Raw genomic sequence first — 226,937 nt, 5'->3', positions numbered from 1 at the left:
TTTGCTCTACCCGGTACGTTTTTAGAGGTGCCCTTGTACCCACGCGCATCGCCGGGCATGTCCCCAGGCGACTTTCTATTCACCGGAGAGTAACGAGGAATCCATGAAGGTTCTTGTAGCTGTCAAACGAGTGGTCGACTACAACGTCAAGGTTCGCGTCAAAGCGGACAACTCCGGCGTCGACCTTGCAAACGTCAAGATGTCCATGAACCCCTTCTGCGAAATCGCCGTTGAGGAAGCCGTACGCCTGAAAGAAAAGGGTATTGCGACCGAGATCGTCGTGGTTTCCGTCGGCCCGACCACCGCCCAGGAGCAACTGCGTACCGCCCTGGCCCTGGGTGCCGATCGCGCCATCCTGGTAGAAGCCGCTGACGAACTGAACTCCCTGGCCGTGGCCAAGGCGCTCAAGGCTATCGTCGACAAAGAGCAGCCACAGCTGGTCATCCTCGGCAAGCAGGCCATCGACAGCGACAACAACCAGACCGGCCAGATGCTGGCCGCGCTGACCGGTTACGCCCAGGGTACCTTCGCCTCCAAGGTGGAAGTCGCTGGCGACAAGCTGAACGTCACCCGTGAAATCGATGGCGGCCTGCAGACCGTATCGCTGAACCTGCCAGCGATCGTCACCACCGACCTGCGCCTGAACGAGCCGCGCTACGCGTCGCTGCCGAACATCATGAAGGCCAAGAAAAAGCCGCTGGAAACCGTCACGCCAGACGCGCTGGGCGTTTCCCTGGCCTCCACCAACAAGACCCTCAAGGTCGAAGCGCCTGCTGCACGCAGCGCGGGTATCAAGGTCAAGTCGGTGGCAGAACTGGTCGAGAAACTGAAGAACGAGGCGAAGGTAATCTAAATGACTATCCTGGTTATCGCTGAATACGAAAACGGCGCCGTGGCCCCGGCCACCCTGAACACTGTCGCCGCTGCCGCCAAAATCGGTGGTGATGTGCACGTGCTGGTCGCAGGCCAGAACGTCGGTGGTGTCGCCGAAGCCGCTGCCAAGATCGCCGGTGTTGCCAAGGTGCTGGTTGCTGACAACGCCGCCTATGCCCATCTGCTGCCTGAAAACGCAGCGCCGCTGATCGTCGAGCTGGCCAAGGGCTATAGCCACGTGCTGGCCCCGGCCACCACCAACGGCAAGAACATCCTGCCGCGCGTTGCCGCACTGCTGGACGTCGACCAGATCTCCGAGATCATCGCGGTCGAATCGGCCGACACCTTCAAGCGCCCGATCTACGCCGGTAACGCCATTGCCACTGTGCAATCCAGCGCTGCGGTCAAGGTCATCACCGTGCGTACCACCGGTTTCGACGCAGTCGCGGCCGAAGGCGGTTCTGCCTCGGTTGAAACCGTCGCTGCCGCCCATGACGCTGGCAAGTCGTCCTTCGTGGGTGAAGAGCTGGCCAAGTCCGACCGCCCAGAGCTGACTGCAGCCAAGATCGTCGTTTCCGGCGGCCGTGGCATGGGCAACGGCGACAACTTCAAGCACCTGTACAGCCTCGCCGACAAGCTCGGCGCTGCTGTGGGCGCCTCGCGCGCTGCGGTCGACGCAGGTTTTGTGCCCAACGACATGCAGGTCGGCCAGACCGGCAAGATCGTCGCACCGCAGCTGTACATCGCCGTCGGTATCTCCGGCGCGATCCAGCACCTGGCGGGCATGAAAGACTCCAAAGTGATCGTTGCGATCAACAAGGACGAAGAAGCGCCGATCTTCCAGGTTGCCGATTACGGCCTGGTCGCTGACCTGTTCGAAGCGGTTCCGGAGCTGGAAAAGCTGGTCTGATCCGCCTGCTTCACTTATAAAGAAGCCCGGCCCTCGTACTGAGGGCCGGGTTTTTTTATGGATTTCAGTGTCACAGCCAGGAGTGAGCATGAGGTTTGGCAAAGCAGGCGGGGTGCTGGCGTGCATGGCGGCGTTGCTGTCGTCGGCGACAATGGCAGCAGGCAAGTGCGAGCGCCTGGTGGCGACCGGCAGCCCTGATGCGCCTCCCTACTCCTGGCAGGACCCGAAGGACCCAAAGCACCTGATTGGCGCCAATGTCGAGCTGTTGCAGCAGGTGGCCAGCGAGCTGGGGGTCAAGGTGGACGTGCTGAGTGCCGGTCGGCGCGACCAGGCCCTTGAGGAGGTTCGCAGCGGGCGTATGGACCTGCTGCTCGATACCCCGCTGCAGGTCGGGCAACTGACGGCGCTGGACTATATCCACCCACCTTTGCAGTTGAACGAATACCTGGTCTGGACCCGTCATGACGCTGAGCTGGCCTTCAATGGCCCGGCGGATCTGGCCAACTACCAGGGCAGCTTGTCCGAGCGTGCACGTCTGACCCCCGCCTTTGAAGCCTTTGCCAAAGCGCACCTGAAGTTGCAGCCGGCGCAGAACCTGACCCAGGCGTTCCAGAAGCTAGTGCTGGGGCAGGTGGACTATGTGCTTGCCGGGCGCTACTCCGGCATGGCCATGATCCAGAGCCTGGGCATGAGCAACGACCTGATTGCCCGCGGCCTGCCGGTAGATCGCCCTGGGTTGTACCTGGCCGTGTCACACAACTCGGCATGCAATGACAGCTGGCTGCGTGGGCAATTGGCGAAAAAACTGACAGAATTGCCGATCTCCGGTGCGTCCGAGGCTGTGCTGCAACGTAATGTCGAGCGCTGGAAGGCGCAGATGCAGGTGCCGCTGGACGCCCCCAAACACTAGGAAGATTGCGTGAGAATCCAACCACTGATCCTTGCTCTGGCCGTGCTCGGCCTGGCGGGTTGCGCCAACGACCCGGCGCCGAACGAGCAACTGCGCATTTCCGAGCAGGCGCTGGAACAGGCCAAGGCTGTCGGCGCCACCGACCAGGTCGAAGCGCTGAAGCTGGCCGAAGACAAGCTTGCCCGGGCCAAGACCAACATGCTCACCGAAGACTTTCGCGATGCGCGCATGCGTGCCGAGCAGGCTGAGCTGGATGCGCGCCTTGCCGAGGCGCAGGTGTTGAACCAGAAGAGTGAAGAGCAGCTGCAACTGCTGCAGTCGCGGGTCAAGCGCCTGCGCAAACAGCTGGAGGTGCAGCCATGATGCGTTCTACACCCATGGCCGCGCTGGTGTTGCTGGCGTTGACCGCAGGCTTGCAGGGTTGCGCCAGCCAGCGCAGCGAGGCGGCACTGGATGAGGCCAGTGCAACCTTCCAGAAGGTCAAGGACGATTCCGACGTGCTGCGCAGCGCACCCCGCGACGTGATCCGCGCAGGTGAATCACTGGCGCGGGCCGAGCGCCTTTCCAGTTATATCGGCACCGGCACCGATGTACGCCATTACGCCTACCTGAGTCAGCGCTACAGCGAAATCGCCAGCGAGCACGCCAAGCTCGCGCTGAACCAGGAGCGCCTGGCCAAGCTCGACCTTGAGCGTCAGCGTCTGCAGCTGGCGCTGCGTGAGGCGAAGCTGGCCAGCGTCCAGCAGCAAGGCAAGTGGGTCGAATCGCAGATTGCCGCGCTGGCTTCGGAGCAGACGGACCGTGGCCTGGTGATGACCCTGGGTGACGTGCTGTTCGACACCGGGCGTGCCGACCTTAAAAACTCGGCCAGCCGCACCGTGCTCAAGCTGGTGCAGTTCCTTCAACTCAATCCGCGCCGGGTGGTGCGAATCGAGGGGTATACCGACAGCACCGGTGCGCCGGAAGACAACCTGAAGCTTTCGCGTGATCGCGCGCAGGCAGTGGCCGACATGCTGGCGGACCTGGGTATCGACGAGAAGCGTCTGCAGGTTGAAGGCTACGGTGACCAGTACCCGATCGAGGCCAACGCGTCGGAGCGGGGCAGGGCGCAGAATCGCCGGGTCGAGATCGTCTTCTCTGATGACAAGGGCAAGCTCGCGCCGGCGCGTTGATCCCTTCAACGATCGACGAACAGTTGTAGGCGCGGCCTTGCGTCGCGAAAAGGGGGGGGCGAAGCAGGCTCCGGATTTTGCGCTGACACATAAAGCGCTGGGGCCGCGCTGCGGCCCTTTCGCGACGCAAGGCCGCTCCTACAACCAAGCACGCAATCCTGGGAAATTGGCCGGGTGCTGTCACGCAACTGTATTGTTGGCTATTCTGCAATCTGTCCCCGTACACTTCGCAACTGTTACGGTATTCTCTGCCGTCAGTGTGTCGCACAAGAATAACGAGCCCGTCCGCGCGTCGAGATATCGCCATGACTAACCTGCTGCTATATCAGCGTATCGCCCAGCAACTGGCCGATGACATCCGTCGCGGTGTCTACCAGCCAGGCGAGCGCGTGCCGTCGGTGCGCAAGATGAGCGCCCAGCTCAATGTCAGCCACGCCACGGTGCTGCAGGCCTATGCCAATCTCGAAGACCAGGGGCTGATCCGCGCGCGCCCGCAGTCGGGTTATTACGTTCACCAGACCCCGGCCCTCACTGCGCAAACGCCGGATATCGCCCGGGTGGAGCGCCCGGGCCTAGTGACCCGGGCAAGTATCATCCAGCAGGTATTGACCGAGGCGCGCCGCGATGGCGTATTTCCGTTCGGCGCAGCGGTGCCCCATGTGGACTACCTGCCGGTGCGCGCCCTGCATCAGCAGATTGCCAAGGTGACTCGCTTTCACAGCCCGCGCGCGTTCAGTTACATGTTCAGCCCGGGCTTTGAGCCGTTGCGCCGGCAGATTGCCATTCGCATGCGCGATGCCGGCGTGTTGGTAGACCCGCGTGAAGTCATCGTGACCCATGGCTGTGTCGATGCGCTGCAGATGTCGCTGCGGGTGCTGACTCGTCCAGGCGACCTGATCGCCGCCGAGTCCCCGACCTACTACGGCCTGCTGCAGTTGGCCGATTTGCTTGGCCTGAAGGTGATCGAGATCCCCAGCGACCCGTCTACGGGCATCAGCCTCGAGGCCTTGCAGTTGGCCGCCAACCAGTGGTCGATCAAGGCGCTGGTACTGACCTCGCGCCTGAGCAACCCGTTGGGTGGCACCATCCCTGAAGAACGCCAGAAGCAGTTGCTACGCCTGGCCTCGGACTTCGATATCCAGATCGTCGAAGACGACATCTATGGCGAGCTGATGTTCGAGCAGGGCAAGACCAAGGCGCTCAAGGCATTCGATCGGCTCGACCGGGTGATCTACTGCTCGAGTTTTTCCAAGACGTTGTCACCGGGTGTGCGGGTCGGCTGGATGGTGGCGGGGCGCTACCAGGATGAAATCCAGCGGCTGCAGACGTTCACCACCCATTCGGCGTGCAGCGTGACGCAGATGGGGGTGGCCGCCTATCTGGAGAACGGCGGCTATGACCGCCATCTGCGCTACATCCGCCAGGAGTACCGCAAGAACCTCAGTGCCTACCAGTTGGCGGTGCAACAGCACTTCCCTGAAGGCACCCAGATGACCCGGCCTACCGGTGGCTTCATCCTTTGGGTGAGCCTGCCGGGGCGGGTCAATACCCAGGACTTGCATGTGCGGGCGCTGGAGCAGGGTATCAGTATCGCGCCCGGGTTGATCTTCAGTAACACTGAGCAGTTCAACCACTGCATCCGGCTTAACTGCGGGATTCCGTGGAATAAAGAGGCCGAGCGGGCGGTGATCACCCTTGGCCTTTTGGCTCAGCAATTGTGCAGAGAGCCTACGGGTTCACTTTTGTAGGCTTGCCAGGCGCAGGCGGAACAGGGAGCATATGCATTTTTCCAGCCTGACTGTCGATGTCCATGAAACTGTTGCGCTGTATCGCCCTTAGTTTTTGCCTCGTGCCGCTCTGCCACTTTGGCGCAGTGGCGCAGGCTGCTCAGCCTGCCGCCGAGGCACAGGCTCGCCAGGCCAAGCCTGCGCAGAAGGCCCCTGCCAAGCCTGTGTCGAAGCAGGCTGTCAGCAAGGCCAAGCCCAAGCCAAAGCCAAAGCCAAAGCCAAAGTCTGCGCGCAAGCCGGTCAGCAAGGCGGTGGCCAAGCCGCTGCCCCAGCCCAAGCTCGACCTGAGCCTGCCTGTCGAAATGGTCAATGACCTTGAGCCGAATGTCGGCAGTTCGGCCACACGGCGCAAACCTTTGCTGCCCGCAATGTTTACCGAAAAACCCCAGGGCGATGAAAGCCCGTTCCAGCTCAATGGCCGATTGATCAGCAATGAAATGCAACTGCAGTTGCGCAATGAAAGCCGCCGCGATGTTGAAGGGGCAGCGATCGAATTCGAGTACCGCCAGTAGCCAGTGAACTGACTGCCGGGTCACGGCAGATTTCATCGGGCCAGCAATTTCAAACGCACGTTTGAGCGGTTACTATCCGGGGACGTTCGTCCCATTTTGCTCCACAGAGACCTGATTTTGATGAGTAGCCATGAATTGCCGTGAGGGGTGTGGTGCCTGCTGCATCGCCCCGTCCATAAGCTCTGCCATGCCGCGCATGCCGCATGGCAAGCCGGCCGGTGAACGCTGCCTGCACCTGACTGTCGACAACCTCTGCGACCTGTTCGGCAAGCCCGAACGCCCGGCGGTGTGCGGCGGTTTCAAGGCGGATGTCGAGGTGTGCGGCAGTGATCGCGATGAGGCAATCAGGATTCTCGGCTGGTGGGAGCAGATGACGGCGGCGTGACAGGCTGGATCTTCGACAACAAGGATAAAGATGATGAGATCGTTCAAGCGTATTGCACTGCTGTGTGGCATGGGTGTGTTGCTGGCGCCCGCCGCCTGGGCCGAGAACTGGCAGGTGGCCAAGGACGAGGAGGGCATCAAGGTCTCCCTCAGTGAAGTGGCGGGCTCCAAGTACAAGGCCTATCGCGGTGTCACCGTGATCAAGGCGCCACTGGCCAAGGTCCAGGCGCTGCAAGAAGACGTGGTCGGGGCTTGTGCCTGGATTCACGAGTGCAAGTCGCAGAAGCTGCTCAAGCACGAAGGCGACCAGAGCTGGACCTACACCCAGTTCAATACGCCCTGGCCGGTGACGCCGCGCGATTCGGTGCTGCATGTCACCACGGTCAAGGGTGCGGATGGCAGTCTGACGCGCAACCTGAAGGAAGAGCCGACCTATATCCCGGAAGAGAAGGGCTTTGTGCGAGTGGCGAAGGTCGAGGGCTTCTGGAAGTTGGTACCCAAGGGGGACAGCACGGAAGTGACCTATCAGGTGCACACCGAGCCGGGTGGCAGTGTGCCGGCGATGGTGGCCAACAAATTCGTGGTCGATGCGCCGTTCAATACCCTGAAAGGGTTGCGTGAGCGGGCCGAGAAAAACTGAATGAGTCGGGTTGCCTGCTAGGCAATAAAAAAGGCTGCCCGAGGGCAGCCTTTTTGCGTTCGGCTCGATGAGCTTACTTGCGGTCTTTCAGTGCAGCGATGTCGCGCTTCTGCTCGCCGGTGTACAGCTGGCGCGGGCGGCCAATCTTGTACGGGCTGGAGAGCATTTCTTTCCAGTGCGAGATCCAGCCTACAGTACGTGCCAGGGCGAAGATCACGGTGAACATGCTGGTCGGAATGCCGATCGCCTTGAGGATGATCCCCGAGTAGAAGTCGACGTTCGGGTACAGCGAGCGCTCGATGAAGTACGGATCGGTCAGGGCGATCTCTTCCAGGCGCATGGCCAGTTCCAGCTGCGGGTCGTTCTTGATGCCCAGCTCGCGCAGGACTTCGTCGCAGGTCTGCTTCATCACGGTGGCGCGCGGGTCGCGGTTCTTGTACACGCGGTGACCGAAGCCCATGAGCTTGAACGGGTCGTTCTTGTCCTTGGCCTTGGCGATGAAGGTGTCGATGTTCGAGACATCGCCGATTTCATCGAGCATGGTCAGTACGGCTTCGTTCGCACCGCCGTGGGCAGGGCCCCACAGTGCAGCGATACCGGCGGCGATACAGGCGAACGGGTTGGCGCCCGACGAGCCGGCCAGGCGCACGGTGGAGGTGGAGGCGTTCTGCTCGTGGTCGGCGTGGAGGATGAAGATCCGGTCCATTGCCTTGGCCAGCACCGGGCTGATCGGTTTGATCTCGCACGGGGTGTTGAACATCATGTGCAGGAAGTTTTCCGCGTACGACAGGTCGTTGCGCGGGTACATCATCGGCTGGCCCATGGAGTACTTGTAAACCATCGCGGCCAGGGTCGGCATTTTGGCGACCAGGCGCACCGCGGAGATTTCGCGGTGTTGCGGGTTATTGATGTCCAGGGAGTCGTGGTAGAACGCCGACAGGGCGCCGACCACGCCGCACATCACCGCCATCGGGTGAGCGTCGCGGCGGAAACCGTTGAAGAAGGACTTCAGCTGCTCGTGAACCATGGTGTGGTTCTTCACGGTGCTGACGAACTGAGCCTTCTGCTCGGCATTCGGCAATTCGCCGTTGAGCAGCAGGTAGCAGGTTTCGAGGTAGTCCGACTGCTCGGCGAGCTGTTCGATCGGGTAGCCGCGGTGCAGCAGAATACCCTTGTCGCCGTCGATGTAGGTGATCTTCGACTCGCACGAGGCGGTCGCCATGAAACCAGGGTCGAAGGTGAAGTGACCTGTGGCCCCCAACCCGCGGACGTCGATTACATCAGGACCAACGGTGCCGGTTAAAATGGGCAGCTCGACGGGGGCAGCGCCCTCGATGACCAACTGCGCTTTTTTGTCAGCCATGTGGCCTCCTATTAATGCTTGAAATCATCAGACAGACCCCCCACGCAGGGCCCGCACCACTATAGAGGGATAAATTCAGATGTCAATTTGCCTAAAGGCTGGTTGAAACGGGCTTCGAGGCCTGATTTTTCTCGAAATTGTCGCCCATTTACGCCTTTTGCTGGCTAAAGGCAATGCGCTATTTGGGCTACCCCATCACGTTGTCATAAGCAGCCTAACTGTCTATACTCGGCACCCGACCGCCAGGGGCTTGCAAGCCCGAACTGCTGGGGGTCGCCGTTCCCTGGGTGGTGGGTACCTGACCAGTACACTTACCAACAACTTTGCCCTGTTCGCTAGGGGCTCTTCAGTGTGAAAAAAGCCGTGAAAAGCCAACGACCTGTAAACCTAGACCTAAGGACCATCAAGCTCCCGATCACCGCGTACACGTCCATTCTGCACCGTATCTCCGGCGTCATCCTGTTCCTCGGCCTGGCCATCATGCTTTATGCATTGGGCAAGTCCCTGGGTTCCGAGGAAGGCTTCGGTGAGGTGAAGGCGTGTCTGACCAGTCCGCTGGCCAAACTGGTGACCTGGGCCCTGCTGTCCGCCCTGCTGTATCACCTGGTGGCAGGTGTACGCCACCTGATCATGGACATGGGCATCGGTGAGACGCTGGAAGGCGGCAAGCTGGGCTCGAAAATCGTGATTGTCATCTCCGTGGTGGTGATCGTTCTGGTGGGAGTTTGGGTATGGTAACCAATGTCACGAACCTGTCGCGTTCGGGCCTCTATGACTGGATGGCACAGCGCGTCTCTGCGGTCGTTCTCGCGGCTTACTTCCTCTTCCTGATCGGTTACGTCGTAGCCCACCCAGGTATCGACTATGCCCAGTGGCACGGTCTGTTCTCCAACAACGCGATGCGGATCTTCAGTCTGCTGGCCCTCGTTGCCCTGGGCGCTCACGCCTGGGTCGGCATGTGGACCATTGCCACCGACTACCTGACGCCGATGGCGTTCGGCAAGTCGGCAACTGCGATTCGTTTCCTGTTCCAGGCGGTATGCGGCGTTGCGATGTTCGCTTACTTCGTCTGGGGTGTGCAGATTCTCTGGGGTATCTGATCCATGGCTAGCATTCCTACTATTTCCTTCGACGCCATCATCATTGGCGGCGGCGGCGCCGGCATGCGCGCAGCGCTGCAGCTGGCACAGGGCGGTCACAAGACTGCCGTGGTCACCAAGGTCTTCCCGACCCGTTCGCACACTGTATCCGCCCAGGGCGGCATCACCTGCGCCATCGCTTCGGCCGACCCGAACGACGACTGGCGCTGGCACATGTACGATACCGTCAAAGGTTCCGACTACATCGGTGACCAGGACGCTATCGAATACATGTGTCAGGAGGGCCCGGCTGCGGTCTTCGAGCTGGACCACATGGGCCTGCCGTTCTCGCGCACCGAAACCGGCCGTATCTACCAGCGTCCGTTCGGTGGCCAGTCCAAGGACTTCGGCAAAGGCGGCCAGGCTGCTCGTACCTGCGCAGCGTCCGACCGTACCGGTCACGCACTGCTGCACACCCTCTATCAGGGCAACCTGAAAGCGGGCACCACCTTCCTGAACGAGTACTACGCGGTTGACCTGGTGAAGAACCAGGACGGCGCGTTCGTCGGTGTGATCGCGATCTGCATCGAAACCGGCGAAACCCTGTACATCAAGTCCAAGGCCACCGTTCTGGCTACTGGCGGTGCGGGCCGTATCTACGCCTCGACCACCAACGCCCTGATCAACACCGGTGACGGTGTCGGCATGGCCCTGCGTGCCGGCGTGCCGGTGCAGGACATCGAAATGTGGCAGTTCCACCCAACCGGCATCGCCGGCGCCGGTGTACTGGTCACCGAGGGTTGCCGCGGTGAAGGTGGCTACCTGATCAACGCCCACGGCGAGCGCTTCATGGAGCGTTACGCGCCGAACGCGAAAGACCTGGCCGGCCGCGACGTGGTTGCCCGTTCCATGGTCAAAGAGATCATCGCCGGCAACGGCGTGGGCCCGAACAAGGACCACGTACTGCTGAAGCTGGACCACCTGGGCGAGGAAGTGCTGCACAGCCGTCTGCCAGGTATCTGCGAACTGTCCAAGACCTTCGCCCACGTCGACCCGGTTGTCGCGCCGGTGCCGGTCGTACCGACCTGCCACTACATGATGGGTGGTGTTGCCACCAACATTCATGGCCAGGCCATCACCATGGACGCCGAAGGCAAGGACCACATCATCCCGGGCCTGTTCGCCGTAGGTGAAGTGGCGTGCGTATCGGTCCACGGTGCCAACCGCCTGGGCGGCAACTCGCTGCTCGACCTGGTAGTGTTTGGCCGTGCTGCCGGCCTGCACCTGGAGAAGGCGCTGACCGAAGGCGTCGAGTACCGCGATGCCAGCGATACCGATGTCGACGTTGCCCTGAACCGCCTGAACAAGCTCAACGAGCGCACCACTGGCGAAGACGTGGCAAGCCTCAAGCGCGAGCTGCAAAGCTGCATGCAGAACTACTTCGGTGTATTCCGTACTGGCGAATACATGCAGAAGGGTATCGAGCAGCTGGCGGGCCTGCGTGACCGCATCGCCAACGTGAAGATCAACGACAAGTCCCAGGCCTTCAACACCGCGCGTATCGAAGCGCTGGAGCTGCAGAACCTGCTGGAAGTTGCCGAAGCTACCGCCATTGCGGCCGAAGCCCGTAAAGAGTCGCGCGGCGCTCACGCCCGTGAAGACTTCGAAGACCGTGACGACGAGAACTGGCTGTGCCACACCCTGTACTACCCGGGTGAGAAGCGCGTTGCCAAGCGTGGCGTCAACTTTGCGCCGAAGACCGTACCGGCCTTCGAGCCAAAAATCCGGACTTACTAAGGGTGGCTGCTATGTTGAAAGTCGAAGTTTACCGTTACAACCCCGACACCGACTCGGCGCCCAAGATGGAGTCGTTCGACGTCGATACCGGCGGCAAGGACCTGATGGTTCTGGACGTGCTGGCACTGATCAAGGAAAAGGACGAGGGTTTCTCGTACCGTCGCTCGTGCCGTGAAGGCGTGTGCGGTTCCGATGGCATGAACATGAACGGCAAGAATGGCCTGGCCTGCATCACCCCGCTGTCGGGCGTGGTCAAGGGCAACAAGCTGGTGCTGCGCCCGCTGCCGGGCCTGCCGGTCATTCGTGACCTGGTCGTCGACATGAGCATCTTCTACAAGCAGTACGAGAAGGTGAAGCCATTCCTGCAGAACGATACGCCGCCTCCGGCCATCGAGCGTCTGCAGTCGCCAGAAGAGCGTGACAAGCTGGACGGTCTGTACGAGTGCATTCTGTGCGCTTGCTGCTCGACTTCCTGCCCATCGTTCTGGTGGAACCCGGACAAGTTCCTGGGCCCCGCTGCTTTGCTGCAGGCCTATCGCTTCCTGGCCGACAGCCGTGACACCAAGACTCAGGAGCGCCTGGCGTCCCTGGATGACCCGTTCAGCGTATTCCGCTGCCGCGGGATCATGAACTGCGTAAACGTTTGCCCGAAAGGTCTGAACCCGACCAAGGCAATCGGTCACGTACGTAACATGCTGCTGCAAAGCGGCACCTGATTCATCGAGTTGTACCTGCAGTAAGCCGAGGTGCGGGTGGTGAGCCCGCACTGAGGTAAAACTCGAGCAAGGGCCCACAAAGCCCGCGCTCATTACCTATGAAGATATGAGACCAGCAGGGGCTTTCCGGGCTGGTACCCGGAAAATCAGCAGGATCCAAGTGGCGTGGTTCAGTCGCTGTGTTCGGACTTTTCCAGGTTTGCTGTGGCTCTCGCCGATCGTCCCCTAACCGAGGGTGACCAAGCATGCAAGAAAGCGTGATGCAGCGCATGTGGGAAAGCGCCCACCTTTCAGGTGGTAACGCTGCATATGTGGAAGAGCTCTACGAACTCTACCTGCACGACCCTAACGCTGTGCCAGAAGAGTGGCGCACTTACTTCCAGAAGTTGCCAGCCGACGGCAGCACCGCTACCGATGTATCGCACTCTACAATCCGCGACCATTTCGTACTGCTGGCAAAGAACCAGCGCCGCGCCCAACCGGTATCCGCCGGGAGCGTGAGCAGTGAACACGAGAAGAAGCAGGTTGAAGTTCTGCGACTGATCCAGGCCTATCGTATGCGCGGTCATCAGGCTGCCAAGCTCGACCCGTTGGGGTTGTGGCAGCGCCCTGCGCCCGTAGACCTGTCGATCAATCACTACGGCTTGACCAATGCCGATCTTGATACGACCTTCCGTGCCGGCGACCTGTTCATCGGCAAAGAGGAAGCGAGCCTACGCGAGATCTTCGAGGCGCTCCAGAAGACATATTGTCGCACCATTGGCGCCGAGTTCACCCATATCGTCGATTCCGAGCAGCGCAGCTGGTTCCAGCAGCGTCTCGAAAGCGTGCGCGGCCGTCCGGAGTTTTCCGCTGACGTGCAGGCCCACCTGCTCGAGCGCGTGACCGCCGGTGAAGGGCTTGAGAAGTACCTGGGCACCAAGTATCCGGGCACCAAGCGTTTCGGCCTGGAGGGTGGCGAAAGCCTGATCCCGATGCTGGACGAGATGATCCAGCGCTCCGGCTCCTACGGCACCAAGGAAGTCGTGATCGGCATGGCCCACCGTGGCCGTCTGAACGTGCTGGTCAACACCTTCGGCAAGAACCCGCGCGAGCTGTTCGACGAGTTCGAAGGCAAGAAGATGAACGAGCTGGGCTCCGGTGACGTCAAGTATCACCAGGGCTTCTCTTCGAACGTGATGACCACCGGTGGCGAAGTTCACCTGGCCATGGCGTTCAACCCGTCCCACCTGGAAATCGTCTCGCCAGTGGTCGAGGGTTCGGTGCGCGCCCGTCAGGACCGTCGCAACGACACCGTTGGCGACAAGGTACTGCCGATCTCGATTCACGGTGATGCGGCATTCGCCGGCCAGGGCGTGGTCCTGGAAACCTTCCAGATGTCGCAGACCCGCGGTTTCAAGACCGGCGGTACCGTGCACATCGTGATCAACAACCAGGTCGGTTTCACCATCAGCAACCCGCTGGATGCGCGCTCCACCGAGTACGCCACCGACGTTGCCAAGATGATTCAGGCGCCGATCCTGCACGTCAACGGGGATGACCCGGAAGCCGTGCTGTTCGTGACCCAGCTGGCCATTGATTACCGCATGCAGTTCAAGCGTGACGTGGTCGTCGACCTGGTCTGCTACCGCCGTCGCGGCCACAACGAGGCCGACGAGCCGAACGGTACCCAGCCGCTGATGTATCAGCAGATCAGCAAACAGCGCACCACCCGTGAGCTGTATGCCGAGGCACTGATCCAGGCCGGTCGCATCGACGCCGAGCGTGCTCAGGCCAAGATCGACGAGTACCGCAACGCCCTGGACAACGGCCTGCACGTGGTCAAGAGCCTGGTCAAGGAGCCGAACCGCGAGCTGTTCGTCGACTGGCGTCCGTACCTGGGCCACGCCTGGACCGCGCGTCACGACACCCGTTTCGACCTCAAGACCCTGCAGGACCTGTCGGCCAAGCTGCTCGAGCTGCCGGAAGGCTTCGTCGTCCAGCGTCAGGTGTCGAAGATCTACGAAGATCGCCAGAAGATGCAGGCCGGTGGCTTGCCGATCAACTGGGGTTACGCAGAGACCATGGCTTACGCCACCCTGCAATTCGAAGGTCACCCGATCCGCATGACCGGCCAGGACATCGGCCGCGGCACCTTCTCGCACCGCCACGCGGTGTTGCACAACCAGAAGGACGCCAGCACCTACGTACCGCTGCAGAACCTGTTCCCGGGCCAGCCGCGCTTCGACCTGTACGACTCCTTCCTTTCGGAAGAAGCGGTACTGGCCTTCGAATACGGCTACTCGACCACCACGCCGAACGCGCTGGTGATCTGGGAAGCCCAGTTCGGCGACTTCGCCAACGGTGCGCAAGTGGTGATCGACCAGTTCATCACCAGCGGTGAGCACAAGTGGGGCCGCCTGTGCGGTCTGACCATGCTGCTGCCACACGGCTACGAAGGGCAGGGGCCGGAGCACTCGTCCGCGCGTCTGGAGCGTTACCTGCAGCTGTGCGCCGAGCACAACATCCAGGTGTGCGTACCGACTACCCCGGCACAGATCTACCACCTGCTGCGTCGCCAGGTCATCCGTCCGCTGCGCAAGCCGCTGATCGTCCTGACGCCGAAGTCGCTGCTGCGCCACAAGCTGGCCATCTCGACCCTGGAAGACCTGGCAGAAGGTTCGTTCCAGACCGTGATCCCGGAAATCGACAACCTCGATCCGGCCAAGGTCGAACGCCTGGTCCTGTGCAGCGGCAAGGTCTACTACGACCTGCTGGAAAAACGCCGTGCCGAAGGCCGTGAAGACATCGCGATCGTGCGTATCGAGCAGTTGTATCCGTTCCCGGAAGACGACCTGGTCGAAATCCTGGCGCCATACACCAACCTCAAGCATGCCGTCTGGTGTCAGGAAGAACCGATGAACCAGGGCGCCTGGTACAGCAGCCAGCACCACATGCGCCGTATCCTGGGCCGCCACAACAAGGCACTGGTCCTGGAATACGCCGGCCGCGACGCTTCTGCCGCGCCAGCCTGTGGTTACGCTTCGAAGCACGCCGAACAGCAGGAAAAACTGCTGCAAGACGCCTTCACTGTCTAACGCCTTCGCGCACCTGAAACCGAATTTAAGGAAACACAGATAATGGCTATCGAGATCAAAGCCCCAACCTTCCCGGAATCGGTTGCCGATGGCACCGTTGCCACCTGGCACAAGAAGCCGGGCGAAGCCGTCAAACGTGACGAGCTGATCGTCGACATCGAGACCGACAAAGTCGTCCTGGAAGTCCTGGCCACCGCCGATGGCGTGATGGGTGACATCGTCAAGGGCGAGGGCGACACCGTCCTGTCCGACGAAGTGCTGGGTTCGATCGTTGAAGGTGGCGCTGCTGCCGCGCCTGCCGCTGCCCCAGCCGCTGCTGCCCCGGCTGCCGCTGCCGCCGATGCTGGCGAAGACGACCCGGTTGCCGCGCCTGCCGCGCGCAAGCTGGCCGAAGAAAACGGTATCGACCTGGCTACCGTTGCCGGCACCGGCAAAGGCGGTCGCGTTACCAAGGAAGACGTGGTTGCTGCAGTCGCCAACAAGAAGTCGGCCCCTGCCGCAGCACCGGCTGCCAAGCCTGCCGCTGCTGCCCCGGTTGTGACCGCCGCTGGTGATCGCACCGAGAAGCGCGTGCCGATGACCCGTCTGCGTGCCAAGATTGCCGAGCGCCTGGTCGAAGCCCAGTCCAACATGGCGATGCTGACCACCTTCAACGAAGTCGACATGACCGAAGTCATGGCCCTGCGTTCGAAGTACAAGGACCTGTTCGAGAAGACCCACAACGGCGTACGCCTGGGCTTCATGTCGTTCTTCGTCAAGGCCGCCACCGAAGCCCTGAAGCGCTTCCCGGCTGTCAACGCCTCGATCGACGGCAACGACATCGTCTACCACGGCTTCGCCGACGTCGGCGTTGCCGTCTCCAGCGACCGTGGCCTGGTGGTTCCAGTACTGCGTAACGCCGAGTCGATGAGCCTGGCTGAAATCGAGAACGGCATCGCCACCTTTGGCAAGAAGGCCCGTGACGGCAAGCTGTCGATCGAAGAGATGACCGGCGGCACCTTCACCATCACCAACGGTGGCACCTTCGGTTCGATGATGTCGACCCCGATCGTCAACCCGCCACAGGCTGCCATTCTCGGCATGCACAACATCATCCAGCGCCCGATGGCCATCAACGGCCAAGTGGTCATCCGCCCAATGATGTACCTGGCGCTGTCGTACGATCACCGCCTGATCGACGGCAAGGAAGCGGTAACCTTCCTGGTCACCATCAAGAACCTGCTGGAAGATCCGTCTCGCCTGCTGCTGGACATCTAATCGCGCAGCTGTAAGCTGCAAGCCGCACGCTTCAAGCCGAAGCCTGCTGGTCTTGCGGCTTGCAGCTTGCCGCTTGAAGCTAAAAAGGAATCTTTTATGACCCAGAAATTCGACGTAGTGGTGATTGGTGCAGGTCCTGGCGGCTATGTGGCTGCCATCAAGGCTGCCCAACTTGGTCTGAAGACTGCCTGTATCGAGAAATACACCGACGCCGAGGGCAAACTGGCCCTGGGCGGCACCTGCCTGAACGTAGGTTGCATTCCGTCCAAGGCGCTGCTGGACAGCTCCTGGAAGTACAAGGAAGCCAAAGAGAGCTTCAACGTCCACGGTATCTCCACTGGCGAAGTGAAGATGGACGTTGCCGCGATGGTCGGCCGCAAGGCGGGTATCGTCAAGAACCTGACCGGCGGCGTTGCCACCCTGTTCAAGGCCAATGGCGTTACTTCGATCCAGGGCCACGGCAAACTGCTGGCTGGCAAGAAAGTCGAAGTCACCAAGGCTGACGGCACCACCGAAATCATCGAAGCCGAGAACGTGATCCTGGCCTCCGGTTCGCGTCCGATCGACATTCCGCCGGCTCCGGTCGACCAGAACGTCATCGTCGACTCCACCGGCGCCCTGGAATTCCAGACCGTGCCACAGCGTCTGGGCGTGATCGGCGCCGGCGTCATCGGCCTGGAGCTGGGTTCGGTATGGTCGCGCCTGGGTGCCCAGGTCACCGTCCTGGAAGCCCTGGACACCTTCCTGATGGCTGCCGACACCGCAGTGTCGAAAGAAGCCCAGAAGACCCTGACCAAGCAAGGCCTGGACATCAAGCTGGGCGCGCGCGTCACTGGCTCGAAAGTCAATGGCAACGAAGTCGAAGTCACCTACACCGATGCCAACGGCGAGCAGAAGATCACCTTCGACAAGCTGATCGTCGCGGTCGGCCGTCGTCCAGTGACCACTGATCTGCTGGCTTCGGACAGCGGCGTGACCATCGACGAGCGTGGCTACATCTTCGTTGACGATCACTGCGCTACCAGCGTTCCGGGCGTGTTCGCCATCGGTGACGTGGTTCGCGGCATGATGCTGGCGCACAAGGCCTCGGAAGAGGGCATCATGGTTGTCGAGCGCATCAAAGGCCACAAGGCCCAGATGAACTACGACCTGATCCCATCGGTTATCTACACCCATCCGGAAATCGCGTGGGTCGGCAAGACCGAACAGTCCTTGAAGGCCGAGGGTGTTGAGGTTAACGTAGGCACCTTCCCGTTCGCGGCCAGCGGCCGTGCGATGGCGGCCAACGACACCGGTGGTTTCGTCAAGGTCATCGCCGATGCCAAGACCGACCGCGTACTGGGTGTGCACGTGATTGGCCCATCCGCTGCCGAGCTGGTACAGCAGGGCGCAATCGCAATGGAATTCGGCACCAGTGCCGAGGATCTGGGCATGATGGTCTTCAGCCATCCAACCCTGTCCGAAGCGTTGCATGAAGCAGCGCTGGCAGTGAATGGCGGCGCCATTCACGTAGCCAACCGTAAGAAGCGTTAATTATAAGAAACCACGGCGGGCTGCCCGTCGTGAGTCTTGCGTGCATGACTCACCGCGGAAAGTTCGCCGGATCGGACTACACGGGATAACCCGGGGTCAACGGTCACAGGTGGTGCGGCGCCAGTAATGGCGCAGCGCCGAAGCGCAGTACCTAACGAAGACGGTAAAAAGCATGAATCTTCACGAGTATCAGGGTAAGCAGCTGTTCGCTGAATACGGCCTGCCAGTATCCAAGGGTTTCGCTGTCGATACCCCTGAAGCTGCAGCAGAAGCTTGCGACAAGATCGGCGGTTCCGAGTGGGTTGTAAAAGCCCAGGTTCACGCAGGTGGTCGCGGTAAAGCGGGCGGCGTCAAGCTGGTTCGCAGCAAGGAAGACGCCAAGGCGTTCGCTGCGCAATGGTTGGGCAAGCGCCTGGTAACCTACCAGACCGACGCCAACGGTCAGCCAGTGACCAAGATCCTGGTCGAGTCCTGCACTGACATCGCCAAAGAGCTGTACCTGGGCGCTGTAGTCGATCGCTCGAGCCGCCGCATCGTGTTCATGGCCTCCACCGAAGGTGGCGTGGACATCGAGAAAGTTGCTCACGAAACTCCTGAGAAGATCATCAAGGCTACTATCGATCCACTGGTCGGCGCACAGCCGTTCCAGGGTCGTGAACTGGCATTCCAGCTGGGTCTGGAAGGCAAGCAAGTTGCACAGTTCGCCAAGATTTTCGTAGGCCTGGCCAAGCTGTTCAAAGAACACGACCTGGCCCTGCTGGAAGTCAACCCGCTGGTCATCAAGGCCGACGGCGACCTGCACTGCCTGGATGCGAAGATCAACATCGACGCAAACGCCATGTACCGCCAGCCTAAGCTGAAAACCTTCCACGACCCGTCGCAGGACGATCCTCGTGAAGCCCACGCTGCCAGCTTCGAGCTGAACTACGTGGCCCTGGAAGGCAACATCGGCTGCATGGTCAACGGTGCTGGCCTGGCCATGGGTACCATGGACATCGTCAACCTGCATGGTGGCAAGCCAGCCAACTTCCTCGACGTTGGCGGCGGTGCTACCAAAGAGCGCGTTACCGAAGCGTTCAAGATCATTCTGTCCGACAGCAATGTCGCGGCCGTTCTGGTCAACATCTTCGGCGGCATCGTTCGCTGCGACATGATTGCCGAAGGCATCATCGGTGCAGTGAAAGAAGTCGGCGTTAAAGTTCCGGTTGTCGTTCGCCTCGAAGGCAACAACGCCGAACTGGGCGCTAAAGTACTGGCAGAAAGCGGTTTGAACATCATTGCGGCAACCAGCCTGACCGACGCTGCTCAACAAGTTGTCAAAGCTGCGGAGGGCAAGTAATGAGCGTCCTGATCAATAAAGACACCAAAGTCATCTGCCAGGGCTTCACCGGCTCGCAGGGTACTTTCCACTCCGAACAAGCCATCGCCTACGGCACCAAGATGGTCGGCGGCGTTACTCCAGGCAAGGGTGGCACCACCCACCTGGGCCTGCCGGTGTTCAACACCGTCAAGGAAGCCGTGGAAGCGACCGGCGCTGATGCTTCGGTCATCTACGTTCCGGCTCCGTTCTGCAAAGACTCGATCCTGGAAGCTGCCTTCGGCGGCATCAAGCTGATCGTCTGCATCACCGAAGGCATTCCTACCCTGGACATGCTGGATGCCAAGGTCAAGTGCGACGAACTGGGCGTTACCCTGATCGGCCCTAACTGCCCAGGTGTCATCACCCCGGGCGAGTGCAAGATCGGCATCATGCCAGGCCACATCCACCTGCCAGGCAAAGTCGGTATCGTTTCGCGTTCCGGCACCCTGACCTATGAAGCGGTCAAGCAGACCACCGACGCCGGCTTCGGCCAGTCGACCTGCGTCGGCATCGGCGGTGACCCGATCCCAGGCTCCAACTTCATCGACATCCTGAAGCTGTTCCAGGAAGACCCGAAGACCGAAGCGATCGTCATGATCGGCGAGATCGGCGGTTCGGCTGAAGAAGAAGCCGCGGCCTACATCAAGGCCCACGTCACCAAGCCTGTCGTTTCCTACATCGCCGGTGTTACCGCACCTGCGGGCAAGCGCATGGGCCATGCTGGCGCCATCATCTCTGGCGGCAAAGGCACTGCGGACGAGAAGTTCGCTGCGCTGCAGGACGCAGGTGTTAAAACCGTGCGTTCGCTGGCCGACATCGGCAAGGCCCTGGCCGAGCTGACTGGCTGGGAAGCCAAGAAGTAATACGCTTTACCCCCCACGCGCACAGAGGCCACCTTCGGGTGGCCTTTGTCGTTATCAACATTGTGTTTTTTTGCCCCGCGAAGAGGCCGGAACAGACAACTAGGAATTTTCGATGGGTATGATAGGAATTTTCACAAAGACGTTTTTCCGATCCCTGAGATAATTGCACCGTCCCCGGTCGCACAGACGACAAACACATACGCACATCGGACAAGCAGCACTGTGCCAGTGCGTTTGACTGTCAAAACAGTTAATCTACGCGTTCACTCTGTGCCCGTCCCCCAAAAGGGAACGACACGCTAAACGGGTCTGGCTCATCAAGCCGGGCAGCATTTCCCTCATCCATGGGGAAATCCCTTCTCGAATCCCGATTTCAGCAGTGTGGTACTACCTCAAATGAAAGTTTTAAAAGGCCAGGATATCCTGGCGCTTGGCTTTATGACGTTTGCGCTTTTCGTAGGCGCCGGCAATATCATCTTCCCGCCTATCGTCGGTCTGCAGTCTGGCCCGCACGTGTGGATGGCTGCCTTGGGCTTCCTGGTGACCGCCGTGGGCCTACCGGTCATCACCGTGGTCGCGCTGGCCAAGGTCGGTGGCGGCATGGATGCCCTGAGCAGCCCGATCGGCAAGTTCTTCGGTGGCCTGTTGGCGGCCGTGTGCTACTTGTCGGTCGGCCCGCTGTTCGCGACGCCGCGTACCGCGACCGTGTCGTTCGAGGTCGGTGTGGCACCGTTGACCGGCGAAAGCCCGTTGGCGCTGTTCCTCTACAGCCTGGTGTACTTCATCGTGGTGCTGGCGGTGTCCATGTATCCGGGCAAGCTGCTCGATACCGTTGGGCGCTTCCTCGCGCCGCTGAAGATCATCGCCTTGGCGGTGCTGGGTATCGCCGCGTTCGCGCTGCCGGCCGGCACCATCGGTGAAGCGCAACCTGCTTATGCGGCTGCGGCGTTCTCCAAGGGCTTCTCCGATGGTTACCTGACCATGGATACCCTGGGCGCGCTGGTGTTCGGTATCGTCATCGTCAATGCCATCCGCTCGCGAGGCGTCGAATCGCCGAAGCTGATTACCCGCTATGCCATCATCGCCGGCTTGATCGCCGGTGTCGGCCTGGCCCTGGTGTACATCAGCCTGTTCCGCCTGGGGGCGGGCAGCCACGATATCGCGGCTGACGCCACCAACGGTGCGGCCGTATTGCATGCCTATGTGCAGCATACCTTTGGCTCGCTCGGCAGTGGCTTCCTGGCCGTGCTGATCGCGTTGGCGTGCCTGGTGACCGCGGTCGGCCTGACCTGCGCCTGTGCCGAGTACTTCAGCCAGATCCTGCCGCTGTCATATCGCGCACTGGTGGTGATCTTGGCGGGCTTCTCGTTGCTGATCTCCAACCTGGGCCTGACCAAGCTGATCATGTTCTCGATCCCGGTACTGACGGCGATCTACCCGCCGTGCATCGTGGTGGTGGGCTTGAGCTTCGTCAAAGACCTGTGGAACTCGCCAACGCGCATTCTCGCACCGGTCATGCTGGTGTCGCTGGTGTTCGGCGTCGTCGATGCGATCAAAGGCAGCAGCCTGGCGCATGTACTGCCGGACGCCGTCGCTCACCTGCCGCTGAGTGATCAGGGCCTGGCCTGGCTGGTGCCGTCGGTGGTGACCCTGGCCGCAGCCGTGATCTACGACCGCATGCTGGGCAAGCCGCGCGAGGCGCTGGCCTGATAGGTTGAAGCCTGAGGGCTGCACCGGCCACAAGCCACAGGGTGCCAGCCAGCGGTTTACACCTGAAACCCCGTCTCCGAATGGATGCGGGGTTTTTTGTTGTTTGCCTGGGGCGTTTTTGCAGACGGTTGCGCGAAGCGGCATTATTCGTTGCGGTGGTGTGCCTTTTGCTGCTTGCGGGCGTCGAAACCCGGTCTCTATTCTTTGTGCACCTGGCTTTCGGGAAACCTGCATGAACTTCATTCAAAGCAACTTCAACAACCTGCTGGCAATCTGCTGGTTCGCAGCCTGCTGGGGCGGCTACACCCGTTATGCCATCTGGAAGGGCCGCGACACCGCTTGCCTGGCCAGCGTGCTGCACCTGTACCGCGAAGACTGGATGCGGCGCATGTTGATGCGCGACAACCGCATCGCCGATGCCAGCGTGATCGGCAACCTGGAGCGCAACGCTTCGTTTTTCGCCTCAAGTACCTTGATCATTCTTGCGGGTATTCTCACCGTACTCGGTGCCTCGGACAGGGCGCTGTCGCTGCTGGCCGACCTGCCCTTGGTGCAGCAGACGTCCCAAGGCATGTCGGAAATCAAGTTGCTGTGCCTGGCGACGGTCTTCGTTTATGCCTTCTTCACCTTCAGCTGGTGCATGCGTCAGTACAACTTCGCGGCGGTGCTGGTAGGGTCGGCGCCGATGATTGGCGAGCGCCTGGTCAATGAGCTGGAGCGCAAGGCATTTGCCTCGCGCGCCGCGCGGGTGTTGTCGCTGGCGGCCAACCAGTTCAACTTGGGGTTGCGCGCGTATTACTTTGGCATGGCCATGTTGAGCTGGTTTATCAGCCCCTGGTTGTTCATGGTGATGAGTGTCGGGGTTGTATTGATTCTCTACCGCCGTGAGTTCCATTCCGATGTGCTGGATGTGATGGTGTTCACACCCACGGAAAGTGCGCCGGTGGACGTCGCCAAGGAGAGCTCGGCTTCCGGAAACTGAAACGTTTAATCGTTAAACTTCAGGCATAAAAAAACCCGACAGTGTCGGGTTTTTTTGTACAAGCCGATTACTGCTTGGCAGGTTCGGTTGGAGTAGCAGGCGCGGTTTCTGGCGCTGGAGTGGCCGGGGCGGCTTCCGGAGCCGGAGTTGCCGGAGCGGCTTCTTCGGCGGCCTTCTGCTGCGCTTCGGCCTGATCTTTGGCAGCTTCAGCGTTTTCCTTGGCGGCTTCGTTCATCTTATCCTGAGCTTCGCCCATTTTTTCCTGGGCTTGCTCGGCGTGTTGCTGTGCGTCTTGGGCTTTGTCTTCGCTCGCTTTATCGCAAGCGGCCAGGCCCATGGCAGCAGCCAGCATCAGAGCAAAAGCAAAAGGTTTACGCATGGGGGTGTATCTCCTTGGTGGAATAAGTGACTTGTTCCTTCGAGTACAACTACGCGGAATAAGTTCCGCGCAGGTTACAGATATATAACGCCCCGTTCTACATAGATTTTTTAACGGTTTTATGCCGTTGCGTCCGCAGCCCTGGAACTTGCCGATGAGCGATTCAACCTTGATGGCCATGGCCGAGCGTTTTCTGTCGGCCTTGAAGCATTGTCAGTTGTTGCAGATGCGCGTGGCGCATGCCGATACGCAGGGCATGACGTTGATCTTGCCGTGGTCGCCGGCAATCGTTGGCAACCCGCAAACCGGCGCGGTGCATGGTGGGGCGCTGACCACGCTGATGGACACTACCTGCGGCATGGCCACCCTGTGTGCGCTGCCACAGTTTGAAGTGTGCCCGACCCTGGACCTGCGCATCGACTACATGCACACAGCCGAGGCCGGCAAGGACATCTATGGCCATGCCCAGTGCTACCGGGTGACGCGTGATGTGATCTTCACCCGCGGCAGCGCCTACCAGGACGACCCCAGCCAGCCCATCTGCCAGGTGGTGGGAACGTTCATGCGCCTGGGGCCGCAGATCAAGGGCGGTATTCGCTTCGGCAACAGCCTCAAGGAGGGTGGCGCATGATCCCGCCAGACGTACGCCAGCAACTCAATGCCGCCCACGCGGTGGGCGACTACCGGCCGTTGCTGGCATTGATCCCCTATGCCGGTCTGATCGGCATCGAATGCGAGCGCCAGGGCGAGGACCTGCTTTTCCGCCTGCCAGCCAACCCGGACAACATTGGTAACCCTTTGCTGCCAGCGATTCATGGTGGCGTGATCGCAGGGTTCATGGAGTTGTCTGCGGCGTTGTACCTGCTGATCTACAGCGAGAGTGCGAGCATTCCCAAGGTCATCGACTTCTCCATCGACTACCTGCGCGCCGGGCACTTTCGCGACACCTACGCCCAGTGCCAGCTGTGGCGCCAAGGGCGACGGGTGACCAACGTTGCCATCACCGCCTGGCAAGGTGATCGGCAGTCGCCCATCGCCACCGCCCGGGCACATTTCAAGATCGAACCGGAAAAGCCCTTGAAATCGCCTGGGCAGCCCCCATCTGCATGACATCCGCCATTAACGCAGGCCGAATCGGCTGCAGGCGCCCACTGCCATCAGATCGGAGTTTTGAAGACCATGAGTGTGGAAACACAAAAGGAAACCCTGGGCTTCCAGACCGAGGTAAAGCAGCTGCTGCACCTCATGATTCATTCGCTGTACTCGAACAAGGAAATCTTCCTGCGTGAGCTGGTTTCCAACGCCTCTGACGCGGCTGACAAGCTGCGTTTCGAAGCCCTGGCCAAGCCAGAGCTGCTCGAAGGCGACGCGGATCTGCGCATTCGTCTGAGCTTCGACAAGGACGCCGGCACCATCACGCTCGACGACAACGGCATTGGCATGAGCCGCGAAGACGTCATCACCCACCTGGGTACCATCGCCAAGTCCGGTACTGCCGACTTCATGAAGAACCTCACCGGTGACCAGAAGAAGGACTCGCACCTGATCGGTCAGTTCGGCGTGGGCTTCTATTCGGCCTTCATCGTTGCCGACAAGGTCGACGTCTACAGCCGTCGCGCAGGCCAGCCGGCCGCCGAGGGCGTGCACTGGTCGTCCAAAGGCGAGGGCGAGTTCGAAGTCGCTACCGTAGACAAGCCAGAGCGCGGCACCCGCATCGTGCTGCACCTGAAGAAGGATGAGCAGGAGTTCGCCGATGGCTGGCGCCTGCGCAACCTGGTCAAGAAGTACTCCGATCACATTGCCCTGCCGATCCAACTGCCTAAAGAGCAGGAAGCTGCAGAAGGCGAGGAGCAGCCAGCCGTTGAGTGGGAAACCGTCAACCGTGCCAGTGCCCTGTGGACCCGTCCGCGTACCGAGATCAAGGACGAGGAATACCAGGAGTTCTACAAGCACATCGGCCATGACTTCGAAAACCCGCTGGCCTGGAGCCACAACAAGGTCGAAGGCAAGCTTGAATACAACTCGCTGCTGTACGTCCCGGCCCGCGCGCCGTTCGACCTGTACCAGCGTGAAGCACCGCGTGGCCTGAAGCTGTATGTGCAGCGCGTGTTCATCATGGACCAGGCCGAGTCGTTCCTGCCGCTGTACCTGCGCTTCATCAAGGGCGTGGTCGATTCCAACGACCTGTCGCTGAACGTTTCTCGCGAAATCCTGCAAAAAGACCCGATCATCGATTCGATGAAGACCGCGCTGACCAAGCGCGTGCTGGACATGCTGGAGAAGCTGGCGAAAAACGAGCCAGAGCAGTACAAGGGCTTCTGGAAAAACTTCGGCCAAGTGCTGAAGGAGGGCCCGGCCGAGGACTTCGCCAACAAAGAGAAGATCGCAGGCCTGCTGCGCTTCGCTTCCACCCATGACGACAGCGGTGAGCAGAGCGTCGCCCTGGCCGATTACCTGGCCCGCGCCAAGGAAGGCCAGGACAAGATCTACTACCTCACCGGCGAAACCTATGCGCAGGTCAAGAACAGCCCGCACCTGGAAGTCTTCCGCAAGAAGGGCATCGAGGTCCTGCTGCTGACCGACCGTATCGATGAGTGGCTGATGAGCTACCTCAACGAGTTCGACGGCAAGAGCTTCGTCGACGTCGCCCGTGGCGACCTGGACTTGGGCAAGCTGGATTCCGAGGAAGACAAGAAGGCCCAGGAAGAAGTCGCCAAAGACAAAGAAGGCCTGGTCGAGCGCCTGAAAGGCGCGCTGGGTGACAGCGTTGCCGAGGTACGCGTTTCCCACCGCCTGACCGACTCGCCGGCGATTCTCGCCATCGGCGAACAGGATCTGGGCCTGCAGATGCGCCAGATCCTCGAAGCCAGCGGGCAGAAGGTGCCGGATTCCAAGCCGATCTTCGAATTCAACCCGAGCCACCCGCTGATCGAGAAGCTGGACCACGAACAGAGCGAAGACCGCTTCGCCGAGCTGTCGCACATCCTCTTCGATCAGGCTGCCCTGGCGGCGGGCGACAGCCTGAAGGACCCGGCGGCTTACGTCCGTCGCCTGAATAAGCTTCTGGTCGAGCTGTCTGCTTGAGTTAGAGGTTAGGAAAGCCCGCTTCGGCGGGCTTTTTTCATGGGGGCAAGGAGGAGTTTGATGAGCAAGGTAATCGTTGAATCGCTGGTCTATCACCTTTCCGGCAAGACCTATGAGAGCCGCCTGGTGTACGAGCCAGGGGCGCTCGGTCGCCCTGCGCTGGTGATGGCGCCGAACTGGATGGGCATTGGCGAAGGCGCTGAGCGCATCGCCCGGGAAGTCGCCGAACAGGGCTATGTGGTGTTGATCGCCGACCTGTATGGGCAGTCGGTGCGTCCGTCCAACGCTGACGAAGCGGGGGCGGCGATGATGCCGCTGAAAAATGACCGTGGCGAGCTGCGCAAGCGCATGAAAGAGGCGCTGGATCAGTTGCTCGGGCAGTCCAAGGCGCTGTTGGCGCCCGGCAAGGTGGCGACCTTCGGGTTCTGCTTCGGCGGTTGCTGTGCGCTGGAGCTGGCCCGCGCCGGTGCCGACCTGAAGGCGGCAGTGTCGTTCCACGGCACCCTGGATACGCCGAATGCCGAAGACGCCAAGCGCATCAAGGGTGCTGTGCTGGTGCTGCATGGTGCGTCCGATCCGCTGGTGCCACGCGAGCAGTTGCCAGCGTTCGAGGAAGAGATGAATGCGGCCAGCGTCGACTGGCAGTTGCTCAGCTACGGCGGGGCGGTGCATTCGTTCACCGATCCGGCGGCCAACGTGCCAGGCAAGATGCAGTACGACCGCAAGACCTCTGAACGGGCGTTCAAGGCGATGCACAACCTGCTGACTGAAGTGTTCAAGGGTTGAGATTGCCGGGGCTGCTGCGCAGCCCTTTCCGGCCGGTCCGGCATGGCCGCTACCACAGGCATCGGTTCGCCCTTCACTGTGGCAGCGGCCCCACTAGCGCGGCAATTCGATCCGTTCGCTTTCCCCCGGCACCCCCGGCCAATCGCCTGCGGCCCAGCGTCCCCGAGCCTGTTCGATCAACGCCGGGTCACTCGCGACGAAGTTCCAGTTCATCCGCCGCGGCCCATCCAGGGGCGCGCCACCCAGCAACACCAGCTGGCATTCGCCCTCGGCATACAGCGTCACCTCTTCGCCCTCGGGCAGCACCAGCAGGCTGCACGGCTCGACCTCCTGATCATCCAGCAGCAACTCACCCTCCAGCAGGTACAGCGCCCGCTGCGCGTGCTCGGTCGGCACCCGCAGGGTCGTGGCCGGCTGCATTCGAACGTGCGCGTAGAGGGTGGGGGAGAGCACCGGCACCGGTGACTTCAGGCAAAACCCCTGGCCGGCAATCATGCAGATCCGCACCCCCAAGCTGTCGCTGACCGGCAGGCTCGCCGCAGTATGGTGGCTGTAGCTGGCGTTGCCCTGCTCGTGCTCGCGCGGCGACGCCAGCCAGACCTGCAGGCCATGCAGCCGTGACCCGCGAGCAACGCTTTCTGCGGGCGTGCGCTCGACGTGGGCGACACCCGCCCCTGCGGTCATCCAGCTGACCTCCCCGGGCAGCACCAGCTGCGTCGAGCCGAGGCTGTCCTTGTGCAGTATCGCGCCCTCGAACAGGTAGGTCAGGGTCGACAGGCCAATGTGCGGATGCTGGCGGATGTCCATGCCGCTGCCAGGCGGATAGTCGGTCTCGAGCATGTGGTCGAAGAACACGAATGGGCCGACGCTGCGGCACTGGGCCGAGGGCAGTGGGCGCAGGATCGGCTGGCCCTCTACCGATTCGGCGCGCGGGCGGATGATCAACGGGCGGCTCATGCGGGGCTCCATTCGAGGGCGCTCGAGCCTCCAGCATAGCGGGTTGTCCGCCATTGCTGAACCGCCGCCTTAAGGCGAGGGTCTACTCTGTTCGAATCAGGATAAGGATGCTGCCATGATCGCCAGAGCACTGGCTGGCGTGTTGCTCTCGGGCCTGCTGTGCCACGCAGCCCAGGCGCGCGAGTACCGCTACAGCGATGCCCATCTGCACTACGTCGACTTCTTTCAGGAAACCGAGGGCATGCCAGCCCTGCTCAAGGCCATGGACCAGGCGGGTATCGACCAGTCGATGATTTCCGGGGTCTCGGTGGCCAAGAAATGGCACGAGGATGAACCGAAGCGGCCGCGCTATTACGCCGGTGACGATGCCGACGCCTATTGGTACAGTGCCACCGATATCTACGTCGCTGCGGCCCTGGAGAAACTCCCGCCCGAGCAGCGCAAGCGTTTCCATCCGTTTCTCACTGGCTTCAATCCGGTGGACAAGAATGCCCTGAGCCACATCGAGCGCATGCTCGAGCTGTATCCCGGGCTGTGGCAGGGCATTGGCGAAGTGTTCACGCGTCACGATGACTTGACCGCCCTGACCAGTGGTGACACGCCCCGGGCCAACAACGAAGCGATGACGCGCATCTACCACCTGGCGGCCGAGCGCGACCTGCCGGTGCTGGTTCACTCCAACATCACCTCCAAGCGCGAGCGCAACCCGTTGTACCTGGCCGAGATCGAGGAGCCGCTGCGCAACCATCCGCATACCCGCTTCATCTGGGCGCATGCGGGGGCGAGCAAGGAGATCCATCGCCATCAGACACAAATGGATTTTCTTCTGCCGGTGCTTGAGCGACTGCTCAGCGACTACCCCAACCTGTACATCGACCTGTCGTGGAGCGTGCTCGAGCCGTATCTGCTGGATGAAGCCGGCAAGCCGCGCAAGGCGTGGGTCGCGTTGGTCGAGCGCTACCCGGAGCGCTTCATGCTGGGCTCGGATGTGGTCGGGCGATTTGGCAGCTTGGGGGAGGAAATGCGCGGCTTTGATCCATTCCTGGATGCCTTGCCGGAAGAGGTGGCGCGCAAGGTGGCGCGGGAGAATTTTCTTGCAGTGCTGCCCAAGGGGCATTGAACACATTCAATACCGCACCCAAAAACAAAAACGCCCCGAACCAGTCGGGGCGTTTTCATTATTGCGTCACGGCCTTACTTGCCAGCCCAGCGCTTGAGCACCAGGGTGGCGTTGGTGCCGCCGAAGCCGAAGCTGTTGCTCATGACCGTATCGATCTTGGCGTTTTCTTCGGTCTTGCGCAGGATCGGCAGGTCAGCGACTTCCGGGTCCAGCTCGTCGATGTTGGCGGAGCCGGCGATGAAGTTGTTTTCCATCATCAGCAGGCAGTAGATCGCCTCGTGCACACCTGCGGCGCCCAGCGAGTGGCCCGACAGGCTCTTGGTCGAGCTGATCTTCGGTGCCTTGTCGCCGAACACTGCGCGAACACCCTTCATCTCGGCAACGTCACCGACCGGGGTCGAGGTGCCGTGGGTGTTCAGGTAGTCGATCGGGGTGTCGACGGTGGCCAGCGCCTGCTGCATGCAGCGGATGGCGCCTTCGCCGCTTGGGGCGACCATGTCGTAGCCATCGGAGGTCGCGCCGTAGCCGACGATTTCGGCGTAGATCTTGGCGCCACGGGCCAGTGCGTGCTCCAGTTCCTCGACCACCACCATGCCGCCACCGCCGGCGATGACGAAGCCATCACGGTCGTTGTCGTAGGCGCGCGAGGCCAGTTCAGGGGTTTCGTTGCGCTTGGTCGACAGGGCGCCCATGGCATCGAACAGGAACGATTGGCTCCAGTGCTCTTCTTCACCGCCGCCGGCGAAGACGATGTCTTGCTTGCCCCACTGGATCTGCTCCAGCGCGGTGCCGATGCAGTGTGCCGAGGTGGCGCAGGCCGACGAGATCGAGTAGTTCAGGCCCTTGATCTTGAACGGGGTGGCCAGGCACGCCGAAACGGTGCTGCCCATGGTGCGGGTGACGCGGTACGGGCCGACGCGCTTGACGCCTTTCTCGCGCAGGGTATCCAGCGCTTCCATCTGATTCAAGGTCGAGGCGCCGCCGGAACCGGCAACCAGGCCGGTGCGCGGGTTGGAAACCTGCTCTTCGGTCAGGCCGGCGTCCTTGATTGCGTCCTGCATCGCCAGGTAGGCGTAGGCCGCGGCGTGGCCGACAAAGCGATAGACCTTGCGGTCGATCAGTTCTTCGAGGTTGAGGTCGATGGACCCGGAAACCTGGCTGCGCAGCCCCATTTCCTTGTATTCCGGGTTGAAACGGATACCCGGACGGCTGTTACGCAGGTTTTCGGTGACGGTCTCTTTGTCATTGCCCAGGCACGATACGATGCCCAGACCAGTGATAACGACGCGGCGCATGCGAATAACCCTTAGAAATTGTCAGTGGAGGTGAACACGCCGACCCGCAGGCCTTCGGCGGTGTAGATCTCGCGGCCGTCGACGCTGACCGAGCCATCGGCGATGGCCATGTTCAGCTTGCCCTTCAGGACGCGCTTGATTTGAATGTTGTAGGTGACTTTCTTGGCGGTAGGCAATACCTGGCCGAAGAATTTCACTTCGCCCGAACCCAGCGCGCGGCCGCGGCCCGGCAGGCCTTGCCAGCCGAGGAAGAAGCCGACCAGCTGCCACATGGCGTCCAGGCCCAGGCAGCCCGGCATGACCGGATCGCCTTCGAAGTGGCAAGCGAAGAACCACAGGTCCGGATTGATATCCAGCTCGGCGACCAATTCACCTTTGCCGTACTTGCCGCCTTCTTCGCTGATATGGGTGATGCGATCGACCATCAGCATGTTCGGCGCGGGCAGTTGCGCATTACCTGGGCCGAACAGCTCACCGCGACTGCAGCGCAGCAGGTCTTCCCGAGTAAAGGCGTGTTGTTTGGTCATGCGAGCTCCTCAATAACCCCCTGCGGCAGGGGATGAATCTTCCCGGCCGGCCCGAAAAGCGATGACTCCGGGGCGGCAGCCTACAGGTAGACTATTGCGTTGTGGTGAAAGTCACAGTGCACCAGACGAAAGAAGTACAGGTGTGCACTGAAACGTCTATTTTCAGGCCCGAAGAAGGTCCTGTCCAGTCCTTAAGACTGCCGCACTTTAGCATTTATCGCCAGTCGCGGTTGTCTGACCGGGTAACCAGCGTTGCAGCACGCGTTGCAGTTCGGTGCGGCGCAAGGGTTTGCTCAGGTAATCGTCCATGCCGGCGGCCATGCAGCGCTCACGATCACCCTCCAAGGCGTTGGCGGTCAAGGCGATGATCGGCAGGTGCATGCCGTTGGGCAGCAGGCGGATGCGCTGGGTGGCTTCATAGCCATCCAGGTTCGGCAGGCGGCAGTCCATCAAAATGGCGTCGAAGCGTTGCTGGCTGACCTGCTCGACTGCCTGGAGGCCGTCTGCCGCCACGCTGACTTCAAGCCCCAGGCTGCGCAACATGGCTTCTATGACATTCTGATTGACCAGGTTGTCCTCCACCAGCAGCACCCGCTCGCTACCGGCCAGCGGCCGCTGCTCGCGCACCGCTGCGGGCAGTTGCACCGGGGCAGGTGCGGCCAGGGCCAAGGGCATTTCCAGGGTGAAGGTCGAGCCCAGGCCCTCGCGGCTTTCACCGCGCAGCTTGCCGCCCATGCGTTCGGCCAGGGTACGTGCGATCGACAGGCCCAGGCCGGTGCCGCCATAGCGCCGGGAAATCGAACTGTCGGCCTGCTGGAAGGCGACGAACATCATTTCCAGGCGCTCGCTGTCGATGCCGATGCCGGTGTCGCGCACGCTGCAGGTGAACCAGAGCAGTTGTCGGTCCAGTACCTGGCAACGCGCCTCGACCTGCACCTGGCCCCGCTCGGTGAACTTCAGGGCATTGCCGACCAGGTTCAGCAAAATCTGCCGGATCCGCGTCGGGTCGCCGTTCACCCTCAAGTGTTCGATGCCTTCGGGCATGTGCAGATGCAGGCCGAGGCCGCGTTGCTGGGCGCTGTGCTGGAACGACTGGACGCTGCTGGCGATCAGGTCGCCGAGGTTGAAGTCGATGCGCTCCAGCTCCAGCGCCGTGCGCTCGATGCGCGAGAAGTCGAGAATGTCGTTGATGACCTTGAGCAAATGCCCGGTGGACTCGGTGGCAACGGCGGTGTAGTCGGCCTGTTCGCTAGTCAGTGGGGTGGTTTCGAGCAGCTGCAGCATGCCCAGCACGCCATTCATGGGGGTGCGCAGCTCATGGCTCATCATCGCCAGGAAGTCCGACTTGGCGCGGTTGGCCTGCTCGGCCTCTTCACGCGCCTGGGTCAACTGGGCGATGGCTTGCTTCTGCTCGTCACTGGCTTGCTCAAGGGCGCTGGCCAGGTTGTTGATGTGGCGCGCCAGATGGCCCAGCTCGCTGTCATCGACCACCGGCAGCGGGGTGTTGTATTCGCCTTGCTGAATAGCCTTGACCGCATGGCCCATGTCGCTGATGGGCTTGGCCAGGCTGACGGCCAGCCGCCGCGCCAGCAGGAAGGTGAACAGCAGGGCAAACAGGGCCAGGATGCCCGCCTTGATGACGATTTCCTGCTGGCGTTGGCTGAAGGCATCGTCGGACATGCCCACGATCACCCGCCCCAGGTAGTCGTCACCGATGGCCGGGGAAGAAACCTTGCCCGGCTGCAGGAAATCGGTGTCCAGGCGGATCTGCTGGAGGCGGATCGGGGCCTGGAACACTTCCACTCGCTGCGCCCGGTTGGCGCTTTCGTCAGACTGCTCGACGTAGACCAGGATGTGGTTACGGCTGTCCTGCACCTCCAGAAATCGTACGTGCGGAATGCTTAAGGTGGCGCGCATGAGCCCTTCGAGCACTTCGTTGTTGCCCGAGATCACCCCGTATTCGGAGGCCGGCGCCAACTGGTTGGCGATCAGCTGGCCGGTGTGGTTGAGCTCCTGGCGCAAGTCCTGGATTCGCACGAAGGTGAAGAAGCTGATCAGCAGCAAGGTCAGCAGCAAGGCGGGGCCGAGGCTGATGATCTGGGTGCGGGTGTGGATGTCCCAGCTCAGGCGTCTGCTCATGGGGTGGATTCTCCTTCGGCCAGGGCCTTGGCGGCGGCGTTCGGATCGATGGGTTCAAGGCCCAGGGCGCGTGCCACTTGCTGGTTGCCACTGACGCCGTAGCGCGCGGGGTAAAGGCTGCGCGGCCAGCGTGCCGGCGGCTGGTCGAGCAAGTGGTCGAGCACCGCCAACCAGTCGTCCTGGTCGCTGTAGGTGCTGGCCAGGGCGCCTGCGCGGACGAAGCCTGCGTTCGGGCCGATCAACGCCATTTGCCGCCCATAGCTGCTGAGCAGCAGGTTTTTTGCGGTCTTGGGGTTGTACAGGGCGGGGTCGTCCAGGCCTAGCAGCACGTCGCTGTTGCCCAGCAGGTATTGCAGGGGCCGGCTGTCACGCGGGTCGGGCCAGTCCTGGGCAATGATCTCCAGGCCCAGGGGGCGGGCGGCATGGCGAAGCTCATCGAGCAGAAAGGCACTGTGCTTACCGTAAAGCACGCCGATGCGTTGTGCTTGTGGCAGCAGGTAGCGCGCCAGGCGCAGTTGGCGGGCCAGCGGCGGGTCGCTCCACAGCAGGGTAAGGAAGGCGGGGCGTGACTTTCCCAGGCGCTGTTCAGCCTGTACCCGGCTTACCCGCATGGCCAGTGCCGGCGGCCCGGCGCTTTCACTCAGGCGCCACTCCAGTGCGGCACTGTCGAGCAGCACCAGACGCTGATCAGCCTTTAGCCGACCTGGGCGCGGCAAATCGGCCGTGGTCTGGAAGCGCACCCGATCCTGCGGGCGATGGTTTTCGACTGCCGCGACGAAGCTGCGAATGCCGGGCTGGTCTTCGCCACCGACCAGCAGAATATCACTGGCCCACAGCGGCCCCAGGGGCCATAGGCAAAGCAGCAGCAGGCGCAGCAGGCGGGCCATCAGAATTCCAGCTCCGCACTGACGCTCAGGCGATGGCGGCTGTCGTAACGGTTTTGCAGTGCGGTAGTCGGCTCATCGTCCAGGCGTTGCTGCCACAGCGCTGCCAGTTCCAGGTTGCTGCCCTGTACCCGGAAACGCTTGGCCACGCGCAGGTCCAAACGCTCGTAGCGGTACTGGTTGAGGGCATCGTCACCGTAGTAGAAAAGCGCGCTCGACCAACCATCGCCCCATTCGCGCATCCAGCCAGCCGAGCCGCTGTTGCGGGCGCTGAGGCGTCGGTCGTCGGGGTTGCTGGCCCAGGCATCGACGTAGGCGTAGGTCACGCGCAGGCGGTCGCGCAGGGTGGGGCGCCAGTCCAGTTGCGCCTCGCTGCCGGTGAAGCGGGCCTTGTTGGCGTTGCTGGCGATGTACTGGTTGTTCTTCAGCGGCTCGCTGATCATGCCGGTGATTTCGTCGTAGAACACCTTCACATCCATGCTCAGGTCGAGGTCGCTGAAGTAGCCGTTGTAGCCCAGCTCGCGCGAGCGCATGCGCTCCTGGTCGAGGTCGCCCGGGCCGCGCGTCTTGACGAAATACTCACCGTGTTGCTGGCCAAACGCATTGGGGCTGAGGTTTTTGACCGTGTAGCTCCAGTTGACGTTGTTCTCGAACATGTCGGGTGAACGCACTGCCTCGGAATACACCGCACGCAGGCCATGGCGTGGGGTGATCAGGTAGTTGACCGCCACGCGTGGGGTCAGCGAGCTGCCAGACAGGCGCGAGTCCTCGAACATCGCGCCGCCCTGGATGATCCAGTGCTCATCGGCGCGCCATTCCAACTGCCCGAACAGGCGCCAGGTCTGGTCGTCCAGGCTGCCATTGAAATAGGTCTGCGAGTCGGCGCGGTCATAGCGCAAGTTCATGCCGCTGAGCAGGCGCAGGCTGTCGGTCAGGCTCAGGGTGTCCTGGATTTCCAGGTCGTAGCGGGTTTCGCGGGTGCTCTGGTCGACATCGCCGCAGACCACGTTGCGCCCGCCCTCGCTGTTCCACTGGGCCTGGATGGCTTCGACCAGGGCCTGTTCTTCGGGGTTGCTGCTGCGCGGGGGGTTGTTGGCGCCGCGCGCCACCAGCTCGGCAAAGTTCGGGTTGAGCTGCCACAGCCGGGTCAGCTCCGGGCTGAACGACAGCGCCGCGTCGCAGGCACGCCAGACCTGCTGGCGGTCGAAGTGCTGGGCCGAGCCCTGCACGTACAGGCTGTGATCGGGGTTGAAGTCGATGTTCCAGCGTACCGAGCCTGCGTAGTCCTTGGCATTGACGTCGGCGTTGTCGCCCCGCTCGGTCACATAGGGGAACACCGGCTGGTAGGTGTAGGGCCGCTGGTTGCTGCCTTCCTTGGCCGCCAGTTGCCATTCCAGGGTCTGGTCGGGGGCCAGGCTGTGGCTGGCACTGAGGTTGAAGCGGGTGAGGCGGCGGCTGTCGCGGTAGTCCTGGCCGTACTGGTCCTTGTCGAAACCATCGTCCTGCTGACCCGACACCGACAGGCGCATGTCGCCGCCGTCCCAGCCGAAGCCGTGGCTGGCGTAGAAATCGTTGATGCCGTCCTGGCCACGGGTGACCTTGAGGCGCGTGCCATGGCTGTCGGCGGGGTTGCGGGTGAGAATATTGACCACGGCCATCAGCGCGTTGGCGCCATAGCTGACCGTGTTAGGGCCACGGAATACCTCGATGCGCTCGATGTCATCCATGGCCAGCGGGATGTCGCTCCAGTCCACCGTCGCCAGGCCTGCGCGGTACACCGAGCGGCCGTCGATCAACACCTGCATGCGCCGGGCGTCATTGACGTTGCTGCCATGGTAGTTGACGGTCGGCTGGTTGCCGGCGCCGTAGCCGATCATCATGCCGGGTACCAGGCGCAGCAGTTCGGGGATGTCGCGGGCACCGCTGGCGCGGATCAGCTCGCTGTCGAGCACGGTCATGCTGCCGGGCACCGCCGCCGGGGATTGTTTGAGCCGGGTGGCGGTCAGAACCTGCGGCAGGTCGGCGTTGTCGATGAACAGATCGTCGGCCATGGCCGGGCCGCCGAGCAAGGCGGTAAATAGTAGAAGACGCGGGTAGGGGGGCGTGCCAGGCAACACGGTACGACCTTGTTTCAGAGATGAAACAGGCATGTTAACCGACCGTGGGGCTTTTGCCAGTGATCTGGCTGGGATCTGGTTGCCCTGTCTGTGCAATCTGCGTTGCTAGCCTTGGCGCATGGCAGGCGAGCCGTATAATGCCCTGGTCGCCACTTAACTTTTGGCTTTAACGGATTGGATATGACTGAACAGCAACCTGTTGCAGTTCTGGGCGGCGGCAGCTTCGGCACCGCCGTGGCGAACCTGCTGGCGGAAAACGGTGTGCCGGTGCGCCAGTGGATGCGCGACCCGGAGCAGGCCGAGGCCATGCGCGTGAACCGCGAGAATCCACGCTACCTCAAAGGCATCCGCGTGCACGATGGGGTCGAGCCGGTCAATGACCTGCTGGCAACCTTGCAGGCCTGCGACCTGGTCTTCGTCGCCTTGCCGTCCAGCGCTTTGCGCAGCGTGCTGGCGCCGCATGCTGCGTTGCTGCGTGGCAAGTGCCTGGTTAGCCTGACCAAGGGCATCGAGGCGCAAAGCTTCAAGCTGATGAGCCAGATCCTCGAAGAAATCGCCCCCGAGGCCCGCATCGGCGTGCTGTCGGGGCCAAACCTGGCCCGCGAGATCGCCGAGCACGCACTCACCGCCACGGTGGTCGCGAGCGAAGACGAAGCGCTCTGCCAGCGGGTGCAGGCCGTGCTGCATGGGCGCACCTTCCGCGTCTACGCAAGTGCCGACCGCTTCGGCGTCGAGCTGGGTGGCGCGCTGAAGAACGTCTACGCCATCATTGCCGGCATGGCCGTGGCGCTGGGCATGGGCGAGAACACCAAGAGCATGCTGATCACCCGTGCCCTGGCCGAAATGACCCGCTTTGCCGTGAGCCAGGGGGCCAACCCGATGACCTTCCTTGGCCTGGCCGGGGTCGGTGACCTGATCGTCACCTGTTCATCGCCCAAGAGCCGCAACTACCAGGTAGGTCACGCGCTGGGGCAAGGCTTGAGCCTGGAGCAGGCCGTCAATCGGCTGGGCGAGGTCGCCGAAGGGGTGAACACCCTCAAGGTGCTCAAGGCCAAGGCCCAGGAAGTTCAGGTGTACATGCCGCTGGTGGCAGGCCTGCATGCCATCCTGTTCGAGGGCCGTACCTTGAACCAGGTGATCGAGCACCTGATGCGCGCCGAGCCGAAGACCGACGTCGATTTCATTTCCATCAGCGGTTTCAATTGAGCCGTCCGCGGCCCTCATAAAGCAAGGAGCGAGTCATGAACGATACGCCCGAACGCGCCCAGCGCGAGTCGATCATCCTGCGGGTACTGTGGATGCTGGTGTTCCTGGTGGTCTGGCAATTGGCCGAACTACTGCTGGGCGGCCTGGTGCTGGTGCAGTTGATCTACCGCCTGGTGTACGGCGCGCCCAGCGCCAGCCTGATGAACTTCGGCGACAGCGTTAGCCAGTACCTGGCGCAGATCGGCCGCTTCGGCAGCTTCCACAGCGACCAGAAGCCTTGGCCATTCGCCGACTGGCCAGCGCCCCGTGCGCCAGAAGGCGAAGCACCGCATGCCGTGGCACCGGCGCCGCACCCGGTGCGTGACGAAGAGCCCAAGCTGTGAAGCTGTGGGTGCTGCGCCACGGTGAGGCGGAGCCGCGGGCCAACACCGACGCCGAGCGGCGCCTGACCAGCCATGGCCGCGAGCAGGTCCTGCACAGTGCCGCGCGCCTGCTCGGGCAGCCGTTGCAGGCGATCATCGCCAGCCCCTACGTGCGTGCTCAGCAGACGGCTGCCCTGGTGCACGACACCTTGGGTTTTGCCGAACCTGTGCGCACCGTGCCCTGGCTGACGCCGGAAAGCGACGTGCAGCAGGTGATCGGTGAAATCGAACGGCTGGGCCTGGAACACGTGCTGCTGGTCAGCCACCAACCGCTAGTGGGGACGCTGGTCGGTGCCCTTGAACATGGTCATCTACAGCAACCGGCGGCCATGAGTACCGCCAGCCTGGCGGAGCTGGAGGGGGACTGGCCACTGGCCGGCCTGATGAGCTTGCGCGCGCTTAACGCGCCGTCCTGATGCCTGGCAACTGGCATTATTGTCAGTTGCCGCTGCACTTGGCAGCTTGCTAGCGTTGCCCCTATCCGACGAGTGGATGGCAGGGAGCGATTGATGAAAGGGCAGATGCAGGCGTTGTTACGCTCCGCGGACTTGCAGCCCACCGTGGACAAGGTGGAGGAAGGCGAGTTGCTCGACTTTGCCCAGTACAGCCTGCTGCGCGATTCGGCCGACGCCAAGCTCTATCATCTGATGGGCAAGGTGCGTGGCCATCACGGGCTGGAAGCCAGCGCCAGGCAACAGGGCGAGGAAGACCTGCGTGCCCTGCAAGAGGCCTGCCTGCGGGTTTCCCACTTGCTGCAGACCAGTTGCCTGGCATTGCGCAGGCTGCAGCTCGACTACCATGACCAGCGTCTGGCCCGCGAAGTGCTCGAGAGCCAGTTGGCCTACATGCAGGCCTGCCTGCAACGTTCACTGGTCAGTCTGGATCGCAGCAGATGACCTGATAGCCCTCGCCGATGACCTTTCCAAACATTGCCGAGCGGCCTTGCGATGCACACAATGGGCCATCATCCCCCGTCCGGACCAGGCGCCATGTCGCAGCACATCTTCTTCGCCCACGCCAATGGTTTCCCGTCTGCCACCTACGGCAAGCTGTTCGCCGCCCTGGCGCCGGACTATCAGGTCCGCCACCTGGCCCAGCATGCCCACGACCCGCGCTTCCCGGTGAATGAAAACTGGCAAAACCTGGTCGATGAGCTGCTGCACCATCTGGCGCAACAAGACGCGCCGGTTTGGGGGGTGGGTCATTCGCTGGGCGGGGTGCTGCACCTGCATGCCGCCTTGCGTTGCCCCGAGTACTACCGCGGGCTGGTCATGCTCGACTCGCCGGTGCTGACCCGCGCCGATCAATGGGTGCTGCGCACCGCCAAGCGTTTTGGCTTCATCGACCGCATCACCCCGGCAGGCCGCACCCTGGGGCGTCGCGAGGCGTTCGCCGATCGCGACAGCGCACGGGACTACTTCGCCAGCAAGCGCTTGTTTCGGCACTTTGACCCCGATTGCCTCGAAGCCTATCTGGAGCACGGCCTGGAGCCTGCCCAGGATGGCTTGCGCCTGCGTTTCGACCCGGCTACCGAGATCAGTATCTACCGCAGCATCCCCCACGCAAGCCCTGCGCCTGCCCGGCAATTGCAGGTGCCACTGGCGATGGTCTGCGGTGAGCGCAGCAACGTGATCCGCCGTCATCACGCGCTGGCGGTGCGCGGCATGGCACAGGGTGAGTACCACAGCGTGCCGGGCGGGCACATGTTCCCGCTGGAGCGCCCGACCGACACCGCCAGCTTGATCAAGGGTCTGTTCGACCGCTGGAGCCAGGCATGAGCGCGCACATGCAGGAAATCCGCCTGAGCCTGGGCCATATCGAGCTGGCTGCTCACCTGTTCGGCCCCGAGGACGGCCTGCCGGTGATCGCCCTGCACGGCTGGCTGGACAACGCCAACAGCTTCGCCCGCCTGGCGCCGCGGCTGCAGGGCCTGCGCATCGTCGCCCTGGACCTGGCCGGGCATGGTTACTCGGAGCATCGCCCGCCTGGGGCGAGTTATGCCCTGGCCGACTATGCCCACGATGTGCTGCGGGTTGCCGAGCAGTTGGGGTGGCAGCGGTTTGCCCTGCTGGGCCATTCGCTGGGGGCAATCATTTCGGTGCAACTGGCGGGCGCCTTGCCGGAGCGCATCAGCCACCTGGCGTTGATCGACGGGGTCATCCCTCCCACGGGCGCCGAGCAGGACGCAGGTGAGCGCCTGGGCATGGCATTGCAGGCGCAGTTGCGCCTGGACGGCAAGCGCAAGTCTGTCTACCCGGCGCTGGAGGAGGGCGTGCAGGCGCGCATGAAGGGCATGGTCGCGGTCAGTCGCGAAGCGGCCGAGCTGTTGGCCCAGCGTGGGCTGATGCCCGTGCCGGGTGGTTACAGCTGGCGCAGTGACAGCCGCCTGACCTTGCCATCCCCTACACGCCTGAGCCACGTCCAGGCCATGGCCTATGTCAGGCGGGTGAGTTGCCCTGCCTGCCTGGTGGTGGCTGCCGATGGCATGCTGGCGCGCCACACCGAGTTGCTGCAGCAGCTACCCTTTGAGCAGGTGACGCTGCCTGGTGGCCATCATCTGCACCTGAACGATGAACAGGGCGCGGCCCTTGTCGCAGACTGTATCAATCGCTTCTTTGGCTTTGCTTGACTTGCACCGGACAAGTGCCGAGGCTTGGCGGGTTGAACAGGGAGACAACCATGCAAATGCCAGACACGCTGGACCATAACTTCGGTGCCAAGCACCGACTGGGCTGCCGATGAGCGCGCCCGTAACCCTCCGCACCACCTTCGCCGCCTGCCTGATGCTCGCCAGCCCGTTGCTGTGGGCCGACAACCTGCCCGTCCCCGTGGACGCCAAGGTGGTCGATCAACGCCCTGCAGTGGAGCAGGAGCGCGTCTACCCCATGGGGCCCCTGCGCAAGATCAGCGGCCGCCTGCGGGTCGATGACAAGGTCGAAAGCCGTGGCCAGGTCAGTTCGGTCACCTATGAACTGCCGGTCGAGCGCAGCGCCCGCGAAGCGTTCACCAGTGCTCGTGAAGCGCTGCAGCACGACGGCGGCTACCCGCTGTTCTGGTGCCAGGGCCGTGATTGCGGCGAGGCCAGCCTGTGGGCCAACGATGTATTCGCCAATGCCCGTTTGAACGGCGGTGACGAGCAGCAAGCGTTCATTCTGTTGCGTCGCTCGGCCGAACAGGCCGACACCCTGGTCGCACTTTACAGCGTCACCCGTGGCAACCGCCGCGCCTACCTGCATGTCGAGGAGTTCGTCGCCGCCAGTCCGCTTGGCGAGTTGCTGCCGACCGCCGGCACGGTGCTGCGCGAAATGCGCGACACCGGCAAACTCGACTACCCTGACCTGAGTACGCCGCAACCGGCCTGGGTGGCCCTGCTTGGGCGCAGCTTGAACCTGGACAGCACCCTGCGGGCCAGCCTCAGTGGCGCCAACGCCGAGGCCTGGCGCGAGGCCTTGGTCAATGCAGGCGTGCGCAGCAGCCGCCTTGAAGTCGGTACCGCAGCTACCGAAGGCCTGCACCTGGAACTGATCCGTTGAATGAGCGTCACCATGGCCAATAATGATCGCCTGCTGGTCCAGATCGTGCTGCTGGCGCTACTGGGTGCTGCCCTGTGGGTCATGGCACCGTTTATCTCGGCACTGCTGTGGGGCGCCATTCTGGCCTTTGCCAGCTGGCCGCTGATGCGCTTGCTGACGCGCGTGCTGGGTGGGCGCGAAACCCTGGCGGCGAGCCTGCTGACCACGGCCTGGATCCTCATCGTGGCCTTGCCGCTGGTGTGGCTGGGGTTCAACCTGGCCGACCATATCCGTGATGCCACGGCGTTTGTCCGTGATGTGCAAGTCGATGGCCTGCCCGATGCACCGGCCTGGCTCGGCAGCGTCCCCTTGGTGGGGGAGCGCATGGTCAACTGGTGGCAGTCGCTCGACCAGCAAGGCGCGGCACTGATCGCGTCGATCAAGCCCTACCTGGGCCAGGTGGGCAACTGGTTGCTGGCACGTAGCGCGCAGATCGGCAGCGGCGTGCTGGAGCTCACCCTGAGCCTGGTCTTCGTGTTCTTCTTCTACCGTGACGGCCCGCGTTTGTCGGCGTTCGTGCTGCGCCTGCTGCAGCGCTTGACGGGTGACCGCGCCGATTATTACCTGGAGCTGGTCGCCGGCACCGTGCAGCGGGTAGTCAACGGTGTGATCGGCACCGCAGCGGCCCAGGCCCTGCTGGCGCTGATCGGCTTCCTGATCGCTGGCGTGCCGGGGGCGATCGTGCTTGGCCTGGTGACCTTCATGCTCAGCCTGATCCCGATGGGGCCGCCGCTCGCGTGGATCCCGGCGACGGCCTGGCTGGTGTGGAAGGGGGATTACGGCATGGCGATCTTCCTGGGCATCTGGGGCACCTTCGTCATCAGCGGCGTGGACAACGTGCTCAAGCCCTACCTGATCAGCCGAGGGGGCAATCTGCCGCTGGTGATCGTGCTGCTCGGGGTGTTCGGCGGGTTGATCGCCTTTGGCTTCATTGGCCTGTTCATCGGGCCGACCTTGCTGGCGGTAGGATACAGCCTGCTGCTGGACTGGAGCCGCAACGCCGAGCAGCAGACGCCGTAGGCGCGGCCTTGCGAGGGGCCGCGCCTGCAGCAGTTGCTAGTACTTCCACGTCACCGAAGCCGTCAGGTTGCGTGGTGCGCCAAAGTTGGTGGACCCCGCCGACTGGTACAGCGACAACAGGTACTTCCTGTCGAAGACGTTGTTCAGGTTCAGCGAAGCGCTCCAGTTTTCGTCAAACGTGTAGCTGCCCATCACATCGACCAAGGCGTACGCGCTTTGCCGAACGCGGCTGTTACCATCGGCCTCGGTCGCGCTTTGCCACTGCACCCGGCTACCAACGCGCGCTTGCGGCATGCCGGGCAGGCGGTAGGTGACACTGCCGCGCAGCGTATGGCTTGGCACGTATCGACGGGTTTTCTCGCCGTCGTCATCCTCGATGTGCACGTAGGTGTAGCCTGCGGCCAGTTCCACACCTGGCATCGCCTCACCGGAAGCTTCCAGCTCCACACCCCGGCTGTTGTTGTCTTCGCCACGGTAAGCGTACTGGCCGTTGATGATCTCTCCAGTGGTCACCGCCACGTTTTGCTGCTCGGTCTTGAACACTGCTGCAGTGACGGTGAGCCGATGATCGAGCAGGCTGCCCTTCACGCCTACTTCAGTGCTTTTGCCTTCCAGCGGTTCGATCACGCCCCCGGCCGAGCTGCGCAGGTACTGGGGTTTGAAGATCTCGGCCCAGCTTGCATACAGGCTCCACTGATCATTCAAGTCGTAGACCAGCCCGGTATAGGGCGTCACTTTGCCGTGCACCCGGGTGTCGTGCGCCGCACCATAGCCCATACCCTCACCGTCGGCGCTGAGCATTCGGGTACCGGTGATCCAGTGCAGGTCGTCGGTCAGGCTGAAGCGCGCGCCGGCATAGAGGCTTTTCTGGCGGTCGGTGAAATGCTGGGTATTGAGCTCGTCGGTGTACGTCAAAGGCGGTTTTACGATTGCCCCGGCAAGTGCGTCGGCAAGGCTGACGATCTCATTGCCGGAGGCGTTGCGGTAGTAGCCACGCTCATCATGGCGGCTGCGGCCATAGTTGGCGCCCAAGGTCAGTTCATGCTGGCGACCCAGCAGCGCGAAAGGCCCAGACAACTGTGCTTCGCCGGTGAGCTGATGCTCGGTGCTGGTGGTTCGGTTGATGTAGGCAAACACATCGTCGGCGGTGGCGGGGATGGCATAGAGCATCTGGGTGTCCTGATGCTGATTGGTCCCGGTCACGGTGACCTTGCCTTTCCACCCCGCGCCAAAATCGTGTGCCAGCTCGGCAAACGCCCGTTGTGTGTGGATGTTCCAGTAGGTCCAGGGTTGGCCGATGCTGGCGCTTCGGCTGCTGTAGTGGATGGGATTGCCCGCGTAGTCGGCCATCGGCAGGGCACCCCAGGTGCTGCCGTTGGAATCGCTCTTCTGTTCGGAAAAACCGACGGTCAGGGTATCGGCGTCTGACAGGTCGAAGGCCAGTAGGCCTGCTGTTACATTGATTTCGTGGCTGTAGCGATCAAGGTACGAATTGCCCTTGTCATGGGCGTAGATGAAGCGCCCGCGCACCTTGCCGCTGTCACTCAGCGGGCCGCTGACATCGACGTCCACCCGGCGGTTGTCCCATGACCCGGCACTGGTGTTGAGCCTGGCCTGGAAGCTGTCGGTCGGGCGCTTGCGCACGAAGTTGACCGTGGCAGACGGGTTGCCTGCGCCGCTCATCAGGCCGTTGGCGCCATGCAGTACATCGATCTGCTCGAATTCGGCCAAGTCCTGGTCACCCAGCAGCACACCGGATGAGAAGGGCATGCCCATGCCGTCGTACTCGAAGTTGTCGATGGTGAAACCGCGCGAGGTGAAGGCGGTGCGGTCGGTCTCGAACTGTTCGACGGTGACCGTGGGGGCGTTGCGCAGTGCATCTTTCACACTGTTGAGCTTGAAATCGTCGATCTGCTCGCGGGTAACGGTCGACACCGCCTGTGGGGTTTCCCGGTTGCTCAAGCCCAGGCGTGTGGTGCTGGAGGCGGGTTTGCCCTGATAGCCACGGCGCTGCTCATCAGCCTGGGCCAGTTGATACTGGACCTGGGTGGGCGCCAGCAGCACTTCGTTGCCCTGGCCCTGCGTCTCGCTGGGCACCAGGTAGAGCGTCGCTGCGTCGGTGCGGGCGAAGTTGTAGCCACTGCCTTGCAGCAACCTGGCCAGGCCCTCTTCGGCCGAGAAACGGCCTACCACGGCGGGGCTGCGCAGCGTTGCATCGACGTTGCCGTCGAGCAGCACGTTCTGCCCGGATTGTTGGCTGAACACCAGCAACGCCTGGCGCAACGGCTGTGCCGGGATGTTCAGTGACAGTTGCTGCATCGACCTCGCAGGGGCCTGCCCAGGTGCGGCCTGCGCCGGGAGGTTACCGACCAGCAGCGTGCAGGCCAGTGCTGCGCCCAGCGCTTTGCGCTGCCAGTGAGGATGAAGTGTGGTGTGCAGTTTGTGTCGGTTGGCCATTCAGGCGTGCCCCATGCAGTGCAGATATGCGAATAAATCTCAGTGCCGTTAAGACGCATGGGGCATCGGAATGTCTGATGGCGCTTTGAAATTTTTCAGGCGGGGTAGATCAGCGTGACCAGGTCGGTGTAGCGCGTGGTACGTACGGCAAGGGCCCGGGACAGCACATCGAGCATCTGGTCGGGGTGGTCGAGGTTGAGAATCAGGCTCACGCGTCGGGCGGCCAGTTGCTTGTCCATGATGAAAATCCGGCCCTTGCGCCAACGCTGCAGTGCATCGACCACGGTCAGCAGCGGCTCATTGAAAAACACCAGCCGGCCATTGCGCCAGGCCAGCATCTGCGCCAGCTCCGCACGCTGTATGTCACCCGTCGCACGTGCGCTGAAACTGAGCGAAAGGCCTTCTTCCAGCTCTGTCTGCTGCCCGGCCGTCAGCACTTGCACACGCCCTTGGCTAACCGCCACCAGCCCCGCGTCGTTTTCGCACGACACGCAAAACTCGCCTTCACGGGTGTGCAGTCGCCCAGCTTGGGTGTTGATACTGAACTCACCCGCAGCACTCGGCCGAACCCTGAAAAACGCTTGGCCGTGAAGCAGTTCGACTGCCCGGCGGGTCGCTGAAAAGTCCAGGTTCATCGCCGTGTGGCCGGCCATTTCGACCGTCGAGCCGTCGGGCAGGTACGCGATGCGGCGCTCGCCCACGGCGGTGCGCAGGTCGGCGAACGGTGAGTCCACGCCGTTCAGCCACAACGTGCCGGCGCCTGCAGTCACTGCTGCAGCACTGGCGGCCAGCCCCAGGCCGACGAAGCGGCGCCGGGAAAGCCGCGCCGGGGCCACAGGGGCGGCGGCGGGCGAGGGCTGCAGCAGCAGCGCCGAAGCGGCCCACAGGTTTTCAAGTTCGGCATAGGCCTGGGCATGGCGCACATCAGCGGCCATCCACGCCGACCATGCCGCCCGTTGCTCAGGTGTGGGCGCACCGCCGTGGAACAGCGCAAACCAGGCGTTGGCCTGGTGGCTGATGTCATCGGCAGCGGTGTGATCCATCGGCTCCGGCTTCACTGGGACATGCCCTGTTTCAACAATTCCAGTGCCTTCACCATACGGCTGTACGCCGTCTTGGGGGAGATGCCAAGCCGTGTACCGATGTCGGCATAGGTCATGCCTTCGACCCGTACCATCAGGAACACCTCGCGGCACGGTGCAGGCATGTTCTGGATCACGGTGTTCAGCGCGGCCAGTTGCTGATTGGCAATGGCGGCCTGTTCCAGCGTTGCGCTCGGCTGGGCCGTCGCGTGCGCTTCCTGCGAGTCGAGCGGCTCGCTCTTGCGGTGTTGCTGACGGCGGGTGTGGTCGATGAACAGGTTGCGTGCGCTGGAAAACAGGTAAGCGCGAAAGTTCTCGATGCGGCTGCGGCCCATCTGCTCGGAAAGCCGGATGAATGCGTCCTGGGTCAGGTCGGCGGCGGTTTCCTTGCAACGCAGGCGGCGGTCCAGGTACTCCTGAATCTCCTCGCGATGGGCAAGGTAGAGGGCCTTGAGATCTGAACCGGACATGGGGCCACCTTAGCGGGCGTGTGAACGAGGGCGGCAAAATAGCACAAATGAGAATTGTTTTGATTGGTGTTTTTCGCGCGTCACCTCGCGTTTTTACGCATTCTTTATGCCTTACCTCACCCCTCGATCTCGCCCCTTTACGCCCCTCCCTCGGACAATTCCCTCAAAGCGGCCCAAGCCGCACCACGGGGAGCTTCACACATGAACATGCTCGACGGGCTGTCACTGCTGCTGGCAGTGGCATTGGCTATTTACCTGCTGGTGGCGCTGCTGCGCGCCGATCGCAGCTAGGGAGTGGCCATGCACAGTTACGACTTTGCCTTGTTATTGGCGTTTTTCCTCATCGTGCTACTACCGGCACCTTGGCTCGGGCGGTTCTACTACAAAGTGATGGAAGGCCAGCGCACCTGGCTGTCACCGGTATTGGGCCCGGTGGAGCAGGGCTGCTATCGGTTGGCGGGCGTTCGCGCCGACCAGGAGCAGAACTGGAAGCAATACACCCTGGCCTTGCTGGCCTTCAACCTGGTCGGGTTCCTGCTGTTGTTTGCCGTGCTGTTGCTGCAGGGGTATCTGCCGCTCAACCCACAGCACCTTCCCGGCCAGGAATGGTCGCTGGCGTTCAACACCGCCGTGAGCTTCGTTACCAACACCAACTGGCAGGGCTACAGCGGCGAGGCGTCGGTCAGCTACCTGAGCCAGATGCTCGGCCTGACCGTGCAGAACTTCGTCAGCGCCGCCACTGGCCTGGCGGTACTCGTGGCGCTGTGCCGCGGTATTGCCCGTCGTTCGACCGCCACCCTGGGCAATTTCTGGGTCGACATGACCCGCGCCACCCTCTACGGCCTGCTACCGCTGTGCCTGGTGCTGGCGCTGCTGCTGGTCTGGCAGGGCGTGCCGCAGACTTTTGCCGACTACGCCCACGCGCTGACCTTGCAAGGCAGCGAGCAGACCATCCCGCTCGGCCCGGCGGCCAGCCAAATTGCGATCAAGCAACTGGGCACCAACGGTGGTGGCTTCTTCGGCGTCAACTCGGCGCACCCGTTCGAAAACCCCAGCGCCTGGAGCAACCTGTTCGAGGTGGCCTCGATCATCCTCATCCCGGTGGCGCTGGTGTTCACCTTCGGCCACTACGTGAAGGACCTGCGCCAGAGCCGTGCGATTCTGGCCTGCATGCTGAGCCTGTTCCTCATCGGTGGGGCTACCGCGCTGTGGTCCGAACACCAGCCCAACCCGGCACTTGAAAGCCCACAGGTTCAACAGAGCGCCCCCATGGAGGGCAAGGAAAGCCGCTTCGGTACCACCGGCTCGGTGTTGTGGACAGTAACCACCACCGCCGCCTCCAATGGCTCGGTCAATGCCATGCACGACAGCCTCAACCCGCTGACCGGCATGGTCGCGATGGTCAACATGATGGTGGGAGAGGTGATCTTCGGCGGTGTGGGCGCGGGGCTCTACGGCATGCTGTTGTTCGTGCTGATCGCCGTGTTCCTGGCCGGCCTGATGATAGGCCGCACGCCGGAGTACCTGGGCAAGAAGCTGCAGGCGCGTGAAGTGCAGTTGCTGGTGGCGACCTTGCTGGTGATGCCGGTCGGTGTGCTGGTGCTGGGTGCCGTCGCCGCCAGCCTGCCGGGGCCGGCGGCTGCGGTGAGCAACCCGGGTGCCCATGGCTTCAGCCAACTGCTGTACGCCTACACCTCGGGCACCGCCAATAACGGCTCGGCGTTTGCCGGTTTCGGTGCCAACACGGTGTACCACAACCTGATGATCGGCCTGGCCATGCTTATCGGCCGCTTCGGTTACATCCTGCCGATACTGGCCCTGGCTGGCAGCCTGGCGGCGAAAAAGAGCGCGCCCCAGGGGCTGAACAGCTTCCCCACCCACGGCCCGCTGTTCACCGGCCTGTTGCTGGTGACCATCTTGCTGGTGGGGGGCCTGACCTTCCTGCCGACCTTGGCCCTTGGGCCAATCGCCGAATACCTGAGCCTGGGCTTCTGAGGAGCCGACCATGAACATGCCCATTGCTGATGTAAAAGCCCCTCGCAACGCCAAGGACCAGACCCGCTTCGCCGCGCTCTGGCGCCCGGCCCTGGTCCAGGCCTTCGTCAAGTTGGACCCGCGCCAGCTCAAGCGCTCACCGGTCATGCTGGTGGTTGCCCTGACCGCTGTGCTCACTACCGTATTGTGCGTTGCCCCTGGTAGTGGCGTGAGCACGGCTGTTGCGGTGCAGATCGCCCTGTGGCTGTGGTTCACCGTACTGTTCGCCAACTTCGCCGAAGCCCTGGCCGAAGGCCGAGGCAAGGCCCGCGCCGACAGCCTCAAGGCGGGGAGCCAGGGGCTCACCGCCCAGCGTCGCGACAGCGCGGGTGTATTCCAGACGGTCGCCGCCAACGCGTTGCGCAAGGACGATGTGGTCAAGGTGGTCGCCGGTGAGCTGATCCCCGGCGACGGCGAAGTGCTCGAAGGCATCGCCGCCGTCAACGAGGCGGCCATCACCGGCGAGTCTGCCCCGGTAATTCGCGAGTCCGGCGGCGACCGCTCGGCGGTGACCGGCAACACGCGGCTGGTGTCCGACTGGCTGCTGATCCGCATCACCAGCAACCCGGGCGAGTCGACCCTGGACCGCATGATCGCCTTGGTCGAGGGGGCCAAGCGGCAGAAGACGCCTAACGAGATTGCCCTGGATATCCTGCTGATCGGCCTGACCCTGATCTTCCTGGTCGTGGTGGTGACCTTGCAGCCGTTCGCCCACTTCGCCGGCGGTAGCCTGCCGTTGATCTTCCTCGCCGCGCTGCTGGTGACGTTGATCCCCACCACCATTGGCGGCCTGCTGTCGGCCATCGGCATTGCCGGCATGGACCGCCTGGTCCGGCTCAATGTCATCGCCCGCTCCGGCCGTGCGGTGGAAGCCGCTGGCGACGTGCATACACTGATGCTCGACAAGACCGGCACCATCACCTTCGGCAACCGCCGTTGCAGTGCCCTGCATGCCGCCACCGGGGTAACCGCCAAAGAGTTGGGCGAGGGCGCCTTGCTCGCTTCGCTGGCCGATGACACCGCCGAAGGCAAGTCGATCGTCGAATACCTGCGTCAGTTGCACGACTTTGTCGAACCGGTCACCGGGCAGTTCGAGGCCATTGCCTTCAGCGCCGAGACGCGCCTGTCAGGCATCGATTTCCAGCAGCATCGCTACCGCAAGGGCGCGGTCGATGCGGTGCTGGCCTTTGTCGGCATGCAGCGCCTGGAAATGCCCGCCGCGCTGGCCCGCGAGGTCGAGCGGATTGCCCAGAGTGGCGGCACACCGCTGCTGGTGTGTGTCGACAAACGCCTGCTTGGGGTAATCCATCTCAAGGACGTGGTCAAACCGGGTATTCGCGAGCGCTTTGCCGAGCTGCGCAAGCTGGGCATCCGCACCGTGATGGTGACCGGTGACAACCCGCTGACCGCCGCTGCCATTGCCGCCGAGGCGGGGGTCGACGACGTCCTGGCCGAGGCCACCCCAGAGAAGAAACTGGCGCGGATCCGCCAGGAGCAGAACGACGGCCGCCTGGTCGCCATGTGCGGCGACGGCGCCAACGACGCCCCGGCGCTGGCCCAGGCCGACGTCGGCATGGCCATGAACGATGGCACCCAGGCGGCCCGCGAGGCAGCCAACATGGTCGACCTGGACAGCGACCCGACCAAGTTGCTGGATGTGGTTCAGGTCGGCAAGGAACTGCTGGTGACCCGCGGCGCCTTGACCACCTTCTCGATTGCCAACGACGTGGCCAAGTACTTCGCCATCCTGCCGGCCTTGTTCGCCGCCATCTACCCGCAGCTGGGCGTGCTCAACCTGATGCACCTGGCCAGCCCGCAGAGCGCGATCTTGTCGGCGATCGTGTTCAACGCGCTGATCATCATCGCGCTGATTCCGTTGGCCTTGCGCGGTGTGCGGGTGCAGGCGGCGAGCGCGGCCCACCTGTTGCGGCGCAACCTGCTCATCTACGGCTTGGGCGGCATCATCGTGCCGTTTGCCGGGATCAAGCTGATCGACATGCTGCTCAATGCCCTGCACCTGGTCTGAGGAGGCCGCCATGAACACTTATGTACGCCCGGCCCTGAGCCTGGCCTTGCTGATGACGTTGCTTACTGGCGCACTGTATCCGTTGGCGGTGACCGGTATCGCCCAGGTCGCCTTCCCTGAACAGGCCAACGGCAGCCTGGTGCGCGACGCCCAGGGCCAGGTGCGCGGTTCGGCCCTGATCGCCCAGGATTTCCAAGGCGATGGCTGGTTCCATTCGCGGCCTTCGGCAGGGGCCTATGCCACGGTTGCCAGCAGTGCCAGCAACCTGTCGCCGAGCAATCCGGCCTTGGCCGAGCGGGTGGCCAGTGATGCTGGCGCGCTGTATCGAACGCAACAAGGCCCGGTGCCTCAAGCCTTGCTGACGACCTCGGGCAGCGGCCTGGACCCGCATTTGCCGCCGCAGGCCGTGGCCTACCAGATTCCGCGTGTGGCTGCGGCCCGCAAGGTGCCGGAGGAGCGCTTGCAAGCCTTGCTTGAAGAGGCCACCCTCCACCCATTGATCGGGCCGCCTGTGGTCAACGTCCTGGCACTGAACCAGGCCTTGGAGACGTTGGGGCATTGAGACGGGGGCCTGCAACGCAGGCCCAACGATCGCCGCATTATTGAAGGATGACACATGAGTGATTCCGCCCGCGCAGACGCGCTGTTGGCCAACCTGCCGCGCGCTGGGCGCGGCAGGCTGAAGGTGTTTCTCGGCGCCGCACCCGGGGTGGGCAAGACCTACGCCATGCTGCAAGCCGCCCACACCCAGCAACGCCAGGGCGTGCAGGTGCTGGCCGGGGTGGTCGAGACCCACGGCCGCGCCGAAACCGAAGCGCTGCTCGGCGGCATGCCCCAGCAGCCACTGCTGCGCAGCGATTACCGCGGCGTCACGCTTGAAGAAATGGACCTGGACGGCCTGCTCAGCGCGGCGCCAGCCCTGGCCCTGGTTGACGAGCTGGCGCACACCAACGCACCCGGCAGCCGCCATGCCAAGCGCTGGCAGGACGTGCAGGAACTGCTCGCCGCCGGCATCGACGTCTACACCACCGTCAACGTGCAACACCTGGAGAGCCTCAACGACAAGGTCCGCGACATCACCGGCGTGCAGGTGCGTGAAACCCTGCCGGACTGGGTGCTGCAGGAAGCTTTCGAACTGGTACTGATCGACCTGCCGCCCCGCGAGCTGCTCGAACGCCTGCGCGAAGGCAAGGTGTACGTGCCGGAGCAGGCGCGGGCGGCCATCGATGCGTACTTCTCGCAGACCAACCTGACCGCCCTGCGTGAACTGGCCATGCAGACGGCCGCCGCCCAGGTCGATGCCGACCTGGCCCACGGCTATCGCCAGCGCGGCCAGGAAGCCCCTGCCTTGCGCGGGCGGCTGTTGGTTGGCGTCGATGGCGACGACCAGGCCGAACGCCTGGTGCGCCATGCCAGCCGGGTGGCTCAGCGCCGTCACTTACCCTGGAGCCTGGTGCACGTGGACAACGGTCGCCTGCGTGACGAGGCGGCGCGTCAGCGCTTGCAGGCTGCGCAGCAACTGGCCGAGCGCCTGGGGGGCGAAGTGGTGCTGTTGCGGGCCGGCGAAGTGGCGCGCACGTTGATTCAGCATGCGCTCGAACGCCGGGCCAGCCTGGTGCTGGTGGGGCAGTCGCGCGATCGCCTGCGTCGACGCCTGTTGGGGGCGGGGGTTGCGGCGCGGCTATTGCGCGAAAGCCATGGGCTGGAAATCAACGTGCTCGACCGCGATGCCCAGCCGCAACCGGCCCGCTCGGCGGTCAAGCGTGTGTGGGTGTGGCGGCATTATCTGCTGGCCCTGCTAGCCACCGTCATGGCGGCCGGCCTGGCTTGGGCGGTGTCGAGCGTGCTGGCGCTGCCTAATATCTCCTTGGTGTTTCTTGCTGCAGTGTTGCTGGTGGCGGTGCGCAGCAGCCTGGGGCCGGCGCTGGCGTGTGCGGCGTTGTCGTTCCTGACGTACGACTTCTTGTTCATCCCGCCGAATTTCTCCTTCAGCATCCAGCGCGAAGAAGACGTGCTAACCCTGGTGTTCTTTCTGCTCATGGCCGCCCTCACGGGTAACCTGGCAGCCCGTCAGCGCCGCCAACTGCAGGCACTGCGCGAAACCCAGGCACAAACCAGCCAGCTGCTCGACCTGTCGCGTCGGCTGACCGTCGCCACCGACCGCCAGGCAGTGTTCAAGGCCGCCGGCCAGCACCTGGACGGCTGGCAGGACCTGCACGTGTGCTTGCTCGAACGTGATGCCGAGGGCCTGTTGCGCGTGGCCAGTGGCGAAGCCCACGCCCTGAGCGACAACGAACGGGCCGCTGCCGACTGGGCCTGGCAACACGGTCAGGCAGCGGGCCAGGGCAGCGATACCTTGCCCAATGGCCGCTGGTGGTGGTGGCCCTTGGCGGTGGAGGATCAGCCGCTAGCCCTGCTCGGCGTGCGCTCGCGCACTGGCGACCCGCTCAGCGACCCGCGCCGGCGCCTGCTCACGGCCCTGGGCCAGCCGCTGGCCCAGGCGCTGGCCCGCGCGCGGCTGGCCGAACAGCTGGAGGCCGCGCGCCTGCACGGCGAAACCGAACAGCTGCGCAGCGCCTTGCTTGCGTCGGTGTCCCACGACCTGCGCACGCCGCTGACCGCCATGCGCGGCAGTATCGACAGCTTGCTGGCGCTGGGCGAGGCGATCCCCGAACAAGACCGGCGCGAACTGCTGGAAGGCACGCGCGACGAGGCCGAGCGCCTGGACCGCTACATCCAGAACTTGCTCGACATGACCCGCCTGGGCCACGGCGGCCTCAAGCTTGCCCGTGACTGGGTAGCCCCCGTAGACATCGTCGGCAGCGCGCTCAACCGCCTGCGTGTGGTGCTGGCGCCATTGCGCGTGCACACCTTGGTGCCGACCGAGTTGCCGTTGCTGTTTGTCCATGCGGCATTGATCGAGCAGGCGCTGGTCAATGTGCTGGAGAACGCCGCACGCTTCTCCCCGGCCAACGGTCGGCTGGAGCTGCAGGTGTCGGTGGTGGACGCACAATTGCACATGGCCGTGCGCGACCAGGGCCCCGGCATCCCCCTGGCGGAGCGGGAGAAGATTTTCGACATGTTCTACACCGCCGCCCGTGGAGATCGAGGCGGGCAGGGCACCGGCCTGGGCCTGGCCATCTGCCAGGGCATGATTGGCGCCCATGGTGGGCAGATCCTGGTGGGTGACGGCATCGATGGCCAGGGCACCGGCATCACTCTATGCTTGCCGCTGCCCCCTCAACCCGAAGCCGAAAGCGAAACCCCATGAGCCAGCCCGCCACCCTTTTGGTCATCGACGACGAGCCGCAGATCCGCAAGTTCTTGCGTATCAGCCTGACGTCCCAAGGCTACAAGGTGCTCGAGGCTGCCACCGGCGGCGAGGGCCTGGCGCAAGCCGCATTGGGTAAACCCGACCTGGTGGTGCTCGACCTCGGCCTGCCGGACATGGACGGCCAGCAGGTGCTGAGTGAGTTGCGCGAATGGAGCGCGGTGCCGGTGCTGGTGCTGTCGGTGCGTGCCAGCGAGGTGCAGAAGGTCGATGCACTGGACGGCGGGGCCAATGACTATGTGACCAAACCGTTTGGCATTCAGGAGTTTCTGGCGCGGGTGCGTGCCCTGTTGCGCCAGGTGCCGCAGGCCGGTGGCGGTGAGGTGGCCGCCAGTTTCGGGCCGTTGACCGTGGACTTCGCCTTCCGCCGGGTGACCTTGGAGGGCGTGGAGGTCGCGTTGACGCGCAAGGAGTATGCGCTGCTGGCCCAGTTGGCCGGGCACCCGGGCCGGGTGATTACCCAGCAGCAGTTGCTCAAGGACATCTGGGGGCCGACTCATGTCGACGATACCCACTACCTGCGCATCGTGGTCGGGCATCTGCGCCAGAAGCTCGGGGATGACCCAATGGCGCCGCGGTTCATCATCACCGAGGCGGGGGTAGGCTACAGGCTGGTAGCGCCAGGCTCGTGAGCGGGCGAGGTGGCATCAGGCCCTGGGCGGCTCTTTTTCGAACAGTTGGCGCATGACCTCCAGATAGCGCCGCGCGCCCAGGCCCAAGGGCCGCGGTTTGACCCAGATGATGTCGACCCACAAGCGTAACCGGCTGGCCATGTTGTCGAAGCGCACCTCGGCCAATGCGCCCGAGGCAATCAACGGCTCAACCAGCGGCTGCGGCAGGTAGGCCCAACCCAGGCCGGATTGCACCAGGTCCAGCGTCGCCAGGTAGCTGTCGGTCAGCCAGATCCGCCGCGACAGCACCATGCGCGGGTCGGAGCCGGTGGCTTTGCCGGAGGCCACGATGATTTGCCGTTGCTCGGCGAATGCCTCTTCCGGCAGCGGCGTGCCGTTGTTGCGCCCGGCGGGGTGGCGCGGTGAAGCAACGGCCACCAGCAGTTGGCTGCCGGCTTCAAGAAACGACTCGCGCTCATCGATCCCGGGCCGTTCGAATACCAGGGCCAACTGCACGCTGCCGTCGTGCAGCAAGCGTATGGCTTCGGCTTGGGTGGCCGAACGTACTTCGATCTCAAGGCTGGGGAATTCCTGCGCGAGGGTTTCCAGGGGCTGGCTCCAGCGGCCGGTTTGCAGCTCGGGCGCCATGGCGATGGTCAGGCGTTTTTCCAGCCCCTTGTGCAGTTGCAGGGCCTGGGCGTCCAACAAGTTGAGCTGGCAGATCACCTGCCTGGCCTGCGGTTCGAGCGCCAGTGCTGCGCTGGTCGGCAAGGCTTTGCGTGTGGCACGGTCGAACAGGGCCAGGTCAAGTTCTGCTTCCAGCTGGGCGATGGCCATGCTCACGGCCGAAGGCACGCGCCCCAGCTTGCGTGCGGCTGCAGAAAACGACCCTGCCTCCAGTACCGCCAGAAAGACTGCAAGAGAGTCGCTGGTAAAGGCCATCGTCAGACCCCTCCTTGGCGGGCTACAAGTCTTCCGACAGGATACGGTCAACGCTGTCGACAAAGTAGTCCACACTCGCCTGAGTGGTACACATCGGCGGTTTGATCTTGAGGATGTTCAGGTAGTCGCCGGTCGGTTGCATGAAGATGCCCAGCTCACGCAGGCGATCGCACAGCAGCAGGGTCTCCTCGGTCGCCGGCTCCAGCGTCTGCCGGTCGCGCACCAGCTCCAGGCCCAGGTAGAAGCCCGAGCCATGCGCTGCGCCGGCGAGCGGGTGCTTGTCGACCAATGCCTGCAAGCGTGCCTTGAAATAGCGCCCGGTGTCGCGGGCGTTGTCCCACAGCCCTTCCTCCTGCATCACGTCCAGCACCGCCATGCCGATGCGGCAACTGACCGGGCTACCCCCCGCCGACGAGAAGAAGTAGCCCTGCGCCTCCAGCGCCTCGGCTATCTCACGCCGGGTGATCACCACGCCCAGCGGCTGGCCGTTGCCCATGCCCTTGGCCATGGTGATGATGTCGGGCACCACGCCTTGTTCCTCAAAGCCCCAGAAGTACTCGCCCAGCCGGCCATAACCGACCTGCACTTCGTCGGCGATGCACACGCCGCCCCGGGCGCGCACCTTGGCATAGGCGTCGGCCAGATAGCCCGCAGGCAGCGAGATGCCGCCGGCATTGCCGTACACCGGCTCGCAAATGATGCCAGCCAGCTGACGGCCACGGCCATCGAGGTCGGCCAGCTTGGCATCGACGTCACGCAGGTAGTCGGCGGCGCTGTCGGCACCGCGAAAACGCCCACGGAAGGTGTTCGGCGCCTCGACCGGGTGCACCCAGTCTGGCCGGGTCTCCAGTGCCTGCGGGTTATCGGCGATGGACGTTGATATGGCATCGGTGGCCACCGACCAGCCGTGGTAGGCCTCCAGCACGCTGAGCAGGTCGCGCCCGCCGCTGTAGGCCCAGGCCAGACGGATGGCCAGGTCGTTGGCCTCGGTGCCGCTGTTGACCAGAAACACCCGGTCGAAGCCTTCCGGCGCCAGTTTGAGCAGGCGTTCGGAAAACTCGGCGATGGCGGCGTAATGGAAGCGCGAGTTGGTGTTGAGCAGCGACCATTGCCGCGCTGACTCGGCCACCATGCGTGGGTGGCCATGGCCAAGCACGGCAACGTTGTTGAGCATGTCCAGGTACGAACGGCCCTGCATGTCGATCAGGTAATTGCGCCAGCCGCGTTCGACATGCGGCGGTTGCGCGTAGTAGTGCTTCTGCGAGCGGGCGAAGCTTGCGTCGCGGCGTGCCAGCAGCGCCTGCGGGTCGGGCAGCGCTTCGGCGTCGCAGTCAACGCCCAGCAGCGCGGCAGGCGACGGGCATAGCGCCAGCCAGGCTGCGGCCTGGGAGGGCGTGGCGAAGAAGGGAGGGCGGGTAGCGTTATCCAGGCACAGCTGAACGCTGAGCACGCCATGGCTGCTACCCAGTGGTTGACCTTTTGCTACGGCTTGGCCATCCACCGGGGCATCTTCCAGACCCGTGAGCCACAAGGCCCAATGCGGCGTGTGCAGGCAGCCGCGGCCATCGCCATGACGCTGCCAAGTGCCGGCCTCGGGTGCCTGCAGCAGGGTGCCGTTCGGCACCTGCAACTCCACACCCAGCGCGCAGGTGGCAGGTTCTTCGGGGCGGTCGATATGGGTTTGTGACAGGCGATACTGGCCATGCAGCGTGCTCGCCGGGGTCGGTTGTGCGGCCAGCAGGTGCTGATCGAAGCCTGGCTGCTCCCAGTTGCCCGCTTCGCAGTGCGGGCTGAGCACGCCCAGGTCGAGGCGTGCGACCGGCTGGCCGACCAGTTCGGGCAACAGGGGTGCACAACCGGCCAGCTCGGGCTTGCCGGGTTGAAGATTGGCCGCTTGCAGGATAGCCGCCTCCATCAACGCGAAAGGCACGGCGGTAGCGGTGTCGAAGATTTCCCATTCATGCGCGATGTTGTTGCGGATGTACTGGTTGCCCGGCGCTACGGCGAGCTGTTGCTCGCTGCTCAACACCAGTACCGCGGCGCGGTTGAGTACCAACGGCCACAGGGCCCGCAGTTCGGCCTCGCTCAGTGGGTTGAGCGCCTGGTAGGCACGTACCGCCGGCAGAATGCGCAGCGGGTCGCCTTCGGCATGGTGCAGCAGCGCAGCGCAGGTCACCGACAGGTCGGCGATGCGCCAGGTGCGCAGCAGGTCACCGAAGTCGATCACGCCCTGCAATTGCCACTGGCGCTCGCCATCGCGGGCCCACACGGCGTTGTCGTCGGTCACGTCCAGGTGCACGGCCTGGCAGGGCAGTTGGTCGGCCAGCGGCGCCAGGTGCGCAGCGGCCAGCTGGGTGGCTTGCTCGACACGGGCGCGGTGGCCTGCGTCCTGTAGCACTGGTAGCAGGTGCTGGATCAGTGCCTGGGCGTGCTGCGGGTCCCACTGCAGGGTGCGGCTCAGGCCTGGGTGGTCAAAGTCGGCCAGGGCTTTGTCCAGCCGTGCGCAGAGCCCGCCCAGTTCGGCCATCAGGCGTGGCGGCATGTGTTTGAGGCGGGTCAGCGGCTGGCCGTCGATGTAGTCGAGCAGGCGTACGCGCAGTGGTTGGCCGGCGATGTCCAGTGCCAGCAGCGCTTGGCCGGTTTGTGCGGGGCGTACTGCGGGTACGGGCAAGCCCTGTTCACGCAGGTAGGCCAAGGCGGCGTGCTGGGCTTCCAGTTCGACCTGGGCGTAGCTGCCGTGGCAGGCCTTGAGTACGAAACGGCCTTGGGGGGAATCCAGGCGGAAGTTCAGGTCCTGCTGGCTGCCCAGCGACGTCAGGTTGCCAGCCAGGTTGTAATGCGTCTGCAGCAAGGCTTGCGCCTGGGCTTCGCTTAGCGAGGGGCTGGGCAGGGCGGAGCGCTGGATCAGGGTGGCCAGGGCAGGGGTGGCTGGGTTTAGGCTGGGCATTGGGGGCTACCGTTGGTGCTGGGAGGCGGTAGGGAATTTATGCCCGTTTTGGTTGATGATGGAAGACGATTGTTGTCAGAATTTTTGATGATTAGGTGCATGTCGAAAAATTTGCAGCGCCTATGAGATCGAGCGCCGCCCGCGCGGCGCTTCGCGGGGCAAGCCCGCTCCCACATCTGTTTCGGGCCAATGAGTCCTGTTAAATAGGCGCGCGACCCCTTGTTTGTACGACGCGATATCGAGGCGAGCACCAAAGGCGCCGCGCGCCAATGCTTCAGGCAAAACTGGCCCGAAACAGATGGACTGCCCCCAAGAAGTTGGACAAAAAATCCAACCCTTGGGGGGACCGATGGGCAAATACACAGAGCAGTTCAAACTCACAGCCATCTCAGCCTACCTAGATGGTAGCGATGGCTTCCGAAAAGTAGCCCAGCGTTTCGGTATCGACGTCAGTCTGCTGCGCCGGTGGGTCTCCAGCTATCAGAGCAAGTCCAGCCTTAGTCCGCGCTCGCACGGGCAGCGCTATGACGACGACTTCAAGCGCCAAGTGCTGAGCCACATGCACGAGCATCGTCTCTCTCTTCGCCAAACCGCTGCGCATTTTGGCCTCGGCCAGTCCTCGCAGATAGGCAACTGGCAGCGGCAGTACTACAGTGGTAGCCCTGTAGCCCCTGTCATCCGCCAGAAAAAGCCGATTAAAGTGTTGAAGAAGATTAAACCAGCAAAGCCCACAGATACCGACGATTCGCAAAAGCCCAGAGACCAGCTGATGGCTGAGCTTGAGTATCTGCGCATGGAGAACGCTGTCCTAAAGGAGCTCAAGGCTCTGCGCGAGGAAAAGGAACGAATACCGGCGAAAAAGTCCTGATCGTTTCCAAACTCAAACGTAGATTCCCTTTGCCTGACCTGCTGCGGCTGATCGGACTGGCTCGCAGCACTTTTTACTACCAGGTACAGAGCCAACAGAAGCCGGATAAATACGCGGAGCTTAAAGAGAGAATTCGGCAGGTCTATCACAAAGAGAAGGGGCGTTACGGGTATCGGCGCGTTGCACTAGCAATCAGAAAAGAGGGGCCGCTAGTCAACAAGAAGGTCGTTGAGAAACTGATGACTGGGCTGGGTCTGAAGTCACTGGTGCGACCCAAGAAATATCGGTCGTACCGAGGTACTGTCGGCAAGATAGCGATGAATCTGCTGGAGCGTAATTTCGTCGCCCAGCGCCCCAACCAGAAATGGGTGAGTGACGTAACCGAGTTCAAGGTGGCGCAACAGAAGCTCTATCTTTCGCCTGTGATGGATTTGTATAACGGGGAAATCATCGCCTACGAGACGGCCAGTCGCCCACAGTACAGCCTGGTTGGGAACATGCTCGACAAGGCACTCAAGACCCTGGGGGAGAAGCCGAAACTCGTGCTCCACACCGATCAGGGGTGGCAGTACCAGCAGGCTCAGTATCGCCAGAAACTGCGCAGTTGTGGAGTGAAGCAGAGCATGTCTCGTAAAGGCAATTGCCTAGATAATGCAGCTATGGAAAGCTTCTTCGGCACGCTCAAGTCAGAATTTTTCTACCTCAAGCGGTTTGAGAATGTTGATGAATTGAAAGCGGGCTTGGATGAGTACATCCACTACTACAACCATGACCGCATCAAGCTGAGGCTCAATGGCCTGAGCCCTGTCGAGTACAGGACCCAGGCGGCAGCATAGAACTGTCCAACTTTTTGGGGGCAGTCCACAGATGTGGGAGCGGGCTTGCCCCGCGAAGCGCCGCGCGGGCGGCGCTCGATCTCATAGGCGCTGCTAATCTAACGACATGCCCTTGTAGCCTTCACCTCACCTCAAAAGCTGGCCTTCACCGACACCATGAAATTACGCGGTTCCCCATAGTAGTTGCCAAAGGTCTCTGTCCCGATGCTGGCGTAATAGCGCTTGTCGAACAGGTTGTTGCCGTTAAGCGCCACCGACCAGGTCTCATCGATCCGATACCCGATCCGCCCGTTCCACACCGCATACCCCGCCTGGCTGATCTTCTCGCCACTGGCCGGCGAAAGCCGGAAGTTGTCACTTTGCGCATTCACCCCGGCGCCAATGCTGACCCGCTCCAACGCACCCCCCAAGGTGTACTCACCCCACAAGCGCAACACATGGCGAGGCACATAGCTGTTGAACGCCGCGCCATTCAAACTGCTGTCGATATCATCCAGCGTCTTGGTCTGGGTATAGGTGTACCCCGCCAGCAACTGCAGCCGCTCGATCACTTCACCGCTGAGCTCGGCCTCGAACCCTTGGGCGCGCACCCGGCCGGCGTTCACGTAGCAATAACCATCGGATGACGGGCAAGACGAGTTGAAGTCGGTTTGCGCCTGGTCTTTCTGAATGGTGCGGAACAGGTTGAAGGCGCCGTTCAAACGGCCGTCGTACCAGGCACCCTTGATCCCCAGCTCATAGCTCTGGCCCACCAGCGGTTTGAGCGTCGAGCCGTCTTCTGCCCGGTAGTTGCCTTGCGGGGTGAAGATGTCCGAGTAGCTGGCGTAGGCCGTCAGGTTCTCGTTCAAGTCCAGCAGCACGCCGGCAAATGGTGTGACCTGCCCGGTCTCACGGGTGTTGGAGGGCTGCGATTCACCGCTTCTGATGAAGACGGAATCCGTCTTGGAGTCGTACCAGCTCACCCGGCCACCGACCACCACGGTCAACGGGTCGGCCAGTTTCAAGCGCAGGGTCGAGTAGAGGCCCTTTTGCGTGGTCTTGCTCTTGACCGGCCCGCCGCGCGACGAGTTTTCGATGAAGTAACTGTCATCGGGCTCGGGGATGAACTTGTCGGGGTTGAACACATTCTGGCGCTGCGGCAGAAACGCCACCGAGTAAAAGTCGTCCTTGTTCGAGCGGCTGGCGTTCATGCCCAGCACCAGTTCATGCTGCTGGCCGAACGCGTCGAACTTGCCATCCAGGTAGGCGTCCAGGCCGTAGTCGACCTGGTCGTAGTCATACATGCTGCCCAGCATGCCGGTGGTGTCGATGCCGGGCGTTACCGCGCCCGAAGCGAAGGCGTACTTGATGTCCTGGGTATTCTTTGTATAAACACTGGCAACTTTGAGCTTCCAGTCTTCATTGACCTGGTGGGTGAGGTCGCTGAACACGGTAGTGCGCTTGCTGCGCCAGGTGTTCCAGGAGGGGTCGAGGCAGGTCGAGCGGCTGAGGTTGAGGTCGCTGCGGTCCTTGTAGCGCGGCAGGCCACCCCAGCACGGGTTGGCGTCGACATCTTCATAGGCAACGCCCAGCCCCAGGGTCGTGTCGGGGCTCAGGTCGAAGTCGAGCGCGCCGTAGTACACCTGGTCCTTGCGGTTGGCGTCGTCTACAAAATAGTGCCGGCTCTGCTCGGCCACCACCGCCCGGCCACGCAGGGTGCCGGCCGCGTTCAGCGGGCCGCCGGTGTCGATCTGCCCGCGGTAGTTGTCCCAGCTGCCACCGGACAAGGTGATGTCGGTATGCGCATCGGCAAGGCCACGCTTGCGCACGAAGTTCACCCCGCCTGCAGTGCCGCCCGAGCCCTTCATCATGCCTGCAGCGCCGCGCAGCACTTCGACCCGGTCGTAATACGCCATGTCACTGCTGAAACTGTCGGCCTGGACATACAGGTTGCCCATGTCCAACGGCACGCCGTCGTACTGGTACTGGCCCGACATGCGGAACCCGCGCGAGTAGAAGTATTTGCCGCCCATGGTCGAGTCGTACACGGTAATGCCCGGCGTCTTCTCCATGACCTGGTCGATGGTGTACAGGTTCTGGTCGTCCATCATCTTGCGCGTCATCACCGTGACCGATTGCGGCGTCTCCTTCAGCGAGTGCTCGCCCTTGCCGATGGTCACCGCGCCGGTGGTGTACGAGCCGCTGTGTTCAGTGGTCGCGCCCAGCACCTGGCTGGTGATGTTGGTGGCCCCCAGCTCCATCGCCGAACCCGAAGACGGCACGGCCCGCAGCACATAGGTACCGTTTGACTGCGGCTCGGCCTGCAGGCCGCTGCCTGCCAGAATCTGGGTGAAGCCTTCGCTGACACCGAATGCCCCTTTGAGCCCTGCGCTGTGCAAGCCGTCGGTCTGCTTGGCATCGAACGACAGCGCAGCCCCCGCTGCACTGGCATAGCGGCTGAGCACTTCGGTCAGGCTGCCCCCGGCAATGTCGAACGTCCTGACGCCGTTCTGCTGCACCGGCACCTGTGCCGCGAACGTCATCATGGGCCAGGCACCCGCAGTGGTTGCCGCCAACAGCCCGACTTTTACCGTCGTCGCCAGACGACCACGCTTGAACACTCCAGACATGCCAATCCTCCCCCAGAAAACGATCAATGAATCCCATTGGGGGATGAGCCGAACGATGCGAACAAAAAGTGCAAAAGCGCCGGAAGTTTTTTCAACTCACAGCGCCAGTGGGCTGTCAGGCGGTGACACGTTGACCCAAAAACGGCTGAAGCGCGTGACGCGCAGCGCAAAGCCACTTTCCAGCGCCGCCAGCGCCCGGTCGGTGTCATCGATCGGGAATGCGCCCGATACCTTCAATTGCGCAATGCGCGGATCGCAGCGCAGCACCCCGCTGCGATAGCGCGACAGGTCGGCAAGCAGTTCGGCCAAGGGGCGATCGAGGGCAATGATGCTGCCTTGCTGCCAAGCCCCCACAGACGCGTCGTTGCGCCGTAGTGCCCCCACCGAGCGGTCAGAAAAGGCAATGGATTGCCCAGCCTCCACACGCACGGCCAGAGCACCGCTGGTCGCCCTGACTTCCACCGCTTTTTCGAGGACCGCCACTTCACCGCCCAGCGCTTGGGCGCGCACGATAAAGCGCGTGCCCAGCGCGCGTACCTGGCCATGCCGGGTGTGCACCGTGAACGGCCGTTGCGCGGGGTCGACAGCAGTGGTGACCAGAATCTCACCGCGCAGCAGTTCCAGCACCCGTTGCTGGCCGTCGTACTTGAGGTTCACCGATGTGTCGGTGTTGAGCAGCAGCGAGCTGCCATCGGCCAGGCGAAATGCGCGGCGTTCACCGACGGCGGTACGGTAGTCGGCAAAATGTTGCTGGGCAGTGTCGCTGCGCCAACCCAGCCAGCCCAGCGACGTCGCCGGCACCACCACGACCACACTGCGCAGCAACTGGCGCCGAGAGCGCTCGGCACCGCGCAGGGCAGGTGCCGCCAGGGCGCCGGGCACGCTTGTCATCTGCTCGCCCACGGCGGCCATGCGTTGCCAGGCTTGGCGGTGAACCGGGTCGGCAACCAGCCAGTCGTTCCAGGCGCGGCGGTCGGCATCGGTTGCGATGCCCGAATGAAGCCTTGCGTACCAGCGGGCGGCGACGCTGATGGCTTGCAACTCGGCAGGCGAAAGGCTCATGCCTGTTGCAACTGCATCAAGCAGCAATGCTCCATGGCCTTGGCCATGTAATTGTTGACGCTGCGTACGCTGATGTTCAGTTGCTCGGCAATCTGCGGGTAGGTCAGGCCATCGAACTGCGACAGCATGAACACTTGCTTGACCTTGGTGCCAAGCCCTTGCAGCAGACGGTCGATTTCCACCAGTGCCTGCAACAAAATCGCCTGTTCCTCCAGCGAAGGCTGCAGCGCTTCGGGCAGGGTAGCCAAGGCCTCCAGGTAGGCTTGTTCCAGTGAACGCCGGCGGATCAGATCGATCAACAGGCCTTTGGCGATTCTCGACAGGTAGGGGCGCGGCTCGCGAATGTCCAGCGCGCTGCGTGCCTTGATCACCCGCACGAAGGTGTCTTGCGTCAGGTCGGCGGCATCGAACGCATTGCCCAGGCGCTTGCGCAGCCAACCATTGAGCCAGCCGTGGTGCTCGCAGTACAGGTCGTTGACGGCGCTACGCAGGGATAGATCGTTGGCGGACATGGTGATGGAATAGTTCGCGAGTGGTAATGAATCTTATTGTCGTGCCGGCTGTGGTTGCTTTGCAAGCGCCGCGCTGCTGACGAATGTGTCTTTGCCTCCACGAACGGGTCGCTGCCCTACAGCGATTGAAGAAACGCACGAATCGCCTGGCGCGCCTGGGCACCGAGCGCTACGTAGCGTTGCCGGGCTGTTTCCGCCTCGCCGCCATGCCAGACAATGGCCTCCTCCAAGGTGCGCGCTCGGCCATCGTGCAAGTAACCGCTGCTGGGCGTGATCCGTTCGCTGAGGCCAAGCCCCCACAGCGCAGCAGTGCGCCATTGCCGGCCGTTGGCGAGATAATCCTCACGGCCATCGGCCAGGCCTGGCCCCATGTCATGCAGCAACAGGTCGGTGTACGGCGCAATGTGTTGCTGTGTCAGCGCCGGATAGAGCGGGTGCTTGCCGGTGACCAGCGCGGGGCGATGGCAGGCGGTGCAGCCGATGGCAGAAAACAGCTTTTCGCCCTGCATGACTGCTGGCTCGGTCTGTTGTCGACGGGCAGGTGCCGCCAAGTGAGCGAGGTAGAAGTGCAGGTCGCCGAGCTGCAGCGCGTTCAGCTCGGGGTCGCCGCCCTGCGCCGCGTGGGCGCAAGTCTGTTGAGCGGGCGTGCAGTTTTGCTCCGGGGCCAGCGTCGAGGTGATGCCAAGGTCGCCAAGCATGGCGTGGGCGATCTGTTGGCGCAGGTCTGGCTGGTTGGCCTTGAGGCCAAACCGGCCGGCCTCGGCGCGTTGTCGCTCGACGCTCCACACCGCGTTGACGTGCCCCGTCACGCCGTCGGGTTTGGCCTCAGAGGCCATGGCACGCAGGGTGCTCTCGTCAATGGCCTCCAGCAAACCCAGGCCGAATACCGGCGGGCCCACCCTTGCCGAGGTCAACACCGCATCCATCGGCCCATAGGCCAGCTCGCGCAGCTCGACCTTGGGCTTGCGCAGCATCACGGTTTCGCCGTCGCCCAGTTGCACCGCATGTTCTTGCCAGTAGACATGGGCGCGCCCTTCACCCGGCACGCCTGGCACACCCAGTTCGTTGAGCTGGTCACCATAGACCGGGTGCGGCTTTGGCCCACCCTGGGCATCGTGCCCGGGCAGCGACAAGCGCAGCAGCATGCTGCGCATCGGCTGGCCCTGCGCCGGCGCCTGTCCGCGCCCATTCTTGGGGTGGCAGGCGATGCACGAAACCCGGTTGTACAGCGGCCCAAGGCCATCCACTGCTTCGTCTCGGGACGGTGCAACCACCCAGGCCTGACGGAACAGGCTGCGCCCGCGGAAGAAGCGTTCCAGCTGGCCTTCGTCCAGCCCGGCGAATGGCTGAGCAAAGGCTTCACGGTGGGTCGCCGTGTGCGTGGTATCGGCGCTGGCGAGCAGGCTCGTCAGCAAACCGATCGATAACCCGGCAGCGCGCAGGGCGGTCACTGGCCCAGACCATCAAGCAGACGGGACGCCTCTGCCCGGTGACGCGCGGCATTGAACTGCCAGGTTATTTCCCGGCGGCCGAGTTCGTCCTGGTCGCTTGCCGGCGCTTGCGTCATGCCGTTGTCCTGGCGTGCCGCGAATAATGCCAGTAGCGGCTTCGCCTCGGCCTGCTCGGCATCCAGTGGCGGCGCGGTCAGGTGTTGGCGTATGGCGCTGACGTCCAGCCCAGCCGCTTCGGCCGCGTGCAGTCGAGCCCAGAGCGCGCTCAATGCTTCGTGGGGCATGCCCAGCCATTGGGTAAACAGCGAGCTGACCAGTGCCAGGCGCTCACGTGAGCTGCCGTTGCCATAGTCATAGGCGCCGAGGCCCGCGGCAACGAACGGGTCATGGTAGTTCGCCGGCAAATGCTGGTAGACACTGGGGCGCACGGGCAGTTTGCGGATGTCCGCATCGGCCAACAGCCCCTGGCCTGTTTCGGACAGCACGAACTGCGCAAACGCCCTGGCACCGGCCAACGCCTGGCTGTGGGCGGTAATGGCGATGAACGCCGGGTTGAGGCCGCCATGCGCCGGGTAGACGAAGTCCACCGGCTCGCCATTGGCCTTGGCCGAGGCGACGAAGAAATCAATCGACAAGCCTACCGCTGCGCGCCCACTGGTCACTTCATCACTGACCAGGGTGCCGCCGCGCGTCACCAGGCGCGCCTGGCCGGCCAGCTCGCTCCAGATGGCCCAGCCGCGCTCCCAGCCATAGGCACGCAACACGATATCCAGCAGTACCGGCGCAAAGCCGACCCGGCCAGGGTCTGGAAGCGCAATGCGTCCGCGCAAGCGGGGGTCGAGCAAGTCGGGCCAGTCCCGCGGTGACGGCACCCCCAATTGGCCCAGCGCCGTGGCGTTGATGGCGAAGCCATACCCCGCCAATTCGGTAGCCTGGTACAGGTGCTGAGGGTCACGCAGTGCCAAACCACCGATCTGTGCGGGCAAGCCCTTCGGGTTGACCCCCAAGGGTTGCCAGCTGCCCGCTTTCGCCAACCGGGCGAAGTTGCCGGGTGAGGGGGCCCAATAGACATCGACACCGCCCTGCCTGGCTTGCAATAGATAGGGCAGGGCATCGAAGCCCTGCCGCCAAAGGATCTGCAGACGGTACTGCGGGTGGGCTTGGGCAAACCCATCCTCGATGCGCGTCATCACTTCCTCGGGGTAGCTGGTCATGACCACCACGGTTTGCGGGGCAGCGCTCAGCAGCGTGCTGAAGGTCAGCAGCAGGCCTGCCAGCCAGCGGTTACAGCGGCGCATTGAATTGCACGAAGTATTGGCGGCCCATTTCAGGGTAACCCTCGCTGTACTCATACAACCGGTCGAACAGGTTGCGCACGCCGCCCTCGATCAACACGTCGTTGCTGAACCGGTACCCGCTCTTGAGGTTGTACACGGCGTAGCCTGGTGCCGTTTGATTGCCGTCCGAGGTGTTGTAGCGACGCGATGCGGCCTCCACGCTGGCGGTGTGTTGCCAGGCGGCCAGATGCCAGGAGGCCGAGCCGAAGAAACTGTGGCGTGGGGTGTCGGTGGGGTGCAAATCGCGGTTGCTGAGGTTCTTCCGGTCAAGCCAGGTGTAGTTGGCCGCCAATTCCCAATCCCCCAGGTCGCCGTTGATGCCAAGTTCGACGCCCTGGTTTCGCGCTTTGGCGATGTTCTGGTACTGGCCACAGGGCGCGGCGCAGTTCGCCTGTGCGGGCACCGTAACGTTCTGGATGGAATCTTCGATGTTGGCAACGAACAGCGCCGCATCGAGCTTCCATTGTGGGGCCACCTGGCCGCTGTAGCCGAGCTCGTAGTGGGTCGCTCGCTCGGACTTCAGGTCCGGGCTGGGGATGACGGTGCCAAAGCGGGTCGAGTAGCGATCCTTGATGGTCGCGAAGCGGCTTTTGCGTGCAACCGTCAGGCGCAGTTGGCCGTTGTCGTCGGTGCCCAGCAGCGGGTTGGTATTGGCGAACAGGCCCAGCTGCGCGTTGACGGCGTCGTTGCTGCCGGTGGGTTCGTCGTAGAGCATGGGCCGCGACGGCGAGCTGGCGTTGGTGCCGTAATTCTGTGCGTCCAGGCTTTTGCGGTAGTTATAGGAGATGCCGCCGACCACGCTGAATATTTCGTTCAGGCGCAGGGTGTCTTCCAGGGCAATCGACTGGGTCTGGTCACGGAAATAGGTCTGGGGGTTGGCGCCATCGCGGGAACGGTGCACATCGTCCTTGAAGTGGTAGGCAATGCCCAGGCGGTTGGCCTCGCTCAAGGCCAGGTCACCCTCTACCGAAAAGCCGCTGCTCTCGTCATCGTATTTGCTGGGAAAACCCGGCTGCAACGCTCCGACCACGCCGTTGCGATAGGTGTAACTCTCCAGCGAGTTCTTGAAGGTGTCGTGGTAAACGCGGGTTTTCAGGGCGTGCTCGCCGAAGCCGGTCTTGGTGGCGATGAACACACTGGTGTTGTCTGAGCGCGGCCACTCCCACCAACGCGCACGTTGGCCGGTCGTTGGCAGGTCGCCGGCGTAGGTTGGCTGGCCCTTGCGCCCTTCCTGCTGAACGTAGCCGAGCACGTACTCATCGGTTTCGTTGGGTGTGAAGCCAATTTTGAAGCTGAATTTGCTGTCGCGGTGTTTACTGTTCTCGCGGCGCCCCGGGCCTTGCTGGCTATTGGTCGGTTTGAAGTCATCGGGCAGCAGGGTGTAGTCGTAATCGACATACGACACCCCACCCTGAACCCACCACAGGCCCTGGTTGGAACCTACGTTGGCGTAACTGCGGTAGGCGTTCACGTTGCCGTGGTCGGTGAGTTCCAGCCCGCCACCCACTTCGCCTTCGAACGCATCCGTCGGGCGACGGGTGATCAGGTTGATCGCCCCGCCCAGGGTGTTGGGCCCGTACAGCAGCGAGGCGAAGCCCTTGTCCACCTGGATGCGCGACAGGTCGTAGGTGGTGAAGCGGCCGAGGTCGATGTTGCCGTCATAAGGCACGTAGGTGGGGATGCCGTCGATGAACACCGGCACCTGCAGGCGATCGAAGCCACGCACGAAAACCACCTGCTCGGCGCGACCGCCGATGTACCCGAGGTTGACCCCAGGGGCCAGGGTCAGTGCGCTGCCGACGGTTTCGCGATCGTGCAGCCGAATGTCTTTCAAGTCGACGACGCTACCACCCGTGGACAGCGTTTCGTCCCGTGGTGCGGAAATCTGGATTTCGCCGAGGGTGAAGGTGTTTTTCTCTTCGGCGAGGACAGGCTGTGCACCGAGGGCTGCGACGGCAACCATCAAGGTACGCGGTGATAGCGGCTTCATTACTGCTCCTTTGTCGGCCATGGCGTTGGCGGTACCTGGCGACGTTATATATTGTTGTATATAGCGATAGGCGAGTCTTGGCGGATCACGGCCTCCCCAGGACGTGATCAGCCAGCGCTCGAAAATAATGATGGGATGGCAGAAGGCCAACCGCGACGAATCCTAGCGTTGTTTACCGGTCGTTACAACGCTATATACCAAAATGTATAGCGATTGGTTGGCGGGGCCGCCTCAGGCGTGAGTGTTCTGGGGGATTTTGCTGCTTGAGGTCAAAAAGGCGGCAGGGGTATGTTTTGGAAATGCCCTACAAGGAAGCGGTAAAGTCTGATTCTCAAGTGTCTCTGGCGGCACCTATGGCTTGAGCTGCGCCGCCTCGAAACCTCAGCCTGATGTATCAACTTCCAAAAATGCCGCTTCCAGCAACTGCCGCGTATACGCATGCTGCGGCGCATGGAAGATGGCCTGCGCATCCCCTTGCTCCACCACCTGCCCCTGCTTGATCACCATCAGCTGATGGCTCAACGCCTTGACCACTGCCAGGTCGTGGCTGATGAACAGGTAGGTCAGGTTGTACTTCTGCTGCAGGCTGCGCAGCAACTCCACCACCTGCCGCTGCACCGTCCGGTCCAGCGCCGACGTCGGCTCATCCAGCAGAATCAACGCCGGCTTCAACACCAGCGCCCGTGCAATCGCAATGCGCTGGCGCTGGCCGCCGGAGAACTCGTGCGGGTAGCGGTGCCGGGTGCGCGGGTCCAGCCCCACTTCCTCCAGCGCCGCAATGATCGCCGCCTCTTGCTCTTCAGCCGTACCGATGCGGTGAATCCGTAGCCCTTCGCCCACGATGTCCGCCACGCACATGCGTGGGCTCAGGCTGCCGAACGGGTCCTGGAACACCACCTGCATCTGCCGCCGCAGCGGGCGCACTTCCTTCTGGTTCAACCCTTCGAGGTGCTGGCCATGAAAGCGAATGCCGCCCTGGCTTGAAATCAAGCGCAAGATGGCCAGCCCGAGCGTCGATTTGCCCGAGCCACTCTCACCGACAATCCCCAGCGTCTGCCCCTGGGGCAAGCTGAAGTTGATGCCGTCCACCGCCTTCACATGGTCGACCGTGCGCCGCAAGAAGCCTTTCTTGATCGGGAACCAGACCTTGAGGTCATCCACTTCAAGCAACGGCGCACCGACCGGGTTGTGGGCAGGCTGGCCGCTTGGTTCGGCATTGATCAGCATCTGCGTGTAGTGATGCTGCGGCGCACTGAACAGCGTCGCGCAATCGGCCTGCTCGACAATCTGCCCACGTTGCATCACGCACACGCGGTGGGCGATCCGCCGCACCAGGTTGAGGTCATGGCTGATCAACAGCAGCGCCATCCCCAGCCGCGCCTGCAGTTCCTTGAGCAGGTCGAGAATCTTCAACTGCACGGTCACATCCAGCGCCGTGGTCGGTTCATCGGCAATCAGCAACTCCGGCTCGTTGGCCAGCGCCATGGCGATCATCACCCGCTGGCGCTGGCCGCCCGACAGTTCATGGGGCAGTGCCTTGAGGCGTTTGTGGGGGTCGGGAATACCCACCAGCTCGAGCAGTTCCAGGGTCCGTGCGGTGGCTTGCTTGCCGGTCAGGCCCTTGTGCAGCAAGAGGATCTCGTTGATCTGCTTCTCGATGCAGTGCAAGGGGTTCAGCGAGGTCATCGGCTCCTGGAAGATCATCGCAATGCGGTTGCCACGAATATGCCGCAGGGCCTTCTCGCTCTGCTGCAGCAGGTCCTTGCCCTCGTAGTGGATGCTGCCGCTGGGGTGGCGGGCGAGGGGGTAGGGCAGCAGGCGCAGGATCGAGTGGGCGGTCACCGACTTGCCCGAGCCGCTCTCGCCGACCAGGGCCAGGGTCTCGCCCTTGCGGATGTCGAAGCTGATGCCGTCGACCACGCGGTTGACCTGCTCGCCGGTGACGAACTCCACCGCAAGATCACGCACTTCGATCAGGTTGTGTTCGCTCATGTCATTTCCTTGGGTCGAAGGCATCGCGGGCGGATTCACCGATGAACACCAGCAAGCTCAGCATCACCGCCAGCACGGCGAAAGCACTGATGCCAAGCCACGGCGCCTGCAGGTTGGATTTGCCCTGGGCGACCAGCTCGCCCAGCGACGGCGAGCCGGCGGGCAGGCCGAAGCCGAGGAAGTCCAGGGCGGTCAGCGTGCCGATGGCGCCCGTGAGGATGAACGGCATGAAGGTCATGGTCGAGATCATCGCGTTGGGCAGGATGTGCCGGTACATGATCGCGCCGTTGCGCATGCCCAAGGCGCGGGCGGCGCGCACGTATTCGAGGTTGCGGCCACGCAGGAACTCGGCGCGCACCACGTCCACCAGGCTCATCCACGAGAACAGCAGCATGATCCCCAGCAGCCACCAGAAGTTGGGCTGCACGAAACTGGCGAGGATGATCAGCAGGTACAGCACCGGCAACCCCGACCAGATTTCCAGGAAGCGCTGGCCGGCAAGGTCCACCCAGCCCCCGTAGAACCCCTGCAGGGCGCCGGCGATGACGCCGATGATGGAGCTGAGGATGGTCAGCGTCAGGGCGAACAGCACTGAAACGCGGAAGCCGTAGATCACTCGCGCCATCACGTCGCGGCCCTGGTCGTCGGTGCCCAGCCAGTTGTCCGCCGAAGGTGGGGCCGGCGCCGGCACCTTGAGGTCGTAGTTGATGCTCTGGTAGCTGAACGGGATCGGCGCCCACAGCACGAAGCTGTCCTTGTTGGCCAGCAGCTCGCGGATGTACGGGCTTTTGTAGTTGGCTTCCAGCGGGAACTCGCCGCCGAAGGTCGTCTCTGGGTAGCGCTTGAAGGCGGGGAAGTACCACTCGCCGTCGTAGCGCACGGCAATCGGTTTGTCGTTGGCGATCAGCTCGGCACCCAGGCTCAGGCCGAACAGGATGAGGAACAGCCACAACGACCACCAACCTCGGCGGTTGGCCTTGAAGCGCTCGAAGCGCCGTCGGTTGAGAGGGGACAAGGCCATGTCAGTGCTCCCGGCTGGCGAAGTCGATACGTGGATCGACCAGGGTGTAGGTCAGGTCGCCGATCAGTTTCACCACCAGCCCGAGCAGGGTGAAGATGAACAGGGTGCCGAAGACCACCGGGTAGTCGCGGTTGATCGCCGCCTCGAAGCTCATCAGGCCCAGGCCGTCGAGCGAGAAGATCACCTCGATCAGCAGCGAGCCTGTGAAGAAGATGCCGATGAAGGCCGAAGGGAAGCCGGCGATCACCAGCAGCATGGCGTTACGGAACACATGCCCGTACAGCACCCGTGAGCGGCTCAGGCCCTTGGCCTTGGCGGTGACCACGTACTGCTTGTTGATCTCGTCGAGGAAGCTGTTTTTGGTCAGCAGGGTCATGGTGGCGAAGTTGCCGATGACCAGCGCGGTGATGGGCAATACCAGGTGCCAGAAGTAGTCCAGCACCTTGCCGGTGGTGGACAGCTCGTCGAAGTTGTTCGAGGTCAGCCCGCGCAGCGGGAACCAGTCGAAGTAACTGCCGCCGGCGAACAGCACGATCAGCAGGATGGCGAACAGGAACGCCGGGATGGCATAGCCGACGATGATCGCCGAGCTGGTCCAGACATCGAAGTGGCTGCCGTGGCGCACGGCCTTGGCGATGCCTAGCGGGATAGACACCAGGTACATGATCAGCGTGCTCCACAACCCCAGTGAGATCGACACCGGCATCTTCTCGATGATCAGGTCGATGACCTTGGCATCGCGGAAGAAGCTGTCGCCGAAGTCCAGCTGGGCGTAGTTCTTGACCATGATCCACAGGCGTTCAGGCGGCGATTTGTCGAAGCCGTACATGCGCTCGATCTCGGCGACCAATGCCGGGTCCAGGCCCTGGGCGCCGCGGTAGCTGGAGCCGGCCACGGAGACCTCGGCACCGCCACCGGCGATGCGGCTGGTGGCGCCTTCGAAGCCTTCGAGCTTGGCGATCATCTGCTCGACCGGGCCGCCAGGCGCGGCCTGGACGATGATGAAGTTGATGACCAGGATGCCGAACAGGGTCGGGATGATCAGCAGCAGGCGGCGCAGGATATAGGCCAGCATCTCAGTTGGCCTCGGCCGGGGTGGCGTCGCTGACAGCCGGGGTCACGCCGGGCTTGATCCACCAGGTGTCGATGCCGATGTCGTACTTGGGCGACACCTTGGGGTGGCCGATGTGGTTCCAGTAGGCCACGCGCCAGGTCTTGATGTGCCAGTTGGGGATCACGTAGTAGCCCCACAGCAGTACCCGGTCGAGTGCGCGCGCATGGTTGATCAGGCTCTGGCGTGATTCGGCATTGATCAACTGCTCTACCAACTGGTCGATGGCCGGGTCGCGCAGGCCGATGAAGTTGCGGCTGCCAGGGTTGTCGGCAGCGGCACTGGACCAGAACTCGCGCTGTTCGTTGCCCGGCGAATTGGACTGCGGGTAACCCCCGACGATCATGTCGAAGTCGCGAGAGCGCAGGCGGGTGATGTACTGCGAAACGTCGACCCGGCGGATGTTCAGGTCAATGCCCAGGTCGGCGAGGTTACGCTTGAACGGCAGCAGGATGCGCTCGAACTCGGTCTGGGCCAGCAGAAACTCGATGGACACCGGCTTGCCGTCCTTGTCGACCATCTTTTCCTCGACGATCTTCCAGCCGGCGTCCTGAAGCAGCTTGTAGGCCTGGCGCTGCTGTTCGCGGATCATGCCGCTGGCGTCGGTGACCGGGTTGTGGAAAGCCTCGCTGAAGACTTGCTCGGGCACTTTGCCGCGCAGCGGTTCGAGAATTTTCAGCTCGTCAGGCGTGGGCACGCCCCGGGCGGCCATGTCGGAGTTTTCGAAGTAGCTGCCGGTGCGGGTGTAGGCACCGTTGAACAGCTGCTTGTTGGTCCACTCGAAGTCCAGCAGCAGGCTTAGCGCCTGGCGCACGCGGATGTCCTGGAACACCGGTTTGCGCAGGTTGAAAATGAAGCCCTGCATGCCGGTGGGGTTGCCGTTGGGCAGCTCTTCCTTGATCAGGCGGCCATCGCGGACCGCCGGGACGTTGTAGGCGGTGGCCCAGTTTTTTGCGCTGACCTCCAGCGCATAGTCGAACGCCCCGGCCTTCAATGCCTCCAGTGCGACGGCCGTGTCGCGGTAGGAGTCGAAGGTCATGGCATCGAAGTTGAACTGGCCGCGGTTGATCGGCAGGTCCTTGGCCCAGTAGTCCTTGACCCGCTCGTAGCGGATGGTGCGCCCGGCCTTGACCTCGGCGACCTTGTACGGGCCGCTGCCCAGGGGGATTTCCAGGTTGCCGCGGTTGAACTCGCGGCTTTCGTACCAGTGCTTGGGCAGTACCGGCAGTTGGCCCAGAATCAGCGGCAGTTCGCGGTTGTTCTGGTGCTTGAACTTGAACAGCACCCGTAGCGGGTCTTCGGCGACCACTTCGGCGACGTCGCCGTAGTATTGGCGGTACAGCGGTGCGCCGTCCTTGATCAGGGCGTTGAAGGTGAACACCACATCCTCAGCGCGCATCGGGTGGCCGTCATGGAAGCGCGCTTCGGGGCGCAGGTAGAAGCGTACCCAGCTGTTGTCCGGGGCCTTTTCGATCTTGCCGGCGACCAGGCCGTATTCGGTGAACGGCTCGTCCAGGCTCTGGCGCATCAACGTGTCGTAGATGACGCTGATGTTCTCGGCCGACACGCCCTTGTTGATGAACGGGTTGAGGCTGTCGAAGCCACCGAAGCTGGACTGGCGGAAGGTGCCGCCCTTGGGGGCATCCGGGTTGACGTAGTCGAAGTGCTGGAAGTTGGCCGGGTACTTGGGCGCCTCGTCGTAGAGCGTAAGCGCGTGTTGCGGCGCGGCCAGGGCCGGAAGGCTCAGGCAGGCCAGCAGCAGGCTGCCGGCCAGCCGGCGCAGGCGGTGCGTTGGCATCATTGGGCTTTCTCCGAAGTCTTGATCCACCAGCTGTTCAGCCCCAGGGTATAGGGCGGCGTGGTGACAAAGGCGAACCGGTTGCGGTAGGCCAGGCGGTGATTGTCGAGGTACCAGTTGGGGATCATGTAGTACTGCCATGAAAGCACGCGGTCCAGGGCGCGGGCGGCGGCCACCTGGTCATCGCGGGTGCGCGCGGCGAGCAAGGTGTCGAGCAGGTGGTCGACCACCGGGTCCTTGACCCCAGCATAGTTCTTGCTGCCTTTGGTCGAGGCCTGGCTTGAGTGAAAGTACAGCCACTGTTCGAGGCCGGGGCTCAAGGTCTGGTTCAGGGTCATCAGAATCATGTCGAAATCGAACTGGTCCAGGCGTTGTTTGTACTGGGCGCGGTCCACGGTACGCAAGCGTGCGTCGATACCGATGCTGGACAGATTTTCGACATAAGGTTGCAGGATGCGTTCGAGGTTGGGGTTAACCAGCAGCAACTCCAGGCGCAGTTGCTGGCCTTTGCTGTCCACCAGGCGCTGGCCGTTCAGCTTCCAGCCGGCTTCGCCAAGCAGGCTCAGGGCCTCGCGCAGGGTCTGGCGGTTGATGCCGCGGCCGTCGGTCTGGCTGACCTTGTAGGGTTCGCTGAACAGTTTTTCCGGCAACTGGTCACGGAACGGTGCCAGCAACAGCCACTCCTTGCCGGTGGGCAGGCCGGTGGCGGCGAATTCGCTGTTGGGGTAATAGCTGGTCGAGCGGCGGTAGGCGCTGCTGAACAGGGCGCGGTTGGTCCACTCGAAGTCGAGCATCAGCCCCAGCGCCTGGCGCACTCGGGGGTCGCTGAAGGCAACCCTGCGGCTGTTCATGAACAGGCCTTGGGTCTGGGTTGGGATGCGGTGCGGGATCTGTGCCTTGATCACATCGCCACGGCGTACCGCCGGGAAGTTGTAGCCATTGGCCCAGTTCTTTGCCTGGTGCTCGATGTAGATGTCGAACTCACCGGCCTTGAACGCCTCGAACGCCACGGTGGCGTCGCGGTAGAACTCGTACTCGACCCGGTTGAAGTTGTACTTGCCGCGGTTGACCGCAAGGTCCTTGCCCCAGTAGTTCTTTACCCGCTCGAACACCAGGCGGCGCCCGGGCAACACCTGGGTGATGCGATAGGGCCCACTGCCCAGCGGCGGCTCGAAGGTGGTGGCCTTGAAGTCGCGGCCTTGCCAGTAGTGCTTGGGCAACACCGGCATTTCACCCAGGCGCAGGATCAGCAGCGGGTTGCCGGCACGCTTGAAGACAAAGCGAATACGCAGGGGGCCGAGGATGTCCACCCGCTGCACTTCTTGCAGGTTGGTGCGGTAGATGGGGTGGCCATCCTTGAGCAGTGTGCGATAGGAGAACGCCACGTCCGCCGCGGTGATCGGGCGGCCGTCATGGAAGCGTGCCTGCGGGCGCAGGTTGAACACCACCCAGCTGCGGTCTTCGCTGTACTCCACCGAGCGCGCGATCAGGCCGTAGCTGGAGGTGGGTTCGTCGCCCGAGGGGTCGTACTGCCCGGTGCCGATCATCAGCGGTTCGTTCAGTTCGCTGATGCCGTACTGCTGGAAGTTCGGCGTGGTAATCGGGCTCGAACCCTTGAAGGTGTAAGGGTTGAGCGTGTCGAAGGTACCGAATGCCATGGCCCGCAAGGTGCCGCCTTTGGGCGCTTGCGGGTTGACCCAGTCGAAGTGGGTGAATGTGGCTGGGTACTTGAGCATGCCGAACTGCGCGTATCCGTGGCTTTCGCTCACCATCGCGACGGCGGGAAAGCTCAAGGCCAGGCTGAGTGACAGCAGGAGGGGACGTATCAAGTCGGCATCCGATCCAGAGGCGTTGGGCTTTGATCGAGTACAGTAACAGCTTGGTGGGGTTGGAAAAAGAGAGGTTTTGAAGGCGGTTGATCGTTTGAGGAAAGCTAAACCTGCAGGAGCGGCCTTGCGTCGCGAAAGGGCCGCAAAGCGGCCCCTGGCATTACATCAGTGAGAGAGGTAAACGGTCAGCGTCTGCCCTGGCTTGAGCGCATGCCCGCTGCGCGGGTTCCAGCGCTTGAGGTGTTTCATTTCGACATTGAAACGCTTGGCCACCAGGTACAGCGAGTCACCCTTGCGTACTTTGTACTGGGTCGAGCGTTTCGAGGACGCCGCCACCCGGTTACCGGCGGCACTCGGCGCATTGCCGCCGCGCAGAGCCAGTACCTGGCCGGCCCGGAGGCTGTTGCCGGACATACGGTTCCAGCGCTTGATGTCCCTGACCGATACGCGGTTCGCCTTGGCAATGCTGCCCAGGTTGTCGCCACGCTTGACCCGGTAGCTGCGCGCTGCCACTGGGGCCTTGGCTTCGGCCACGGCGCGGGCGAACACGGCCTTGTTCGGCTGCAGGCTGATCAACTGCTCAGGCTTGAGGTTGGACAGGCTGGCGGACAGCAGTTGCGCCTTGGCGGTGGGCACCAGCAATTGCTGGGGGCCGTCTACAGTCATGCGCTTCTTGAAGGCCGGGTTGAGCTGGATCAGCTCGTCTTCGTCGATGTCGGCGAACGCCGCAACGCGCGAAAGGTCGAGGCGATCATTGATGGCGACCGCCTCGAAGTAGGGTTCGTTGGCAATCGGGTTCAAGTTGACGCCATAGGCATCCGGAGTGGACACCACCTGCGACAGGGCCAGCAGTTTAGGCACGTAGTCGCGGGTTTCCTGCGGCAGGGGCAGGTTCCAGTAATCGGTTGGCAGGCCGAGCTTTTCGTTGCGTTCGATGGCGCGGCTGACCGTGCCTTCACCGGCATTGTAGGCGGCCAGGGCCAGCAACCAGTCGCCGTTGAACATGTCGTGCAGGCGGCTCAGGTAGTCCAGCGCGGCGTTGGTCGAGGCGGTCACGTCGCGACGGCCGTCATAGAAGTTGGTTTGGCGCAGGTTGAAGTGGCGGCCGGTGGACGGGATGAACTGCCACATGCCTGCCGCATGGGCGCGCGAGTAGGCCATCGGGTTGTAGGCGCTTTCGATGGCTGGCAGCAGCGCCAGCTCCAGCGGCATATCGCGTTCTTCGAGGCGCTCGACGATGTAGTGCAGGTAGAGGCTGCCGCGCTCGCCGGCGCTTTCGATGAAGCGCGGGTTGCTGGCGAACCACAGGCGCTGCTGCTCGATGCGCGGGTTGACGTCGATGCTGTCCTGCAGGGTGAAGCCCTGGCGCATGCGCTCCCACACGTCCTGCGGCACCTGCTCGGCCGGCTTGATCAGTAGCGGGGCCGGCTTGTGCTTGATCCGCGCCTGATAGTTGTGCGCGCGAACGCTATCGGATTCGTCGAGCTGACGGGTGCTCTGGCAGCCCACCAACGTGGCGGCCAGGGCCAGCGCACTGATTTGGGCCAGACGCGTCAGGGCGACGGAATGAGAGGTTCTGCGGCTACGGGAAGACATCGGCTGGGACAGGTATCCGGGCGAAAAATTTCGGCGATTCTAGAAACCGCTACCGGCCTGGTCAACCTTTGACCCTCACATGCGATATATCTTGAGGTTATCAGAAGGTGTCCTTCCAAGACCTCAAGGCAGCAAAAACAGCGACATGCGTGGTGTTTGAATGTCCCTTCCATTCGTCTGCTTTTTGTTTAACGGATGTTTCAGTCGTGCGAATAAAGGGGTTGGTAAGCCGTTCCAGGCCAATCGTTGATGGCAATGTGATGCGATTGTCGGCGCGTAGCCGGGTAACCTCGTCGAAGCGCTGCAGAACGTGCGGGTTTTGTGGCTCCACTGCCTTGGCAAAGCGCAGGTTGCTCAGCGTGTATTCGTGGGCGCAATACACCTCAGTGTGCGCCGGCAGGGCGGCCAGGCGCTGCAGGGAAGGGTGCATCTGTTCGGCAGTGCCTTCGAACATGCGCCCGCAACCGGCGGCGAACAGCGTGTCGCCACTGAACAGCAAGGGTGTGGCTGGTTGCGCTGAGTAAAAGGCGATATGCCCCAGTGTATGGCCAGGTACGCCGATGACCTGGAACGCCAAGCCCAGCACGCTGATTTCATCGCCGTCTGCCAGTGCGGCGTCGCGGGCGGGAATCTGCTCGTTGGCCGGGCCGTAGACCTTGGCGCCGGTCAATTGCTTGAGCCGTTCGACACCGCCGACATGGTCGTTGTGATGGTGGGTCACGAGGATATCGCTCAATATCCAGTCGGGGTTGGCCGCCAGCCAACGTTCCACTGGGCCGGCGTCGCCGGGGTCGACCACCGCGCAACGGCGTTTGGCAGTATCCTGTAACAACCAGATGTAGTTGTCGGAGAAAGCGGGGAGAGCATCGATCTGTATCATGGTGCGGATCCGTATCGCCAAGCGTGGGACATGAGGGCATCTTAGCCGCGATGGCGTGGCACGAGAACCTTCGAGGGAGAACGCAATGACCGACCAAGCCTTTGCCCAGGCCGACCCCGATTGGGTCGAGCTGATCAGCCTGGCCCGTGAGTGGTTCAATGGCCCGCTCGGCCAGTTGATGCTCAAAGAAGAGGAAAAACTGCTGGAAGAAGAGCTGGGGCGCTTCTTTGGCGGTTACCTGGTGCACTATGGGCCCTGTGCCGAAGCGCCGCCCAGCGCGCCCCAGGTGCAGCGCAACGTGCGCCTCGGGGCACCCTTGCCGGGCGTGGAAATCGTCTGTGAAGAGCAGGCCTGGCCATTGAGCGAGCATGCTGCCGACGTGGTGGTGCTGCAGCATGGCCTGGACTTCAGCCTCACCCCCCATGGCTTGTTGCGCGAGGCCGCCAGCGCCGTTCGCCCGGGTGGGCACCTGCTGATTGTCGGCATCAACCCCTGGAGCAGTTGGGGCATGCGCCACCTGTTCAGCCATGGCGCCCTGCGCAAGGCCCGCTGCATCTCGCCTTCGCGGGTTGGCGACTGGCTCAACCTGCTCGGCTTCGCGCTGGAGAAACGCCGCTTCGGGTGCTATCGTCCGCCGCTTGCCTCGCCGGCCTGGCAGCAACGCCTGGCAGGCTGGGAGCGGGTGGCGGGCGGCTGGCAAATTTCCGGCGGCGGCGTGTACCTGCTGGTGGCGCGCAAGATGGTGGTCGGCCTGCGGCCGTTGCGCCTGGAACGCCGCGAGCCCATGGGCAAACTGCTGCCGCTGCCGCTGGCCAAGGTCAACCGTACGGTGGCCAATCCTGATACTGAAAAGCACTGAACAAGAGTGGTACATGAGCGATAGCGTCGAAATGTTTACCGATGGCGCCTGCAAGGGCAACCCTGGCCCTGGCGGCTGGGGCGTGCTGATGATCTACAAGGGCGTCGAGAAGGAACTGTGGGGCGGCGAACGCGAGACCACCAACAACCGCATGGAGCTGATGGCCGCGATCCAGGGCCTGATGTCGCTCAAGCGTGAATGCGAGGTAGTGCTGACCACCGACTCGCAGTACGTGATGAAAGGCATCAACGAATGGATGGTCAACTGGAAGAAACGGGGCTGGAAGACTGCAGCCAAGGAGCCGGTGAAAAACGCCGACCTCTGGCAGTTGCTCGACGAACAGGTCAACCGGCACAAGGTGAGCTGGAAGTGGGTGCGCGGCCACATCGGCCACCCGGGCAACGAACGGGCCGACCAGCTGGCCAACCGCGGGGTCGATGAGGTGCGCGCCCAGCGTTGAGCTGGGGTACAATCGCGTCCTTTGTAACTGATGCAAGTTGGAGCCCCCGCGTGGAGCAGCAGCAAGATAAACGCCTGGTCATTCTCGATACCGAAACCACCGGCATGCCGGTCAGCGAAGGCCATCGCATCATCGAGATCGGCTGTGTCGAGGTCATGGGCCGTCGCCTGACCGGGCGGCATTTCCACGTCTACCTGCAACCGGATCGCGAGAGTGACGAGGGCGCCATCGGCGTTCACGGCATCACCGACAGCTTCCTGATCGGCAAGCCGCGCTTCGCCGAGGTTGCGGATGAATTCTTCGAGTTCATCCAGGGCGCCACGCTGGTCATCCACAACGCGGCGTTCGACGTTGGCTTCATCAACAACGAGTTCGCCCTGCTGGGCCAGCACGACCGCGCCGACCTTGCGCAGCATTGCACCATCCTCGATACCCTGTTGCTGGCGCGTTCCCGTCACCCGGGGCAGCGCAACAGCCTCGACGCGTTGTGCAAACGCTACGACATCGACAACTCGGGCCGTGAGCTGCACGGCGCACTGCTCGACTCGGAACTGCTGGCCGACGTTTACCTGGCAATGACCGGCGGCCAGACCAGCCTGTCGCTGGCCGGGCAAGGTGCTGACGGCGACAGTGACGGGCAGGGCGGTGGCGGCAGCGAGATCCGCCGTATTACCGGCCGTGCACCTGGGCGGGTGATCATGGCCAGTGCCGAAGAGCTGGAAGCGCATGCCGAACGGCTGGCGGCGATCGCCAAATCGGCGGGGGCGCCGGCGATGTGGCAGGCGTTGAGCGAAGCCCCTGCACCTTGACCATGCGCCCTTTGTAGGAGCGGCCTTGCCGGGGCGCCGGACCGGTCGGAAAGGGGCGCGTAGCGGCCCCGGCAATCTCTGCAGCGACACAGAACCTGGGGCCGCTACGCGACCCTTTCGCGACACAAGGCCGCTCCTACAACTACCCTGAAAAGGACACCCCGTCCTGCAGAGGTAGCTGCCTGATGTACAAGGACCTCAAGTTCCCCATCCTCATCGTCCACCGTGCGATCAAGGCCGACAGTGTTGCCGGTGACCGCATCCGGGGTATCGCCGAGGAGTTGCGCCAGGACGGCTTTGCCATCCTGGCCGCAGCGGACCACGCCGAAGCGCGCCTGGTCGCGGCCACCCACCACGGCCTGGCCTGCATGCTGATCGCCGCCGAGGGCGTGGGCGAGAACACTCACCTGCTACAGAACATGGCCGAGCTGATTCGCCTGGCCCGTTTGCGCGCACCTGACCTGCCGATTTTTGCGTTGGGCGAACAGGTCACCCTGGAGAACGCCCCCGCCGAGGTCATGAGCGAGCTGAACCAGTTGCGCGGCATTCTCTATCTGTTCGAAGACACCGTGCCGTTTCTTGCGCGCCAGGTGGCACGCGCCGCCCACAGCTACCTTGACGGCCTGCTGCCGCCGTTTTTCAAAGCCTTGGTGCAACACACCGCGCAATCCAACTACTCCTGGCACACACCGGGGCACGGCGGCGGTGTGGCCTACCACAAGAGCCCGGTGGGCCAGGCCTTTCACCAGTTTTTTGGCGAAAACACCCTGCGTTCGGACTTGTCCGTTTCAGTGCCGGAGCTGGGTTCGCTGCTCGACCACACCGGCCCCTTGGCCCAGGCAGAGGCCAGGGCTGCACGCAACTTCGGCGCCGACCACACGTTTTTCGTGATCAACGGCACCTCCACTGCCAACAAGATCGTCTGGCACGCCATGGTCGGCCGTGATGACCTGGTGCTGGTGGACCGCAACTGCCACAAATCGGTGGTCCACGCGATCATCATGACCGGGGCCATTCCCATTTACCTGTGCCCCGAGCGCAACGAGCTGGGCATCATCGGCCCGATACCCCTCAGTGAGTTCAGCCCTGCATCGATCCAGGCGAAGGTCCAGGCCAACCCCCTGGCGCGTGATCGCGGGCAGCGGATCAAGCTGGCAGTGGTCACCAATTCCACCTACGACGGCCTGTGCTACCACGCCGGGATGATCAAGCAGACGCTGGGGGCCAGTGTCGAGGTGCTGCACTTTGACGAGGCCTGGTTCGCCTACGCGGCGTTTCACGAGTTCTTCGAAGGGCGCTATGCCATGGGCACGGCCTGCGCTGCTGACAGCCCGCTGGTGTTCAGCACCCACTCCACGCACAAGCTGTTGGCGGCCTTCAGCCAGGCGTCGATGATCCATGTGCAGGAGGGTGCCAGCCGCCAGCTGGACCGTGACCGCTTCAACGAAGCGTTCATGATGCACATCTCGACGTCGCCGCAGTACAGCATCCTAGCGTCACTGGACGTGGCCTCGACCATGATGGAGGGGCCGGCCGGGCGCTCGCTGTTGCAGGAAATGTTCGACGAGGCGTTGAGCTTTCGCCGGGCGCTGGCCAACCTGCGCAAGCATATTGCCGCTGCCGACTGGTGGTTCAGCATCTGGCAACCGCCAGCGGCAGAGGGCATACAGCACCTTGCCGCGCAGGACTGGCAGCTTCAGCCGGGGGCTGAGTGGCATGGTTTTGGTGAAGTGGCGGGCAACTACGTGTTGCTCGACCCGCTGAAGGTGACCTTGGTCATGCCCGGCTTGAGCGCAGGGGGTGTGTTGGGCGAGCAGGGTATTCCGGCGGCGGTGGTCAGCAAGTTTCTATGGGAGCGCGGCCTGGTGGTGGAAAAAACCGGCCTGTACAGCTTCCTGGTGCTGTTCTCCATGGGCATCACCAAGGGCAAGTGGAGCACCTTGCTGACAGAGCTACTGGAGTTCAAACGCCACTATGACGGCAATACCCGGTTGAGCGCCTGCCTGCCGAGTGTGGTGGCAGCGGACACTTCACGTTATCAAGGCATGGGGTTGCGCGAGCTGTGTGACCAGCTTCACGAGTGCTACCGCGCCAATGCCACGGCCAAGCAGCTCAAACGGTTGTTCACAAGCTTGCCGGAGGTTGCCGTCAGCCCGGCACGGGCCTATGACCAGATGGTACGCGGCGAAGTGGAGGCGGTGCCGATCGAAGCCCTGCTTGGCCGTGTCGCAGCGGTGATGCTGGTGCCGTATCCGCCCGGCATTCCATTGATCATGCCGGGAGAGCGGTTCACCGAAGCGACCCGCTCGATACTCGACTACCTGGCGTTTGCCCGAGCTTTCAACGATGGCTTCCCGGGTTTCGTTGCCGACGTGCATGGCCTGCAGAACGAAAGCGGTCGCTACACCGTGGACTGCATCAAGGAATGCGAATGATCTCGACGCCGGTCTGTGCCAGCTCGAAACGGTTTTCGCCCAGGTGGTTGACGCGGTCGCCGATTGCCAGGCGGTAGGTGGTGATCGGTGCGCCCAGCGCGCTGCCGTCGACCTGGAGGGTGGACTCCTGGAACTCGTGGACGGGGTAGATGCGGCCTTCGGCGTCACGGGCGTGGAATTGGCCGACCATTACTGCTGCCATTTGGGTGAAAACCTCTGAATTACGTAGGAAATATCTGCAAACATAGACCGTACAAGATACCCGGAAGTTTTCCCCTCGTGGAAAAAAAACCAAAGCGGCGAGAAACGGTCATCTATAACTACAACGTCTCTTAGCCAGCAAAGGTTGGAAATCGCCATGAGCCAGGTGTATTCGGTAGCGGTCGTCGTCGGCAGCTTGCGCAAGGATTCCTACAACCGCAAGGTAGCCCGCGCACTTTCGGAGCTGGCGCCGTCCAGCCTTGCCTTGAAGATCGTCGAGATTGGTGACCTGCCCCTGTATAACGAGGACGTCGAGGCCAACGCACCTGAGCCCTGGCAGCGCTTTCGCGAGCAGATCCGCGGCAGTGATGCGGTGCTGTTCGTCACGCCGGAGTACAACCGTTCGGTGCCGGGTTGCTTGAAAAATGCCATCGACGTCGGCTCGCGGCCCTATGGTCAAAGCGCCTGGAGCGGCAAACCGGCTGCGGTGGTGAGTGTGTCGCCGGGGGCGATTGGCGGTTTTGGCGCCAACCATGCCGTGCGCCAGTCGCTGGTGTTTCTCGACATGCCCTGCATGCAGATGCCTGAGGCGTACCTCGGTGGCGCGGCCAACCTGTTCGAGGATTCGGGCAAGCTCAACGACAAGACCCGGCCGTTTCTGCAGGCCTTTATCGACAAGTTCGCCTCGTGGGTGAAGTTGAACAGGGCGGTTTGAGGGTGACGGCAATGGGCCGCGCAGCGGCCCCGGCCGTTTATCGGAAGCTGTAGGACACCCCTGCATAGACCGCAAACCCTTCGCCCGGCGTCGACCGGGCGATGTCCTGCCCGCCATCGTTGTAGCCCGGCGTCACTGTCGCGGCATAGCGCTTGTTGGTCAGGTTGCGCAGGTCCAGCCAGGTCTGCCAGTCCTGTTTCGGTGAGTCCCAACCCAGGCGTGCCCCCAGCAAGGCATAGGCATCGGCGTGGTAACTGTTGGCATAGTCGACCTGCACCTTGGAGGCCATCTGCGTATTGACCCCGGCATAGAACCCGCTCGGCCAGTCGTAGCGCAACTCGGCCTGGTAGTAATGCATGGGGATGCCAGGCAAGCGGTTGTCAGCGAAGGTGTCATCGTCACGGTAGTGGAAGTCACTGAAGGTGTAGGCCTGGCGCAGGCTCAGCTTGCCCCTGCCGGCTTGCTCCCACAAGGTGCTGTCCAGGCCCGCCTCGACACCTTGGTGTACGGTGGCGCTGGCATTGTATTCTTTGGCCGGCAGGCCCTGCACGATTTCCACGGCCAGCAGTTCGTGGCGCACTTGCGAGTAATACCACGCCAGGTCCCAGCGCCCCAGCGCAGAGTCGCCGCGTGCGCCCAGTTCAAGCGTGGTGGCTGTCTGGTTCTGCATTTCGACAGGTTGTGTCGCCGCCGTGGCGCTCCAGATCAGCGACCACGGGTGCGGTGGCTCGACGGACCGGCTCAGGTTGCCATAGACCTGCAGGTGCGGGTTGATGTCATAGCGCAGGCCCAGGCGCGGCGCGTAGTCCCAGTCGTGCTGGCTGACCTTGCCGCCGGTGGCAGGGTAGCTGACGTCACTTTCACGTCGGGTATAGATCATCGCCAGGCCCGTGGTCAGCCACAAATCAGGGATCAGCTCCAGATCGTTGCCGACATGCAGCACGGTATCCGAGCCCTGGTAGCTGAAGTCGCGGCTACGCGCGCCGAAGTTGTCACCGCTGGTGCGGGCAAATTGCGAGGCACCGCTGTTGGGCAGGTGTTTGGTGGTCCGCCAGCCCACGGTGGTCTTGCTCTCGTGGCCCAGCAGGGTATCGCGGCGCAGGTAGTTCAGGGTGCCGCTGACATCGGTGTAGGCGACCTTGAGGCGCATCGGGCCTTCGCGCAGGTCCATCGGGAAGTCGTGATAGACCAGCCCGGCTTCTACCCGGGCATCGTCGTCAAGGTAGAAAGTGGTCTTGTTGGCCACCCAGGTGCTGCCCGGTTGCGGCCGGCTGTCGTCGCGGGCCAGGTACGCCGCGTTGGCGGCACGCGGGTCGTGCTTGATCTGGTCCTTGGTCAGGCGCCCGGCCAGGTCGTTCTCGGTTTCGCGATAACGCAGGTAAAAACGTGTTTCAAGGTTCGGGTTGAACCGGTAGCCGACATTGGCGGCGATACCCTTGGCGCTGCCACTGCTGTGCGCCTGATAGCCGTCGTATTCCGAGTCGGTCAGCGCCACGTAGTAATCGAGGTTGCCCAGCACCTGGCCAGAACTGATGTGCCGATGTTGGTAGCCGCGGCTACCAACCTCGTAGCGCACCTGCAGTGGCGCGGCATCGTAACCGGTGTGGGTGACATAGTTGATGGCACCCCCCAGGGCCAGGGCGCCCTGATCGAAGCCATTGGCCCCGCGCAGTACCTCGGCGCGGCTCAGCCATAGCGGCTCGAACAGTTCATAAGGGGTGCCGCCGGGGCCGGTCAGCGGCAAGCCGTCGAACATCGTGTAGACCCCGGAGCCGTGCGCCCCCGGAGCGCGGTTGATGCCCGAACCACGGATCGACAGCTTGATGCCATCATTGCCCGCCGACTGGGCGAACACCCCAGGCTGGTAGGCCAGCACATCCTGATTGCTGGCGACCCGGCCTTGCCCCACGCGGTTCATGTCCACCAGATTGCTGGCGCCAGGGATTTCCCGCAGGTGCTCGGCGGCAGCCTCCAGTTCGGTCTGTTGCTGATCTTCGATCAACACTTGGTCGAGTTCGACGCGGCCTGTGGCCTGGGTGGCGCTGGAGGCCAACAGGGCCAGCAAGGAGAGGGGGAGGGTAGGGCGCATGGCAAGGGCTTCCAGATCGATAAGCGGGAATCTGACGCTGCAAGTGTCAGACGAAGCACAGCTTTCGTTCTGTAGCCCTGAAAAAGAACAACCCCGCCGAGGCGGGGTTGTTCAGGATCGCCGGAGGTCAGCCGATCAGTTGCAGGCCCGCCTGCTGAACCATTTCCAGCAGCGGTTGCGGGTACACACCGAGCACGAAGGCCAGGATCGCGATAGCCAGCAGCATGACGCCGCCAGTGCGCTGTTCCCACTTCAGCGGGGCGTCGTGGCGACGCAGGTTCGGCTCGACCAGGTACAGGGTGACCATGACGCGCAGGTAGTAGTAAACGCCGATGGCGCTACCGATCACCAGGGCGCCGACCAGCCACCACAGGTGCGACTCGACGCCGGTGGCGATGATGTAGAACTTGCCGATGAAGCCCGCAGTCAGCGGGATACCGGCCAGCGACAGCATCATCACGGTCAGTACCGCAGTCAGGTACGGGCGGCGCCAGAACAGGCCGCGGTACTCGTACAGGGCATCGGCGTCACGGCCGCCGTAAGGCGAAGACATCAGCGTGATGACGCCGAAGGCGCCAAGGCTGGTGATCACGTAGGTGACCAGGTACACGCCCATGGCTTCCAGGGCCAGGCCCTTGCTGGCGACCAGGGCGATGACCAGGTAGCCGAAGTGGGCGATGGACGAGTAACCGAGCAGGCGCTTGAGGTTGCTCTGGGTCAGTGCCAGCAGGTTACCGACCAGGATCGAGGCAACCGCGATCACCGCCAGTACGGTGCTCAGCACGCCGCTGCTGGCAGCAGGGGAGAGCATGAACAGGCGCACGACCACGGCGAACACCGCCACCTTGCTCGCGGTGGCCAGGAACGCGGCAACCGGCGCCGGGGCGCCTTCGTACACGTCCGGGGTCCACAGGTGGAAGGGGACCAGCGACAGCTTGAAGGCCAGGCCGACCAGCATCATGCCCAGGCCCAGTTGTGCAACCAGGCTTGGCATGTTGGTGGCTGCCAGGGCTTTGCCGATCTGGTCGAAGCTCAGGCTGCCTGCATCGGCGTACAGCAGTGCCATGCCGAACAGCAGGAAGGCCGAACCTGCGGCCGACAGCACCATGTACTTGATGCCGGCTTCCAGCGAGCGCTTGTTGAAGAAGGCGTACGCCACCAGGCCGTAGACCGGTACCGACAGCAGCTCCAGGCCGATGAACAGGCCGGCCAGGTGGTTGGCGCTGACCAGCACCAGGCCACCGAGGGCCGACATCAGCAGCAGCAGGTACAGCTCTTCGCGGTTGCCCGGGAAGCCCTTGGAGCCTTCGCCAAGGTAGGCGTGGGCGAGGGTGACGCAGGCCAGCGTGGCCACCAGGATGATCGCCATGTACAGGCAGGCGAACTTGTCGATGGTGATCAGCGAGGTGACCGCCAGCGGTGCAACCTTGAGGGCCGGCAGGATCGACAGCAGGGCCAGGTTAAGGCCCACGGTGGACAGCAGGAAGGTCTGCGAGTGGTTGCGCTTCCAGGCGATCGCCAGCATCACCACCACCGTGGTGATGGTGGTGATCAGCATCGGCGCCAATGCGATGAAGTGTTGAGTGGTGAATTCCATAGCGCTCTTACCGGGCCGAAGCGAGTTGAGTGAAAGCGGAGCCAAGCCACTGCTGCACACCGCTCATGGTGGCGGCAGAAGTGTCGAGGAACGGCTGCGGGTACACACCAAGCACGATCAGCAGCACCGCCAGGCCCAGCACCATGATCAGCTCGCGGCCGTCCATGCCGGCCAGCACGGTGTCGCTCTTGCTTGGGCCGAAGTAGGCACGGTGGATCATGATCAGCGAGTAGACCGAGCCGAAGACCAGGCCGGTGGTGGCGATCACGGTGATCCATGGCACGCTGGCAAAGCTGCCGATCAGGATCAGGAACTCGCCGACGAAGTTGCCGGTGCCTGGTAGGCCCAGCGATGCGGCGGCGAAGAACAGGCTGATTGCAGGCAGGTAGGCGATGCGGTGCCACAGGCCACCCATTTGACGCATGTCACGGGTGTGCAGGCGCTCGTACAGCTGGCCGGACAGGATGAACAGTGCGGCGGCCGACAGGCCGTGGGCCAGCATCTGGATCACCGCGCCTTGCAGGGCTTGCTGGCTGCCGGAGTAGATACCGATCAGCACGAAGCCCATGTGCGAGACGCTGGAGAAGGCGATCAAGCGCTTGATGTCGGTTTGCGCGAAGGCCAGGAAGGCACCGTAGAAGATACCGATAAGGCCCAGGGTCATGGCGATCGGCGCAAACTCTGCCGAAGCGTTCGGGAACAGCGGCAGGGCGAAGCGCAGCAGGCCGTAGGCCGCAGTCTTCAACAAGATGCCCGCCAGGTCCACGGAACCTGCGGTTGGCGCCTGGGCGTGCGCATCAGGCAGCCAGGAGTGGAAGGGCACCACTGGCAGCTTGACCGCGAAGGCGATGAAGAAGCCCAGCATCAGCACGTACTCGACGCCAGGCGGCAGCTCGGCCTTGAGCAGGTCGCTGTAGTTGAAGGTGAGCACGCCGGTGGTGTTGTAGTTGACCAGCACCAGGCCAAGGATCGCGACCAGCATGATCAGGCCGCTGGCCTGAGTGAAGATGAAGAACTTGGTTGCGGCATAGATCCGGGTCTTCTTGCCGTCCGCCGAGCTGTGACCCCAGAGCGCGATGAGGAAATACATCGGCACCAGCATCATTTCCCAGAAGAAGAAGAACAGGAACAGGTCCAGGGCCAGGAATACACCGACCACGCCGCCGAGGATCCACATCAGGTTGAGGTGGAAGAAGCCGACGTGGCGCTGGATCTCTTTCCAGGAGCACAGTACCGACAGCACACCGAGCAGGCCGGTGAGCAGGATCATCAGCAGCGACAGGCCATCGAGGGCCAGGTGGATGCTGATGCCGAAGCGCTTGATCCACTCGACTTTGTATTCGAGTGCCCAGGCAGGTTCGGCACCCGGCGCAGGCGCCAGGGTGTAGTCGCCGGTGCCCCACAGGTACAGGCCGATGCCGAGCAACAGGGACATGGTCAGCAGCGCGATCCAGCGCGGCAGGGTGGCGCCGAAGCGCTCACCCAGCCAGCACAGGAAGCCGCCGATGAAGGGGATCAGGATCAGCCAAGGCAAAATCATGACGGGTTGGTTTCCTTTGGCAAAGTCGCAAGATTCATAGTCATACCGCAGCCACTACCACAGCACCGAGCACCAGCACGGCGCCGACGGCGATCGAGGCGGTGTACCAGCGCAGCTGGCCGGTCTCGGTCTTGCTCATGGCGACGTGGCCGCCACGCGCCATCCGAGGGATCAGGCCGATGCTGCGGTCTACCGGGTCCTTGCGCAGGATGTGGCAGATCAGCAGGTAGGGTTTGACGAAGAGCTTGTCGTAGATCCAGTCGAAGCCCCAGGCGGCGAACCACCAGGCCGACAGGACGCGGCCGATGCCGCTGTTGGCGATCGCGCTGACGAAGCGGCGCTTGCCCAGGAACAGCAGGGCTGACAGCAGGATACCGGCGATGGCGATGGCGCCCGAGGCGATCTCCAGCGAGTGCTTGGCGTCACCACCGGCGTGGCCGGCGCTTTCAGGCAGCACGCCTGCCAGCGGTGGGGTGATCCAGGCGCCGACGAAGGTCGACAGCACGATCAGCACGCCCAGTGGCAGCCAGTGGCTGATGCCGTGGCCGGCGTGGGCTTCGGTCTTGGCTTCGCCGTGGAAGGCGATGAAGATCAGGCGGAAGGTGTACAGCGAGGTCATGAACGCACCGACCAGGCCGGCGTACAGCAGGCCGGTATTGCCGCTGGCGAAGGCTTCCCAGAGGATCTCGTCCTTGGAGTAGAAGCCCACGGTCACGATCGGCAGGGCCGCCAGGGCGGCGCCACCGACCACGAAGCTGGCGTAGGCCAGCGGCAGCTTCTTCCACAGGCCGCCCATCTTGAAGATGTTCTGCTCGTGGTGGCAGGCAACGATCACCGCACCGGACGCAAGGAACAGCAGGGCCTTGAAGAAGGCGTGGGTCATCAGGTGGAAGATCGCCGCGTCCCAGGCACCCACGCCCAGGGCCAGGAACATGTAGCCGATCTGGCTCATGGTCGAGTAGGCGAGGATACGCTTGATGTCGGTCTGTACCAGCGCGGCGAAGCCGGCCAGCACCAGGGTCACACCACCGACCACACCCACCAGGTGCAGGATGTCCGGGGCCAGCAGGAACAGGCCGTTGGTACGGGCGATCAGGTACACGCCCGCAGTCACCATGGTTGCCGCGTGGATCAGTGCCGAAACCGGGGTAGGGCCTGCCATCGCGTCGGCCAGCCAGGTCTGCAAGGGCAACTGGGCCGATTTACCGACCGCGCCACCCAACAGCATCAGGGTCGCCAGCACCATCCAGGTGTCACCCGCCTGGAACTTCTGCGGTGCCAGTACCAGCAGTTCCTGCACGTTCAAGGTACCCAGCTGGGCGAACAGGATGAACAGGCCGATGGCCATGAACACGTCGCCGATACGGGTGACGATGAAGGCCTTGAGTGCCGCGTTACCGTTGTTGCGGTTGCTGTAGTAGAAACCGATCAACAGGTACGAGCACAGGCCCACGCCTTCCCAGCCGAAGTAGATGAACAGCAGGTTATCGCCCAGGATCAGGAACAGCATGCTGGCGATGAACAGGTTGGTGTACGAGAAGAAGCGCGAGTAACCGGCTTCGCCACGCATGTACCAGGACGCGAACAGGTGGATCAGGAAGCCCACGCCAGTGACCACGCCGAGCATGGTGACCGACAGGCCGTCCAGGTGCAGGGTGAAGGTCGGCGCGAAGCCGTCCACCGACATCCACTGCCACAGCAGCTGGCTGTACGCGCCGCCTTCAGGCGGTGCGACGTTGAATTGCCAGATAACGTAGGCGGCTGTCGCGGCCGAGAGGCCGACCGAGCCGACGCCGATCAGGGCGGACAGGTTCTCCGAGAACCGCCCGCGCGAGAACGACAGCAGCAGGAAGCCGATCAGGGGGAAGACGAAAGTCAGGAAGAGAAGGTTCATCCGCGCATCTCACTGGCAGCATCGATGTCGAGAGTGTGGAAGCGGCGATACAGCTGCAGCAGGATGGCCAGGCCAATGCTGGCCTCGGCGGCTGCCAGGCTGATCACCAGAATGAACATCACCTGGCCGTCGGGCTGGACCCAACGGGCACCGGCGACGACGAACGCCAGGGCAGAGGCGTTCATCATGACTTCCAGGCTCATGAGCACGAAGAGGATGTTGCGGCGGACCATCAGGCCAACCAGACCTAAGCAGAACAGGATGCCGGCGACCGCCAGACCATGCTCGAGAGGGATAGCACCCATGATTTACTCCTTCGCCTCGTTGCGGCCCAGGTGGAAGGCGGTGACGGCTGCGGCGAGCAGCAGCATCGAAGCCAGTTCGACCACCAGCAGGTACGGGCCGAACAGGCTGATGCCCACTTCTTTCGGGCCCACGGTGGTGCCGCTGATGCCGGCACCGCTCGGGGTGACGAACAGCACGTACAGCAGTTCCAGCAGCAGCAGGGTGCCCAGTATCACCGGCCCCGCCCATATGCCTGGCTTGAGCCAGCCGCGTTCCTGGGCGACCGAGGCCGGCCCCAGGTTGAGCATCATCACCACGAACACGAACAGCACCATGATGGCGCCAGCGTAGGCGATCACTTCCAGGGCGCCGGCAAACGGCGCACCGAGGGCGAAGAAGATCATTGCCACGGAAATCAGCGAAATGATCAGGTAGAGCAGGGCGTGCACGGGGTTGGTGCCGGTTACCACCCGAAGGGTGGAGACCACGGCGATCCCGGATGCGAAGTAGAAAGCGAATTCCATCTTTCTGTCCTTATGGGAGCAAGCTCTTCACGTTGATCGGCTCGGCCTCGTTCTGCGCAGAGCCCTTCGGCTTGCCAGCGATCGCCATACCCGCAACACGGTAGAAGTTGTAGTCAGGGTTCTTGCCGGGGCCGGAGATCAGCAGATCTTCTTTCTCGTACACCAGGTCCTGACGCTTGAACTCGGCCATTTCGAAATCCGGAGTCAGCTGGATCGCGGTGGTCGGGCACGCTTCCTCGCACAGGCCGCAGAAGATGCAACGCGAGAAGTTGATGCGGAAGAACTCAGGGTACCAACGGCCGTCCTCGGTCTCGGCCTTCTGCAGCGAGATGCAGCCGACCGGGCAGGCCACCGCGCAGAGGTTGCACGCCACGCAGCGCTCCTCGCCGTCGGGGTCGCGGGTGAGGACGATGCGGCCGCGATAGCGCGGCGGCAGGTACACAGCTTCTTCGGGGTACTGCAGGGTGTCGCGCTTGCGGAACCCGTGGGAGAACACCATTGCCAGGCTGCGCAGCTGAGTGCCGGTGCCTTTAACGATGTCGCCGATATATTTGAACATGGGTCAAATCCTCACTGGGCCGCGACGGCTGGCGTGTTGTAAAGCACGATCGCAGCGGTCACCAGCAAATTGATCAGGGTCAGCGGCAGGCAGAACTTCCAGCTGAAGTCCATCACCTGGTCATAGCGTGGGCGCGGGATCGAGGCGCGCAGCAGGATGAACAGCATGATGAAGAACGCGGTTTTCAGCGCGAACCACAGGAACGGCACCTGCGGCAGGATGCCGAACGGGCCGTGCCAGCCGCCGAAGAACAGGGTCACCAGCAGCGCCGAGATGAGGATGATGCCGATGTACTCACCGACGAAGAACATGCCCCATTTCATGCCGGCATACTCAATGTGGTAGCCGTCGGCCAGTTCCTGTTCCGCTTCTGGCTGGTCGAACGGGTGACGGTGAGTCACGGCGACGCCAGCGATGAAGAAGGTGCAGAAGCCGAAGAACTGCGGAATGATGAACCACAGGTTCTGGGCCTGGTATTCAACGATGTCGCGCATGTTGAACGAACCCACCTGCACCACCACGCCCATCAGCGCCAGGCCCAGGAACACCTCGTACGAAACGGTCTGTGCCGACGCCCGCAGGCTGCCCAGCAAGGCGTACTTGTTGTTCGACGACCAACCGGCGAACAGTACGGCGTATACCGACAGGCCAGCCATGGCGAAGAAGAACAGCAGGCCGATGTTCAGGTCGGCAACGCCCCAGCCGGGTGTGATCGGGATGATCGAGAAGCCGATCAGCAGCGCGCTCATGGCCACGACCGGCGCCAGGGTGAAAATCATCTTGTCGACGAAGGGCGGGTTCCAGTCTTCCTTGAAGAACATCTTCAGCATGTCGGCGGCGATCTGGAACATGCCGAACGGGCCGACACGGTTAGGGCCGTAGCGATCCTGCCACCAGCCCAGCAGGCGGCGCTCGACGAAGCTGAGCAGGGCGCCGCAGACCACTACGGCCAGCAGCACCACGATAGCCTTGACGACCTGGATGATCACATCGATCACTTCGGGGGTGAACCAGCTCATTGTGCTGCCTCCTGCAGGCCTTCTACGGGTGCACCGAAGATGGCAGGCGGAATGCCAGCCAGGCCTTTCGGCAGCGCGACCAGGCCTGCGCCCAGTTCTTCATTGATACGCAGCGGCAGGCGCAGGGCCACGCCACCCACGTTCAGGCTCAGCAGCGCTCCTTCGTTGACACCCAGGCGGTCGGCTTCGGACTTGGCCAGGCCGACGTAGGCGGCCGGAATACGCGTTTGCACCGGGGCGGCGCGCGAGGAGCTTTCTTCGCTGCCGAACAGGTGGAAGAACGGTACTGCAGTCCAGGTGCCACGGGCCGGGTTGAAGGCGCCCGGGATGGCGTTGAACCAGTTCAGGCGATCGCCTTGCGATTCGATCAGGCGCTCGCCCGGGTCACCGGCACGCAGGTGGCCACCGACCTCGTCCTGGAACTTGTTCCAGGCTTGCGGCGAGTTCCAGCCCGGCGACCAGGCGAACGGCACTTGCTGGCGCGGTTCGGCGGAGCCCGAGTAGCCTTCCATCGAGAAGGCGAACGCGGTGTCCTTGTCTTGCGGGGTGCGTGGCTCGTGCACGCTGATGTTGGCGCGCATGGCGGTACGGCCGGAGTAGCGCAGCGGCTCACGGGCAAGCTTCATGCCCTTGATGCGGAAGGCGGCGCTTGGCGCAGCGTTGACGATGCCGGCCAGTTGCGGGGCGGCTTCGGCGCAGGCGCTGGTGACGTGGTCCAGCTGGGTCCAGTCGACCGGCTTGTTCAGCAGGGTGGCACGCAGGGCGTGCATCCAGCGCCAGCCTTCGTGGACCAGGATGCTGCTGTCCAGGTACTGCGGGTCGAACACCTGGAAGAAGCGCTGGGCACGGCCTTCCTGGCTGACCAGGGTACCGTCGCCTTCGGCGAACGACGCCGCCGGCAGCACCAGGTGGGCACGTTCCAGGGTCGCGGTGTGGGAGTGATCGGCGACGATCACCACCTTGGCTGCGGCCAGGGCAGCATCGACCTTGGCGGCCGCTACGCGGGTGTACAGGTCGTTTTCCACGATCACAATGGCGTCGGCCTTGCCGCTGATGACCGCATCCAGCGCGGCATCGACGGACTCACCGCCAAGCATGGCCAGGCCGAGGCTGTTGGCCTCAGGCACAACCAGGCTCAGCGAACCGTTCTTGTCGCGCAGCTTCAGGGCCTTGGCGATGTTGGCGGCGGCTTCGATCAGGGCAGGGTCGGCCAGCGAAGTACCGGCAACCACCAGTGGGCGCTTGGCCGCGACCAGGGCGTCGGCGATGCGCTGGGCCAGGGCCTTGGCTTCGTCGTCCAGGCCAGCAACGGCCGGGGCGCTCGGGTCGATGGCGTGGGCCACGGCGAAACCGATGCGGGCCAGGTCGGCCGGGGCTGCGTGCACGCATTCTTCGGCAACGTCGTCCAGCTTGGTTTCAGCCAGGGACGCGATGAACAGCGGGTACAGCGCGTGCTGGCCGATGTTCTTCACCGCAGCGTCCAGCCAAGGCTGCACTTTCATCGCCTCGGCCATGGCTTCGGCCTTGCCTTTGGTGGCCTGGCGTACGGCCAGGGCAACGCGGGCGGCGGTCTGGGTCAGGTCTTCACCGAGCACGAACACCGCGTCGTGGTCTTCGATGTCGCGCAGGGTCGGCACGGGCAGCGGGCTGTTGTTCAGCACGTTCAGGGCCAGGCGCACGCGGGCCAGTTCGCCTGCTTCCATGCCGGAGTAGAAGCACTCGGCACCGACCAGCTCGCGCAGGCCGTAGTTGCTTTCGAGGCTGGCGCGCGGCGAGCCGATGCCGACGATGGTGCGGCCGCGCAGCAGGTCGGCGGCCTTGTCCAGGGCGGCGTCCAGGCTCAGCTTGGTGCCATCGGCCAGGCGTGGCTGGCGTGGGCGGTCGGTGCGGTTGACGTAGCCATAGCCGAAGCGGCCACGGTCGCACAGGAAGTACTGGTTGACCGAGCCGTTGAAGCGGTTCTCGATCCGACGCAGTTCACCGTAGCGCTCGCCCGGGCTGATGTTGCAGCCGCTGGAGCAACCGTGGCAGATGCTTGGGGCAAACTGCATGTCCCACTTGCGGTTGTAGCGCTCGGAGTGGGTCTTGTCGGTGAACACACCGGTCGGGCAGACCTCGGTCAGGTTGCCGGAGAATTCGCTCTCCAGCACGCCGTCTTCAACGCGGCCGAAGTACACGTTGTCGTGGGCGCCGTAGACACCCAGGTCGGTGCCGCCTGCGTAGTCCTTGTAGTAACGCACGCAGCGGTAGCAGGCGATGCAGCGGTTCATCTCGTGGGCGATGAACGGGCCGAGGTCCTGGTTCTGGTGGGTACGCTTGGTGAAACGGTAACGGCGCTCGTTGTGGCCGGTCATTACCGTCATGTCCTGCAGGTGGCAGTGACCGCCCTCCTCGCACACGGGGCAGTCGTGCGGGTGGTTGGTCATCAGCCACTCGACGACGCTGGCGCGAAACGCCTTGGACTCGTCATCTTCGATGGAGATCCAGGTGCCGTCGGAGGCAGGGGTCATGCAGGACATGACGATACGACCACGGGTGTCGTTCTCGTCGGTGTACTGCTTGACCGCACATTGCCGGCAGGCGCCAACGCTACCAAGCGCCGGGTGCCAGCAGAAATAAGGGATGTCGAGGCCGAGCGACAGACACGCCTGTAACAGGTTGTCTGCACCGTTGACTTCGAGCGCTTTGCCGTCTACGTGGATAGTGGCCATTGTTCAAAGTTCTTCGTTGGCCCGCGTGAGCGGGCGTGGCTAATGGAAATCTGTATGCCTGCGGCCCGCCTCGAATCGTTCGGGCCGGCCTGCAGGCTGGCGGGTGGCACGGACCACCCGCAGCTCATCTTGTTATGCGCCGACCACGATCGGCCCGCTCGGCACTGGCTTGGCCAGGTTCGGGCGCAGGGTGTCGGCAGCACTGGCTGGGGCGACACCGGCCTCGAATTCGGAGCGGAAGTATTTGATGGCACTGCCCAAGGGCTCGACGGCACCCGGTGCGTGAGCACAGAAGGTGCGGCCTGGGCCGAGGAAGTTGACCAGACCCAGCAGGGTCTCGATGTCTTCGGCGCGGCCCTGGCCGTTTTCCAGCGCGCGCAGCATCTTCACGCTCCACGGCAGGCCGTCACGGCAAGGGGTGCACCAGCCGCACGATTCGCGGGCGAAGAACTCTTCCATGTTGCGCAGCAGCGAGACCATGTTGACGCTGTCGTCGACCGCCATGGCCAGGCCCGTACCCATACGGGTGCCGACCTTGGCGATGCCGCCGGCGTACATCTGGGCGTCGAGGTGCTCGGGCAGCAGGAAGCCGGTACCGGCGCCGCCTGGCTGCCAGCACTTGAGCTTGAAGCCGTCGCGCATGCCACCGGCGTAGTCTTCGAACAGCTCGCGGGCGGTGACGCCGAACGGCAGTTCCCACAGGCCCGGGTTCTTCACCTTGCCGGAGAAGCCCATCAGCTTGGTGCCGTGGTCCTCGCTGCCTTCGCGGGCCAGCGACTTGTACCAGTCGTTGCCGTTGGCGACGATGGCCGGGACGTTGCACAGGGTCTCGACGTTGTTCACGCAGGTCGGCTTGCCCCACACGCCAACGGCGGCAGGGAAGGGTGGCTTGGAGCGTGGGTTGGCGCGGCGGCCTTCGAGCGAGTTGATCAGTGCGGTTTCTTCACCGCAGATGTAGCGACCGGCGCCGGTGTGCACGAACAGCTCGAAGTCGAAGCCCGAACCGAGGATGTTCTTGCCCAACAGGCCTGCGGCCTTGGCTTCGTCGATGGCGCGGTTGAGGTTCTTCGCTGCGGTGGTGTATTCGCCACGCAGGAAGATGTAGCCGCGGTAGGCCTTCAGGGCGCGGGCGCTGATCAGCATGCCCTCGACCAGCAGATGGGGCTGTTGCTCCATCAGCATGCGGTCCTTCCAGGTGTTCGGCTCCATTTCATCCGCGTTGCACAGCAGGTAGCGGATGTTCATGGATTCGTCTTTGGGCATCAGGCCCCACTTCACGCCAGTGGGGAAGCCCGCACCGCCACGGCCCTTGAGGCCGGAGTCTTTGACCGCCTGGACGATGTCGTCCTGTGACATCTGCGCCAGTGCCTTGCGGGCAGCGGCGTAGCCGTTCTTGGATTCGTACTCGGCAAGCCATACCGGCTCGCCGTCGTCACGCAGGCGCCAGGTCAGTGGGTGGGTTTCGGCCGAACGCGCGATGCGGTTGGCCGGGCCGAAGGAAGTAATGGTCATACGTAACCCTCCAGCAGTTTGGAAACACCAGTCGGCTGCACGTCGCCAAAGGTGTCGTCGTCGATCATCAGCGCCGGGGCCTTGTCGCAGTTGCCCAGGCAGCACACCGGCAGCAGGGTGAAACGCCCGTCTGCGGTGGTCTGGCCGAGGCCGATGCCCAGTTCGCTCTGGATCTGGCTGACCACGGACTCGTGGCCACCGATGTAGCAGACCATGCTGTCGCACACGCGGATGATGTGGCGGCCGACCGGCTGGCGGAAGATCTGGCTGTAGAAGGTGGCCACGCCTTCGACGTCACTGGCAGGGATGCCCAGCACTTCGCCGATCGCGTGAATGGCGCCGTCCGGCACCCAACCACGTTCCTTCTGGACGATCTTCAAGGCTTCGATGGACGCCGCGCGCGGGTCCTCGTAGTGATGCATCTCGTGCTCGATGGCCGAGCGCTCGGTTTCGCTGAGGGCGAAACGGTCTGTCTGGATAAGCGTGCTGTTCATGCTTAGCGGTCCACGTCAGCCATAACGAAGTCGATACTGCCCAGGTACGCAATGAGGTCGGCGACCATGCTGCCTTTGATCACCGAAGGGATCTGCTGCAGGTGCGGGTAGCTCGGGGTGCGGATCCGGGTGCGGTAGCTCATGGTGCCGCCATCGCTCGTCAGGTAGTAACTGTTGATGCCCTTGGTCGCTTCGATCATCTGGAACGACTCGTTGGCCGGCATGACCGGGCCCCACGAGACTTGCAGGAAGTGCGTGATCAAGGTTTCGATGTGCTGCAGGGTGCGCTCTTTCGGCGGCGGCGTGGTCAGCGGGTGATCCGCCTTGTACGGGCCTTCCGGCATGTTGCGCAGGCACTGGTCGATGATGCGGATACTCTGGCGCATCTCTTCGACACGGACCATGCAGCGATCGTAGGCATCGCCATTGTGGGCCAGCGGCACTTCGAACTCGAAGTTCTCGTAGCCGGAGTAAGGGCGCGCTTTACGCAGGTCGAAGTCGCAACCGGTGGAACGCAGGCCGGCACCGGTAGTGCCCCATTCCAGCGCTTCCTTGGTGTTGTACGCGGCAACGCCGACGGTACGGCCCTTGAGGATACTGTTCTGCAGGGCAGCCTTGGTGTACTCGTCGAGGCGCTTGGGCAGCCAGTCGACGAAGTCCTTGACCAGCTTGTCCCAGCCGCGCGGCAGGTCGTGGGCGACGCCACCGATGCGGTACCAGGCCGGGTGCAGGCGGAAACCGGTGATCGCTTCGATCACGGTGTAGGCGCGCTGGCGGTCGGTGAAGGTGAAGAACACCGGGGTCATGGCGCCGACGTCCTGGATGTAGGTACCCAGGAACAGCAGGTGGCTGGTGATGCGGAAGAACTCGGCGAGCATGATGCGAATCACGTCGACCTTCTGTGGCACCTTGATGCCGGCCAGTTTTTCCACTGCCAGTACGTACGGCAGGTTGTTCATCACCCCACCGAGGTAGTCGATACGGTCGGTGTAGGGGATGAAGCTGTGCCAGGACTGGCGCTCGGCCATCTTTTCGGCACCACGGTGGTGGTAGCCGATGTCCGGCACGCAGTCGACGATCTCTTCACCGTCCAGCTGCAGCACGATACGGAACGCACCGTGGGCAGACGGGTGGTTGGGGCCCAGGTTGAGGAACATGTAGTCCTCGTTGGCGCCCTGACGCTTCATGCCCCAGGCTTCCGGGTTGAAACGTGCCGATTCCTCTTCAAGCTGCTGCTTGGCCAGGGTCAGGCTGTAGGGGTCGAACTCGGTGGCACGGGCTGGGTAGTCCTTGCGCAGCGGGTGACCTTCCCAGGTGGGCGGCATCATGATGCGGCTCAGGTGTGGGTGGCCGGCAAAGTCGATGCCAAACATGTCCCAGACTTCGCGCTCGTACCAGTTGGCGTTTGGCCAGATGCCGGTCACGGTCGGCAGGTTCAGGTCGCCTTCGCTGAGCGACACCTTGATCATCACGTCGCTGTTACGTTCGACCGACAGCAGGTGGTAGAACACGCTGAAATCGGCGGCGGGCAGGCCACGGCGCTGGGTGCGCAGGCGCTCGTCGACACCGTGCAGGTCGTACAGCATGCTGTAGGGCTTGGCTACGCCGCGCAGGAAGCTGAGCACCTCTTTGAGCTGCGCACGCTTGACCCACAGCACGGGCATGCCGGTGCGGGTCTCCTGGGCGACGAATGCTTCGGCGCCAAAACGGTTGTTCAGTTCGACGACCACATCCTGGTCGTCAGCCTTGTAGGGCGGAATGAAAATAGCGTTGTCCGCTGTCATGGTCTCGGTCGCTTTGGGTCAACGTTAAGAATGAAGCCAGGCCGCCGGCTCCTTGGGGAGCGGGCGGCAGGTCGCTGGATCAGACTTCGTCGGGGCTGCGCAGGTTGGTTACTGCAATGCGCTGCTCACGACGCAGGTCTTTCTGGGCTGGCATCTCGGCACGGTAAATACCTTGATCACCAACAACCCAGGAAAGCGGGCGTCGTTCTTGGCCGATCGACTCCTGCAGCAGCATCAAGCCTTGCAGGAAAGCCTCAGGGCGTGGCGGGCAGCCAGGCACATAGACATCCACGGGGAGGAACTTGTCGACCCCCTGAACGACCGAGTAGATGTCGTACATGCCACCGGAGTTGGCACACGAACCCATGGAGATGACCCACTTCGGCTCGAGCATCTGCTCGTACAGGCGCTGAATGATCGGCGCCATCTTGATGAAGCAGGTACCGGCGATGACCATGAAGTCGGCCTGACGCGGCGAGGCCCGGATGACTTCGGCGCCGAAGCGGGCGATGTCGTGGGGCGCCGTGAAGGCCGTGGTCATTTCCACGTAGCAGCAGGACAGGCCGAAGTTGTACGGCCACAGGGAGTTCTTGCGACCCCAGTTGACCGCGCCACGCAGCACATCTTCGAGTTTCCCCATGTAGATGTTCTTGTGGACCTGGTCCTCTAGCAGCTGATCGGTGACGGTTTCCCGTTCACCGACCGGGTACTGCTCGTTGGGCGCATCCGGATCGATTCTGGTGAGATTGTATTGCATTGCCAAAGCCTCATTGTTTCAGCTTCGCTTGCCGCTTGCGGCGACCTTCGGGAGCCCAATCAAGTGCCCCGACGCGCCAAAGGTAGACAAGACCTGCCAACAGAATTGCTATGAAAACGAGCGCTTCGACGAACCCGGTCCAGCCGCTTTCGCGGACGGACACAGACCATGCAAAGAGAAAGAGGGCTTCGATATCGAAGATCACGAACAGCATCGCGACCAGATAGAATTTGGCGGACAGGCGCAGGCGGGCGCTGCCGACGGGCAGCATGCCGGATTCGAAGGGTTCGTTCTTGGCGCGGCCCCAGGCCTTGCTACCGAGCAGGCTGGACAGGCCGAGCATGAAGGCACACAGGCCGACGACACCCAAAAGGAAGATGGCAAAGCCCCAGTTGTGGGCGATGAGTCCTGCCGAATCGGACATGCTAGAGATCCTTATACAGAGACCCAGCTCTGCAGTCTGAAATAAGTAGAGCGGCGACTTGGTGTCGCACATGCAGTGACCAAATGTCGCAGCTGAATCAATCGCGCTGATTTTATGGGTAAACCCGGTGCAAGTAAAATTTCTGTGGCAAATTTATTCGTAGGATTAAGAACAAAACTCTTTCGTAACTGGCTGAAAGCCTTGAAATTCGGGCATTGCGTGCGCTTTTGTTAATTATGTTTCTTGCGCGGCGTAACGAATTGGTAAGTTCGTAATGATAATTAATCGCATTAAATTTGATGCGTTGAAATTCTCCTTTAGTGAGCCTTGCAAGTTCATCGGGCTGCAGCGCTACTTGCAAATGAGAAAAGCTCTCGTTCTAGCAGCTTCCAAACCCTCGCGCACCGCTCTGGGTCAATACTTTATCGATTGAGCCATTGTGGGCTGACGAAGTGATTGAGAGGGCATGGGGGTGGCGGGTGGCGGCTGCTACTGGGCTGCCCCAAGCATAGTCCGGATTCTGGGTTTTGCTTTTACCTGCCTTGGCGAGGNTTGGCAGGTGCTTGGCTTGAGGGGGGTGGCTATGAGATCGAGCGCCGCGCGGGCGGCGCTCGATCTCATAGGCGCTGAAAATGTCGTGGCAAGCCCTTCTACAATAAAAAGCCCGGGGTCCTCACGAACCCCGGGCCTCGCTTCACCAGCCCACTGCTATCAGTGGAACTGCTCTTCCTCGGTCGAACCAGTCAGTGCAGTCACCGACGAAGCCCCACCCTGAATCACGGTGGTCATGTCATCGAAGTAGCCAGTGCCCACTTCCTGCTGGTGCGCCACGAAGGTGTAGCCCTTGCTGGCATCGGCGAATTCCTGCTCCTGCAGCTTCACATAGGCGGTCATGTCGTTGCGGGCGTAGTCGTGCGCCAGGTTGAACATGCCGTGCCACATGTTGTGGATGCCGGCCAGGGTGATGAACTGGTGCTTGTAGCCCATGGCCGACAGCTCGCGCTGGAACTTGGCAATGGTGGCGTCGTCCAGGTTCTTCTTCCAGTTGAAGGAAGGCGAGCAGTTGTACGACAGGATCTGGTCCGGGTACTCCTTCTTGATCGCTTCGGCGAAGCGGCGGGCTTCGTCCAGGTCAGGCTTGGCGGTTTCGCACCAGATCAGGTCGGCGTACGGAGCGTAGGCCAAGCCGCGGGAGATCGCCTGGTCGAGGCCGGCGCGGACCTTGTAGAAGCCTTCACGGGTACGCTCGCCGATCACGAACGGTTGGTCGTACGGGTCGCAGTCGCTGGTCAGCAGGTCGGCGGCGTTGGCGTCGGTACGGGCCAGAATGATGGTCGGCACGCCCGAGACGTCAGCTGCCAGGCGCGCGGCAACCAGCTTCTGTACGGCTTCCTGGGTCGGTACCAGTACCTTGCCACCCATGTGGCCACATTTTTTAACCGAGGCCAGCTGGTCTTCGAAGTGCACGCCGGCGGCGCCCGCTTCGATCATGTTCTTCATCAGCTCGTAGGCGTTCAGTACGCCGCCGAAACCGGCTTCGGCGTCAGCCACGATGGGCGCAAAGTAGTCGATGTAACCGTCGTCGCCTGGGTTCTTGCCGGCTTTCCACTGGATCTGGTCAGCGCGGCGGAACGAGTTGTTGATGCGCTTGACCACGGTCGGTACCGAGTCGACCGGGTACAGCGACTGGTCGGGGTACATGGACTCGGCCGAGTTGTTGTCGGCGGCAACCTGCCAGCCAGACAGATAGATGGCCTGGATGCCGGCCTTGACCTGCTGCACTGCCTGGCCGCCGGTCAGGGCGCCCATGCAGTTGACGAAATCTTTTTCTGGGCGGAAGGACGGGTGGGCACCTTGGGTGACCAGCTTCCACAGTTTTTCTGCGCCCTGGCGAGCCAGGGTGTGCTCCGGCTGCAGGGAGCCACGCAGGCGAACGACATCAGCGGCGGTGTAGGTACGGGTCACGCCTTTCCAGCGCGGGTTCTCGGCCCAGTCTTTCTCGAGGGCTGCAATTTGCTGTTCGCGTGTCAGTGCCATGGAAATAAACCTCGTCGCATCGATCTTGGGGTAATTGTGCTGATGCTCGGGTGCAGATCAGAGGCCTGACGGCTGTCCTGTCCGGGGGGGGGTGCGGCGGCGAACGCGAAGGCTCGAAGGGGAAGGAGGGGCAGGCCAGGCGAAGGTGTGCCCTGCAGGTCGGCTCGTGGTTGCCTTGCTGCGGTGCGACGCGATTGCCAGAACTGCGGTGATGCGCTTCCGTCCCTCGGGACAACTTCTTCGTTGCAGTCGCAATCCCGTCGAACCGCCTTGTGGGCCGTATAGACACGAGGCGCCTCCAAGGGTAGGAGGAGCACGCCTCGAAGGCCCTTGCCAGGGCCCCTGATTAGCGGGAGCGAGGCCATCATGCCCTTGGGAAAAAGTGCCTGTCAAATGTTTTGTAGTGACTTTTTTAAGTTACTACATCTTTGGTCTAATACGACTCGGCAGTCAGTTTCAAGGCCTTTGGTCGAGGCCTTGAATTGCCTGGGATCAGTCCAGAAGGTCGACTTTTACCCGTAAAGTCATGTTTTCGCCGCGCTGTGTGCTGTAGGTGTGGCTGGATGCGCTTCGATCGGCTTGGCTCTGCTGATTGAACCCCGCCAGGGTAATCCACTCGCCGAGCTTGCCGGTGACGGTCGTGTCGGTGCTTTGTACTTTCACTACATCGGCACGTTCCTGGCTGATACGGTCATTATTGGTGCTTATTTGCAGACGAACCGTCTCGCCGCTCAAGCTTGGGGTGACGTAGAAACCTTGGGTCACATTGCGGTATTCGGTGTTGCTCTGGATGCGCCCGTAACCGTCGGTGCTGGTACTGGTCACCGGTATGCTCTGGCCCACCTGGATCAGCGCCGCCTGGCCTTCGCTGGCCTGCACCTGTTGCAGGCCGCCTTCACGGTTGCTGGTGCCGTAGCGGATGACATGGGCATTGCCGCGGTTGTCCTGGAAGTTGCTGTCGTTGTTGTCGACGCTGATCAGCAGGCGCTTGGGCGCGGTGTCCAGCTGTTGCAGCAGGCTGCGCAGGTCGTCGATGCGCTCGGGGCTGGCATTGACGATCAGCTTGTTCTCGAAGGCGCTGACGGTGCCGTCCTTGCCGATGAACGATTGCGCGGCGGGCAGCAACTCGGCACTGCTGCGGTACTGCAGCGGCATGACTTCGGTGGCGGCTTGAGCGCTCAGGCTCGCCGCCAGCAGCAGCGAGGCGAAAAAGGGGCGTAGCGGCATGTCCATGATCTCCGCAGGGGGAATCAACATGATGGCAAATTTGCTCAGGTTGTGCAGGCTGCGCATCAACGACTGACATCGGGCTGCGGCTGAACCTTTGATTTGCCCCGGCAGTCGCAACCTCAGACGCCGTCGGGAGTGACCGCATGAAGCACTGTGCCACGTTGTTGTTGTGCCTGTTCGCCAGCGTTGCCGGTGCGGCCGGGGACACGCTGCGCATCAAGCAACTTCAGCGTTGCGGTGACCTGCCCGATGCCAGGCGCCCGCAATGGTGCTTGCGCAGCGAAGGGCTGGGGCCGCAGATGCCTGCGGTCTGGCTCGGCGACGCGCAATTGCCGCAGGCCGATATCGAGCGGCAAGGCGATAACCTCAAGCTGACCTTGCACAGTACCGCCCAGCGCAGCGCGCCGCTGTGGATCGAGGCCGCTGGGCGCAAGAGCAACCCCGTCTGGCTCAGCCGCCAGGACAGCCATGTGCTCGCCGCTGGCCCCGGGGAAGTGGCGAAGAACATGGATGGGCTGACCACGTACCTCGACCTGGTAAGCCTGTTGATCGAAGAAAAACACGACGGCCGCAAAGAAGCACAGCGTATCGCCGACAAGTTTGGCGCCAAGGTGGTCGGCGCCATCCCACCACTCAATGTCTATCAACTGCGCTTGCCGGTGCACGACCTGGTGCAGCGCGACGCGATGATCCTGCGCATGGGCAGTGAAGTCAGCGTCGATGCCGTGATTGTCGAAGAGTCCGCCCCCGAACGTGCAGAGGAAGGTGACGGTCTCAGCCGCCAGGCCATGGACCAGGCGGACGAGTGGGCGGCCAACCGCTTCATGGATGCGCTGTATTTCTACCAGCGGCGCATCCCTGCTTCCAAGGTGGCGGTACAGAGCATTCGCGTCGGGGTGATCGAGCGCGATGTGGATTTCGACGCACCGGGATTCATCGGCTATCGCGGTGCCTGTGCGAAGGGCAATACCTGCCTGTATGGCCGGGATGGCAACCGTGCCGACAGCCACGGCAGCCATGTCGCCGGCATTCTCGCGGCTCAGGGCAAAGGCGTGGAAGGCGGGTTTCTGCCGGGGTTGGGCAATTCCAGCCCGGGCTTCGAGGTCATTGTCGAACGCAATTCGGATGCCGGTATCACCGCCAACATCGCGGCTTCGGTCAACCTTGTCGAAGACGGCGTGCGCGTTCTGAACTGGAGCTGGGGCATCCATCGGGTGGGCGCGAAGAATGTCGCGGGTGATGAAGTCGATTCGTTGGTCCGCTCGGGCCTGGCGATGAGCGGGTATGAGGAGCTGCTGGAAGAATTCTTCCTCTGGTTGCGGGCCGAGCACCCAGACGTGGTGGTCATCAACTCGGCGGGCAACGGCGCCTCGTGGTCCGGCACTGACGAATACCGTTTGCCATCGTCGTTCATTACCGAGCAATTGCTGGTGGTGGGCGGCCACCAGCGCAGCGACAAGGCGGTGCCGGTCGAGGACCCGCAGCATGTGCGCAAGCGCCGCAGCTCGAACATCGACATGCGCGTCGATGTCAGCGCCGCGGCCTGCATCCGCCCCGCGGGTGCCAAGAAGCCACACTGCGGCACCTCGTATGCCACGCCGCTGGTGAGCGCGACGGTGGCGGCGATGTTGTCGATCAACCCGGCACTGACACCCGAGCAGGTCCGCATGTTGTTGCGGCGCAGTGCATTGACCTTGGGTACCGAGCAGGACTTCGAAGCCATGGATGCCGAAGACCTGACTGCGCCGATTTTGCCGTCTGAGCGGGGCGGCCGGCTGAACCACCCGGACCTGGGCCGCTCGGCGCGCCTGGACATGCAGCGTGCGCTGGACCTGGCGGTACAGAGCCTTGACCGGGTGCGTTGAGCGGTGGCCGCTGTTAGACAAATTCCGTAACATTGCGCCCCTTGCTTGCCAGCCCGTCCGCCTGGACCGCCTCACAGGAACGCCATGAAACCCGCCCGACTCCGCGCCGACGTGCTCGCCGGCCTCACCACTTCGTTCGCCTTGGTGCCCGAGTGCATCGCCTTTGCCCTGGTGGCGCACCTCAACCCGTTGATGGGCCTGTATGGCGCCTTCATCATCTGCACCCTGACCGCGCTGTTTGGCGGCCGCCCCGGCATGATCTCTGGCGCTGCCGGCTCGATGGCGGTGGTGATCGTCGCGCTGGTGGTGCAACACGGCGTGCAGTACTTGCTGGCAACGGTGCTGCTGGGCGGGGTGGTGATGATTCTGTTTGGCGTGCTGCGCCTGGGCAAACTGGTGCGCCTGGTGCCGTACCCGGTGATGCTCGGCTTCGTCAACGGCCTGGCGATCGTCATCGCCCTGGCCCAGCTGGAGCACTTCAAGCAGGGCGATCACTGGCTCAGTGGTGCACCGCTGTACCTGATGATCGGCCTGGTGGCGTTGACCATGCTGGTGGTCTACGTACTGCCGAAGCTGACCCGCGCCGTGCCGCCCGCGCTGGTGGCCATCCTCGGGGTAGGCCTGCTGGTGTACCTGCTCGGTTTACCGACCCGTACCCTCGGCGACATGGCGCATATCGCCGGCGGCTTGCCGGAACTGGCACTGCCGAGTGTGCCATGGAACCTTGAAACGCTTCAGATCATTGCCCCGTACGCAGTGCTGATGGCCATGGTCGGCTTGCTGGAAACCCTGCTGACACTCAACCTCACCGACGAGATCACCGAGAGCCGTGGCTTCCCGGACCGCGAGTGCGTGGCCCTGGGGGCGGCCAACATGGTCTCCGGGCTATGTGGCGGCATGGGCGGCTGCGCGATGATCGGGCAGACGGTGATCAACCTCAGCTCCAACGGCCGTGGTCGGCTGTCTGGGGTGGTCGCTGGGGTGATGATCTTGCTGTTCGTGCTGTTCCTGTCGCCGCTGATCGAGCGCATCCCGCTGGCGGCCCTGGTAGGGGTGATGTTCGTGGTTGCCCAGCAGACCTTTGCCTGGGCCTCGTTGCGCGTGTTGCACAAGGTGCCGGTCAGCGATGTGCTGGCGATCATTGCGGTGACCGTCGTCACGGTGTTCACCGACCTGGCCATGGCCGTGCTGTTCGGTATCGTCATCGCGGCGGTGAACTTTGCCTGGCAGCATGCCCGGGAGTTGTATGCCGACAGCTATGAGGACGGCGAGGGGGGCAAGCGCTACCAGGTGCATGGCACGCTGTTCTTTGCCTCGGTCACGCCGTTTCTCAACCAGTTCGATGCGGCGGGCGACCCGGCCAAGGTCACCCTGGATTGTCAGCACCTGAGCTTTGTCGACTACTCGGCAATTGCGGCGTTGAAGACCTTGCGCGAGCGCTATGCCAAGGCGGGCAAGCAGTTGCGGGTGGTGCACCTGTCCGAGCGCTGCAAGAAGCTGCTGAAACGGGCCGGCGAACAGCACTGAGCGTTGTCATGATCCCTGGTGGGAGCGGGTTCGCCCCGCGAACACCGGCGAAGCCGGTGCCAGGCAGTGGCAGTGTCTGGGCCGGCCTCTTCGCGGGGCAAGCCCGCTCCCACTGAGATCACGCCGGCTTTGGGCATCTGAGCCAGGCAGTTGCTGGCACTGGGCGCACGATCATTCGCCGCGGTTTTTCTTCACAATGCCATCGGCGATGCTGGCCGGCGCCTCGGCATAGCGGGTGAACTCCATCGAATAGCTGGCCCGCCCCTGGGTCATCGAGCGCATCGACGTGGCATAGCCGAACATCTCACCCAGCGGCACCTCGGCACGAATCACCTTGCCGGCTGGCGTCTCGTCGCCATCCTGAATCATCCCACGGCGTCGGCTCAGGTCGCCCATGATGTCGCCCTGGTATTCCTCCGGCGTCACCACCTCAACCTTCATGACCGGCTCCAGCAGCACCGCCCCGCCTTTTTGCGAGAGTTGCTTGGTGGCCATGGAGGCGGCGATCTTGTAGGCCATCTCATTGGAATCGACGTCGTGGTAGGAGCCGTCGAACACCGCCGCCTTCAGGCTGATCAGCGGATAACCGGCGAGCACGCCGTTCTTCATCTGCTCCTCGATGCCCTTCTGGATGGCCGGGATGTACTCGCGTGGCACCACGCCGCCGACGATCTCGTTGATAAACTCCAAGCCCTCCTGGCCTTCGTCGCCAGGGGCGAAGCGGATCCAGCAGTGGCCATACTGGCCGCGCCCGCCGGACTGGCGGACGAAGCGGCCTTCGATCTCGCAGGTGTTGCGGATCTTCTCGCGGTACGCCACCTGCGGCTTGCCGATGTTGGCCTCGACGTTGAACTCGCGGCGCATGCGGTCGACGATGATGTCCAGGTGCAACTCACCCATGCCAGAGATGATCGTCTGGCCGGTCTCTTCGTCGGTGCGTACCCGGAATGACGGGTCTTCCTGGGCCAGCTTGCCCAGGGCAACGCCCATTTTCTCCTGGTCGGCCTTGGTCTTGGGCTCTACCGCCACGGAGATGACCGGGTCGGGGAAGTCCATGCGTTCGAGGATGATCGGCTTGTCCATGTCACACAAGGTGTCGCCGGTGGTCACGTCCTTCATGCCGATCAGCGCGGCGATGTCGCCGGCGCAGACGTCCTTGATCTCGGCGCGTTGGTTGGCATGCATCTGCACCATGCGGCCGATGCGCTCCTTCTTGCCCTTGACCGAATTGAGCACTGCATGGCCAGAACTGAGTACGCCGGAGTACACCCGGGCGAAGGTCAGGGTGCCGACGAACGGGTCGGTGGCAATCTTGAAGGCCAGGGCCGAGAACGGCTCGTTGTCGTCGGCGTGGCGTTCCAGGTGTTTTTCTTCATCGTCTGGGTCGGTGCCCTTGATGGCAGGGATCTCGGAGGGCGCGGGCAGGTAGTCGATCACCGCATCGAGCATCAGCGGCACGCCCTTGTTCTTGAACGAGGAGCCCAGAATGGTCGGCACGATCTGGTTGGCGATGGTGCGTTGACGCAAGGCGGCCTTGATCTCGTCGATGGTCAGTTCTTCGCCGTCGAGATATTTCTGGGTCAGTTCATCATTGGCATCGGCGGCCGCCTCGACCAGGTGTGCGCGCCATTCGTCGGCGAGCGGCCGAAGCTCGGCAGGGATCTCTTCTTCCCGATAGGTGGTGCCCTGGTCGGCGTCGTTCCAGTAGATGGCCTTCATCTTCACCAAGTCGATCTGGCCGATAAAGTGCTCTTCGCTGCCGATCGCCAGCTGGATCGGTACCGGGTGATGCCCCAGGCGCTGGTCGATCTGCTTGACCACACGCAGGAAGTCGGCGCCCTGGCGGTCCATCTTGTTGATGTAGGCCAAGCGCGGCACATGGTACTTGTTGGCCTGGCGCCAGACGGTTTCCGATTGCGGTTCGACCCCATCGGCACCGCTGAACACCACCACGGCGCCATCGAGCACGCGCAGCGAGCGCTCCACTTCAATGGTGAAGTCGACGTGGCCTGGGGTATCGATGATGTTGAAGCGGTACTTGTCGGCAAACTGCTTGGTTGAGCCTTGCCAGAAGGCTGTGGTCGCCGCCGAGGTGATGGTGATGCCGCGCTCCTGTTCCTGGGCCATCCAGTCCATGGTCGCGGCACCATCGTGCACCTCGCCCATCTTGTGGTTGACCCCGGTGTAGAACAGGATGCGTTCGGTGGTGGTGGTCTTGCCGGCATCCACGTGGGCGACGATGCCGATATTGCGATACAGCTCGATGGGCGTTGTACGGGCCATGGCGGACTACCTGCGGGGATGCGGATTCTCCCAAGGTAGCAGACCGGAAGAATCCTGCTTTACCGCTGGGCCGTCAGTCGGCCTGGGCTTGCAGCAACCATTGGCCGTCCACTTCGCGGGCCAGGCCGCTGGCGGGCAGCAGGGCCAGCAGGCGCTCGTGCAGGGCGGCGTCGGTGAAGGTCTTGAGCTTGGCCAGGTCCAGTGCGCCGACCAGGTTCAGGTCTTCCTTGTGGTACGACAACCAGGCTTTTTTCAGCACCAGCAGCACGTCGCTGCCTGCGGTGGTGGCGAAGCGGCGGTTGAGCGCTCGGCCTTCGAGGGTGAAGTTGTGCTGATGGCTGTAGCTATTCTGGTCGCCACCGTCACGGCAGCGGTGGCACTGGCACGGGCCTTCGGCGAACGCGTTGCGCAGGTAGTTGTTGAAGTCCACGACGGGCTTGAGGGACAGGCGTTTGTCGACCTCGAACAGGTCGGCGATCAGGGGTTCTTCGGCGCTCACTCGGGATCCTCGTGTGGTGTGGCGTGCATCGGCGGGCACCCTAACAGATCGGGGCATTCAGATCACCTGTTGGCGGCGGTGCGGCGATCCGAGTTGCCCGCGATCAGGCCAGTAGAGACAACAACGAAAGGCTGCCGTACTCTACGCGCCCACACGCCTACCTATCCTATTGAGGTAACCCGCTTGAGCAGCAAGTACCCGTACATCGCCACCGTGACCGTCAGCACCGAAGACCGTGGGGGCGATGTCGAGGCATCGGAGAACGCCAACATCCGTGTTGGCCTTGAAGCGGTGACTGAAACCCTGAAAAAGGTGCATTTCGTCGGCGCGCTCGCGGCCCCCGAAAAGCCCGCCACGCACATCTGCGTCACCCTGGAAAACGGCCTGACCTACTACGGCCCGATCGTCAACGGCCACGCCGAACTCGAAGGCGGCTGGATCGCCTTCGAGTCCGACATGCTCACCCCCGAAGAACTGGGCCTGTAACCCTCAGTTCAGCTCGGCCAGGCATTGCTCGAGGATATCCAGCCCTTCTTCGAGCACATTGGCTTCGATGGTCAGTGGCGCCAGCAGGCGAATGATGTGCCGCGCCTTGCCGCTGGGCATCAGCAGCAAACCCTTTGCCCGCGCCGCTTCCATCACCTTGGCCAGTTGCGCGGGGGCTGGGCTGCCGTCGGCATTGACGAACTCGATGCCGCGCATTGCTCCGACGCCGGTCAGGCGGCCGATGAAGGGGTGCTGTTTTTTCCAGCGCTCCACGCGGCTGACGATGGCCTGCTCCTGGCGCTCGCCCCAGGTGGCGACGTTTTCGTCGGTCATCTGCGCCAAGCTTGCCAGCGCCGCCGCGCAGGCAATCGGGTTGCCCGAGTAAGTGCCGCCCAGGCCGCCCTTGGGCAGCGCCGCCATCAAGGCCTGACGCCCGACTACCGCACCCAGTGGCATGCCGCCAGCGATACTTTTGGCCAGCAGCAGCAGGTCTGGCTCGATACCCAGGCGAGGGAAGGCGAAACGCTGGCCGGTACGGCCAAAGCCCGACTGGATCTCGTCGATGATGATCAAAATCCCGTGTTGGTCGCAGAAGCGGCGCAGTGCCTGGGCGAATGCCGGGTCGAGGGCGAGGAAGCCACCTTCGCCTTGCACCGGTTCAAGGATGAACGCTGCCACGTCTTCGACCGCCAGCTCGACGCTGAACAGCCGGTCCATGGCCTTGAGCGCCTGCTCGCAGGTGACGCCGGTGTCGGCGCTGGGGTAAGGCAGGTGGTAGACCGGGCCGGGTAGCTCGCCGACCCGTTGTTTGTAGGGGGCGACCTTGCCGTTGAGGTTCAGGGTGGCCAGGGTGCGGCCATGGAAACCTCCGTCGAAGGCGATGATGGCGCGCTTGCCGGTGGCACCGCGGGCTACTTTCAGGGCGTTTTCCGCCGCTTCCGCGCCGCTGTTGGTCAGCATGCCGGCCAGCGGGTAGCTGACGGGGACGAACTGGCTGAGGCGTTCCATCAGCTCAAGGTACGGGCCATGGGGCGCGGCGTTGAAGGCATAGTGGGTCAGGCGGGTGGCCTGGGTTTGGATCGCCTCGACCACGGCAGGGTTGCAATGCCCCAGGTTGAGTACGCCGATGCCGCCGACGAAGTCGATATAACGTTTACCGTCGGTGTCCCAGACTTCCGCATTCTTGCCATGGGAAAGTGTGATGGGGTGAACGATGGCAATGGACTGGCTGATACTTTCCTGATTCATGGGGCACGCGGACCTTGTTCGTGTTTCTTATTATCCAAGCGTGCCGGCGGGTTATTTCGCAAACGAATTATTCGATTGCGGTCATTCCCTGGATTCATGATCTGGCCCGTTTTTAGGGTTTGGACGGGCAACCTCAATCGCCCTCGGCCACCCGCTCGCGAATCCACTGCACGAACGCTCTGATCTTCGGCACCTCGGCCGCATGCTCGGCATGGGCAATGAAGTGCCGGCCATTGCTCGGCACCGGGTGGTCCCAGGCCACCACCAGCTTGCCTTCGCTCAGCTCTTCGGCCACCAGGTAGCGAGGGATCAGGGCAATGCCGCAACCGGCGATGGCGGCGCGGATGCACAGGTAGAACGTGTCAAAGCGCGGCCCGTGGTAGCTGTTCTGGCTGTGCAGCCCCAGCCCCAGAAACCATTCATGCCAGGCCTCCGGGCGGGACACGCACTGCAGCAGGCGGTGTTCGGTCAGCGCCTCGGCGCTGCTGAAGTGGTGGCTGGCCAGTAGCTCCGGGGCGCACACCGGCAGCACTTCTTCGCTGAACAGTTCGATGCAGGTCGCCCCGGGCCAAGTGCCCTGGCCGAAGAAAAAGGCGATGTCGGCCTTGGCCTGCACCAGGTCGAAGGGTTCCAGTTCGTTGCGAATATCCAGGTGGATGCGCGGGTAGCGATCGCCAAAACCCTTGAGCCTGGGCACCAGCCAGCGGGCGCCGAAGGTCGGCTGGGTGGCGATGCGCAGCACTTCGGTCTCGTCGCCATAGCTGAGGATGTAGCGGCTGGAAATGTCGATCTGGGTGAGAATCTTGTTCACCTCGGTCAGGTACAGCGCACCGGCCGGGGTCAGGTGCAAGCGCCGGCGAATGCGCTGGAACAACGAGTGCGACAGCATCTCTTCAAGTTGCGCGACCTGTTTGCTGACCGCGCTTTGGGTCAGGTGCAGCTCTTGCGCCGCGCGGGTGAAGCTGAGGTGGCGGGCAGCCGCTTCGAAGCACTGGAGGGCGGTGGTCGAGGGCATCAGGCGTTTGGACATGACAGGCGCGTACCGAGCAAAAAAAGGATGAAGTTCATTCCAAATCGGAATCATGTGCTTCGAAAAGGTCGTTTGTTGACCCAGACCTATAGATTAATACTGACCTGGATCAACGATTACAACCGGTCGTGCGAAGAGGAGGGAAGTAGCCAGTACCGGCATCTTCAGAACAACAAAAAAACCAACATCAGAAATTGATAAGAATTCTGCTCCAATTTTTAGCCGCCCCCGCGCGGCGACCCATTCGAGGGTTCTCCATGGCTTCGCTAGACAACAAGAAACAGCGTTCCTTGCAGCACGGCCTGACGTCCCGTCAGGTGTCCATGATCTCCATCGCCGGCATCATCGGTGCCGGCCTGTTCATCGGCTCCTCCAACGCGATTGCCACCGCGGGCCCGGCCATTCTCATTTCCTATGCCATGACCGGCCTGCTGGTGCTGCTGGTGATGCGCATGCTGGGCGAAATGGCCATCGCCAACCCCAACAGCGGGTCGTTCTCCACCTACGCCTCCGAGGCCATCGGCCCATGGGCAGGCTTCACCATCGGGTGGTTGTACTGGTGGTTCTGGGTACTGATCATCCCGGTCGAGGCCATCGCTGGCGCAGACATCCTGCATACCTACTTCCCCGCTGTGCCATCGTGGCTGTTCGCCTTCCTGATCATGGTCTTGCTGTCGGGTACCAACCTGATCAGCGTGAAGAACTTCGGTGCCTTCGAGTACTGGTTCGCACTGGTCAAGGTGATTGCCATCATTGCTTTCATCGTTGTCTGCAGCCTGGCCGTATTCGGCTTCTGGCCGCTGGCCGAGGTGTCGGGTGTGAGCCGGCTGTGGGACAACGGCGGCTTCATGCCCAATGGCTTCGGCACCGTGCTGGGCGGCGTGCTGATCACCATCTTCTCGTTCTTCGGCGCCGAGATCGTCACCATTGCCGCTGACGAAACGGCAAACCCGAAAGACAAGATCCGCCGCGCCACCAACCTGGTGGTGTACCGCATCGCCATCTTCTACCTGGCCTCGATCTTCCTGGTGGTGTCGCTGGTGGCCTGGAACGACCCGGCCCTGAAAGCCGTGGGCTCGTTCCAGCGGGTACTGGAAGTACTGAACGTGCCGGGCGCCAAGCTGCTGGTCGACCTGGTGGTGCTGGTGGCGGTGACCAGTTGCATGAACTCCGGCCTCTACACCGCGTCGCGGATGCTCTACTCCCTGGGTGCCCGTGGCCAGGCGCTGAGCATGACCAAGCGTATCTCCGGTGCAGGCGTGCCGACGGTCGCGGTCATCTTCTCGACCCTGGCAGGCTTTGCCGGTTGCCTGGTCAACTATGTGTTCCCTGGCAAGGTGTTCGGGTTCCTGCTGTCCACCACCGGTGCCATCGCCTTGCTGGTGTACCTGGTGATCGCCGTGTCCCAGCTGCGCATGCGGGCACGTGCCGAACGTGAAGGCACACCGTTGGAGCTGAAGATGTGGCTGTTCCCCTGGCTGACCTGGCTGGTGATCGGCACCATTGTCATGGTGTTGGGCTACATGCTGTTCAGCGATGCCTACCGTTACGAGACGCTGATGACGGCGGGGGTGACGCTGTTCATCCTGCTGGTGTCGCTGACCCAGCGGCGCGGCAAGGTGGTTGCGCAGACTGCGTGATCCTTGGGGGCGCTTTGCGCCCCATTCGCGGCACAAGGCCGCTCCCACAGGTACTGTGCTGTCGTGTACAGACTGCTGGGAGCGGCCTTATGCCGCGATGGGCTGCAACGCAGCCCCGGCATTCTCATTGGCGCTGACAAAATGCGGCGCTACCATCGACGCTTGCATCCCTTCCCATTCCAACAAGCACAGGAAGCGTATGAACGAGCAAATCCTTTCCCTCCAGCAACTCGCCGCGCCAGAAGGCAGCTGCTACGGCTGTGGCTGTGCCCACCCCAGCGGCCTGCACCTGCAAAGCCACTGGGATGCCGATGGCATCCACCTGTTGTGCCGACACTCGCCCGACAGCAGCTTCATTGGCTGGCCCGGCCTGGTCTACGGCGGCTTGCTGGCGATGCTGGTCGACTGCCATTCCAACTGGACCGCCATGGCCTACCACTACCGCAACGAAGGCCGCGAAGCGGGTAGCCTGCCGCGCATCGATTGCGTCACCGGCACGCTCAACCTCAGCTACCTGAAACCGACGCCCATGGGGGTCGAGCTGCTGCTCAAGGCGCGCGTTGAAGGCGAAGTCGGGCGCAAGAGCCGGGTCATCTGCGAGGTCTGGGCGGACGATGTGCTGACGGTGACTGCCGACTCGGTATTCGTGCGGGTCGACACCGAAAAGCTCAAGCTCAAGGCCCATGGCCAGGCGTGATCGGCCAGTGCCGATGAGTGGTCGGTGATGGTCAGCGGGCGGGGATGTCACTAGAGTGACAAGCCCATCCCCCAGGCAAGGTTGACCATGACCGATCTGAGCGCATTCCCCATCACCCGCAAATGGCCCGCCCAACACCCCGAGCGCCTGCAGCTGTATTCGCTGCCCACGCCCAACGGCGTCAAGGTGTCGATCATGCTGGAAGAGATCGGCCTGGCGTACGAGCCGCACAAGGTCAGCTTCGATACCGATGACCAGATGAGCCCTGAGTTCATCTCCCTCAGCGCCAACAACAAGATCCCCGCCATCCTCGACCCGAACGGCCCCGGCGGCCAGCCGCTGGGGCTGTTCGAGTCGGGCGCGATCCTGCAGTACCTGGCCGAGAAAAGTGGCCAGTTGCTCAGCCAGGACCCTGCCGTCCGTTACCAGACCCTGCAGTGGTTGATGTTCCAGATGGGCGGCATCGGCCCGATGTTTGGCCAGGTCGGGTTCTTCCACTTCTTTGCAGGCAAGGAATACGAAGACAAGCGCCCGCGCGATCGCTATGTCAACGAATCGAAGCGCCTGCTGGGCGTGCTGGATCGGCACCTTCAAGGGCGGGAGTGGATGGTCGACACTTACAGCATCGCCGATATCGCCATCTTCCCTTGGGTGCGCAACCTGGTGGAGCGCTACAACGCCCGTGAGCTGGTGGGCTTCGATGCGTTCAAGGAAGTGCAACGGGTGCTGGCCAACTTCCTCGAGCGCCCTGCCGTTCAACGGGGCTTGATAATCCCGGGCTGATCGCCACGTACTTAACCTGTGGGGCTTGTTCCCACAGGCTCATCTTGCAGCCTAGATAATCTGATTCAGCACCCAGTACAGGCTACCCGCCAGCAACATCGCCGCCGGCAAAGTCAGCACCCACGCCATCAGCAGATTGATCAGCGTGCGCTTCTGGATCCCCGAGCCATTGGCGACCATGGTCCCGGCCACACCAGAGCTCAGCACATGGGTGGTCGACACAGGCAGCCCGAACATGTCCGCCGCGCCGATGGTGCACATCGCCACCACCTCGGCCGAGGCGCCCTGGGCGTAGCTCAGGTGGGTCTTGCCAATCTTCTCGCCCACCGTCACCACGATGCGCCGCCAGCCGACCAGGGTGCCCAGCCCCAGGGCGATGGCCACGGCCACCTTGACCCATAGCGGGATGTAGCGCGTGGCGTCGTCCAATTGGGTCTTGAACAGTTGCACATGGCTGCGGGTGTCGGCATCAAAGGTTACCAGCTGGTTTTTCTCGATCAGGCGGATGGCTTCGCTGGTCAGGTACATGTCGTTGCGCACATTGGCCATGGCCTCGGCCGGCACGCGCTTGAGCGAGCCATAGCCTTTGACTTCTTCGCCGATCATGCCGGTCAGTGCGGCGAGTGCGGGCACCAGTTGCGGGGTGGGCTTGGGCTCGGTGATGAACAGGGTCAGCACCTGGCGAGGGTCTGCCGGCACCGGTTGCGGATCGCTGCGCACCAGCGCCTGGCGCGTCACCTCGGCAACGGCCGAAAACTGCAAGGACTGCTCGCTGGGCATGGTCTTGTTCAGGGCATACGCCATCGGCAGCGTGCCGACCAGAATCAGCATGATCAGCCCCATGCCTTTCTGGCCATCGTTGGAGCCATGGGCAAAGGACACCCCGGTGCAGGTCAGGATCAGCACGCCGCGGATCCACCACGGCGGCGGTGTCTGGCCTTCGGGTGCCTGGTACAGCGCCTTGCGCTTGACCAGTGCGCGCAGGGCTAGCAGCAACAGGGCGGCGCAGGCAAAGCCGATCAGCGGTGAAAACAGCAGGGCATAGCCCACCTTGCTGGCCTGGCCCCAGTCCACTCCGCTGGTGCCGTCGCGCCCGTGCATCAGCGCATTGGCCACCCCTACGCCGATGATCGAGCCGATCAGCGTGTGCGAAGACGAGGCCGGCAGGCCCAGCCACCAGGTGCCCAGGTTCCAGATGATCGCGGCTAGCAGCAGGGCAAAGACCATGGCGAAACCGGCCGAAGAGCCGACTTGCAAAATCAGCTCTACCGGCAGCAAGGCGATGATGCCGAACGCCACTGCACCGCTGGAGAACAGCACGCCGAGGAAGTTGCACAAACCCGACCAGACCACGGCAACCGGTGCCGGCAACGAGTGGGTATAGATGACTGTGGCCACGGCGTTGGCGGTGTCGTGGAAGCCGTTGACGAATTCGAAACCCAGGGCAATCAGCAACGCCAGGCCCAGCAGCAGGAACGGCGTGACGGTGGTGATTACCGTGCCGCTGGCGCTGACGTCCTGTTTCAGGCTCCAGGCGGTATAGGCGAGGCCGGCCAACAGCAGGCCGAAGAACAGAACCACGGTGGCGCGGCCGGGCTTGTGAGCCAGCTGCGGGCGCGCATCGCGTTGGGCCAGGTGCGGCTGGCTGGCCAGGGACGGGGTTGCCATGGGGGCTCCGATTGGCGTCGGGCGAAGGTGCCGAAGGCTGTGAGCATAGAAACAATTCGTTACTGGCCCGTGACCTCGGTCAATGAATTATCTAGGCTCAAGACAGACGGCAATGGCCGGAGAAGCCCATGATCCGTTGCAAACGTGTCTACGAAGCGCTCGCCGAGGAAGACGGCCAGCGTGTGCTGGTCGACCGCCTGTGGCCGCGTAACAAGCGCAAGGATGACCTGCATGGCCAATGGCTGCGCGAGGTGGCGCCCTCGCAGGGTTTGCGCAAGGCATTTCACCAGGGCGAGGTGGATTTTGCCGGTTTCACCCAACGCTACCGGCAGGAGCTGACCGCACACCCCGAGTACTGGTACCCGCTGCTGGGCCTGGCCGCCAAGGGCACGCTGACCTTGCTCTATGCCGCCAAGGACACCGAGCACAACAACGCCCGGGTACTCGCCCAATGGCTGGAAGATGAGTTGGAGCGCCATGGCCCGGGCAGTTCGCCCGTGTGCTATGCCACCTGAGCGGTGCACAATAACGGCATGAAGCTCATACCCGCCTCCGATGCCCACCGCAGTTTCGCCCGCGACCTAACGCGCCGGGCCATGCTGCCGTACTACCGCGAATTCAACCTGCTGTGGATCGAAGAAGCCTTTGACCAGGCCTGGGCCTGGCGCGAGCAGTGGCTGGTGATGGAGGGTGAACAGGTGCTGGGCTACTGCAGCCTCAGCCAGGACCGTCAGGCACTGTTCATTCGAGAACTGCACCTGCTGCCTGAGCACCGCGGGCGCGGCATCGGCGGCCGGGTGCTGGAGGCCCTTGCCGGCTGGGCGAAACAGCGGCATCTGCCACTGCTGCGCTTGATGGTGTTTCGCAGCAACCCGGCTCGGTTGTTGTATCAACGCAGGGGCTTTGCGGAGGTGGGCGAGGATGAATGCTTCGTGCGCATGCAGCGCGTCATCGACTGATAGCGCAGTGATGGCTTGTCGCGGCAGGTGACCATGGGCATAGTGGGGTCTGAAATTTACCGCTGCTTACAGGACGGTGGGCGGCGTTGGATGATGTTCAAGGACAAAGGAGAAACGTGAGATGAATGGATTCGGTCCGCGGCTGCGCGAAGAGCGCGAACGGCTGGGCATGACCCAACGGGTGTTTGGTGACATCGGTGGGGTCGAGCCCAATGCCCAAGGTAAGTACGAGAGCGGTGAGCGCACGCCCCGCGCCGATTACCTCGCAGCACTGGCCGCCCAGGGCATGGACGCGCTCTATGTGCTCAGCGGTGTGCGCACCCCGGCACCGCTGGGCAACCTGACCCAGGACGAGGCCGATTTGCTGGGCGCTTTTCGGCAACTGCCGGTCGACGATCAAGCCGCGCTCTGGCACTTGCTTGGGCGTTTGTCCGGTGAGGTTAAAAGCCGTGAAACAGTGAGGCCTTTCACACTTGGCCGTCAGGCGTATCTGACAGAAGTTTTGCGTTAGGCCCGCCATGAAAAATTTTGTTAAGGTGGCGGGATCCAATCGCCCTGCAGACGAGGTGTGTGCTTGATTAGGGTCTTAGTGGTCGATGATCACGATCTGGTACGAACCGGTATTACCCGCATGCTGGCCGACATCGACGGCCTGCAAGTGGTGGGTGAGGGGGATTCGGGGGAGTCGGCGCTCAAGCTGGCGCGGGAACTCAAACCCGACGTCGTCCTGATGGATGTGAAAATGCCCGGCATTGGCGGCCTGGAGGCCACCCGCAAACTGTTGCGCAGCCATCCCGACATCAAAGTGGTCGCGGTCACCGTGTGCGAGGAAGACCCGTTCCCCACGCGCCTGCTGCAAGCCGGTGCTGCCGGTTACCTGACCAAGGGCGCCGGGCTCGACGAAATGGTCCAGGCCATCCGCCTGGCCTTTGCCGGCCAGCGCTACATCAGCCCGCAGATCGCCCAGCAACTGGCACTCAAGTCGTTCCAGCCACAAGGCTCGCCGTTCGATGCGTTGTCAGAGCGCGAAATCCAGATCGCCTTGATGATCGTCGGCTGCCAGAAAGTGCAGATCATCTCCGACAAGTTGTGTCTCTCGCCCAAGACCGTCAATACTTACCGTTATCGGATCTTTGAAAAACTCTCGGTCACCAGCGACGTCGAACTGACCTTGCTGGCCGTTCGCCACGGTATGGTTGACGCAAGCCTGTAAACCTCATGTCCCAAGCTTTTGATGCCAGCGCGTTCCTGGCGACCTGCAGCGGTCGCCCGGGCGTTTATCGTATGTTCGACGCCGAGGCGCGGCTGCTCTATGTGGGCAAGGCCAAAAACCTCAAGAAGCGCTTGGCCAGCTATTTCCGCAAAACCGGCCTGGCGCCCAAGACCGCTGCGCTGGTGGGCCGCATCGCCCAGGTCGAGACCACCATCACCGCCAACGAGACCGAGGCGCTGCTGCTGGAGCAGAACCTGATCAAGGAATGGCGGCCGCCGTACAACATCCTGCTGCGCGACGATAAATCCTACCCCTACGTGTTTTTGTCTGACGGCGACTTCCCGCGCCTGGGCATCCACCGCGGTGCGAAAAAGGCCAAGGGCCGATACTTCGGCCCCTACCCCAGCGCCGGTGCCATTCGCGAAAGCCTCAGCCTGTTGCAAAAGGCCTTTTCGGTGCGCCAGTGCGAAGACAGCTACTACGCCAACCGCACCCGGCCCTGCCTGCAGTACCAGATCAAGCGCTGCAAGGGGCCGTGCGTCGGCCTGGTCGACAAAGACGAGTACGCCGACGATATTCGCCACTCGGTGATGTTCCTCGAAGGCCGCAGCCAGCAGTTGGGCAACGAGCTCAATGCCGAGATGGAAAAGGCCGCCATGGCCCTCAATTTCGAGAAGGCCGCCGAGCTGCGCGACCAGATCGCCCTGCTGCGCCGCGTGCAGGACCAGCAGTACATCGAGGGCGGTACCGGTGACGTCGATGTGATCGCCGCCTTCGTCAACCCCGGTGGCGCCTGCGTGCACCTGATCAGCGTGCGCGGCGGGCGGGTGCTGGGCAGCAAGAACTTCTTCCCCCAGGTGGGCATCGAGGAGGAGGTGGCCGAGGTCATGGCTGCGTTCCTGTCTCAGTACTACGTGGGCAATGCCGAACGCGAACTGCCCGGTGAGCTCATCGTCAACGTGGTGCACGAAGACTTCGAAGCCATCCGTGAAGCCCTGCAAACCCTGCGCGGCCGCGAGCTGACCATCACCCACCGGGTGCGCGGCACCCGGGCCCGCTGGCAGCAGTTGGCAGTGACCAACGCCGAGCAGGCCCTCAACGCCCGCCTGGCCAACCGCCAGCACATGGCCGCCCGTTTCGAGGCCCTGGCCCAGGTGCTTGGCCTGGACGAAGTACCGCAGCGCCTGGAGTGCTACGACATCAGCCACTCCAGCGGCGAGGCCACCGTGGCCAGCTGCGTGGTGTTCGGCCCGGAAGGCCCGATCAAGTCCGATTACCGCCGTTTCAACATCGAAGGCGTGACCGCCGGCGACGACTATGCGGCCATGCACCAGGCCCTGACCCGCCGCTACGGGCGCATCAAGGACGGCGAGGGCAAGCTGCCCGACGTGTTGCTGGTGGACGGCGGCAAGGGCCAGTTGAACATGGCCCGCGACGTCATGCAGGAGCTGGCCTTCACTGACCTGACCCTGCTGGGCGTTGCCAAGGGCGTGACCCGCAAGGCCGGTTTCGAGACCCTGTACCTCAACGACGTGCACCACGAGTTCACCCTCAAGGGCGACTCACCGGCCCTGCACCTGATCCAGCAGATCCGCGACGAAGCCCACCGTTTCGCCATCACTGGCCACCGCGCCCGGCGCGGCAAAGCCCGTCGCGTGTCCAGCCTGGAAGACGTAGCCGGGGTCGGCCCCAAGCGCCGTCGCGACCTGCTGAAACACTTCGGCGGCCTGCAAGAGCTCAACCGCGCCAGTGTCGATGAAATCGCCAAAGCCCCCGGCATCAGTAAAAAGCTTGCCGAGTCGATTTATGCCAGCCTGCATAGCGAGTAGAATGCCTGGCTCAACCCGCAGCCAGTCGTACCGATGAATATTCCAAACCTGCTCACCGTTCTACGCGTCCTGCTCATCCCGATCTTCATCCTGCTGTTCTATGTGCCCTATCACTGGAGCTACATGGCCGCCAGCAGCGTGTTCGCCGTCGCCGCCGCCACTGACTGGCTGGACGGCTACCTGGCGCGCCGCCTTCAGCAGAGCACACCGTTCGGTGCCTTCCTGGACCCGGTGGCCGACAAGCTGATGGTCGCCGTGGCCCTGGTGTTGCTGGTGCAGGTGCACGCGAACTTCTGGCTGACCTTGCCGGCGGCGGTGATCATCGGCCGCGAGATCGTGGTGTCGGCGCTGCGCGAGTGGATGGCCGAACTGGGGGCGAGGGCGCATGTGGCAGTGTCCAACCTTGGCAAGTGGAAAACTGCGGCGCAAATGCTTGCGCTGGTGATCCTGCTGGCCAACCCGCCGGGTGTGACCTTCTGGGTCATTCTGGGTTACGGGCTGCTGCTGGTGGCAGCGGGCTTGACCCTGTGGTCGATGGCGCATTATCTGCTGGCCGCCTGGCCACACCTGCGCGAAGGCTCGGAGCAGAAATAAAAACTTTTTTGAATCAAGGGGTTGACGCCGTTTTAGATATTGCTAGAATGGCATCCATCACGACGCGGGAATAGCTCAGTTGGTAGAGCACGACCTTGCCAAGGTCGGGGTCGCGAGTTCGAGTCTCGTTTCCCGCTCCAAATTCGATCCTCAGTGCGTCGCTGGGATCACAAAAAAGAGGCCTTAGGGCCTCTTTTTTTGTGCCTGGAATTTGGTGTGTGCCGAACTTTGGTATTCGCGCTGTACCTGTAGGTGCTGGCGCGTCGAAGCGCCGAACCGCTGTGATCGGCTGCAAAGTTGCCGTGTCGGTCTCGAATGTGAGGTGCTTCATTCTCGCGAAGCGTCGCTCGCCGCAAGTGAGATGGATATCCGTCCTCGGTGTCACTTGTTCAGCAGTTCCTTGAGCAAAGGGCTGTGGGAATTGATTGTTCTCTCTAGGTGAGTGACTGCCGGCGTTTTTCAAGGTAGTTGTCGCGTCAACCGTCTAACTATGCCGCTCTCTTCTCGACCTGTTGCTCTCGATCCGGGTTCAACAGCACGGTGCCGATCGGCTCCCAGTTACGCGTTCGACCCGACCACCGTTCTGGCTTTTTCCCTTTGGCTCGTTCGTACAGCTCATGTCGCCGGGCCAAGACCTGATGGTCCAGCCCTCGATGCCGCTCAGCCGGTGTGACGAACCGGATACGGCTATGCCGGTGCTCGTTGTTGTACCAACGCATGAAGTCCCTCACCCATGCTCGTGCGGCGTCCAGACTGGCAAAACCATTCTGCGGCCATTGCGGGCAGTATTTCAGCGTTCTAAACAGCGACTCCGAGTAGGGATTGTCGTTGCTGACCCGCGGTCGGTCTCGCGAGGGCGTGATCCCCAGTTCGTACATCTTGCTCAACAGCGTCACCGATTTCATCGGCGCTCCGTTGTCCGAGTGCAGTACCAGCGGTTCGCGTAAACATTGCTCACCGATCACGCTGCGTTGCAGCAGCGCGGCGGCTTTCACGCCGCTTTCCACGTCGTAGACCTCCCAGCCCACGGCCTTGCGACTGTAGATATCCTCGATCAGATAGAGGCAGTAATACTTGCCGCGTATCGGCGACGGTAGATACGTGATGTCCCATGACCACACCTGATTCGGCCCTTTTGCCACATGTGTCGTCGGCGCCGCCTGCCGCCTGGGGCGCTGACTGCGACCTCGATGATGCTGTTGACCCGTCATGCGCAAGACGCGATAAAACGTCGCCTCCGACGCCAGATAACGCCCTTGATCGGCCAGGCGCGGTACGATCTGGCTGGGTGGCAAGTGAGCATAATCAGTGCTGTTGCACAGCGTCACAATCACCTGTCGCTCGACCTCACTCAGCGCATTACGCGGCGCTGGTCGCGCGATAGTCGTTCGCCCATCGGCCTGAACGATCTCGGGGCCAGTCCAGCGTTGCAGGGTACGCAGCGACAGGCCAACCTCCCGGCAGGCCTTGATTTTTCTGGCTCCCGCCGCGACGGCTTCGCTCAGCCAGTCAATGAACAACTGCCGTTGCGGCAAAGAAGTCAGTTGCCCCCCAGTAGTCGTTGAGCTTTTTTCGCAGCACCAACAACGCGGCTGTTTCAGCGAGCGCTTTGTCTTTGCGGCGCAGTTCGCGCTCAAGTTCATGGATACATTTCTTGTCTTTGTGCGACTGCTCCCGATCTTCTTTTTGCTGAGCCTTCTCCGACTTCTGGCCGGCGATGAAGGCTTGCCGCCAAGCCGTGATTTGCTCGGGGTAAAGGCCTTTACGACGGCCATACTCGCCCAGGTCGATCTCGGACAAGCCGGCCGCTTCGAGAACGACAGCAAATTTGGTTTCGGCTGGTCAGCTCTCGGCCGATGACTTGTTTTCGGTATTCGATCATGCGGATCCCTCAAATTACCTATGCTCCGATCCGGAATCGTAAGCGGTTTATCAGTCGTCCTTAGCTCGCCTTTCTTGATGTGTCTAGTGGAATTGGGTGAGTAAATATAACTCAAAATTCCCTTTAGGTTTTGCGCGTCAATTCCAGTGTTTTTGGAACTTGTAAACTGCCGCGCAGCCACTTTATTGATTTGCTCTGTCGATTGTAGGATTCGTTCAATGTCGCTGAGGCATTCAGCAATCAAAAGGGAGCGATGAATATGTCAGATCAATCAGGTAAATTTGAACATGTAAAAACAAGCGATCTGCTAAAGGAAAATCCATTTGCTGGGCGTGACTTTTTTTGGGAACAGCACCGTTTTGAGCGTGATGGATATCTTAAGATAAATCACTTGATAGACAGTGAGGTCAATCAAGAAATCACCAGCGATGTTAAGTATCTCCTCTCAAACTTCGCAAAGCGGAGAGATTTTCTTATTGAATCAACCGGGAATACCCCTCGATATTTGAGTAATGTCCCCCAAGAGACCATAGAGCAGGAGGGTAGATATATTCCGAGGGCGTATAGGTCCAATTATTTAGCGGGTTTGATCAGTGGTATAGTTAAGGAGGATGTGATTCCGACTCCCTGGAAATGGGATAACTATATCATCAATAGCCAGCATAAAGCCGGTGATACTCACGGTTGGCACTGGGGCGACTACCCGTACACTATTATTTGGGTGGTAGAAGCGCCCGATATCGAGTGTGGAGGACTATTGGAATGTGTGCCGCACACTCGCTGGGATAAAAGTAATCCACGAGTGGAAAATCTCTTGCTCGAAAATAAAATAGACTCGTATTTTCATTCCTCAGGAGATGTCTATCTACTGAAAGCTGATACAACATTGCATCGAGTGAAGCCCCTTACTAAAAATGTACGAAGGATTATTCTGAATACGACATGGGAGCGTGCACGAGATAAGGATCGTCACGTAGAACATGAAACGTTCGTTTTTCGAGATTGATAGGTGAGTGAGCATGAGTGCCATTAAGTTCTCACACACAAATCTGATTACGCCAGACTGGAAGAGGCTATCTCAGTTCTATATTGACGTATTCCACTGTGTGCCTTCTGGTCCAGTTAGGCAGCTATCGGGGTGCTCCGTTGCTGAAGGCACTGGAGTTTCCAGGCCACAGATCGAAGGATTGCATTTACGCTTACCAGGATTTGCGAGCGATGGACCTACACTGGAAATATTCCAATACAGCAGGCATATTCGGCAACCCTTAAAGCACGCAAATACCCGTGGCATCACGCATCTGGCATTTGAAGTCACAGATCTTGATTCTGTGTGCGCAAATGTAATTCGTTATGGTGGGAAGATGCTGGGGCGGTTGGCAAAGCTCCCGGTTGAGGGGGTCGGAGTATGTACTTTTGTGTATGTTCGGGATCCTGATAGAAATATCATCGAAATCCAAAGCTGGGGGGATTGATGAGTAAGGTATTGGCGCAATTTGATTTGGTGAAGCCGAGATTTCCAAAAGAATCAGTGGAGATGGCAGGGTTTTATGCGAATGTTGATCGCATCAATAGCATTGCAGAGAGTTCAGATGGTTTTATTTGGAGAGAAACTAACGAGGATCAGGAAGGGCTTCAAGCTTTATGGGGCGAAGGATATCTATATACGCTTTCAGTTTGGGATGATGTTGCGTCTCTGAAGAAGTTTCTCTATCACACGCCACATGCTCAAATGCTAAGTAAAGGCCATGAATGGTTCCACAAAATTATGCATCCTAGGATGGTCTTGTGGTGGGTGAAGAGGGGGCATGTCCCTAGTCTATTGGAGGCACATGAACGATTGACTTGGTTGTTTGAAAAAGGTGCTTCTTACCAAGCATTCGATCTGAAGAATTCTTATGGGCCAATTTCCATTTATTGAGAGGAAACTATGGGTGCTCTGGTTTATGAGGAACAAAAACAGCTTGCTGTATATTACAAAAAGGCATTTGGTGCGCCCGAAAGCATAATCGGTTTTGGCAGGGATGCTGAAACGCTGAGGCGTTCAGTATATTCATTAGAAAATAATTGGAATGCGGTTGAAGAGGGTTGTATTGACTTGGCTGGACTGCCTAAGGTCAAAGCAGAGTTCATAAGCTGGTATTTGGTTATGGAGCGGAGGATGAATTCCGATATCCGATTCTTCATCGAGTTTTTGAGGCGGCAAGCAAGTTTAGAGCAAATAGCCTATTACATATGCATGGAAGAGCTAGTGGATGGGGCATTCGATGATTTAATGGCTATGGTGCAGCTGGGGATGCCACTAAAGCCGAAGATGGTGGCGGCGGAGAACTATTGGGATGAAATGGGGAATGGCAATGCCGCTGCGGTCCACACTATGATGTTCAAAGATTCCTCTATCTTCATGCGAGATATCCTGCGGCAGGCAAACATAACAGCAGAGCAACCAACGTTAGAGTGCCTTATGAATGGTAATGTTCTGTTGATGTGGGCGCTGAGGCGGGAATACAATGTAAGACTGATCGGTGCTATAGGAATCATTGAAGGTTCGGCCCCTGTCCGTTTTCGGGCAACTACAGAAGCTCTTGAACGACTACAGGTACCGAAAAAAGTAATAGCGTATCACCAGTCTCATATTAGTATCGATACCCGGCATAGTAATGCGTGGCTAGAGGTTGTTCTGGATTATTATGCCGGTAGTGGGGAGGAGGTTGTCCGAGAACTAGCGCTGGGTGTTAGCATTCGTTATAACGTGGCGCTGCGTTATTATCATCACATGTACCAGATGATGCGGAGTATCTCTCAATGACTAAGCTTTCAGCTGTGGTTGTTGTGGATCCGATAAGTTCTGCGTGTTATTACGGTGCGGAGATTCAAAAACACGGCTACTTGAGTATAGCTTTAATCAGCGTTAAGCGGTTGTCTGAAGCGGTTCGTCGTCTACAAAACCTAAATGAGTTTGAATCTATTGTTTATGCAGATGACCTTGATGAAGCAATGCAAGCGCTTTCTCGGTACAGTATTCGTGCAGTTATCCCGGGTTCTGACGTGGGTATTAAGTTTTCCGATGCGCTCAGTAGTATGTATGGTTTGCTCGGTAATCCCGTTGAAAGCTCCCAGGCCCGAGTAAATAAATTAGAGTTGAAAGAAAAGTTAATTGCTGCAGGCGTATCGGCTACTTGGGCTCGTGGAGTCAGGCTAGAGGAGCTTAAGATTGATACATTCAAGAAAAATGACTACCCGTTAGTCGTGAAGCCGGCTCAGGGCACGGGTAGCCGCAATGTAAAGGTTTGCCGTAATCATCGAGAGTTGTACGCGGCAGTTCAGGCTGTCGAAAAAGATAGAGAAATCCAATCTGATGGCGAGTTTTATACGCTGGTCGAAAAGTACTTGGCGGGTGATGAGTATTTTGTTGTGACTGCGAATTGCGGTCTGAGTGGGCATAAGGTAATGCTGTGCTTTGCTAAGTACGAGAAGGTCGAGGCAGATGGCAATCCAAGTATCTATAAAAATATACGCTCACTTTCTCTTAATGATAGTCGGGCGCTTCTCGCATTCTCATATGCGTCAGAGGTTAATAGTGCTCTTGAATTTTTCTGGGGTATTAATGATATCGAGTTAAAGATCGGCTCGAATGGGCCGCTGATTATTGAGCAGAATGGCCGATTGCCAGGGGCGAATGTTCCGAGGTTAATAGAGGCTTGTTCTGGTGTGAATTGCTATGAGCTAAACATAGATGTCTATCTGGGTGGATTTTCGAGGGCGTTTGAATCGGTTGAGTTTAGCAGGCACTTTTGTATTTGCTGCTTGATTTGCAATGTGTCTGGAGTGGTAAAAAATATATCCGGATTGGAGAAGGTGGAAGGCCTTGACTCATTTTATATGTTGGAATTATCAGTAGTGGAGGGCGAAATTGTAGGGCGGACGCGAGATTTTCTATCATCTTGGGGCATGGTTTACCTTGTTCATGAAAGTCAGGAGGTATTGGCTAGAGACTCTGACTTTGTACATAAAACACTTGCGCTGATTTGCGACTGAGTTAACGAGGTTTGATTTTTTGGAGGTGATCGGCACGGTGTTATCATGTCTAAGTTGATAGTTGTAATTTTGGTTTTAGTGTTTGTATGCGTGGTCTGTAGAAGGGCGGTAGTAGCGCTCGGGCAACCTAGAGTGCTGGGTGATATAGTTACAGGTATGCTTATGGGACCGGCTATATTTGACGCCTATCTACCAAGCATCGCATTCCACATTGGGTTACCTGAGTTTAGGGGTTTGTTGAATGCCCTTGGTGAGCTCGGGTTGATAATAATCTTAGTAGAGGTATGCTGGCACGGTATTTCTCGAAGAGAAGGAGATCTCAGTAATAGTAAAATTGCTTTGGTTGCATTCTTTGGTGTTGTAACGTCTTTTGCTGTTGGTGGGGTTTTAGCCTTCTATTCTAGTGAAGATATGGGGTTGCAGCATACCCTGCTTGGTTATATTTTGTTTTGTGGTGTTGCATTCTCAGTTACTGCGCTCCCTGTTCTGGTTTTGCTTCTGGATGATATTGCGATAGTTGAGGCTAAAGCAGGGCGCGTTGCTGTTGTTGCAGCAGTGTATACAGATATTTTTGTCTGGTGTGCGTTGGCTGTTATTTTAATTGTGTGGGGCGCTGGGGCAGGAGGCGGCATTGCATTAAATTTAGGGGTTGGGCTTATTTATGTCGCGACTATGCTGCTTGTAGTGAGGCCGAAAATAATGAAGTCACAGTTAGTGGCTGGGCTTGGTGATGGTGTGAAGGTGGTGGTGACATTTATAATTGTGCTTAGCTCCTCGCAGTTGACAGAATTTTTTGGGGTTCATAGCTCAGTTGGCGCTTTATTAGCTGCTTATGTGGTGGGTGATGTAGCTGGGGTCAAAGGTGCTTGGGATAAGTACCTACTTGGTATCAGGCAGCTTGTTATTCCTATGTTTTTTATAGCTTCTGGGGGAATGATTTCTGTAAGTGGCCTTTCACAGATGCATATTTGGTTCTGGTTGTTCGTATTTTTATTAGGGGCCACAATTAGCAAAATTATCAGATGCTATATTGCGGGATTACTTGTAGGCATGAGGCAGCGTGCGTCAATGCAGCTCGGGATATTAATGAGTACGAAAGGTACTGCTGAGTTGGTTGTACTGGCTGTAGGATATCGAGAGGGGCTCTTGTCAGACGATTCCTATACTGTGCTATTGATCCTTTCTGTCGCATCCATGATGTTGACAGTTCCAATGTTGGTCTTCTTAAATAGTTATTTTGGGCAGGATAGCGGATGTCCAAAGGGGTGACGATCATTCGCCTTTTGGCGCAACTTAAGAAGGTCGAAAAATGGATGTGATAATGGGGCTTGTGGCCGCTTTGTGTTGGGGGGTTACTGATTATTTAGTAGGAGTGAATGCGCGAACCTTTGGTGTGAAATATTCTGTATTCTTCAGTCAGTTGATAGGGTTTCTCATGCTGAGTGGTTTCGTATTCGTATCCAGCAGTGGGTTCTCATTCATCATTAGATTGCCTGGGGATGTTGTCCTTATATGTGCGTCGGCCGCAATTCTAACCTTAATTGGTGCCGTTTCACTTACTAGAGCCTTCGAGCATGGAAGAATCGCAATAATTGCTCCGTTGGTAACGTCGTACGGTATTTTTACGACATTATTGGCGTGGATGAGTGGTGATACTCTGACCTCTTACCAGATTCTTGGGTTAGGAGTGTGCGCGTTCGGTGTAATGCTTGTAGGGTTGGGGCATAAGTCTCATGGGTTTATGGGCAATAGGAAGGAGGGAGGTGCAATCTGCTTTGCTCTGATAGCTGCCATCCTTTATGGGAGCAGTTTCTGGGTTCAAGGAAATTACGCGTTGCCTGCTGTCGGTGCCGTGAATATGTTGTGGATGAGTTACTTGGTTGGGACTTTGCTTCTGATGCCACTGGTTTTCAGTGTGAAAACTAAAAAAAGAATTGGGTTGAGTTCTTATGGGGCGCTAGGTGGCGCTAGTCTATTTAATTTAGGGGGGTTTACAGCTTTTTCATATGGAGCGCTCAGTGGGTCTGTTGCGATTGTGACGGTAATTAGTACACTTTCAGGAGGGGTGGCTGCTGTTCTTGGTTACATATTTTATAGGGATAGATTAACTTTGTTGCAATGGCTGGGTATTGTCTTGGTCTTAGCTGGTGCGGTAGTGTTGCATTTGGTTTAATGGCTGGGTCTTGGGATTTGTAAATTAGAGGTGAAGGCGGTGCGATGCAGTAGCGCCACATTTACATAAAAGTGAGTGGTCAAGAAATGGAATCTAAAGGCTACCTACCAAAAAGTCATGTTGATATATTGCCCTGCATGGCGACATTTGCTGTGGTTGTTGAAAGTGGGAGTTTTGTCGAAGCTTCCGTCAGGCTGGGTGTCACTGCCTCTTCAATTAGTAAGCAAATTACAAAGTTGGAGAGCGTATTATCTTTGAGGCTGCTAGAGCGAACGACGCGAAACTTGAAATTAAACCCGGAGGGAGAGGAGGTTTATGGGTACTGCAAAAGTGTGCTTGAATCGTCAGCTAATTTTTTTAGATTAAAAGATAAGCTTACAGAAAATCCCCAGGGCTTGCTACGCATTGCAGTGACAAAATCATTGTATGCGGCGTGTAGTAAGTTGATTCCTGCTTTTTTGTCTCGATACAGAGAAGTGGATGTCCAAATGCTGTGTGGTGAAAGGTTTGACTTTATATCAGATGGCATTGATCTGGGAATAATAATAACTGATAGACCTCCGGAGGGCATGATCGCGCGCAGGCTCTGCGAGATTGACTTTGTGATTTGTGCGGCTGAAAATTATTTCAGGGAATCTAGTAGGCCTAATCATCCTTCAGACTTGACCTCGCATAGCTGTATACCTTTCGTGGGGGACCCTGATAAACAATGTTGGAGATTCTCATCGGTCTCAGAAAGCTGTGATGTAGTAATTCCAGGTAGATATTTGTCAGAGTGTCCTGAGGCTACGTTAACTGCCACACTTTCGGGTGTTGGTATCTCTTGTTTGCCTGTGTGCTTGGCTGCAGAAGCAATTGGAGACAATAGGTTGCAGGTTTTGCTGCCTGATTGGGTTTTTAAAGGGGAACCACAGGGTACTGCATGGGTCGTTTATCAATCTGGAAGGTTTTTGTCGAAACGAGTTAAAGTCATGGTTTCATATCTTTTGAGTGAGCTCGCAGCCGCTAGTCAGGGTTGGAAAAAAACACGCTTATGAATCTTTCTTCTTTAGCGGGGTTGTGAGAATATGAATGAAGGTCGATATATTTGTCACAAGTGTTGGTATGAATATGATGGGGTTCAGGTGTGCCAAGAGTCAGGCGTTTTGGTTGAAATAGATTTTATTGATCTCCCTGGTGACTGGGTGTGTCCGGATTGCGGAGTAAACAAAGCGTACTTTTCTAAATGTATGGTTGATACAAGTGGAGAGAGCGGATAGACCAAGCTCTATTTAACGTATGGTTAGAGATGCCTGGTCAATCTGTTGCTGTGGCTACCTTGCTTCTCGGTTTTCTTTCTAATATGTTGCAGGTTGAAACTCGAAGTTATTGGATGTTTTAGGGGGGTGAGATCTGTAGTGAGTTTTTTGTTCCCAGCATCACCTTGGCAAACGCCTCGCGAACCGCTGTATGTCCTATTCATCTCCAACGCTCACACATAAGCCACGTTCGCCCAGCCAGGTGATCGTCTGTTCACGCAGGCGGGCGTTTTCGGCCTTGCGTTGGGGGATCAACTGGCGGTCTTGCAGGCTGGCCAGGTCTGCCATCAGCGTGGGGGCAGCGGATAGATTCTGGCCGTTTCAGCAGCGGCGGCTGAGCAATGGCCAGGCTCAGGCCGCACCTGTCATGCCATAGAGTTTGCAGAAGGTCTGCAGTACCAGTAGCTCAGGCTATTCCTTGACCGCGCCGATGCAGATCTGGGCGTCGTTGAAATAAATTTAGGCCTAGTCCACTACATACCACGCTGCCGACCGGTTTATGCGTGAGCAATCGTTCGATGGCCTAGCGTGGTGTCAAACTACCAGTTGGGTTGTTGGGGTTGCACAGGCAGATTAGCCCCGGTGAGCGGTCGGCCGCGAGCATAGCGTCTATGTCGTGAGCGTGGCTGGCGTTCAGGTTGATGCTGTGCACAGTGGTACCACGACCTTCGGCGGCTTGCGCCGTCGCTTCATAAGACGGTTCGGCCACCACCAGGCTGCGCGTCCCGGTAAATACCATCACCGCATGCTGCTGGGCCAGTTTGGAGCCACAGAACCCCTGCTCCTTGTCCAGGCCCATGCTAGCCGGCCAATACATCAATCAGTCGATACAGTGCGTAGTAAGGATAGCATCTGTACAGGCTGATACCCTCGCTCATCGCCTGGCGGGCTGCCGAGTTTGGGGCCAAGGGGCTTTCGTTGTAGTTGATACATACCGGGCGAGGGCTGGCAGCCGTTGGGGTTCACTGGCCCAACTTAGCTAGCCGAGCAGCGGTAGGGACATGCACAGGCCTACCAACGATCGACGTGTCATATCGGTCATGCAGCAACTTCTTTGTTTTCTAAGGTTACAGCAGGGGAAGACCCGTCTGAAAGGGACTTACTAGTGGCAAATAGCCTAGGTGGTGCATCTTGTTGCAGAAAAAAACATCATCGCATGCTAAACCATTTGCCCCCGCCTGCCATGAAGGAAGCACCGGTGAAAGCCATTCGCCTGACCCTTGTTTGCCATGCCCTGACTCAAGCCCAGAAGACCGGGCGCTTGCCCACGCCCAAAGACGGCATGCTGGCGCTGGTGCAGCCGCCTGTGGCAATCGGGCCTGCTATGCAGGTACTGACAGCGCCGGAGCGCCGAGCTTGCGAGACGGCGGCTTGGTTATCGGCGCAGACACAGGCGCGTGTCGAGCCTGCGTTGGCAGATTGCGACTTGGGGCAGTGGCAGGGGCTGTCGCTCAAGCAGTTGCAGGCGCAGAACCCGCAGGCGTTGTCCGAGTGGTTGGATAATCCGCACAGCGCGCCACATGGCGGGGAGTCTTTTGCGCAACTGTGCCAGCGCGTGGCGGCTTGGCTGGCGGCGTTCGACACGCCGGGCGAGTGGCTGGCAGTGACCCACCCTATGGTCATCCGTGCCGTGCTGGTACAGCTGTTGGGGTGCCCGTTGAGCACCCACCAGCGCATCGATGTGCTGCCGCTATCGCGCCTTGAACTCAGCTTTGCCGGGCAGTGGCGGCTGCGTCTGGGCGCTTAGCGGCGGCAAGCGTGGTTCAGAACGCCAGCTTGTAGCCGATCAGCAGCAGCATCGCCGCCAGGCACGGGCGCAGCACGCGGTCAGAAATGCGCCCGGTGAGGTGGCTGCCCATGTAGATACCCGGCAGCGAGCCGAGCAGCAGGTAACCCAGCAACGACCAGTCCATGTTGCCCATGCCGGCGTGGCCTAGGCCCGCGACCAGGGTCAGCGGTACCGCATGGGCGATTTCGGTGCCGACCAGGCGGCGGGTGACCAGGAACGGGTACAGCAGGAACAGTGCCACGGTGCCCAAGGCACCGGCGCCGATGGAGGTGAGGGTGACCATGACACCCAGCACCACGCCAGTGAGCACGGTAAGCGTGTTGAGGCTGCGGTCGCTGAGGTGGTAGTGATCACCGGCATGGCGGCTGGCGAAGGCCTGCAGGCGCGACTTGAACAGAATGGCCAGTGCGGTGAGGATCAACACCACCGCCAGGCCCTGTTTGATGATGGCGTTGAGCGCCGAGGTGTCGGTGTGCAGGGTACTGAGGAACCACAGGGTGATGGCGGCGGCGGGTACGCTGCCCAGGCTCAGCAGGCCGGTGATTTTCCAGTCGATGTTCTTGTTGCGGGCATGCACCCAGACGCCACTGGCCTTGGTGATGGCGGCATACAGCAGGTCGGTGCCGACAGCGGTGGCCGGGTTGATGCCAAACCACAAGAGGATAGGGGTCATCAGCGAGCCGCCGCCCACGCCGGTCATGCCGACGATGAAACCTACAACCAGCCCGGCAAGGGTGAAACCGAAAGAACCTACATCCATACGCTACTCGACTGCCCAACTTTGCCCGTTATCGGATGGAAGCCAGCATATAGAATTTTTTATAGCCAAATAGACTTGTTCGTTATTAGGTTATAACCGCGTGGCGTCTGCACAGGTGCGTGAAAGCGCGCCTTAACGGTCTGTCATGACCACCATCACATGCGCATCCCCGCCATCCTCGCTTTCCGACAGATAGATATGCCCCACCTGGCTGTTGAAGTACGCGGTCTCCTGCGGGCCGATGCTGACCGCTTCACCGGTCTCGAACTCGATACGCACACGCCCGCAGATGACCAAGGCGAACTCCTGGCCAGGATGGCGGATAAAATCGTCGAACTGCCCGCGTTCGCGGGCGATGATGCGGGCATAGGCCGGGGTCATGCGGCGCTCGGGGAAGGCGCCGGCAATCGGGTGATAGTCGTAGGTGCCGGTCGCATAGCCCGCAACGGCCGCCAGTGAATCAACCACCACCGTCACCGGTACTGGCGTATCGGCCGTGCCGCTGGCACGAAACAACTGGGCGATATCGACATTCAGGGCGCGGGCGGCGGCGGCCAGTTTTTCGTAACTGACCGAGACTTGGGCGAGCTCCATTTTCGACAACGTCGACACCGGCACGCCGCTGGCTTCGGACAACTGCTTGAGGGTCAGCTGGCGGGCCTTGCGCACCTGGCGCAGGCGCCTGCCTACGGCGGCGCGGTCTAGCAGGGGCAAAGCATCGGGGCGGTCATCGGGCATTCGGTGCACTCGGCATACGGCGTTGGTCGGGCATATTACCTTGGACACTTGCGCATCTCTAAATTCTCATATATTAGAATTCTCATAAATGATAATTATGGGGGTAGGAGCGCGCATGACCACGATCTACGACACCTTGATCATTGGCGCCGGAATCGCCGGCGCCTCGCTGGGCTATCGTCTGGCGGGCCAGCAACGGGTGCTGCTGCTCGAGCGCGAGTCGCAACCGGGCTACCACTCGACGGGGCGCTCGGCCGCGATGTTCATGGAGGCCTACGGCACCCCGCAGATCCAAGCCCTGACCCGCGCCAGCCGCGCGTTCTATGAAGCGCCGCCACAAGGCTTCTGCGAACACCCCCTGCTTGAACCGCGCGGCTGTCTCTATGTCGCCAGCGTCGAGCAACGGCAACTGCTCGAACAGGCCCACGCGCAGAACTTGGCCAACGGCACCGACGTCAGCCTGCTCGACCGCGATGCGGCCCTGGCCCTGGTGCCGAGCTTGCGCGCTGAAGTGCTGGCGGGCGCGGTACTGGAGCCGGGCGCCATGGACCTGGACGTGCACGCGCTGCACCAGGGTTTTTTGCGCGGCTATCGCGCTGCCGGCGGCGAGCTGCGCTGCAATGCCGAGTTGGCCCAGGCCTGCTACCTAGACGGGGTATGGCAGGTGCAACTGAGCGATGGCAGCCATCTCCAGGCACGTCGACTGGTCAATGCCGCCGGTGCCTGGGCCGACCGTGTCGCCGAGCAGTGCGGCGTGGGCGCCATCGGCCTGCAACCGTGCCGGCGCAGCGCCTTCACCTTCCCAGGGCCGGCAGACCAGGACTTCGCCCGCTGGCCGGCGGTGATCGGCGTTGACGAGAGCTTCTACTTCAAGCCCGACGCCGGCCAGTTGCTTGGTTCGCCGGCCAACGCCGACCCGGTCGAACCCCAGGACGCTGCGCCCGAGGAGCTCGATGTGGCACTGGGCATCTACAACATCGAAGCCATGACCACGCTAAGTATCCGCCGCCCGAGCCACAGCTGGGCCGGTTTACGTTCATTCGTAGCCGATGGCGACTTGGTGATCGGTTTCGATGCGGGCAGCCCCGCGTTCTTCTGGCTGGCGGCACAAGGTGGTTATGGCATCCAGTCGGCCGCAGGGGCTTCACGCCTGGCGGCCGACCTGCTGCTCGGTCAGCCGTTGTGCCCTAGCCTTGTCAGCCAGGGGGTGGCGCCCGAGCGCTTGTCCCCGGCACGTTTCCAGCAACCTTGAAAGGAGCTACTCATGAGCAATGACATCCAGCGTTTCCCCAGCAGCTTGCCGTTTCCGTTTTCGCGTGCGGTGAAGGCGGGCGGTTTTCTGTTCCTGTCCGGGCAGGTGCCGATGAGTGCCGGCGGTGAAGTGGTACGGGGGGATATTCAGACCCAGACCCGCGCTGCCTGCGAGCGCATCGGCGAAAGCCTGGCGGCCTGTGGGGCGAATTTCGACCAGGTGGTGAAGGCCACGGTGTGGCTTTCGGACATGAGCCACTTTGCCGGTTTCAACGAGGTTTACAAAGAGTTCTTCGGCGCCGCATTGCCTGTGCGCTCGACGGTGGCCTCGGCATTGGCACTGGGGGTCGATGTAGAAATCGAAGTGCAGGCGTTTATCGGGGAGTGACAGGTCGCCCTGGCAAGGCCGCTTCTATACAGGAATGCGTGGCGCTCAAACACACCTAACAACAATAAATACAGAGGTTCACATGCAAGAGCAGCTGAAAATCGCCGGCGCCTTTGTCGGCGTGATCGTAGGGGCGGGCTTTGCTTCGGGGCGGGAACTGCTGTTGTTCTTTGTCGATTTCGGGGTCTGGGGGTTGGTTGGCGCGATGGTCAGCGCGGTCTTGTTCACCTTCCTCGGCATGGCCCTGGCGGGGTTGGGCAACCGCCAGCGGGCCACTTCGCACAAAGATGTGATCCAGGCCATCTGTGGCCGTCACCTGGGCCTGTTCGTCGATTGGCTGATCACCTTCTTCATGTTCGCCGTCACCGTGGTCATGCTGGCCGGTGGCGGTGCTTTGCTGGAGCAGCAGTTCGGCATCCCGGCATTGACCGGCAGTGTGCTGGTAACGCTCGTGGTGGTGGGCATCGTGTGCCTGGACGTGCGCAAGGTGATCCTGGCCATCGGCGCGATCACCCCGTTGCTGATTCTGGTGGCTTCGGCGATTGCACTGTATGCCGTGTTCACCCGTGAACAGAGTTTCGCCGACCTCGACCACCTGGCCAGCCAGCAGCAGGCAGGCACGCGCCATTGGCTGCTGGGCGCGTTTCTGTATGTGTCCTACAACATCGTTGCCGGTGCGCCGATCCTGGCCATTCTGGGGGGCTCGGCCAAAGGCGAGAAGACGGCGGTGTGGGGTGGCTTGCTGGGGGGGGCGGCGCTGGGCGGCTTGATGCTGGTGATGACCGCCGGGCTGTTGTCACGCCTGGACAGTGTCGCCGACCTGCCGATGCCGATGCTGTCGATCGCTAATGAGGTGTCGCCGGTGTTGGGGGTGGTGATGTGCCTGATCATCTTCGGCATGATCGTCAACACGGCGGTGGGGACGATGTTCTCGTTCCTGTCGCGGCTGTTGCCGGCGGGTACGGCGAAGTTTCGCTGGGGCTCGGTGGTGACCGGGGTTGTGGCGTTCGGCTGCAGCCTGGTGGGGTTCATCAGCTTGGTGGGCGAGGTGTATCCGCTGTTTGGGTACCTGGGGTTTGTGCTGATGGCGGCGGTGTTGGTGGCTTGGGTGCGGCGGGGTAAGGCTGCGAAGGTGGTGGTGGTGTAGGGGGGCTGCTTTGCAGCCCATCGCGACGCAAGGCCGCTCCTACAGGAGCGGCTTGCGTTACAGCGGCACTCAGATTCTGAAGCTGCCTACCAGCTGCTTCAAGCGGCCAGCCTGTTGGGCCAGTTGATCGCAGTGCAGCAATGTTTCGTTCAGGTTCTCGACGCCTTGCTGGTTGAGGGCGTTGATCTGGGTAATGTCCAGGTTGAGGCTCTCGACCACGGCGGTCTGTTCTTCGGTGGCAGTGGCCACTGACTGGTTCATGCCATCGATCTCACCGATACGCTGGGTCACGCTGGCCAGGCGCACGCCGGCCTGGTTGGCCACCTGCACGGTCTGCTCGCTGGAGACCTGGCTGGTGTTCATGGTATGCACCGCCTCGCGTGAACCCACCTGCAGGCTGGTGATCATGCGGTGGATTTCTTCGGCCGATTCCTGGGTGCGGTGCGCCAGGTTGCGTACCTCGTCGGCGACCACGGCAAAGCCTCGGCCGGCCTCACCGGCACGGGCTGCCTCGATGGCAGCGTTGAGCGCCAGCAAGTTGGTCTGCTGCGAGATGCCCTTGATCACATCGAGGATCTTGCCGATCTCATCAGTGCTGGCATTGAGCGTTTCGATCTGCGCGCAGGACTCGCTGATGCGCTGCGACAGGGCGGTCATGGCACTGATCGCTTCCTCGACCACTTCGCGGCCGCCATGGGCCTGCTCGCTGGCACCGCTGGCATGCTGCGAGGCGTCGGCCGCGTTGCGGGCGATCTCCTGGGTGGCGGCGCCCAGCTCGTTGATCGCCGCCGCCACGCTGTTGGTGCGCATGCTTTGTTCTTCGGAGCCGGTGATCGAAGCGTTGGAGGCATTGACGACCTTTTCCGACAGGTCATGCACCAGGCGGGTGGCCGAGGACACTTCGCTGATCGAGGCATGGATGCGTTCGACGAAGCGGTTGAACGAGGTGGCCAGTTCGCCGAACTCGTCCTTGTTCTGCACGGCCAGGCGGCGGGTCAGGTCGCCTTCGCCTTCGGCGATGTCGCGCATGGCACGGCCCATGGTGGTCAGCGGTTGCATCAGCACCGGGATCAACAAGCCCAACAGGCCGGCGATGGCCGCTACGGCGATGAGCATGGCGATGATTGCCGACGTGCGGAACTGGTCAAGGGCGGCGTAGGCCTTGTCCTTGTCGATCGACAGGCCGATGTACCACTGTGCGGAAGGCAGGCCGGAAACGGGCGCGAAGGAGATGAGGCGTTCCTGGCCGTTGAGGGTGACATCCTGCATGCCCGACGCGACGCGCAGGCCACTGCCAGGGTAGATGTCTTTGAGGTTTTTCATCACCTGGTCTTTATCGGGGCTGACGATTACCTGGCCATTGCTGTCGGCAAGGAAGGCGTGGCCGATGCCGCCGAAATCGACCGAGTTGATGATCTCTACCAGGGTATCGAGGGTGACGTCACCGCCTACCACGCCGATCAGCTCGCCATTGGCCTTGCTTTTCACAGGGGTGGCAATGGTCACCACCAGGCCGCCGACGGCGCCTTGGTAGGGCGGGGTCAACACGGTTTGCCCGGCGCTCGCCGCGGTGCTGTACCACGGGCGCTGGCGGGGGTCGTAACCGGCGGGCATCTGCGCGTCGGGGCGCTGGGTGAATGCGCCGTTGGCCTGGCCCAGGTAGGTGAACAGGAAATTGCGCGTGTAAGAAGGCTGCTCGATAAACCCGGCCAGGGTGTCACCGGCACCTTGCTGGCCGATGTCCTGGGCCAGGTTTTCCAGCACCAGGATGCGCCCGCTCATCCAGTTCTGCACGCTGCTGGCGGTTAGCTCACCGGATTGCTGCACCGAAGACTCGATGTTTTGGCGAATGGTGTTGCGTTGCAGGTAGTCGTTGTAGAGCGTGAACAGGGCAAAAGCCAGGACCACGACGCCGCAGGCGCTGAGCAGGATCTTGTGGCGAAATTTCAGGTTCATGTTTCGAGACCTTGGGCCAATGAGGGGAGGGCGTAGCGCGCTCATGACGCGCTGCGCCCTGTCGATTGGCTATCGGCTTGCGGGCTAAAAAATTGAAACACTTGGCGAAATTTCTTTAGGACGTTTCGACGAACGGCGTTCAACGCATGGACAGCTGCTCAATCAACAAACGCGCCGCCTGCTGCAGCGGCTGCTGCTTGCGCCACAAAAGGTGCACGGGCAACTGCAACTCGTTGCGGGTATTGCGAAAGCCCAGCCGCACCAGACGCCCGGCCGCTAGCAGCGGTGCGATGCGCGAGAGTGGCAGGTCCCCCCAGCCGAGGCCGGCCTCGACCATCTGCAGGGCGACATCGAAGCTGTCGGTGGACCAGTGCGTGGCACCAATCAGTGCGCGCGGGTCGGTCAGCGGCAGGTCGCGGCTGCGCACCAGGATCTGGCGCACGTTGATCAGGTCTTCGAGGTAGTGAACGCGGTCTTCGAGCACGGCCGGGTGCGCGGGTGACAGCGTTGCCACCAGCGATTCCATGCCGATGTGCTGAAAGCCGCGGCGGGCATCCACCTGCAGGCCGGCGAAGGCCACGCAGAGGTCGGCGCGGCCACTGTCGAGCAGGTGCAGGGCGTCTTCCTGCGGGGCGCTGAGCAGTGCGATATCGAGCAGCGGGTAGCGTTCACCAAGCTGGGCGATGGCGGCCAGCAGCGGGCGATGGTCGATGTCCGGGATCACGGCGATAGTCAGGCTGCTCTCAAGCCCTTGGGACAGCTCCAGGGCATGTACTTGCAACAGCCCTAGCTGTTCGGCGATCAGCCTGGCATGGGGCTCCAGGGCCAAGGCTTGGGCGGTCGCGCGGACTTCGCGCGGGCCACGTTCAAACAGGCTGTAGCCGAGCTCTGCCTCCAGGTTGCCGATGGCCATGCTTACCGCCGAGGGCACGCGGTGCAACGCGCGCGCGGCCGCAGAGAACGAGCCGCGATCGAGCACGGCGAGAAACAGCTGGATGTTGTCGCTGGAAAAGTTCATGGCAGCCTCCTGTCAGTTGATCTGACAGCTGCTGACTTTTACTGTCAAGAAGATTGAAGCATTCTCCCGCCCCATCGTTGTTAGTCAAATAGAGGTAAAACGGGGTGCAGGGCGTTAAACGCAAATTGGTCTACGTGACGTTTTATGAATTGATCGGGCTGTGCATGTCGACCCTCGGGCTGGCGTATCTGTCAGACACTGAGGCGTCCCACACCGGGCCACTGGCCGTGATGATCACCACCATCGCCATGCTCTGGAACCTGATCTACAACACGCTGTTCGAGCGCTGGGAGAGCCGCCAGGCCAAGCGCGGGCGCAGCGTGGGGCGGCGTGTGGCACATGCCATCGGGTTTCAGCTGACCTTGGTGGTGTACTTGATTCCGCTGATTGCCTGGTGGCTGGGCATGAGCCTGGTGGAGGCGTTTGTGGTGGACCTGGCATTCATCATTCTGGTGCCGTGCTACACCTTTGCCTACAACTGGGCGTTCGACCGGATTTTCGGCTTGCCCCGCTCAGCGCTGGCCACTGCCTGAGGCCGGTACCGCTAACCGCTACGGCGGCAGGCGTATCAACAGTGGCGTCTGCTTCTGTTCTGCCTGCGGCTCCACGGGCTCCACCGGCCGCGGCGCGCTGGCCAGCAGGTTGTCCTCGACCTGCCCCGACAGGTAATAGACGCCGGCCATCGCCCCGCTCTGGCGGTTTTCCATCAGCTCCTGCCATTCCTGGTTCAGCGCGACATTGAGGATCACCCGCAACTGCTCGACCATCTGCGGTTGCTCACGGTCGTGGGTGATCATGCCGTAGCCTGCCGCCGCCACCGAGATCATCGCCCCGGCCACCTTGCCCACCGCCGAAGCCACGGCGCTGGCAATGCCGCGCGGGGCCAGGGTGGCACCGAGTTTCTCGCTGGCCCGCGTGGCCACCGATGACAGCCCCACGTCGGTCTGCCCAGGCCCTTTGCTGGCTTGCTCGTGCAGATGCTGGCGCATGGCTTGCCAGGCCGGTTGCTGGTCCAGCGACTTGGCGCGCAGCAGTTGATAGAGGCTGGCGTTGCGCGCATCGGGTGGGCCCAGGGCGATGGCGGGTATGCGATTGAGGCGTTGGCTGAGTTGCTCGGGCGGCGCGTTGTAGCGGGCGATGATGGCCGGCAGTTGCTGGCCGAGCAACTGCACATACAGCTCACAGGCACGGTCGCGGATGCCCTCCGGGTTGATCTGCTCGGCCACCGGCTCGATCACCCGCTCGTGGTACTGCTCCTGAAGGTACAGCGCCAGGCGTTTCTGCGCAGGCTCGCGGCCTTCACCGCTGTCGAGCTTGTACCAGGCCACCTTGAGGGTCAGCCATTGCTGGGTCCAATAACCGGTGAACCATGGGATGAACTCACTTTCGGTACGTTGCTGCACCTGGTCCTTCCACACCCGCATGGAGCGCCGGGCATAGTCGTTGGCAGAACCTGCAGCGCCCACCGAGGCATCGATCAGGTCCTGATCGATGCGCTGCCACGTGGCCGGGGTCAGCACCGCGGCAGGTGGCGGGGCAGGCGGATGCTTGCCCGCGCAGCCGCCGAGGGCCAACAGCAGGCAAAGCAGCAGTAACGGCATACGCGAGCTCACGCGGCCGCCTCCCTGGGTAGAGGCTGGGGTGGTTTCTCGAGTATAGGGCGGCCTTGAAAAAAACCTCAGCCCAGGTCGAGTTTGTCTTGCAGCCGGTCCAGGTGCTCATGCATCAATGCCAGCGCTGCCGCCGCATCCCCGGCTTCCACCGCATCGATGATCGCCGCATGCTCTTCCCAGGCGCAGTGGTCGCAGCAAGGTGATTCGTAGCGGGCAATGATCAGCGAGGTCATCGGCACCAGGCCGTTGAGGAACCGCGCCAGTGGCGCGTTGGCGGCGACCTGCGCGAGCTTCAGGTGAAACTCGCCGCCCAGGCGGATGGCCGCGCAGCGCTCACCACTTTCATGGTGCTGGCGCTCGCGCTCGACCAACAGGCGCAGCTGGCGGATCTGTGCCGGCCGCGCGCGCTGCGCAGCCAGGGTAATCAAGGTGGTTTCGGCCAGGCGCCTGGCACTGAGCACCTGGCGCGCCTGGTCTGGGTCGGGGGCGGCCAGGTGCGCAGTGTGGCTGGGGCGCTGGACCACCACCTGCTGGTCCGACAGGCGGCCGAGCACCCGACGGATCACCGTGCGGCTTACCCCAAAGGCATGCCCCAGGGCTTGCTCGGGCAGCAGGGCGCCGGGTGGCAGGCGCTGTTCGAGGATCGCGTCGAACAGCCGTGGGTAGATCTGGTCGGCCGACAGGCGAGTTTCGCCAGCGACGAGCAGGGCAGGCAGGTGGGGGGCGGCGTGGGCGCTGGCGGTCATGGTCGCTCTCCTGGGGTCAAGGGCGTGGGTGTTCGTCCGGGATGTTCAGCTGGATGCCCATGCGCTGGCCTTCGGCAAGGATGTGCTGACGCATCTGGGCACTGGCCTCGGCGCTGTTGCGTTCGCGGATGGCGCGCACCACGGCATTGCTTTCCTTCAGCCGCGCGGCCAGGTGCTCGGGCGAATTGCGCAGCATGTCGGCGCTTTGCTTGAGGGCATTGCTGGTCTGTTGCACCACGCTCTGGAAGATCGGGTTGGTGGTCAGGGCGAACAGCGCCTCATGCAGCGCGATGTAGGCTTTGACTCCGGCTTCGCTGTCATCGGCGTCCAGTGCTTCGCGCATGTCCATCAGCGTCAGGCGCAGTTGGCCGATGTCGTGGCTGTTGGCCGACTGCGCCACCAGGCCGACGATGAAGGGTTCGAGGGTGTAGCGCAGCTCCAGCACATCGGCCAGGCTGGCCGACGCGCTGGTGTCGATGCCCGGCTCCGGCAGGGCGGCGTCGGCATCCAATACCAGTACGCCTTTACCCGGTAGGGCGCGCACCAGGCCCAAGGTTTCCAGCACGGTGACGGCCTCGCGCAGGCTGGGGCGGCTGATGCCCAGTTGTTCGGCCAGTTCGCGCTGGCCCGGCAGCATGTCGCCAGAACGCCATTGGCCGCGGGCCAGGGCCTGGCGCAGTTTTTCCACCACAGAGGTGACGACGGTTGATGAGCTGATCACGGTTCGCTCCTGGAAGGGCCGGCGTCCAACGCCGGCCTTGTTCGATCAGAATTCCTGTTGATGGGCGTTGGGCTGCTTGCGGGGTGTGTGGGCAAAACCAGGTTTGCCAGCGAGCACGTTCTGCGCGCGTTCCAGGTCGATGTCCTTTTCCCAGCGCGCGATGGCCACGGTGGCCACGCAGTTGCCGATCAGGTTGGTCAGTGCCCGCCCGATCCCCATGAACCAGTCCACGGCCAGCACCAGCACCAGGCCTACTACCGGGATGGCCGGCACAGCGGTCAGGGTGGCGGCGAGGATCACCAACGCCGAGCCTGGGATGCCATGAGCACCCTTGGAAGTCACCAGCGATACCAGCAGGATGGTCAGCAGGTCGGTCATCTCCAGTGGCGTGCCGGTGGCATTGGCGATGAACACGATGGCCAGGGTCAGGTAGATGGAGAAGCCGTCGAGGTTGAACGAGTACCCGGTCGGGATGACCAGGCCGACGGTGGAGCTGCCAATGCCCAGGTGCTCGAGCTTGCGCATGATCTGTGGCAGCACGGCGTCGGACGAGGCGGTACCAAGAACGATGGTCAGTTCTTCGCGCAGGTATTTGATCAGGGGCAGCAGTTTCAGGCCCGACACGCGCATGACAGTGCCCAGCACGACCAGCACGAAACCGGCGCAGGTCAGGTAGAACAACGCGACCAAGCCACCCAGGTGTTGCAGCGATTCCAGGCCATATTTGCTGGTGGTGAAGGCGATGGCGCCGAACACACCGATCGGCGCCAGGCGCACGATCATGCCCATGATGCGGAAGATCACGTGGCTGAGTTCGTTGATCAGCCGCGAAATGCCCGCCGCCGAGTCGCCCACCAGGTTCAGCGCGCTGCCGAACAGCACCGAGAACAGCAGCACCTGCAGGATGTTGTTGTCAGCGAAGGCACCGACTACCGAGGTCGGGATCAGGTCCATGAAGAACGCGGTGGCACCGTGGATGTGCTGGCCGCGCTCGGCCAGGCCGTTGGCATCGGCGCTGGACAACTGGTCCAAGTGGATGTTGGCGCCGCTGCCGATGCCGCTGCTGAAGGCAAATACCAGGCCGATCACCAAGGCGATGGTGGTCAGCACTTCGAAGTAGATGACCGACTTCAGGCCGATTCGCCCGACCTTCTTGAGGTCGCCCGCACCGGAAATACCACTGACCACGACACAGAACACGATCAGGCCGATGAGCATCTTGATCAGCTTGATGAAGCCGTCGCCGAGGGGTTTGAGTTGCAGGGAGAGGTCGGGGAAGCTGAGGCCGCAGGCAATGCCGAGGGCAAGGCCCAGCACAACTTGCAGGAAGATCGAACGCGAGCACCATTTGAGCATGGGAGTGATCTCTGATCGGTGTCCTTGCTTCGATGCCGCGAGGGTCAAAGAGCGCAGGACTTAATTATTGTGGTCTTACCGGTTTGTTCAGCGCGAGGCCATAAAAGCGCGAAAAATCCTACATTGCAAGGGTTTTTGGCCTTACCGGTCTGACCAGTTGTGGTGCAATCGGCCCTGCTAGGCTCTAATTCGGTGCGTTGCCATTTGGTCGGGGCTGCACAGTTCGCCCCAAGAAAGGGAAGAATCAGATCAGGGCTTGGCCAATACCTCGTCCACTGCTGCAATCAGCTTGCCAAGGTCTTTGGGTGGGGCGTTGTGGATGACACCGAACAGGTAGGCGCGCTGCTCCTCTTCGTCGTCCGGTTCGGCGAAGAAGTCCTTGGGTTTGACGCCCAGCACGCCGGCGAACGCCATGAGCGCATCAACGCTGGGGGTATAGGTGCCGGTCTCGAAACGGCTGATAGTCTTGGGGTCGAAGCCGGTTCGCTCGGCGAATTGTGCCTGGGTCAGACCCGCCAGCTTGCGGTAGCGACGCAGGGCAAACCCCAGAGCTGATCTCGTCATCACTTAATTCCCATTTAGAATCAAGAACTTAACGATATCTATCCGCATGGCGCAACGCCATGATTGATCACCTTTGTTGGATTTATGTGATGGATTTCGTAGAATTCGCCACTTGACCGGACAGTCATCATCGAGTCTCCAGTGTCATTCGGCCTCATGCCGGTGTGGCTGGAAGCACATGTGCACATTTGAGCGGATCGATGCGGATCGGTTCCGATGGCCGTCGATGGGCAGAGTGCCGGTTCGTCAGTGAATGGAGTCTCATCGTGCGCCTCAATCTCCCGGTAACCCCGGTCGAGCAACGTTTCCCCTCGGGTCAGCGGCTTATTTCCGCCACCGACACCACCAGCCTGATTACCTACTGCAACCCAGAGTTTGCCGCCATCAGCGGCTACAGCGAGGCCGAACTGATCGGCAGCCCGCACAACCTGGTGCGCCACCCGGACATGCCCGCAGCGGTGTATGCCTTGATGTGGCGTCACCTGAAAGCCGGCAAAAGCTGGATGGGTATCGTCAAGAACCGCTGCCGCAACGGTGACTACTACTGGGTCAATGCCTATGTCACGCCGATCCTTGAAGGGGGCCGGGTCATTGGCTACGAGTCGGTGCGGGTCTGCCCGACCCGCGAGCAGGTGCGCCGTGCCGAGGCATTGTATACGCGCTTGCGCCAAGGCCAGGCGCCGCTGTCGAACGCCCGCCGCCTGGCCCTGCTGGCCCAGGCCTTGGCGTTGCCACTGCTGGGCGGGGTATTGGCGGTGGGCGCCAACCAGCTCTTGCCGGGCTGGCCAGGGCAGGGCGTGACCCTGGCCTTGTTCGCCGCCTACGGCCTGTGGATGCGCAACGACCTGGGCCGCCAACTGCGGCGGGTGATCCGGGGCGCTGAAGGGACCTTCGCCGACCCGACCGCCGCCTTGACCTACAGCGACTTGCCCGGTGCGGCTGGGCAACTGCAACTGATCCTGATCGGTGAAGAAGCCCGCCTGAAGACCGCGTTGACCCGCCTCAGCGATCTCGCCACGCAGATGGCGGTGGCCGCCCACGATGCCGGGCGGTTGTCGCGCGGCACTGAAACGGCGCTGCTGGAACAGCGCGCCGAAACCGACCTGAGCGCAACCGCCATGACCCAGATGACTGCATCGATCGGTGAGGTGGTCAACCATGTGCAGCTCACCGCAGCCGAGGCGCAAACCGCGCACCTGCTGGCCGAGCAGGGCAGCCGCGTGGCCGACGCCAGCGGCACGGCCATTCGCGCCTTGGCCGGCACGGTGGACCAGATCAATCAGGCGGTCACCCACCTGGCCGGCCAGACCGGTGCCATCGCCGAGGCTGCCGGGATGATCCGTGGCATTGCCGAACAGACCAACCTGCTGGCCCTCAATGCCGCCATCGAGGCCGCCCGTGCCGGCGAGCAGGGCCGCGGCTTTGCCGTGGTAGCCGATGAAGTAAGGGCGTTGGCCGACAAGACCCGGCAGTCGACGTTGCATATCCAGGCCATCATCGACGGCCTGCGCAGCGGCGCCGAGGACGCCGTGGCCATTGCCAGCCAAGGTATTCAGGGTGCCGAACAGGGCGTAGCCCAGGTGCAGGAAGCACAGCAGGCACTGCACGGTATTCGTGCAGCGGTGCAGCGTATCAGTGACATGAGCCAGCAGATGGCCACGGCCTCGCAGCAGCAGTCTGCCGTGGCAGAAGAGGTGTCGCGGCAGATCAACGGTGTGGCGGGTATTGCCCAACACAGCGCCCACAGTGCCAACGCCGCCGCCTCGCGCGGTGCCGAGCTGGAAGAGGTGTGCGCAGGATTACGCGCCCTCGTGGAGCGCTTCAACCGCTAGGGCAGGATGCTTATGGACGATAACTACCGTGCGGCCGTGGACGCGGCCGCGATCTTTTCCGAAACCGACCTGCGTGGCTGCATTACCTATGTCAACCAGCAGTTTTGCAGCATCTCGGGTTACAGCCGGGACGAACTGCTGGGCGCCAACCATCGCATTCTGAACTCCGGCCTGCATGAGCCGGAGTTCTTCGAGGGCATGTGGCGGGCACTGGCCGCCGGCAAGGTGTGGAAGGGCGAGATCTGCAACCGTGCCAAGGACGGTTCGCTGTACTGGGTGGACAGTACCATGGTGCCGCTGGTCGACCCCGCGACTGGAAAGGTACGCAAGTATGTGTCGATACGTTTCGATGTCACCGAGAAGCGCCAGCTGCTGCATACCCTGCAGTGGCGGGTGGGCCACGATGTGCTGACGGGCCTGCCCAACCGCGCCTTCCTGTCCGACTTGCTCAACCAGGCGTTGGCTTTTTCGCGTCGCGAGGACATACCGCTGGCCGTGTGCATGCTCGACCTGGATGGCTTCAAGGCGGTCAACGATGGTTACGGGCATGCCACGGGTGACCTGTTGCTGGTCGAAGTGGCGCAGCGCCTGAAAGGTATCTTGCGCGGTGGGGATGCCGTCGCCCGGTTATCGGGTGACGAGTTCGTGTTGATCCTGCGCAATGTCGGTGACGACCGTCAGCTGGATGCGGCTCTGCGCCGTGTGTTGCGCGCGCTGTCGACCCCGTATGTGGTACGTGAACACACCCTTTCGCTAAGCGCCAGTATCGGCGTCACGCTCTACCCGCTCGACGATGAGGATGCCGATACACTGGTGCGCCACGCTGACCAGGCCATGTACGTGGCCAAGCAGCGGGGGCGCAACCGCTATCACCTGTTCGATGTGTCCCAGGAGCAGGAGCTCAAGGCCACCCACCAGACTGTGGCGCGGGTACGTCGGGCACTGCGCAATAGTGAGCTGTGCCTCCACTACCAGCCCAAGGTCAATTTGCGCAGCGGCCAGGTGCTGGGGTTCGAGGGTTTGTTGCGTTGGCAAAGGCCGGGTCGTGGCCTGGTGCCTCCCGGTGAGTTCCTGCCCTGGGTGGAGCAGACCGACTTGATCATCGAGATTGGCGAATGGGTGATCGACCAGGCGTTGAGCCAGCTGCAGGCCTGGCAACGACTGGGGCAGCCTTGGTCGCTGAGTGTCAACATCGCGGCGCGGCATCTGCAGCGCAATGATTTCGTCGAGCGCCTGGAGCAGTTGCTGGCAGCGCATGCGGGGGTTGACCCGACGCGGCTGGACCTGGAAATCGTCGAGTCGGTGGCCATCGACAACCTGCAGCATGTCAGCCGCTGCCTGGATGCTTGCCGGGCCCTGGGCGTGCGCTTTTCGCTGGACGATTTCGGCACCGGTTATTCGTCGCTCAGCTACCTCAAGCGCTTGCCCACCCAAACCATCAAGATCGACAAGTCATTCGTGCGCGACATCCTTCATGACCAGGACGACCTGGCCCTGACCGGGGCGGTGATCGGGCTGGCGCGGGCGTTTGGCCGCGAGGTGATTGCCGAAGGCCTGGAGAGTGTCGAGCACGGGCGGGTGTTGATGGCGCTGGGCTGTGAGCTGGCGCAGGGCTATTGCATTGCCCGGCCGATGCCGGCGAGCGAGGTGGTGGCGTGGGCGCAAGGCTATCGGCAGCCCGAGGCCTGGCGCGGCGGTTGATGGTTGAGAGGCCGATACAGGCTTACAGGTGGGAGGGTTCCAGCCCCTGTTCGCGCAGGCGTTTGTACAGGGTGGTGCGGCTGATGCCCAGCAAGCGCGCCAGCGCAGAAATGTTGCCGTCGCAGGTGTTCAGCAGGTGGGCCAGGTCAGTGGCGGGCGTTTGCGTCGCTGCGACCTGCGGGCTTGGCGTGAGTGCTCTGGCCTGGGCAAGGAAGCACGCTGAAAAGTGCTCGATGCCGATTGGCTGCGTGCCGGCCAGGGCCAGGGCTACCTGCAGTACGCTGTTGAGTTGGCGCAGGTTGCCCGGCCAGGGATGGTGCAACAACAGTTCAAGGGTGTTGGGGGGTAATTGCCGTGGTTGCCCGGGGGCGAGATGCCGGGCGTGCACCTGCTCGATCAGCGCGCGTCGATCACTGCGTTCGCGCAAGGCCGGCAAGCTGAGGGTCAGCCCGGCTACCCGGTAGTAAAGGTCTTCGCGAAATCGACCGGTACGCACGGCGTCGGCCAGGTCGCGATTGCTCGCCGATACCACGCGGATGTCTACGGTCACTGGCTCGCCGCTGCCCAGGGGCTGAATGCTGCGTGATTGCAGTACGCGCAGCAGTCGGGCCTGGGTCGGCAGTGGCATGTCGCCGATTTCGTCGAGAAACAGAATGCCGTGATCGGCCTTGCGGATCAGCCCGGGGTTGCCCTTGTGATGAGCGCCGGTGAAGGCGCCTTTGTCATAGCCGAAAAGCTCCGACTCGACCAGCTCGGCGGGGATTGCCGCGCAGTTGACGGCGATCAGCGGCTGGCCGGCGCGGCTGCTGGCGCGGTGCAGGGCCTCGACGAAGACTTCCTTGCCCACCCCGGTTTCACCCTGGATCAATACCGGGATGTCCTTTTCCAGTAGCAGGCTGGCTTGGTCCAAGGCTTTGCCCAGGCGCGGGTCACCGTGACCGGGTGACGTGGGTGTGGGGCCGTGGCGGGGCGGTTGCCATTGGCAGTGGAAACGGTGGCGGCCGGCCGCCTGCAGGGCAAACGGCTGTTGCTGGGGCTGGGCCAGCAACTGCTGCAAGGGGGTTTGGAACAATTGTTCGAGGTTCTGCCGCAGCGGGTTGCCGCCGAGCAGGCTGTCGGCCCGGTGATTGGCCGCGAGCACCTGGCCGCGCTCATCGCATACCAGCAAGCCCGCCCAAGGGCTGTCGAGGTTGTCGCAGGCGCTGTTGAACAGCAGCTGGGCGTGATGGTCGCCATGCTGCGCCAGGATCAACCGGTTCTCCAGACTCTGGCCCATCATGCGCACCAGGCCGAGCGTCTGGCTGGCGGGCAGGTAGCCGTCGCTGGCCACATCGAGCGCGCCGACCAGTTGCCGCTCGGCATCGAACACCGGCGCAGCGGCGCTGCACAGGTAGCGGTTCTGCTGCAGAAAGTGTTCATCCTGGCCAACGTGGATCGCTTCGGCGCAGACCAGCGCAGTACCCAGGGCATTGGTGCCCACGCCGCGTTCGAGCCAATGGGCGCCTGCGCTGAAACCATGGCGTTGACGCGGGTCGACGAAGCGTTGCGAACCCCAGGTGTCAAGCAGGCAACCACTGGCGTCGGCCAGCATCACCAGGTAGCTGGCGTTGCCCAGCAGGTGTGCATAGTGTGGCAGCACTTCATCACGGGTCAGCCGCAACAGCGCATGGCGCCGCTCCAGCAGGCTGTTCAGTTCGGTTACGGTCAGGCAATCGAAGTCGGGTGCACGCTGAGGTTGCAGGCCATGCTCGCGGCATCGCGCCCAGGACGCCTGGATCAGTTGGGCATGGGGCGAAGCGGATGCGGCCATGGGCCTGTCCTGTGTGTTTGTTGTTATCAGTCGACCGCTGTTCAGTGTCGTCCACGGTTGTTCATTGTCAAACCCACGCCTGTTCAGGTGTTCAGGGCAGGTGTTCAGGTGTGAACGGGCAATGGCAGGCCCTGGCAGGTGAAGGCGCGGGCCAGAGCGATCAGGCAGTGCTGGCACGAAACTGGCTGTGCCCTGCGCACAACAATCAAGAAAAGGCCACGCCATGTCCCTGGTGCTGGAGCAGGTCAGCCGCAGTGTCGACAACCAGGCTTGCATCGTCGATGCGTCCCTGCGTTTCGAGCCGGGGTCGTTCAACGTGCTGCTGGGCCGCACCTTGGCCGGCAAGACCAGCCTGATGCGCCTGATGGCGGGGCTTGACCGACCGGACCGGGGCCGCGTGCTGATGGCCGGCAGCGATGTCACCGGGGTGCCGGTGCGCCAGCGCAACGTGTCGATGGTGTATCAGCAGTTCATCAATTACCCGACCCTGAGCGTGTACGAGAACATCGCTTCACCCCTGCGCCAGGCACGCCTGGCCGAGGCAGAGGTGCGCCGACGGGTACAGGAAACCGCCGAAATGCTGCGCATCGAGGCTTACCTGCAGCGCTTGCCGCTGGAGTTGTCCGGTGGCCAGCAGCAACGCACGGCGATGGCCCGGGCGCTGGTCAAGGATGCTTCGTTGATCCTGTTCGACGAGCCGTTGGTCAACCTCGATTACAAGCTGCGCGAAGGCCTGCGCCAAGAGCTGCGGGCGTTGTTCGCCCAGCGCAACTGCATTGCCGTCTATGCCACCACCGAGCCCAATGAAGCGCTGGCGCTGGGCGGTACCACCACGCTCTTGCACCAGGGGCGCATCGTGCAGAGCGGCCCAACCGCGGCGGTCTATCAGCAGCCCAACAGCGTGCTGGCCGCCGAGCTGTTTTCCGAACCCCCCATCAACCTGATACCCGGGCGCATCGCGGGCAATGAGGTGAGCATGGCGCAGGCGGTGCACTTTGCCCGCAACGCCGACCTGCAACGCCTAGGCGAAGGTGACTACCGCTTTGGTGTGCGCCCCAGCCACATCACCCTGGTGCCGACCCATGACGATGACCTGGAGCTGGCGGTACTGGTGGAGCTGGCCGAGATCAGTGGCTCGGAAACCTTCCTCCATGTGCGCAATGAGCACTGGCGGATGACCCTGCACTTGCCGGGCGTGCACGAGTACCAGGTGGACACGCCGATCCGGGTGTTCATCCCCACGCACAAGCTGTTTGTCTTCGACAATGCCGGGGCCTTGGTACAGGCCCCGGGCCTGCGCCAGGCAAGGCGTCGTTGATGGCCGAGATCCGCCTGCGCCAGCTGGCGCACAGCTACAGCCGCCAGCCGGCCTCGGAGGCAGACTACGCCTTGCACGCGCTGGAGCACGTGTGGGAGCAAGGGGGTGCCTATGCCTTGCTCGGGCCTTCGGGTTGCGGCAAGTCGACCTTGCTCAACATCATCTCGGGGCTGCTTACGCCTTCTCACGGCGAAGTGCTGTTCGACGGCAAGCCGGTCAACGCGCTGTCGCCGCAGGCGCGCAACATTGCCCAGGTGTTCCAGTTTCCGGTGGTGTACGACACCATGACGGTGTTCGACAACCTGGCGTTTCCGTTACGCAACCAGGGGGTGGACGAGGGCAGGGTGCGAGCACGGGTGGAGGAGATCGCCGAGGTGCTCGACCTGTCCGCCGTGCTGAAAAAGAAGGCGCGCAACCTCAGCGCCGATGAGAAGCAGAAAGTCTCGATGGGCCGTGGCCTGGTACGCGAAGACGTCTCGGCGATCCTCTTCGACGAGCCTTTGACGGTGATCGACCCGCACCTGAAGTGGAAGCTGCGGCGCAAGCTCAAGCAGATCCATGAGCAGTTCAACATCACCATGATCTACGTCACCCACGATCAACTGGAGGCCTCGACCTTCGCCGACAAGATCGCGGTGATGCACGCTGGGCGCATCGTCCAGTTCGCAACCCCGCGCGAGTTGTTCGAGCGGCCACGTCATACCTTTGTCGGCTATTTCATTGGCAGCCCGGGCATGAACTTCATCGACGTGCGCGCCGAAGCCGATGGGGTGAGCTTTGGCGGCCTGCACCTGGCATTGCCCGATGGCCTGCGCGAACGTTTGGCGGCAACGGCAGGTGGGCGCCTGCAAGTGGGGATACGGCCGGAGTTCGTGCAGCTCTGGGACAGCCCGCTCGACCACGCCTTTGCGGTGCAGGTGCTGGATGTCGAAGACCTGGGCACCTACCGCATCGTCACCTTCACGCTCGGCGGTGCCACGCTCAAGGCGCGCCTGGGCGAGGACCGCCCGCTGCCGGTGGGCCAGGCCTGGGTGAGCCTGCCCAGCCAATGGCTGATGCTCTACGTCGATGATGTACTGCTGGAGGCCGGGCCATGAACAAGGTGCGCAACAACAAGGCCTGGTGGCTGGTGCTGCCGGTGTTCACGCTGGTGGCGTTCAGCGCGGTGGTGCCGATGATGACCGTGGTCAACTATTCGGTGCAGGACATCTTCGATCAGTCCAATCGCTATTTTGTGGGTGCCGACTGGTACCGCCAGGTACTGCGTGACCCTGCCCTGCACGATGCCCTGCTGCGCCAGTTCATCTATTCAGGCTGCGTGCTGCTGATCGAGATTCCGCTGGGGATCGCCATCGCCCTGACGATGCCGACCAAGGGCCGCATGGCGTCGATCTGCTTGATCGTGATGGCCATTCCGCTGCTGATCCCGTGGAACGTGGTCGGCACCATCTGGCAGATCTTCGGCCGTGCCGACATTGGCCTGATGGGCGCCGCGTTGGCCAAGCTCGGGGTCAACTACAACTATGCCAGTGACCCGTTCGACGCCTGGCTCACGGTGTTGGTGATGGATGTCTGGCACTGGACGTCGCTGGTGGCGCTGCTGTGCTATTCGGGCTTGCGGGCCATACCCGATGTCTATTACCAGGCCGCCCGCATCGACCGGGCGTCGGCCTGGGCGGTGTTCCGCCACATCCAGCTGCCGAAGCTCAAGAACGTGCTGCTGATCGCGGTGATGCTGCGTTTCATGGACAGCTTCATGATCTACACCGAGCCGTTTGTGCTGACCGGTGGCGGGCCCGGCAATGCCACCACGTTCCTTAGCCAGACCCTCACGCGCATGGCGGTAGGGCAGTTCGACCTGGGGCCGGCTGCGGCATTTTCGCTGGTGTACTTCCTGATCATCCTGCTGGTGTCGTGGCTGTTCTACACCGCCATGACGCACGCCGACAAGGACTAGGCCATGAGCGCGCGCAAGGCATTGCCCCTGCTGCTGTACTTCTTCTTCCTGCTGGTGCCGATCTACTGGCTGCTGAACATGTCGTTCAAGAGCAACACCGAGATCCTCGGCGGCCTGACCCTGTGGCCACAGGCATTCACGCTCGACAATTACCGGGTGATTTTCACCGATGCCAGCTGGTACAGCGGCTATATCAACTCGCTGTACTACGTTTGCCTGAACACGCTTATTTCGCTGGCGGTGGCGTTGCCGGCGGCCTATGCCTTCTCACGCTATCGCTTTCTTGGCGACCGCCACCTGTTCTTCTGGTTGCTGACCAACCGCATGGCGCCGCCGGCGGTGTTCCTGTTGCCGTTTTTTCAGCTGTATTCCTCGATCGGCCTGTTCGACACGCACATTGCCGTGGCGCTGGCCCATTGCTTGTTCAACGTGCCGCTGGCGGTGTGGATCCTTGAGGGCTTCATGTCGGGGGTGCCGAAGGAGATCGACGAAACGGCTTACATCGACGGTTACAGCTTCCCGCGTTTCTTCGTGAAGATCTTCATCCCGCTGATTGGCTCCGGCATCGGCGTGACGGCGTTTTTCTGCTTCATGTTTTCGTGGGTCGAACTGCTGCTGGCGCGCACCCTCACCTCAGTCAATGCCAAGCCGATCGCGGCGGTGATGACACGCACCGTTTCAGCTTCCGGTATCGACTGGGGCGTGCTGGCCGCTGCCGGCGTGCTGACCATCTTGCCGGGCATGCTGGTGATCTGGTTTGTCCGCAACCATGTGGCCAAGGGCTTTGCCCTTGGCCGGGTGTAAGGAGGGCAACGCATGGAATGGATGGCCTGGACCCTGCCGACAGCGCTGTTCTTCGCTGCCGTCGGTGTGCTGCTGGTGTGCATGACCCTGCTCGAACTGCGCCACCCCTGTGTGGAGCGGCGCGGCTTTCTGCCGATCGTCACCAGCCGTGGCGACCGGTTGTTCGTTGGCTTGCTGGTCAGCGCTTACCTGCACTTGTTGGTAGTCGGGGTCAGCGACTGGCCGTTGTGGGTGGCCTCGCTGATGTCGCTGGGCTGGCTCGTGGTGGTGCTGCGTTGGGGCTGAGCGACGGCTCCGGGAATAACTCAATCGGGAGATCACAATGTTCCATGACAATGACAAAAGGCGACATTTGACCCTGGCCGCGTTGCTGGTGCTGGCCAGCGTGCCGGGCGCGGCGTGGGCCGACCAGTACGAGGATGCGGCATCGCGGTGGATCGGCAGCGAGTTCAAGCCTTCGACCCTGACACCTGAGCAGCAGTTGGCCGAACTCAAGTGGTTCATCAAGGCCGCCGAACCGTTTCGTGGGATGAAGATCAATGTGGTGTCGGAAACCATCACCACCCATGAGTACGAATCCAAGGTGCTGGCCAAGGCCTTCAGTGAGATCACCGGCATCCAGCTGACCCACGACCTGCTGCAGGAAGGTGACGTGGTCGAAAAGCTGCAGACCCAGATGCAATCGGACAAGAACATCTATGACGGCTGGGTCAACGATTCGGACCTGATCGGTACGCATTTTCGCTATGGCAAGGTCGAATCGATCACCGACCTGATGGCCAACGAGGGCAAGGCCTACACTTCGCCGACCCTCGACCTCAAGGATTTCATCGGCATCTCGTTTACCACCGCGCCGGATGGCAAGGTCTACCAGTTGCCTGACCAGCAGTTCGCCAACCTTTACTGGTTCCGTGCCGACTGGTTCGAGCGGCCAGCGCTCAAAGCCAGGTTCAAGGAGAAGTACGGCTATGAGCTGGGCGTGCCGGTGAACTGGTCGGCCTACGAGGACATCGCCCAATTCTTCAGCGAGGACGTCAAGGAAATCGACGGCAAGCGTGTCTATGGCCACATGGACTACGGCAAGAAGGACCCGTCGCTGGGGTGGCGCTTTACCGATGCCTGGTTCTCGATGGCCGGCGGTGGCGACAAGGGCCTGCCCAATGGCCTGCCGGTGGACGAGTGGGGCATCCGCGTGGAGGACTGCCACCCGGTGGGTTCCAGCGTTACCCGCGGCGGTGACACCAATGGCCCGGCGGCCGTGTACGCAACACAGAAGTACGTGGACTGGATGCGCGCCTACGCGCCCAAGGAAGCCCAGGGCATGACCTTCTCCGAGGCAGGCCCGGTGCCGGCGCAGGGCAACATTGCCCAGCAGATCTTCTGGTACACCGCCTTTACCGCCGACATGACCAAGCCCGGGCTGCCGGTGGTCAACGCCGATGGCACGCCGAAGTGGCGCATGGCGCCATCGCCCAAGGGGCCGTACTGGGAGGAGGGGATGAAGCTGGGCTATCAGGACACCGGCTCCTGGACGTTCTTCAAGTCCACCCCCGAGAAGCAGCGCCTGGCTGCCTGGCTGTATGCGCAGTTCGTGACATCCAAGACGGTGTCGCTGAAAAAGACCATCGTCGGTCTGACGCCGATTCGCGAGTCGGACATCAACTCCCAGGCGATGACCGACCTTGCGCCCAAGCTGGGCGGGCTGGTGGAGTTCTACCGCAGCCCGGCACGGGTGCAATGGACGCCCACCGGCACCAACGTGCCTGATTACCCGCGGCTGGCGCAATTGTGGTGGAGCCATATCGCCGAAGTGGCCAGCGGCGAGAAGACCCCGCAGGAGGCGCTGGATGGCCTGGCCCGTGATCAGGACCGGATGATGGAGCGGCTGCAGCGTTCCAATGCCCAGGCAACCTGTGCGCCGAAGCTCAACCCGGAACGGGACGCCCAATACTGGTACGACCAGCCGGGCGCGCCGAAGCCTAAGCTGGCCAACGAAAAGCCCAAGGGCGAGACGGTGAGCTACAACGAGCTGCTGAAGTCGTGGGAGGCGGCGCGCAAGTGATCGGCTAACGACCGCGCAAAGGTCGGTACAGTCAGCCGATAAACCGCAGGCAAAAAAAACGGCACCTGCAATAGGTGCCGTTTTTTTCACGCTTTCTTACTTATGCAGCTCTTCAGCTGCATACAGCGTGTTTTCCAGCAAGCAAGCCCGGGTCATCGGGCCGACGCCACCCGGCACTGGGGTGATCCAGCCGGCGCGTGGCAAGGCAGTCTCGTAGACCACGTCGCCAACCAGCTTGCCATCTTCCTGGCGGTTGATGCCCACGTCGATGACGATGGCGCCTTCCTTGACCCACTCACCCTTGACCAGCCCCGGCTTGCCGGCGGCCACGACCACCAGGTCGGCACGGCCGACGTGGCCGGCCAGGTCTTTGGTGAAGCGGTGGCAGACCGTGACGGTGCAACCGGCCAGCAACAGCTCCATGGCCATGGGGCGGCCGACGATATTGGAGGCGCCGACGATGACCGCGTTCATGCCGTACAGGTCCTGACCGGTGCTTTCGAGCAGGGTCATGATGCCTTTCGGCGTGCAGGGACGCAGCAGCGGAATACGCTGGGCCAGGCGGCCGACATTGTACGGATGGAAGCCGTCGACATCTTTGTCCGGGCGGATGCGCTCGAGCAGCAGCGAGGCGTCCAGGTGAGCGGGCAGCGGCAGTTGCAGCAGGATGCCGTCGACGGCCGGGTCGTCATTGAGGCGGTCGATCAGCTCGGTCAGGGCTTGCTGCGAGGTTTCGCTGGGCAGGTCGAACGCCTGGGAAATGAAGCCGACCTCTTCACAGTCCTTGCGCTTGTGCGAGACATAGACTTGGGAGGCGGGGTCGGTGCCGACCAGGATCACAGCCAGGCCCGGGGTGCGCAGGCCTTGCTGGCGACGCTCCACGACACGTTGAGCGATCTGCTGGCGCAGGCTGGCGGCGATCGCCTTGCCATCGATTAGGTGTGCAGTCATAGACGCGTGATTAACCATCGAGAAGGAAACAATAAAGAGCGCACATTCTCGCACGACACGGCCCGAGGGCAAAGGCGGGTGGTCGGGCAAATCCCCTAACCCCTTAAATAATTTAAATTTTTTAGAAAAAGATGTTGACGACCTAGCGGCTCGGCTATAACATTCGCCGCACTTGTCGGGCACTGCCTAGCACTGGTTGGCAAAGTCGGGCAGAATGAGTGGTTTGGCAGTTCGCTGTTGAGTCATCGTTCGGTTAGGCTGATCGCTTATGCGCCCGTAGCTCAGCTGGATAGAGCATCCGCCTTCTAAGCGGATGGTCGCAGGTTCGAGTCCTGCCGGGTGCGCCATCAGGCAGCTTAGGCAAGCAAGTAGTTGTACCGCAATATGGTGGGCGTAGCTCAGTTGGTAGAGCGCTGGATTGTGATTCCAGTTGTCGTGGGTTCGATTCCCATCGTCCACCCCATATTTTACAGGGGCGCCTTGATTGTACGATCCGGCGCCTTTGTTTTAAGCGTTACGCGGACGTGGTGAAATTGGTAGACACACTGGATTTAGGTTCCAGCGGCGCAAGCTGTAAGAGTTCGAGTCTCTTCGTCCGCACCATGCTTCTGTAACACCCTGCATTTGTAACATACCGCAAGACCGCAATATGGTGGGCGTAGCTCAGTTGGTAGAGCGCTGGATTGTGATTCCAGTTGTAGTGGGTTCGATTCCCATCGTCCACCCCATATTTTTCGAAGGCGCCTTGATTGTAAAATCAGGCGCCTTTGTTTTGTCTACACCACGCGGGCGTGGTGGGATGTCGAGAAAAGCCGCTGATTGCGGCTTTTTTTGTGCGCGGCGGAAAAGTGTTTGGCAATCCACCTGATCCCCCTTGTAATCCTCTGGTGGCGCCCCAATAAAAGCTGATAGATTTCAGCCGGTTGAAGCACCGGCCCTGCGGTCGGCAGAGGAAAGACCCCATGATTGCAAAAGAAGCCCGTCAGGCCATGGCGCTGCAGCGCTTCGCCGACGCCAACCCGCAACTGCTCGAAGAAATCCGCGAGCTGGATGCGCATGAGCAAGCCCAGCAGATCGAATGGGCCTTCGAAGATGCGGCCGAGGAGCAAGGTATAGAACCTTGGGAGCTGGCGCTGCAATTGATCGCCGAAAGCCCGGAGCAGCTGCAGGCCATGCGCCTGGAGACGCACCGCGAGGTCGCTGAGGCGCTGGGCATGGCCTGGGAAGAGTACTGCCAGTTCAACGAAATCGACCCTCAATAAAGAAGGCGAATTCGCTGGCTGCAGTTGTTTGACAAGGTATTTCGGCTGCGGGTCGCCCAAGGTGGCGCGCAGCCTCAAGTGAATCGGGCTCGACGGTACGCCGTACGTGCCCTGCAAGTTAATCGACCGGCGTGGTTTCCCGTCGTCCCGAGTGGGGTGACTTCTGCTGCGCGACTCACTAGAATGCTTGCCCTTGATTCTGGAGTCGGGCTAACGCCGGCTAACGTCTGTGCAACGAGGAATATCCATGCAAGTTTCTGTTGAAAACACTTCCGCTCTCGAGCGCCGCATGACCATCGCCGTCCCGGCCGATCGCGTCGAGACCGAAGTCAACAAGCGTCTGCAGCAGACTGCCCGTCGCGCCAAGGTTGCAGGCTTCCGTCCTGGCAAAGTACCGATGAGCGTGATCCGTCAGCGTTTCGAAGCTGACGCCCGTCAGGAAGTGTTCGGTGATCTGGTCCAGTCTTCCTTCTACGAAGCTGTGGTCGAGCAGAAGCTGAACCCGGCTGGCGCTCCGGCTGTCGAGCCGAAGTCCTTCGAAAAAGGCAAGGACCTGGAATTCGTCGCTATCTTCGAAGTGTTCCCTGAGTTCACCGTTGCCGGCCTCGAGTCGATCAACGTCGAGCGCCTGAGCGCCGAAGTGGCTGACGCCGACCTGGACAACATGCTGGAAGTGCTGCGCAAGCAGAACACCCGCTTCGAAACCGTTGAGCGCGCTGCGCAGAACGACGACCAAGTCAACATCGACTTCGTCGGCAAGGTAGACGGTGAAGTGTTCGCTGGCGGTTCGGCCAAGGGCACTCAGCTGGTGCTGGGCTCCGGCCGCATGATCCCAGGCTTCGAAGATGGCCTGGTAGGCGCCAAGGCTGGCGAAGAGCGCGTTGTCAACGTGACCTTCCCAGAGGACTATCAAAACCTGGACCTGGCCGGCAAGGCCGCCGAGTTCACCATCACCGTCAACAGCGTTTCGGCACCTGCGCTGCCTGAGCTGAACGAAGAATTCTTCGCCCAGTTCGGCATCAAGGAATCGACCCTGGAAGGCTTCCGCACCGAAGTTCGCAAGAACATGGAGCGTGAGCTGCGTCAGGCGATCAAGGCCAAGGTCAAGAACCAGGTCATGGACGGTCTGCTGGCCGCCAACCCGATCGAAGTGCCAAAAGCCCTGCTGGAGAACGAAGTCAACCGTCTGCGCGTGCAGGCTGTTCAACAGTTCGGCGGCAACATCAAGCCTGAGCAACTGCCGGCCGAGCTGTTCACCGAACAAGCCAAGCGCCGTGTGGTCCTGGGCCTGATCGTCGCTGAAGTGGTCAAGCAGTTCGAGCTGAAGCCGGACGAAGGCAAGGTTCGCGAGATGATCGAAGAAATGGCCTCGGCTTACCAAGAGCCAGAGCAGGTCATCTCCTGGTACTACAAGAACGACCAGCAACTGAACGAAGTCCGTTCGGTTGTGCTGGAAGAGCAAGTTGTAGATACTGTTCTGCAGAAAGCGACTGTGACCGACAAATCGGTCTCGTACGAAGAAGCCGTAAAACCCGCTGAGGCACCTGCCGAAGCCGAGTAATACGCTACTCTCGTAGGAAACCCCCACAAGCCAGCCTTCGCGCTGGCTTGTGCGTATTCAAGCCATGACTATTTGGGAGTGAGCGCAGGACATGTCCCGCAATTCTTATATTCAGCAGAGCTCTGACATCCAGGCCGCAGGCGGCCTGGTCCCGATGGTTATCGAGCAGTCCGCCCGTGGCGAACGCGCTTACGACATCTACTCGCGTTTGTTGAAGGAGCGAGTGATTTTCCTGGTGGGCCCGGTAGAAGACTACATGGCCAACCTCGTCGTGGCGCAGATGTTGTTCCTCGAAGCGGAAAACCCGGACAAGGATATCCATCTGTACATCAACTCGCCGGGTGGCTCGGTCACCGCTGGCATGTCGATCTACGACACCATGCAGTTCATCAAGCCGGACGTCTCGACCATCTGCATCGGCCAAGCCTGCAGCATGGGCGCCTTCCTGCTGACTGCCGGTGCCAAAGGCAAGCGTCACTGCCTGCCTAACTCGCGTGTGATGATTCACCAGCCGCTGGGCGGCTTCCAGGGCCAGGCTACCGATATCGAGATCCACGCCCAGGAAATCCTCAATATCAAGGCGCGTCTGAACGAGTTGCTGGCCTACCACACTGGCCAGGATCTGGAGACCATCAAGCGCGACACCGAGCGTGACAACTTCATGAGCGCCTCGCGCGCGGCCGAGTACGGCCTGATCGACTCGGTATACGACAAGCGGCAACTGGCCTCCTGATCCCAGGGGCCAGAGCAGGTGGGCGCCGAAAGCGCCTACCTGCGGACTTGAAAAAGCCCGCAATTGCCTTCATCTTGTGTTGCAAGCCTACCGGATTGGATCGATCGAATGACTGACACCCGTAACGGCGAGGACAGCGGCAAATTGCTCTATTGCTCCTTCTGCGGCAAAAGCCAGCACGAAGTGCGCAAATTGATTGCCGGGCCCTCGGTATTTATCTGCGACGAGTGCGTCGACCTGTGCAATGACATCATCCGTGAGGAGGTGCAGGAAGCCCAGGCCGAGAGCAGCGCGCACAAATTGCCTTCGCCGAAAGAAATCAGCGGCATCCTGGACCAGTATGTGATTGGTCAGGAGCGCGCGAAGAAGGTGCTGGCCGTAGCGGTGTACAACCACTACAAGCGCCTTAACCAGCGTGACAAGAAGGGCGACGAAGTCGAACTCGGCAAGAGCAACATCCTGCTCATCGGGCCTACCGGCTCGGGCAAGACCCTGCTCGCCGAAACCCTTGCACGTCTGCTGAACGTACCGTTCACCATTGCTGACGCCACCACCCTGACCGAAGCCGGTTATGTGGGTGAGGACGTCGAGAACATCATTCAGAAACTGCTGCAGAAGTGCGACTACGACGTGGAAAAGGCCCAGATGGGCATTGTCTACATCGACGAAATCGACAAGATTTCGCGCAAGTCGGACAACCCGTCCATCACCCGTGACGTATCGGGTGAAGGCGTGCAGCAGGCGCTGTTGAAACTGATCGAAGGCACCGTTGCTTCGGTTCCGCCGCAAGGTGGGCGCAAGCACCCGCAACAGGAATTCCTGCAGGTTGATACCCGCAATATCCTGTTCATTTGCGGTGGCGCGTTCTCGGGCCTGGAAAAGGTCATCCAGAACCGCTCCACCAAGGGTGGCATTGGTTTCAGCGCAGAAGTACGTAGCAAGGAAGAAGGCAAGAAAGTTGGCGAGTCCCTGCGTGAAGTCGAGCCGGACGACCTGGTCAAGTTTGGCCTGATCCCCGAGTTCGTCGGCCGTCTGCCTGTACTGGCGACGCTCGATGAGCTGGATGAGGCTGCTTTGATGCAGATCCTCACCGAGCCGAAGAACGCGCTGACCAAGCAGTATGCCAAGCTGTTCGAGATGGAAAGCGTCGACCTCGAGTTCCGCAGCGATGCACTCAAGGCCGTTGCTCGCAAGGCCTTGGAGCGCAAAACCGGTGCCCGTGGCCTGCGTTCGATCCTCGAAGGTGTGCTGCTCGACACCATGTACGAGATCCCTTCGCAGAAGGATGTCAGCAAGGTGGTGATCGATGAGAGCGTCATCGAGGGTACTTCGCAGCCGCTGATGATCTACGAGAACAGCGAGCCGCAAGCCAAGGCCGCACCTGACGCCTGATCCAGGCGATAACCAGGTGGTGGTTGCAAGCAAGAAAGAAAGGGGCCTACGGGCCCCTTTCTGCTTTTCCTGCGCAAGCGCTTGTAATTTCCCAGGCGTGCCCCCACATTAGGTCCAAGCATCATTTCCACCGGTTTCCGGCCATAAAGGCCGCTGTAGAGGCGAAATCATGAAGACCACCCTCGACTTGCCTCTTTTGCCATTGCGCGATGTCGTTGTTTACCCGCACATGGTCATCCCGCTGTTCGTGGGGCGCGAAAAATCCATCGAAGCCCTTGAGGCAGCGATGACGGGCGAGAAGCAGATTCTGCTGCTGGCCCAGAAGAACCCGGCCGATGACGATCCAGGCGAAGACGCCCTGTACCGTGTCGGTACCGTTGCCACCGTGTTGCAATTGCTGAAACTGCCCGATGGCACCGTCAAGGTGCTGGTCGAGGGCGAGCAGCGCGGTGCGGTCGAGCGCTTCACCGAAGTAGAAGGGCACATCCGTGCCGAAGTTTCCCTGATCGATGAAGTCGATGCCGCCGAGCGCGAGTCGGAAGTCTTCGTGCGCACGTTGCTGTCGCAATTCGAGCAGTACGTGCAGTTGGGCAAGAAAGTGCCCGCCGAAGTACTGTCGTCGTTGAACAGCATCGAAGAGCCTGGGCGCCTGGTCGATACCATGGCCGCGCACATGGCGCTGAAGATCGAGCAGAAGCAGGAAATCCTCGAGATCGTCGACCTGACGACCCGCGTCGAGCACGTGCTGGCGCTGCTGGATGCCGAGATCGACCTGTTGCAGGTCGAGAAGCGCATCCGTGGTCGGGTCAAAAAGCAAATGGAGCGCAGCCAGCGCGAGTACTACCTGAATGAGCAGATGAAGGCCATTCAGAAAGAGCTCGGTGATGGCGACGAAGGCCACAACGAAGTCGAAGAGCTGAAAAAGCGCATCGAAGCCGCTGGCCTGCCCAAGGATGCCCTGACCAAGGCCCAGGCCGAGCTGAACAAGCTCAAGCAGATGTCGCCGATGTCGGCTGAAGCGACGGTGGTTCGCTCCTACCTCGACTGGCTCGTCCAGGTGCCGTGGAAGGCCCAGAGCAAGGTGCGCCTGGACCTGGCCAAGGCCGAGGAAATCCTTGATGCCGACCACTATGGCCTCGAAGAGGTCAAGGAACGCATCCTTGAATACCTTGCCGTGCAAAAGCGCGTGAAGAAGATCCGCGGCCCGGTGCTGTGCCTGGTCGGCCCGCCTGGCGTCGGTAAGACCTCGCTGGCCGAGTCGATTGCTGCCGCCACCAACCGCAAGTTCGTGCGCATGGCCCTGGGCGGCGTGCGTGACGAGGCCGAGATTCGTGGCCACCGTCGCACCTACATCGGCTCCATGCCGGGCCGTCTGATCCAGAAGATGACCAAGGTGGGCGTGCGCAACCCGCTGTTCCTGCTCGACGAGATCGACAAGATGGGCAGCGACATGCGTGGCGACCCGGCCTCGGCATTGCTCGAAGTACTCGACCCCGAGCAGAACCACAACTTCAACGACCACTACCTGGAAGTCGACTACGACCTCTCGGACGTGATGTTCCTCTGCACCTCCAACTCGATGAACATCCCGCCAGCGTTGCTGGACCGCATGGAAGTCATCCGTCTGCCGGGCTACACCGAAGACGAGAAGATCAACATCGCGGTCAAGTACCTGGTGCCCAAGCAGGTCAAGGCCAACGGCCTGAAGAAGGAAGAGCTCGAGATCGATGTCTCGGCGATCCGCGACATCATCCGTTACTACACCCGCGAAGCCGGCGTGCGGGGCCTGGAGCGGCAGATTGCCAAGGTCTGCCGCAAGGTGGTCAAGGAACATACCGGGCAGAAGCAGGTCAAGGTAAAAGTGTCCAGCGAGCAGCTCGAACACCTGCTGGGCGTGCGCAAGTTCCGTTACGGCCTAGCCGAGCAACAGGACCAGATCGGTCAGGTAACCGGCCTGGCGTGGACCCAGGTGGGTGGCGAATTGCTGACCATCGAGGCGGTGGTGATCCCCGGCAAGGGGCAGCTGATCAAGACCGGTTCCCTGGGCGATGTCATGGTCGAGTCGATCACTGCCGCGCAGACCGTGGTGCGCAGCCGCGCCCGCAGCCTGGGCATCGCAGCTGACTTCCACGAGAAGCATGATGTGCATATCCACATGCCCGAGGGCGCCACGCCCAAGGACGGCCCAAGTGCCGGTATCGGCATGTGCACCGCGCTGGTGTCGGCGCTGACGCAGATTCCGGTACGTGCCGACGTGGCAATGACCGGCGAGATCACCTTGCGTGGTCAGGTCCTGGCCATTGGCGGGTTGAAGGAAAAACTGCTGGCGGCACACCGTGGCGGCATCAAGACGGTGATCATTCCCGAGGAGAATGTTCGCGACCTGAAGGAGATTCCGGAAAATATCAAACAGGATCTTCAGATCAAACCGGTCAAATGGATTGACGAAGTCCTGCAAATTGCGCTGCAATACGCCCCGGAGCCCTTGCCAGATGTGGCTCCGGAGATTGTCGCAAAGGATGAGAAGCGCGACAGCGATGCTAAGGAAAGAATCAGCACGCATTAGTAGTTTTTAGCTGGGGGGCTTTCCTTGACAGTTTTTTCGGGGCCTTGCTATAAAGCGGCACGCTATTGTTATCAGGCCACCCAGCGCACGTTACATACGCTTTTCATTACATACTTAGAAACAAACTCATTAGAGAAATAAGGGGACTTAGAGTGAACAAGTCGGAACTGATTGACGCTATCGCTGCATCGGCTGACATTTCCAAAGCTACCGCAGGTAAGGCTCTGGATGCTGTGATCGACTCCGTAACGGGTGCCCTGAAAGCAGGCGACGACGTCGTTCTGGTTGGCTTCGGTACCTTCTCGGTCAAGGATCGCGCCGAGCGTACTGGCCGTAACCCTCAAACTGGCAAGGCTATCAAGATCGAAGCCGCCAAGGTTCCAGGCTTCAAGGCTGGCAAAGGCCTGAAAGACGCCGTCAACTAAGTCGTCTCTTTCAGCCGGACCCGGCCTGGCCAGGTTCGAGCACGTGAGGCGGGTCGCAAACGTTCCCGCCTGACACGTTTGCTAAGAAAAGGCGCATCCTCGGATGCGCCTTTCTTTTATCAGGATTCTACCCACGCTCCGCGGTTGTCGACGCAGTGGTACAGCCGTTTCTGGGGGACGCATGCTGCAAAATATCAGGGACAATTCACAAGGTTGGATTGCCAAGACCATCATCGGCCTTATCGTCGTGTTGATGGCGTTGACCGGCTTCGAGGCCATTTTCCAGGCTGCCAGCCATAGCCAGGACGCCGCCAAGGTGAACGGCCAGACCATCAGCCAGAACGAGCTAAGCCAGGCGACCGACATGCAGCGCCGCCAGCTGATGCAACAGTTGGGCAAGGATTTCGACCCTGCGCTGCTGGATGACAAGCTGCTGCGTGATGAGGCACTCAAGGGCCTGATCACTCGCAAGCTGCTGTTGCAGGGCGCCGAAGACGCCAAGTTCGCCTTCTCCGAGGCCGCGCTGGATCAAGTGATCCTGCAGACTCCGGAGTTCCAGGTTGACGGCAAATTCAACGCCGATCGTTTCGACCAGGTCATTCGCCAGATGGGTTATGGCCGCCTGCAATTCCGCGACATGCTTGCCGAGGAAATGCTCATCGGCCAACTGCGTACCGGCCTTGCCGGCAGCAGCTTCGTCACTGACAAGCAGGTCGAGGCGTTCGCGCGCCTGGAGAAGCAGACCCGCGATTTCGCCTCCCTGACCTTCAAGGCCGACCCGGCCGCGGTCAAGGTCAGCGAAGCAGAGGTCAAGGCGCACTACGACCAGCACGCCAAGGAATTCATGTCGCCTGACCAGGTTGTCATCGATTACATCGAGCTGAAGAAGTCGGTGTTCTTTGACCAGGTCAAGGTTAGTGATGACGAGCTCAAGGCCCAGTACGAGAAAGAAATCGCCAACCTCGCCGAACAGCGCCATGCCGCGCACATTCTGATCGAGGTCAACGACAAGGTCACCGACGCCCAGGCCAAGGCCCGTGCCGAAGAGATCGAACAGCGCCTGGCCAAGGGTGAAGACTTTGCCGCACTGGCCAAGGAGTTCTCCCAGGACCCAGGTTCGGCCACTACGGGTGGTGACCTCGGCTTCGCCGGCCCTGGCGTGTACGACCCGGCCTTTGAAGATGCCTTGTACCAGTTGAAAGATGGCCAGGTATCGGCCCCGGTGCGCACCGAGTTCGGTTACCACCTGATCAAGCTGCTGGGTGTCGAGGCGCCGCAAGTACCAAGTTTCGCCAGCCTGAAGGACAAGCTGACCCGTGACTTGAAGACCCCGCTGGTCGAACAGCGCTACGTCGACGCCAGCAAGCAGTTGCAGGATGCCGCTTACGAGGCTTCCGACCTGGCTCAGCCTGCCCAAGACCTGAACCTGAAGGTGCACACCTCCGCCGCGTTCGGCCGTGAGGGTGGCGAAGGTATCACTGCCAACCGTGCGGTGGTTCAGGCGGCGTTCTCGGAGGAAGTGCTGGAGGAGGCTGCCAACAGCACCGCCATCGAGCTCGATCCGGAAACCACCGTGGTGCTGCGCGTCAAGGAGCACCGCAAGCCGGAACAGCTGCCGTTGGAAGCGGTGGCCAAGAACATCAGCGAACACCTGGCCAAGGAGAAGGCGACAGCCGAACTCAAGACCAAGGCGGACAAGTTGATTGCCGGCCTGCGTGATGGCTCCATTGCCGCTGACAGCGTCCATGAGGGTCAGGGCTGGAAAACCTACGAGGCAGTGACCCGTGGTGAGGACGGCATCGACCCGGCCGAGCTGCAGGCAGTGTTCCGCCTGGGCAAGCCGCAGGCCAAGGATAAGCCGGTCTACACCAGTGTGGTGCTGGGCGACGGCAGCCTGGTGGTCTTGCAGCTCAAAGGGGTCAACGAAGGCGCTGCGGCCACCGACGAAGAGAAGCAGCAGATTCGCCGCTACCTCGCTTCGCGTGCCGGCCAGCAGGACTTCGCTGCCTACCGCAAGCAGTTGGAAGCCAATGCTGATATCACCCGTTACTGAGTGATCGTTGCATGACAAGACAGGCCGCGTAATGCGGCCTGTCTTGTTTCTGGCCTGAGCGGCCCTCTACCGCTTCACCCCTTCATAATTATCCAGCGTATCCCGCGCAATCTCCCGACCCAGGGCAATCAGCTCCGGTGCTTTGTAGAACTCGAAGAACCGGCACACGCGCTTGGGTACGTTGATCAGTACATCGGGCGGGTACCCTGCAATCTTGTATTGCGCCAGCGACGTCTGCATCACTTCGAAGCTTTGGTTGATCAGGTCCAGCAGCGACGCAGGCCCCACGTTGTCGATGATGAATGACCCGGTAGCAGACTTGGGTGCGCCTTCACGTTCGGGGGCCGCCGCAGGCTGCTGGCCTTCCGGGTCTGCAGTACCTGCCAGCCACGGGCTGGGCGGCGCCAGCCCTTCGGCAACGATCTCCTGTTCGATACGTATCAGCTCTTCCGCCGGCTTGCGACGGAAGGGCAGGCGTGAACCCAGCGAGCTGAGCAGCGAATCGAAGCGCATCTTGAATGCCGCCGGGCGTTCGATCACCGGCAATTGGTACTGCTTCTGGTTGGTGGCGTTGAGGTTGACCGCAATGATCAAGTCGCAGTGGCTGGACACCACCGGCACGATCGGCAGCGGGTTGAGAATGCCACCGTCGACCAGCATGCGGTTGCCTTGCATCACCGGTGTGAACAGGCTGGGGATTGCTGCAGACGCGCGCATGGCCTGGTGCAGGCACCCTTCCTGGAACCAGATTTCCTGTTGGTTGGTAAGGTCGGTGGCCACTGCGGTGTAGGGGATGCGCAACTGCTCGATGTTGATCTCACCGACGATCTTGCGGATCTGGCCGAACACCTTGTCACCGCGGATCGCGCCAAGGCGGAAGCTGACATCGACCAGGCGCAGGACGTCCAGGTAGTCGAGGCTTTCGATCCAGTTGCGATACTCTTCGAGTTTGCCGGCGGCATAGATGCCGCCCACCACCGCCCCCATGGAGCAGCCGGCGACGCAGGCGATGTCGTAGCCGCGTCGTTCGATTTCTTCGATCACACCGATGTGTGCATACCCTCGGGCACCCCCCGATCCCAGTACCAGCGCAACGCGTTTACTCATGATTTTCCCTCAGCCTGTGCAACCATGGTTTAACAATGCACCCATTGCTGCCTGTGCTTCAATGTACACCGCGCTGATCTACGCTAAGCAAAGCGCCTTGGCGGGCACTTTTCTATTGCGGGTGCGTCGAACAGCCACTCTTTTCACTTTGAGGAATTACCGATGAAAGCCTGGATCTGCCTTCCACTGATTGCCCTGGCCCTTGCTGGCTGTGCGGGCAAGACGGCCTACCGTGACAGCTGCGCAACCCAGCTGGATGCCGCCTGGAAGGAGCTCGACCTGGCCAAGGCCGAGGGTTTCGCCGGTACTGTCAGTTATTCCAAGGCCTTGTCGCTGCTGACCGGCGCCAAGACCCAGCAGCAGTTCGAGGGGTTTGAAGGTTGCACCAAGAAGGCCGAGAAGGCGCGTTTCTACATTCGTGAGTCGCGCGCTGGCCGCTGACCGAGGAGCGTCCCATGTCTGCCATGCTCGATCACGTGGTGTCACAGATACTGGCCTTGCAGGTGCGCCTGCTGGCCTGCCGTGAGCGCCTCGCCGCCAATACCGACAGCGAGGCATTGCATGACCTGCGCATCGCTGTACGGCGCTTGCGCAGCCTGCTGCGGCCGCTGCGGGGGTTGCCTGGGGTCGAACAACTGGAAGGCGCAGCCAAGGCCCTGGGTACCTTGACGACGCCGCTGCGTGACCGCGAGGTGCTGGCGGCCGAATTGTTCGGGCGGGGCTTGAGCGAGGCGGCGCAGCGACGGCTGGCGGGGCGGGGCAAGACCTTTGCCAGTGTCGCGAGCTGTGCGCAGCTGGCCCGTCTGCTGGCGATCGTCGATGCATTTCCGTTGTTCCTGCGCGCGGCTGATCGCGAAGGCCTGGTGGATGCGCTGGGCAAGCGCATCGACAAACGCCTGGACAAGCAATGGCGCAAGCTGCGCAAGGCATTGGCGGACCCCGCCCACGATCGGCATCGGCTACGGTTGTTGATCAAACGGGCACGCTATGGCGACGAGGCCTACCCGCAACTCGAGCATGCCGGGAAAAAACTGCAACGTCTGTTGAAGAAGGCGCAGAGCGACCTGGGCGCGTGGCATGACCGTCTGCAGTGGTTGTTGCAGGTGCGCGAGGACGCCGACCTGGCAGTGTGCAAAACCGATTGGCAGCAGCAGTTGCAGGAGGCCGCAGGCAAATCCGATGTCACGCTGGATGCCTTGCAGGTGGCGTTGAAGCAGCGATAGCCCGGCAAATGACCGATATGTGGGCTGAACGGTGCAGAGTGGCTGGTTAGTATGTCCTGATGCAGGGCACGTGAATGACGTGCCCCGGATCACCACGGCACAGGAGCCTACCTGCCATGAACTTCACCCAATTGCTCGAAGCCGTTCGAGCCAACCCTGAATCGGTTTCGGTACCGGCGTCATGGGCCCAGGGCCGCGCGGCTTTCGGCGGGCTCATGGCCGCCATGGTGTATGAAGCGATGCGCCTGAAGCTTGCCGATGATCGGCCTGTGCGCTCTTTGGCCATCAGCTTCGTGGCGCCTGCTGCGGCTGACGTGCCGATCCGTTTCGAGGTCGACGTGCTGCGTGAGGGCAAAGCGGTCAGTACCTTGCTTGGCCGCGCGGTGCAGGAGGGGCAGGTCGTCACCCTGGTGCAGGGCAATTTCGGTGCGGCGCGCTCCTCGGAGGTCGAGGTCCCGGCCAAGGCTGCGGTTGCCATGAAGCCGCTGGAGCAGGCTGCCCCTGAGCTTCCCTACATCAAAGGTGTGACCCCAGAGTTCATGCGCCATGTAGCCCTGCGTTGGGCGGTCGGTGGGCTGCCGTTCAGTGGCAACGATTCGCGGCAGATGGGGGGCTGGGTACGGCTGCGCGACATCGCTGACGAGCCGTTGAACGAGGCTCACCTGCTGGCACTGGTAGATGCCTGGCCGCCCAGCCTGTTGCCGCACCTGAAGCGGCCGGCGGCGGGCAGCACACTGACCTGGACCATCGAATTCATCCAGCCCATACCGCAGTTGTCGACACTGGACTGGTGCCGCTATTGCGTCGAGACCGAGCACGCTCGTGAGGGTTATGGGCATGCCGCCGCCGCGCTGTGGTCCGCAGAGGGCGAGTTGCTGGCATTGAGCCGGCAGACGGTGACGGTTTTCGCGTAGCCGTAACGGGCGGCAGGGTCAACGGCGATGCTTGTGCCGCTCGCGCCAGGCACGCCACCAGGCGCCGCTTAGCACAAAGCGCGGAAAGGTGATGAACTGCTCGGTCAGCAGGCGCTGCACGGCGTCTTTGCGGTTGGCGAATGGCTCCGGTTGTTCGGTTTCGAGGCGATGCCCGTGGCGCTGCAGGCCCAGGCCGGCAATCAGGGAGATGACGCCCACGGCGATCTGCCCCAGGTCCAGGGCGAACAGGCCGGACAGCACCAGCAATGTGCCGAGCATGAACAGCGGCACGGCGATCAGGTGCAGTACCAGGTTGGCCGGGTGACGGTGATTATGGTGGTAGCCGCGCCATTGCCAGGCGGGCAGGTTGGGTAGGCGTTTGCTCATGGGCAGGTCCTCTCGGTCATGTCCAAAGCTTAGTGCGGCCCCCGGAAGGGGGCCAATCGAGGCTGGCTATCGTGACTGTAAACGGGGGCTATAGCTTGAGCTGGCCTATCACCTTGTTCAGCTCACCGGCCAGCGTCGCCAGTTCGTTGCTGGTGGTGGCCGAGCCGACGGTCTGTTGCACGGTGTGTTCGGTGACGTCGCGGATACTCACCACTGCCCGGTTCATTTCTTCGGCCACCTGGCTCTGCTGTTCGGCAGCCACGGCGATCTGGGTGTTGCTTTCGCGCATCTGCGCGACCGCACCGGTGATCTCGGCCAGCGCTGCACCGGCTGCCTGGGCCTGCCGGACGCAATCGTCAGCCTTGTACGAGCTCTCCTGCATGAACTCGACTGCATCGCGGGTGCCGGACTGAAGCGCCGAGACCATGGTGGTGATTTCGTCCGTGGACGTCTGCACGCGCTTGGCCAGGTTGCGTACCTCATCGGCGACCACTGCGAAGCCGCGGCCCAAGTCACCGGCACGGGCTGCTTCGATGGCGGCATTGAGTGCCAGCAGGTTGGTTTGTTCGGCAATGCTGTGGATCACCCCGACCACGCCATTGATCTTCTGGCTGTCCTCGGCCAGTTGGCGGATCATCTCGGCGGTCTGCTGTACGCCGCTGGACAGCCCGGAAATCGAGTCCTGAACGCGGCTGACGACCTCCTGGCCGCTGCCGGCGAGGGTATCTGCAGTCTGCGACAGGTCGCGTGTGGCGCCGGCATGCTGGGCGATATGGTGCACCGTGGCCGACATCTGGTTGATGGCCGTGGCGGCCTGGTCGGTCTCGCTCTGCTGGCCGAGCATGCCGTGGCGTACGTCATTCATGCTCGCCGCCAGGCGTGCGGCGCCGGCGTCGAGCTGTGCGGCGGTGTGGGCCACAGTGCTGACCACGCGGTGATAGGTGCCTTGCATGGCGTTGAAGGCGCCCGCCATCTGGCCGACTTCGTCGCCGCACGCCAGGGGTACGCGTGCCGACAGGTCGCCGGTCTTCTCCACATGGAGCATGACGTCCTTGAGGGTGTTGAGCTGGCTGAGCAGAAAGCGGATCAGCAACTGCGAGGCGCCAAGCATGGCCAGCATCAGTATCAGCACGCACACGGCATAGTTGGTGAAACGTTCGAAGAACACCTGGCGTACGCTCGGCGACTGGGCCAGCACGGCCAGTTGCTGATCGCCGTTGCGCAGCACCTGGGCGCCGCGCAGGGGGTTATCGCCAAGCAGCCAGGCAGCGGGCAGTTCGACCCAGCCCTGGGCGTCGCGCAGGACCTCCAGCGGTTCGCCGGCAAAGGTCGGGGTCTGGCCTGGCAGCCAGGTGATGACATTGGCCTGGCGGGGCAGCGTTTGCCCGACGGGCCATGTTGCCAACAGCTGGGCCTGTGCCGCCGCTTGGGCCTGAGCGGCGTCCGCGCGGGCACGCTGCTCCAGATGTACGGCGTACAGCACCAGCAAAAGGGTCGTGACAAAGGCCACCGCGTTGACGGCCCAGAATTTGTACTTCAGGGAAACATTGCTAAGCCAGGCACCCATGGGCAGGTCTTCTCTGAGTTGAGCGGAAACAATATTGGCAAGGTGCCATCATTGTGCCTGCGCCCGCCAGAGCCGTTCTTGATGTGTATCAAGAAAAACCCGAGGTGCCTGTATCCACGGGGGCCCGATGCAGGCTTAGCTCAGCCGAAAGAATGCCCGTGCCGCCGCGGTGGTATGGGTTGCCGTGTGTTCCATCGACTCGCCCCGGTGCAGCGCCACCTCCCTCAGCACTTCCAGCAGAAACGCCGGTTCGTTACGGCCATTTTTCGGCTTTGGCCTCAGGCTGCGCGGCAGCAGGTAAGGCGCATCGCTCTCCAGCATCAGGCGTCCTTCAGGGATATTACCGACCAGCGGGTGCAGGTGCGTCCCACGACGTTCGTCACAAATCCAGCCGGTGATGCCGATGTGCAGGTCCAGGTCCAGGTAGGCGAACAACGCCTCGCGCTCGCCGGTGAAACAATGCACCACAGCGCCGGTCAAGTGGTCCCTGTAGTCCTTGAGGATGGCCAGCAAGCGCTCGCTGGCGTCGCGTTCGTGCAGAAACACGGGCAAGCCTAGTTCGGCAGCGAGCGTCAGCTGTGCCTCCAGGGCCTTTTCCTGCTGAGGGCGAGGGGAGAAGTCGCGGTTGAAGTCCAGGCCGCATTCACCGACTGCGCGCACCCGTTGCTCATTCAACAATTGGCGCAGTTGCCGCTCGCTGCCAGCGTCCCAGGACTTGGCATCGTGGGGGTGGACGCCCGCCGTGGTGAACAGGTGTTCAGCGGCCGCATCCAACTGCTGGCACAGCTCCAGTGCCTGTTCGCTGACCGCAAGGCTGGTGCCGGTCAGCACCATCTGCGCTACGCCGGCCTCGATGGCGCGCTCGACGATGGCGGCCTGCTGGTCGTGGAAACTGCTGTTGGTCAGGTTGACGCCGATATCGATCAGTTGCATGGTGCTACCTCGTGCCGCGGGGCGGCCAGCATAGCAAAATCCGCGTTTCTCGGAAAAATCCAAGAACTTCATGCGGTTGCCGTGGTCTTCTGCCGTCATTTATCACTAGGCGGCCATGCCACATGAGTGCCGCCCACCGACCTCGGACTCGTTTTCGCATGCTGCGATACCTGCTGACCTTCCTGCTGATGCTTGGGCTGACCACGGCCGGTGTTGCCCAGGCGCGCCTGCCGGGGCCGCAGCAGAACATCCCGCCCAGCAAGCTGCGCGACCTGCAGCAGGTTCGGGCGAGCAAGGTGTTGCGGGTGCTGGTCAATCAAAGCCGCAACAGCTCTGGCGAGGTCAAGGGCGAGCCGGTCGGCATCGAATACTACCGCCTGCGTGCGCTCGAGCATTACCTGAATGCCCGCGCAGGTGACGGGCAGCAGATTCAGCTGAAGCTTATCCCTCGGGCCAAGGAGCAGTTGCTGGGTGCGTTGCAGCGCGGCGAGGGCGACCTGGCGGCGCCCGGTGAACTGCTCGACCCGGTGGTGGTGCGCGGTGTCAGCAGCAGCGCGCCGGTGCTGGACCAAGTGCCCTTGTTGCTGGTCGGGCGCAAGGGGGAGCGCAGCTTCAGCCATGTCGAGCAGTTGTCCGGGCGCACCGTGGCCTTGACCAGTGCCAGTGCTGCCGGCCCGGTGATCCAGCAGGTGAACCAGCAGTTGGCCCTGCGCAAGCGCGCGCCGATCAAGGTGGAGTGGGTCGATTCGACCCTGGCGGTGGAGGATGTGCTGGAGATGGTGCAGGCCGGCATCTACCACCTGACCGTGGTAGAGCGCCCGATTGCCCGGCGGTGGGCCAGGGTCATGCCGCGTCTGCGCCTGGACAGCCGTGTGCACCTGGGCTCGCCGCAAGCAATGCGCTGGTATGTGGGGCGCGACGCGCCGCAATTGCTGGCCACGGTCGATCGCTTCCTTCAGGGCTATCGCGCGCCGGACAACCAGGACGCCGCGTTCGAGCGTATCTACCGCCGTCAGTACCGGGTACACAACCCTTTGGCGAGCAAGGATCGCCAACGCCTCAGTGCGGTGCGTGCGGTGCTGCAGAAGCATGGCCAGGCGCAGCAGATCGACTGGCTCAACCTGGCGGCGCTGGCCTTCAAGGAGTCGACACTCAACCCCGCTGCGCGCGGCACAGGCGGGGCCCACGGCCTGATGCAGATCACCCCTTCGGCCGCCCAGCGGGTAGGGGTGAGCAATACCGCCACGGTTGACGGCAATGTGCAGGCCAGTGCCCGCTACCTGGCGTTGATCCGGCGCAAGTTCTTTGCCAGCCCACAGATCAACGAGCGCGAGCGCATGGCGTTCGTGCTGGCGGCTTACAATCTGGGGCCCGAGCGGGTCCAGGCGATGCGTGCCGAAGCGCGTCGGCGTGGGCTCAACGGCAACCAGTGGTTTTTCCAGACCGAGCGTATTGCCATGGAGCAGGTCGGCATGGGCCCGGTCAATTTCGTCAACAGCGTCAACAAGTACTTCCTGGCGTTCAGCCGCGAGCGTGCCGTGCTGGAGCGGGTGGCCAAGCGCTGAGCAATGCAGCTTGAGGCTTGTAACTTAGCGCTTGTAGCTCTAGCATACCGCCTGCGCCGATTTAAACAGCTACTTGCGGGGCGCAGGAAAGGCCCCTCCGGTCATCCGAAATACCGCTAAAGCGCTGGTTCGGTGACGCCTCCCACCGCTGCCCAGCGGGAATCGCGAGGCTGAGAGAAGCGCCATGAGTTGCCCACGTACCAGTGTCTGTTTGAGCCCTTTGCCTGCCAACCAGGCTTCCCGCACACCGCGTATCCTGCTCGGTGGCCAGCATCAACCCACTCTTTTGCGTCACCTTGAAGGGCTTTCGCGTCGTAAAGGCCAGGCCCGTGCCTTTCTCATCCAGTTCACCGAAACCTGCTGCCACCTTGCGCAGTACGGCAACGACCGTTTCGACCTGGCAGTGATACAGTCGCCGGCCTCTGCCGAGGCCGCCGAAGTTATCGGCCATCTCACTCGCATTGCTCGCCAAGGCCTGATTACCCGCCGTTGAGGAGAGTGCTGTTGAGCACCAATATCATCACCACCGAAGGTCATGAGGCCCTGAGGAAGGAGCTGGATCACCTGTGGCGCGTGTACCGCCCCGAGATCACCCAGAAGGTCGCCTGGGCAGCTTCGCTTGGCGATCGCAGCGAGAATGCCGACTACCAGTACAACAAGAAGCTGTTGCGCGAGATCGACCGTCGGGTGCGGTACCTGCGCAAACGCCTTGAAGATGTAAAGGTGGTGGCTTATTCGCCGGAGCAGGAGGGCAGGGTGTTTTTCGGCGCTTGGGTCGAGATCGAGAACGACGAGGGTGAGACCAAGAAGTTTCGCATTGTCGGGTATGACGAAATCTATGGGCGCAACGACTACATCTCGATCGACTCCCCCATGGCCCGGGCCTTGCTCAAGAAGGAGGAGGGCGATGAGGTGGTGGTAAAGACCCCGACCGGGGATGCGGCGTGGTACGTGAACAGCATCCGCTACGGGCAATGATCGGCGATTGCCTGTAGCGGCCATTCACGGTGTTTCTTACCCCTCCCGCAACACCGTCAACGGGCTGGCATTGAGCGCCCGCCTTGTGCCAAGCACCCCAGCTCCACCCACCAGCACTGCCCCCGCCAGTGGCAGTACCAGCAGCCATGGGTGCGGGTGCCACTGCAGGTCGAAGGCGTAGCGGTACAGCACCAGCGTGATCAACTCGCAACCGAGTGCGGCCAGTAGGCCGCTGGCCGCGCCCAAGAGGCCGAACTCGATACGCCGCGCCTTGACCAGCAATGGCCGCGCCGCACCCAGCGCACGCAGCAAGGCGCCCTGGCGGATGCGTTCGTCGAGCGTTGCCTGCAAGCCGGCAAACAGCACGGCCAGCCCCGCCGCCAACACGAACAACAGTACATACTCGACCGCCAGGGTGACTTGGGCGAGGATGCTGCGCAGTTGATCAAGCAAGGCGTCGACCTGAAGGATGGTCACTGCCGGGAAGGCCCGGGACAGGGCGACCACATCCAGGTCATGACCTGGGGCCAGGTAGAAACTGGTGAGGTAAGTGGTGGGTAACCCCTGCAGCGTTCCAGGCTGGAAGATCATGTAGAAGTTCGGCTGGAAACTGTCCCAGTGCACGCTGCGCAGGCTGCTGACCCGGGCCTGGCGTTGCTGGCCACCGATGTCGAAGGTCAGCAAGTCGCCCAGTTGTAGCTTCAGGCTGGTGGCCAGTTCCGCCTCGACCGATACACCGGGCACCTCATCGCCGGAAGGCAGCGCCTGCCACCAGTCGCCCGCAGTCAGCGCGTTGCCGTCGGGTAGCTCGGCGGCCCATGTCAGGCTGAGGTCGCGTTGTACGGCCCGCTCGCCGGCAGAGTCCTTGCTGACGACCTGTTGCACCGGTTGCTGGTTGATCTGGACCAGGCGGCCGGGTGTCACCGGGTATAGCGGCGCCGAGGCCGCATTGACCTGCCGCAGGCGCTGGGCGAACGGCTCGCGATCATCTGGCAGGATGTTCAGGGCAAAATGATTCGGCGCGTCCTTGGGCAGTTGCGCCTGCCAGGTGTCGAGCAGTTCGGCGCGCAGCAGTGCAACCAGCGCCATGGCCAACAGGATCAGGCCAAATGCCAGCGCCTGGCCAGCGGCTGCCAAGGGGTGACGTAACAGCTGCCCCAGCCCCAGGCGCCAGGCCAGCGGTGCGCCGACCAGCAGTTGGCGCAGGCTGCGGAGCCCGAGCAGCAACAGGCCGCCGAGTACCACGGCGGCGACCAGGCCGCCGCCCAGCAGTGCGAACGTCAGCAGCAGGTCGAGGCTCAGGCGCCACATGATCAGGCCCAGGGCCAGCAAGGCAGCGCCATACACCAGCCAACTGCTGGGCGGCACCGGCAGCAGGTCGCGGCGCAACACGCGCAATGGCGGCACCTGGCCGAGGGCGGCGAGCGGCGGCAAGGCGAAGCCAGCAAGGGCCACCAGCCCGGTGCCCATACCGGCGAGCGCCGGCAAGATGCCGCCCGGTGGCACCACACTCGGCAGCAGGCCATGCAGCAGCCGGAACAGGCCCAACTGTGCCAGCCAGCCGAGCAGGGCGCCTGCCACGGCCGCCACCAGGCCAAGCATGGCCAGTTGCAGGCAGTACAGGCCCAGCGCCTGCCGCCGGGACAGGCCAAGGCAGCGCAGCAGTGCACTGGCATCCAGACGCCGTGCGGCGTAGCGGCTGGCCGACATGGCCACGGCAACGCCGGCCAGCAGTACCGCCACCAGGCTGGCCATGTTCAGATAGCGTTCGGCCTTGCTCAAGGCGCCACCGATCTGCCGGTTGCCATCGCGGGTGTCGCGCAGGCGCTGGCTGGCCGCCAGGTTTTTTTCCACGGCCTGGCGATACTGGGCCAGTGCGTCGATGTCGCCGCGCCACAGGTCACGATAGGTCACCCGGCTGCCGGGCTGGATCACCCCGGTCGCCTGCAGGTCCGTGAGGTTCATCATTACCCGAGGGGTCAGGCTGTAGAAATTATTGGCGCGGTCCGGTTCGTAGGTCAGTACACGGCTCATGCGCAGGGTTTTCATGCCCACATCGATGCTGTCGCCGATCGACAGCCCCAGCGCGGCCAGCAACCTCGGTTCTACCCAGGCCTCGCCGGGCGCCGGGCCACCGCCGGGGGTTTCTTCGGCATAGGGTGCGGCGGCGCTGCGGACTTGCCCGCGCAAGGGGTAGGCGCCGTCGGCGGCCTTGACGCTGGACAACTGGATGCCGCTATCGCCGCCCACCACACTGGTGAACTCGACCACCTGTGCGTGGCGCAAACCGAGTGATGTGCCTGCACTGATCTGCTCGTCGCGGGCCGGTGAGCTGCCCTGCAGCACCAGGTCGGCGCCGAGGAACTCGCTGGCGCGCAGTTGCATGGCGCCGTTGAGGCGGGCGCCGAAGTAACCGATTGCGGTGCTGGCGGCTACGGCTACCAGCAGGGCAAAGAACAGCACGCGCACTTCGCTGGCGCGGATGTCGCGGAGCAACTGGCGTAATGCCAGGCCGCACAGTCGGGAGAAGGGCATGCTGGTCATCGGGCTCAGACCTCCACGGGGGCTACCAGGCGCCCCGCGTCCAGGCGGATCAGGCGCCGGCAGCGGCGGGCCAGGCGCTCGTCATGGGTGACCAGTACCAGGGTGGTGCCACGCTCCTTGTTCAATTCGAACAGCAGGTCGCTGATGCGCTCGCCGGTATGGCTGTCGAGGTTGCCGGTGGGCTCGTCGGCGAACAGCACGGCAGGTTGTGCGGCGAAGGCGCGGGCGATGGCTACCCGCTGTTGCTCACCGCCGGACAGCTGGCGCGGCGTGTGGCTCAGGCGCTTGCCCAGGCCAACCCGTTCGAGCAGGGTGCGGGCGTGCTCGCGGGCATCGCGGCGCCCGTCGAGCTCCAACGGCAGCATGACATTCTCCAGTGCGTTGAGGCTGTCGAGCAGCTGGAACGACTGGAACACGAACCCGACATGCTCGGCGCGCACGCGGGCGCGTTGGTCTTCGTCCAGTGGCCCCAGGTCGTGCCCGGCGAGGATGACCTTGCCGGCGCTGGGGCGGTCGAGGCCGGCCAGCAAGCCGAGCAAGGTCGACTTGCCTGAGCCCGAAGCGCCGACGATGGCCAGGCTGTCGCCCTGGGCGAGGTCGAGAGAAAGTGCGTGGAGGATGGTCAGGTCGCCTTCCGCGCTGGGGACCACTTTGCTAAGGTTCTGCGCAACGAGAATGCTGGGGCCCATGGAGAATCCAATGCGAATGTGGTGGTTGAGTGCCGGTCTGGCCTTGTATTGCCTGGCCCAGAGCGCCACGGCGGGAACGGTGCTGGTGGTTGGCGATAGTATCAGCGCCGGTTTTGGCCTGGATAGCCGCCAGGGGTGGGTCTCTTTGTTGCAGACCCGGCTCAAGGACGAAGGTTTCGATGATCAGGTGGTCAATGCCTCGATCAGTGGTGACACCAGCGCCGGAGGCCAGGCGCGGCTGCCGGCGCTGCTTGCAGCGCACAAGCCGGCCGTGGTTGTGCTGGAGTTGGGCGGCAATGACGGGCTGCGCGGGCAGCCGCCGCAGCAATTGCAACAAAATCTTGCTTCGATGATCGAGAGCGCTCGGCAAGCGGGTGCCAAGGTGCTGCTGCTGGGTATGCGCCTGCCGCCCAATTATGGCGTGCGCTACACCACGGCGTTTGCCCAGGTGTATGAGCAGTTGGCGGCAGACAAACAGGTGCCATTAGTGCCTTTTTTCCTTGAGGGCGTGGGGGGTGTGCCGGAGCTGATGCAGGCCGATGGCATCCATCCGGCGCAAGGTGCCCAGCAGCGCTTGCTGGAAAATGCCTGGCCGAAGATAAAACCCTTGCTGTGACGCTTTAAACGGGGGCGGGTTTCGGCTAAGGTTGCGCCCCCCGTTTCGAGAGCCCCCGATGCCGCGCCCTGCCTGGTCCCTTTATGCCTACCAACTGATCGAGCCTGACGAACAGCTCGACCTGTTTGCCTGCCAGGAAATCCGCGTCCACCTGGCCGCTCGCCAGCTTGAGCTTGGCGTGCCGGTCGACCGTACCCTGTGTGGCGGCCTGCTGCCCGCGCAGCCGCGCTGGTCGGGCGTGCAGCGCTCGATCTACCGCGACAACCGTCTGTGCGCGCTGTGCCGTGCCATTCTCGACGCCCAGCGGCGCGGCATGCGCCCGGTGTGGCCGCAGCTTTGACGGGCAAACTGTCACACCTTTCATCATCTGAAACGCTTGCATACCGCCAATGCCTCCCGCTTGCATCGGTGCGGGTGTACAATCGATCCTCTTGACCCACCTTTCGAAGGATTTACCGGATGTTGCCGCGCTTTCCTGCCGTCACCCGTAGCCTGTCCCTGGCCGCCCTGCTGGTAGCGGGCCCCGCTGCTGCGCTGGAACTGCCACTGCCACCCCCCGGTGAAGACATTGTCGGCCAGGTGCAGGTGATCAAGGCCAAGTACGAAGACACGTTCGCCGACATCGGTACCGCCAACGACCTTGGCTACCTGGAAATGATCGCCGCCAACCCGGGTGTCGACCCCTGGTTGCCGGGTGCCGGCACCGAGATCATCCTGCCTACCCGCTATGTGCTGCCGCCCGGCCCGCGCGAAGGTATCGTCATCAACCTTGCCGAGTACCGCCTGTACTACTTCCCGAAAGGGGAGAGCGTGGTGCATACCTTCCCGTTGGGTATCGGTCGTGAAGGGTGGGGGTCGCCGATCGCCAACACCAAGATTACCGCCAAGACCCCGAATCCGACCTGGACCCCGCCGGCCTCTATCCGTGCCGAGCATGCTGCCGACGGCGATATCTTGCCGACAGTGGTGCCTGCCGGCCCAGACAATCCACTGGGGCCTTTCAAGTTCACCCTGGGTGTACCGGGTTACCTGATTCACGGTTCGAACAAGAAGTTTGGTATTGGCATGCGTACCAGCCATGGTTGCTTCCGCATGCTCAACAACAACGTACTCGAACTGTCCAAAATGGTCCCGGTCGGTACGCCGGTACGCATCATCAACGAGCCCTACAAGTTCGGTATCAGTGCCGGCAAGGTCTATCTCGAAGCGCACACTCCGCTGGACGATCAGGGCAACCCGTCAGTCGTGGACAAACACACAGCGGTCATCAATGCCTTGCTCAAGCGTGAAGACCTGGCGAACAACCTGCGGATGAACTGGGACATGGTGCGCGACGTGGTCGCCGCCGAAGATGGCATGCCTGTCGAGATCGCCGTGCCGGTCGATAATCAGGGTACTGCACCGATGGTGACGAGCATTCCGCCCGAATTGCAGTAAGGTTTCGCGACCTGCCCAGGGCCTGCCTTAGTGCAGGCCTTTTCGTATGTGCGCTGCGTGTTGATCGGCAATAAAAAAGCCGACCCACAAGTGGGTCGGCTTCATAACAATCCGTGAGGACTATTACTTGCGGCTGGCTTTGTCCAGCATACGCAGAGCGCGCTCGTTGGCTTCGTCAGCGGTCTGCTGAGCCTTCTGAGCGGCTGCCAGTGCGTCGTCAGCCTTACGGTAGGCTTCGTCAGCACGAGCTTGAGCGCGAGCTGCTGCGTCTTCAGTCGCAGTCAGACGAGCTTCGGTTTCTTTGGATACGCTGCTGCAACCGGTAGCCAGAACTGCGGCCAGAGCCAGAGCAGAGAATTTCAGAACGTTGTTCATCGTGTTCCCCTTCAAGGACTTTCTATTAAAGAGCCATCTCTCGGAATAGAGAAACTGGCCGGCGTACATAGTACCCATTACTTGTAGTAAGTAAACTGACTGAGCGCAAGAACTGCAAAAAAAATGTTACGCCAGCTCACGCCGACACGCATTGCGACGCTTTTGTGAAAAAAACGTCCAAGGCGCGCAAGCGTTTGTAGTACGGGAACTTTTTTGTTGAACTAACGGTGACTTTGACTGTCCTTCAGCGTCTTAAGGGCTAGAACATCCGGCTTCTGTTGGCGTATCGGGAAGAGTCGATTTAACCCCGTTTCTCGCCATTTTTAACCGCTGCCACCTTGAGCAATCCCGCCTGCCGCGCCTACTATCTTGTGAGTGCCGGGGGCAGAACCATTGCAAGCGCCTTGCGGTCCAAGGGGCAACAGGTGGCGTAGAGGTTCTGTGCCGGATCAACCACCATCGGTTAAGGTATGGGTCTGCCGAGAAGACCTGCGAGGAGTTGTGATGAGCGAAGCGCTGACCATCCACCATGACCAGGCCGGTCATCAGTTCGAGACCAGCGTGGACGGTCATCGTGCCTATCTGACGTACATGGACCTGGGCAAGCAGACGCTGGACATCTATCGCACCTTCGTGCCCAACGCCCTGCGCGGGCGTGGGATTGCCGCAGCACTGACCGAGCGGGCCTTGGAGTATGCCGAGCAGATGGGCTACACGGTGATACCGTCGTGCTCTTACGTAGAACGCTACATGGAGCGCCAGCAGCGTCACTCCAGCAAGGCTTGAACTATTAGATAAAAGAAAAGGGGCCGTTCGCGGCCCCTTTTTTCGTCTTTGCTCAGCCGCGCTGGCGCTGTGGCAATACATCCTTGAGCTTGGCGTGCATGCTGCGCAGGGTCTTCTCGGTGGCGGACCAGTCGATGCAGGCATCGGTGACCGAAACACCATATTGCAGTTCGTTCAGGTCTTTGGGGATCGACTGGCAACCCCAGTTCAAATGGCTCTCGACCATCAGGCCTATGATCGATTGGTTGCCTTCGAGGATCTGGTTGGCGACGTTTTCCATCACCAGCGGCTGCAGGGCCGGGTCCTTGTTGGAGTTGGCGTGGCTGCAATCGACCATGATGTTGGCCTTGATCTTGGCCTTGGCCAGGTCTTGTTCGCACAGGGCGACGCTGACCGAATCGTAGTTCGGCTTGCCATTGCCGCCGCGCAATACCACGTGACCGTAAGGGTTGCCCTTGGTGGTGACGATCGATACGCCGCCTTCCTGGTTGATGCCCAGGAACCGGTGCGGTTTGGATACCGACTGCAGGGCGTTGATCGCAACGGTCAGGCCGCCATCGGTGCCGTTCTTGAAGCCGACTGCCGAAGACAGGCCCGAGGCCATTTCCCGGTGGGTCTGGGATTCGGTGGTGCGGGCGCCGATGGCCGACCAGCTGATCAGGTCCTGCAGGTACTGCGGGGAAATCGGGTCGAGCGCTTCGGTGGCCGTCGGCAGGCCCATTTCAGCCAGGTCCAGCAGCAGTTGGCGACCAATGTGCAGGCCGTCCTGGATCTTGAACGAGTCATCCAGGTACGGATCGTTGATCAGGCCTTTCCAGCCGACCGTCGTGCGCGGCTTTTCGAAGTACACGCGCATGACCAGGTACAGCGTGTCGGACACTTCTGCGGCCAGTACCTTCAGGCGTTCGGCATACTCGTGGGCAGCCTTGATATCGTGGATGGAGCAGGGGCCGACTACGACGAACAGGCGATGGTCCTTGCCGTCGAGAATATTGCGCACCACTTCGCGGCCGGCAGTCACGGTCTGCAGAGCCTTGGCGCTGAGAGGGATTTCCTTCTTGAGCTGATCGGGGGTGATCAGGGTCTCGTTGGAAGCAACGTTTAAGTCGTCGATCGGTAAATCAGCCATCGTGTTACTCGTCAGGTCACGGGTGCCGGCCGCCAGCAATCCCCGTGCGGCCCAGCAGCAAGAATGTTCGCAGCGGGGAGCCGAACCTTAGCGCGTTACAGGGGGCGCGACAATGGGCTTGACCCCGTAAGCCCAGGGATTTTCCCCACGCTGGCGGTGGTGTGGCGCGATTGGGGTGACCAGGGTGCAGCAACCGGTGTAAAAAAGCGCACTGACATTTACCTGGAGATTGGCATGCATCCGCGCAAACCACGTATCGGCATCATCGGCAGTGGTGCTATCGGCGGCTTTTATGGGTTGATGCTGGCACGGGCCGGTTTCGATGTGCATTTCCTGTTGCGCAGTGAGTATGAAGTGGTGCGCGACCAGGGGCTGATGCTTGAAAGCGCAGTGCATGGCACCTTGCAGATGAAGGTTCAGGCTTATGTCAGCGCTGCCGACATGCCGCAATGCGACTGGCTGTTGGTGGGGGCCAAGGCCACCAGTAACGAGCAGTTGGCGCCGCGGATCGTCCAGGCCGCCGCGCCCGATGCGCGGGTGGTATTGCTGCAGAACGGCCTGGGTGTAGAGGCGCAGTTGCGTCCGGCCTTGCGCGATGACATGCACTTGCTCGGCGGCTTGTGTTTCATTTGTGTCAACCGCCAGGCGCCTGGGGTGATTCGCCATCAGGCGCTGGGGGCGGTCAATCTTGGCTATCACAGCGGGCCTGCCCGCGATGGCGGTGCCGCGCTGGTCAAGGAGGGGGCGGGGTTGTTCCAGGCGGCGGGCATCGATTCCCAGGCCATGGATAACCTGAGCCAGGCGCGTTGGCAAAAGCTGGTGTGGAACGTGCCTTATAACGGGCTTTCGGTGTTGCTCGGCGCCAGCACCACACCGTTGATGGCCGACCCGCACAGCCGGGCGCTGGTCCAGGCGTTGATGGCCGAGGTGGTCCAGGGTGCCGCTGCCTGCGGCCACGTGCTACCCGACGGCTATGCCGAGCATCTGTTCCAGATCACCGAGCGGATGCCCGACTATTGGCCAAGCATGTACCACGACCACGCGCAGCAGCGCCCGCTGGAACTTCAGGCTATCTATGCCGAGCCGTTGGCGCAGGCGCGAGCGGCAGGTTGCAACTTGCCGCGCATGCAGATGCTTTACCAGGCACTGTCGTTCATCGACCACGCTGGCCGGCACCCCTGAAGCCTGCACAGCCCGCGCCGGCAGCACGCCGGACGGCAAAGCGTGCGTGCGGCGCGCTGCTAAGCTGAAGCTTGCTCTGCCGCAGCGGCAGTCGAGGAGGTCGAATGATCCGCTCCATGCTGTACGCCACCGACCTCGGTGTCTACGCCCCTTTTGTCATGCAGCACGCCCTGGCCCTGGCGCGGACGTTCAATGCAGAGCTGTATGTGATCCACGCGGTAGAACCCATGGGGCAGTTTGCCGAATCGCTCCTGCAAAGCTACCTGGATGAACAGACGCTGGACCAGTTGCACAGCCAGGGCGTCACCACCGTCATGGCCAATATCGAACAGCGCGTGCTGGAAAACTTTCGCGATGAACTGGGTGAAGAGGCAGACCTGGCTGTCATCAAGGCGGTGCGTGTGCGCCAGGGTGACCCTGCCCAGGTGATCCTCGACCAGGCCCAGCGCCTGAGTGTCGATCTGCTGATTTTTGGGAGCCACAGTGCAGGTGCGGGGGTTGATGTACCGCTTGGGCGAACGGCGGTGCGATTGCTTCAGCTGTCGCCTGTGCCGGTATATATGGTGCCGCTTGCACAGCATTTGGGGCGTAGGAAAACGTGAAGCTAGCTGTAGGCTTTTACGGGGCGCGTGTAACAAAATAGTTCTAGATTTATTTCCAGAACCACTAATATAGTTATATATCGTCGCTGCCTGCTGCCGCTGACTCACCGCTGAACCGAGGGAAACCTATGAAGCTTCAACAACTGCGCTACATCTGGGAAGTGGCGCACCACGACCTCAACGTCTCCGCGACGGCGCAGAGCCTGTATACCTCCCAGCCAGGTATCAGCAAGCAGATCCGCCTGCTCGAGGATGAGCTGGGTGTTGAAGTCTTTGCCCGCAGCGGCAAGCACCTGACCCGCGTCACCCCGGCCGGTGAGCGCATCATCAATACCGCTGGCGAGATCCTGCGCAAGGTCGAGAGCATCAAGCAGATCGCCCAGGAATTCTCCAACGAGAAGAAGGGCACCCTGTCCATCGCCACCACCCACACCCAGGCACGCTATGCACTGCCGCCGGTGATCAGCAGTTTCATCAAGCAGTATCCGGAAGTGGCCCTGCACATGCACCAGGGCTCGCCCATGCAGATTGCCGAGATGGCCGCTGATGGCACTGTCGACTTCGCCATTGCCACCGAGGCGCTGGAGCTGTTCGGCGACCTGATCATGATGCCGTGCTACAAGTGGAACCGCTGCGTCGTGGTACCACAGGGGCACCCGCTGACCAAGCTGCCGAAGCTGACCCTGGAAGCGGTCGCCGAATACCCTATCGTTACCTATGTGTTCGGCTTCACTGGCCGTTCGAAGCTGGACGAGGCTTTCAACCATCGCGGCCTGACGCCGAAGGTCGTGTTCACCGCAGCGGATGCCGACGTGATCAAGACTTACGTGCGCCTGGGGTTGGGTGTCGGTATCGTCGCCAAGATGGCAGTAGACACCAAGCTCGACAGCGACCTGGTGGCCCTGGATGCCAGCGAGTTGTTCGAGGCCAGCATCACCAAGATCGGCTTCCGCCGTGGCACCTTCCTGCGTGGGTTCATGTGCGACTTCATCGAGAAGTTTGCCCCGCACCTGACCCGTGAAGTGATGGCCAAGGCCATTCAGTGCCATAACAAGCAGGAGCTCGAAGAGCTGTTCGACGGCGTCGAGCTGCCGGTGCACTGATCCTGAAATGTAAGGGGCCGCAAAAGCGGCCCCATTCATTTATGCCTTGCTGATCAGGTTGCCAGCGTGCAGCCCGCATTCCTTCTGGGTCGACTCTTCCCACCACCAGCGGCCTTCGCGCTCATGCTGGTTCGGCAGCACCGGGCGTGTGCACGGCTCGCAGCCAATACTGATGAAGCCGCGCTCGTGCAGGCTGTTGTAAGGCAGTTCGAGCATGCGAATGTAGCCCCAGACTTCCTCACTGCTCATCTGTGCCAGCGGGTTGAACTTGTACAGCGTACGCTCGGGGGTCGAGAAGGCGCCGTCGATTTCCAATGCCGCCACCTGGCTGCGGGTGCCCGGGCTCTGGTCTCGGCGTTGGCCGGTGGCCCAGGCACTTACCGTGGCCAGTTTGCGTCGCAAAGGCTCGATCTTGCGGATGCCGCAGCACTCGCCATGGCCATCCTTGTAGAAGCTGAACAGGCCCTTTTCCTTGACGAACGGGTCGAGCTTGCTGCGATCGGGGCTGAGCAGTTCGATCGGCAGGTTGTACTGCTCGCGGACCTGGTCGATGAACCGGTAGGTTTCCGGGTGCAGGCGGCCGGTGTCGAGGCTGAACACCTTGACCTGCTTGTTCAGCTTCCAGGCCATGTCGACCAGCACCACGTCTTCGGCGCCGCTGAAAGAGATCCACAAGTCGTCGCCGAAGTGTTCGAAGGCGAGCTTGAGGATGTCCTGCGGGGACTTGTTGGCATAGGTCGCGGCAAGGGCGGCGACGTCGAAGGGTTGGCTCATCAGGCGGTTTCCATCTTGGCTGTGGCGCTGTGCGCTCGTAATAGGGTGATGGTAACAAAAAATACGGGGTTAGACGCCCGGCATAGAGGCTAGTGGCGCCGGGTCAGAGCTGTTGCAGGGTTTGCATCAGCACCCGTACCTTGGCAATCGATTCTTCATACTCCGCCTCCCAGTTCGAATCTGCCACCACCGCGCCACCTCCCCAACAGCTCACGTGCCCATCCTTGACCAGCAAGCTGCGAATGGCGATCGAACTGTCCATTTCGCCGCGTACGTCGATGTACAGCAGTGAGCCGCAATACAGGGCTCGGCGGGTAGGCTCCAGCTCGTCGATGATCTGCATGGCACGGATCTTGGGCGCGCCGGTGATCGAGCCGCCCGGGAAGCTGTCGCCGATCAGGTCCAGGGCATCCTTGTTGCTGGCCAGTTGCCCGGTGATGCTGCTGACCAGGTGATGCACGTTGGGGTAGCTTTCCAGGCTGAACAGCTCGGGCACCTTGACCGAACCGATCTGGCAGGTGCGGCCCAGGTCGTTGCGCAGCAGGTCGACGATCATCAGGTTTTCCGAGCGGTCCTTGGCGCTGTGCAGCAGCTCTTCGGCATTGCGGGCGTCTTCGTCCGGGTCGCTTGCGCGCGGGCGGGTGCCTTTGATCGGGCGGGTCTCGACCAGCCCCTGGCTGACGCGGATGAAGCGTTCCGGGGAAAAGCTCAGCAGTGCGCTGCCGTCGGCCAGTTGCTGGTAGCCGGAGAACGGCGTTGGGCACGCCTTGCGCAGCGCCTGATAGGCGTGCCACGGGTCGCCTTCGCAGGGGGCGCGGAAACGTTGTGTCAGGTTGATCTGGTAGCAATCGCCGGCCTGGATATACCGCTGTACCTGGTTGAACGCTGCCTCGTATTGCGCGGGTTGCAAATCGCCCTTCATGGCGGCGAGCAGGTGGAACTCGCCAGCCGCAGGGGCATCCGCTGCGTGGAACAGGGTGATCAGGCGCTCGCGCTCGTCAGCTGCAAGGTGGGGGTGGAACACCAGTTGGCTGGTGCCTAGCTGGTGATCGGTCACCAGCGCCCAGTCATATAGGCCCAGCTGGGCATCGGGCAGGTTGAGGTCGTCTGCGGCGAGGCTGGGCAGTTGCTCCAGGCGGCGGCCGAAGTCGTAGCTGAGGTAGCCGATCAGGCCGCCGGCAAACGGCAGTTGCACCCCATTGGGCAATTCGGCGTGGCCGAGTTGCGCCAGCCCTGCACGCAGGCGTTGGAGGAACGCGCGGCCGTCCTCGTCTGCTTGCGCTTGCAGATAGTGCACGGGCCAGGCGCTCAACAGGTCATAGCGCCCGCGTTTGGCGCCGGGGCGGGCACTGTCGAGCAGGATCGCGCCGGGTGCCTGGCGCAGGCGGGCGAAATAGGCAGCGGGATCGGGCTGGTAGGGCAGGGGGTAGAGCGTACAGGTCGGCATCAGTGTGGACGGCGATGTAAAAGCGAGGGGGCGATTGTAGACCTGTGTAGGAAAAGCGCCTAGCGCTGGGCGCGACATTAAACCGTTCGATTGCGCGCCGGCGCCGCTATCCAGACTTTCGCAGGTGAACCCGCGAAGGTCTGGATAGCGGCAGGCTGTCAGTGCGGATGCACGTGCCCGAACAGCCCTTGCGATACGCGAACACGCTGTTCGGCATCTTCGGTCAGGCCATCCTTGGCCAGTGCTTCAATGTGCGCCTCGATGGCATGGGTGCGCTGGGTCAGCCCGCAGTCGTTGGCAATCTGAATGTTCAAGCCCGGGCGGGCATTGAGTTCCAGGATCAGCGGCCCCTTCTCCTGGTCCAGCACCATGTCGACACCGATGTAGCCCAGGCCGCACAGCTCGTAGCAGCCGGCTGCGAGCTTCATGAAGCCGTCCCAGTTGGGCAGCTGCACGCCGTCCACCGCATTGGTGGTGTCCGGGTGCTTGCTGATGATGTTGTTCAGCCAGGTGCCACGCAGCGTCACGCCGGTTGCCAGGTCGACACCTACGCCGATGGCGCCCTGGTGCAGGTTGGCCTTGCCGCCGGACTGGCGGGTCGGCAGGCGCAGCATGGCCATGACCGGGTAGCCCATCAGCACGATGATGCGGATGTCCGGTACGCCTTCGTAGCTGATGCTCTTGAAGATCTGGTCCGGTGTCACCCGGTATTCGATCAGCGCACGGTCACGGTGGCCGCCGAGTGAATACAGGCCGGTCAGGATGCTCGAGACCTGGTGCTCGATCTCTTCGTGGCTGATGATCTTGCCCGACACCGTGCGGTAACGGTCTTCGAAGCGATCGGCGATCACCAGGATGCCGTCACCGCCGGCACCTTGCGCCGGCTTGATGACGAAATCACTGCGCCCGCCAATGATCTGGTCGAGCTTCTCGATCTCTTTCTCGGTCTCGATGACGCCGTACATTTCCGGCACATGGATGCCCGCTGCGAGTGCGCGCTCCTTGGTGATGATCTTGTCGTCGACGATCGGGTACAGGTGGCGCTTGTTGTACTTCAGGACATAGTCCGCGTTGCGCCGGTTGATACCCATGATGCCCCGGGCCTCCAGGGCTTTCCAGGTCTTGATCAGTCCGAACATCAGGCGTCAGCCTTCTTCAGGAACGCTTTGAAGCGAACGAGCTCGGTCAGGCGGTAGCCGCGGTAGCGGCCCATCGCCAGCATGAAGCCCACCAGGATCAGCAGCACCGCCGGGAAGGTGAAGACGAAGTACACCAGCTCCGGCACCATCATCAACAGGTGCGCCACGGAGGCTGCGAACAGGGTGCCGATGGCCACTTTCATGGCATGGCCGCCGCCGCGCTCTTCCCAGGTGATCGACAGACGTTCGATGGTCATGGTCAGAATCACCATCGGGAACAGCGCCACCGACAGCCCGCGCTCCAGGCCCAGCTTGTGACTGAACAGGCTGATAGCGGCGATCAACACCACCACGAAGGTCAGCACCACCGACAGGCGTGGCAGCATCTGTAGCTTGAGGTGTTCGAGGTACGAGCGCAGTGACAGGCCCAGTGCCGTGATCACCGTGAACAGCACGATGCCGAAGCCCAACTGGGTTTCACGGAAGGCCAGGGCGATCAGTACCGGGGTGAAGGTACCCAGGGTCTGCAGGCCGATCAGGTTGCGCAGGACCAGAATCACCAGCACGCCGATCGGGATCATCACCATGATCATGAAGGTCTGCTGGGTCTGCAGCGGCAGGCTGTACAGCGAGTATTCGAGGAAGTCGGCGTCGGTGTTCTCGTCGGTCAGCTTGGCCAGGCGGATGGCGTTCATCTCGCTGTTGTTCATGCTGAAGGTGACGTTGGCTTTCTTGCCGCCATCGACGCTGATCAGGTTGTCGTCACCGGTCCACCACAGCAGGCGGTCGCTGGGCAGGCCCTGCTCGCCGGTGTCCGGGTTGAAGTACAGCCAGTCGTTGCCGTTGAAGCTGCGCAGCCACAGCTCCGGGGTCTGCGGGGTGTCGGCGACCAGGCGGATGGTGTGGACCTTTTCCATCGGCACGTGGGCAATGGACAGCAGCAGGTCGATGATCTGGGCTTTTTTCATGGCCGAGGTGTCGCCGGCCAGCAGCAGCTTGACGTTGTCGTCGTTGAGATTGTTGACCCGCTTGATGGTCTCGCTGACGAAGGTCTCGACGTCGGCCGAATGCTGGCGGATCGGCGCCATCAGGGCTTCGGCGGCGATTTTTTCGGGGCCTTCGACAGCCAGGCTGTCACGGAAGGTCGGGCCTTTGACGGTGGTCTTCTCGTTGCTGTAGCGCTTGGTCAGCACCAGGCGATAGTAGAGGGTCTGGTTGCCGCTGGCGCGGCGTGCCGACCAGGTCACCTTGCGGTTGCCGTCGGCACGGTTGACGCTCACCCCGTAGTTGTTGGAGATGAAGCTCTCGTTGAGGCTGACGTAGTCGCGGTTCAGCGGCGGCACGAACATCTGCACCTTGACCGGGTCTTTGGTGCTGGCCACGAACTCGACCTTGGCGTCGATGTTCCACAGATCGTCGGTTTCATCCTCGGTCACCGGGATGCCGAGGAAGAAGATCTGATAAGCCGTGACCGCCACGCCCAGCAACACCAGCACGGTGATCAGGACTTTCAGATGGAGGGTAAGAGAGCGCATCGGGATTACTCTGCTTTGGGAGCGTCGGTGGCACAGGCAGGTTTGCCGGCCGCGTATTTAAGGCTTGGGTCGACCAGCGCGTCGAAGTGCTTGAGCGCCTCGGAGCCGATCAGCAGCGGGAACTGGAACGCGCTGCGGTCGGTGAGGTTGACTTCGATGGTGCGCAGGGCCTGGCCCATGCAGATTTCGAGTTCGATGACCGGGCGCGCGGTATAGGCCTTGCCCGATTCGGCATCGTAGTCGCCTGCTCGTCGCTTGATCTTGCTGACACGCGCAAGGGGGCGCTCGATCGGGTGCGAGTGGGCGGCATCGATGGCCAGGTAGAAGCGTACCCAGCTCTCGCCGTTGCGCTTGAAGCGCTTGATGTCTCGGGCACTGAGCGAGGCGGTCTTGGCGCCGGTGTCGAGCTTGGCGGCCACTTCCAGGTCAAGGTCGCCCAACTGTGCGTATTCGTTGAGACCGTACACGGTCTTGCCCGCCGCTTGGCCGATGGCCGGCAGCAGGGTGAGGCATAGCAGCAATAAAACGGGTGTAAGTCTCATAGTCCTGGCGCGGTACTGTGCAGGGTTCGGGGCAAGGCGACTGGCAACGACTGCGCAAGCTTCCTCGTTCATCTGTCAACAACATGAATAGATGACAGACACGCTATCCATACTCCGTCGGAGGCGCGGCATTCTATCACGCCGACGTCTTGACGCCAGCGCGTCGCGATCTGACAGCGGCTGGGCAGGGTTAGTTCGTTCTTAGACGATTGTCGACAATGTTGATTTTGTCTTTGACTGATAGCGCTTAATTAGCTAATTTCTGGCCATGTGATTATCAGGGTGTCGACAATATGCTGGACCTTTCTACTTCCAGTCCCGCGTTGGCAGACGAAACGGAAACCTTGTCCGAAAACGTCTTTCGGCGAATCCAGGCGGCCATCGTCAAGGGCGAGATCGCCCCGGGCAGCAAGATCTCCGAGCCGGAGCTGGCGCGTACCTACGGCATCAGCCGCGGGCCGCTGCGCGAAGCCATCCACCGGCTCGAAGGCCAGCGCCTGCTGGTGCGCGTGCCGCATGTCGGGGCGCGGGTGGTGTCGCTCAACCACGCCGAGCTGATCGAGCTGTACGAAATCCGCGAATCGCTCGAAGGCATGGCCTGCCGCCTGGCCGCCGAGCGCATGAGCCAGGCCGATATCGACGAGCTGCGCCGGGTGCTTGACACCCATGAACGCGATGCGGCGTTCCAGGCCGGTGTCGGCTACTACCAGCAGGAAGGCGACTACGACTTCCATTACCGGATCATCCAGGGCAGCGGCAACCAGACCCTGGTCAAGATGCTCTGCGGCGAGCTGTACCAACTGGTGCGCATGTACCGCATCCAGTTCTCCGCCACGCCCAATCGGCCGCGCCAGGCGTTTGCCGAGCACCACCGGATCCTCGATGCCATCGCCGACCGTGACGGTGAACTGGCCGAACTCCTGATGCGCCGCCACATCGGTGCGTCCAAACGCAACATCGAGCGTCACTACCTGGACGCCAACGACAACAGCCCACGAGGTGATTCATGACTGTGAAGAGCACGCCCGGCCAACGTTTCCGCGACGCGGTTGCCGCCGAACATCCCTTGCAGGTGGTCGGCGCGATCAACGCCAACCATGCCCTGCTGGCCAAGCGCGCCGGTTTCAAGGCCATCTACCTGTCCGGTGGCGGTGTTGCTGCCGGCTCGCTCGGCCTGCCGGACCTGGGTATCAGTGGCCTGGACGATGTGCTCACCGACGTGCGCCGCATCACCGATGTCTGCGACCTGCCGCTGCTGGTGGATGTCGATACCGGTTTTGGCGCCTCGGCGTTCAACGTGGCACGTACGGTGCGTTCGATGTGCAAGTTCGGCGCTGCCGCCATCCATATCGAGGACCAGGTCGGTGCCAAGCGCTGCGGCCATCGCCCGAACAAGGAAATCGTCACCCAGCAGGAGATGGTCGACCGGATCAAGGCCGCCGTCGATGCGCGTACCGATGACAGCTTCGTGATCATGGCGCGTACCGACGCCCTGGCCGTCGAAGGCCTGAACGCTGCCCTGGACCGCGCCGCTGCCTGCGTCGAGGCGGGCGCCGACATGATCTTTCCGGAGGCCATCACCGAGCTTTCGATGTACAAGACCTTCGCTGACCGTGTGAAGGCGCCGATTCTGGCCAACATCACCGAATTCGGTGCCACGCCGCTGTACACCACCGAAGAGCTGGCGTCGGTCGACGTGTCGCTGGTGCTGTACCCGCTGTCGGCCTTCCGGGCCATGAACAAGGCGGCCGAAAATGTGTACACCGCGCTGCGTCGCGACGGCACCCAGAAGAACGTGATCGATACCATGCAAACCCGCATGGAGCTCTACGATGCCATTGGTTATCACGCCTTCGAGCAGAGCCTCGATGCGTTGTTTGCGCAGAAGAAAGGGTAAGTGAGGGTGCCGGCCACCTTTGGCAGCGGGTTTAGCCGCGAAGAGGCCGGCCCAGGCACGCCGAATTAGCCAGAAAGCAATCCATAACAAATTCAAGAAAGGAGAAACACCATGGCCGAAGCAAAAGTACTCAGTGGCGCAGGCCTGCGTGGCCAGGTGGCCGGCCAGACCGCGTTGTCGACCGTTGGCCAGGCCGGTGCCGGCCTGACTTACCGCGGCTACGATGTCCGTGACCTGGCGGCCGGTGCCGAGTTCGAGGAAGTGGCCTATCTGCTGTTGTACGGCGAACTGCCAAGCAGCGCCGAGCTGGCCGAGTACAAGCACAAGCTCAAGGGCCTGCGTGACCTGCCGCAAGCCCTCAAGGAAGTGCTCGAGCGCATCCCGCGCGACGCCCACCCGATGGACGTGATGCGCACTGGCTGTTCGCTGCTGGGTACCCTGGAGCCGGAACTGACCTTCGACGCTCAGCACGACAAGACCGACCGCCTGCTGGCGCTGTTCCCGGCGGTCATGTGCTACTGGTACCGCTTCACCCACCATGGCGTGCGCATCGATTGCACCAGCGATGAAGACACCCTGGGCGGGCATTTCCTGCACCTGCTGCACGGCAAGAAGCCCAGCGAATTGCACGTCAAAGTGATGAACGTGTCGCTGATCCTCTACGCCGAGCACGAGTTCAACGCATCGACCTTCACCGCGCGCGTGTGCGCTTCCACCCTGTCCGACCTGTACTCCTGCATCACCGCTGCCATTGGCTCGCTGCGCGGCCCACTGCATGGCGGTGCCAACGAAGCGGCGATGGAGCTGATCGAGCGCTTCCAGAGCCCGCAGGACGCGACGGCCGAACTGCTGAGGATGCTGGAGCGCAAGGACAAGATCATGGGCTTCGGCCATGCCATCTACAAAGAGTCCGACCCGCGCAACGAGGTGATCAAGGGCTGGTCGAAGCAGTTGGCCGACGAGGTCGGCGACAAGGTGCTGTACCCGGTTTCCGAAGCCATCGACAAGACCATGTGGGAGCAGAAACGCCTGTTCCCCAATGCTGACTTCTACCACGCGTCGGCGTACCACTTCATGGGCATCCCGACCAAGCTGTTTACCCCGATCTTCGTTTGCTCGCGCCTGACCGGCTGGGCGGCGCATGTCTTCGAGCAGCGTGCCAACAACCGCATCATCCGCCCGAGCGCCGAGTATGTCGGCGTCGAACAGCGTCAGTTCGTGCCGATCGAACAGCGTTGAGTTGAAGGCCGTTGCGGGCTGTAACGCAGCCCCGCCGGCCAGACCTACCGACTACCGTGACCGAGCCTGATAACTATATGAACACCGCATACCGCAAGAATCTGCCAGGCACCGACCTGGACTACTTCGATGCCCGCGCGGCGGTCGAGGCGATCAAGCCCGGCGCCTACGACGGCCTGCCGTACACCTCCCGCGTACTCGCCGAAAACCTGGTGCGCCGCTGCGACCCGAGCACCCTCGACGCCTCCCTGACTCAGTTGATCGAGCGCAAGCGCGATCTTGACTTCCCCTGGTTCCCGGCCCGTGTGGTGTGCCACGACATCCTCGGCCAGACTGCCCTGGTCGACCTGGCCGGCCTGCGTGACGCCATTGCCGACAAAGGTGGTGACCCGGCTCAGGTCAACCCGGTGGTGCCGGTGCAACTGATCGTCGACCACTCCTTGGCCGTCGAGTGTGGTGGTTTCGACCCGCAGGCTTTCGAGAAAAACCGCGCCATCGAAGACCGCCGCAACGAAGACCGTTTCCATTTCATCAACTGGACCAAGAAGGCGTTCAAGAACGTCGATGTGATCCAGCCGGGCAACGGCATCATGCACCAGATCAACCTGGAGAAGATGTCGCCGGTGATCCACAGCGACCGCGGCGTGGCCTACCCGGACACCTGTGTCGGCACCGACAGCCACACCCCGCATGTCGACGCCCTGGGCGTGATCGCCATCGGTGTCGGCGGCCTGGAAGCCGAGAACGTGATGCTCGGCCGTGCCTCGTGGATGCGCCTGCCGGAAATCGTCGGCGTCGAGCTGACCGGCAAGCTGGCGCCGAACATCACCGCCACCGACCTGGTGCTGGCCCTGACCGAATTCCTGCGTAAACAGAAAGTCGTCGGTGCCTATCTGGAGTTCCACGGCGAGGGCGCCCGTGCCCTGACCCTGGGCGACCGTGCGACCATCTCCAACATGGCCCCGGAATATGGCGCCACTGCAGCGATGTTCGCCATCGACCAGCAGACCATCGACTACCTGAAGCTGACCGGTCGCGAGGATCAGCAGGTCAAGCTGGTAGAAACCTACGCCAAGGCCACCGGCCTGTGGGCCGACAGCCTGGGCGGCGCCGTCTACGAGCGCACCCTGAGCTTCGACCTGTCGAGCGTGGTGCGCAACATGGCCGGCCCGTCCAACCCGCACGCCCGCGTTGCCACCAGCGAGCTGGCGGCCAAGGGCATCGCCGGGGCCTGGGAGGAAGTGCCGGGGCAAATGCCGGACGGCGCGGTCATCATCGCCGCCATCACCAGTTGCACCAACACCAGCAACCCGCGCAACGTGATAGCCGCAGGCCTTCTGGCACGCAATGCCAACAAGCTCGGCCTGGCGCGCAAACCTTGGGTCAAGTCCTCGCTGGCGCCAGGCTCCAAGGCGGTGCAGCTGTACCTGGAAGAAGCGGGGCTGGAGAAAGAGCTGGAGCAGATGGGCTTTGGCATCGTCGCTTTCGCCTGCACCACCTGCAACGGCATGTCCGGTGCATTGGACCCGGTGATTCAGCAGGAGATCGTCGACCGCGACCTGTATGCCACTGCCGTGCTGTCGGGCAACCGCAACTTCGACGGGCGCATCCACCCTTACGCCAAGCAGGCCTTCCTGGCCTCGCCGCCGCTCGTGGTGGCCTATGCCATCGCCGGTACTATCCGCTTCGACATCGAAAAAGACGTGCTGGGGGTGGTGGACGGCGAGGAAATCCGCCTCAAGGATATCTGGCCGAGCGATGAAGAGATCGATGCCGTGGTGCGTGCGGCGGTCAAGCCGGAGCAGTTCCGCAAGGTCTACATCCCGATGTTCGCCATCGAGGAGGACCGCGGGCCGAAGGTTGCGCCGCTGTATGAGTGGCGCCCGATGAGCACCTACATCCGCCGTCCGCCGTACTGGGAAGGTGCCCTGGCCGGTGAGCGCAGCCTGCGTGGCATGCGCCCGTTGGCGGTGCTGCCGGACAACATCACCACCGATCACTTGTCGCCGTCCAACGCCATCATGCTGGACAGTGCGGCGGGTGAATACCTGGCGAAGATGGGCCTGCCGGAAGAGGACTTCAACTCCTACGCCACTCACCGTGGCGACCACCTGACTGCGCAGCGCGCCACCTTCGCCAACCCCAAGCTGTTCAACGAAATGGTGCGCAAGGAAGATGGCAGCGTGAAGCAAGGCTCGCTGACGCGTCTGGAGCCTGAAGGCAAGGTGACCCGCATGTGGGAGGCGATCGAAACCTACATGGAGCGCAAGCAGCCGCTGATCATTGTTGCTGGTGCCGACTACGGTCAGGGTTCGTCGCGTGACTGGGCGGCCAAGGGCGTGCGCCTGGCCGGGGTCGAGGCGATCGTTGCCGAAGGCTTCGAGCGGATCCATCGTACCAACCTGGTGGGCATGGGCGTGCTGCCGCTGGAGTTCAAGCCGGGGACCGACCGCAATACCTTGGCGCTCGATGGCAGCGAGACCTACGATGTGCTGGGTCAGCGCACGCCACGCGCGACCCTGACCCTGGTGGTGACGCGTCGCAACGGTGAGCGGGTCGAGGTGCCGGTGACTTGCCGCCTGGATACTGCCGAGGAAGTGTCGATCTACGAGGCGGGTGGGGTGCTGCAGCGCTTTGCCCAGGACTTCCTCGAAGCCTCCGCTTGACGGCTGGGGCCGCGCAGCGGCCCCAAGGGTTATTGCATTTCAGACAGGACGGCACAGCAATGGCACATGCAGCACAAATCAAGATCCCTGCCACCTACATCCGTGGCGGCACCAGCAAGGGCGTATTCTTCCGCCTGCAAGACCTGCCCGAGCAGGCGCAGGTCCCGGGCCCAGCCCGTGATGCGCTGCTGTTGCGGGTTATCGGCAGCCCCGACCCTTATGGCAAGCAAATCGATGGTATGGGTGGCGCCACTTCGAGCACCAGCAAGACGGTGATCCTTTCGCGCAGCATCAAGCCCGAGCACGATGTCGACTACCTGTTCGGCCAGGTCAGCATCGACAAGGCTTTCGTCGACTGGAGCGGTAACTGCGGCAACCTGTCTGCCGCTGTCGGCTCGTTCGCCATCAGCAGCGGCCTGGTGGATCCGTCGCGCCTGCCGCGCAACGGCATGGCCACCGTGCGGATCTGGCAGGCCAACATCGGCAAGACCATTGTTGCCCATGTACCGATTACCGAAGGTGAAGTTCAGGAAACGGGCGATTTCGAGCTTGATGGCGTGACCTTTCCGGCCGCCGAGGTGCAGTTGGAGTTCCTCGACCCGGCTGCTGATGAAGACGGCGACGGCGGCTCGATGTTCCCCACCGGCAATCTGGTGGACGACCTGGAAGTGCCCGGTGTTGGTACCTTCAAAGCGACCCTGATCAATGCAGGGATCCCGACCATCTTCATCAATGCGGGCGATATCGGCTACACCGGTACCGAGCTGCAGGACGCGATCAACGGCGATCCGCAAGCGCTGCTGCGGTTCGAGACCCTTCGCGCCTATGGCGCCGTGCGCATGGGCCTGATTGAGCATGTCGACCAGGCGGCCGGGCGTCAGCACACACCGAAAGTGGCCTTCGTCGCCCCGCCGACCACCTACACTGCGTCCAGTGGCAAGGTTGTCGCGGCGGCTGACATCGACCTGCTGGTGCGTGCGTTGTCCATGGGCAAGCTGCACCACGCAATGATGGGCACTGCCGCAGTGGCCATCGGTACCGCTGCTGCCATTCCGGGCACGCTGGTCAACCTCGCCGCAGGCGGGGGTGAGCGCAGTGCCGTGCGTTTCGGCCACCCCTCGGGCACCTTGCGGGTGGGCGCCGAAGCGCGTCAGGTGAAGGGCGAGTGGACGGTGACCAAGGCAATCATGAGCCGCAGTGCTCGCGTGCTGATGGAAGGCTGGGTGAGGGTGCCCGGCGATAGCTTCTGACGCACCATTGGCGCTCGGCTTCAAGCGGGGCTGCACAGCAGCCCCTGTACTTCTGAAGGGAGCAGATGATGAGCGCCAACGTAGACCTCAACCAGCGCCCGGACTACGACCGGGTGCTGCAAACCCTCGCCGACTATGTCCTGACCTACCGGGTCGAATCCCCTGAGGCGCTGGACACCGCGCGCAACTGCCTGATGGACACCCTGGGCTGCGGCCTGCTGGCCCTGCGCTTCCCTGAATGTACCAAGCACCTTGGCCCGCTGGTGGAAGGCACCGTGGTGCCCAACGGTGCCCGTGTGCCCGGCACCGCGTACCGGCTAGACCCGGTCAAGGCCGCCTGGGATATCGGCTGCATCGTGCGCTGGCTGGACTACAACGACACCTGGCTGGCCGCCGAGTGGGCGCACCCCTCGGACAACCTTGGCGGCATCCTGGCCGTGGCCGATCACCTGTCGCAAAAACACGTGGCAAAGGGTGAAAGCCCACTGCTCATGCGCGAAGTGCTAGAAGCCATGGTCATGGCTCACGAGATTCAGGGTGTGCTGGCGCTGGAAAATTCCTTCAACCGCGTTGGCCTCGACCACGTGATACTGGTCAAGGTGGCCTCCACGGCCGTGTGCGCAAAGCTGATGGGCGCCACCCGGGAGCAACTGCTCTCGGCGTTGTCCCATGCTTTCGTCGACGGCCAGGCACTGCGTACCTACCGTCATGCGCCCAACGCCGGTTCGCGCAAGTCCTGGGCGGCGGGCGATGCTTCCAGCCGTGGGGTGCGCCTGGCCGATATCGCGCTGCGTGGCGAGATGGGCGTGCCGGGTGTGCTGACTGCGCCGCAATGGGGCTTTTACGACGTGTCGTTCAGCCATACCAACAAGGACCTGGCGCTTAAACCCAGCGCCCAGCAGGAGCTGCGCGTGCCGCAGCCGCTGGCCAGCTATGTGATGGAGAACGTGCTGTTCAAGGTCAGTTTCCCGGCCGAGTTCCACGCGCAGACCGCCTGTGAGGCGGCGGTGAGCCTGCACCCGCAGGTGCGTAATCGCCTGCATGAGGTAGACCGTATCGTCATCACCACCCAGGAATCGGCGATCCGCATCATCTCCAAGGGCGGCCCGCTGGCCAATGCCGCCGACCGCGACCACTGCCTGCAGTACATGGTGGCAGTGCCGCTGATTTTCGGCCATCTGGTGGCCGAGCATTACGAGGATGCCTTCCACGCTGCGCATCCGAGCATCGACCGCCTGCGCGAGAAAATGGAGGTGGTCGAGGACCCGCGTTTCACGCGTGAATACCTGGAAGCTGACAAGCGCTCCATCGCCAACGCCCTGCAGGTGTTCTTCAAGGATGGCAGCAGCACCGAGCAAGTGGTGGTCGAGTACCCGGTCGGGCATCGGCGCAGGCGCGGGGAGGGCATACCCTTGCTGGAGGCGAAGTTCAGGGAAAACCTGGCGACGCGGTTTGCGCGGCAGCGTTGTGAGGCGATTTTCGAGCTGTGCGAGGACCAGCAGAAGCTGGAATCGACGGCGGTGCACAGGTTTGTCGACCTGTTCGTGATCTGAGGTTGCCTTTGCGGGCCTCTTCGCGGGGCAAGCCCGCTCCCACTGGTAGGGAGTCGTCCCTGAGGGCCGAGCGCCCAATAAAAAACCCCGGCATTCTGCCGGGGTTTTTGTTACTGCTTACCGCTGATTACGCCTGAACCACCGGGATCTTGGCGTTGGCCGCAGCCTCGCGGAACTCGGCGATCTGGTCGAAGCTCAGGTAGCGGTAGACGTCGGCAGCCATGCTGTCGATGTCTTTGGCGTACTGCATGTACTCTTCGACGGTCGGCAGTTTGCCGATGATCGAAGCGACAGCAGCCAACTCGGCCGATGCCAGGTACACGTTGGTCGCGTCGCCCAGACGGTTCGGGAAGTTACGGGTCGAGGTGGAGACCACGGTCGAACCGGTCTGCACGCGCGCCTGGTTACCCATGCACAGCGAGCAGCCTGGCATTTCCATGCGCGCACCGGCCTTGCCGTAGATGCCGTAGTAGCCTTCTTCGGTCAGCTGGTGAGCGTCCATCTTGGTTGGCGGAGCCAGCCACAGACGGGTAGGGATGCCACCCTTGACCTTCTCCAGCAACTTGCCGGCAGCGCGGAAGTGGCCGATGTTGGTCATGCACGAACCGATGAACACTTCGTCGATCTTCTCGCCCTGTACCGAAGACAGCAGGCGGGCATCGTCCGGGTCGTTCGGCGCGCAGAGCACAGGCTCCTTGACGTCGGCCAGGTCGATTTCGATGATTTCGGCGTACTCGGCATCGGCGTCGGCCGACAGCAGCTCAGGGTTGGCCAGCCAGGCTTCCATGGCCTGGGCGCGACGCTCCAGGGTACGTGGGTCGCCGTAGCCTTCGCCGATCATCCAGCGCAGCAGGGTGATGTTGGACTTCAGGTACTCGGCGATGGCCTTTTCCGGAAGCTTGATGGTGCAGCCGGCAGCGGAACGCTCGGCCGAGGCGTCGGACAGCTCGAACGCTTGCTCGACGGTCAGTTCGTCCAGGCCTTCGATTTCCAGGATGCGGCCGGAGAAGGCGTTTTTCTTGCCCTTCTTCTCGACGGTCAGCAGGCCGTTCTGGATGGCGTAGTAAGGGATGGCATGCACCAGGTCACGCAGGGTGATGCCGGGTTGCAGTTTGCCCTTGAAGCGCACCAGGATCGACTCTGGCATGTCCAGCGGCATGACGCCGGTGGCGGCGGCGAAGGCCACCAGGCCGGAGCCGGCCGGGAACGAGATGCCGATCGGGAAGCGGGTGTGCGAGTCGCCACCGGTGCCGACGGTGTCAGGCATCAGCATGCGGTTCAGCCAGCTGTGGATGATGCCGTCGCCTGGGCGCAGCGACACGCCGCCACGGGTGCGGATGAAGTCTGGCAGGGTGTGGTGGGTGGTGACGTCGATCGGCTTGGGGTAAGCCGCGGTGTGGCAGAACGACTGCATCACCAGGTCAGCGGAGAAGCCCAGGCACGCCAGGTCTTTCAGCTCGTCGCGGGTCATCGGGCCAGTGGTGTCCTGGGAGCCGACGGTGGTCATCTTCGGCTCGCAGTATGCACCTGGGCGCACGCCTTGGCCTTCTGGCAGGCCGCACGCGCGGCCGACCATTTTCTGCGCCAGGGTGAAGCCCTTGTTGGATTCGGCAGGCTGCTCTGGTTTCTTGAACAGGTCGGACGCACCCAGGCCCAGTTCGGCGCGGGCTTTTTCGGTCAGGCCACGGCCAACGATCAACGGGATACGGCCGCCAGCACGGACTTCGTCCAGCAGTACTTCGGTTTTCAGGGCGAAGTTGGTGACCAGTTCGTCGCTGTCGTGACGGCGTACTTCACCTTTGTACGGGTATACGTCGATGACGTCGCCCATGCCCAGGTTGGTGCAGTCGAACTCGATCGGCAGGGCGCCGGCGTCTTCCATGGTGTTGTAGAAGATCGGGGCGATCTTGGTGCCGAAGCAGAAACCACCGGCGCGCTTGTTCGGCACGTACGGGATGTCGTCGCCGAAGAACCACAGCACCGAGTTGGTGGCGGATTTACGCGAAGAACCGGTACCGACGACGTCACCGACGTAGGCGACCGGGAAGCCTTTGGCCTTGACCGCTTCGATCTGCGCCAGCGGGCCGACCGAACCTGGCTGTTGTGGCTCGATACCGTCGCGGGCCATTTTCAGCATGGCCAGCGCGTGCAGCGGGATGTCTGGGCGCGACCAGGCATCCGGGGCAGGGGACAGGTCGTCGGTGTTGGTTTCGCCAGGCACCTTGAACACGGTCAGGGTGTACTTGTCGGCGATGGCCGGGCGCGTGGTGAACCACTCGCCGGCAGCCCAGGACTCCAGCACGGCCTTGGCGTGGGCGTTGCCCGACTTGGCTTTTTCGGCCACGTCGTGGAAGGCATCGAACATCAGCAGGGTATGCTTGAGCTGTTCGGCCGCGACGGCGCCCAGTTCGGCGTCATCCAGCAGCGCGACCAGCGTTTCGATGTTGTAGCCGCCCTGCATGGTGCCCAGCAGCTCGGTGGCGTGCTTGCGGTCGATCAGTGGCGACTTGGCTTCGCCCTTGGCCACGGCGGAGAGGAAAGCGGCCTTGACGTAGGCAGCTTCGTCGACCCCTGGCGGTACGCGGTTGGTGATCAGGTCTACGAGGAAGGCTTCTTCGCCGGCCGGCGGGTTTTTCAGCAGCTCGACCAGGCCTGCAGTTTGTTCGGCGTTCAGCGGCTGGGGCACGATACCCAGGGCGGCACGCTCTTCGATGTGTTTGCGGTAGGCTTCAAGCACAGTTATTACCCTCATCAGTGGTCCCTAAAGGGAGTCCGGGACGCTCATCCAGCATTCCATGCACCCATGCGCAATCACGGCTTCTTGGGCCGCCCAGCCAGGGTCGCAGAGAATCCTTACAGAAGCTGCTTTCAAAGTTTTACGCCTGCAGAACGGGGAGCTGATGAGGGCTGGCGCGGGCATGCGAGGGTGCATGGCCCGGGCCAACGCCGTTCTACCGGATTAACTGTGCTCGTGACGCTTTGAAAACAGCTTCCAACGGACATTGTTGCCTTGAAAAGGCGGGATGATTCTACGGCAAAAAAAGCCCGAAGGTAAGGCGGCGAACATGACTTTAACGAGTGACCCCGGTTAGACAAAGGGCTAACATGGGCCCGTATTCCTCCGCAAAGCCGTTGTTTTTCATGTCCAACAAGTCCATCAAGACCCCTTGCGTCGGCCTGTGCTCCACGGTGTACGGAGACACGGTATGCCGTGGCTGCAAGCGTTTTCACCATGAAGTGATCAACTGGAACGGCTACGACGACGCGCAGAAGCGCGCCGTGTGGTTGCGTCTGGAGCAGTTGCTGGTGCAGGTGATGATGGCCAAGCTGGAAGTCTTCGACAAAAGCCTGCTGCGCCAGCAACTGGAGCAGCGTGCCATCCGTTTTGTCGAGCATCAGTCGGAATACTGCTGGGCCTACCAGTTGATCGCCCGTGGGGCGCGGATGATCCGTGACCTGGAGGCCTACGGCATGGTGTTGTTGCCCGAGTTTCGTGACTGGGAATTACCGCAGCTGCGCGATGCCATCGACCGGGAGTTCTTTCTGCTCTCCGAGGCTCATTACCAGCGTTATATCGCCCCGAGCTTCTTGCGCGATGCCCTGGAGAATAGCCAGGGCTAGCCTGTTGTCGCGCGTTTCCCGGCCTGTGCGCAGGCTTGCTGGCGAACAGGCTGGGGAAAAACCGCATTAGTCCCCGGTATATTCACACCCGCTGGTGCAGGTCTCGTGAATCCGCACCTTGGACAGCTCCGGCAGCAGCGGCTTGACCTGCTCCCAGATCCATTTGGCGATCACTTCGCTGGTCGGGTTCTCAAGGCCTGGGATGTCGTTCAGGTAGTTGTGGTCCAGTTGCTCGTAGATCGGCTTGAAGATCGCCTTGATCTCCGAGAAATCGCGGATCCAGCCGGTGTGAGGGTCAAGTGGGCCGGTCAAGTGCAGGCCGACCTTGAACGAGTGGCCGTGCAGGCGGCCGCATTTGTGGCCGGCAGGGACGTGGGGCAGGCGGTGGGCCGATTCGAATGTAAATTCTTTGAAGATTTCCACGCTAGATAACTCTGTAGGAACGGGTGCGATCGCGCAGTTTAACACTACGAGCGCCTTTCCCGCTGCGATTGGCGCGATACAGGCTTGAGCATAGTCCCCTCATCTCGACGTGAGGCATGCCTGCATGAGCGACTACCAGTTTGTTCCCGAAAATAGTTTTGTAGCCCGCCTGTTCTGGAGCGAGGGCGATGGTTCTGCACAAGAAGGCTCGGCAAACCTGCACCGGGTCGGGGTGCTGGGGCGGCCCGAATCGCGCCTTGGCAGCGATGGCTGGCTGTTTGCCGGGCCTCATGACTACAGCGCCGAACCCGTCTACAACATCACCGGCAGGTTGATTTTCCCGGTAAGGTTCTGGTTCGGCTGTTATGAAACCCAGGGACGTTATGACTTCGATATCAGGGCCTCTGCCACAGACCCTTCCTCCTATGTGTACGGGTACCGAGGGCACCGGCTTGACATCAGTCGTGGCGGTTATCTTGGCTTGTATGGCTGCAGCGACCCTGTAGGGGTCGATCCGTTGGGCGCTGGCATGATGATCTGGCGCCTGGAAGGGCTGGAGGCAGGCGCGCTGGAAAGCGGGCAATTCATCACCGGGCTTGACCTGGTCAGCCTGCACGGACTGCCGGTCAGGCAACTGACCGAAGACGGCTTCCCTTATCTCAATGAAAAGGGCGGCGCCTCTGGAAAACTGGCGCTGCAGATCATGAGCGCGGGCGTGCCGTATCCCTAGCCCAGCCTGCTTCGCCTACAGCGGCTGCAAGCGGTCCTGCAGGGCGCCAGTGGCAATTAGCTCGAGCAGTTCGTCGCCCAGCCGCTGGCTTTCGGCAATGGCTTTGTACCAGTAGCGCTTGCGGCCGGGCGCGTCGCCCATGAAGCGCTTGAAATCGTTGCGGTCGGGCAGTTTGCCAAAGGGTAGGGCCGCCAGGTACTGCGGTGATGGGCTCATCAGCAATACGTTCTGCAGGCGCGTGGCATCCCCTTTGCGCCAGGGCATTGCCTTGTCGAACCAGCCGGGTACCACCTTGTCCGTGAAGTGCGGATACAGCACCAGGTCGTCGCCACGGTAGGGCAGGTCGAGGTGGTAGTCGAGCAGGCCGCCGTCGCGGTAGGTGCCTGCCCCCGCCCCGGGGATGTCGCGCACACCCTCCATGACCATCGGGATCGAGCCGGACGCGAGCAGCGCAGGGCGCAGGTTGGCCAGGGCCAGCGGCAGGCAGCGCGAGGGGAAATCCGTAAGCGCATCCAGCGGTGGGGCGGCACGCTCGTCGTGCAGGATGATCCGTTCGAAATGTCGGCCCAGGCGCGCGCGCCCCAACAGGTTGCTGGCGATTACCGACCCCAGGCCCATGCCTAGGCGCCCGGGGTGGTCGTGGGCGAGCTGGCCGTGGCTCTTCACCACCAGGATGTTCAGCCGGTAGTGCGGGTTGGCGAGGATCTGCCCGTCGCGGCCCTGCAGCAAGTCGTCGAGCATGCGCTGGCAGCTGCGGCTGATGTCGGCCGCCGTGACCCCTTTGGCAAAGTCCTGTTCGGTATACAGCTCACCGAGGCGGCGGATGCCAGCTACCGGGTCGTCAAGGCAGGCACTGGCGAAGCGCCAGGAGCCGATCGAGGCACCGATCAGTGCCCGCTGGCGGGGTACCGATGGCAGCCACTCTCCGAACAGTGCCAGGTCCAGGCCCTGTATGCCCAAGGGCTTCGGCCCGCCGGCCGCACCCGGCAGTACACCCACATCCGCAGCCTGCAGGCCGCGCTCGCGGATTTGCCGCAACGCACGCTGGCCAGCCTTGAGGGTGAGGGCGGGATGCTTGATATGAATGGCGCTCATGGGGATCTCGGGGCCGGCAATCGAGTCATTATAAGGGCAGATCACGATGGCCGGCTGCGCTATCATGGCGCCAGCTGTTTTCAGGTTGAATTAAGGACCGCTGGGTAATCTTAACCCCGTAGACAACTTGAACATCTCTCAGGAGAGAAGACACGATGAAAACTTTGACTGCCCTGTTCACCGCCGCTGCTCTGGTTGTTGGTGCCAACGTTGCCCTGGCCGATGTGCCGGCTCACGAAATCAGCGGCCTGGAAAAAGCCGGTACCGTTCAGTCCCTGCAGAAACTGGCTGAAACGGCCAAGGCAAAACACCCGGGCTCTACCATCACCGATTCGGAGCTCGAGAACGAGTACGGCCGTTACATCCTCAAGGTCGAACTGCGTGATGCGCAAAACGTCGAGTGGGACGTCGATCTGGACGCCAAGACGGGTGAAGTACTGAAGGACAAACAGGACACCTGATGAAAGCGCTACCGCGCAAGGCTCGCTACCTGGCCCTCGCGCTGATGACTGTCTGTTCGCTGGCGGTTGCCCGTGACCTCGATCAGGATGAAGCCCTTGAGCTGCGGCAAAAGGGCGTCATCCTGCCGCTTGAGCAATTGCTTGACTCAGCCCTGGGGCGTTACCCCGGGGCGCGTCTGCTGGAGGCGGAGCTGGAAGAAAAACACGGCCGCTACGAATACGAGGTCGAGCTGCTGACACCTGCCGGGGTGGTGCGCGAGATCAAGCTGGATGCCCGCAGCGGCGTGCTGCTCAAAGACGAGGAAGACGACTGAATGCGCCTGTTGCTTGTCGAGGACAATGTGCCGCTGGCCGATGAACTGATCGCCGGCCTGCAACGCCAGGGCTATGCCGTGGACTGGCTGGCCGACGGCCGTGATGCGGTGTACCAGGGCCAGAGCGAACCCTACGACCTGATCGTCCTCGACCTCGGCCTGCCGGGCTTGCCGGGGCTCGATGTGCTGGCCCAGTGGCGCGCCGGCGGCCTGGCCACGCCGGTGCTGGTGTTGACCGCGCGCGGCTCCTGGGCCGAACGTATCGAGGGCCTGAAGGCTGGGGCCGACGATTACATGAGCAAACCCTTCCACCCGGAAGAGTTGCAGTTGCGCATCCAGGCGTTGTTGCGCCGTGCCCGCGGCCTGGCCAATCAGCCCACCCTGGAAGCTGCCGGCTTGCACCTGGATGAAAGCCGACAGTGCGTGAGCCGCGATGGGGCCGATATCCAATTGACCGCCGCCGAGTTTCGGCTGCTGCGCTATTTCATGCTGCATCCGCAGCAGATTCTCTCCAAAAGCCACCTGGCCGAACACCTCTACGATGGCGAGACCGAGCGCGACTCCAATGTGCTTGAAGTGCACGTCAATCACCTGCGTCGCAAGTTGGGCCGCAGTGTGATCGAAACCCGTCGCGGGCAAGGCTACATCTACGCCGGGAACGTCGCGTGAAGTCGATCCAGGCGCGCCTGAGCCTGGGGCTGGTGGCGGTGCTGGTGGTGGTGGGCGTGGTGCTTGCGCAGCTCACCCTGTGGTTGTTCGAGGCGGGCCTGCAGCGCTACCTGGAAAACGGCCTGCGCAAGGAAAGCGAGAACCTGTTGGTGGCACTGGTGCGTGGCCCTTCGGGGTTGCAGCTGGATGAGCGGCGTATTTCCGGCGCTTACCAGCGGCCGTTTTCCGGTTATTACTTTCGCATCGATTTTGACCAAGGTACCTGGCGTTCGCGCTCGCTGTGGGACCTGGACATGCCCAAGCCTGCTGCGCCCGGCCTTTCCGATAGCCACGAGCTAGGCCCTGAGGGCCAGCAATTGCTCGCGCTGCGCGCTGACTATCGACGCCTTGGCCAGGACATCTCGATCAGTGTGGCGCAGGATTACTCACCGGTGCGCGAAGGCTTCCGGCGCATGCAGCAGATCGGCCTGGGCATGGGGCTGGTGGCCTTGATGCTGGTGCTGGTACTGCAGCGCATCACGGTGAAGCGCTCGTTGCGCCCACTGGAGCGAGCCCGTCAACAGATCGCCCAGTTGCAACAGGGCCAGCGCTCCCAGCTGGATGCCGAAGTGCCTGTGGAATTGGCACCGTTGGTGGGGCAGATCAACCATTTGCTGAGCCACACCGAAGACAGCCTGCGCCGCTCGCGCAATGCCCTGGGCAACCTGGGCCATGCGCTGAAGACGCCGTTGGCGGTGCTGCTGAGCCTGGCGTCCAGCGAGCGCTTGCAGGGGCTGCCCGACGTGCGTGAGCAGATGCGCGCACAGCTTGAGCAGATTCAGCAGCGCCTGGCGCGCGAACTCAACCGGGCTCGCCTGGCGGGCGATGCCTTGCCGGGTGCCCAGTTCGACTGCGATGCCGAATTGCCAGGGCTGTTGGGTACCTTGGGGATGATCCACGGTGAAGGCCTGGTGCTTGAGCGGGACGTACCGCCTGGGCTGTTGCTGCCCTGGGATCGCGAAGACGTGCTGGAGCTGCTGGGCAATCTGCTGGACAACGCCTGCAAGTGGGCCGACAGCGAGGTGCGCCTGGGGATTGCGCCGAGTGAAGGGGGTTACCAGCTGTGGGTTGACGATGACGGCCCGGGCATCCCTGAAGGCCAGCGTCTGCAGGTGCTGGAGCGCGGTTCGCGGCTGGATGAACAGGTCGATGGACATGGCCTGGGGCTGGGCATCGTGCGCGACATCGTGGAGGCCTGGGGCGGGCGCCTGGTGTTGCTCGAAAGCCCTTTGGGCGGGTTGCGGGTGAGTATCGAGTTGCCGCGCCGGGCTCGATAACGCCGGGGCCAGCCAGATCACCACTGCAAAAATATTGCAGTACAGCCGCATTTTTTTGAATTGGCCCTTGTAAGCCACGCCCGGCACAATCCCCTCACGAAACTTCCCAGTTTCCATCTCTCCACGGACGGAGCCCCTTGCGCTATTGCTTTGGCAATACAGGGCCCAGGCCAGCTCGGCTGGGCTTTCTTTTTCACCAGAAAAACTACGATCCCGATTATTCCAATGCCTGCCTCGCGTTCCGAAAGTCGTCTGCAGCGGCTGTTGCCTGCGCCCCTCAATACATCCCCTAAAGAATGGCTGCGTGCTGGAGCCGGTGCACTGCTCGGCCTGTTCCTCGCCGGCTGGCTGACCAGCCTGGCCTACGGCCCTGGCATCGCCTTGCACCTTCTAGGCCCCTTGGCTGCCTCGGCAGTGCTGGTATTTGCCGTGCATTCCGGCCCTTTGGCCCAGCCTTGGCCAGTGCTGGGCAGTTACGCCCTGGCGGGCGCTGTCGGCCTGGCCATGCGCCAGGGCTTCGGGCCTGAGCTGTGGGTGGCTGCCGCAGCCCTGGCGATCTCGGTGCTGTTGATGTGCCTGCTGCGCTGCCTGCACCCGCCGGGCGGTGGGGTGGCGGTGAGTGCAGTGCTGGCCGATTCGGGGCTTACGGCCCTGGGTGACCATCTGCTGGAGCCGGTGCTGCTCAATGCGCTGATCCTGGTGACAGTCGCGGTGCTCTACAACCGTTTGACCGGCGTGCGCTACCCCAAGGGCAATGCCCCGCGCAAAGAGCTGCATCACACCCATGACCCATTGCCCAGTGAGCGCGTGGGGGTCAGCGGCGCCGATCTGGACCAGGCGCTTGAAGAGTTGGGCGAGTTCGTCGACGTCACTCGCGACGAGCTGGAACGCATCATCCTTGCCACCGAGCAGCATGCCCTGCAACGCAGCCTTGGCGGTATCACGGCGGCATCGGTGATGTCCCGGGATGTGCAGTTCGCGTCACCCGACACCACCCTGGAGCAGGCGTGGACGATGCTGGCCAGTCACCACCTGAAAACCCTGCCGGTGCTGCAGCACGGCAAGTTGGTAGGCATCGTAAGCCTCAGCGACCTGGTCGGGCCGGCCATGCAGCGGGGGCAGTTCCGTTGGCGCGGCCTGTTCGGGCGCAAGGCGGTGCGCATGGCGCAGGTGATGAGCCGGCGGGTGATCAGTGTCAGCAGCCAGCACCCGCTGGAGCGCCTGTTGCCCTTGCTGTGTGAACAAGGGCTGCACTGCTTGCCGGTAATCGACGCTGGCCAATTGGTCGGGGTGGTCACCCAGACCGACCTGATCGCCGGCCTCAAGCGCCAGTTGCTCAGCGCCGCAGGCACTGCTTCAGATCACCGGGTCCCAGCGCTGTGACCAGTCGCTGACGCCGGCGGCCACCAGCTGGCGCAGTATCGCGAATGCCTGTTGCAGGGCCTCGCTGTCGCGCTTGCGCGGGTACACCAGAAATGTCGGGTAGGTGAATTCTGGTGCCTGGGGTACCCGCTCGAACACCCCGCTGTCCAGATAGGCCTGTACTACGCGGGTACGGAAGTAGCCGCTGCCGCCCTGGTCGAGGATGAACTGCAGAGCCAGGGGCCCGAGGTTGAAGCTCAGTGCCGGGCGCGCGCAGTCGGGCAGGGCGGCGTCGTGCTGGCGGCGGAATGCCTCCCCCCAGTCGATGTAGATGTACGGGTCTGGCTGGTCAACCCGGCGCACGCGGATCAACTTCTCTTCCATCAATTGCTCCACCTGCAGGCCCGGCCCGTAGGTCGGCTGATACACCAGCGCGGCGTCCAGCAGGCCCATCTCCACCTTGCGCAGCAGCGACTCGCCATCGCTCACCTCGCTGCGGATGGCATGGCTGGGCAGCTCGCGGTGCAGGGCGCTGACCCAGTCGAGCATCATCGGGTTGCCCAGGCTCACTTCGCCGCCCACATGCAGCACTTGATGGCACCCTTCAGGCAGCGGCAGGTCGCGGCGCGCCGCTTCCCACGTCTGCACCAGCTGGTTGGCATAGCTGACGAAGGCCTCGCCATCGCTGGTCAAGCTGGCGCCGTTGCGGCTGCGTACGAACAACTGGCAGCCCAGTTGCTGCTCCAGGCGCTGTACCCGTGCAGTGATCGCGGTCTGCGACACGAACAGGCGCTCAGCGGCTGCGACCAGGCTGCCGCAACGCACGATTTCCAGAAAGGTACGGGCCTGTTCGATATCCATGGGGTGCTCAGTGGCGGAAGGGGAGGCCTATTCTAGAGAGTTTGCACCGTTATGGGGCGTATAGGCGTTGTCTGCAAATTTGCAGATCGGTTGTGACTTTAGTCCCATGGCGGCCCCGGTGTGGCGGTCCATACTCAAGTTTCGCCCTTCAATAACAACAAGTACCGGGTTTTCTACGCCATGAGCTATCAGCACAGCTACGCCCATTCCATTGCCGACCCTGCCGCATTCTGGGCCGAACAGGCCGCGCACCTGGCCTGGCACCGCACGCCTTCCCTCACCTTGCAGGACAACCCGGACGGTACCCACCGCTGGTTTGCCGACGGCCGCCTGAACAGCTGCCACCTTGCCCTCGACCACCAGATCGAACAAGGTCGCGGCGAGCAGTTGGCGCTGATCTACGACTCGCCTGTGACAGGCGTGCAACAGGCGTACACCTATCGTCAGTTGCGCGACGAGGTGGCACGCCTGGCGGGCTTGCTGCGCCAGCTGGGGGTCAACAAGGGGGACGGGGTGATCATCTACATGCCCATGGTGCCCCAGGCGGCCATGGCCATGCTGGCCTGCGCGCGGATCGGCGCGGTGCATTCGGTGGTGTTCGGCGGTTTTGCCGCCAACGAACTGGCCTTGCGCATCGATGATGCCCGGCCCACTTTGTTGCTGACGGCATCCTGTGGCCTGGAGTTCGACCGGGTGATCGAATACAAGCCGCTGGTCGATCGCGCCCTGCAACTGGCCCGCCACCAGCCGCGCAATGTGCTGGTACTGCAGCGGCCCCAGGCCCGCGCCCCGTTGCAGCCTGGCCGCGACCTCGATTGGCAGCAAGCGCTGGCAATGGCCGAGCCGGTCGCCCCTGTCGAACTGGATGCAGGTGACCCGCTGTACATCATGTACACCTCCGGTACCACCGGGAAGCCCAAGGGCATCGTGCGGGAAAACGGCGGCAACGCGGTAGCGCTGTGCTATGCCATGCGCCACATCTACGGTATGCAGGCCGGTGACGTGTGGTGGGGGATTTCCGATGTGGGCTGGGTGGTCGGCCATTCGCTGATTGTGTATGGCCCGTTGATGAGCGGTTGCACCACGGTGTTTTATGAGGGCAAACCGATACGCACCCCGGACGCCTCGGCGTATTGGCGGGTGGTCGAGCAATACAAGGTCAACGCCTTGTTCTGTGCGCCGACCGCCATGCGTGCAATCCGCAAGGAAGACCCGGACGGCGCGTTGATCAAAGGGCACGACCTGAGCTCGCTGCGTCAGCTGTTTCTGGCCGGGGAGAAGCTCGACTCCAGCACCCATGAATGGCTGGAACGGGTCACTGGCAAACCGGTGCACGACCATTGGTGGCAAACCGAGACCGGCTGGCCGGTCACCGCCCCTTGCGTTGGGCTGGACGGCAGCGCCGCGCGAGCGGGCTCGAGCAACCGCGCCGTGCCGGGCTACAACGTACGTGTGCTGGACGATGAAGGCCATTTGCTGGGGCCCAACCACCAGGGCTCGATCGTCATCGCGCTGCCGTTGCCGCCCGGGTGCAGCCAGACGCTGTGGGGCGACCACGAGCGCTACCTGCAGGCCTACCTGCGCACCTATCCCGGCTACTACCACACAGGCGACGGCGGTTACCTCGATGATGACGGTTTCGTGTACATCATGGGGCGCACGGACGACGTGATAAACGTCTCCGGGCATCGTCTGTCTACCGGCGAGATGGAGGACCTGGTGGCGCGTCACCCGGCGGTCGCCGAATGCGCGGTGATCGGCGTGCATGACGATATCAAGGGGCAGGTGCCTTTGGCGCTGGTGGTGCTCAAGGATGGCGAAGGCATTGCCGAGTCGCAGTTGTTGGTCGAATTGGTGGGCAACGTGCGCGAGGAGATCGGGGCGCTGGCGTGTTTCAACCGGGTGCGGCTGGTCAAGCGGTTGCCCAAGACCCGCTCAGGGAAGATCTTGCGGGCGGTGCTGCGCAAGATTGCCGATGGCCAGGACTATGTGCCGCCTTCGACCCTGGACGACCCCGCCGTGCTGGGGGAAATCGAGGCGGTGCTGGCGGACCTGCCGCGAGCGGGTTGAGGCGGGATGCTGGGGCTGCATGGCAGCCCCGGCATCAATCAGGCCCCACCTGATGCAACTGCCCCAGCCGGCTGCGCGTGCGCATCAGGTCGGTAATCGCGCCACCCAGGCTCTCATCCAGCGGACGCTGCCCGATCACCGTCAGCTGCTTGTCCTGGTCATATAGCACATCCACCAGGTTCACGAATCGCTGCTGCGCGGCCAATGAGCAGTCGGACAAATCGCCCAGCCCATCGATGACCCACGCATCGTATTGCGCCGCCAGCGCCAGGTAATCGATCACCGCAGTAGGCTGTTCGCACAGGTCGTCGAAGGCAAACATCACCTGCCGACCTTGATGGGCCAGTGCGCGCAGGCTGCGTTTGTTGATATCCAGCGTGGCAGGCTGCGCGCCCGGCACGTTCAGTGCCTGGCGCTGCTCGGCGGTGCCGGGCCACATATAGTGACCTTGGGTAAACCGCTGGTGCTCGCGGTTGGCCGGCAGGCTGCGAAAATCGGTGTCGCCGCCGACTTCCAGCACCTGCATTCGGCCGTTGATCAGGCGGATCACCGGCAGAAAACGTTCATGGTAAAGCGGGTTGGGCAACAGCCCTTCCGGTGCGTAGTTCGACGTTACCAATAGCCATATCCCACGCTCGAACAGCGCGGTGAACAGCCGGGTGAGCAGCATGGCATCGCCAATGTCATGCACATGGAATTCGTCGAAACACAGCACTCGACACGCGCCGAGCAGCTCGTCCAGGGTCGCCCCGAGGGCATCGTCCAGCGCCCGGTGGCGGTGCATGCCCTGGTGCAGTCGGGCAAAGAAATCATGGAAGTGCAGGCGCCGCTTGGTCGCAACCGGCACAGCCTGGAAAAAACCGTCGAGCAGCCAGCTTTTGCCCCGGCCCACTGAGCCATGCAGGTAGAGGCTGCGCGGTTGTCCGTTTTCCAGCTGTGCCACCTGCTTGGCCATGCATTGGATGACCCGACGCTGACCCTCGCTGAGCTGGTAGCCACGGCTGCTGGCCTTGTCCTCGAACCAGGCCAGCAATTCGCTCTGAGGGGCAGCGCTTGCGCGCAGGCGCTGGCCGAGCTGACGCAGCGGGGTAGGGATCCAGGCAGGCAAATCGGTAGCTCCTTGGTCGAGGGGGCGGGGCGCAGCTTGCGCGAAGGCCGCCATTTTGACCAATAGAGAAAGCAGTGGGCAATGATCGCCAGACGAGATAGGTTCGCGCGGCCCTCAGCCTTTACGTTCCAGTTGACGCTCGATCATGTACTTCACCGCCAGGCGGCGTTCCTTGAGGTGGCGCAGGTCTTCGTCGACGAAATTGCCAGCGGAGATCGACTCGGCGGCCAGCACCTGGTTGTCGATGTCCATGTACTCGTCCAAGAGCCGGTCCAGGGCCTTGTCCTGCTGGCGACGTTGCTGGACGATTTCGCGGGGGTAGTGCAAGTCCTGGTAAAGGTCGTGTGAGACAGGCATGGGTGCCTCCTTGGTCAATGCAGTGCGCTTATCTGATTGGAAGGGTGAAATACGATTGTGTTGACGCGGGGCAGGGGGAAAGCGACGGGTGGTTGCCGGGGATGGGCGCTTCGCGCCGATGACGAAGAGTAACTTGCTGTTTTAAAGCATTTTTTTTCATAAAGGGGGTTCACAGCTCTAAAGAATGTTGTTAAAGTGCCGCGCATTCCACGACAACAACCCAGTTGTCAGGCAGTTGGAATTGTCAGAGCAGCAATTGCTGCATCCGATACAGGGGCGTCGCCAAGCGGTAAGGCAGCAGGTTTTGATCCTGCCATGCGTTGGTTCGAATCCAGCCGCCCCTGCCATTTTCTGTTTCACATTACCTCTTCTTTTCTCGGTGCTTAGCAAGATAAGCGCCGGGTTTTGTCGTTTCCGGCGTTTGTACCTGCCCTTGTCGCCGGTAAGCCGGCGGCAAGGGCAGGGGGTGCAAACTACGCCGAGGTGCGCAGGAGTTCACTCAGCGCACGCGCCAGTTCATCGGCCTGCACAGGCTTCTGCATCACCAGGCTACCCGGCAACTCCAACCCCTCCAGCTCTGCATAACCGGTCAGAAACACCACCGGCAAACGCGGGTGCCGTTCGCGCGCCGCCAGCGCCAACTGCGCGCCGTTGAATTCGGGCATGGCAAAGTCGGTCAGCAACAGGTCAATCTCGTCATCGAGCAAGGCCAGGGCCTGCTCACCGCTGTGCGCCTGACGCACTTGATAGCCGTACTGGCGCAGCACATCGCCGAGCATGTCGCGTACCAGGTGGTCGTCATCCACCAGCAGCACCGTGCGGTTGTGGCCACTTGCACTGGTCGGCTGGGCAAGCAGTGGGGCCACCGGTTCGCTCTGCACGTGATCCTTTACCGCCGGCAGGTACACTGCCACCTGAGTGCCGCGACCAGGTTCGGTGTCGATGCGCACGCCACCGCCCGACTGCTTGGCAAAGCCGAATACCTGGGCCAGTCCCAGGCCCGAGCCCTTGCCGATGTCCTTGGTGGTGAAGAAGGGCTCGAACACCTTGGCCAGCACGTCTTCGCTCATGCCGCAGCCGGTATCGCGGATGCTCAGCATCACGTACTCCCCGGGGTCAGGGTCTTCCGGGCGCTGAGGGCGGGCCTCGATGTGGGTGTTGCGGGTCGAGAGGGCCAGTTGGCCGCCGTCCGGCATGGCATCCCGGGCATTGATCGCCAGGTTGAGGATGATCATCTCGGTCTGGGTCGGGTCGGTCAGTGCCTGCCACAGGTTCGGGTCAAGGTCCAGGCGCACCGACACGTTGCCGCCAAGGGTGCGGCGCAGCAGCTCCTCAAGGCCGGCCAGGGTCCGGTTCAGGTTCAGTGGCACCGGCTCCAACCGCTGGCGTCGGGAGAAGGCCAGCAACTGCGAGGTCAGCTTGGCACCCCGTTCGCCCGCTTCGCGAATATGCGTGAGGCGGGTGCGTGCCTTGTTCAGGTCGGCCTTGTTCAGGTCGCGCTCAAGGAAGCTGGCACCGGTGAGGATCACTGTCAGCAGGTTGTTGAAGTCGTGTGCCACGCCAGCGGTCAGTTGGCCGACTGCTTCCAGGCGCTGCATCTGTTGCAACGCGGCCTCGATGCGCTCGCGCTCGGTGATTTGCTCACGCAGGCGGGTGTTGGCCTCGGCCAGCCCCAAGGCGGCCTCGCGCTCGCTGGTGATGTCGCGGGCCACCACATACAGCAGGGTGTCTTCCGGTACCACCACCCAGGACAGCCAGCGCTGCTGGCCGCCGGCATGCAGGATGCGCCCGACGAAGCGCGCGCTGGTGCGGCCGTGGGCGAGGGCGGCCAGCTCGGTGAGCAACAGTTCTTGATCGGGTTCGGGTAACAGGTGCAGCAGCGAGGCCTGGCTCAGCCGCTCGCGGGAGAAGCCCAGGCTCGCCTCCCAGGCCGGGTTCAACGCGACCGGGGTGAGGTCTTTGTTCAATACCGCTAGCAAGTCCTGCGACAGCTCCCAGGCACGGTCGCGTTCACGGGTGCGGCGCTCGACCCGTTCACCGAGCATCTCGTTGAGTTGCTTGAGGGCTTGGGTGGCCTGGCGCTGGGTATGGATGTCCTGCAGCACGCCGGAAAAGCGCACGCACTGGCCGTCGACGAACTGGGTCTGGCCGCTGCTGAGCAGCCAGCGCGGTTCCAGGCCGTCGAGTAGCGCGCTACGGAATTCGACCCGGTAGTGGCCGTCGCTCTCGGAGCGCATGGCATGCTGCACGGCGTCACGGACCATGGCGACGTCGTCGGGGTAGATGCCGGCCAGGAACACCTCCATGCTCATCTCGGTGCTGGTGGGCAACCCGAACAAGGTTTTGCAGCGGTCGTCCCACAGCAACAGGCCTTCTTGTGGGCGCAGGTCCCAGGTGCCCATGCCGGCGGCGTCGATGGCGATGCGTGCGCGCGCTTCGACATCAGCCAGCGCTTCTTCAGCGCGTCGCCGACGCTGGCGTTCCTGTACCTCGGTCAGGGCCCGCCGCACGGCCTTGGGTAGCAGGGGCAGGTTTTTCTTCAGCACATAGTCGGTGGCACCCAGGCGGATCATCTCCACCGCGTGCTCTTCACCGTAGATGCCGGAAAGGAAGATGAACGGAGTGTCCGGTGCCAGGCGCTGGGCAATGGCCAGCACGTCGGTGCCGGACGAGCCGGGCAGCACGCAGTCGCAGAGGATCAGGTCGTAATGAGCCTCCCGCAGCGCGTGCTCTACCCCTATATGGTCGAACACCAGCTGCGACTCAATGTGCAGCCCGCTGCGCTCCAGGCGCAGCAGGGTCAGCTCGGCGTCCATCGAGCTGTCTTCGACCATCAACAGTTTCAGCGGCGTTGGCAGCATCTTTGCGGTGGCCTCAATTGCTGCTGCGGCGGTTCAGGCGCAGCGAGCCGGGTGGCGGTTCGTTGAGCACGGCCCAGAACACCCCGAGGTCGGAGATGGCGGCGACGAACTCTTTGAATTCCACGGGCTTGACCACGTAGGCATTGACCCCCAGCTCGTAGGCGCGCAGCAGGTCGGGCTCCTCTCGAGACGAGGTCAGCATCACCGTCGGGATACTGCGCAGGTCAGGCGTGGAACGGACTTCCTTGAGCACTTCCAGGCCATCGACCTTGGGCAGCTTGAGGTCCAGCAACAGCACGGCGGGGTTGCCGTCGTCGCGTGCAGCATAGGCGTTGCGGCGCAACAGGTAGTCCAGGGCATCGGCGCCGTCACGCAGCACGATGACTTCGTTGGCCAACTGGCTGCGCTCCAGGGCCAGCAGGGTGAGCTCCAGGTCCCGGGGGTTGTCTTCTACCAGCAGGATGGGTTTGAGCATGATGGTACAGGGGCCTCATGTAGTCGCGGCGGGCCGCGGGAGGGTGAAGTGAAAACTGGCGCCCTGGTCGATCTGGCCTTGCGCCCAGACGCGGCCGTCATGGCGCTCGATGATGCGGCGTACGCTTGCCAGGCCGATCCCAGTGCCTTCGAAGTCTTCCATGCGGTGCAGGCGCTGGAATACGCCGAACAGCTTGTTGGCGTAGGCCATGTCGAACCCCACGCCGTTGTCGCGGATGCACACCTCGACTTCGCCCTGATGCACCTGGGCGCTGATTTCGATACGCGCCGGGTCACGCCCGCGGGTGTACTTGATGGCGTTGCCGATGAGGTTCTGCAGCGCCAGGTTGATGAACGCCGGGTCGGCAATCACCTTCGGCAGCGTGGCGATATCCCAGACGATTTCGCGGCCCTGGTAGTCCGGGGCCAGCTCGGTGCGAATGGCGTCGACCAGGGCATTGAGGTCGACATCCGACAAGCGCAGGGCCGAACGGCCCATTTGCGAGAAGTTCAGCAGGTTGTCCACCAGGCTGCCGGCAAAATGCGCCGCTTCTTCTATATGCTGCAAAAAACGTCGACCGCGTTCGCTCAGGCCCTGGCCCTCGATCTCGCCCAGCAGCTCGGTGTAGCCGGCGATATGCCGCAAGGGCGCACGCAGGTCGTGGGACACGCTGTAGGAAAAGGCTTCGAGTTCCTTGTTCGAACGGCGCAGCTCGCCTGCCAGTTGCGCCAGCTCTTCGGCCTTGCGCAGGACGATGCCCAACACGGCGGTGCGCAGTTCAACCACACCTTCGACGATCAAAGGGTCCCAGGGTTGGCAATAGCCGCGCACGTCTTCCTGCCAGCGCTCGAAGCTGTGCCGCGGGTCCAGCTGGCCTTGCGGGCCTAGCTGTTTGGCAGGCTGCCCGGCCCAGTTCACCGTGCGCACCTGTTCAGGGCGGAACCACACCAGGTAGTGCGAATGGATTTGCGAGATGGCCACCGCCAGCACACCGCCGGCATGGGCCGCCAGCTCAGGCAACTCGTCGATGTCGCGGCGTACGTTGTCGCTGTGGAATACCGTGTCTTCACCGCGCTGGGCCAACCAATGCACCAGCGCCGTGACTTGCGCTTGCGGTGGCGTCTTGCCGATCAGGTCGCAGCGGTCGGCCGAGATCACCGCAGCGCCGCAGGCGTCGGCGAACTCCAGCAAGACCTCGGGCAGGTCGCGCAGGCCGTCACTGACGCTGTCATGGTCGGCCATCGACGAAATCATGCGCACGATGTGCTGGCGCAGGTCGAGCAGTTTGCGCGTGCTGGCGTGGGACTCGCGCGATTCGATCTGCAGCGACAGCACGCTGGCCAGCAGCTCGCAGGCGGTGCGAGTAGGCAGGCCCACCGGGCGCGGCTGATCGTGGTGACAGGACACCAGCCCCCACAGCTGCCCGTCGACCACGATCGACAGCGACATCGACGCCAGGGTGCCCATGTTGCGCATGTATTGCAGGTGCACCGGCGACACGCTGCGCAGCGCAGCGAAGCTCATGTCCAGTGCCTTGCCGGTACGCGGGTTGGCGGCAGGCACCAGCGGCGAGGGCTGGTAGTTGGCGTCTTCGATCACCCGGATACGGTTGACCCGATACAGCTCGCGGGCCTGGCGCGGGATGTCCGAAGCGGGGAAGCACAGGCCCAGGTAGCTGGGGTAGCCTGGGTCGGCCACCTCGGCCAGCACCTGACCGTTGCCTTCGCTGTCGAAACGGTACGCCTTGACCCGGCCAAAACCGGTGATGCGCTTGAGCTGTTGCACCGACTGCTGCAGCAACTCCTCAAGGCTGGCAGCCAGGTGCAGGTTACCGACAAAGCTGCGCACCAGTGGGTAGTAATCACCTTGCTCGGCCGCGTTCGCAAGCCTGCGCACCGGCTCGAACTCAACGATCAGCACCTGGTCGTGACGGTGGGCCATTACGCGCAATGGCTCGGTGCAGGGGGCGCCCTGGCGCAGGCGCACATCGCCTATATGGAAAGGAAAGGCCTCGTCGTCGGGCAGGCGCGCAAGGTGCGCCCGTACATCGAAGGCGTCACTGACCAGGTCGGCAACCGTGCAGCCCAGCAGTTCCCTGGCCGGCAAGCCGAGCCAGCGCTCGGTGTTCTCGCTGGCCTGGAGGATGCGCAGGTCGGTTTCGTCCAGCACTAGCAGAAACCCGTGGGGCTGGATGCTGCCAGGCACCTGGATAGGCTCCTGGGCACAGCGCTCTGCGGCCTCGGCGAATGGGTTGTCTGCAGTCATCAATGAAAACGCTCCTGTCATGCCTGTCCGTGCATGCCGCATCTGTCTGGCACGGGATGAGGGTAGCCATGCACCGTACCAGAATGTCGGCTGATTTGCCGGCTCATGGCCATTGGAGGCACTGTGCGACGAGGGGTTCGCTGATGAAGAAGATTTTTTCCTGACGGCTGTCGAGGAGTGGCCTTGAACACGCGCTATCGCTTTCTCGCTAATACCAAAAAATGGCTTGAAGCCATCAATGATATTCCAACGCGCTGCTACGCTCAGGTGAGCACACAGCGACAAGGATTATCAAGTGACGGAACGCTTTGTGGCCGCGTTGTTGGGCCTGATGTTGAGCGGCAGTGCCGTAGCGGCTGACTTTCTCGTGGAAGTGCGGGTGCTGGTGCAGCGCGGCTGCATGCTCGTCAACCAGACGCGCGACGCTGGCGCACAAGCGTTGGGGCGGATCGACCTGGCTAGCGCTGCGCGTCTGGATGGCCCTGATGCGCCCTTGAGCGGTGTACTCCTCAACCAACGGCCGCCACGCCTTGAATGCAACCCTGACACGCCCTACCAAGTGCGGGTCGATGGCGGCCAGCACGGTGGCGCAGGTGAGCTGCGCTTTCTGGCCAACGACGACGCCAAGGCCCGGCCCATTCCTTATCGTTTGTACCGCGACGCTGCCTGGCGCGAACCGGTTGCGGTCGATGTGGCGCATTCGGCACGGGTGCCGGACAGCGGGTCCATTGAACTGCCGTTATACGCCCGTATCGACAAACTGGCCTGGGTACCACGGGCAGGCCTGTATGGCGACCTGCTCAAGATCACGGTCACTTGGTAGGGACGCCACCATGCACAAGGACGCGACGCCATGAACCGCACCTCGATCCTGCTGCTTACCCTAGGCCCGCTGCTGTTGCCTGGCGGTATGGCCCATGGCACCACCACCGGTTTCATCCAGGCACGGTTGGTGATCAGCGCGGCCTGCCAGATCAGCAGCGGCACCGACCAACCCGCGACCCTGGGCAACCCCGGCCTGATGGACTTCGGTGAACGCGGCCCGAACTGGGACCAGCCACTGCGCAGCCGGGTCGACGAAGTGGCTGGTGAAGGCAGCTTGCAGATCAGCTGCACGCCCGAGGTGCGGGCCTTCAATGTGCGGATCAATGCCGGCTTGAATGGCAGCGACGGTGTGCGACGCCTGAGCAACGGCCGTGAACTGATCCCTTATCAACTGGCGGTAGACCCAGGCGGCAACAGCCGCTACGGCATAGGCCAGGCGCGCGCCTTCACCATCAGCAGCACCCAGCAGGTTCCGATTCCGATTTACGGTGTGGTGGTGGCGCAACCGCGCGCGCTGCCTGCCGGGCTGTACCGCGACACCCTGAGAGTGACCCTGGACTGGTAACCACGCAAGGAGACTCCGATGCGAACGAACCTCACCCACTGCATCCTCGCCGGCCTCGGTTTGGCCTTGGCTTCCCAGGCCCAGGCCGCCACGGTGACCGGCAACATCACCTCGACGCTGACACTGATCTCGGCCTGCCAGGTCAACGGCAGTTCCGCGAGCTCAGGGTTGAACTTCGGTGCCCTCGACTTCGGTACCCAGGATGCTCTGTTCGGCACCGCCAACGCACAAGTGCTTGGCGGTAGCGGTGGCGCCATGAGCATCCTGTGCTCGGCGGGCACCATACCGGCGATCCGCGTGCGGGCCGGTACCCACGATGGCCAGTCCAGCGGCGGCACGCGTGCGCTCGCCGACGGTGCCGGCAACTTCGTGCCGTATGACTTCTACACCGACACTGGGCGCACTCAGGTGCTGGCTATCGACGGCACCATCACCTTGCCGACCAGCACCGGCGTGGCGCAGACCGTCAACCTGTACGGCCAGGCACGCGGCAAGGCGGGGCTGCCGGCGGGGGTGTACACCGACACCGTGGCGGTCGAGCTGACGTTCTGAGCCATGCGCGCCTGGCTGGCAGGTGGCCTCACGGGTATCGCTGTGCTGCTGGCGACGCCCCTGGGTGCGGCGCCCACCAGCACGTTCCAGGTTTCTGCACAGATCGTCGCCGGCTGCCTGGTGGTCGGGGGCGTGAGCAATTACGGGGCCCTCAACTTCGGCACCCAGTCGGCGCTGGCCAGCGGTACCCTGAGCACCTCGCTGGGGGGCAGCACGGTGACCTTCCAGTGCACCCCAGGCGTGGCCTTGAGCATGAGCCTGGACGGCGGGCAGAACAACGCCAGCGGCACCCGCAACCTCAAACGCACGGGCGGCACGCAAGTGCTGGCCTACCAGTTGTACCGCGACGCGGCCTACAGCCAAGCCTTTGGCATCGGCCAGAGCGTGGCGGTCAGCTACACCGACCCCACGGCGATCAAGTTGCCGGTGTACGGCCGAACCCAGTTGACCGGCACGCTGCCGGCAGGGACCTACACCGATGTAGTGCAAGTGACGGTGACCTGGTGAAACAGCCGGCACCAATGACAGCAATCTAAGGAGAGTGGCATGGGGGCAGGCGCGAAGTGGGCGCATGGTTTGATCGGTTTGTTGCTGCTGGGAAGCCTGCCGGCAGGGGCCGCCACCTCGGTGCTGATCTGGCCGATTGATCCGGTGCTGGAGGCCGACCAGAAGGCCGGTGCGCTGTGGCTGGAAAATCGCGGCAGCGCCCCGGCCAACCTGCAGGTGCGGGTGTTCGCCTGGCGCCAGGGGGATTACCAGGAGCAGTTTCAGCCGCAGCGCGACATCATTGGCAGCCCGCCAGTGGCCAACATCGCCCCCGGGCAGAAGCAGCTGATTCGCCTGACCCGCACCGGCAGCTCGCCCGCCGGCCAGGAGCAGGCCTATCGCATCATCATCGATGAAATCCCCCCGGCGATACCGGCCGACCCCGCCAGCCAGGGCGCGACGGCCGCCATCCGCCTGCAGATGCGCTACTCGGTGCCGCTGTTCGTCTACGGCGAAGGCTTGTGGGGCAGGGCCGATCCCGAGGGCAAGCGCAACGCCGAGGGCGTGGGCAAGCCGCAATTGAGCTGGCGCGCGGTGACGGTGCAGGGCAAGCCCTACGTGGAACTGCGCAACACCGGCCCGGTGCATGCGCGCCTCACCGACATGGTGGTGCAGCAGGGCAGCCAGAGCAAACCATTGGCCGAAGGCCTGCTGGGCTATGTGCTGCCCGGTGCCAGCATGCGCTGGCCTGCACCACTGGCGCCGAGCGCCGGCAGCGTGCTCAAGGGGCGGGTCAATGGCCAGAGCGCGGCGGATGCCATCCGCCAAGGGCAATGAGCCAGCAATTGAATGAAGGGCAGGGGCCAGGGAGGACCCGGCAATGGTTGGAAACCGTGTGTGAACTGGCTGTCGGCGACAACGCGCCGCTGGTGCCTGGGGCTGGCCATGTTCGGCCCCTGCCTGGTGCTGGCCGACGACCTGCCGCCACCGCCCACGGAGATGTCCGCCACCGCCGATGCCACGCTGTACCTCGACCTGCTGGTGAACCAGATGCCCAAGGCTGAGCTGGTGCCCGTGCAACAACGGGCCGGGCGCCTGTACCTGGGCAGCGATGTGTTGCGGGCTGCCGGTATCAGCCTGCCGGGCGAGCCCCAGGGCGAACTGGCCCTGGATGCGGTGCCAGGCCTGCACACCGACTACGACAGCGCGAACCAACGCCTGCTGTTGCAAGTACCGCCCGCCTGGCTGCCGGGCCAACAGGTCGGCGACCGCAGCCTGTACCCGGCCAGCGATGCACGCAGCAGCTTCGGCGTGTTGTTCAACTACGACCTGTACCTCAACGATACCGATGAAGGCGGCACCTACCTGGCGGCCTGGAATGAAGTGCGCCTGTTCGATAGCTGGGGAACGTTCTCCAGCACCGGTCAGTGGCGTCAGTCGTTCAATGGTGCGCAGGCCGACCAGACGCGCCAGGGCTTCCTGCGTTACGACAGCACCTGGCGCTTCACGGATGAACAACGCCTGCTCAGTTACGAAGCCGGTGATTTCGTCACCGGTGCTTTGCCCTGGACCAGCTCGGTGCGGGTCGGCGGCCTGCAATTGTCGCGAGACTTCGGCGCCCGTCCCGACCTGGTCACCTACCCACTGCCTGCATTCGCCGGTGAGGCAGCGGTGCCGACCTCGCTCGACCTGTTCATCAACGGCTACAAGTCCAGTACTACCGAGCTGCAGCCGGGCCCTTACACCCTGACCAACGTGCCGTTCATCAACGGCGCCGGCGAGGCAGTGGTGGTGACCACCGACGCCCTTGGCCGACAGGTGTCGACCACGCTGCCGTTCTATGTCACCAGCAGCCTGCTGCAAAAAGGTCTGTCGGACTTTTCGGTAGCTGCCGGTAGCCTGCGCCGCGACTACGCGGTGCGCGACTTCAGCTACGGGCCAGGCGTCGCCTCGGGCAGCCTGCGCTATGGCCTGAGTGACAGCTTTACCCTCGAAA

General features: G+C 62.3%; 201 protein-coding genes, 6 tRNA genes and 2 pseudogenes (1 of these 209 running past the window's edge). 126 read left to right on the top strand and 83 right to left on the bottom strand.

What is annotated here, in order from left to right; all coding sequences use genetic code 11:
- Positions 1-103: 103 nt before the first annotated feature.
- The 9 genes from PC358_RS10175 (at position 104) to PC358_RS10135 (ending at position 7,188) form a co-directional block, all read left to right on the top strand.
- On the top strand, positions 104-853 hold the full coding sequence (locus PC358_RS10175) for an electron transfer flavoprotein subunit beta/FixA family protein (RefSeq protein ID WP_033699291.1): 750 nt from the start codon (positions 104-106) through the stop codon (positions 851-853).
- A complete protein-coding gene (locus tag PC358_RS10170; RefSeq protein ID WP_033699289.1) occupies positions 854-1,783 on the top strand; it encodes an electron transfer flavoprotein subunit alpha/FixB family protein in 930 nt (309 codons plus the stop codon).
- Between the two features lie 88 nt (positions 1,784-1,871).
- The gene (locus tag PC358_RS10165; protein WP_033699287.1) at positions 1,872-2,693 is read left to right on the top strand and encodes a substrate-binding periplasmic protein; all 822 of its coding nucleotides are present in this window, start codon (positions 1,872-1,874) and stop codon (positions 2,691-2,693) included.
- A 9-nt stretch (positions 2,694-2,702) separates the two neighbouring features.
- Entirely contained in the window at positions 2,703-3,056 is a 354-nt protein-coding gene (locus PC358_RS10160; RefSeq protein WP_033699285.1) for a DUF4398 domain-containing protein, read from the top strand.
- Positions 3,053-3,865: an OmpA family protein gene (locus PC358_RS10155; protein WP_033699283.1), complete on the top strand. Its 813-nt coding sequence runs from the start codon at positions 3,053-3,055 to the stop codon at positions 3,863-3,865. The genes PC358_RS10160 and PC358_RS10155 overlap by 4 nt, the downstream gene beginning before the upstream one ends.
- A 305-nt stretch (positions 3,866-4,170) precedes the next feature.
- Positions 4,171-5,613, top strand: coding sequence for an aminotransferase-like domain-containing protein (locus PC358_RS10150; RefSeq protein WP_033699281.1), 1,443 nt, complete (start codon positions 4,171-4,173; stop codon positions 5,611-5,613).
- A 62-nt stretch (positions 5,614-5,675) separates the two neighbouring features.
- Positions 5,676-6,164 (top strand): hypothetical protein, encoded by a 489-nt coding sequence (locus PC358_RS10145; protein ID WP_033699280.1) that lies wholly within the window; start codon positions 5,676-5,678, stop codon positions 6,162-6,164.
- Positions 6,165-6,294: 130 nt separating this feature from the next.
- A complete protein-coding gene (locus PC358_RS10140) occupies positions 6,295-6,549 on the top strand; it encodes a YkgJ family cysteine cluster protein (RefSeq protein ID WP_033699278.1) in 255 nt (84 codons plus the stop codon).
- A 33-nt stretch (positions 6,550-6,582) separates the two neighbouring features.
- A complete protein-coding gene (locus PC358_RS10135) occupies positions 6,583-7,188 on the top strand; it encodes an START domain-containing protein (RefSeq protein WP_033699277.1) in 606 nt (201 codons plus the stop codon).
- 73 nt (positions 7,189-7,261) lie between these two features.
- Here the strand turns inward: PC358_RS10135 and gltA are convergent, their stop codons facing one another.
- On the bottom strand, positions 7,262-8,551 hold the full coding sequence (gltA, locus tag PC358_RS10130) for a citrate synthase (RefSeq protein ID WP_019472041.1): 1,290 nt from the start codon (positions 8,549-8,551) through the stop codon (positions 7,262-7,264).
- Between the two features lie 351 nt (positions 8,552-8,902).
- Here gltA and sdhC point away from each other — a divergent pair, with 351 nt between their 5' ends.
- The 11 genes from sdhC to PC358_RS10075 all read left to right on the top strand — a co-directional run bounded on the left by sdhC (position 8,903) and on the right by PC358_RS10075 (position 22,925).
- Positions 8,903-9,289 carry a succinate dehydrogenase, cytochrome b556 subunit gene (gene sdhC / locus PC358_RS10125; protein ID WP_077068487.1) on the top strand — a complete coding sequence of 129 codons (387 nt, stop codon included), beginning with the start codon at positions 8,903-8,905 and terminating at the stop codon, positions 9,287-9,289.
- Positions 9,283-9,651, top strand: a complete 369-nt coding sequence (sdhD, locus tag PC358_RS10120; protein WP_027592876.1) for a succinate dehydrogenase, hydrophobic membrane anchor protein — start codon at positions 9,283-9,285, stop codon at positions 9,649-9,651. Before sdhC ends, sdhD begins: the two co-directional genes overlap by 7 nt.
- A 3-nt stretch (positions 9,652-9,654) precedes the next feature.
- Complete coding sequence (sdhA, locus tag PC358_RS10115) at positions 9,655-11,427, top strand: succinate dehydrogenase flavoprotein subunit (RefSeq protein WP_027592875.1); 1,773 nt, start codon at positions 9,655-9,657, stop codon at positions 11,425-11,427.
- Positions 11,428-11,438: 11 nt separating this feature from the next.
- Positions 11,439-12,143, top strand: a complete 705-nt coding sequence (locus tag PC358_RS10110; RefSeq protein WP_033699275.1) for a succinate dehydrogenase iron-sulfur subunit — start codon at positions 11,439-11,441, stop codon at positions 12,141-12,143.
- 245 nt (positions 12,144-12,388) lie between these two features.
- Positions 12,389-15,220, top strand: a complete 2,832-nt coding sequence (locus PC358_RS10105) for a 2-oxoglutarate dehydrogenase E1 component (protein ID WP_033699274.1) — start codon at positions 12,389-12,391, stop codon at positions 15,218-15,220.
- Between the two features lie 42 nt (positions 15,221-15,262).
- On the top strand, positions 15,263-16,477 hold the full coding sequence (gene odhB, locus PC358_RS10100; protein ID WP_033699273.1) for a 2-oxoglutarate dehydrogenase complex dihydrolipoyllysine-residue succinyltransferase: 1,215 nt from the start codon (positions 15,263-15,265) through the stop codon (positions 16,475-16,477).
- A gap of 96 nt (positions 16,478-16,573) precedes the next feature.
- Complete coding sequence (gene lpdA, locus PC358_RS10095; RefSeq protein ID WP_033699271.1) at positions 16,574-18,010, top strand: dihydrolipoyl dehydrogenase; 1,437 nt, start codon at positions 16,574-16,576, stop codon at positions 18,008-18,010.
- A 172-nt stretch (positions 18,011-18,182) separates the two neighbouring features.
- Complete coding sequence (sucC, locus tag PC358_RS10090) at positions 18,183-19,349, top strand: ADP-forming succinate--CoA ligase subunit beta (protein WP_008091914.1); 1,167 nt, start codon at positions 18,183-18,185, stop codon at positions 19,347-19,349.
- Positions 19,349-20,233, top strand: a complete 885-nt coding sequence (sucD, locus tag PC358_RS10085; RefSeq protein ID WP_003254203.1) for a succinate--CoA ligase subunit alpha — start codon at positions 19,349-19,351, stop codon at positions 20,231-20,233. The genes sucC and sucD overlap by 1 nt, the downstream gene beginning before the upstream one ends.
- Positions 20,234-20,629: 396 nt before the next feature.
- Positions 20,630-21,943: a branched-chain amino acid transport system II carrier protein gene (gene brnQ / locus PC358_RS10080; protein ID WP_033699269.1), complete on the top strand. Its 1,314-nt coding sequence runs from the start codon at positions 20,630-20,632 to the stop codon at positions 21,941-21,943.
- Between the two features lie 232 nt (positions 21,944-22,175).
- A complete protein-coding gene (locus tag PC358_RS10075) occupies positions 22,176-22,925 on the top strand; it encodes a DUF599 domain-containing protein (protein WP_033699268.1) in 750 nt (249 codons plus the stop codon).
- 67 nt (positions 22,926-22,992) lie between these two features.
- Here PC358_RS10075 and PC358_RS10070 read toward each other — a convergent pair whose 3' ends face one another.
- Positions 22,993-23,304, bottom strand: coding sequence for a hypothetical protein (locus PC358_RS10070; RefSeq protein WP_033699267.1), 312 nt, complete (start codon positions 23,302-23,304; stop codon positions 22,993-22,995).
- A 154-nt stretch (positions 23,305-23,458) separates the two neighbouring features.
- On the opposite strand from PC358_RS10070, the gene PC358_RS10065 reads away from it, so the two are divergent.
- From PC358_RS10065 to PC358_RS10050, 4 genes are all read left to right on the top strand, one after another.
- Complete coding sequence (locus PC358_RS10065) at positions 23,459-23,935, top strand: PaaI family thioesterase (RefSeq protein ID WP_033699266.1); 477 nt, start codon at positions 23,459-23,461, stop codon at positions 23,933-23,935.
- Positions 23,932-24,414: a PaaI family thioesterase gene (locus PC358_RS10060; protein WP_033699265.1), complete on the top strand. Its 483-nt coding sequence runs from the start codon at positions 23,932-23,934 to the stop codon at positions 24,412-24,414. The genes PC358_RS10065 and PC358_RS10060 overlap by 4 nt, the downstream gene beginning before the upstream one ends.
- 69 nt (positions 24,415-24,483) lie before the next feature.
- Positions 24,484-26,388, top strand: coding sequence for a molecular chaperone HtpG (htpG, locus tag PC358_RS10055; protein ID WP_033699263.1), 1,905 nt, complete (start codon positions 24,484-24,486; stop codon positions 26,386-26,388).
- 60 nt (positions 26,389-26,448) lie between these two features.
- Positions 26,449-27,174, top strand: coding sequence for a dienelactone hydrolase family protein (locus tag PC358_RS10050; protein WP_033699261.1), 726 nt, complete (start codon positions 26,449-26,451; stop codon positions 27,172-27,174).
- A 93-nt stretch (positions 27,175-27,267) separates the two neighbouring features.
- Here the strand turns inward: PC358_RS10050 and PC358_RS10045 are convergent, their stop codons facing one another.
- Positions 27,268-28,131 carry a pirin family protein gene (locus tag PC358_RS10045; protein WP_033699260.1) on the bottom strand — a complete coding sequence of 288 codons (864 nt, stop codon included), beginning with the start codon at positions 28,129-28,131 and terminating at the stop codon, positions 27,268-27,270.
- A gap of 115 nt (positions 28,132-28,246) precedes the next feature.
- Between PC358_RS10045 and PC358_RS10040 the strand changes: the two genes are divergently transcribed.
- Positions 28,247-29,251, top strand: coding sequence for an amidohydrolase family protein (locus tag PC358_RS10040; protein ID WP_033699259.1), 1,005 nt, complete (start codon positions 28,247-28,249; stop codon positions 29,249-29,251).
- 74 nt (positions 29,252-29,325) lie between these two features.
- Here the strand turns inward: PC358_RS10040 and fabB are convergent, their stop codons facing one another.
- The 5 genes from fabB to PC358_RS10015 all read right to left on the bottom strand — a co-directional run bounded on the left by fabB (position 29,326) and on the right by PC358_RS10015 (position 36,246).
- Positions 29,326-30,546 carry a beta-ketoacyl-ACP synthase I gene (fabB, locus tag PC358_RS10035; protein WP_033699258.1) on the bottom strand — a complete coding sequence of 407 codons (1,221 nt, stop codon included), beginning with the start codon at positions 30,544-30,546 and terminating at the stop codon, positions 29,326-29,328.
- An 11-nt stretch (positions 30,547-30,557) separates the two neighbouring features.
- Positions 30,558-31,073, bottom strand: coding sequence for a 3-hydroxyacyl-[acyl-carrier-protein] dehydratase FabA (gene fabA / locus PC358_RS10030; RefSeq protein WP_033699257.1), 516 nt, complete (start codon positions 31,071-31,073; stop codon positions 30,558-30,560).
- A gap of 207 nt (positions 31,074-31,280) precedes the next feature.
- Positions 31,281-33,212, bottom strand: a complete 1,932-nt coding sequence (locus PC358_RS10025; RefSeq protein ID WP_033699256.1) for an ATP-binding protein — start codon at positions 33,210-33,212, stop codon at positions 31,281-31,283.
- Positions 33,209-34,099: an ABC transporter substrate-binding protein gene (locus tag PC358_RS10020; RefSeq protein ID WP_033699255.1), complete on the bottom strand. Its 891-nt coding sequence runs from the start codon at positions 34,097-34,099 to the stop codon at positions 33,209-33,211. Before PC358_RS10020 ends, PC358_RS10025 begins: the two co-directional genes overlap by 4 nt.
- Positions 34,099-36,246 carry a TonB-dependent receptor plug domain-containing protein gene (locus tag PC358_RS10015; protein WP_209435449.1) on the bottom strand — a complete coding sequence of 716 codons (2,148 nt, stop codon included), beginning with the start codon at positions 36,244-36,246 and terminating at the stop codon, positions 34,099-34,101. The genes PC358_RS10020 and PC358_RS10015 overlap by 1 nt, the downstream gene beginning before the upstream one ends.
- A 147-nt stretch (positions 36,247-36,393) precedes the next feature.
- Between PC358_RS10015 and PC358_RS10010 the strand changes: the two genes are divergently transcribed.
- From PC358_RS10010 to PC358_RS09975, 8 genes are all read left to right on the top strand, one after another.
- A complete protein-coding gene (locus PC358_RS10010; RefSeq protein ID WP_033699253.1) occupies positions 36,394-37,419 on the top strand; it encodes an NAD(P)H-dependent glycerol-3-phosphate dehydrogenase in 1,026 nt (341 codons plus the stop codon).
- Between the two features lie 35 nt (positions 37,420-37,454).
- Positions 37,455-37,802, top strand: coding sequence for a DUF4389 domain-containing protein (locus PC358_RS10005; RefSeq protein WP_033699252.1), 348 nt, complete (start codon positions 37,455-37,457; stop codon positions 37,800-37,802).
- A complete protein-coding gene (sixA, locus tag PC358_RS10000; RefSeq protein ID WP_033699251.1) occupies positions 37,799-38,257 on the top strand; it encodes a phosphohistidine phosphatase SixA in 459 nt (152 codons plus the stop codon). The genes PC358_RS10005 and sixA overlap by 4 nt, the downstream gene beginning before the upstream one ends.
- Positions 38,258-38,362: 105 nt before the next feature.
- Positions 38,363-38,737 (top strand): hypothetical protein, encoded by a 375-nt coding sequence (locus PC358_RS09995; protein WP_033700175.1) that lies wholly within the window; start codon positions 38,363-38,365, stop codon positions 38,735-38,737.
- 93 nt (positions 38,738-38,830) lie between these two features.
- A complete protein-coding gene (locus PC358_RS09990; RefSeq protein ID WP_033699250.1) occupies positions 38,831-39,619 on the top strand; it encodes an alpha/beta fold hydrolase in 789 nt (262 codons plus the stop codon).
- Positions 39,616-40,470 (top strand): alpha/beta hydrolase, encoded by an 855-nt coding sequence (locus PC358_RS09985; RefSeq protein ID WP_033699249.1) that lies wholly within the window; start codon positions 39,616-39,618, stop codon positions 40,468-40,470. Before PC358_RS09990 ends, PC358_RS09985 begins: the two co-directional genes overlap by 4 nt.
- A 109-nt stretch (positions 40,471-40,579) precedes the next feature.
- Positions 40,580-41,374: a DUF4892 domain-containing protein gene (locus PC358_RS09980; protein WP_033699247.1), complete on the top strand. Its 795-nt coding sequence runs from the start codon at positions 40,580-40,582 to the stop codon at positions 41,372-41,374.
- 12 nt (positions 41,375-41,386) lie between these two features.
- Positions 41,387-42,433, top strand: a complete 1,047-nt coding sequence (locus PC358_RS09975; RefSeq protein ID WP_033700174.1) for an AI-2E family transporter — start codon at positions 41,387-41,389, stop codon at positions 42,431-42,433.
- Between the two features lie 36 nt (positions 42,434-42,469).
- Here PC358_RS09975 and PC358_RS09970 read toward each other — a convergent pair whose 3' ends face one another.
- The 3 genes from PC358_RS09970 to PC358_RS09960 form a co-directional block, all read right to left on the bottom strand.
- Positions 42,470-44,890, bottom strand: a complete 2,421-nt coding sequence (locus PC358_RS09970) for a TonB-dependent siderophore receptor (RefSeq protein WP_033699245.1) — start codon at positions 44,888-44,890, stop codon at positions 42,470-42,472.
- Between the two features lie 95 nt (positions 44,891-44,985).
- Complete coding sequence (locus tag PC358_RS09965) at positions 44,986-45,933, bottom strand: FecR family protein (protein ID WP_033699243.1); 948 nt, start codon at positions 45,931-45,933, stop codon at positions 44,986-44,988.
- An 11-nt stretch (positions 45,934-45,944) separates the two neighbouring features.
- Entirely contained in the window at positions 45,945-46,442 is a 498-nt protein-coding gene (locus tag PC358_RS09960) for an RNA polymerase sigma factor (protein ID WP_033699241.1), read from the bottom strand.
- 201 nt (positions 46,443-46,643) lie between these two features.
- On the opposite strand from PC358_RS09960, the gene kdpF reads away from it, so the two are divergent.
- Genes kdpF through PC358_RS09930 form a run of 6 tightly spaced genes read left to right on the top strand, consistent with a single transcriptional unit; the run spans position 46,644 to position 54,465 of the window.
- The gene (gene kdpF / locus PC358_RS09955) at positions 46,644-46,733 is read left to right on the top strand and encodes a K(+)-transporting ATPase subunit F (RefSeq protein ID WP_033699240.1); all 90 of its coding nucleotides are present in this window, start codon (positions 46,644-46,646) and stop codon (positions 46,731-46,733) included.
- A gap of 9 nt (positions 46,734-46,742) precedes the next feature.
- Positions 46,743-48,437 (top strand): potassium-transporting ATPase subunit KdpA, encoded by a 1,695-nt coding sequence (kdpA, locus tag PC358_RS09950; protein WP_033699238.1) that lies wholly within the window; start codon positions 46,743-46,745, stop codon positions 48,435-48,437.
- A gap of 10 nt (positions 48,438-48,447) precedes the next feature.
- Positions 48,448-50,502 carry a potassium-transporting ATPase subunit KdpB gene (gene kdpB / locus PC358_RS09945; RefSeq protein WP_033699236.1) on the top strand — a complete coding sequence of 685 codons (2,055 nt, stop codon included), beginning with the start codon at positions 48,448-48,450 and terminating at the stop codon, positions 50,500-50,502.
- Between the two features lie 10 nt (positions 50,503-50,512).
- Complete coding sequence (kdpC, locus tag PC358_RS09940) at positions 50,513-51,064, top strand: potassium-transporting ATPase subunit KdpC (RefSeq protein ID WP_033699234.1); 552 nt, start codon at positions 50,513-50,515, stop codon at positions 51,062-51,064.
- Positions 51,065-51,118: 54 nt separating this feature from the next.
- Positions 51,119-53,773: a sensor histidine kinase gene (locus PC358_RS09935; protein WP_033699232.1), complete on the top strand. Its 2,655-nt coding sequence runs from the start codon at positions 51,119-51,121 to the stop codon at positions 53,771-53,773.
- Entirely contained in the window at positions 53,770-54,465 is a 696-nt protein-coding gene (locus PC358_RS09930) for a response regulator (RefSeq protein ID WP_033699230.1), read from the top strand. Before PC358_RS09935 ends, PC358_RS09930 begins: the two co-directional genes overlap by 4 nt.
- 15 nt (positions 54,466-54,480) lie before the next feature.
- Here PC358_RS09930 and PC358_RS09925 read toward each other — a convergent pair whose 3' ends face one another.
- A complete protein-coding gene (locus PC358_RS09925; protein WP_033699229.1) occupies positions 54,481-55,386 on the bottom strand; it encodes a LysR family transcriptional regulator in 906 nt (301 codons plus the stop codon).
- 22 nt (positions 55,387-55,408) lie between these two features.
- Entirely contained in the window at positions 55,409-58,333 is a 2,925-nt protein-coding gene (locus tag PC358_RS09920) for an aminotransferase (RefSeq protein WP_033699227.1), read from the bottom strand.
- A gap of 349 nt (positions 58,334-58,682) precedes the next feature.
- Between PC358_RS09920 and PC358_RS27745 the strand changes: the two genes are divergently transcribed.
- A protein-coding gene (locus PC358_RS27745) for an IS3 family transposase (protein WP_156056779.1) occupies positions 58,683-60,037 on the top strand; the annotation gives its coding sequence in 2 pieces (ribosomal slippage) (positions 58,683-59,153 and positions 59,156-60,037; 1,353 coding nt in all).
- 131 nt (positions 60,038-60,168) lie between these two features.
- Here the strand turns inward: PC358_RS27745 and PC358_RS09905 are convergent.
- The 13 genes from PC358_RS09905 to gloB all read right to left on the bottom strand — a co-directional run bounded on the left by PC358_RS09905 (position 60,169) and on the right by gloB (position 79,225).
- Complete coding sequence (locus tag PC358_RS09905) at positions 60,169-62,646, bottom strand: TonB-dependent siderophore receptor (protein WP_033699226.1); 2,478 nt, start codon at positions 62,644-62,646, stop codon at positions 60,169-60,171.
- 96 nt (positions 62,647-62,742) lie between these two features.
- The gene (locus PC358_RS09900) at positions 62,743-63,708 is read right to left on the bottom strand and encodes a FecR domain-containing protein (RefSeq protein WP_033699224.1); all 966 of its coding nucleotides are present in this window, start codon (positions 63,706-63,708) and stop codon (positions 62,743-62,745) included.
- Positions 63,705-64,220, bottom strand: coding sequence for a sigma-70 family RNA polymerase sigma factor (locus PC358_RS09895; RefSeq protein ID WP_033699223.1), 516 nt, complete (start codon positions 64,218-64,220; stop codon positions 63,705-63,707). Before PC358_RS09895 ends, PC358_RS09900 begins: the two co-directional genes overlap by 4 nt.
- Positions 64,221-64,336: 116 nt before the next feature.
- Positions 64,337-65,671, bottom strand: coding sequence for a di-heme oxidoreductase family protein (locus PC358_RS09890; protein ID WP_081874732.1), 1,335 nt, complete (start codon positions 65,669-65,671; stop codon positions 64,337-64,339).
- Complete coding sequence (locus PC358_RS09885) at positions 65,668-66,969, bottom strand: ABC transporter substrate-binding protein (RefSeq protein WP_081874731.1); 1,302 nt, start codon at positions 66,967-66,969, stop codon at positions 65,668-65,670. Before PC358_RS09885 ends, PC358_RS09890 begins: the two co-directional genes overlap by 4 nt.
- Complete coding sequence (locus PC358_RS09880) at positions 66,956-68,998, bottom strand: TonB-dependent receptor plug domain-containing protein (protein ID WP_033699222.1); 2,043 nt, start codon at positions 68,996-68,998, stop codon at positions 66,956-66,958. The genes PC358_RS09885 and PC358_RS09880 overlap by 14 nt, the downstream gene beginning before the upstream one ends.
- Before the next feature lie 381 nt (positions 68,999-69,379).
- Entirely contained in the window at positions 69,380-70,990 is a 1,611-nt protein-coding gene (locus tag PC358_RS09875) for an ABC transporter ATP-binding protein (protein ID WP_033699220.1), read from the bottom strand.
- Position 70,991: 1 nt separating this feature from the next.
- The gene (locus PC358_RS09870; RefSeq protein ID WP_033699218.1) at positions 70,992-72,011 is read right to left on the bottom strand and encodes an ABC transporter permease; all 1,020 of its coding nucleotides are present in this window, start codon (positions 72,009-72,011) and stop codon (positions 70,992-70,994) included.
- A 1-nt stretch (position 72,012) separates the two neighbouring features.
- Positions 72,013-73,086: a microcin C ABC transporter permease YejB gene (locus PC358_RS09865; RefSeq protein ID WP_033699217.1), complete on the bottom strand. Its 1,074-nt coding sequence runs from the start codon at positions 73,084-73,086 to the stop codon at positions 72,013-72,015.
- Position 73,087: 1 nt separating this feature from the next.
- On the bottom strand, positions 73,088-74,923 hold the full coding sequence (locus PC358_RS09860; protein ID WP_033699215.1) for an extracellular solute-binding protein: 1,836 nt from the start codon (positions 74,921-74,923) through the stop codon (positions 73,088-73,090).
- A complete protein-coding gene (locus tag PC358_RS09855; protein ID WP_033699214.1) occupies positions 74,920-76,749 on the bottom strand; it encodes an extracellular solute-binding protein in 1,830 nt (609 codons plus the stop codon). The genes PC358_RS09860 and PC358_RS09855 overlap by 4 nt, the downstream gene beginning before the upstream one ends.
- Before the next feature lie 165 nt (positions 76,750-76,914).
- Entirely contained in the window at positions 76,915-78,345 is a 1,431-nt protein-coding gene (locus tag PC358_RS09850) for a lytic transglycosylase domain-containing protein (protein ID WP_033699211.1), read from the bottom strand.
- A gap of 100 nt (positions 78,346-78,445) precedes the next feature.
- Positions 78,446-79,225 carry a hydroxyacylglutathione hydrolase gene (gene gloB / locus PC358_RS09845; RefSeq protein WP_033699209.1) on the bottom strand — a complete coding sequence of 260 codons (780 nt, stop codon included), beginning with the start codon at positions 79,223-79,225 and terminating at the stop codon, positions 78,446-78,448.
- A gap of 85 nt (positions 79,226-79,310) precedes the next feature.
- On the opposite strand from gloB, the gene PC358_RS09840 reads away from it, so the two are divergent.
- The 4 genes from PC358_RS09840 to PC358_RS09825 all read left to right on the top strand — a co-directional run bounded on the left by PC358_RS09840 (position 79,311) and on the right by PC358_RS09825 (position 83,788).
- Entirely contained in the window at positions 79,311-80,084 is a 774-nt protein-coding gene (locus tag PC358_RS09840; RefSeq protein ID WP_033699207.1) for a class I SAM-dependent methyltransferase, read from the top strand.
- Between the two features lie 13 nt (positions 80,085-80,097).
- On the top strand, positions 80,098-80,544 hold the full coding sequence (rnhA, locus tag PC358_RS09835; protein ID WP_033699205.1) for a ribonuclease HI: 447 nt from the start codon (positions 80,098-80,100) through the stop codon (positions 80,542-80,544).
- A 50-nt stretch (positions 80,545-80,594) separates the two neighbouring features.
- On the top strand, positions 80,595-81,353 hold the full coding sequence (dnaQ, locus tag PC358_RS09830) for a DNA polymerase III subunit epsilon (RefSeq protein ID WP_033699203.1): 759 nt from the start codon (positions 80,595-80,597) through the stop codon (positions 81,351-81,353).
- A 185-nt stretch (positions 81,354-81,538) separates the two neighbouring features.
- Complete coding sequence (locus PC358_RS09825) at positions 81,539-83,788, top strand: Orn/Lys/Arg family decarboxylase (protein WP_033699201.1); 2,250 nt, start codon at positions 81,539-81,541, stop codon at positions 83,786-83,788.
- Here the strand turns inward: PC358_RS09825 and PC358_RS09820 are convergent.
- Positions 83,772-83,990, bottom strand: coding sequence for a hypothetical protein (locus PC358_RS09820; RefSeq protein WP_033699199.1), 219 nt, complete (start codon positions 83,988-83,990; stop codon positions 83,772-83,774). The genes PC358_RS09825 and PC358_RS09820 overlap by 17 nt on opposite strands.
- 156 nt (positions 83,991-84,146) lie before the next feature.
- Here PC358_RS09820 and PC358_RS09815 point away from each other — a divergent pair, with 156 nt between their 5' ends.
- Positions 84,147-84,704 carry an NADPH-dependent FMN reductase gene (locus PC358_RS09815; RefSeq protein WP_033699197.1) on the top strand — a complete coding sequence of 186 codons (558 nt, stop codon included), beginning with the start codon at positions 84,147-84,149 and terminating at the stop codon, positions 84,702-84,704.
- Between the two features lie 37 nt (positions 84,705-84,741).
- Here the strand turns inward: PC358_RS09815 and PC358_RS09810 are convergent, their stop codons facing one another.
- The 16 genes from PC358_RS09810 to PC358_RS09735 form a co-directional block, all read right to left on the bottom strand.
- A complete protein-coding gene (locus PC358_RS09810) occupies positions 84,742-86,793 on the bottom strand; it encodes a TonB-dependent receptor family protein (RefSeq protein WP_033699195.1) in 2,052 nt (683 codons plus the stop codon).
- Positions 86,794-86,920: 127 nt separating this feature from the next.
- Complete coding sequence (gene nuoN, locus PC358_RS09805; RefSeq protein WP_033699194.1) at positions 86,921-88,390, bottom strand: NADH-quinone oxidoreductase subunit NuoN; 1,470 nt, start codon at positions 88,388-88,390, stop codon at positions 86,921-86,923.
- A gap of 7 nt (positions 88,391-88,397) precedes the next feature.
- Positions 88,398-89,930 (bottom strand): NADH-quinone oxidoreductase subunit M, encoded by a 1,533-nt coding sequence (nuoM, locus tag PC358_RS09800; protein WP_033699192.1) that lies wholly within the window; start codon positions 89,928-89,930, stop codon positions 88,398-88,400.
- 40 nt (positions 89,931-89,970) lie between these two features.
- Positions 89,971-91,824 carry an NADH-quinone oxidoreductase subunit L gene (nuoL, locus tag PC358_RS09795; protein ID WP_033699189.1) on the bottom strand — a complete coding sequence of 618 codons (1,854 nt, stop codon included), beginning with the start codon at positions 91,822-91,824 and terminating at the stop codon, positions 89,971-89,973.
- The gene (gene nuoK, locus PC358_RS09790; RefSeq protein ID WP_003251446.1) at positions 91,821-92,129 is read right to left on the bottom strand and encodes an NADH-quinone oxidoreductase subunit NuoK; all 309 of its coding nucleotides are present in this window, start codon (positions 92,127-92,129) and stop codon (positions 91,821-91,823) included. The genes nuoL and nuoK overlap by 4 nt, the downstream gene beginning before the upstream one ends.
- A gap of 3 nt (positions 92,130-92,132) precedes the next feature.
- Positions 92,133-92,633 (bottom strand): NADH-quinone oxidoreductase subunit J, encoded by a 501-nt coding sequence (nuoJ, locus tag PC358_RS09785; RefSeq protein WP_012313764.1) that lies wholly within the window; start codon positions 92,631-92,633, stop codon positions 92,133-92,135.
- A gap of 10 nt (positions 92,634-92,643) precedes the next feature.
- On the bottom strand, positions 92,644-93,192 hold the full coding sequence (gene nuoI / locus PC358_RS09780; RefSeq protein ID WP_027592814.1) for an NADH-quinone oxidoreductase subunit NuoI: 549 nt from the start codon (positions 93,190-93,192) through the stop codon (positions 92,644-92,646).
- An 11-nt stretch (positions 93,193-93,203) separates the two neighbouring features.
- Positions 93,204-94,211, bottom strand: coding sequence for an NADH-quinone oxidoreductase subunit NuoH (gene nuoH, locus PC358_RS09775; protein WP_012273297.1), 1,008 nt, complete (start codon positions 94,209-94,211; stop codon positions 93,204-93,206).
- Positions 94,208-96,922, bottom strand: coding sequence for an NADH-quinone oxidoreductase subunit NuoG (gene nuoG, locus PC358_RS09770; protein ID WP_033699186.1), 2,715 nt, complete (start codon positions 96,920-96,922; stop codon positions 94,208-94,210). The genes nuoH and nuoG overlap by 4 nt, the downstream gene beginning before the upstream one ends.
- A gap of 132 nt (positions 96,923-97,054) precedes the next feature.
- Positions 97,055-98,434, bottom strand: coding sequence for an NADH-quinone oxidoreductase subunit NuoF (gene nuoF / locus PC358_RS09765; protein WP_033699184.1), 1,380 nt, complete (start codon positions 98,432-98,434; stop codon positions 97,055-97,057).
- A complete protein-coding gene (gene nuoE / locus PC358_RS09760; RefSeq protein WP_027592810.1) occupies positions 98,431-98,928 on the bottom strand; it encodes an NADH-quinone oxidoreductase subunit NuoE in 498 nt (165 codons plus the stop codon). The genes nuoF and nuoE overlap by 4 nt, the downstream gene beginning before the upstream one ends.
- A gap of 2 nt (positions 98,929-98,930) precedes the next feature.
- The gene (gene nuoC / locus PC358_RS09755; RefSeq protein WP_033699182.1) at positions 98,931-100,712 is read right to left on the bottom strand and encodes an NADH-quinone oxidoreductase subunit C/D; all 1,782 of its coding nucleotides are present in this window, start codon (positions 100,710-100,712) and stop codon (positions 98,931-98,933) included.
- A 79-nt stretch (positions 100,713-100,791) separates the two neighbouring features.
- The gene (locus PC358_RS09750; protein ID WP_012313769.1) at positions 100,792-101,469 is read right to left on the bottom strand and encodes a NuoB/complex I 20 kDa subunit family protein; all 678 of its coding nucleotides are present in this window, start codon (positions 101,467-101,469) and stop codon (positions 100,792-100,794) included.
- A gap of 10 nt (positions 101,470-101,479) precedes the next feature.
- Positions 101,480-101,893 (bottom strand): NADH-quinone oxidoreductase subunit A, encoded by a 414-nt coding sequence (locus PC358_RS09745; protein ID WP_003251427.1) that lies wholly within the window; start codon positions 101,891-101,893, stop codon positions 101,480-101,482.
- A gap of 711 nt (positions 101,894-102,604) precedes the next feature.
- Positions 102,605-103,930: an isocitrate lyase gene (gene aceA / locus PC358_RS09740; protein WP_033699180.1), complete on the bottom strand. Its 1,326-nt coding sequence runs from the start codon at positions 103,928-103,930 to the stop codon at positions 102,605-102,607.
- Positions 103,931-104,422: 492 nt separating this feature from the next.
- Positions 104,423-105,157, bottom strand: a complete 735-nt coding sequence (locus PC358_RS09735) for a secretin N-terminal domain-containing protein (protein ID WP_033700171.1) — start codon at positions 105,155-105,157, stop codon at positions 104,423-104,425.
- Between the two features lie 146 nt (positions 105,158-105,303).
- Between PC358_RS09735 and PC358_RS09730 the strand changes: the two genes are divergently transcribed.
- Together PC358_RS09730 and PC358_RS09725 are read left to right on the top strand one after the other, a co-directional pair.
- Positions 105,304-107,025, top strand: a complete 1,722-nt coding sequence (locus tag PC358_RS09730) for a S8/S53 family peptidase (RefSeq protein WP_033699178.1) — start codon at positions 105,304-105,306, stop codon at positions 107,023-107,025.
- 84 nt (positions 107,026-107,109) lie between these two features.
- On the top strand, positions 107,110-108,552 hold the full coding sequence (locus PC358_RS09725) for a SulP family inorganic anion transporter (protein WP_033699176.1): 1,443 nt from the start codon (positions 107,110-107,112) through the stop codon (positions 108,550-108,552).
- Between the two features lie 171 nt (positions 108,553-108,723).
- Here PC358_RS09725 and fusA read toward each other — a convergent pair whose 3' ends face one another.
- Positions 108,724-110,835 carry an elongation factor G gene (fusA, locus tag PC358_RS09720; protein WP_033699174.1) on the bottom strand — a complete coding sequence of 704 codons (2,112 nt, stop codon included), beginning with the start codon at positions 110,833-110,835 and terminating at the stop codon, positions 108,724-108,726.
- A gap of 73 nt (positions 110,836-110,908) precedes the next feature.
- Positions 110,909-111,334 (bottom strand): hypothetical protein, encoded by a 426-nt coding sequence (locus PC358_RS09715; protein ID WP_033699172.1) that lies wholly within the window; start codon positions 111,332-111,334, stop codon positions 110,909-110,911.
- A gap of 183 nt (positions 111,335-111,517) precedes the next feature.
- Here PC358_RS09715 and PC358_RS09710 point away from each other — a divergent pair, with 183 nt between their 5' ends.
- Positions 111,518-111,820, top strand: coding sequence for a hypothetical protein (locus tag PC358_RS09710; RefSeq protein WP_033699169.1), 303 nt, complete (start codon positions 111,518-111,520; stop codon positions 111,818-111,820).
- 3 nt (positions 111,821-111,823) lie between these two features.
- Here PC358_RS09710 and PC358_RS09705 read toward each other — a convergent pair whose 3' ends face one another.
- Together PC358_RS09705 and gcvA are read right to left on the bottom strand one after the other, a co-directional pair.
- Positions 111,824-113,068 (bottom strand): 2-aminoadipate transaminase, encoded by a 1,245-nt coding sequence (locus PC358_RS09705; RefSeq protein ID WP_033699167.1) that lies wholly within the window; start codon positions 113,066-113,068, stop codon positions 111,824-111,826.
- A gap of 133 nt (positions 113,069-113,201) precedes the next feature.
- Positions 113,202-114,098, bottom strand: a complete 897-nt coding sequence (gene gcvA / locus PC358_RS09700) for a transcriptional regulator GcvA (RefSeq protein ID WP_033699165.1) — start codon at positions 114,096-114,098, stop codon at positions 113,202-113,204.
- A gap of 257 nt (positions 114,099-114,355) precedes the next feature.
- Between gcvA and PC358_RS09695 the strand changes: the two genes are divergently transcribed.
- The 3 genes from PC358_RS09695 to PC358_RS09685 all read left to right on the top strand — a co-directional run bounded on the left by PC358_RS09695 (position 114,356) and on the right by PC358_RS09685 (position 117,218).
- Positions 114,356-115,738 carry an amino acid permease gene (locus tag PC358_RS09695; protein WP_033699163.1) on the top strand — a complete coding sequence of 461 codons (1,383 nt, stop codon included), beginning with the start codon at positions 114,356-114,358 and terminating at the stop codon, positions 115,736-115,738.
- Between the two features lie 199 nt (positions 115,739-115,937).
- Entirely contained in the window at positions 115,938-116,435 is a 498-nt protein-coding gene (locus PC358_RS09690) for a PaaI family thioesterase (protein ID WP_033699162.1), read from the top strand.
- Positions 116,436-116,522: 87 nt separating this feature from the next.
- On the top strand, positions 116,523-117,218 hold the full coding sequence (locus PC358_RS09685) for a glutathione S-transferase N-terminal domain-containing protein (RefSeq protein ID WP_033699161.1): 696 nt from the start codon (positions 116,523-116,525) through the stop codon (positions 117,216-117,218).
- A gap of 51 nt (positions 117,219-117,269) precedes the next feature.
- Here the strand turns inward: PC358_RS09685 and PC358_RS09680 are convergent, their stop codons facing one another.
- Positions 117,270-118,886, bottom strand: a complete 1,617-nt coding sequence (locus tag PC358_RS09680) for an inorganic phosphate transporter (protein ID WP_033699159.1) — start codon at positions 118,884-118,886, stop codon at positions 117,270-117,272.
- A gap of 128 nt (positions 118,887-119,014) precedes the next feature.
- Here PC358_RS09680 and PC358_RS09675 point away from each other — a divergent pair, with 128 nt between their 5' ends.
- The 7 genes from PC358_RS09675 to PC358_RS09645 all read left to right on the top strand — a co-directional run bounded on the left by PC358_RS09675 (position 119,015) and on the right by PC358_RS09645 (position 123,621).
- Positions 119,015-119,401, top strand: coding sequence for a DUF488 domain-containing protein (locus PC358_RS09675; protein ID WP_033699157.1), 387 nt, complete (start codon positions 119,015-119,017; stop codon positions 119,399-119,401).
- 18 nt (positions 119,402-119,419) lie between these two features.
- Positions 119,420-119,845, top strand: a complete 426-nt coding sequence (locus tag PC358_RS09670; RefSeq protein WP_033699155.1) for a GNAT family N-acetyltransferase — start codon at positions 119,420-119,422, stop codon at positions 119,843-119,845.
- 121 nt (positions 119,846-119,966) lie between these two features.
- Complete coding sequence (locus PC358_RS09665) at positions 119,967-120,356, top strand: helix-turn-helix domain-containing protein (protein ID WP_033699153.1); 390 nt, start codon at positions 119,967-119,969, stop codon at positions 120,354-120,356.
- A 63-nt stretch (positions 120,357-120,419) separates the two neighbouring features.
- On the top strand, positions 120,420-121,058 hold the full coding sequence (gacA, locus tag PC358_RS09660) for a response regulator transcription factor GacA (protein ID WP_027916239.1): 639 nt from the start codon (positions 120,420-120,422) through the stop codon (positions 121,056-121,058).
- Positions 121,059-121,063: 5 nt separating this feature from the next.
- On the top strand, positions 121,064-122,887 hold the full coding sequence (gene uvrC, locus PC358_RS09655; protein WP_033699148.1) for an excinuclease ABC subunit UvrC: 1,824 nt from the start codon (positions 121,064-121,066) through the stop codon (positions 122,885-122,887).
- A 33-nt stretch (positions 122,888-122,920) separates the two neighbouring features.
- Complete coding sequence (gene pgsA, locus PC358_RS09650) at positions 122,921-123,481, top strand: CDP-diacylglycerol--glycerol-3-phosphate 3-phosphatidyltransferase (protein ID WP_033699146.1); 561 nt, start codon at positions 122,921-122,923, stop codon at positions 123,479-123,481.
- 64 nt (positions 123,482-123,545) lie between these two features.
- A tRNA-Gly gene (locus tag PC358_RS09645) sits at positions 123,546-123,621 on the top strand.
- Positions 123,622-123,969: 348 nt separating this feature from the next.
- On the opposite strand, the pseudogene PC358_RS09640 reads toward PC358_RS09645, so the two are convergent.
- Positions 123,970-125,320 (bottom strand): annotated as a pseudogene (locus tag PC358_RS09640) (IS3 family transposase); the annotation flags it as partial.
- 302 nt (positions 125,321-125,622) lie between these two features.
- On the opposite strand from PC358_RS09640, the gene PC358_RS27740 reads away from it, so the two are divergent.
- The 9 genes from PC358_RS27740 to PC358_RS28400 all read left to right on the top strand — a co-directional run bounded on the left by PC358_RS27740 (position 125,623) and on the right by PC358_RS28400 (position 132,833).
- Positions 125,623-126,369 (top strand): HalD/BesD family halogenase, encoded by a 747-nt coding sequence (locus PC358_RS27740; protein WP_077068484.1) that lies wholly within the window; start codon positions 125,623-125,625, stop codon positions 126,367-126,369.
- A gap of 13 nt (positions 126,370-126,382) precedes the next feature.
- A complete protein-coding gene (locus PC358_RS27070) occupies positions 126,383-126,838 on the top strand; it encodes a VOC family protein (protein ID WP_077068483.1) in 456 nt (151 codons plus the stop codon).
- Positions 126,838-127,284: a DUF3291 domain-containing protein gene (locus PC358_RS27065; protein ID WP_081874730.1), complete on the top strand. Its 447-nt coding sequence runs from the start codon at positions 126,838-126,840 to the stop codon at positions 127,282-127,284. Before PC358_RS27070 ends, PC358_RS27065 begins: the two co-directional genes overlap by 1 nt.
- A 9-nt stretch (positions 127,285-127,293) precedes the next feature.
- Positions 127,294-128,172: an iron-containing redox enzyme family protein gene (locus tag PC358_RS09630; protein ID WP_050506085.1), complete on the top strand. Its 879-nt coding sequence runs from the start codon at positions 127,294-127,296 to the stop codon at positions 128,170-128,172.
- Positions 128,169-129,401, top strand: coding sequence for an ATP-grasp domain-containing protein (locus tag PC358_RS27060; protein ID WP_081874729.1), 1,233 nt, complete (start codon positions 128,169-128,171; stop codon positions 129,399-129,401). The genes PC358_RS09630 and PC358_RS27060 overlap by 4 nt, the downstream gene beginning before the upstream one ends.
- Positions 129,402-129,446: 45 nt before the next feature.
- Positions 129,447-130,670, top strand: a complete 1,224-nt coding sequence (locus PC358_RS27055; protein WP_077068480.1) for a cation:proton antiporter — start codon at positions 129,447-129,449, stop codon at positions 130,668-130,670.
- A 40-nt stretch (positions 130,671-130,710) separates the two neighbouring features.
- Positions 130,711-131,574 (top strand): DMT family transporter, encoded by an 864-nt coding sequence (locus PC358_RS27050; RefSeq protein WP_077068479.1) that lies wholly within the window; start codon positions 130,711-130,713, stop codon positions 131,572-131,574.
- Positions 131,575-131,660: 86 nt separating this feature from the next.
- Complete coding sequence (locus PC358_RS27045) at positions 131,661-132,611, top strand: LysR family transcriptional regulator (protein WP_081874728.1); 951 nt, start codon at positions 131,661-131,663, stop codon at positions 132,609-132,611.
- A 30-nt stretch (positions 132,612-132,641) separates the two neighbouring features.
- Positions 132,642-132,833: a rubredoxin gene (locus tag PC358_RS28400; RefSeq protein ID WP_077068477.1), complete on the top strand. Its 192-nt coding sequence runs from the start codon at positions 132,642-132,644 to the stop codon at positions 132,831-132,833.
- Between the two features lie 562 nt (positions 132,834-133,395).
- Here PC358_RS28400 and PC358_RS26650 read toward each other — a convergent pair.
- Positions 133,396-133,689 carry an aminotransferase class I/II-fold pyridoxal phosphate-dependent enzyme gene (locus PC358_RS26650; RefSeq protein ID WP_156056781.1) on the bottom strand — a complete coding sequence of 98 codons (294 nt, stop codon included), beginning with the start codon at positions 133,687-133,689 and terminating at the stop codon, positions 133,396-133,398.
- Between the two features lie 381 nt (positions 133,690-134,070).
- Between PC358_RS26650 and PC358_RS09615 the strand changes: the two genes are divergently transcribed.
- Entirely contained in the window at positions 134,071-134,619 is a 549-nt protein-coding gene (locus tag PC358_RS09615) for a histidine phosphatase family protein (protein ID WP_033699143.1), read from the top strand.
- 16 nt (positions 134,620-134,635) lie between these two features.
- Here the strand turns inward: PC358_RS09615 and PC358_RS09610 are convergent, their stop codons facing one another.
- Positions 134,636-135,421 (bottom strand): sulfite exporter TauE/SafE family protein, encoded by a 786-nt coding sequence (locus tag PC358_RS09610; protein ID WP_033699141.1) that lies wholly within the window; start codon positions 135,419-135,421, stop codon positions 134,636-134,638.
- A gap of 132 nt (positions 135,422-135,553) precedes the next feature.
- Entirely contained in the window at positions 135,554-136,159 is a 606-nt protein-coding gene (locus PC358_RS09605) for a helix-turn-helix domain-containing protein (RefSeq protein ID WP_033699140.1), read from the bottom strand.
- 115 nt (positions 136,160-136,274) lie between these two features.
- Between PC358_RS09605 and PC358_RS09600 the strand changes: the two genes are divergently transcribed.
- The 3 genes from PC358_RS09600 (at position 136,275) to PC358_RS09590 (ending at position 138,945) form a co-directional block, all read left to right on the top strand.
- A complete protein-coding gene (locus PC358_RS09600; protein ID WP_033699139.1) occupies positions 136,275-137,411 on the top strand; it encodes an NAD(P)/FAD-dependent oxidoreductase in 1,137 nt (378 codons plus the stop codon).
- Between the two features lie 12 nt (positions 137,412-137,423).
- A complete protein-coding gene (locus PC358_RS09595; RefSeq protein WP_033699138.1) occupies positions 137,424-137,798 on the top strand; it encodes a RidA family protein in 375 nt (124 codons plus the stop codon).
- An 82-nt stretch (positions 137,799-137,880) separates the two neighbouring features.
- Positions 137,881-138,945 carry a YkvI family membrane protein gene (locus tag PC358_RS09590; protein WP_033699137.1) on the top strand — a complete coding sequence of 355 codons (1,065 nt, stop codon included), beginning with the start codon at positions 137,881-137,883 and terminating at the stop codon, positions 138,943-138,945.
- 69 nt (positions 138,946-139,014) lie between these two features.
- On the opposite strand, the gene mcpA is transcribed toward PC358_RS09590, so the two are convergent.
- Positions 139,015-140,901, bottom strand: coding sequence for a methyl-accepting chemotaxis protein McpA (gene mcpA / locus PC358_RS09585; protein WP_033699136.1), 1,887 nt, complete (start codon positions 140,899-140,901; stop codon positions 139,015-139,017).
- A gap of 139 nt (positions 140,902-141,040) precedes the next feature.
- Positions 141,041-141,919 carry a LysR family transcriptional regulator gene (locus PC358_RS09580; RefSeq protein WP_033699134.1) on the bottom strand — a complete coding sequence of 293 codons (879 nt, stop codon included), beginning with the start codon at positions 141,917-141,919 and terminating at the stop codon, positions 141,041-141,043.
- A gap of 104 nt (positions 141,920-142,023) precedes the next feature.
- Between PC358_RS09580 and PC358_RS09575 the strand changes: the two genes are divergently transcribed.
- Positions 142,024-142,452 carry a PACE efflux transporter gene (locus PC358_RS09575; protein ID WP_033699132.1) on the top strand — a complete coding sequence of 143 codons (429 nt, stop codon included), beginning with the start codon at positions 142,024-142,026 and terminating at the stop codon, positions 142,450-142,452.
- An 18-nt stretch (positions 142,453-142,470) separates the two neighbouring features.
- Here the strand turns inward: PC358_RS09575 and PC358_RS09570 are convergent, their stop codons facing one another.
- The 5 genes from PC358_RS09570 to PC358_RS09550 form a co-directional block, all read right to left on the bottom strand.
- Positions 142,471-143,520, bottom strand: coding sequence for a hypothetical protein (locus tag PC358_RS09570; protein ID WP_277604299.1), 1,050 nt, complete (start codon positions 143,518-143,520; stop codon positions 142,471-142,473).
- A 77-nt stretch (positions 143,521-143,597) separates the two neighbouring features.
- Positions 143,598-144,278, bottom strand: a complete 681-nt coding sequence (locus PC358_RS09565; RefSeq protein ID WP_033699129.1) for a GntR family transcriptional regulator — start codon at positions 144,276-144,278, stop codon at positions 143,598-143,600.
- Between the two features lie 16 nt (positions 144,279-144,294).
- Entirely contained in the window at positions 144,295-144,999 is a 705-nt protein-coding gene (locus tag PC358_RS09560; RefSeq protein ID WP_033699128.1) for a FadR/GntR family transcriptional regulator, read from the bottom strand.
- Between the two features lie 45 nt (positions 145,000-145,044).
- Positions 145,045-146,355 (bottom strand): C4-dicarboxylate transporter DctA, encoded by a 1,311-nt coding sequence (locus PC358_RS09555; protein WP_033699127.1) that lies wholly within the window; start codon positions 146,353-146,355, stop codon positions 145,045-145,047.
- 249 nt (positions 146,356-146,604) lie between these two features.
- Positions 146,605-146,919: a helix-turn-helix domain-containing protein gene (locus PC358_RS09550; protein WP_033699126.1), complete on the bottom strand. Its 315-nt coding sequence runs from the start codon at positions 146,917-146,919 to the stop codon at positions 146,605-146,607.
- Between the two features lie 200 nt (positions 146,920-147,119).
- Here PC358_RS09550 and PC358_RS28395 point away from each other — a divergent pair.
- The 3 genes and pseudogenes from PC358_RS28395 to PC358_RS09540 all read left to right on the top strand — a co-directional run.
- Positions 147,120-147,515 (top strand): annotated as a pseudogene (locus tag PC358_RS28395) (PAS domain-containing protein); the annotation flags it as partial.
- Positions 147,516-147,752: 237 nt separating this feature from the next.
- Positions 147,753-148,751, top strand: a complete 999-nt coding sequence (locus tag PC358_RS28390; protein ID WP_371856383.1) for a methyl-accepting chemotaxis protein — start codon at positions 147,753-147,755, stop codon at positions 148,749-148,751.
- 12 nt (positions 148,752-148,763) lie between these two features.
- A complete protein-coding gene (locus tag PC358_RS09540; protein ID WP_033699123.1) occupies positions 148,764-150,452 on the top strand; it encodes a putative bifunctional diguanylate cyclase/phosphodiesterase in 1,689 nt (562 codons plus the stop codon).
- A gap of 22 nt (positions 150,453-150,474) precedes the next feature.
- Here PC358_RS09540 and PC358_RS09535 read toward each other — a convergent pair whose 3' ends face one another.
- A complete protein-coding gene (locus PC358_RS09535; RefSeq protein WP_033699122.1) occupies positions 150,475-152,262 on the bottom strand; it encodes a sigma-54-dependent Fis family transcriptional regulator in 1,788 nt (595 codons plus the stop codon).
- Between the two features lie 223 nt (positions 152,263-152,485).
- On the opposite strand from PC358_RS09535, the gene PC358_RS09530 reads away from it, so the two are divergent.
- Genes PC358_RS09530 through PC358_RS09505 form a run of 6 tightly spaced genes read left to right on the top strand, consistent with a single transcriptional unit; the run spans position 152,486 to position 158,403 of the window.
- Entirely contained in the window at positions 152,486-153,580 is a 1,095-nt protein-coding gene (locus PC358_RS09530) for an ABC transporter ATP-binding protein (protein ID WP_033699120.1), read from the top strand.
- The gene (locus PC358_RS09525) at positions 153,580-154,677 is read left to right on the top strand and encodes an ABC transporter ATP-binding protein (protein WP_033699119.1); all 1,098 of its coding nucleotides are present in this window, start codon (positions 153,580-153,582) and stop codon (positions 154,675-154,677) included. The genes PC358_RS09530 and PC358_RS09525 overlap by 1 nt, the downstream gene beginning before the upstream one ends.
- Positions 154,674-155,537, top strand: coding sequence for a carbohydrate ABC transporter permease (locus PC358_RS09520; protein WP_033699117.1), 864 nt, complete (start codon positions 154,674-154,676; stop codon positions 155,535-155,537). Before PC358_RS09525 ends, PC358_RS09520 begins: the two co-directional genes overlap by 4 nt.
- A gap of 3 nt (positions 155,538-155,540) precedes the next feature.
- Positions 155,541-156,341 (top strand): carbohydrate ABC transporter permease, encoded by an 801-nt coding sequence (locus tag PC358_RS09515; protein ID WP_033699115.1) that lies wholly within the window; start codon positions 155,541-155,543, stop codon positions 156,339-156,341.
- A 12-nt stretch (positions 156,342-156,353) separates the two neighbouring features.
- Positions 156,354-156,626, top strand: coding sequence for a DUF2160 domain-containing protein (locus PC358_RS09510; protein WP_033699113.1), 273 nt, complete (start codon positions 156,354-156,356; stop codon positions 156,624-156,626).
- A 37-nt stretch (positions 156,627-156,663) separates the two neighbouring features.
- Complete coding sequence (locus PC358_RS09505) at positions 156,664-158,403, top strand: ABC transporter substrate-binding protein (RefSeq protein ID WP_033699112.1); 1,740 nt, start codon at positions 156,664-156,666, stop codon at positions 158,401-158,403.
- Between the two features lie 96 nt (positions 158,404-158,499).
- On the opposite strand, the gene folD is transcribed toward PC358_RS09505, so the two are convergent.
- Positions 158,500-159,354: a bifunctional methylenetetrahydrofolate dehydrogenase/methenyltetrahydrofolate cyclohydrolase FolD gene (folD, locus tag PC358_RS09500; RefSeq protein ID WP_033699110.1), complete on the bottom strand. Its 855-nt coding sequence runs from the start codon at positions 159,352-159,354 to the stop codon at positions 158,500-158,502.
- A gap of 270 nt (positions 159,355-159,624) precedes the next feature.
- Here folD and PC358_RS09495 point away from each other — a divergent pair.
- The 11 genes from PC358_RS09495 to PC358_RS09445 all read left to right on the top strand — a co-directional run bounded on the left by PC358_RS09495 (position 159,625) and on the right by PC358_RS09445 (position 169,346).
- Positions 159,625-159,701 (top strand) — tRNA-Arg (locus PC358_RS09495).
- 40 nt (positions 159,702-159,741) lie between these two features.
- Positions 159,742-159,817 (top strand) — tRNA-His (locus PC358_RS09490).
- A 55-nt stretch (positions 159,818-159,872) separates the two neighbouring features.
- A tRNA-Leu gene (locus PC358_RS09485) sits at positions 159,873-159,957 on the top strand.
- Positions 159,958-160,006: 49 nt separating this feature from the next.
- Positions 160,007-160,082: transfer RNA gene (locus PC358_RS09480), tRNA-His, on the top strand.
- A gap of 234 nt (positions 160,083-160,316) precedes the next feature.
- On the top strand, positions 160,317-160,616 hold the full coding sequence (locus PC358_RS09475; RefSeq protein ID WP_033699109.1) for a DUF6388 family protein: 300 nt from the start codon (positions 160,317-160,319) through the stop codon (positions 160,614-160,616).
- Positions 160,617-160,863: 247 nt separating this feature from the next.
- A complete protein-coding gene (gene tig / locus PC358_RS09470; protein ID WP_033699108.1) occupies positions 160,864-162,177 on the top strand; it encodes a trigger factor in 1,314 nt (437 codons plus the stop codon).
- A 91-nt stretch (positions 162,178-162,268) separates the two neighbouring features.
- A complete protein-coding gene (gene clpP / locus PC358_RS09465; protein WP_027593952.1) occupies positions 162,269-162,910 on the top strand; it encodes an ATP-dependent Clp endopeptidase proteolytic subunit ClpP in 642 nt (213 codons plus the stop codon).
- Between the two features lie 108 nt (positions 162,911-163,018).
- On the top strand, positions 163,019-164,302 hold the full coding sequence (gene clpX / locus PC358_RS09460) for an ATP-dependent Clp protease ATP-binding subunit ClpX (RefSeq protein ID WP_033699106.1): 1,284 nt from the start codon (positions 163,019-163,021) through the stop codon (positions 164,300-164,302).
- 169 nt (positions 164,303-164,471) lie between these two features.
- Complete coding sequence (lon, locus tag PC358_RS09455) at positions 164,472-166,868, top strand: endopeptidase La (protein WP_033699105.1); 2,397 nt, start codon at positions 164,472-164,474, stop codon at positions 166,866-166,868.
- A gap of 152 nt (positions 166,869-167,020) precedes the next feature.
- Positions 167,021-167,293 (top strand): HU family DNA-binding protein, encoded by a 273-nt coding sequence (locus tag PC358_RS09450; RefSeq protein ID WP_016485887.1) that lies wholly within the window; start codon positions 167,021-167,023, stop codon positions 167,291-167,293.
- 181 nt (positions 167,294-167,474) lie between these two features.
- A complete protein-coding gene (locus PC358_RS09445; RefSeq protein ID WP_033699103.1) occupies positions 167,475-169,346 on the top strand; it encodes a SurA N-terminal domain-containing protein in 1,872 nt (623 codons plus the stop codon).
- A 66-nt stretch (positions 169,347-169,412) separates the two neighbouring features.
- Here the strand turns inward: PC358_RS09445 and PC358_RS09440 are convergent, their stop codons facing one another.
- Positions 169,413-170,453 (bottom strand): patatin-like phospholipase family protein, encoded by a 1,041-nt coding sequence (locus PC358_RS09440; RefSeq protein WP_033699102.1) that lies wholly within the window; start codon positions 170,451-170,453, stop codon positions 169,413-169,415.
- 162 nt (positions 170,454-170,615) lie between these two features.
- On the opposite strand from PC358_RS09440, the gene PC358_RS09435 reads away from it, so the two are divergent.
- From PC358_RS09435 to PC358_RS09425, 3 genes are all read left to right on the top strand, one after another.
- Positions 170,616-170,894, top strand: a complete 279-nt coding sequence (locus PC358_RS09435) for a hypothetical protein (protein ID WP_027593946.1) — start codon at positions 170,616-170,618, stop codon at positions 170,892-170,894.
- Between the two features lie 14 nt (positions 170,895-170,908).
- Complete coding sequence (locus PC358_RS09430; RefSeq protein WP_033699101.1) at positions 170,909-171,676, top strand: CHAD domain-containing protein; 768 nt, start codon at positions 170,909-170,911, stop codon at positions 171,674-171,676.
- A gap of 116 nt (positions 171,677-171,792) precedes the next feature.
- Entirely contained in the window at positions 171,793-172,590 is a 798-nt protein-coding gene (locus PC358_RS09425; protein WP_033699100.1) for an acyl-CoA thioesterase, read from the top strand.
- An 18-nt stretch (positions 172,591-172,608) separates the two neighbouring features.
- On the opposite strand, the gene PC358_RS09420 is transcribed toward PC358_RS09425, so the two are convergent.
- The 3 genes from PC358_RS09420 to PC358_RS09410 form a co-directional block, all read right to left on the bottom strand.
- On the bottom strand, positions 172,609-172,977 hold the full coding sequence (locus PC358_RS09420; protein WP_033699099.1) for an Mpo1-like protein: 369 nt from the start codon (positions 172,975-172,977) through the stop codon (positions 172,609-172,611).
- An 88-nt stretch (positions 172,978-173,065) separates the two neighbouring features.
- Positions 173,066-174,544, bottom strand: a complete 1,479-nt coding sequence (locus PC358_RS09415) for a methyl-accepting chemotaxis protein (protein ID WP_033699097.1) — start codon at positions 174,542-174,544, stop codon at positions 173,066-173,068.
- A gap of 135 nt (positions 174,545-174,679) precedes the next feature.
- Positions 174,680-175,477 (bottom strand): TatD family hydrolase, encoded by a 798-nt coding sequence (locus tag PC358_RS09410; protein WP_033699096.1) that lies wholly within the window; start codon positions 175,475-175,477, stop codon positions 174,680-174,682.
- Between the two features lie 158 nt (positions 175,478-175,635).
- On the opposite strand from PC358_RS09410, the gene PC358_RS09405 reads away from it, so the two are divergent.
- The 3 genes from PC358_RS09405 (at position 175,636) to greB (ending at position 178,020) form a co-directional block, all read left to right on the top strand.
- A complete protein-coding gene (locus tag PC358_RS09405) occupies positions 175,636-177,042 on the top strand; it encodes an MltF family protein (protein ID WP_033699095.1) in 1,407 nt (468 codons plus the stop codon).
- Positions 177,043-177,226: 184 nt separating this feature from the next.
- Positions 177,227-177,535 (top strand): hypothetical protein, encoded by a 309-nt coding sequence (locus PC358_RS09400; protein ID WP_033699094.1) that lies wholly within the window; start codon positions 177,227-177,229, stop codon positions 177,533-177,535.
- An 11-nt stretch (positions 177,536-177,546) separates the two neighbouring features.
- Positions 177,547-178,020 carry a transcription elongation factor GreB gene (gene greB, locus PC358_RS09395; RefSeq protein WP_033699093.1) on the top strand — a complete coding sequence of 158 codons (474 nt, stop codon included), beginning with the start codon at positions 177,547-177,549 and terminating at the stop codon, positions 178,018-178,020.
- Positions 178,021-178,056: 36 nt separating this feature from the next.
- Here greB and PC358_RS09390 read toward each other — a convergent pair whose 3' ends face one another.
- Both PC358_RS09390 and PC358_RS09385 read right to left on the bottom strand, forming a co-directional pair.
- On the bottom strand, positions 178,057-180,564 hold the full coding sequence (locus PC358_RS09390; protein WP_033699091.1) for an ABC transporter permease: 2,508 nt from the start codon (positions 180,562-180,564) through the stop codon (positions 178,057-178,059).
- Between the two features lie 5 nt (positions 180,565-180,569).
- On the bottom strand, positions 180,570-181,253 hold the full coding sequence (locus tag PC358_RS09385; protein ID WP_033699089.1) for an ABC transporter ATP-binding protein: 684 nt from the start codon (positions 181,251-181,253) through the stop codon (positions 180,570-180,572).
- 10 nt (positions 181,254-181,263) lie between these two features.
- On the opposite strand from PC358_RS09385, the gene PC358_RS09380 reads away from it, so the two are divergent.
- From PC358_RS09380 to PC358_RS09370, 3 genes are all read left to right on the top strand, one after another.
- Positions 181,264-181,869, top strand: coding sequence for an arylesterase (locus tag PC358_RS09380; protein ID WP_033699088.1), 606 nt, complete (start codon positions 181,264-181,266; stop codon positions 181,867-181,869).
- A 58-nt stretch (positions 181,870-181,927) separates the two neighbouring features.
- Entirely contained in the window at positions 181,928-182,209 is a 282-nt protein-coding gene (locus PC358_RS09375) for a hypothetical protein (RefSeq protein ID WP_033699086.1), read from the top strand.
- A 119-nt stretch (positions 182,210-182,328) separates the two neighbouring features.
- The gene (locus PC358_RS09370) at positions 182,329-183,306 is read left to right on the top strand and encodes a L,D-transpeptidase family protein (RefSeq protein ID WP_033699085.1); all 978 of its coding nucleotides are present in this window, start codon (positions 182,329-182,331) and stop codon (positions 183,304-183,306) included.
- Positions 183,307-183,429: 123 nt separating this feature from the next.
- Here the strand turns inward: PC358_RS09370 and oprI are convergent, their stop codons facing one another.
- Entirely contained in the window at positions 183,430-183,681 is a 252-nt protein-coding gene (oprI, locus tag PC358_RS09365; RefSeq protein ID WP_003259780.1) for an outer membrane lipoprotei OprI, read from the bottom strand.
- A 504-nt stretch (positions 183,682-184,185) separates the two neighbouring features.
- On the opposite strand from oprI, the gene PC358_RS09360 reads away from it, so the two are divergent.
- Positions 184,186-184,467: a GNAT family N-acetyltransferase gene (locus PC358_RS09360; RefSeq protein ID WP_033699084.1), complete on the top strand. Its 282-nt coding sequence runs from the start codon at positions 184,186-184,188 to the stop codon at positions 184,465-184,467.
- A 52-nt stretch (positions 184,468-184,519) separates the two neighbouring features.
- Here PC358_RS09360 and PC358_RS09355 read toward each other — a convergent pair whose 3' ends face one another.
- Positions 184,520-185,596 carry a 3-deoxy-7-phosphoheptulonate synthase gene (locus PC358_RS09355; RefSeq protein ID WP_033699083.1) on the bottom strand — a complete coding sequence of 359 codons (1,077 nt, stop codon included), beginning with the start codon at positions 185,594-185,596 and terminating at the stop codon, positions 184,520-184,522.
- Between the two features lie 234 nt (positions 185,597-185,830).
- Here PC358_RS09355 and PC358_RS09350 point away from each other — a divergent pair, with 234 nt between their 5' ends.
- From PC358_RS09350 to cysB, 3 genes are all read left to right on the top strand, one after another.
- Positions 185,831-186,778 (top strand): putative 2-dehydropantoate 2-reductase, encoded by a 948-nt coding sequence (locus tag PC358_RS09350; RefSeq protein ID WP_033699081.1) that lies wholly within the window; start codon positions 185,831-185,833, stop codon positions 186,776-186,778.
- 104 nt (positions 186,779-186,882) lie between these two features.
- Positions 186,883-187,380, top strand: a complete 498-nt coding sequence (locus PC358_RS09345) for a universal stress protein (protein ID WP_033699079.1) — start codon at positions 186,883-186,885, stop codon at positions 187,378-187,380.
- A 128-nt stretch (positions 187,381-187,508) separates the two neighbouring features.
- Positions 187,509-188,483, top strand: a complete 975-nt coding sequence (cysB, locus tag PC358_RS09340) for an HTH-type transcriptional regulator CysB (RefSeq protein WP_033699078.1) — start codon at positions 187,509-187,511, stop codon at positions 188,481-188,483.
- A gap of 39 nt (positions 188,484-188,522) precedes the next feature.
- On the opposite strand, the gene PC358_RS09335 is transcribed toward cysB, so the two are convergent.
- From PC358_RS09335 to rloA, 5 genes are all read right to left on the bottom strand, one after another.
- Entirely contained in the window at positions 188,523-189,257 is a 735-nt protein-coding gene (locus PC358_RS09335) for a phosphoadenylyl-sulfate reductase (RefSeq protein WP_033699077.1), read from the bottom strand.
- Positions 189,258-189,360: 103 nt separating this feature from the next.
- Entirely contained in the window at positions 189,361-190,704 is a 1,344-nt protein-coding gene (gene pabB / locus PC358_RS09330) for an aminodeoxychorismate synthase component I (RefSeq protein WP_033699075.1), read from the bottom strand.
- A gap of 158 nt (positions 190,705-190,862) precedes the next feature.
- Entirely contained in the window at positions 190,863-191,843 is a 981-nt protein-coding gene (locus PC358_RS09325; protein ID WP_033699074.1) for an alpha-L-glutamate ligase-like protein, read from the bottom strand.
- Positions 191,843-193,378 carry an osmotic stress tolerance membrane protein RloB gene (gene rloB / locus PC358_RS09320; RefSeq protein WP_033699073.1) on the bottom strand — a complete coding sequence of 512 codons (1,536 nt, stop codon included), beginning with the start codon at positions 193,376-193,378 and terminating at the stop codon, positions 191,843-191,845. The genes PC358_RS09325 and rloB overlap by 1 nt, the downstream gene beginning before the upstream one ends.
- A 5-nt stretch (positions 193,379-193,383) precedes the next feature.
- Positions 193,384-193,920 carry a retropepsin-like aspartic peptidase RloA gene (rloA, locus tag PC358_RS09315; RefSeq protein ID WP_033699072.1) on the bottom strand — a complete coding sequence of 179 codons (537 nt, stop codon included), beginning with the start codon at positions 193,918-193,920 and terminating at the stop codon, positions 193,384-193,386.
- A 293-nt stretch (positions 193,921-194,213) separates the two neighbouring features.
- Here rloA and PC358_RS09310 point away from each other — a divergent pair, with 293 nt between their 5' ends.
- From PC358_RS09310 to prpD, 6 genes are all read left to right on the top strand, one after another.
- Positions 194,214-194,930: a GntR family transcriptional regulator gene (locus tag PC358_RS09310; protein WP_050506083.1), complete on the top strand. Its 717-nt coding sequence runs from the start codon at positions 194,214-194,216 to the stop codon at positions 194,928-194,930.
- Entirely contained in the window at positions 194,927-195,817 is an 891-nt protein-coding gene (prpB, locus tag PC358_RS09305) for a methylisocitrate lyase (protein WP_033699071.1), read from the top strand. Before PC358_RS09310 ends, prpB begins: the two co-directional genes overlap by 4 nt.
- A gap of 111 nt (positions 195,818-195,928) precedes the next feature.
- Positions 195,929-197,056, top strand: a complete 1,128-nt coding sequence (prpC, locus tag PC358_RS09300) for a bifunctional 2-methylcitrate synthase/citrate synthase (protein WP_033699070.1) — start codon at positions 195,929-195,931, stop codon at positions 197,054-197,056.
- Between the two features lie 77 nt (positions 197,057-197,133).
- A complete protein-coding gene (gene acnD, locus PC358_RS09295; RefSeq protein WP_033699068.1) occupies positions 197,134-199,722 on the top strand; it encodes a Fe/S-dependent 2-methylisocitrate dehydratase AcnD in 2,589 nt (862 codons plus the stop codon).
- 59 nt (positions 199,723-199,781) lie between these two features.
- Positions 199,782-200,972, top strand: a complete 1,191-nt coding sequence (prpF, locus tag PC358_RS09290; RefSeq protein WP_033699067.1) for a 2-methylaconitate cis-trans isomerase PrpF — start codon at positions 199,782-199,784, stop codon at positions 200,970-200,972.
- Between the two features lie 68 nt (positions 200,973-201,040).
- Positions 201,041-202,525, top strand: a complete 1,485-nt coding sequence (prpD, locus tag PC358_RS09285; RefSeq protein ID WP_033699065.1) for a 2-methylcitrate dehydratase — start codon at positions 201,041-201,043, stop codon at positions 202,523-202,525.
- A 127-nt stretch (positions 202,526-202,652) separates the two neighbouring features.
- Here prpD and acnB read toward each other — a convergent pair whose 3' ends face one another.
- On the bottom strand, positions 202,653-205,262 hold the full coding sequence (acnB, locus tag PC358_RS09280; RefSeq protein WP_033699063.1) for a bifunctional aconitate hydratase 2/2-methylisocitrate dehydratase: 2,610 nt from the start codon (positions 205,260-205,262) through the stop codon (positions 202,653-202,655).
- Between the two features lie 404 nt (positions 205,263-205,666).
- Between acnB and PC358_RS09275 the strand changes: the two genes are divergently transcribed.
- Positions 205,667-206,146, top strand: coding sequence for a DUF1289 domain-containing protein (locus tag PC358_RS09275; protein WP_162181144.1), 480 nt, complete (start codon positions 205,667-205,669; stop codon positions 206,144-206,146).
- Positions 206,147-206,212: 66 nt separating this feature from the next.
- Here PC358_RS09275 and queD read toward each other — a convergent pair whose 3' ends face one another.
- Positions 206,213-206,569, bottom strand: a complete 357-nt coding sequence (queD, locus tag PC358_RS09270; protein WP_033699061.1) for a 6-carboxytetrahydropterin synthase QueD — start codon at positions 206,567-206,569, stop codon at positions 206,213-206,215.
- Positions 206,570-206,693: 124 nt separating this feature from the next.
- Here queD and PC358_RS09265 point away from each other — a divergent pair, with 124 nt between their 5' ends.
- The gene (locus tag PC358_RS09265) at positions 206,694-207,299 is read left to right on the top strand and encodes a hypothetical protein (RefSeq protein ID WP_033699060.1); all 606 of its coding nucleotides are present in this window, start codon (positions 206,694-206,696) and stop codon (positions 207,297-207,299) included.
- Positions 207,300-207,314: 15 nt separating this feature from the next.
- Here the strand turns inward: PC358_RS09265 and PC358_RS09260 are convergent, their stop codons facing one another.
- Positions 207,315-208,394 carry a hypothetical protein gene (locus PC358_RS09260; RefSeq protein WP_033700164.1) on the bottom strand — a complete coding sequence of 360 codons (1,080 nt, stop codon included), beginning with the start codon at positions 208,392-208,394 and terminating at the stop codon, positions 207,315-207,317.
- A gap of 155 nt (positions 208,395-208,549) precedes the next feature.
- Between PC358_RS09260 and PC358_RS09255 the strand changes: the two genes are divergently transcribed.
- From PC358_RS09255 to PC358_RS09235, 5 genes are all read left to right on the top strand, one after another.
- Entirely contained in the window at positions 208,550-208,855 is a 306-nt protein-coding gene (locus PC358_RS09255) for a PepSY domain-containing protein (RefSeq protein ID WP_033699059.1), read from the top strand.
- Positions 208,855-209,169, top strand: a complete 315-nt coding sequence (locus PC358_RS09250) for a PepSY domain-containing protein (protein WP_033699057.1) — start codon at positions 208,855-208,857, stop codon at positions 209,167-209,169. The genes PC358_RS09255 and PC358_RS09250 overlap by 1 nt, the downstream gene beginning before the upstream one ends.
- Positions 209,170-209,838, top strand: a complete 669-nt coding sequence (locus PC358_RS09245; RefSeq protein WP_033699056.1) for a response regulator transcription factor — start codon at positions 209,170-209,172, stop codon at positions 209,836-209,838. It begins immediately after the preceding gene.
- On the top strand, positions 209,835-211,154 hold the full coding sequence (locus PC358_RS09240) for an ATP-binding protein (RefSeq protein ID WP_033699055.1): 1,320 nt from the start codon (positions 209,835-209,837) through the stop codon (positions 211,152-211,154). Before PC358_RS09245 ends, PC358_RS09240 begins: the two co-directional genes overlap by 4 nt.
- A 225-nt stretch (positions 211,155-211,379) precedes the next feature.
- Entirely contained in the window at positions 211,380-212,537 is a 1,158-nt protein-coding gene (locus PC358_RS09235) for an HPP family protein (protein ID WP_033699054.1), read from the top strand.
- On the opposite strand, the gene PC358_RS09230 is transcribed toward PC358_RS09235, so the two are convergent.
- The gene (locus PC358_RS09230; protein ID WP_033699053.1) at positions 212,511-213,377 is read right to left on the bottom strand and encodes a LysR family transcriptional regulator; all 867 of its coding nucleotides are present in this window, start codon (positions 213,375-213,377) and stop codon (positions 212,511-212,513) included. The genes PC358_RS09235 and PC358_RS09230 overlap by 27 nt on opposite strands.
- A gap of 180 nt (positions 213,378-213,557) precedes the next feature.
- On the opposite strand from PC358_RS09230, the gene PC358_RS09225 reads away from it, so the two are divergent.
- Positions 213,558-215,447, top strand: coding sequence for a propionyl-CoA synthetase (locus PC358_RS09225; RefSeq protein ID WP_033700162.1), 1,890 nt, complete (start codon positions 213,558-213,560; stop codon positions 215,445-215,447).
- 34 nt (positions 215,448-215,481) lie between these two features.
- Here the strand turns inward: PC358_RS09225 and zapE are convergent, their stop codons facing one another.
- Together zapE and PC358_RS09215 are read right to left on the bottom strand one after the other, a co-directional pair.
- Positions 215,482-216,555 carry a cell division protein ZapE gene (gene zapE, locus PC358_RS09220; protein ID WP_033699051.1) on the bottom strand — a complete coding sequence of 358 codons (1,074 nt, stop codon included), beginning with the start codon at positions 216,553-216,555 and terminating at the stop codon, positions 215,482-215,484.
- 114 nt (positions 216,556-216,669) lie between these two features.
- A complete protein-coding gene (locus PC358_RS09215; protein ID WP_033699049.1) occupies positions 216,670-216,912 on the bottom strand; it encodes a hypothetical protein in 243 nt (80 codons plus the stop codon).
- Between the two features lie 272 nt (positions 216,913-217,184).
- On the opposite strand from PC358_RS09215, the gene PC358_RS09210 reads away from it, so the two are divergent.
- Positions 217,185-217,259, top strand: a tRNA-Gln gene (locus PC358_RS09210).
- Positions 217,260-217,385: 126 nt separating this feature from the next.
- On the opposite strand, the gene PC358_RS09205 is transcribed toward PC358_RS09210, so the two are convergent.
- The 3 genes from PC358_RS09205 to PC358_RS09195 are packed head-to-tail and all read right to left on the bottom strand — an operon-like array spanning position 217,386 to position 222,513.
- Positions 217,386-219,773, bottom strand: coding sequence for a response regulator (locus PC358_RS09205; RefSeq protein ID WP_033699047.1), 2,388 nt, complete (start codon positions 219,771-219,773; stop codon positions 217,386-217,388).
- Positions 219,774-219,786: 13 nt separating this feature from the next.
- Positions 219,787-220,248, bottom strand: coding sequence for a response regulator (locus tag PC358_RS09200; RefSeq protein WP_033699046.1), 462 nt, complete (start codon positions 220,246-220,248; stop codon positions 219,787-219,789).
- A 15-nt stretch (positions 220,249-220,263) separates the two neighbouring features.
- On the bottom strand, positions 220,264-222,513 hold the full coding sequence (locus PC358_RS09195) for an ATP-binding protein (RefSeq protein ID WP_033699044.1): 2,250 nt from the start codon (positions 222,511-222,513) through the stop codon (positions 220,264-220,266).
- Positions 222,514-222,808: 295 nt separating this feature from the next.
- Here PC358_RS09195 and PC358_RS09190 point away from each other — a divergent pair, with 295 nt between their 5' ends.
- From PC358_RS09190 to PC358_RS09165, 6 genes are all read left to right on the top strand, one after another.
- Positions 222,809-223,336 (top strand): Csu type fimbrial protein, encoded by a 528-nt coding sequence (locus tag PC358_RS09190; RefSeq protein ID WP_033699043.1) that lies wholly within the window; start codon positions 222,809-222,811, stop codon positions 223,334-223,336.
- Between the two features lie 30 nt (positions 223,337-223,366).
- Positions 223,367-223,903, top strand: coding sequence for a Csu type fimbrial protein (locus PC358_RS09185; RefSeq protein WP_033699042.1), 537 nt, complete (start codon positions 223,367-223,369; stop codon positions 223,901-223,903).
- 18 nt (positions 223,904-223,921) lie between these two features.
- Complete coding sequence (locus tag PC358_RS09180) at positions 223,922-224,455, top strand: Csu type fimbrial protein (protein ID WP_033699041.1); 534 nt, start codon at positions 223,922-223,924, stop codon at positions 224,453-224,455.
- A gap of 3 nt (positions 224,456-224,458) precedes the next feature.
- Positions 224,459-224,962, top strand: coding sequence for a Csu type fimbrial protein (locus PC358_RS09175; protein ID WP_033699040.1), 504 nt, complete (start codon positions 224,459-224,461; stop codon positions 224,960-224,962).
- Between the two features lie 39 nt (positions 224,963-225,001).
- A complete protein-coding gene (locus PC358_RS09170; RefSeq protein WP_033699039.1) occupies positions 225,002-225,778 on the top strand; it encodes a fimbrial biogenesis chaperone in 777 nt (258 codons plus the stop codon).
- A 108-nt stretch (positions 225,779-225,886) separates the two neighbouring features.
- A protein-coding gene (locus tag PC358_RS09165) for a fimbria/pilus outer membrane usher protein (RefSeq protein WP_033700160.1) crosses the window boundary here: on the top strand, positions 225,887-226,937 show its beginning. The gene runs 1,247 nt beyond the window's last position; only the first 1,051 of its 2,298 coding nucleotides appear in the window; the start codon lies at positions 225,887-225,889; its stop codon lies off the right edge, out of view.

It is taken from the genome of Pseudomonas capeferrum (genome assembly GCF_000731675.1).
Taxonomy (GTDB): domain Bacteria; phylum Pseudomonadota; class Gammaproteobacteria; order Pseudomonadales; family Pseudomonadaceae; genus Aquipseudomonas; species Aquipseudomonas capeferrum.
The sequence above is the reverse complement of the archived record's forward strand: the minus strand, read 5'-3'. Positions and strand labels throughout refer to the sequence as shown.

What these genes read in the sequence shown, in the direction of transcription:
- PC358_RS09995 (WP_033700175.1), top strand. Translation starts at nt 38,363, where the DNA reads ATGCAGGCGTTGTTACGCTCCGCGGACTTGCAGCCCACCGTGGACAAG.
- prpC (WP_033699070.1), top strand. Translation starts at nt 195,929, where the DNA reads ATGGCCGAAGCAAAAGTACTCAGTGGCGCAGGCCTGCGTGGCCAGGTG.
- PC358_RS09400 (WP_033699094.1), top strand. Translation starts at nt 177,227, where the DNA reads ATGAGTTGCCCACGTACCAGTGTCTGTTTGAGCCCTTTGCCTGCCAAC.
- PC358_RS09810 (WP_033699195.1), bottom strand. Translation starts at nt 86,793, where the DNA reads ATGCGCCCTACCCTCCCCCTCTCCTTGCTGGCCCTGTTGGCCTCCAGC.
- PC358_RS09825 (WP_033699201.1), top strand. Translation starts at nt 81,539, where the DNA reads ATGTACAAGGACCTCAAGTTCCCCATCCTCATCGTCCACCGTGCGATC.
- fabA (WP_033699257.1), bottom strand. Translation starts at nt 31,073, where the DNA reads ATGACCAAACAACACGCCTTTACTCGGGAAGACCTGCTGCGCTGCAGT.
- PC358_RS27055 (WP_077068480.1), top strand. Translation starts at nt 129,447, where the DNA reads ATGTCTAAGTTGATAGTTGTAATTTTGGTTTTAGTGTTTGTATGCGTG.
- nuoI (WP_027592814.1), bottom strand. Translation starts at nt 93,192, where the DNA reads ATGTTCAAATATATCGGCGACATCGTTAAAGGCACCGGCACTCAGCTG.
- PC358_RS09630 (WP_050506085.1), top strand. Translation starts at nt 127,294, where the DNA reads ATGGGTGCTCTGGTTTATGAGGAACAAAAACAGCTTGCTGTATATTAC.
- PC358_RS09970 (WP_033699245.1), bottom strand. Translation starts at nt 44,890, where the DNA reads ATGGCCAACCGACACAAACTGCACACCACACTTCATCCTCACTGGCAG.
- nuoM (WP_033699192.1), bottom strand. Translation starts at nt 89,930, where the DNA reads ATGATTTTGCCTTGGCTGATCCTGATCCCCTTCATCGGCGGCTTCCTG.
- prpD (WP_033699065.1), top strand. Translation starts at nt 201,041, where the DNA reads ATGAGCGCCAACGTAGACCTCAACCAGCGCCCGGACTACGACCGGGTG.
- sucC (WP_008091914.1), top strand. Translation starts at nt 18,183, where the DNA reads ATGAATCTTCACGAGTATCAGGGTAAGCAGCTGTTCGCTGAATACGGC.
- PC358_RS09690 (WP_033699162.1), top strand. Translation starts at nt 115,938, where the DNA reads ATGAACGAGCAAATCCTTTCCCTCCAGCAACTCGCCGCGCCAGAAGGC.
- nuoK (WP_003251446.1), bottom strand. Translation starts at nt 92,129, where the DNA reads ATGGGTGCTATCCCTCTCGAGCATGGTCTGGCGGTCGCCGGCATCCTG.
- PC358_RS27050 (WP_077068479.1), top strand. Translation starts at nt 130,711, where the DNA reads ATGGATGTGATAATGGGGCTTGTGGCCGCTTTGTGTTGGGGGGTTACT.
- PC358_RS09565 (WP_033699129.1), bottom strand. Translation starts at nt 144,278, where the DNA reads ATGACCGCCAGCGCCCACGCCGCCCCCCACCTGCCTGCCCTGCTCGTC.
- PC358_RS09275 (WP_162181144.1), top strand. Translation starts at nt 205,667, where the DNA reads ATGTCCAACAAGTCCATCAAGACCCCTTGCGTCGGCCTGTGCTCCACG.
- PC358_RS09435 (WP_027593946.1), top strand. Translation starts at nt 170,616, where the DNA reads ATGAAAGCCTGGATCTGCCTTCCACTGATTGCCCTGGCCCTTGCTGGC.
- PC358_RS09980 (WP_033699247.1), top strand. Translation starts at nt 40,580, where the DNA reads ATGAGCGCGCCCGTAACCCTCCGCACCACCTTCGCCGCCTGCCTGATG.
- PC358_RS09960 (WP_033699241.1), bottom strand. Translation starts at nt 46,442, where the DNA reads ATGTCCGGTTCAGATCTCAAGGCCCTCTACCTTGCCCATCGCGAGGAG.
- PC358_RS10065 (WP_033699266.1), top strand. Translation starts at nt 23,459, where the DNA reads ATGAGCGATTCAACCTTGATGGCCATGGCCGAGCGTTTTCTGTCGGCC.
- fabB (WP_033699258.1), bottom strand. Translation starts at nt 30,546, where the DNA reads ATGCGCCGCGTCGTTATCACTGGTCTGGGCATCGTATCGTGCCTGGGC.
- gltA (WP_019472041.1), bottom strand. Translation starts at nt 8,551, where the DNA reads ATGGCTGACAAAAAAGCGCAGTTGGTCATCGAGGGCGCTGCCCCCGTC.
- PC358_RS10155 (WP_033699283.1), top strand. Translation starts at nt 3,053, where the DNA reads ATGATGCGTTCTACACCCATGGCCGCGCTGGTGTTGCTGGCGTTGACC.
- PC358_RS09920 (WP_033699227.1), bottom strand. Translation starts at nt 58,333, where the DNA reads ATGCCCAGCCTAAACCCAGCCACCCCTGCCCTGGCCACCCTGATCCAG.
- PC358_RS09605 (WP_033699140.1), bottom strand. Translation starts at nt 136,159, where the DNA reads ATGCCCGATGACCGCCCCGATGCTTTGCCCCTGCTAGACCGCGCCGCC.
- kdpB (WP_033699236.1), top strand. Translation starts at nt 48,448, where the DNA reads ATGAACATGCCCATTGCTGATGTAAAAGCCCCTCGCAACGCCAAGGAC.
- sdhD (WP_027592876.1), top strand. Translation starts at nt 9,283, where the DNA reads ATGGTAACCAATGTCACGAACCTGTCGCGTTCGGGCCTCTATGACTGG.
- sucD (WP_003254203.1), top strand. Translation starts at nt 19,349, where the DNA reads ATGAGCGTCCTGATCAATAAAGACACCAAAGTCATCTGCCAGGGCTTC.
- rloB (WP_033699073.1), bottom strand. Translation starts at nt 193,378, where the DNA reads ATGCGCTCTCTTACCCTCCATCTGAAAGTCCTGATCACCGTGCTGGTG.
- PC358_RS09510 (WP_033699113.1), top strand. Translation starts at nt 156,354, where the DNA reads ATGGAATGGATGGCCTGGACCCTGCCGACAGCGCTGTTCTTCGCTGCC.
- PC358_RS09745 (WP_003251427.1), bottom strand. Translation starts at nt 101,893, where the DNA reads ATGTCCGATTCGGCAGGACTCATCGCCCACAACTGGGGCTTTGCCATC.
- nuoF (WP_033699184.1), bottom strand. Translation starts at nt 98,434, where the DNA reads ATGACCATTACTTCCTTCGGCCCGGCCAACCGCATCGCGCGTTCGGCC.
- PC358_RS09230 (WP_033699053.1), bottom strand. Translation starts at nt 213,377, where the DNA reads ATGGATATCGAACAGGCCCGTACCTTTCTGGAAATCGTGCGTTGCGGC.
- PC358_RS09515 (WP_033699115.1), top strand. Translation starts at nt 155,541, where the DNA reads ATGAGCGCGCGCAAGGCATTGCCCCTGCTGCTGTACTTCTTCTTCCTG.
- PC358_RS09695 (WP_033699163.1), top strand. Translation starts at nt 114,356, where the DNA reads ATGGCTTCGCTAGACAACAAGAAACAGCGTTCCTTGCAGCACGGCCTG.
- PC358_RS09930 (WP_033699230.1), top strand. Translation starts at nt 53,770, where the DNA reads ATGAGCCAGCCCGCCACCCTTTTGGTCATCGACGACGAGCCGCAGATC.
- PC358_RS09200 (WP_033699046.1), bottom strand. Translation starts at nt 220,248, where the DNA reads ATGCTCAAACCCATCCTGCTGGTAGAAGACAACCCCCGGGACCTGGAG.
- PC358_RS09170 (WP_033699039.1), top strand. Translation starts at nt 225,002, where the DNA reads ATGGGGGCAGGCGCGAAGTGGGCGCATGGTTTGATCGGTTTGTTGCTG.
- odhB (WP_033699273.1), top strand. Translation starts at nt 15,263, where the DNA reads ATGGCTATCGAGATCAAAGCCCCAACCTTCCCGGAATCGGTTGCCGAT.
- PC358_RS10175 (WP_033699291.1), top strand. Translation starts at nt 104, where the DNA reads ATGAAGGTTCTTGTAGCTGTCAAACGAGTGGTCGACTACAACGTCAAG.
- PC358_RS26650 (WP_156056781.1), bottom strand. Translation starts at nt 133,689, where the DNA reads ATGTATTGGCCGGCTAGCATGGGCCTGGACAAGGAGCAGGGGTTCTGT.
- nuoJ (WP_012313764.1), bottom strand. Translation starts at nt 92,633, where the DNA reads ATGGAATTCGCTTTCTACTTCGCATCCGGGATCGCCGTGGTCTCCACC.
- nuoG (WP_033699186.1), bottom strand. Translation starts at nt 96,922, where the DNA reads ATGGCCACTATCCACGTAGACGGCAAAGCGCTCGAAGTCAACGGTGCA.
- PC358_RS09415 (WP_033699097.1), bottom strand. Translation starts at nt 174,544, where the DNA reads ATGGGTGCCTGGCTTAGCAATGTTTCCCTGAAGTACAAATTCTGGGCC.
- PC358_RS10110 (WP_033699275.1), top strand. Translation starts at nt 11,439, where the DNA reads ATGTTGAAAGTCGAAGTTTACCGTTACAACCCCGACACCGACTCGGCG.
- pgsA (WP_033699146.1), top strand. Translation starts at nt 122,921, where the DNA reads ATGAATATTCCAAACCTGCTCACCGTTCTACGCGTCCTGCTCATCCCG.
- PC358_RS09425 (WP_033699100.1), top strand. Translation starts at nt 171,793, where the DNA reads ATGAACTTCACCCAATTGCTCGAAGCCGTTCGAGCCAACCCTGAATCG.
- PC358_RS09680 (WP_033699159.1), bottom strand. Translation starts at nt 118,886, where the DNA reads ATGGCAACCCCGTCCCTGGCCAGCCAGCCGCACCTGGCCCAACGCGAT.
- lon (WP_033699105.1), top strand. Translation starts at nt 164,472, where the DNA reads ATGAAGACCACCCTCGACTTGCCTCTTTTGCCATTGCGCGATGTCGTT.
- rnhA (WP_033699205.1), top strand. Translation starts at nt 80,098, where the DNA reads ATGAGCGATAGCGTCGAAATGTTTACCGATGGCGCCTGCAAGGGCAAC.
- PC358_RS09670 (WP_033699155.1), top strand. Translation starts at nt 119,420, where the DNA reads ATGAAGCTCATACCCGCCTCCGATGCCCACCGCAGTTTCGCCCGCGAC.
- PC358_RS09355 (WP_033699083.1), bottom strand. Translation starts at nt 185,596, where the DNA reads ATGGCTGATTTACCGATCGACGACTTAAACGTTGCTTCCAACGAGACC.
- PC358_RS10020 (WP_033699255.1), bottom strand. Translation starts at nt 34,099, where the DNA reads ATGGCCCGCCTGCTGCGCCTGCTGCTGCTTTGCCTATGGCCCCTGGGG.
- htpG (WP_033699263.1), top strand. Translation starts at nt 24,484, where the DNA reads ATGAGTGTGGAAACACAAAAGGAAACCCTGGGCTTCCAGACCGAGGTA.
- PC358_RS09205 (WP_033699047.1), bottom strand. Translation starts at nt 219,773, where the DNA reads ATGCTGCCAACGCCGCTGAAACTGTTGATGGTCGAAGACAGCTCGATG.
- PC358_RS09445 (WP_033699103.1), top strand. Translation starts at nt 167,475, where the DNA reads ATGCTGCAAAATATCAGGGACAATTCACAAGGTTGGATTGCCAAGACC.
- PC358_RS09405 (WP_033699095.1), top strand. Translation starts at nt 175,636, where the DNA reads ATGCTGCGATACCTGCTGACCTTCCTGCTGATGCTTGGGCTGACCACG.
- PC358_RS10170 (WP_033699289.1), top strand. Translation starts at nt 854, where the DNA reads ATGACTATCCTGGTTATCGCTGAATACGAAAACGGCGCCGTGGCCCCG.
- PC358_RS09600 (WP_033699139.1), top strand. Translation starts at nt 136,275, where the DNA reads ATGACCACGATCTACGACACCTTGATCATTGGCGCCGGAATCGCCGGC.
- PC358_RS09310 (WP_050506083.1), top strand. Translation starts at nt 194,214, where the DNA reads ATGCTGGACCTTTCTACTTCCAGTCCCGCGTTGGCAGACGAAACGGAA.
- PC358_RS27045 (WP_081874728.1), top strand. Translation starts at nt 131,661, where the DNA reads ATGGAATCTAAAGGCTACCTACCAAAAAGTCATGTTGATATATTGCCC.
- PC358_RS10045 (WP_033699260.1), bottom strand. Translation starts at nt 28,131, where the DNA reads ATGAGCCGCCCGTTGATCATCCGCCCGCGCGCCGAATCGGTAGAGGGC.
- PC358_RS09235 (WP_033699054.1), top strand. Translation starts at nt 211,380, where the DNA reads ATGCCTGCCTCGCGTTCCGAAAGTCGTCTGCAGCGGCTGTTGCCTGCG.
- PC358_RS27740 (WP_077068484.1), top strand. Translation starts at nt 125,623, where the DNA reads ATGTCAGATCAATCAGGTAAATTTGAACATGTAAAAACAAGCGATCTG.
- PC358_RS09440 (WP_033699102.1), bottom strand. Translation starts at nt 170,453, where the DNA reads ATGAGTAAACGCGTTGCGCTGGTACTGGGATCGGGGGGTGCCCGAGGG.
- nuoN (WP_033699194.1), bottom strand. Translation starts at nt 88,390, where the DNA reads ATGGAATTCACCACTCAACACTTCATCGCATTGGCGCCGATGCTGATC.
- mcpA (WP_033699136.1), bottom strand. Translation starts at nt 140,901, where the DNA reads ATGAACCTGAAATTTCGCCACAAGATCCTGCTCAGCGCCTGCGGCGTC.
- PC358_RS09725 (WP_033699176.1), top strand. Translation starts at nt 107,110, where the DNA reads ATGAAACCCGCCCGACTCCGCGCCGACGTGCTCGCCGGCCTCACCACT.
- PC358_RS09530 (WP_033699120.1), top strand. Translation starts at nt 152,486, where the DNA reads ATGTCCCTGGTGCTGGAGCAGGTCAGCCGCAGTGTCGACAACCAGGCT.
- PC358_RS09850 (WP_033699211.1), bottom strand. Translation starts at nt 78,345, where the DNA reads ATGTCTTCCCGTAGCCGCAGAACCTCTCATTCCGTCGCCCTGACGCGT.
- rloA (WP_033699072.1), bottom strand. Translation starts at nt 193,920, where the DNA reads ATGAGACTTACACCCGTTTTATTGCTGCTATGCCTCACCCTGCTGCCG.
- sdhA (WP_027592875.1), top strand. Translation starts at nt 9,655, where the DNA reads ATGGCTAGCATTCCTACTATTTCCTTCGACGCCATCATCATTGGCGGC.
- PC358_RS09840 (WP_033699207.1), top strand. Translation starts at nt 79,311, where the DNA reads ATGACCGACCAAGCCTTTGCCCAGGCCGACCCCGATTGGGTCGAGCTG.
- PC358_RS09590 (WP_033699137.1), top strand. Translation starts at nt 137,881, where the DNA reads ATGCAAGAGCAGCTGAAAATCGCCGGCGCCTTTGTCGGCGTGATCGTA.
- PC358_RS09370 (WP_033699085.1), top strand. Translation starts at nt 182,329, where the DNA reads ATGTTGCCGCGCTTTCCTGCCGTCACCCGTAGCCTGTCCCTGGCCGCC.
- PC358_RS10060 (WP_033699265.1), top strand. Translation starts at nt 23,932, where the DNA reads ATGATCCCGCCAGACGTACGCCAGCAACTCAATGCCGCCCACGCGGTG.
- PC358_RS09540 (WP_033699123.1), top strand. Translation starts at nt 148,764, where the DNA reads ATGGACGATAACTACCGTGCGGCCGTGGACGCGGCCGCGATCTTTTCC.
- PC358_RS09925 (WP_033699229.1), bottom strand. Translation starts at nt 55,386, where the DNA reads ATGGCCTTTACCAGCGACTCTCTTGCAGTCTTTCTGGCGGTACTGGAG.
- PC358_RS09735 (WP_033700171.1), bottom strand. Translation starts at nt 105,157, where the DNA reads ATGCCGCTACGCCCCTTTTTCGCCTCGCTGCTGCTGGCGGCGAGCCTG.
- PC358_RS09985 (WP_033699249.1), top strand. Translation starts at nt 39,616, where the DNA reads ATGAGCGCGCACATGCAGGAAATCCGCCTGAGCCTGGGCCATATCGAG.
- PC358_RS09570 (WP_277604299.1), bottom strand. Translation starts at nt 143,520, where the DNA reads ATGCCGTTACTGCTGCTTTGCCTGCTGTTGGCCCTCGGCGGCTGCGCG.
- PC358_RS09665 (WP_033699153.1), top strand. Translation starts at nt 119,967, where the DNA reads ATGAATGGATTCGGTCCGCGGCTGCGCGAAGAGCGCGAACGGCTGGGC.
- PC358_RS10075 (WP_033699268.1), top strand. Translation starts at nt 22,176, where the DNA reads ATGAACTTCATTCAAAGCAACTTCAACAACCTGCTGGCAATCTGCTGG.
- PC358_RS09225 (WP_033700162.1), top strand. Translation starts at nt 213,558, where the DNA reads ATGAGCTATCAGCACAGCTACGCCCATTCCATTGCCGACCCTGCCGCA.
- PC358_RS10165 (WP_033699287.1), top strand. Translation starts at nt 1,872, where the DNA reads ATGAGGTTTGGCAAAGCAGGCGGGGTGCTGGCGTGCATGGCGGCGTTG.
- tig (WP_033699108.1), top strand. Translation starts at nt 160,864, where the DNA reads ATGCAAGTTTCTGTTGAAAACACTTCCGCTCTCGAGCGCCGCATGACC.
- PC358_RS10150 (WP_033699281.1), top strand. Translation starts at nt 4,171, where the DNA reads ATGACTAACCTGCTGCTATATCAGCGTATCGCCCAGCAACTGGCCGAT.
- nuoL (WP_033699189.1), bottom strand. Translation starts at nt 91,824, where the DNA reads ATGAACCTTCTCTTCCTGACTTTCGTCTTCCCCCTGATCGGCTTCCTG.
- PC358_RS09730 (WP_033699178.1), top strand. Translation starts at nt 105,304, where the DNA reads ATGAAGCACTGTGCCACGTTGTTGTTGTGCCTGTTCGCCAGCGTTGCC.
- PC358_RS09860 (WP_033699215.1), bottom strand. Translation starts at nt 74,923, where the DNA reads ATGATGCCAACGCACCGCCTGCGCCGGCTGGCCGGCAGCCTGCTGCTG.
- PC358_RS09430 (WP_033699101.1), top strand. Translation starts at nt 170,909, where the DNA reads ATGTCTGCCATGCTCGATCACGTGGTGTCACAGATACTGGCCTTGCAG.
- folD (WP_033699110.1), bottom strand. Translation starts at nt 159,354, where the DNA reads ATGACTGCACACCTAATCGATGGCAAGGCGATCGCCGCCAGCCTGCGC.
- PC358_RS10015 (WP_209435449.1), bottom strand. Translation starts at nt 36,246, where the DNA reads ATGCCTGTTTCATCTCTGAAACAAGGTCGTACCGTGTTGCCTGGCACG.
- gcvA (WP_033699165.1), bottom strand. Translation starts at nt 114,098, where the DNA reads ATGTCCAAACGCCTGATGCCCTCGACCACCGCCCTCCAGTGCTTCGAA.
- PC358_RS10070 (WP_033699267.1), bottom strand. Translation starts at nt 23,304, where the DNA reads ATGCGTAAACCTTTTGCTTTTGCTCTGATGCTGGCTGCTGCCATGGGC.
- PC358_RS09385 (WP_033699089.1), bottom strand. Translation starts at nt 181,253, where the DNA reads ATGGGCCCCAGCATTCTCGTTGCGCAGAACCTTAGCAAAGTGGTCCCC.
- PC358_RS09360 (WP_033699084.1), top strand. Translation starts at nt 184,186, where the DNA reads ATGAGCGAAGCGCTGACCATCCACCATGACCAGGCCGGTCATCAGTTC.
- PC358_RS09260 (WP_033700164.1), bottom strand. Translation starts at nt 208,394, where the DNA reads ATGAGCGCCATTCATATCAAGCATCCCGCCCTCACCCTCAAGGCTGGC.
- aceA (WP_033699180.1), bottom strand. Translation starts at nt 103,930, where the DNA reads ATGGCACTGACACGCGAACAGCAAATTGCAGCCCTCGAGAAAGACTGG.
- PC358_RS09870 (WP_033699218.1), bottom strand. Translation starts at nt 72,011, where the DNA reads ATGGCCTTGTCCCCTCTCAACCGACGGCGCTTCGAGCGCTTCAAGGCC.
- PC358_RS09195 (WP_033699044.1), bottom strand. Translation starts at nt 222,513, where the DNA reads ATGACTGCAGACAACCCATTCGCCGAGGCCGCAGAGCGCTGTGCCCAG.
- PC358_RS10010 (WP_033699253.1), top strand. Translation starts at nt 36,394, where the DNA reads ATGACTGAACAGCAACCTGTTGCAGTTCTGGGCGGCGGCAGCTTCGGC.
- PC358_RS09245 (WP_033699056.1), top strand. Translation starts at nt 209,170, where the DNA reads ATGCGCCTGTTGCTTGTCGAGGACAATGTGCCGCTGGCCGATGAACTG.
- PC358_RS09375 (WP_033699086.1), top strand. Translation starts at nt 181,928, where the DNA reads ATGCCGCGCCCTGCCTGGTCCCTTTATGCCTACCAACTGATCGAGCCT.
- PC358_RS09380 (WP_033699088.1), top strand. Translation starts at nt 181,264, where the DNA reads ATGCGAATGTGGTGGTTGAGTGCCGGTCTGGCCTTGTATTGCCTGGCC.
- PC358_RS09865 (WP_033699217.1), bottom strand. Translation starts at nt 73,086, where the DNA reads ATGCTGGCCTATATCCTGCGCCGCCTGCTGCTGATCATCCCGACCCTG.
- PC358_RS10105 (WP_033699274.1), top strand. Translation starts at nt 12,389, where the DNA reads ATGCAAGAAAGCGTGATGCAGCGCATGTGGGAAAGCGCCCACCTTTCA.
- kdpC (WP_033699234.1), top strand. Translation starts at nt 50,513, where the DNA reads ATGAACACTTATGTACGCCCGGCCCTGAGCCTGGCCTTGCTGATGACG.
- PC358_RS10025 (WP_033699256.1), bottom strand. Translation starts at nt 33,212, where the DNA reads ATGAGCAGACGCCTGAGCTGGGACATCCACACCCGCACCCAGATCATC.
- PC358_RS09175 (WP_033699040.1), top strand. Translation starts at nt 224,459, where the DNA reads ATGCGCGCCTGGCTGGCAGGTGGCCTCACGGGTATCGCTGTGCTGCTG.
- PC358_RS09935 (WP_033699232.1), top strand. Translation starts at nt 51,119, where the DNA reads ATGAGTGATTCCGCCCGCGCAGACGCGCTGTTGGCCAACCTGCCGCGC.
- PC358_RS10005 (WP_033699252.1), top strand. Translation starts at nt 37,455, where the DNA reads ATGAACGATACGCCCGAACGCGCCCAGCGCGAGTCGATCATCCTGCGG.
- PC358_RS09975 (WP_033700174.1), top strand. Translation starts at nt 41,387, where the DNA reads ATGGCCAATAATGATCGCCTGCTGGTCCAGATCGTGCTGCTGGCGCTA.
- PC358_RS09990 (WP_033699250.1), top strand. Translation starts at nt 38,831, where the DNA reads ATGTCGCAGCACATCTTCTTCGCCCACGCCAATGGTTTCCCGTCTGCC.
- PC358_RS09895 (WP_033699223.1), bottom strand. Translation starts at nt 64,220, where the DNA reads ATGTCCGCCAACGATCTATCCCTGCGTAGCGCCGTCAACGACCTGTAC.
- PC358_RS09255 (WP_033699059.1), top strand. Translation starts at nt 208,550, where the DNA reads ATGAAAACTTTGACTGCCCTGTTCACCGCCGCTGCTCTGGTTGTTGGT.
- pabB (WP_033699075.1), bottom strand. Translation starts at nt 190,704, where the DNA reads ATGCCGACCTGTACGCTCTACCCCCTGCCCTACCAGCCCGATCCCGCT.
- PC358_RS09265 (WP_033699060.1), top strand. Translation starts at nt 206,694, where the DNA reads ATGAGCGACTACCAGTTTGTTCCCGAAAATAGTTTTGTAGCCCGCCTG.
- PC358_RS09705 (WP_033699167.1), bottom strand. Translation starts at nt 113,068, where the DNA reads ATGAATCAGGAAAGTATCAGCCAGTCCATTGCCATCGTTCACCCCATC.
- PC358_RS09595 (WP_033699138.1), top strand. Translation starts at nt 137,424, where the DNA reads ATGAGCAATGACATCCAGCGTTTCCCCAGCAGCTTGCCGTTTCCGTTT.
- PC358_RS27070 (WP_077068483.1), top strand. Translation starts at nt 126,383, where the DNA reads ATGAGTGCCATTAAGTTCTCACACACAAATCTGATTACGCCAGACTGG.
- PC358_RS09215 (WP_033699049.1), bottom strand. Translation starts at nt 216,912, where the DNA reads ATGCCTGTCTCACACGACCTTTACCAGGACTTGCACTACCCCCGCGAA.
- PC358_RS09345 (WP_033699079.1), top strand. Translation starts at nt 186,883, where the DNA reads ATGATCCGCTCCATGCTGTACGCCACCGACCTCGGTGTCTACGCCCCT.
- PC358_RS28400 (WP_077068477.1), top strand. Translation starts at nt 132,642, where the DNA reads ATGAATGAAGGTCGATATATTTGTCACAAGTGTTGGTATGAATATGAT.
- PC358_RS09820 (WP_033699199.1), bottom strand. Translation starts at nt 83,990, where the DNA reads ATGGCAGCAGTAATGGTCGGCCAATTCCACGCCCGTGACGCCGAAGGC.
- PC358_RS09525 (WP_033699119.1), top strand. Translation starts at nt 153,580, where the DNA reads ATGGCCGAGATCCGCCTGCGCCAGCTGGCGCACAGCTACAGCCGCCAG.
- PC358_RS09505 (WP_033699112.1), top strand. Translation starts at nt 156,664, where the DNA reads ATGTTCCATGACAATGACAAAAGGCGACATTTGACCCTGGCCGCGTTG.
- PC358_RS09410 (WP_033699096.1), bottom strand. Translation starts at nt 175,477, where the DNA reads ATGCAACTGATCGATATCGGCGTCAACCTGACCAACAGCAGTTTCCAC.
- PC358_RS09610 (WP_033699141.1), bottom strand. Translation starts at nt 135,421, where the DNA reads ATGGATGTAGGTTCTTTCGGTTTCACCCTTGCCGGGCTGGTTGTAGGT.
- PC358_RS09900 (WP_033699224.1), bottom strand. Translation starts at nt 63,708, where the DNA reads ATGAGCCTTTCGCCTGCCGAGTTGCAAGCCATCAGCGTCGCCGCCCGC.
- PC358_RS09580 (WP_033699134.1), bottom strand. Translation starts at nt 141,919, where the DNA reads ATGAACTTTTCCAGCGACAACATCCAGCTGTTTCTCGCCGTGCTCGAT.
- PC358_RS09180 (WP_033699041.1), top strand. Translation starts at nt 223,922, where the DNA reads ATGCGAACGAACCTCACCCACTGCATCCTCGCCGGCCTCGGTTTGGCC.
- fusA (WP_033699174.1), bottom strand. Translation starts at nt 110,835, where the DNA reads ATGGCCCGTACAACGCCCATCGAGCTGTATCGCAATATCGGCATCGTC.
- PC358_RS27065 (WP_081874730.1), top strand. Translation starts at nt 126,838, where the DNA reads ATGAGTAAGGTATTGGCGCAATTTGATTTGGTGAAGCCGAGATTTCCA.
- PC358_RS09390 (WP_033699091.1), bottom strand. Translation starts at nt 180,564, where the DNA reads ATGACCAGCATGCCCTTCTCCCGACTGTGCGGCCTGGCATTACGCCAG.
- lpdA (WP_033699271.1), top strand. Translation starts at nt 16,574, where the DNA reads ATGACCCAGAAATTCGACGTAGTGGTGATTGGTGCAGGTCCTGGCGGC.
- oprI (WP_003259780.1), bottom strand. Translation starts at nt 183,681, where the DNA reads ATGAACAACGTTCTGAAATTCTCTGCTCTGGCTCTGGCCGCAGTTCTG.
- clpX (WP_033699106.1), top strand. Translation starts at nt 163,019, where the DNA reads ATGACTGACACCCGTAACGGCGAGGACAGCGGCAAATTGCTCTATTGC.
- prpF (WP_033699067.1), top strand. Translation starts at nt 199,782, where the DNA reads ATGGCACATGCAGCACAAATCAAGATCCCTGCCACCTACATCCGTGGC.
- PC358_RS09815 (WP_033699197.1), top strand. Translation starts at nt 84,147, where the DNA reads ATGAGCCAGGTGTATTCGGTAGCGGTCGTCGTCGGCAGCTTGCGCAAG.
- PC358_RS09885 (WP_081874731.1), bottom strand. Translation starts at nt 66,969, where the DNA reads ATGCGCCGCTGTAACCGCTGGCTGGCAGGCCTGCTGCTGACCTTCAGC.
- PC358_RS09905 (WP_033699226.1), bottom strand. Translation starts at nt 62,646, where the DNA reads ATGTCTGGAGTGTTCAAGCGTGGTCGTCTGGCGACGACGGTAAAAGTC.
- PC358_RS09475 (WP_033699109.1), top strand. Translation starts at nt 160,317, where the DNA reads ATGATTGCAAAAGAAGCCCGTCAGGCCATGGCGCTGCAGCGCTTCGCC.
- clpP (WP_027593952.1), top strand. Translation starts at nt 162,269, where the DNA reads ATGTCCCGCAATTCTTATATTCAGCAGAGCTCTGACATCCAGGCCGCA.
- PC358_RS09420 (WP_033699099.1), bottom strand. Translation starts at nt 172,977, where the DNA reads ATGAGCAAACGCCTACCCAACCTGCCCGCCTGGCAATGGCGCGGCTAC.
- PC358_RS10140 (WP_033699278.1), top strand. Translation starts at nt 6,295, where the DNA reads ATGAATTGCCGTGAGGGGTGTGGTGCCTGCTGCATCGCCCCGTCCATA.
- brnQ (WP_033699269.1), top strand. Translation starts at nt 20,630, where the DNA reads ATGAAAGTTTTAAAAGGCCAGGATATCCTGGCGCTTGGCTTTATGACG.
- kdpF (WP_033699240.1), top strand. Translation starts at nt 46,644, where the DNA reads ATGAACATGCTCGACGGGCTGTCACTGCTGCTGGCAGTGGCATTGGCT.
- PC358_RS27060 (WP_081874729.1), top strand. Translation starts at nt 128,169, where the DNA reads ATGACTAAGCTTTCAGCTGTGGTTGTTGTGGATCCGATAAGTTCTGCG.
- PC358_RS09880 (WP_033699222.1), bottom strand. Translation starts at nt 68,998, where the DNA reads ATGAAGCCGCTATCACCGCGTACCTTGATGGTTGCCGTCGCAGCCCTC.
- PC358_RS09250 (WP_033699057.1), top strand. Translation starts at nt 208,855, where the DNA reads ATGAAAGCGCTACCGCGCAAGGCTCGCTACCTGGCCCTCGCGCTGATG.
- nuoE (WP_027592810.1), bottom strand. Translation starts at nt 98,928, where the DNA reads ATGAACAGCACGCTTATCCAGACAGACCGTTTCGCCCTCAGCGAAACC.
- PC358_RS09555 (WP_033699127.1), bottom strand. Translation starts at nt 146,355, where the DNA reads ATGCTCAAATGGTGCTCGCGTTCGATCTTCCTGCAAGTTGTGCTGGGC.
- kdpA (WP_033699238.1), top strand. Translation starts at nt 46,743, where the DNA reads ATGCACAGTTACGACTTTGCCTTGTTATTGGCGTTTTTCCTCATCGTG.
- PC358_RS09325 (WP_033699074.1), bottom strand. Translation starts at nt 191,843, where the DNA reads ATGTTCGGACTGATCAAGACCTGGAAAGCCCTGGAGGCCCGGGGCATC.
- gloB (WP_033699209.1), bottom strand. Translation starts at nt 79,225, where the DNA reads ATGATACAGATCGATGCTCTCCCCGCTTTCTCCGACAACTACATCTGG.
- PC358_RS10040 (WP_033699259.1), top strand. Translation starts at nt 28,247, where the DNA reads ATGATCGCCAGAGCACTGGCTGGCGTGTTGCTCTCGGGCCTGCTGTGC.
- PC358_RS10050 (WP_033699261.1), top strand. Translation starts at nt 26,449, where the DNA reads ATGAGCAAGGTAATCGTTGAATCGCTGGTCTATCACCTTTCCGGCAAG.
- PC358_RS28390 (WP_371856383.1), top strand. Translation starts at nt 147,753, where the DNA reads ATGCGCAACGACCTGGGCCGCCAACTGCGGCGGGTGATCCGGGGCGCT.
- PC358_RS09965 (WP_033699243.1), bottom strand. Translation starts at nt 45,933, where the DNA reads ATGGATCACACCGCTGCCGATGACATCAGCCACCAGGCCAACGCCTGG.
- PC358_RS09520 (WP_033699117.1), top strand. Translation starts at nt 154,674, where the DNA reads ATGAACAAGGTGCGCAACAACAAGGCCTGGTGGCTGGTGCTGCCGGTG.
- PC358_RS09750 (WP_012313769.1), bottom strand. Translation starts at nt 101,469, where the DNA reads ATGCAATACAATCTCACCAGAATCGATCCGGATGCGCCCAACGAGCAG.
- acnD (WP_033699068.1), top strand. Translation starts at nt 197,134, where the DNA reads ATGAACACCGCATACCGCAAGAATCTGCCAGGCACCGACCTGGACTAC.
- PC358_RS09335 (WP_033699077.1), bottom strand. Translation starts at nt 189,257, where the DNA reads ATGAGCCAACCCTTCGACGTCGCCGCCCTTGCCGCGACCTATGCCAAC.
- PC358_RS09350 (WP_033699081.1), top strand. Translation starts at nt 185,831, where the DNA reads ATGCATCCGCGCAAACCACGTATCGGCATCATCGGCAGTGGTGCTATC.
- PC358_RS09675 (WP_033699157.1), top strand. Translation starts at nt 119,015, where the DNA reads ATGATCCGTTGCAAACGTGTCTACGAAGCGCTCGCCGAGGAAGACGGC.
- PC358_RS10135 (WP_033699277.1), top strand. Translation starts at nt 6,583, where the DNA reads ATGAGATCGTTCAAGCGTATTGCACTGCTGTGTGGCATGGGTGTGTTG.
- uvrC (WP_033699148.1), top strand. Translation starts at nt 121,064, where the DNA reads ATGTCCCAAGCTTTTGATGCCAGCGCGTTCCTGGCGACCTGCAGCGGT.
- PC358_RS09535 (WP_033699122.1), bottom strand. Translation starts at nt 152,262, where the DNA reads ATGGCCGCATCCGCTTCGCCCCATGCCCAACTGATCCAGGCGTCCTGG.
- nuoH (WP_012273297.1), bottom strand. Translation starts at nt 94,211, where the DNA reads ATGAGCTGGTTCACCCCCGAAGTGATCGATGTGATCATCCAGGTCGTC.
- PC358_RS09685 (WP_033699161.1), top strand. Translation starts at nt 116,523, where the DNA reads ATGACCGATCTGAGCGCATTCCCCATCACCCGCAAATGGCCCGCCCAA.
- PC358_RS09550 (WP_033699126.1), bottom strand. Translation starts at nt 146,919, where the DNA reads ATGACGAGATCAGCTCTGGGGTTTGCCCTGCGTCGCTACCGCAAGCTG.
- PC358_RS10145 (WP_033699280.1), top strand. Translation starts at nt 5,676, where the DNA reads ATGAAACTGTTGCGCTGTATCGCCCTTAGTTTTTGCCTCGTGCCGCTC.
- nuoC (WP_033699182.1), bottom strand. Translation starts at nt 100,712, where the DNA reads ATGACAGCGGACAACGCTATTTTCATTCCGCCCTACAAGGCTGACGAC.
- prpB (WP_033699071.1), top strand. Translation starts at nt 194,927, where the DNA reads ATGACTGTGAAGAGCACGCCCGGCCAACGTTTCCGCGACGCGGTTGCC.
- PC358_RS09875 (WP_033699220.1), bottom strand. Translation starts at nt 70,990, where the DNA reads ATGAGCGAACACAACCTGATCGAAGTGCGTGATCTTGCGGTGGAGTTC.
- cysB (WP_033699078.1), top strand. Translation starts at nt 187,509, where the DNA reads ATGAAGCTTCAACAACTGCGCTACATCTGGGAAGTGGCGCACCACGAC.
- PC358_RS09185 (WP_033699042.1), top strand. Translation starts at nt 223,367, where the DNA reads ATGAACCGCACCTCGATCCTGCTGCTTACCCTAGGCCCGCTGCTGTTG.